Below are 230,686 nucleotides of genomic sequence, written 5' to 3' on the forward strand. Positions count from 1 at the left end.
CCAATTGAGCAAGGCTTGATCGTCTCTGCTCTGCCGGTGATTTTTACCTCATTTGGCTTTCATGGCTCGATCCCTTCTATCGTTAAATATGTCGGACTTGATATTCGTACACTGAGAAAAGTAATGATAGTGGGTGCCTCACTGCCTTTGGTCATTTACATTGGCTGGCAGTTACTCAGCCAGGGCGTGATGGCACAAAGTGCCTTACTAAACAGCGAAGGTTTACCTGGGTTTGTCGACAGCATCTCAAGTATTGCCCATAGTCCTCAGGTCAGTACCTTCGTTACCCTGTTTGCCGACCTGGCACTGGCGACCTCCTTTTTGGGTGTCAGCCTGGGGTTATTTGACTTTTTTGCCGATGCATTTAAAAAGCGTAATACCGTGTCGGAGCGTATCATCACCGCACTGATTACTTTTTTACCTCCCCTTGGCTTTGCCCTGTTTTATCCGCAAGGATTTATCATGGCGCTGGGCTATGCCGCCATTGCACTCGTGGTGCTGGCCATTTTTCTGCCTGTCGCTATGGTCTGGCAACAGCGTAAAACGCACCAAGCGGACAGCGCAAATCAGCCAGCTGACGGCTATCAGGTGGTAGGCGGAAACCTGGGTCTATTGTGTGCCGGCCTGTGTGGGGTCCTGATCATCTCAGCCCAATGTTTGCAAATGCTCGGCGTGATACCGGCGCTTTAACAAATAACCACATTTTTTGCCTCGATTTAACCGCGGCTGGCGATATAATGTCCCACTAAGACATTCCAGCCGTAGTTAAGAAGGACCGTATGAAGCACCTGATCCCCCTTATTCTTCCAGCCGCATTGCTTGTCGCCTGTGGTGGCGAAAATAGCGAGCCTTTGAAAGCCAACCCTGATAGTTCTGATGGCGCGTCAACGGATAATAGTAGCCAGGATACCAGCAACCTGGTACAAAGCTGCGGTAACAACTTTAATGCCCAGAGGTCGCTTAATAAGTTCGAAAGCAGTGCCGTATTTTGGCAAATTGAGGGCGCCCAGCTACAGTCAAAACCGCAATTGATGATGTTTGCTGATAAGTTTTCTCTGAATGCGTCTCACGAACTCAGTTCAGATAAGACTCTGTGTCTGCTGGCAGCAAATATCTTTGGCTCCAGTGGTGCTCAAACCTGGATGGGAGCAGACAATGGCTCAGTTAAACAGGGTGAACTCTATTATTACAGCCCTGCTATCACATTCACAGGGAGTTTACCGGAGTTCACCTCACTGGATGACTGGCGTGCTCAGGGCGCGCCTGCACAAACCGTTATAGCAACACCAGATAGTGAAATGACCGTTTGGTATCGTAACCAAGACGAGAATCGCTTTACTTTAGGAACCGCACAGAGCAATCAAAATCCGCTAACACTGAATTGTGATCAAGATGGATTTGCACTGTCCTATTCTCTTGCTCAGGTCGCACAAAGCCAGAGAGATACATTGAACCCCGGCTTCTGTGAAACTCAGGGCACCGGAGATAACGCGGTGACTCAGTGTCTGAGTGTGGCACTGACCACCACAGATAAACTAGAGTCGTGCAAATTTGGTGTAACCAGCATAGCATTGCCAGACAGTACAGGCGCTAAAACTGCGGTAAAAATCGCGGGGGAGCTGAGCGTTCTCACCACAGGTGCAGAACTAAATATTAGCCAAATCGATATTCGCTGATTGATATCAGGTATTGTTCAGGACGATAAGTATAGATAAGCCAGTGTTCAGATACGCTGGTTTATCAGGTACGCTAGAGATAGATATAATAGTAGGTGAAAAGCTTGATGCACACATTGTGCACAAACGTGAAAAATGAAGACCAGATATTTGCCTAAGTAAACGGACTAACGTTCAAGCAATTAACTGACGTCCTGAGGGGGCTGTGAAGAGACGCGTTTTCGGCCAAGAAGGTATATCAATGGCGCAAAACATAAAAACACGGTCGCGTAGTTGACTAAAGGTAAAATAGTTTTATAAAAATAACCTGAATAGCTCAGCTCCATGAGATGTCTATCAACCAGCCTGAACAGCTGTAATAGCGGCGCAGGTATCACAACCAGCTGACAAATAATACTCTGCCACATGTACATTTTGTCTTTGAGAGCCCAATAAGCAACGATGGCGATAAAGAGAATGTCAGCAGCAGCCCAATAAATGTACCTAAATACCATATGGGTATCGAGCTCTAGAATGAGATCGTGCGTTAAATACCCGTTCACAAAAAATGCAAAACACAACAACGAATATCGCAGCGCCAGCCTGTCTTTCAGAAAACAAAACAAGATAACTGACAGAGAGACAAGCATCATCTGGCTGTCAAAAATGGCACCCAAAAGCGGCTTTAAACTGTCACTGTTAATATCGATATTCGTCATTATGGTTATCTGAAACCGTTAGCCCTTACTTCGGCTGTTCGTTTCCATCGTCACCGCCACCATTTGAACCCGGCATATAAGCATATTTATTAAGCATTGTTTTCTCCATTAACATTATCAGATTAAATTCCGCTGAATAGCCTAGCCCAAGAATCGGTACCACGCAATACTTCTAGTTGTTTCCACGGACATTTATTGGGTCAGATTCTTTGGCTTTGCCCTGCATAATAGAGATTTCAACACGTCGGTTACGGCGCCGGTCTACATCTGTTTCATTGGGCACCAGCGGTCGGGTATCTGCATGCCCAACCACCACCATACGATTTTTATCAAACCCTGGTACGGTTTGCATTTCGCTCGCGACCGCCACCGCCCGAGTGGCTGACAGATCCCAATTGTTGCTATATAGCTCATTAGAAAACTGAAAATCATCTGTATGTCCGGACACAGTTATTTCGCCCGGTACATCTTTGAGTAGCTGAGCTATATCCTGGATCACGGGTTTAAATTTAGGCTGCAAAAATGCACTGCCCGACGGGAAAGAGCCATTTTCCTGAATTCGTATGATTATCTGCTGACCGAGCGATTCCAGTTCGATAGCACCATCCATAATTTGCTTTTCGAGCTGTTGTGCAATTTTCTTCACCAACTCATTCACCTGCTCCTGTTCAGCCGCAGCGATAGCCTGAGTCATAGACTGCTCCTGGGCGGTGCTGGAAGATTCGCCACCGCGTTTGTTACCGCGCTGCTCTTGTCGTCCACCTGCGGAGCTTTCGTCACCCGCCTGAAACTCCAGCATTTGCTGGGTCATTTCAACGGTCTGTTGCTGAATGGTTTCTATGGGAGTGGGCTCAGGCTTACCTGGTGTGAATTCCATTGCAATCACACTGGTGCCTTTGGGAATGTCTTTGACTTCAATTTTATTCTGAACACCAAATGCGAACTTCATTGAACCCGCAATTTGCTTGAACTTGAGTACATCCATTTCCGAAAACGCCAGCAGCAGAACGAAGAAACACATCAGCAGTGACATCAGATCAGCAAAAGTCCCCATCCAGGCAGGCAGGCCCGGGGGAGGACATTTGCATTCGTTCTCGTCTGACATAACTACTCCTCAGCCTCACCACCGCGCTTGGACTCAGGCAGGTAGTTTTTCAGAATACCTTCAATCACTTTCGGGTTCTGGCCATCCTGAATACCCAAAATGGCATCCAGGATCAAACGCTGGTTACGCTCTTCCTCGTCTTTGCGCAGCTCCAGTTTAACCTGAATAGGAATGGCTACCACGTTGGCCAAAAAGGCCCCATAGAGCGTGGTTAATAGCGCAACGGCCATCGCTGGTCCAATCGCTTTGGGGTCATCCATGTTAGATAACATGGCCACCAAGCCGATCAGGGTACCAATCATCCCCATCGCAGGCGCGATGTCTGCCAGGGATTTAAACAAACCTGCGCCCATTTCGTGACGCGTTGAGGTCAGCGCTATGTCTTTTTGCAAGGTTGCCCTAACTACATCCGCGTCGTGACCATCCACCAGCATATCGACGCCTTTGCGCATGAACGAGTTGGGAATTTCCGCTTCTTCCAGAGCCAAAAAGCCGCCTTTACGCGCAGAGTCCGCAAGCTCAACCGCTTTTTCAATCAACTCTTCCGGGGTTTCGAGCTTGAACATAAAGGCCTTACCGGCCACCTTACCAATGCCAAAAAACTGGCTCATGGTAAAGTTAGAAAGCACGATAAAGATCGAGCCACCAAACACGATAACCACTGATGGAGTGTTGTAAAACATGGCGATCTGGCCATCACTACTAAGTACCATGGACATCACAATCAAGCCTATGGCCCCTAAGATCCCAATCACGGTTGCTAAATCCACACACCCTCCAAAGGAATTTACCCGCTATCTATCACGCAGTTATTATTATCGACAGAGTTATCGGCCAGTTTTGCAATAACTTAACTCAATTATATTAAATTGCCTTGAAATTGCGAATTCATAAACCATTGACAGGCCGTCCGAACTGTATAACGCAAAAAGTCTGAGAGATCTTTGACCTCAATCTGTAATACTCATAAAATTAGGCGTTTTTTAATTTAGCTCAAAGTGAATATTGCACATGGCGACAAAAAAACCGGAAAACATGAGCTTTGAAGAAGCCGTTGACGAGCTTGAAAGCATTGTACAGGGTATGGAGCGGGGCGAGTTGACCCTGGAGCAATCCCTCAAACAATTTGAACGTGGGATCAAACTGGCTAACGCCTCCTCTCACAAGCTGCAACAGGCAGAACAGAAAGTGGCGATTTTACTCGGTAACGACGAGCAAAGCCCACTGAGTGACTTTACGGACGAGCTGGAATAAACGGTGGATTTACAAGCACAACTTGCCCATGCCAGAGCGCAGGTCGAAAACACTGTGGCGACCTATTTCGCCCAGACACTGGACAGTGACGAGACAGCCATTGCCGCGGCGCGCTATAGCATCAGTAATGGTGGCAAACGGTTACGGCCATTTTTAGTTTACGCCACGGGGCAAATTTTTGGCGCCTCACCGCGCGACCTGGATATCGCTGCCGCGGCAGTTGAGTGCATTCATAGCTACTCGTTAGTGCATGACGATCTGCCCGCCATGGACGATGACGACCTGCGCAGAGGAAAGCCCACCTGTCATATTGCCTTTGATGAAGCACAGGCCATTTTAGCCGGTGATGCCTTACAAACCCTGGCGTTTGAGTTGTTGTCTACACACACATTCTCGGTGCCGACAGCAAATCAGATTGCGATGATAAAAACACTGGCCAAAGCATCTGGGTTACAGGGCATGGTGGGTGGTCAGGCGCTGGATTTGGCCGCGACTGATAAGTCGGTGAGTTTGGCTGAGCTCGAGCGGATCCATCGCTTAAAAACAGGCGCCCTGCTGACCTGTGCCATTGAACTGGGCGCGTTGTGTGCCCCCGACGTCTCGCTTACTACTCTGGAGCGACTGCGTGACTATGGCCAGAATATAGGTCTGGCGTTTCAGGTTCAGGACGACATTCTCGACATTGAAGGCAACACAGAAGTACTGGGTAAACCTCAGGGGTCTGATCTGGAACATAATAAATCTACGTATCCTGCACTGTTGGGATTAACAGGCGCCAAGCAAAAAGCACAGGCACTCGTAGAGGACGCCAAACGGGCACTGCAAGACATAGATGCAGACACACAAACCCTGGCTTTGCTGGCAGACTATATCATCGCCAGAGACCATTAATGACACTGCACAGACTAGCAATCGACTGATAAGTCGCTAAATTAATAACTAGTTAAGTTATACTGTGGTGCATTGCACTGAGCACGCCGAATCAAGCGCCTGGAAAGCAGCTTGTAAATAGGCTGAGCCCTGGAACAGAATTCATAAATTTAATGGCAGATAACAATGACAACCAAGTCAGTAAACTCTGCCCAGGATAACGTAATCAATATGAGCCTTGATAACAGCAAGTATCCCCTTTTGGCATTGATAGAGCAGCCTGAGCAGCTGCGCACTTTGCCGCAACACAAACTGACCGAGTTCAGCAATGAACTACGCGACTATTTGCTCAACTCAGTTTCACAAAGTAGCGGCCACCTGGCCTCAGGCCTTGGGACCGTTGAGCTGACAGTCGCACTGCACTACGTCTACAATACGCCGGCAGATCGGCTCGTGTGGGATGTGGGCCATCAGGCCTACCCACATAAAATCCTCACCGGACGCCGAGATAAGATGCATACCATACGACAAAAAGATGGCCTGCACCCTTTCCCGTTCCGTGAAGAAAGCGAGTACGACACCTTCAGTGTTGGCCACTCCAGTACCTCTATCTCAGCAGCGCTGGCCATGGCCATTGCCGCAGAAAAGGAGCAACAGGGGCGTAAAGTCGTTGCCGTGATTGGTGATGGTGCGATGACCGCAGGCATGGCTTTCGAGGCAATGAACCACGCCGGTGATGTGAAATCAGACATGCTGGTGATCCTCAACGACAATGAAATGTCTATCTCTGAAAATGTCGGCGCGCTGAACAACCACTTTGCACGAATTTTATCCGGCAGCTTTTACACGAATATCCGCGAAGGCGGTAAAAAGTTACTCTCAGGCGTACCACCGGTTAAGGAGCTGGCCAGCAAAGTTGAGGAGCATCTCAAGGGCATGGTGATACCGGGTACCTTTTTCGAGGAGCTGGGCTTTAACTACATAGGCCCCATCGATGGCCACGACGTGAATATGCTGGTCGATACGCTCAGAAACATGCGTAACCTAAAAGGTCCGCAGTTGCTGCACGTTAAAACGCAAAAAGGTAAAGGTTACCAACCTGCGGAAGCCGATCCGATCGGTTACCACGGCGTGCCTAAGTTTGATCCAAGCATTCATAGCCTGCCTAAGTCCAAACCCAGTGCCCCGACTTTCTCAAAAGTGTTCGGCGACTGGTTGTGTGACATGGCGGAGCTGGACGCCAAGCTGATGGCCATTACCCCGGCCATGCGTGAAGGCTCCGGCATGGTGCGTTTTTCTAAAGAACACCCTAATCAATACTTTGATGTGGCCATTGCAGAGCAGCATGCCGTCACCTTAGGCGCCGGGTTTGCCTGTGAAGGTCTTAACCCCGTCGTTGCTATCTACTCTAGCTTTTTGCAACGTGGTTACGATCAGCTGATCCACGACGTCGCACTACAAAACCTGCCGGTGCTGTTTGCCATTGATCGCGCCGGGATTGTGGGTGCCGACGGCGAGACGCACCAGGGGGCATACGATTTGAGCTTTATGCGCTGTATTCCCAACATGGTAATTATGGCTCCGAGCGACCTGAACGAATGCCGTCAGATGCTTTACACCGGCCATCGTCTGCAACAGCCTGCCGCAGTGCGCTACCCGCGAGGTTCTGCAGGTGAAGCAGAGATTGAAGCACAGATGATTGAGCTGGAAGTAGGTAAAGCCAACCAGCTGCGCTCAGGTAAGAAAGTCGCCATTCTTAACTTTGGTACCTTGCTACACAATGCAAAACCAGTCGCAGACGCACTGGATGCCAGTTTGGTGGATATGCGCTTTGTGAAGCCACTTGATGGCGCCATGATTGAAAAGCTGGCAGCCGAGCATGACTTGCTAGTCACACTGGAAGATAATGCCATCGCAGGCGGTGCAGGCAGTGCCGTCAGTGAGTATCTTGCCGCTAAGCATATACTTAAACCCATTCTGCACCTGGGTATTCCCGATGAGTTTATCAAGCATGGTACTCAAAATGAAATGCATGCTGAAATGGGGCTGGACGCAAACGGGATCCAGCAAAGGATTGAGACTGTGTTATCAGGTTGGTAAGTTCACAGAACCTGATAAACCCGTCACACCCTTCTTGCATATAGTCACTGCTGTGCAGTGGCTATATGCAACTCCCCTCTGACAAATCCCCCAGAAAAACTCCGTTTACACTCTGCAACCAGCCCATCAAATAGAATCCACCGATAACTGTTCAAAACTTCTTATTTAAAGTGCTTATTTTGAGTGTGAACGCGAAGTTTTTTGCCTGGTCTGGTTGGTGCCTCTGCAATGCTACAACTAACTCTACTTTTTAGTTTGCACTTAATCGTCAGTTATTGTAGCTTAAAAGGGTACCAAGTGATTTGGTGCATTTGAAAATAACAAAAAGTTTAATATCTACAAGGAAATGATTATGAAATTAAAACTAAACAAAAAGAAAATGAAAACCCTGTCTACCGACCATTCAAACCTGCCAGCGAACATGACTCCACAGGTTGCCGGTGGTACTGACATTAACAGTAGCTACCCTTCTTATCGCTGTGGTGGTGGTAATGATACCTCACTAAGTGCAGATGGTGTAACACACTGTGTAGCACACACTTGCGGCCGTAATGGCTGTGGTGATATTTTGTAACTACACCTCTTTGTTTTAAAAACAGAGAGCTTAATGAAACGCCTCTATGAGGCGCTTCAGAGTGTTGAAAAAGGGCAGGACACAGAGCCAGCCCTTTGATCTAATAAGCGCAGTGAGTTTGGTGAATTCACCATGCTTAAATACAAAACCCCTCAGCAATATCAACTAGAAATGGTCGCTATCGAACAACTGGTTTCCAAAGGCTATTTAGCGCACCTGATTGACCTCGCCATTGATTTTGAGTTTATTCACAACTAAGTCTCTCCCCTTTATTGTAAAAACAATGGCCGTCTGGCTGTTAACCCCCGTTCGAATGTGCAAAATATTATTTCCTGGATATCGGTTTGGTATCCGCAGCGAGCGTCGCTTAATCAAAGAAGTTTAAGCTAACGTCACTTATTGTTAGTTTTTAGGTATGGGAGTTAGCGAAGATGTGATCCACCACTCGACGCTAAGTCACAACAGAATTAAGCGATTTAAAGACAGCAACATTTATCAATCTAAGCCACCGCCTTCACAGTGGCTTTTATATTTCACCATCACTGGCTGGACAAACCCCGTTCAATACAACACTTTAACCAGCAACTTAAAGACCAACCCGCTCTCATTATTGACAACTTCCAGGTTGGCAAACCGGATGGAACGCAATGACGATAACTTTTCCAACTTTTTTAATCAGGACCTGTCATGGCTGATGGCTCGGCACTTTTTGACTGGCAAAGCAGTGCACATATCGGTTTTGAGCAACTGCAAGTTTACTTTTTAGCCTGATCCCCCAGCTGGTCGTCGCAGCAATGATTCTGTTACTGGGCCTGCGCCTGGTTACTGAGCAAACTGGCACTGACGCTGCTTCAGGTGCTCAACAAGGCACTGGCCAGCATCCAGCAAAAGACACAACAACCCAGGCAGGTGCAACTTACTTCCCGGCACATTAAGGTCATTTGTCGAAGTGTTTTTTGGCTGACACTGCTGTTTTTTGCCACGGCCGCCGCTTCCAGCCTGGGCTTAAGTTTATTTACTGCTCCTTGGTGATAGCAGGCAGTGCCGGCGCCATTGTGCCCATTGCGCTGAAAAAGTTTGGTCTCGACCCTGCACAGTCATCCTCCATCGTATTAACAACCATCACCGACATTGCTGGTTTTATGTCTTTTCTGGGTATCGCCCTGTTATTGTCGGATATGCTGCCCGTCGGTTAGTTACTTTGCGCCATATCAAAAGGCGGCGTCTTTATACTGGAAAAGTGTCACCAACTAGCAGAGAATACGTCGGTGATTAAATGGAATTAGCGTGTCCCGCCGGGACGAGTCTTCACGGAACCAAGTCCACTCGAGTTCCCAAAATACGAGTGAGCGACGCCTGAACTGTGCCCTCTTCGTATTGTCGGGTAAGTGGTTCTTAGTAGCCAGACCACACCATACTGGCTGCACATCAGGAGTTTCCCTATGTCATCGATAACACCCCAACAGGCCGCTCAGCTGGCGCTCAATTGTATGGATTTAACCAGCCTGACCGGCGCAGAAAGCGACGACGATATTATCCAGCTTTGCCAGCAGGCCAGCTCAGAGGCAGGCGCCGTGGCCGCAATCTGCATTTTTCCTCAGCATATTCCTCTGGCCAAACAGCACCTGGCTGAGGGGATCAGGATTGCCACGGTCACTAACTTCCCCCATGGCTCAGAGGATATCGCCAGCGCAGTTGAGCAAACCCGTGCGGCAGTCGTGCTCGGTGCCGACGAAGTCGACGTGGTGTTTCCTTACAGGGCACTGATGGCTGGCAATAGCGAGGTTGGTGCGCAACTGGTGCGGCAATGTAAAGCGGCATGTGGCACTGGGGCACAGCTCAAAGTCATCATAGAATCTGGTGAGTTTAAAACCGCGCAACTCATTGAACAAGCGTCGCACATTGCCATAGCAGCGGGTGCCGACTTTATCAAAACCAGCACCGGCAAAGTGGCGGTTAATGCCACATTAGACGCCGCACATGTGATGCTCAATACCATCAAAAACAGTGGCAAAGCCGTTGGCTTTAAAGCCGCCGGTGGCGTACGTACGGTGAATGATGCCTGCGCTTATCTGGACACCGCCCGGCAAATTATGGGCCCCGACTGGGTCAACTCACAGCATTTTAGATTTGGTGCATCTAGCTTACTCAGCGATGTGCTGAGTACTTTGACAGGCTCTGCCAAAACGTTATCGGGAGACTACTGATGAGCAGCCCCCACCAAACCGTTCACATCAATGCGCCAGCCGATGCATTTGCCGATACCGTGTTACTGCCGGGCGATCCGCTGCGTGCTAAGTTTATTGCTGAGCACTTTCTCACGGACGTGAAAGAAGTCAACAATGTGCGCAATATGCTTGGCTACACCGGCTTTTTTCAGGGCCACAGGCTGTCTGTGATGGGTACCGGCATGGGGATCCCCAGTTGCTCCATTTATGCCAAAGAATTGATCACTGAATATAAAGTGAAAAATCTGATCCGGGTGGGCAGCTGTGGTGCCGTGTCCGAGCAGGTAAAACTGCGTGATATTATTATTGCGATGGGCGCGTGTACCGACTCCAAGGTAAATCGCATACGCTTTAAAGATCATGACTTTGCCGCCATTGCCAATTTTGAGCTGCTGAATACTTGCGTCAATACCGCAGCACAGCTGGCGTTAAAAGTGCAAGTTGGCAATGTATTTTCATCCGACCTGTTTTATACTCCTCAGCCAGAAATGTTTGACCTGATGGATAGCATGGGGATCCTGGGTGTAGAAATGGAAGCGGCCGGTTTATATGGCGTCGCGGCACAATATGGTGCCAGGGCCCTGACTATTTTAACCGTTGCCGATCACATCACCCTAGACACGCACCTGAGCAGTGACGCCAGGCAGTCTTCCTTTGCACAGATGGCTCAGCTGGCTTTGACGACGGCCAAAGCGCTGTAACTGTGCCGGGCTTATGCGTCCACTAAGGCGCTAAGCCCCATCAGGCAAATTCAACACCATTGCCTGAACGAATTACATAAAACTTATGACCAAAACCCGACAAATTATTTATGCGGTTGTGCTCAACCGAGGATTTTTACTGTTCCCACTGGTGCTGATCAGTCTGCTGGTTGGCAGTATTACCGCAGACGATCTGCGTTTTTTACTGGGGCATATGGACACACACGGTTATCAGCGTGTGATTGATAACGAGTCGACCATTACCATTTTGCTGATCGGGTTTGGGGCAATTATGGATGGTCGTAAAATCTTCTCAAAGCGTTTGCTGGAAAGTAAAAACGACCCAACGCTTGAACAGCACAGTGCCCTGAATGCCACCTCTGAATACTATGGCTTTATGCTGATTGTGATAGGCATTGCCATCGAAATTGTTGACCAAATCACAAGGTATCTTCGTACTTTTGACATCGACATTATGGCATTTGAGGCCATCTTCAGCCTGGTATTTAATGTGATTGCACTCATTGTGATGCTCAAAGCAGCCTACAGAATCGCGGCCATTGACATAGAAGCGCATCAGCTTTAAGCCTCTTCTCAGCGTATCTCATACACCCTCTGTAATACAAAGTAATATACTTGCGGCATTCGAGCCTGTAGGATAAAAATAGGTGTAAGTATCTAATATCAAAGCGCTAGGGATTGTTTTATGTCAACAGAAGCATTTACGGGCGAACTCATGCCCTTTGTCGGTAATTTTGTCGTAGAGAACTATCTACCATGTAACGGCCAGCTAGTCAGCATAGGGCAATATACGTCACTTTACTCATTGGTGAGTACCTTTTATGGTGGCGATGGTCGGGTCTCCTTTGCCGTGCCAGATCTGCGCGGCCGCAGCCTTATTGGCCACGGAAAGGCACCCGACTTAAAATATGATTATCAAATCGGTATGGTTGGGGGTATTGAAGAAAAAACGCTCACTGAATATGAGTTACCTACGCACAATCACACTGCATCGGTTCAGGTCCCCCCTTTCACAAGCAATACGACGTCATCCATGTCAGTTGCAAACAATTATGCCAATATACCAGCACCCAATACCGGCGCATTTCTTGGTAAACCACAGGATCAAAGTTTCTTTATACCAAACGCATTTGAGGCTGCCCAACCCGTTGGGATCAAAGGTGTGAATGTAGAGGTTCAGTCTGTGGCCGCGGCCAACGTTGGGATGCTTGACACAGGTCAGAGCGAGTCTATTGATATCCGCAACCCGGTTCAGGCAGTGAACTGGCTCATTTGTGCAGACAACCTGTACCCGTCACGTTCTTGATCAGAGCTAAGCTCAATCATCAGCATTTATCGGCTCGCATCCCTTAATACCTGCCAATTGGTGTATTCGGTATGTGCTGTAATACAAAGTAATATACTTCTGAAAAAGGATGAGGTATGGTTGATTTTGACTATAACGTTTTTAACAACAATGATTTAGGGAGAGCATGTTATGGCTGCCGACGCATTTATCGGTGAAATGATGCCGTTTACAGGTAACTTTGCAGTACGCCAATTCGCAGAGTGTGGTGGGCAACTCATTTCAATCTCACAATTCTCAGCAGCGTATGCCATCCTGGGCACATTCTATGGCGGCGATGGCAGAAGCACCTTTTCTATGCCAGACCTGCGTGGCAGAAGTCCTGTCAGCCACGGACAAGCACCAGGCTTATCCTATTACCCGTTAGGGAGCAAAGGCGGTAATGAAACCGTCCAACTGACAACCGCACAACTCCCTGAACACTCTCACTCGGCAGTTGCCTCAGTGCAAGTATCAAGCGCGGCCACGGCAACCTTGTCTGTGGCCTCCAACAATGCCAATAGCCCAGTACCGACTGCCGCTGCTTACCTTGGTAAACCGCAGGATTCGAGCTACTTTTTGCCAAGTCCATTTGAAGCAGAACAACTGGTAGAGATCCAGGGGCCAGACGTTCAGGTGGAATCAGTCGTCGACAACGCAACGGTCACAGTAGGCAACACAGGTTTAGGTCAGGAAGTTAGCTTACTGAGCCCGTTTACTACGATTAACTGGCAAATGTGTTTGAATGGACTGTTTCCATCCCGCGCATAATGGCTAATTAGACCACTTCGCATCGGGAGGCGATCCTCCTGATGTGAATTATTAAGTTACAAAGCGACCTAGTATTGCCCTGGCAGATAGCCAGGTAGTGATTTTATTGTGAACAACAGGCGCGCACTAGGACTAGCCGGCTTACGCCTGCCATACGCCTTCAGGCAATGCCATTCATTGCATCCATCTGATGCACTTTTTATCGCTATTTTAATAACATCTAACTGTGAGGTAGAACCATGCTAGTTGAAGCATACCAGGGTGATATGATGCCGTATGGCGGCGACTTTACTGTAGAAGGTTACGCACCATGCGATGGTAGCCTAATGTCAGTCAACCAGAATCAGGCACTGTTTACTATATTAGGCACCAAATACGGTGGAGATGGACGCAGCACATTTGCAACTCCGGATCTGCGTGGCAGAAGCCCGATACGCTATGGTAAAGGGCCAGGGCTATCGGATTACCCACTAGGCTGGAGGAGCGGAACAGAAAAAGTCAAACTCGCACCATATCATTTGCCCCCTCACTCACATAAAGTTGAAGCAATAGCCCAGTTCACTATGGTATCGAACAATGCCAATACTACTTACCCTGATTATACAGGCAATAGTTATATGGCGCCCATAAAGCCACCAAAACCTACACTACACACATCTTCCTCATCCTTCTTCACACCTTCTGACTTTGAAGAAGCCGATTTCCTGAGCCCCATCAAAGGGGTTGAAATAGAGGCCCTAGCTCTTTCAAAAGACTTTGACAATGTAGAGTTTGATATTCGCAACCCAGTTTTAGCCATTGGCTGGCAGATCTGTATTCTGGGTGCTTATCCGAGACGTGCTTAATCAATACTAACCGGGTGCAATGCACCCGGATTGGCCTGTCACTCTTCTTACTCACCCGTTCCTAGTCACCTTCAACAAACTCATCGATTCGCAGACCCTCTCTGTTACTTCACGCTCACACGACAATGACTCCAACCGTGTCACAAAAACCACACTAAAGAATGAAAAAAAAATTTATAACAACCATTAATTCGTAATCCTGTACAATATTCATCGCACATTAATCCAACTCTACTCTTAGGAAAAAACATGAAAAAACGAGTGTTACCTGCCATGCTCGCCACATTATGCTGGCACGCATCGGGAACTGAACTGGTACAGGATGGCCAGTTCGAGCAACAAACACTGGCTGAAGCACAGTTAAGCCACACCTCTGATGTCTGGACATTTTCCGATAGTCAAGCGGGGATCATTAACCTCTCCTCAGCTCATTATGCCGATCATCAAGCCGTAAATAACGTCGCCTTCATTGGTCAGGGTGCATCCCTGAGCCAGGCCCTGCCTGTGCCATTGAGTTTAACCAACAACTACATGATCCAGGCTAAATTGGGCGTGCGCGCCAGTGTTAACCCGGCCAACTTTAGAGTTGGCTTTCGCATTGCAGAGCACTTTGTTGATGTCACTCCTGATCTCACGTTAGTCGAAGGGGCATTTGTCCAGCTCAATGTGACCTTTGAGCCGACCGAGGCGCATCGTGCGCTTGCTGAGTTGACAGATACGATGGCACTGGAAATACACAATACCAGCATTGATGCCAATACCATTGATGTAGACGCCGTCTCCGTAGTTAGCCTGGCTAAACCACTGGATGATGACGGCGATGGCATGACCAATGACTGGGAAATTCGCTATGGATTAAATCCAGCAGATGCAAGTGATGCCAGTGCAGATGTAGATCAGGATAGCGCCAGTAACTTAGCTGAGTTTCTGGCCAATACTGACCCCACTGATCCCAACAGTTACCCGGCATTATTTGAGCCACTGGCGCAGGCCAACCTGGAAATACCCGGCGCCCTGAGATTAACGCCTAATGCCAGTGCACCAGTCCCTTGCAACCCAGAGCACACAGGCTCGATATACTACAGCAGTGTAGATAAGCAGATTTTTAGCTGTGATGGCGCACTCTGGCGCGAGTTACAAGGTGAACAAGGGTTACAGGGTGAGCAAGGACTCCAGGGGCCACAAGGTGAGCAGGGGTTACAAGGGCCACAAGGTGAGCGCGGACAACAAGGAGAACCAGGCATACAGGGGCCACAAGGTGAACAAGGCCTGCAAGGACCCAAAGGAGATCAGGGTCTGCCTGGCACCACACACTGGCGTGATGGCGCAACAACCGTATCAACCACCGTTTCCGTCGGTGTGGGCACCCAGTCACCCAGTGCAGCGCTGGAAGTGATTGGTAATGCCATCGCCAACGATCCTATCGCGCCAAACCATCTGGTGACCAAACGTTATGTTGATAATGCCAGTCAGTCTCTGGAAGCAAAATATGCCCGTTTACTCGACATGGTTAACGTCCTCAATCAGGAAGTGTACCCCAGCGATGGGATCAGCTGTGAAAGCATTGCCCTCAGTGACCCAACTGCAACATCTAACTTGTATCTGATTGATGCGGATGGTCCCGGTGGCGCACCTGCTATCCAGTACTTCTGTCACTTTGAAGACTTGACACTCTCCCGCCCGGTTGTCACCGATGGTGATACCACGGGCGCCAATAATAACATTGCGCTGGTCTACACGAATTCACTTTCACCGGGTAACTACAGCGCCAGTGGCACCGTTAACCAGTTCAGTCCGGCTGGCGCATTTGACGGCCACCTGTATTACACGGATCCAAATCCGAAAATTAACCCTCAGGCAGGTGAAATGCTGACGCACGGGATCTGGCTTGGCCCAACCAACAGCAACGAGTGGTTGCAAGTCTCCTTTGCCAGAAAAGCTGTGATCACCGGTTTTAGCACTCAGGTGTCGATGAAGCACGCAGAATTTTCACCACGGACACCCAAAGAAGTAATTGTTCAGGTGTCAGACGATGGCATCACATTCACCGATCATGAAACCATTACGATGGAAAAAGGGACCAGCCACGTTAAACTCTCGAAGGCTGCTTTAGGAAGCAGCTTCCGACTGCTGGTGCTGAGCACCCATGGCTCTGGCGACTATACTCAAATCGACGAAATGGAATATTACGGCTTCTTTGTTGATGAGTTTGCCAATAACAGTCCACAGGCACAGGGCAAAACCTGTCATGACATTCAACAAACCAATCCGACCAGCCAGTCAGGCTATTACACGATAGACCCGGACGGGGATGGCAGTGTCGCCCCATTTGTGGCGTATTGCGATATGGAGACCCTCGGCGGAGGCTGGACGCTGTTTGCCAATCATGCCGACGGTATTGACAGAAAGCTGATCCGTGAACCTGTCAGAGTCGACCAATATGGCGTGCTGGAATCCTCAAGATGGCAGGCACTGCGCGCTGCGATGACAGAGGGACTGATGTTTGTTGATGAGCACAGTAAAGTATCTATGATCTCGGCCTTCAATGTTACCAACCCAACTGGCGTAGGATGCCAGGGACTACTGGACGACACCGCCGCAGACTTAACGGCCACTTTCGACAACACCCCTCACCTCGAAGGCCTGAATATTTTCAGATCTGAGCCCACAGGGGTGCCCTGTAGTTATGTCGATAGCGGCACATTTACCATGGCGCAGCTTGCCGATAATACCGGATATTATCAATGGAATATTGCCGGTGCGGCTATTTTTAATGGCAATCCGGAGCGACAATTTACCATCTGGCCGTATCCGACCCTGTATTCTCACCCAGAACAGGATGTGCTGAAGTACTACATTAAATAACGCAACAGGTGCTGGCTAATGAACACATTAGCCAGCACCACTTCCTTCCAGTCAGACTAATCGCGCTCTTTACTGTCTTGTCAGTCATTATGAGTACGCTTCTAACAACTGCGCTTTAAGCAAAATTCATTTTTAACTTTACACTGCCAATATCTCAACGACAGCTCCACCAGATTCAAATACACCTTTGCCTGCTCTGAACAAGATGCCAGTATTTCTTTATGATTTACGCATTACAGGGCCTGTAAATGAATCAATTCATAACCTACAAAAAAGTCGCACATTATTATTTTTTTCATTGCGATCTGAGTTACAAATTACCCATTGCAGGAAATAGCAATAGGCGTCCGGGAAAGTGACTGTCAGATAATGCGGCAAAGAGCATAGAACCAACCCGGCTTTACCTTTACAACAATAAACAAAGGAACTACCACTATGGACTTTTTTTCCCGATACATTACCGGTGATGATCTCAGGAAGTTAAGAAAGAACAAAGGCGTGACAACACAGGCTATGGCAACTCAGCTTGGCGTATGTCGTAAAACCTATGAAAACTGGGAACGCGATGTTGGCCAACCTAAACTCAACCAATTCTTTGCAATGGTGACTTTTTGCTCCGTAGATATCTCTGATTTTCTCACCAAGATACGTCAGCACGGCCAGGCATGACTCTCTTCCCTCAGAGCGTTCAAAATGGGTCTGCTCTGAGGGCTTTAGTATAACCCCGAAAATCTCTTCAGGCTTCAGCCAGTGCCTCGGGCAGTTCATGCACCCAACGCACTTCTCGCATCCAGCTTGTCATTTTAGGAAACCCCTTTTCCGGGCAGGTCATATCCCAAGCGGTCAACAGTGGATCGCCAAATACTCCTCCATTTTGGAAACTCTCCTTCAGCGCCTGATTCATACCCTGATAACTGTTTTCCGGGAAAACCAGATCAATCGATAAGCCCAGGTGCCTAATGGCCGCTACAGACCAAGCCGTTGCCGCCATTTCTTCACCGTCCATCGCTTGTTTTTCGCGCCCATTTTTAAGCCCGTTTTTGTATACGTCTTTGTGCAGTTGTGGCCTGAATATCGGCTCACACACCGCAATGTGGCCCGCTTCATGGAGTATGTCTCCCGCGCAAACCAGTTTATCAACGTCTATATGTAGCACGCCATGTACGATTTGTAGCCCCGGCAAAAACATCTCTCCCTCAACAGGGCAAAGCGCATGGGGCAAATTAATGTCGCTCAGAAAGTCACAGATGATTTGAGTATCTTGGTCCATTATCGGCTCCTTGCACCGGGCATACATTGGCCCAGTTTGGTCTTATTTGATGATTTGCGAGTGTAGCGTTTTTAAAACATCTTAGATATTACATAAGATTACTGCATGAACGCCGATTGCGCCGCCGTTTTGGGTCACATTTTTAGATAGAAATCACGACACAGATCAATAAACGCCTCGCTATACTCCCCCATTTTGTTTCTCACACACAAACTGTGCAGCTCCTGCGTGGTTTGGTTGCGGTGGAATTCCAGCATCAGCCTGCTCACAGGTTTGTCGGGCGTCATGGACACATTACAACGGCGTGCCAGATATAGACCGCGCTGAACAGCCAGTGCAATAAACTCGTGCCCTTCCTGAGCTGGCAAAATCACCGCCAGCCGACCTTGTGCGTGACTGTGGTACATAAATGCGTCTATAAGCTGCACAAAGCTCAGGCTATCGGTATGGCGCGCAGTGTTACGAGCGGCATCCGGCCCTTTTAAGCTGTGGTTAAAGTACGGCGGATTGCTGATCACCAAATCATAAGATTGGTCCGAGACGAATGTCTGAATGGAAGTCTGGTGTACACAAATACCCTGCCAGGGGCTGGCGCAAATATTATCCTTTGCATCCAGAGAGGCCTGTGCATCAATTTCAACCGCATCAATAGCAAGTGATGGGGCGCGCTGTTTGCACATCAAACTCAGTAACCCCGTGCCTGCGCCAATGTCGAGCATGCGCTGTGCACCGGCCACAGAAACCCAGGCGCCGAATAACACCCCGTCGGTCGACACCTTCATTGCACTGCGCGATTGCGCCACCGTAAATTGCTTAAATGCAAAGCCTGCCATTTTGCTCCTTTGAGAAACCCGGATTGCCAAGTATAATTCCGCTATTGTCCTTTATTTGTGATGCACTATGCAATTTACTGAATTCGATCTCGACGGCACACTACTGACTGCCATAAAAAAAATGGGCTTTGAGCAAGCCACCAGCATTCAACAGCTGGCCATTCCGGAGGCCCTGATGGGCCGCGATATCCTTGCTTCCGCGCCAACGGGCACAGGTAAAACAGCCGCGTTCCTGATCCCGGCAATTCAGTATTTGATGGATTTTCCGCGTCGCGACCCAGGGTTTGCCCGTGTGCTGATCATGACGCCGACCCGCGAGCTGGCCTATCAGGTGTTTGAGCAATGCGAAGCACTGGCAGCAGGTACGCACCTGAAAATCGGGGTGGTGACCGGGGGAATTAACTACGGCAGTCACAAAGAGATCTTCGAAAAGAACAACGATATCCTGATCGCCACGCCGGGGCGTTTAATGGAATACCTCGAAACCGAGAACTTCCATGCCGATAACGTTGAGCTGTTGATCCTTGATGAAGCCGACCGCATGCTCGACCTGGGCTTTAAAAAAGAAATGCTCAAGATCTGTAACGAAGCGAAAAATCGCCGCCAGTGTTTCCTGTTTTCAGCGACTCTGGAAGGCGACAGTGTTGAGCTGTTTGCCGAGCGTATCTTAAAAGATCCGGCGCTGCTTGAAGCCGAATCATCGCGCAAAGAAAAAGGTAAAATTCATCAGTGGATCCATCTGGCCGATGATTACGAGCATAAACTGGCGATGCTGGCCAACCTGCTGCAAAGTGAAGACGTCACTAAGGCCATTGTGTTTGTCAAAACTCGCGAGCGTCTCGAAAAACTGGTTGGCGAGTTATACACCCAGGACATCAAAACCACCTGGCTGCGCGGTGAAATGCCACAGGACAAGCGCATGGCCGCCATGGCCAGCTTCCACAGTGGTCGCACCCGCATTCTGATCGCCACCGATGTGGCGGCACGTGGTATCGACGTTGCGGATATCAGCCATGTGATTAACTTTGATATGCCGCGGACCGCCGACATTTATGTCCACCGTATTGGCCGTACCGGTCGTGCCGGTAAAAAAGGCACCGCTATTTCACTGGTTGAGGCCCATGATGCTGAGATCCTCGGTAAGGTTGAGCGCTACACGGAGCAGAAACTAAAACGCCGCGTGATTGAAGGGCTGGAGCCAAAACACAAAGAAGCTAAGCTGCCGAGAAAGAAAAAAGATCCGGCAAAAATCAAAGCCAAGAAAAAGGCCGCCAAAGTCAAAGCGAAAAAGAAAAAGTAGCCTGACCAGAGCCATATCAGGACGCCGCCCGGCGTCCTGAGTTTTCCTGTTCACCTCTCCAATACCCCCCTTTATTTTTTATCCTGACGATAAAAATAACTCGCGAGCTAAGCACAGCTTTTGTCGTTATAGTCGCCAAAAATAAGCCTGATTAAGTGATCTATTCCGACAGTGAAAATTTGTTTTATTATGTACCCGTGGGAGCGGGTTGACGCCGAGAACGACAGTACCCTGCGCCTGATCCACGAAGCGGTATCGCGCAATCATATTGTTGCCATTACCACAGTCAATGCCCTGACCATCCGCGACAGCGTTGCCAGCGCGTTTTGCGATGTGTTCGTCAAGCAGGACAAGGTCTCCGACAACTTCGTTAGTTTTTACAACAAAGCCCAGTTTAAGCGTACTCAGTTGCCGCTGGCCGGTTTTGATGTGATTTTTATGCGCGCCAATCCGCCGCTCGATACCCTGGCCATGAACTTTCTTGACTCTGTGCGCGACGATACTTTTATCGTAAACGACATAGACGGGCTGCGTATTGCCAACAATAAGCTGTACACCGCGTCCTTTCAGGGCACCGCCAGTGAATTTATTCCAGCCACCCATGTGTCAAAAAACAAAGAGTACCTGGAGCGGATCTTCGCCGAGTCCAGCTGCGACCAAATGATCCTCAAGCCGCTCGACGGCTACGGTGGTCGCGGTGTGATTGTGCTGGAAAAAAGCGCCAAGCAAAGTTTCAGCTCCCTGCTGGAGTTTTATATTGGTGGCGATGAGTCTGGCAAGGGCAGCAATTATGTGATTTTGCAGGAGTATGTACCCGGCGCTGCAGAGGGCGATGTGCGGATCCTGATGCTCAATGGCGAGCCCATTGGAGCGATGAAGCGCATTCCCGACAGTAATGAAGTGCGTGCTAACGTGCATGCCGGTGGCAAAGTGGTTAAGCACAAACTGACCGCGCAGGAGCAGGCCCTGTGTAAACACATAGGCCCTAAGCTGGTACGCGATGGCCTGTACTTTGTGGGCATTGATGTGATTGGCGGCAAGCTGATTGAAGTGAATGTACTCAGTCCGGGCGGGATCTCTCGCATCAACCGTCTGAATCGCACCCGTTTGCAGGTACAAGTGATCGACTTTGTTGAAAGTGTGGTGCATGCCAAAGAGCTGGTAAACCATCGTAAAAATGCATTTCGTCAGGTAATTGAAGATGCCCATGCAGTCTGAACAAGCGCTGGTCGCGGCCCTTGCCGCCCAGCAACCCTTTGAAGGGGAAGTAGCCGGCGGTGCCGTGTATTTGCACATCCGCGAATATGTGCCTTATGTGGCGACAGCCGTCCATACCGGGAGCCGCTTGCGGACCTCCTTGCACGGCAATATAGCGCTAAGCGAGCAGGCCCGTTTTGAAGAGGAAGATCCCCACACCGGCGAGCTGATTGATGCCATGCCGATTGTGTTGATAGCCCGTGACTCCCGTTACGAGTACGACCTAAATCGCGCCCCGCAGCAAGCCATTTATACTCAGGCGTGGGGCAAAGAAGTCTGGCAACAGCAGCCCGATGGCACCGAGCGCGATCTCAGTCTGTCTAAACATGCGGCCTACTATCAGGTGCTTAAGCTGGTACTGGATACACTGGAGAAAAAGTTCGGTGCCTGTCTGGTGTTCGACATTCACAGCTACAACTGGCAGGTTCGCCAGTACGACTTTGCGCCCGACTTTAACCTCGGTACCGCTCAGCTCGATGCACTGCGCTGGCGTCCGGTGTTTAATACCCTCAGGCAGCAGCTGTGCCGCAAGAAGTTTCAGGGCGCACCGCTGAGCTTTGCCGAGAATAGCGTGTTTCAGGGTGACGGCTACCAGGCCACGTTTATCACTAAAACATACAAAAACACCCTGATCCTGCCGCTGGAAGTGCGTAAGTTCTTTATGGACGAGCTGACCGGGGAGCTCTACCCGCTGGTGTTCGAAAAGCTCAAGCGCAATCTGCATATTGCCCTGACCCAGACCGCACGGTTTTTTATTAAACGCTATTGCTCCAAAGCCATGGTGCAGTTTAACCATGTTCAGCAACACATTGACCCGGCCATCAAGTCGGTCGATCTGGCGCTGTATAAACTGGCCCGTAACCTGGACACTTTGCATTATGTGAACCCAACGAACATTGCTCAGGAAAAGCGCCGTTTCTTTAACAAAAGCCATTACCGGCCCCAGTTTAAGTATCGTCCGCTGCGCATGGATCCCTATGAATTTAAAGAGCAGCTCTATCGCTTGCCCGTGGCGGACATCAGCGATCCGCTGATCAAAGACATTTATCGCAAGCTGATTGATAACTTTGCCACCAAAATTGATGTGATCACTCAGGTCGGCAAAGAGCAGTTCTTGTATAACTCACTGCGTTACTATGGTGAACCGAGCGTCGATGACATCGCCAACGCGCGCTTTATCATTCATGCCACTGAGCCACAGCCGGCGGCGCCAAAAACCATCAATGCCGAACAGGCGCTGGGCCGCTTTGAGCAGGCCATTGCACAGATGCAGCTGCCCTGTAAGGTGAGCCTGTCGACTAAGCTGGTGGCCAAGGCCATGGTGGATAATGGCAAGAAAACCCTGCTGGTTAACAGCACGGCGATGTTCTCTGAGCTGGATGTGCGAGCGCTGATTGAACATGAAATTGGTGTGCACCTGCTCACCACGCTCAATGCCGAGCAACAGCCGCTGCATCTGCTGCGCCTGGGGCTGCCGGGCAATACCTATACCCAGGAAGGGCTGGCGATTTTCCGTGAGTTCCAGTCGGGGAATATCAACCTCATGCGCCTGAAAACCCTGGCGCTGCGGGTGCTGGCCGTGGATAAAATGGTCAACGGTGAGCAGTTTTATCAGGTGTATGAGTTCTTGCGTGATACCAGCTATCTGGGCAGCGCCGAAGCGTTTGGCCTGACGACCCGGGTGTTTCGCGGTGGCGGGTTTACCAAAGACCACCTGTATCTGAAAGGCTTCAGAGACGTGGTGAAGCTGTCGCAGCAGCGCTCGCTCGATAACCTCTATCTGGGCAAAACCGGGCTGGCGCAGCTGGATGCCATTGACATGCTGGTTGAACGCCAGTTACTGGATAAACCGGCCTACTTGCCGGATTATAGCCGCGATCCAGCTCAACCGGATGCTATCCTCAGCTATCTGATCAGCTGTATAAAATAAGCCAACGGCTTTTATCTTGTCAGACACGGGGTTACACTGCATACAGCACTCACTGATGCAGGAACCCCGATGCTCACAGCACAACAAGTCACCGATCTGGAAGTGTATCTGGCCCATTTACGCCTGAAGATTGACCCCGCACTGGCACAAAAGTATCCCATCTTTGCGGGCAAGCCTTATCCGCTTGGGCGCTGTAAAGAAGTCCGCAATGCTATCCAGGAGCTGCTCAAAGCTGAGCTGGCAAAAGAGCCCGTTGCGGCACCTCTGCAACCGCTCAAAGCCCTGCTGGACACCGGCCTGACGCTCGAGCCGGTATGGGGCTCGCTGCGTGATGAGTACTTTCAGAATGCGCTGGTGGTCGGCCCCTGGTACCTGGATGCAGCCAATGATACCGTTAACCCCAATAAACCCCGGGTTGAGATCCGCTTACTTGCAGAATCTGGGTTTGGTGCCATTACCAGCTTTGAGCAGTTCGTTAAAATTGCTCGCAGCTACTGGGAGGTCGACGTCTATCGTAATGAGATTTTCCCGGCACTGGCCCCGTTTATGCCTTTGGTGTGTGTGAGCCATACCGGAGTCAGCTGGTTTGCCGCCGCCAACGACGACATGCTGCTACTGGCACGCGACAGTGCCTTTGAGCTGGTCGAACGGGTGCTGCCCTCTTTGCCTGCACCGCCACCGGCACTCACCGATAAATGGCACAGCGCCGCGGCCGGTGTTGATATGCCCAGCCAGCTGTTAAAAGCGCAAACACACAGTGCCCAGGCCATGTGCCAGCACTACCGCAACGAGGGCAAACACCTGGATATCCTGTTTCGCGATGAAGTGGTGCTTGCCTACCTCAGCCTGCCGGTAAACGTGCAGGTGTAACACTGCCTCTGGACAGCACAACGGTGGCTATTAAAGCGGCCACCACCACAGGCATGCTCCACAAGTTGAGCGTCTGCCAGCCCACCGTGGCTTCCAGAAATCCAGCACTCAGTGAGGATGCCACCACCATGCTGAAGACCAGAAATTCATTACAGGCTTGTGCCTTGGCACGCTCCTGCGGCGCATACGTCTGACTGACCAATTGCGTGGCGCTGATAAACATAAAGTTCCAGCCTACGCCAAGGGCAAATAAGGCCAGTAAAAAATGCCAGTGGCTCACGCCCAGCAGGTTAATACCGGCACTCGCCAGATACAACACACAGCCTAACAGGATCATAACGCGTGCCCCGAAGCGTTCAATCAGCTTGCCGGTGAAAAACGACGGCAGGAACATGCCCAGCACATGCCACTCAATCACCAGTGCGGAGTCCGCCAGATCAAAGCCATGACGATGCATGGCCAGCGGCGTTGCTGTCATCAGAAAGTTCATCACGGAATAGCTGATCATGGCCACTAGCACCGCCAGCTGAAACTGCTTCTGTGTCACGATTTCTTTCAGGGTCCGGGCGGGTGCATCAGTGGTATGTGGATCCACTTCCGTAAAGCGTACGCCCTGCAGGAGCAGTAAGGCGAGCACATACAAGCCGCTAAGCGCAACAAATGAATTAGCATAATTAAGTGCCGGATACACCTCATTGACCCAAACGGCCAGATTCGGTCCTAAAATCGCTGCCACCACACCACTGGCCATAATGGTCGAAATGGCCGTAGCGGGCTTGTCACTGGCCTCTATGGCCGCAAATCGATACAAGGTGGCAAAACCAATACCGATACCAATCAAAGTGGTCGCCACACAAAACAGCGCAAAATGACTTTCTCTGAGCGCCCAGACACCCAGCAAGGTGCCACTGATCCCGACCAGATTACCCAGTGAGAAGCCCAGTCTGCGACCGGTTTTAGCCATGATCAGCGAGGCCGGAATGGTCGCCATCAACAACCCTGCCATCTGCATAGCCACAGGCAAAGTGGTCAGCGCCGCCGACGGGCTGAGCAGCTGCCCCACCAGCGCAGAGATGGTCACCAGCAGAATATTTCCCGTGGTGATCAGGCCCTGACAGCAGGCCAGCAGCAAGACATTTTTATTCAATGAGATAGTGCTCCAAAGATCTGAGAAGAGGGCTTGTCGCCCTTATGCGGGTTATCACTCCCACTCAGGAGGGATAGTTTTACGCTCAGCAGGCGCGCCCACCCGGCATTGATTCGCCTGTTCATAACAACGCTGAATACACCGCGCCTGAAGCGGATCGGCACTGACATAATCGTCCTGGCAGCGCTGCACACAGGCACGCTCATTATGCTCGCATGTTACAATAACGCCACCAGCCTGCGTACTGAACTGGCCCTGACAGCCAGCCAGTAAGCCCATAATTACACCTAACCCTAGTCCTTTAGTCACCATGGTTTTACTCCTGCTTAGTTTTGCTCAGCGCGCAAAAACACCGGCTCATTGGCTTTTTGGGTGGCTTCTTCGCTGTAGTAGTAACCCGCCACATCAAACGCTTTTAATGCCTCGGGAGACTCGACCTGGTTGTCCAGAATGTAACGCGCCATCATGCCACGGGCTTTTTTGGCATAAAAACTGATGACCTTGAACTGACCATTTTTGCAGTCTTTAAAAACAGGCGAGATGATCTCGGCTTTGAGTGCCTTTTTGTCTACCGCTTTAAAGTATTCATTTGATGCCAGATTGATTAATACCTGACTATTAGCCGCTTCAAGCGCTTCGTTAAGCTTGTCGGCAATGATACGGCCCCAGAATTCATAGAGGTTTTTGCCGCGCGGATTATCCAGCTTAGTGCCCATCTCAAGGCGATACGCCTGCATCAGATCCAGTGGCTTAAGCACGCCATAGAGGCCAGACAAAATACGCAAATGTTGCTGTGCATAGTCCAATGTTGCGTCATCCATACTCGCTGCATCCAGGCCGGTGTACACATCGCCATTAAACGCCAGTACAGCCTGCTTGGCATTATCGGGAGTAAAAGGCTGCGACCAGTCGGCAAAGCGCGCTGCATTCAGACCCGCCAGCTTGTCGCTGATCTTCATCAACGTGCCTATCTGTTGCGGTGATAAGTCGCGACACACGTGGATCAATTCTTCACTGTGTGTGAGCAGTTCGGGCTGGGTAAAACGCGCGGTATGCGCCGGAGTATCATAATCGAGATTTTTTGCCGGGGAAACGAGAGTGATCATGGCCTGCCTATTGACTTAACTATTGATAAATGTCAATTTCAACACTATCCCCCGGTGAGCGCAAGCGCAATATTCATCAGGGGTTCGACACTGCTTGCCCAGTTGCTGGCAGACCAGCCTGTTTGCAGTTCGTCACGCAAACCCCGACTGACGAAATGCGCTCTTGCATCCAGCATTCGGATTTTCTCGTGAAGTGACCTCGCAAATACGGACATATGACCTATTCACACAGGTCACGGTAATGCAACATAGGAAAAGTAGACTTTTTGACACGCTGCTATGAATTGGAATGAGGACAGCATGACTTCAGCATTAGATAGGCTAAAACAGCATTCATCTATCGTCGCCGACACCGGAGATATCGAGGCAATCCGTAAACACCAACCGGAAGATGCCACCACTAACCCGTCTCTGCTTTTAAAAGCAGCCGAGATGCCTGCTTATCAGGATTACCTGAAAGCAGCCTGGGATTACGCCAAAAGTCAGCATGACGACGCAACGCAACAACTGGAACTGGCTTGTGATTACTTTGCCGTACTGATTGGTAAAGAGATTGCCAACATTGTACCTGGCTATATTTCAACCGAAGTCGATGCACGCTTATCGTTTGATACCGAAGCGACCATTGCCAAAGCACAGCAGCTACTGGCGCTCTATGAGCAGCTGGGTGTCAGCAAAGACAAGATTTTAATTAAAATCGCGTCTACGTGGGAAGGCATCAAAGCCGCAGAAGCGCTGGAAAAGCAAGGCGTGAAATGTAACCTGACCTTGCTATTCAGTCAGGCGCAGGCCCGTGCATGTGCCGATGCTAACGTGTTCCTGATCTCGCCATTTGTTGGCCGTATTCTGGACTGGCACGTCGCCAATGGCTTGGAAAAGCCGACCGATCCACTACAAGATCCAGGCGTACAGTCTGTACGCAGTATTTTTGAATTCTACAAACGTCATGGCTACAACACGGTTGTGATGGGTGCCAGCTTCCGTAACACCGGCGAGATTGTTGCACTGACCGGCTGTGACAAGCTGACTATCAGCCCGGCACTGCTAGAAGAGCTGGGAGAGCTGCCAGCTGCTGAAGATTACCTGCTGGATAGCGAGTACGAGGTTATTGCGAAACCGGCCCCTCTGAGCGAAAGCGAGTTCCGCTGGTTGCACAACCAGGATGCCATGGCCACTGAAAAACTGGCTGAAGGTATTCGTGCCTTTGCTGCGGCTCAGGAAACCCTGGAAGCACGCTTCAAAGCGCTATAAGCACAAAGCATATAATGCGAAAAACGCCACCTTGTGTGGCGTTTTTTTATTCCCGACGATTTATCACTCCGCTCTGCGCCTCCCTGCCCGCTAGCGCTTTATTTTCCTGACTTGCGCATAACTTGAAGCAAATTTGAGCTTCATCAAACTGTCACCTGCTTTTAACCTGCCAGACACATTTTTATTTTACTTTTCTCTTGTCTGTGGTATACCAGCATTACTTGAAGTGTGTTTTTCATTCAAATTGGGTAATGCGTAAACACAAATCTTTGAGGTTAGTACATCAATAGGAGAAATTCATGGATAGCCTAGACGATTTTATTTCAACACTAGAAAGTCCTGCACCAAAGAGAAGAACCTCATCTAAAGGCAAAAAAAGAAAGTGGCGTGAAATTGAAGCGCTGAAAGACAAACAACGCCTGCGTAAGGAATTGGAAGAACTGGATATCTTCGCAGACAGCATTGACCTGGACGAACTTGACTTTATTTAACAAAAAAGGCGCATTTTGCGCCTTTTTTTGTTGCCTAAGTTTGAGCTCAGACTTGCCAGTCAATGGGCGTTTTGCCCATGCTTTGCAATAGCGTATTGGTTTGCGAGAAGTGCTGACAGCCAAAAAAACCGCGGTGCGCTGACAGCGGAGACGGGTGAGGTGCGTGCAACACGTGATGACGTTGCTGGTCAATCGCCTTACCTTTCTTTTGCGCATGCGCGCCCCACAGCAAGAAGATAACCCCTTCGCTGTGTTGGTTAAGCTGTGCAATCACGGCGTCAGTAAAGCGCTCCCAGCCAAGATGCTTATGCGAGTGTGCCTGTCCCTGCTCCACCGTCAGTACGGTGTTGAGAAGCAGTACGCCCTGCTCTGCCCAGGGCAGCAAATAGCCGTGGTCAGGGATTTGAAAGCCCGCGATGTCTTGTGCCAGTTCTTTATACATATTGGCCAGTGATGGCGGCGCCTTGACGCCTGGCAACACAGAGAAACACAGTCCGTGAGCCTGATCAGGTCCGTGGTAAGGGTCCTGACCTAGGATCACGACTTTGACCTGCTCAAAAGGGGTTGCCTTGAACGCCTCAAACACAAAGTCCTCAGGAGGATAGACAGTGACGCCCTGCGCCCGACGCTCGGCAACATAGGTTAGGGTGTCCTGAAAATACGCTTGTTGTTTTTCGTGCCCGAGCACGTCACTCCAGGTTGTCATGTTTAGTTCCCAGTGGTTGTGAGTTTCTGATAGTAAGTTCGCGAAGCATCCAGTTTATCACATAATCCGCTCAGTCCTTCAAGCACCCGGCTGGTATAGCGGTGCAATAGATCGGCGTTCACTTCTATGTATTGCTGATGCTTGGCAGCCGGGATTTCTGGCCACTTTTGCCAGTCTATTTTTGGCTGCGCTTTTTTGGATTTTTCCTGCGGGATCACTATCACCTGTGGCTTTGTATGTAGCACGTTCTCGATACTGATCTGCGGATATGCTGTGGTGGCATCGGCAAACACGTTACTGGCCCCGCACACCTCCAGGGTTTGATGGATCCAGGTGGTGCCATTGACTGTCATCATAGGCGCAGGCCACAGCTGGTAAAAAACAGACACAGGCGTGGCCAAGCGATAACGTTCCTGCAATTTTGCCAGGCCTTGCTCAAAGCGCCGAGCCACCTGCTCAGCGTTTTCTTCCAGAGCGGTTAACTGGCCTAGCCAGCGCAGCGAGTGCGGGATCTGTTTTAAATCTTTGGTTTCACTGTACACCACTTTGATGCCGAGCTGCTCAAGCTTATCCAGGTCGGCTTGTTGATTACCGCCCTGCCAGGCAATCACCAGATCAGGCGACAAAGCCAGCAGCTTCTCAAGAGCTATGCCATGATAACCGCCAATACGTGGGATCTGATTGGCCTCAGCAGGAAAGTCCGCGTATTCCACGGTGCCGACGATCCGCTCTCCTGCGCCAATGGCATATAAGTTCTCGACTATATGTGGTGCCAAAGCCACAATCCGTTTGGCAGGCGGCGCGGAGCTATCATCTGCGCTCGCTGAAATCGCAGTCAACAAGAATACCATGCTCAGCCAGATGATAAGGACCTTGTTCATCAAAAGTCGAATCCTTTTTGTGCTTTGATCCCCGCTTCAAACGCGTGTTTCACATTGCGCACCTCACTGACGGTATCGGCCAGCTCAGTCAGGCGACGATGTGCACCACGGCCGGTGATGATCACCGACTGCATCGCAGGGCGGTTTTCCAGCGCCTCAATCACTTCATCCAAATCAAGATAGTCATAGCTGACCATATAAGTGAGCTCATCCAGCAGCACCAGGTCGATACTCTCGTCTTGCAACCACAGCTTTGCCTGCTGCCAGGTGTCCTGTGCCGCCTGGGTATCCGTTTCACGGTTTTGTGTCTCCCAGGTAAAGCCTGTCTTCATAACGGCAAACGGCACCCCCGCACGTTCCAGCAAGTTGCGCTCACCGCACTCCCACATGCCTTTAATAAACTGCACAACCGCTGCATTCATGCCATGCCCCACGCAGCGGGCCACGGTGCCAAACCCTGAAGTGGACTTACCTTTGCCATTGCCGGTGATCACCTGCAAAATGCCTTTTTCTTCCTGTGCCTGTTCGATTTTGGCATCGACCTGCTCTTTCACTTTTTGTTGCCTTGCCTTGTGTTTATCCTGATTGTGTTCGCTCATGTTGTCCTCTGCTCACTGATTGCCAGAATTTTATCTATGTCTAAATGGGTTTCGCACATATCTGCCAGCCGATCAAGTTGCTGCTCCCGATGCTCAGCCAGATTGAATCCGCCACCACTGTAGCGACCTTCACTTGCCCAGTGCAGTACACAGGTTAGCCCCTCGGGACTGTCAAACAGTCCGTGCAAGTAGGTGCCTGCCAGCTGGTTGTCCTCACTGATAAACCCATCAACTTGCCACCCTGATGGATGTGCAAAAAACTGTAAAAATGGCTGCGCCAGTGCCGGGCCCTGACTGATCCCGCAGTGGATCTCATAGCCATTCAATGGCGTTTGCTGTGCGTTTAAAAGGCAGTTTGCCTGCACCTGAGTCAGGGTTTTATTACGCGTCAGTTTGGTATCAAATTCCGCCAGTCCCAGGCCTTTAATAGCGCCCAGCGTCGATTCAACCTGCTCCGGATCGCAAATGCTATTGCCCAACATTTGAAATCCGCCACAGATCCCAAGCACCTTGCCGCCGTAACGCACATGGCGTTGCAGCTCAAGGTCCCAGCCTTCTGCGCGTAAAAAGGCCAGGTCATTAAGGACATTTTTACTGCCGGGAATGATCACCAAGTCGGCTGCGCCTATGGTTTCGGTGTGGCGCACATAACGCAAGTCCACTTTGGGGTCTAATCGCAGGGTATCAAAGTCGGTGTGATTACTAATATGTGGCAGTAGCAGTACCGCTACTTTGACCTCAGGACTGTCGATGCGATTGGCCATAGTCACGGCATCTTCGGCATCCAGCGCCAGATCATGCAGGTAAGGCAGCACGCCCAATACAGGTTTACCGGTATGCTGCTCCAGCCAGTCGAGGCCGCTTTGTAGTAAGGCAATATCGCCGCGAAAGCGGTTGATCACAAACCCCTTAACCAGGGATTGCTCATATTCGCTCAGCAGCGCCAGGGTACCAACCAGATGAGCAAACACGCCACCCTTGTCGATGTCCGCAATGATGATCACCGGGCAGTCTACCTCACAGGCAAATCCCATATTAGCAATGTCGTTCTCTCGCAGATTAATTTCCGCCGGGCTCCCGGCCCCTTCTACCACACACAGTACATACTGTTCGCTGAGCCTTTGGTGTGAGGTCAGTACCGCCTGCATCGCAACTTTTTTGTAGTCATGATAGCCCGCCGCTTCCATGTTGCTCAGCGCTCGGCCATGTACGATGACCTGGGCACCGGTATCTGAATTCGGCTTAAGTAAGATGGGGTTGAGGTCGGTACTGAGCGGTACTTTAGCGGCCATGGCATGTAGCGCCTGAGCCCGGCCAATCTCGCCACCATCTGGTGTGACCGCACTGTTAAGTGCCATATTTTGTGGTTTAAACGGAACGACCTTAACGCCACGGCGCTGTAATGCCCGGCACAAGCCAGCTACCAGTGTGCTTTTACCCGCATCAGAGGTGGTGCCCTGCACCATTAACGTATTCATAGCTCCCCTCCTTTAAGTGTCAACGGCAGACCCGCCATCACAAAATCGACTTTATCCGCCAGTGCGGCAATGTCCTGATGTAACCAGCCTGCTTCATCAACAAAACGGCGACTTAACTCGCCAAGCGGCACGATGCCGTGGCCCACTTCATTGCTGATCAGAATAATCTGTGCATGGCTGGATTTCAGGGCACTCAGCAGCGCCGCGCGCTTGCTTTGAAATGCCAAGTTGCTGTAGTCGCACAGCGCTGTGGTCAGCCATAACGTCAGGCAGTCAATCAATACGCCATCATTGGGGCCAAGCGTGCTCAAAACCTGATCTAATGCCCAGGGCTCCTCGACTAGCTGCCAGTGCCTGGTGCGCGTTGCCTGATGATGGGCGATCCGCGCGGCCATTTCCTCATCCCCGGGGCGTGCCGTGGCAACATAAATTAGCCGGGTAACTTCGCCGTCACTCAGCCAGCGCTTGGCTCTTTGCTCACCTAACCTGCTTTTTCCTGAGCGAGCCCCGCCGAGGAGCAATTCCACCCGTCCTGTCATAACCAGACACCCAGGCAAAATAGATACACAGCGACCTCACCCAGTTGCTGCGCCGCGCCCAGGCAGTCTCCGGTATAGCCACCAAGCTGACGCTTAAACCAGTAAATACAAATCGTGCGGCATAGCCAAAGTACACCAAGCAGCACGATGCTTTGCCATAACGTAAACAGCCCGGCTACCCAGCTCACTATCAGCAAGCTCAGTCCACAAACGTAGAGTAACTGCTTACTTTCATGGGCAAGAGACTGGGCAACCGGCTTCACTTTACTCTGCGCATCCGCCTGCACATAGTCCAGTTTACCGATCAGGCTGGTCGCCATGGTCCGGCTCAGGCCATGGGCTAGAATGAGCGCACCGCAGACATACAGGGCGCGCTCGCTCAGTGCCAGCAAAGCCTGATATTTGCTAAGCAGCAAGATGATCAATGCGGCAGCACCATAAGTGCCAAGACGGCTGTCTTTCATAATGGTCAGCTTGTCGGCCACGCTCCAGCCGCCTCCAAAGCCGTCCCAGACATCGGCAAAGCCATCTTCATGGAATGCGCCGGTGATCAGCAGTCCGCCGCCTAGCGTGAGCAATACCGCCATGCCTTCGGGCAAGAAGCTGCTCAGCAATAAGTAGATAAGGGCCAGCAGAGCACCCAATAACACGCCCACCCAGGCAAAATAGCCACTGGCCTGATTAATATCCTGCTCGCTGACCTCGCCCGTCACTTTAACGGGAATACGGGTCAGAAAAATCACCGCCAGTTTAAATTGTCTTAGCGCATTCATGAGGGTTCAACCACCTGAGTGACGACTGCGGCCTCGAAACTGGCCATCTGATAGTAAAACGCCAGCGCGCTCTGACACAAGGGTAAGGCCAGTGCAGCACCCGTGCCCTCACCAAGTCGCATGTTCAGGTTCAGCAGTGGCTCAACATTGAGCCAGTTCAGCATCGCCTGATGCCCAAGCTCACCCGAGCAATGGGCGAAAACCATATAATCTTTACACGCAGGGTCAATCCGATAAGCCAGCATGGCTGCGGCTGTCGCAATAAAGCCGTCCACCAGAATGACCTTCTGAACACGGGCAATCTCCAGCATGGCACCGACCATCTGACAGATCTCAAACCCGCCTAAACGGCGCAATACTTCACGTGGGTCATGCAATGCCTCACGATGTAATCGCAAAGCCTGCTCGATAAGTTGTTGCTTTTTCTCTACTACCTCGTTGCTGACGCCGGTGCCTCGCCCGACCGTTTCAGCACTTGTCAGCCCGCTCAGGGCAGAAAAAATGGCCGCCGCCGCGGTGGTGTTGCCGATCCCCATTTCGCCCAATGCAAATAAGTTAGTGCCTGATGCCAGTGCAGGCTTTACCGCTTCTTGACCTAATGCCAGGCCTTGCTCCAACTGCGCTTCACTCAGTGCGGGTTCAAGGTGCAAAGGTCGGGTGATATTACCAAGACGCTGCGACACCACATTCAGCTCAGGCGCCGGTGGCGTCAAAATACCACAATCAATCACGCTCAGTTGCCAGCCAAGCTGAGCGCATAAAACATTAATGGCCGCGCCACCAGTGGCAAAGTTAGCCACCATCTGGGCGGTCACTTCACTGGGTGCAATGGAAACGCCTTCGCCTGCAATGCCATGATCGCCGGCAAAAATCAGCATCTGAGGACGCACAATATCTGGTTTTTCGCTTTCAAGCTGACTGCGCTCCATGCCCTGACTTAAAATCGTGACCAGCTGATGTGCCAGCGTTTCAAGCTTGCCCAAAGCGCCCTGAGGCTTAGTCTTCATATCTATGGTGTGCTGAATATGCGTGTCATGCTGGCGGTTGAGTTGTGGGATCATAAAGTTTCCGGTTAGATCAGATGCTGGCGGCACGCTTTTTGGCGATTAACAGCGATAAGAAAAACACGCTGCCAATCGCTGAGGTGATCACCCCAATCGGCAGCTCCTGATTGTCTATCAGGGTACGGGCAAGTACATCGACCCACAGCATCATGAGTCCACCTGATAAGGCCGTCGCTAACATACCCACAGTGCGAACCTGAGAGATAAAAAAGCGCACGATATGGGGGATCATCAGGCCCACAAAGCCGACGCCACCGCAGGCCGCGACAATCACGGCCGTTAACATCGATGCCAAAATTAACATGCCCAGCCTGAGCCGGTGGACATTCACCCCCAGTGTGACCGCGCTCTCATCTCCAACCAGCAGAGCATTCAGGCTGCGGCGCATTAACAGCATCAAAACACAACCGGCTGAAACAACCAATGCAGGCAGCCACAACCATTGCCAGTCTGCGCGGCTGAAACTACCCAGGCTCCAGAATATAATCGCGCTGATGGCTTGCGGATCGCTCCAGTACAACAGCAAACTGGTAAAGGCAGAGAATAAAAAGGTCAAAGCGACACCCGACAACAACATGTTTTCAACCAGGGCGGTGCCTTTGTGAAAGGCAATCAGCAGCAACAGACCCATTGCCACAGCACTGCCCGCAAACGCGGCACCGGACAATGCCAGCGCACTTTGCACACCAAACAGCGCGACCAGCAACACCACACCAAATGAGGCGCCAGAGGAGATGCCAAATAAGTAAGGATCGGCCAGCGGGTTTCGGGTCACGGTTTGCAGAATGAGCCCGGCAATAGCCAGCCCGGCGCCGGCGAAAAAGGCCAGTAAAGTGCGGGGTAATCGCAGCTCAACCACAATTTTTTGGCTCAGTATGCTGCTGTCATAACTACTCAATGCCAGCCAGACTTCACCCCAGCTCAGAGAAACGGCCCCGACAGACAGCGCACTGAGCAGGCTGAACATGCAGGCCAAAATGAGGCCAGGTATCAGTAATGCCTTCATAACTGATACCCATAATGATAACGAATGTGGGGCACTCCCGCTGCGCTGCTGTGGAGTCCGGGTACTGTTTCTACTTCGGCACACACCCCAAAAATGTCGCTGAGTAAGTCGGGGGTTATGATTTCCAGAGGTGTGCCCTGAGCCACCAGGGTTCCTTGTGCCAGCACCAGCAACTCGTCGCTGAGCGCCGCCGCCAGGTTTAGGTCGTGAAAAGAGGCAATCACAGTCACCCCCATGGCTTTAGCCAGCTCCATGATCTGGATCTGGTATTTCACATCGAGATGACTGGTTGGCTCGTCCATTATTAACAACTCAGGTTGCTGAACCATGGCCCGGGCTATCATCGCTCGTTGTTTTTCGCCTCCGGACAGGGAGTCAAACTGCTGCTGTGCCTTGTGGCTCAGGCCCACACGCTCAATGGCTTCTAAAATACGCAGCTTATCGTCGGCATTGACTGTGCTAAAGAGGGTTTTATGTGGTGTGACCCCCATCGCCACCACCTCAAACAGCGCCAGGTTAAACTGACTGGGGATCTCCTGTAAAACAACCGCAACCTGACGCGCATAAGCCCGGCGGAGGTAGTCAGACACAGGTTTACCCGCATAGAGAATTTCGCCCTCAGTCTGCTCCCAGTAACGATACAGGCAGCGTAATAAGCTGGATTTTCCCGCCCCGTTTGGCCCAATCAGGCCAATAAACTGACCGCGCGCAATAGCAAAATTTAATCCGCTTAGCACAGGCTTATTGCCGAGGTTCAGGCTCAGGTTATGTACGGATATTTGTGGTGAAGTCATACCGCCTCAAATACGGACGGCAGCAGAGCTGGCCACTCGTATTGCTACGACTGGCCTTCTGTACTGACTTAAGTGCGCCCGCTTAAGTGTAGGTATTGGCCTTGGTATCTGGCTTCAGACTAATACCAATTTCACTTAGTACCTGTTCAATTTGACGGAGCAAATATGACGCTAACGGCGTTAAAAATTTTTCATTTAGAACAACTAAATAGCAAAATTTTTGCCTCGCCTATATGGACATAGGTGCCTCAGCGATAGCAGGACGCGTGAGCGGTGTTATCGACCCTATTTTCTCGCCTCAAAATAGAACACTTAATTAAGCAAATTGGTATAAAAGTCCGTTACAGTTGCGGGGACAGCTGAGGGTTTGCACCTCATTCCCAATGACTGCCAATACAATACGATTCTAGATTTAGCGCCTATTATGAAGTCCAGACGTCTAAAACACAACTTTCGGCCAGGCAAGACCGGTGTCATCAAAGAAGATAGTTACTTTAATCACTTTGGCATAGCCTATCTCCAGACGAGATAAATGCGTATCAAAGCCCTCAGGCAAGCCTAACCAGATCGCCAGCAACTGTTTAATTACCCCCGCATGGGTAACAATGGCGGTGCTCTGGGATGAGGGCGTTGTTGTGAACTCCTGCCACCAGTCACTTAAGCGTAAGTGAAATGCTGACATTTGTTCACCGTTTGGTGGCGTATGCTGCCACGGGCTCTGCCAGAAATCCCCAATTCCGGGCGACTGTGTTGACTGCCAGAGCGCCTCATAGCTTTGTCCGTCCCAGTCGCCAAAATCCATTTCACTGAGTCTGGGGTCAACCTGGAGTGGCAAGCCGGCTGATTCACAAAACGCGCGCGCCACTGTCTGACACCGCTGCAGCGGAGAGCTAATCACCTGAGCTATCGGATCACACACCTGAAGGCGGGCAAAGACCTGTTCATTACCCGATACGCTTGCCGGCATATCTGTGCGCCCAAGCAAACGACCGGTTTCAAGTGGCTCACCATGGCGAATAAAGTACAAGGTTTGTTGCATTGGATTAGGGCTCATTTATTCGGGGCCAGAAACGCAAAAACGCAAGCCTGGGCTTGCGTTTTTGGTGGAAGCTGCGGATTAAAGAATCTGATTCTCTTTCCACATTTGCTCTTTCTTAAGACGCTTCTTGCGTTTGTCGCACGGGTCGTCACAATCACAGATCTTGTCGATGCCCATGGAGCCCAGTCCACCACAACTACTGGCCATTGATTTCTTCTGTACTATAACGCCTACCGCCATCGCAACGGCGATCAACAACAGCAATCCGAAGGTAAGTAAAAATAGTGACATCTCAGGCCCCTTTTGCATAGTCATCCACAGGTGTGGATGTGTGACGGTGAATTGTGCTCATTATATAACTAAACGCGCTTAAGTTGAAACGTTCGCGACACAGATCCGCTTATAAATAAGGCTTGAATGCGCTGCTGGCATACACCTTCAGACCGTCATCACTTTTGCTGATCAAGTAGACCGCTAAATCGTGTAGCTCGGCGTACGCTCTGGCGCGTTCCGTCCCCATTACGGTTAGCGCTGTCGCGAGTCCATCGGCCGTCATCGCAGAAGGGTGCAATACCGTCACAGACACCAGATCGTGTTTGACAGGTTTACCCGTACCCGGATCGATCAGATGAGTAAAGGTCTCACCATCCATTTCATAAAAGATACGATAATCGCCTGACGTCGCCACACTGTTCTTACCCGGCTCAATCACTTTGTGAATTTGTCTTTGCCCAACCGGTGCATCCGGCTTCTCAATAGCGATGCGCCAGGGCTCATCACCCGGCTTAGTACCCGACAGTCTCAGTTCGCCACCAATTTCCACCATATAATTAGTGATACCGTGAGACTCGATGAGTTCGGCCACTTTATCTATACCGTAGCCCTTCGCGGTTGCTGAAAAAGACAGCTCCAGGTGGTCCAGAGTTTTTGCCAGGCCCGCATCGGTTAAAATAAGCTTATCCAGTCCAATTTCCTCACGCATTTGCGCCAGCTGTTGGTCAGAAGGCCGTTTGGTCGGGCGTTTGTCCGGGCCAAATCCCCATAAATCAATAAGCGGCCCCATGGTGACATCCAGAGTTTCTGTAGACTGACCCAGACGAATGGACTCTGCCACCACCTTTCTGAAGTCCTCACTGACAGGCATGACCTGGTTAGCGGCCAGTCGGTTAAACTGATTGATTTCAGAATCCGGTATATAGGTCGACATAGACTGGTTCACCGCTTTCAGTGCCGCTTCTACGTCCGTATGTAACTGCGCTTCTGTCAGTGTGGTGTTCTCTGCAAACGCTTTGATGTTGTAGGTTGTGCCCATCGTACTACCCTGTAGCACAATAGGTTCAGCTGATTTGTTTGCCTGGCCACATGCCACAAGCAGCATGCTCAATAAAAAAACTAAACAAAACTGGCTCTGTCTTAGCATCAGTGTCATCCCTTGTAATTTATACCAATTTCACTTAATACCTGTTCAATTTGACGGAGCAAATATGACGCTAACTGTGTTAAAAATTTCTCATTTAGAACAACTAAATAGCAAAATTTTTGCCTTGTTATCGAACATATTTTCTCGCCTCAAAATAGAACACTTAATTAAGCAAATTGGTATCATTTGACAGTAACCCCCGCCTGGTGCGGAGTATTACCCATAAAAAAAGCCCCTCAGCAAAACTGCTAAGGGGCTTCTATTTTATCTTAAAAACCACTTTAAGATCATATGTATTTCAGCTTAACCACCGAAGTCATCAAGCAGGATGTTTTCATCTTCAACACCCAGGTCTTTCAGCATGTTGATAACCGCCGCGTTCATCATCGGTGGTCCACACATGTAGAATTCACAGTCTTCTGGTGCTTCATGATCTTTCAGATAGTTTTCATAAAGTACGTTGTGAATGAAGCCTGTGTAGCCTTCCCAGTTATCCTCAGGCTGAGGATCAGAAAGTGCAACATGCCACTGGAAGTTATCATTTTCAGCCTGCAGGCCGTCGAAATCTTCCACGTAGAACATTTCACGCTTAGAACGTGCACCGTACCAGAAAGACATCTTACGTTCAGAGTTAAGACGCTTAAGCTGGTCGAAAATGTGTGAACGCATTGGCGCCATACCTGCACCACCACCAACGAAGACCATTTCTGCATCAGTGTCTTTCGCGAAGAATTCACCGAATGGGCCAGAAATCGTGACTTTGTCGCCTTCTTTCAGTGACCAGATGTACGATGACATCTTACCACAAGGCAGGCTCAGGTTATTAGGCGGCGGAGTTGCGATACGTACGTTCAGCATGATAATGCCGTACTCTTCTGGGTAGTTCGCCATTGAGTATGCACGGATCGTTTCTTCGTCTACTTTAGACTCCAGCTTGAAGAAGCCAAAACGCTCCCAGTCCGGACGATACTCATCAGGAATATCAAAGTCTGCGTATTTAACATGGTGTACAGGCGCTTCAATCTGGATATAACCACCCGCGCGGAAAGGTACAACCTCACCGTCAGGAATAGCCAGTTTAAGCTCTTTGATGAAGGTTGCTTTGTTATCGTTAGAGATAACAGTACATTCCCACTTCTTCACACCGAAGATTGAATCTTCAACTTCAATCTCCATGTCTGTTTTAACAGCAACCTGACACGCCAGACGACAGCCTTCGCGGGCTTCACCTTTAGTGATGTGATCAAGTTCAGTTGGCAAAATGTCACCACCACCAGAGTGAACGTGGACGCGACACTGACCGCATGAACCACCACCACCACAGGCAGATGAAATGAAGATGCCAGCATCAGCCAGTGAGCCTAACAGCTTACCGCCTGGTGCAGATTTAATTGCTTTTTCAGGATCGCCATTAATGCCGATCATGATGTCACCGCTAGGTACCAGCTTAGATTTCGCTGCAATGATGATAAGTACCAACACCACAACGATAGCGATGAACATACTTACACCTAATACAATAGTTTCCATCGTATAGTTTCCTCGCTACCTTAAAGTGAAATACCAGAGAATGACAGGAAGCCAAAGCCCATCAGACCTACAGTGATAAAGGTAATACCAAGACCACGTAAACCATCAGGAATATCAGCATACTTCATTTTCTCGCGAAGACCTGCTAGCAATACGATAGCAAGCGCCCAGCCCACACCAGAACCTAAGCCAAAGATCACTGACTCACCAAAGTTCAGGTTACGCTCAACCATGAAGGATACCGCACCAAAGATTGCACAGTTAACTGTGATCAGAGGCAGGAAGATACCCAGAGCGTTGTAAAGTGCCGGGAAGAACTTGTCCAGAGTCATTTCAAGGATCTGTACAAGTGCCGCGATTACACCGATAAATGTCAGGAACTTCAGGAAGCTTAAGTCAGCTTCTGGGAAACCTAACCACTCAAGTGCGCCCGGTGCCAGGATAGCGTGATAAACCACGTTGTTGACTGGTACAGCAACGCCCAGTACGAAGATTACCGCAACACCCAGACCGAATGAGGTAGTTACTTTCTTAGATACCGCCAGGAAAGTACACATCCCCAGGAAGAAAGATAGCGCTAAGTTTTCAACGAAAACCGCTTTTACAAATAAACTAAGATAATGTTCCATCTCTCTCCCCTTATGCCTTAGCTTCTACTTGGTCTTTCTTCCAGGTACGTAGTGCCCAGATGAATACACCTACCAGGAAGAACGAGCTAAATGGCATAACCAACAGACCCATAGGCTGGTACCAACCGCCGTTAGAGATCAGTGGCAGTATTTCAACACCGAACAGTGCACCAGCACCGAACAGCTCACGTACAAAGCCAATCGCGATCAGGACAACCGAGTAACCAAGACCGTTACCGATACCATCCAGGAATGACATCAGAGGTGGCGACTTCATTGCGTAGGCTTCTGCACGACCCATTACGATACAGTTGGTAATGATCAGACCAACGAATACCGTCAGTTCTTTTGCCGTGGCATACACAAATGCCTGAAGTACCTGGTCAACAACGATAACCAGAGACGCGATGATGGTCATCTGAACGATGATCCGCACACTTGACGGAATGTGGTTACGGATCATAGAGATGAACAAGCTTGAGAACGCAGTTACCACAGTCAATGCAATTGACATGATCAGTGCGTTTTTCAGGCTCGATGTTACTGCCAGCGCAGAACAGATACCCAGTACTTGCAGTGCAATTGGGTTATTTGCGAAGACAGGTCCAAACAGGACTTGCTTCATTTCTTTTGAGTTTGCCATTAGTTCAATGCCCCTTCACGTACTTTCGCAAGGAATGGACCAAACGCATCGTCGCCTGTCCAGAACGTAAATGTATTTTCAACACCGTTAGACGTTAACGTTGCACCAGACAGACCATCTACTTTATGCACGTCGTTACCTGCTGTGCCTTTCACTACGTCGATTGGTAGCTTTTTGCCTTCCCAGGTTGCAGTCCATCTTGGGTTTTGAATTTCACCACCCAGACCCGCAGTTTCAGTGTGCTGGTAGAATTTGATTGCCTGAATGGTTTCACCATCCAAATCCAATGCTACGAAGCCGTACATGATACCCCAAAGACCGTAACCCTGAATTGGCAGGATCACAGACTCATATTTACCGTTGCTGTTCTTCGCAAGGTAAACCGGAGACTCAGTCGTCATACGCTGAACGCCTGCAATGTCTTCCTCTTTAGGAAGCGCCACACTGCGCTCTGCATCGAACTTAGTCATAGTGAAATCGAATGAGTTAGGATCTGTGTCTACAAACTCACCGGTGTTCATGTCTACAACGCGTGCATCGATCACTTGATTGTAGGTTTCTGACACGTTTTCAACGTTCTCAACGCCAGCAGCCGCCAAAATGTTGCGCTGCACGTCTTCGATTTTGTTTGCCTGCTGCAGTGGGCGAAGCTGTACTGCCGCAAAAGATACGACAACCGCACACACTAAACATAGGCCAACAACAACGCCTAGCGTTTTGCCGATAGATTCATTGTTACTAGACACGTGCTAATCTCCTCTTCACATTTGACTGCACAACCATGTGGTCGAAAAGTGGTGCGAACAGGTTTGCGAATAGAATTGCCAACATCATACCTTCTGGGTATGCCGGGTTAACAACACGGATAAGCACAACCATTACACCAATCAATGCACCATAGGCCCACTTACCTTTGTCTGTGAAAGACGCAGATACCGGGTCGGTTGCCATGAAGAACATACCGAATGCAAAACCACCCAGTACTAAGTGCCAGTGCCAAGGCATAGCAAATACTGTGTTAGTGTCTGAGCCGATCATGTTTAGTAGCATAGACATCACAACCATACCCAGGAAAGTACCCAGGACGATGCGCCACGATGCGATACGAACATAAATCAGGAACAAACCACCAATCATGATAGCCAGTGTAGAGGTTTCACCTACTGAACCTTGAATAAAGCCGTAGAATGCGTTCCACCACAGTACCATGTTGTCATAATCAAGCGCGCCTGTTGCAGCCTGACCCAGGTAAGTTGCACCTGAGAAAGAGTCTACCGCTGTCCACACTGTGTCACCTGAGATGTCACCTGGGTATGCGAAGAACAGGAATGCACGACCAGCCAGTGCCGGGTTCAGGAAGTTACGGCCTGTACCACCGAATACTTCTTTTGCCACTACCACACCGAAGGTGATACCTAGTGCAACTTGCCACAGCGGGATCGTTGCAGGCAGGATCAGGGCAAACAGTACCGATGTTACGAAGAAACCTTCATTTACTTCGTGCTTACGCACTGAAGCAAACAACACTTCCCAGAAACCACCAACGATAAATACAGTCGCATAAATAGGCAGGAAGAAACAGGCCCCGTAGAACATCTTCGCGCCCCAGCCAGAGTCGGCTGTAAGCTCACCACCAAACAGCTGGAAAAGTGCCGCCTGCCAAGTGTTTGCAATTTCAAAACCATTGCCCAGCGCGATAGCTGCCTGGTGACCAATGTTGAACATACCAAAGAACATAGCTGGGAATGTCGCCATCCAAACTAAGATCATGATACGTTTCAGGTCGATATTATCACGTACGTGAGTGCCGCCTTTGTTGACATAACCTGGCGTGTAGAAAACAGTTGCAACTGCTTCGTACAGGGCATACCACTTCTCGTGTTTACCACCAGGTTCAAAGTGAGGTTCAATGTCTTCTAAAAATTTCTTTAAGGCCATTTTAACCTTCCTTCTCGATTGTAGTCAGGCAATCACGTAAGATTGATCCATAGTCGTATTTGCCCGGACAAACGAAGGTACACAACGCCAGATCTTCTTCATCCAGCTCTAGCGCACCCAATGAAATCGCGCTGTCCAGATCACCAGAGATCAGGTCACGCAACAACAGAGTTGGCAGGATATCAAGCGGCATTACACGCTCATAGTTACCAATTGGCACCATCGCACGCTTTGAGCCACCCGTAGAGGTAGTCATCTTGAACAGACGACTTGGCGCAAAGTGAGAGATGAAAGTACGGGTTACAGAGAACTTAGTGCTACCCGGTGCGATCCAGCCAAACAGCTCTTTCTCGCGACCTTCAGACAGCACGCAAACCTGTACATGGTAACGACCCAGGTAAGCATGAGGACCGGCGGCTGTTTTACCAGCTAACACAGAGCCAGAAATGACCCGGTTTTCACCATCTTCAAGTTCACCTGCAACTAAATCGGTTAACGACGCACCAACTTGAGTTTTAACAAGACGCGGGTTCTTTACACTCGGACCGGCCAAAGCAACAACACGATCTGAGTAAACTTCACCGCTTAGGAATAGCTTACCGAAAGCAATGACGTCCTGGTATCCCAGGTGCCATACTTGCTTGTTAGCGCCAACAGCATCGAGATTGTGGATGTGTGTACCAACCAGACCAGCAGGGTGAACACCCGCAAACTCATGTACTTCTACCTGAGAAAGCGAAGAGCTCGGCACCTTGCTGCCAGCTTGCTTACAAACAAACACTTTGCCGTCAGTCAGACGCGAAACCACAGCCAGACCAGCTTCAAACGCTTCCACGTTATCGGCGATCACAACAGCAGGATCCGCAGCTAGAGGGTTAGTGTCAATTGCGGTAACAAAGATCGAGCTTGGCGACGCGCTAGGTACTGCTACACGACTGAAAGGACGTGCACGCAACGCTGGCCATTGACCCGATTCGATCAGCACTTCTTTCACTTTTTCGCGATCCAGGTTGCCGAGTTCAGCAGCCGGGAACTTGTCAAAAGTGATTTGCTCATCGCCCTGTACTTCAATCACAACGGACTGAAGAACACGCTTGGCTCCACGGTTAATTTCTTTAACTACACCAGAGGCTGGCGCAGTAAACTTGACGCCAGGATTCTTTTTGTCTTCAAAAAGAACTTGGCCTTTCTTGACTTGGTCATCCACACGGACTCGCATGGTTGGACGCATACCAATAAACTCTTCACCCAACACAGCTACTCGTTTGACAGCAGAACCATCATGAATAACTTGCTGTGGTGCGCCCTCTATGGGTAAGTCCAGACCTTTTTTTATGTTGATCATACGCACTTGCATTACATTAACGGAAAGAAATTGAAAAATCTTTACTTACCACGGCACTATTCTCTAAGTTGTATTGGATTCAAAGAGCTGGCACAACATACACAAAGTCGGGCCAACCTGTCCGCAACCGCAAACGAGCACCGTGGTATATAGTCCTTACATATTTCCGCAATTTTAACATTAATCGTACTGACTATGCGAGTGGAAATATGAAAATAATACGACTTAACAATGGATTTAGTTCATCGGACGACACTGCAAGAATTTAAATATAGACCAAAGTGGTATTGATGAAAAATAGACGGGTATTGAGGGTGGGTGTTTATCTGTGCTGCGTATTTGGGAGAACGGGCAAAATCAGCGATTTTGCCCGTTGGCGGGCTAGATTAAGTGATTAATCTCAACCACCGTATTCACGTCTGCATCATAGTCGACAGACTCAATGCCGAAACCAAATAGCTTCAGGAACTCATTGTGATAACCAGCGTAATCTGTCAGCTCGTCGATGCTGTCGGTGTCAACTTTATCCCAAATCACCTTGATACGTGCCTGTACACCGTCTTCCAGCTCTTTATAGTTCTGGAACAGGTGGCCACCTTCGTCAAAACGAGGGTTTTCGCCGTACAGGTTTTCGCTAAACAAGCCGTGGATCTGCTCGATGGTTCCCTCGTAGGTGCCGTCTTCTTTAGTTACCCGGAACAACGTAGAAATGTACAAAGGCATAATCGGAATAGCCGAGCTCGCCTGTGTGACTACCGCGTTCAGTGACGCCACATAAGCTTCTCCATTCAACGCTTGTGTCGATGCTTTAATGGCATCCGCCGCACGGGTAAGATCTTCTTTGGCTTTACCTATGGTCGCATGACCGTAAATAGGCCAGGTCAGCTCTTTACCAATATAAGTGTAAGCCGACGTTTTGAAGCCTTCGGCCAGTACATCTGCTTCTTTCAGCGCTTCCAGCCACAACTCCCAGTCTTCACCACCCATCACTTTCACTGTGTTGGCAATTTCTTCCTCACTGGCCGCTTCTACAGACACTTCTTCAATGCTGCGCATTGTCGTATTGAGGTTCTTAGTGGTGACTGTCTGGCCGATTGGTTTAAGTACCGATGAAAAGGTCTCACCCGACTTAGGATCGGTACGACGTGGTGATGCCAGGCTGTAGATAACCAGGTCTACTTTGCCCATTTCGGCTTTGATGGTTTCAATCGCTTTGGCCTTTAATTCATCGGAGAAGGCATCGCCATTAATGTTCTTGGACCACAGGCCAGCTTCATCTGCAGCCTGCTGAAATGCCGCCGTGTTATACCAGCCAGCAGACGCGGTTCTTTTCTCAGTGCCTTTCTTTTCAAAAAAGATACCCAATGTTTTTGCGCCTGCGCCGAATGCAGCAGTGATACGAGAAGCCAGGCCATAACCGGTTGATGCACCGATCACCAGGACATTTTTAGGACCATTATTAAGCGGCCCCTGAGCCTTAACATAAGCAATTTGTTCTTTTACGTGCTCAGTACAACCCACCGGGTGGGCATTTGTACAGATAAAACCACGGATCTTAGGTTTGATGACCATGTCTATTCCTACATATTCTGTATTATGAAAACCGCGTTAGTTTAAATGCAGATCCTGAAAACACAGGTCTGATCACTCGCTATCGAATTTTGAACCGCCCAGGCAGCTTGGGGAATCAGGCACTTCGCCATGCTGATCGGCATATTCTTCTGGAGTATAAGTGTGGATGGCCAGCGCATGAATGTGATTGGCAAGCTCTTCCTTTAATACCTCATTGATCAGGCGATGGCGCTGTAACAGTCGCTGCCCGGCAAACTTGTCGCTGACGACAATCACCTTAAAATGCGACTCGCTACCTCGACTGTGCATGTGGCTTTCGTTGACAACGTTAAGGTGTTTGCAAGCGATAGCGTCGGCAAGTTTACTATAGATTTGTTGTTGCATTGACATAACTCACTCCCAGTACGGAGAAAATTTAGCGCCTACTATACGCACTTATGCGTCATTAACCAACTGTTCTGAAGGTCAGGTTAATTCGCCCCTGAGTAACGCGCGCTTGTTTGGGCAATGCATGTTGGTAGTCTTGCTGGCTGCGTCCTGTCATCAGTAAACCACTGCCCGTAGGCAGAGGCAAAGTCAGGATTTCCTGGCTCTGCTTGTGGCGAATTTTGAAATGACGGGTAGCACCCAGAGATAAAGAAAAGATAGTCGGACAAGCGCCAAGCTCTGCTTCGTCATCGCTGTGCCAGCCCATGCTGTCCTGCCCATCCCGATACCAGTTTACCAACAGCGCATTAAAATCCTGACCAAACTGACGCGTCAGGCGCGTTCGCATTGCACTCAGAACCGGTGGCCAGGGGGTATTTTCAAGCTGGGTGCCCGAGTAGCCATAGGACACTGACTTGTCGGCCACAAAACACTGCAATCTGGGAATTGGTGTGGTACGGCCAAACAGGGTGATATCAGGTTGCTGCCAAACCAGGGTGGAGGCTAAATGCGCATAAAGCGCCAGACTTTTTTCAAAGCTCAGACATGCTGGCAGATACTCAAAACCCGGGGGCAAACATTCTTTGTTCAGTCTCGACATGCTATATTACGCGTTCTGTTAGTTTTGCTGTACTTTGCACCTATGCAAGGTAGTGGCACCAACCATGAGTGAGATTCGCCCCATCATGATCACCGACGCTGTACTGGCCGGCACGGCTCTGACCCTGCATCGTTTTCCTCTCGAGCAAAAAAATCGCAGCCTGCAAGCCTGGGATGCGGCTGACGAATACCTGCTGGAACATATTACCACAGCTTACCCGGACGCTCGCGATATTCTGATCCTCAATGATGCCTTTGGCGCTCTGAGTTGTACGCTGGCAGCCAAGTTGCAAGATCACGCCCAGTGGCAGATCACACAGGTAAGCGATTCATTTGTGGCTCAGCAGGCAACCTGTCATAACCTCGCTGAAAACCAACTCGACTGGGTGCTGGACGACGCGAAACTTACGCAGCAAGATAGCCTGGCAACCTTGCCAGCGCAGTGCGATCTGATCTTAATTAAGGTACCTAAAAATGCCGGACTGCTACAACATCAGTTGTCTCAGCTCAGCCATATGGCTGCGGATATTCCCGTTGTGGCCGCAGGCAAAGCCAAAGAAATTCACACCTCAACCCTAAAAAGTTTTAGTCATTTTTTGCAACAGCCGACCACCAGCCTGGCGGTCAAGAAATCCAGACTGATCTTTTGCGCGACCACAGGTAAGCCGGTTGCGGACAAGTTCCCGGTCAGCTGGGCACTGGAAAACTCACCCTTCACCATTTATAACCATGCCAATGTTTTCTCCCGGGACTCTCTGGATATCGGGGCACGGTTTTTTATCAACTATCTGCCAGCGGGTAAAAAGCCATTGCGGGTAATCGATTTGGGCTGTGGTAACGGCGTGATTGGGTTACAAACGCTGTCACGGATGCCGAACGCTCAGGTAACCTTTGTTGATGAATCAGCCATGGCTGTGGCCAGCGCCAAAGAGAATGTCAGCAGTAACTTGCCAGACAGACTGGGCGACTGCCAGTTTGTGCAAAATGATTGCCTCAGCGACTTTGAGCCAAACTCTGCTGATCTGGTGCTGTGCAACCCGCCGTTTCATCAGGCACAGGCAATCACCGATCACATCGCCTGGCAAATGTTCCTGCAAGCAAAACATACTCTGAGAAATGGCGGAGAACTCAGGATCATTGGCAATCGTCATCTTGATTACCTTGATAAGTTGCAGCGCCTGTTCGGGAATTGTAAGGTGATAGGCAATAATAAAAAGTTTACCGTATTAAGTTCTATTAAAAGGAGCTAATCATGCGCTTAGCATTCTCTGCGTGCCTCTTTGGCACAGCACTCAGTTTACTTGCGGGATGCAGCACTGCCCCAAAAACAGTGATCCTCAGCCCCAGCTATCAGGGGGGCAATATCAGTCAGTTATCAGATACTCTGGCAATTAAAGTTGTTGATAACCGAACCACTAAGTTCACCATTAAAGTGCTGGAGCAGGAACCTGCGGTTTACCTGCCCAATGCCGATTTACCTGTGACCCTGACCGGGCTGCTTGCCCAGGCGCTTGAAGCCAATGGGGCAACACTGGCACAACACAGCGACACCCAACTGACACTGCGCATTCGCACCTTTATTGCTAAAGTGGACGAATCTTTGAGTCGCCATGAGAGCACAGCGCGTGCTGAGTTCGTTGTTGAGGTAGCTAAAGGACAACGCACCTTCTCCAAGCCCTTCAATGGTGAGGCGCAATTCAGTAAACCTCTGAAACATGATCAGTCTCAGGTTGAGGGACAGTTGAATCGACTCGCAGAGCAGGTGATCACCCGCATGCTGTCGGATAAAGAATTGATCGACTTTTTGCAACAATAAAAAGGCTAAGCTATGCTTCGTACCCTTATAATGTCCACGCTGATCCTGATCAGCTGTTTCTCTTTTGCGAACAATAAAGAAGGACGCTTTGTCCAAAAAGATAACCTTTTCCCTAAGGTACAGCTCAACACCTCGCTGGGCAAAGTCATCGTCGAGCTGGACCGCTCGCGCGCACCCATCACAGTCAATAATTTTCTCACCTACGTGATTAATGGTGACTATAAAGGCTCGGTGTTTCATCGCGTTGAACGAGATGAAGCCAATGAGCGAGACTTTGTGATCCAGGGCGGCGGCTACGACAAAGACTATGATGGCATGTTTGAGCGCCCGGCTATTTTTAACGAAAGTGGCAATGGCCTGAAAAATAACATGTACACCATCGCCATGGCCTACCAGGATAACAAGCCTCACTCAGGTACTCGACAGTTCTTCTTTAATATGGATGACAACGATCACCTCAACCCGGGACGTGGCTGGGGCTTTGCCGTATTTGGCAGTGTCACTGATGGCTTCGAGACACTCGACAAAATCATGCAGGTTGAAACGGACTACAACAAAAAGCTGGGCTATACCTTTATTCCGAAAAAGCCCGTGATCATCCACAGCATTGAGATGCTGCCGGAAGAAACCTTCGAATAATCGTTTATCAGCTTGGCCCTGCTGCTCGCCAGGGCCAGGCTGTGTTGGAAAACACTATGCTCATTTCATCCAGCCTGCGTGACTACGCCAGCTACTATCGGGATAAACGCCTGCTCACCGTCTTTGCTTTTGGCGTTAGTCAGGGCTTTCCTTGGGTTTTAATCGGCTCAGTCATGTCTGCCTGGCTGAAAGACGAAGGCCTGAGCCGCAGCATGATAGGCTTGTTTGGCATAGTGTTTAGCGCCTACACCATTAACTTTTTATGGTCTCCGTTGCTGGACCGGGTGCGTCTGCCCTTGCTTACCCAATGGCTGGGCCAGCGACGCAGCTGGATAGCCGCGGGACAACTGATTGTTGCCTTGTCTGCACTGGCCTTAAGCCAGGTCGATCTTAAGACGGATCTTTATCAGGCTGCATTATTGTGTTTCATTATTGCTCTGAGTGCGGCTACCCATGATATTGCAATAGACGCTTATCGGATCGATATTCTGCCACCCGAGGAAAGTGAAAAGTCCACGGCCGCCGCTGCCATGGCCACCTCAGGTTGGTGGAGTGGCTATGCCCTGCTCGGTGCCATTCCGTTTTTTGCCGCCGATTTACCCGGCATCAGCTGGCCCGAAATCTACGCCCTACTGGCACTGATAATGCTTATGCTGTTTGGTATCACACTGGCCGCCCGTGAGCCCGTATCCCATCGTGAACACACCCAACAACAGCTGCAAGCGCAATATCAATCCAAACTTGCAGGGCTGGAACATAGCAGACTGCAACGTATGCTGGCCTGGCTGGCGGTCACCCTGGTCGAGCCGTTTCGCAGCTTCTTTAACCGTAATGGCGTAAAGGCCGCCTTAGCCCTGCTGGCCTTTATCTTTTTGTTCAAAATCGGCGAAGCCTTCCTGGCTCGTATGTCGATCGTGTTTTATAAAGAGATCGGTTTTAGTAATAGTCAGATAGCCCAGTACTCTAAGCTCGGAACCGGCCTTATTACGATTATTTTCGCCTTTCTGGGCAGCATCTTTAATCATAAATATGGCATTGTAAAAGGCTTATTTATCAGCGGTGTGGCTATGGCTGCATCTAACCTGATGTTTTCCTGGATAGCGGTCGCGGGCCCCAAAGAACACTTGTATGCCCTTGCCATTGTTATTGACGGGTTTACTCAGGCTTGGTCACTGGTCGCCATGGTGGCGTTTATCTCAATGTTGTGCGATCGTGCCTTTAGCGCAACGCATTACGCCCTGCTGGCGTCTCTTGGTAGCCTGGGCAGAACCGTTTTGTCGAGCTATAGCGGCGTCGTCATCGATGACTGGCTGGGCGGTAACTGGGCGGTATTTTTCGCACTGACAGCGCTGATGGTGCTACCTTCATTGATATTTTTATATGCGATCCGTCATAAACTCTACGAGATAGAACAAAACTATCACAATCAGGGGAAGTCTCAGCAGGAAAAGTGATGGGTGTGTCTGGTCCATGCTAGAAGGATAGAGGTGCAGCTCCTTGCACCTGCACATACTGGTGATCCCAGTGTTATTACATCTGCTCTTCTTTGATCAGAGACAGACCTTCATATGGGTCGACTTCCAGCGCTTCACAGTAACGCAGAAACTCAATCACGTCTAAACGACGCTCCTGGTTCTCAATTTTGCCAATGAAAGAATGTGGTGTACCTAACACCTGGGCCAGACTGCGCATTGTATGACCTTTCTCGTGACGTTTTGATTTTAGCCACTTAGTCAACTTACTGTTCTCTTCAGAAGAAACCGTTTTCCCCATCATAATAAAACATCTCCTACTCGATGATTAATTGATACTGCCGTACGAAATTTGCCCGTCTCGATTGGCAGCTTATGTTATGACAAGCCAGCTAAACTGAGTGAAAAAACACCCGTTCCATCTGTCCTGTTCCTATGTACCAAATTAGGTATAGACGATCTTTTCTCTAACACCTAATTAAATTTGCAACTTTCTTACCTAAAATAGAGAGGTAAGATTACTGTGACACTTTAACAAAAATTTTATATCTTGTACCAGTATACGAAATAATTTATTTTTTCTTTTAAAAATAGTGGTTTAGCGCTAATCTGTCTTAAAGTAACAAATTTTGGGAGAATTTTTGATGATCCGGCTCATATTTTTGCTGCCCATTTTGCTCTGTCTGGGGTGGTATTACTTTTTACGCGTAAACGGCGTACCACTTAAACAAGGCAAACGCGGATTCATCTACATTCTCGCTTTTTCCACTTTCGTATTAGGTTTTTTTGCGCTGATGATGCATCTTACCAACCCGGGCTGACAACACTGCTCTGACTTCACGGCAATATCTTCACAAAGCACGCACCTGATAGCGGGTCGCAATGAATCTATATAGATGCAAAAAAGCCATGCGATAGCATGGCTTTTGTATCTTGGCTTGATAGGTTAAGGGCGGTTTATACGCTGAAGCTTGCACCGCAACCACAGGTTGTCGTCGCATTGGGGTTGCTGACAAAAAAGCGCGCACCTTCCAGGCCTTCGGTATAATCAACTTCACCGTCAACCAAATATTGAATACTCATCGGGTCAACTACCATAGACACCCCGTTTTTCTCAATTTCCAGGTCACCCGGATTGGTTTTTTCGTCAAAGGTAAACCCGTATTGGAACCCTGAGCATCCGCCGCCGGTCACATACACTCGCAGCTTAAGGTTCGGGTTTTCTTCTTCTGAGATAAGTTCTTTCACGCGACTTGCCGCCGCGTCGGAAAATTTAATCGGTATCTGATCAGACATGTGTATTCGACCCCTGTACATTTAGTAGCAGAATTATCTAATACCTGACTATTTTAATCAAGTATAGACTGGCATTCTCGGATGGGCTGTTCCTGTTTTAGTCTCATTTCTTTGCCCAGCCGATTGATTTACTTAATTACAAGGACTTAGATTATTTGATACACTTATCAACCAAGTATACTATGCTACAACTGTTGATATCACGGGTACCACGCACCACAAGATACTTTGAGTAACCGAGCAATGCGCTTCGCGTTCGTCGCGATGGATAAACGTCACAACGCTGCTTGGAGACCTTTGTGGTCCTAAAATATTCAGGTTAGGGCTAGATTCAGTGTACGCAAGCAATAAAGCGAGCTGATGCTCGCGCCAATTCAGATTTTCAACAGGCCAATATTGTATGTCGCTCGATAATTTACGCCGTCGCTTAGCGAAACCAAAAACGTCCATTCAGCTGTGCTTGCTGGGAATTGGCGCGGGCTTAATTGCAGCAGTATTGATCATCTTATTTCGCCTGACCATACTGCTGGTGCAGGGGATGTTTTTAGACAGCCCGGACGACTTTACTACGTTACCTGAACATCAGCGCGTCCTGTTACCTGTGGGCGCAGCCTTGCTGATCGCCCTGTTTGCCAGCCTGACGGGCTTCAAGCACTACCGCCTCGGCATTCCTTTTGTCATCTATCGCATTAAACAACACTACGGGCAAATGCCAATCTGGAATTCGGTTAACCAGTTTTTTGGCGGTGCGGTTGCACTGATCAGTGGTTTTTCCGTTGGCCGGGAAGGCCCATCAGTACACATGGGGGCAACCGGAGCCAGTATTTTGGCTGAGCGCCTCCATCTGCCAATGAACGCTGCACGGACACTGGCCGGTTGTGGTGTGGCTGCTGGCATAGCGGCGTCGTTCAACACGCCCCTGGCAGCGGTGATCTTCGTCATGGAGGTGGTGCTGCGGGAATACAAGATCCATATTTTCGTCCCCATTATGCTCGCAGCGGTAACTGGCGCACTTGCCACCCAATATGTGTTTGGCCATGATCTGGAGCTGTCGCTGATCAGTGTGTCTACCCTGTCCTTCTGGCATTATCCATTTCTGATTTTATGTGGCTTCGTGCTTGGTGCCATTGCCTTTGCATTTAATCAGAACCTGATGATGATCATCAAAACCTTTAAGCCCATCAGCATGTTTCCCCGCCTGATGCTGGCTGGGTTATTGGCCGGTCTGATCGGATATCTGGTGCCAGAAGCCATGGGCTCAGGTATGAGCGCCATTACAATCGCCGTTGAGACGCCCGGTGAATTACAACTGCTGACAACCATTCTGATAGCTAAGCTACTGGCCACCATCTTTGCCATTGGCCTGGGGATCCCTGGTGGGATCATTGGCCCGGTTATCGGTCTGGGAGTGTTAATTGGCACACTGATGGCGTATTTTGCTCAGTTTATTTCTCCCGAAGTCAGTGTTGCGGGCACCTATGGTGTACTGGGCATGGCAGGCCTGCTGGCAGCCACTTTGCACGCACCATTGGCAGCGCTGACCGCAGTGATGGAGCTGACTTCCAGCCCACAGATTGTGGTGCCGGCCATGATAGTGATCTCCTGCGCCTATGTTACCGCGCTGCAGGTATTTGGTAACCGCTCGATTTTCTTACAGCAGCTGGACTTTCAGGGCTTGCCCTATCAGGTTTCTCCCGCCAAAGAGGCCCTGCAAAAAGTGGGGATCATGGAAGAAATGGAAGAAGGCTTCAAGCTGCTCTATTCTGATGACAAAGAGCAGATCAGAGAAACCCTGTCGGCCATTGACAGTCAGACTCCGCTGATCGTTTACGACGAAGAACACGGTTACCGACTGGCCGAATATGACCTCAGCTTGATCTCTGAACAAAGCATGACCATCACTTATATCGAGTTACAGGGACTAAGTACACAGGCAACGCTGGCAGACGCATTTGATATTCTCAAAGACAAACGCTCCGGCGCCGTCTATGTGTATAATCAAAAAGATAACAAACAAATTATGGGCTTGCTAAGGTGGGATCAGATCCGCCATATTCTCACCATGAGAAACAGCTTGCTGTAATTGCATTTTAAGACAACCAAGGGGTTTTATGACGACGATACTTGTGTACAAAGCACTGCACATCTTTTTTATGGTTGCCTGGTTTGCTGGTATTTTCTATTTGCCAAGGCTGTTTGTTTACCATGCCATGACCGATGAAAAACCCTGCTCCGCCATGTTAAAAATCATGGAGCGGCGGCTGCTCTACTTTGTTACCCCCTTTGCCGTGCTCACGGCCGTGTTCGGGGTACTGTTGATCACCAGTTATGGCCGCGAATGGTTCCGCGCTAACCTGTGGCTGCACTATAAGCTGGTGCCGGTGATTATATTATATTTGTATCATGCCTACTGTTTTAAACTGCTGGCAGACTTTAAGCACGACCGTAACGAGCGTAGCGATCGCTTCTATCGTATCTTTAACGAATTCCCGGTCATACTGCTGCTGGTCATCGTTATGCTCGCCATCCTGAAACCGGTTTTCTGATCTCACACTATGGCGGCTATTCGGCCGTCATTTTCCACGCCTAAAAAACAGAATTGTGCTATTATGTCGCTCCAGTTACTCAACGCAGTGTGCGTCTGATACGCCCTGTTTTGCGAGCTCGGTTAGGAGTGCTCCCCGCCTCCTGTTGTCAATCTGTGATTAGGAATCGCCGCATGTTAAGTTTCCAAGGTGAAAACATCCTCTCCGTCAACGAACTCGACAGAGAAGCCATTGAGCTGATTTTCAATGTTGCAAAGAAAATGGAACCCTACGCTAAAAAGTACAAGCGCACCAACGTATTAGAAGGTGCCGTATTAGCCAACCTGTTTTTTGAACCCAGTACCCGAACGCGTGTCAGTTTCGGAACCGCTTTTAACCTGCTGGGTGGCACGGTCAGAGAGACCACAGGTATGCAAAGTTCCGCTTTGGCAAAAGGCGAATCCCTGTATGACACGGCCCGGGTGATCTCCGCCTATGCCGATGCCGTCGCAATGCGCCACCCGGATGCCGGATCCGTGGCGGAATTTGCAACAGGCTCAGATGTGCCAGTGATCAACGGCGGTGACGGCCCAAATGAGCACCCAACCCAGGCACTGCTGGACTTGCTCACGATTGAACGTGAGCTAGGTCGTTTTGAACGTGGCATTGATGGTATGCACATCGCCCTGGTTGGCGACCTTAAGTATGGCCGCACGGTCCACTCTCTGTCTAAGCTGCTGTGTCACTATAAAAACGTGCGTTTCTCTATGGTTGCACCAGATGGGTTACAAATGCCTGATTATATTCTGGATGCGGTCAGTAACGCCGGTCACCAGATTGAACTGGTATCAAAAATGGAAGGTAACCTGGCGGCCGATATCGTTTATCAGACCCGCATTCAGGAAGAGCGTTTTCCATCACAGGAAGAAGCCAACAAGTACCGCGGTGGTTTTCGCATTAGCCAGGCCATTTATGAGGCCCACTGTAAGCCGCAATCGGTATTAATGCACCCATTACCGCGCGACAGCCGTGGCGATGCCAACGAGCTGGATAACGACCTGAATAATAACGACAACCTGGCCATCTTCCGCCAGGTTCAAAATGGCGTGTTGATCCGCATGGCATTGTTTGCACTGACACTGGGTGTTGCCGACAAGGTTGAGCAATACGAAGTGGACGTGCCCTGGTTCAGCCGTAAGCGCGACACCTAATCCACTTATTTCGTTTCATGGCCGGGTGTAGCTGAATGACGTTTCAGATACACCCGGCCCAAAACAAAAGGACACATTATGACAATCAGTCAAGATCTCTTCTCTCGTGCCCAGGAGTCTATCCCGGGTGGTGTTAATTCACCCGTTCGTGCATTTAACGGTGTAGGTGGCACGCCGCTGTTTATCAATAAAGCTGAAGGCCCGCATACTTACGATGCGGACGGTAAACGCTATATCGATTATGTGGGTTCATGGGGACCGATGATCCTGGGCCATAACCACCCCCAGATCAAACAAGCCGTGCTGGATGCAGTTGAAAATGGCCTGAGCTATGGCGCACCGACTGAAAGCGAAATTCTGATGGCTGAAAAAGTCAAAGCGCTGGTACCCTCAATCGACAAAGTGCGCATGGTCAGTTCAGGTACTGAAGCAACCATGAGCGCCATTCGTCTGGCACGCGGCTACACTGGCAGAGATAAGATCCTGAAGTTTGAAGGCTGCTACCACGGCCACGCCGACTCTTTGCTGGTAAAAGCGGGTTCTGGTGCATTGACCATGGGCGTGCCTAACTCTCCGGGTATCCCGGCAGACTTTGCAAAGCACACCTTAACCGTGTCGTTCAATAACCTGGACGAAGTCAAAGCCATCTTTGCACAATACCCGGACCAAATCGCCTGTATTATTGTCGAACCAGTGGCGGGCAATATGAACTGTATTCCACCCGTTGAAGGCTTCCTGGAAGGCCTGCGCGAAGTGTGTGATACCCATAAATCGGTTCTGATCTTCGATGAAGTGATGACTGGCTTTCGGGTTGCGCTGGGTGGCGCTCAGGAATATTACAATATCACCCCTGACCTGACTTGTCTGGGTAAAGTGATTGGCGGCGGTATGCCAGTGGGTGCCTTTGGTGGTAAGCGTGAAATCATGGATTATATTGCGCCCGTAGGCCCGGTTTATCAGGCAGGTACTTTATCTGGTAATCCAATCGCTATGGCTGCCGGTCTGAAAGCCCTGGAACTGCTCTCTGAACCGGGTTTGCACGATGACCTCGAGGCCAAGAGCAAGCAACTGTGCGACGGATTCCAGCAAGCCGCAGATGCCGCGGGTATTGCCCTGACCACCAACTATGCCGGTGGCATGTTTGGCTTCTTCTTTACCGAAGCGCAGCGTGTTGATACTTATCAGCAGGCAACTGAGTGCGATCTGGAACGCTTCAAACGCTTTTTCCACCTGATGCTGGAAGAAGGCGTGTATCTGGCGCCTTCAGCATTCGAAGCCGGGTTTGTCAGCACCATGCACAGCGATGATGACATTGCACAGACAATCAAAGCTGCAGAGCGTGCATTCGCCAAGCTTGCTGCCTGAGCACTGACCTACAGTTAATCTTACTAAAAAGCCCTGCGGGGCTTTTTTTATTTCTGTCAGTAAAAACTTTCACCGCTTTGAACTATTCTTTGCTTATACCCGGTCTCTTACCAATGACTTATAAACAAAGATAAAATTATGACAGGACTCAGATCAGCTGCCAGCCCCGCCATTGCTTTTATGGCACAGTTAAAATACAAAACCAAAATCAGCCTGGTATTTGGTATTCTTCTGCTACCACTCAGTCTGAGTTTATTTTTTCTCAACTCGACCCTGACCCAGTCAATTCAGGTCAGTCAGCAGCAGCGTGCCGGCCTGCAATATTACCCACCCATTTTAGAAAACCTGTTGAACCAGCAGGCGAAGCGTAACGCCCAGCTACTGGCGCGCAGCCCATTTGCCAAAGGGCTCAAACCCGGTGACGAGTTGGAACATTTATCCATTACCTCTAAACTGGCAATCGACAATGATCTGAGCCGCTCTTACCTAAACCGCTCACTGGTGGAATCCTTGCCCAATGTGATTAGCCAGGTGAATAATATTGCCGGGCAGGCGCAGGAGATCATCAGCAGCGGCCGCTTTACCCCCGACTCCTTTATCGCCCTATCAAACCTGAACAAAGTGTTGCCTGTGGTAAAAACCCAGCTCAACAACAAGCTGGAAGTGGCAACGGCTAATAATAAATACGTCAACAAGCGCCTTCAGGACAAAATAACCGCATTAAACCGTGCGCTCGATAACTATCACCGTGCCATTAAAGACAAGCTCCTGGAGCCAGATGACATTGAACTGACCAGCAGTGCATTTAACACCCTACATCGAAACGTGCTGACTCAGCTCACTGCCCTTATCAACACCGCCACCCCCACTTTAAAAACCCTGCTTGATGACAAACTGACGCAGGAGCGTTGGATCCGAAACCTGGTGGCACTGGCGTCAGTACTGAGCCTGTTGCTGGCGCTCTATTTAATGCTGGGCTTTTATTTTGCGGTGGTGGATACCATTGCCGAGTTTTCAACCTCCGCTCAGCGTGCTTCATCTGGCGACCTGAGCACACGGGCACAACCACGCGGTAAAGATGAACTGAGCGAGATCCTGCGCCAGTACAATGCGGTGCTGGATGCCTTTGTGCATTTGCTGGGTAATGTCAGAACCACCTCCACCGACTTGCATGGGGCCACGGATAAACTGCGCCAGATAAGCCAGGACACCCGTGAAGATGTGGCGCAGCAGCAGGCCAAGATCCAAACCGTGCATCAGGCACTCAGTGAAATGGCCAATGCCGCAGATGCAGTTGAGACCTCGGCCCATCATGCCACCGAGCTGGCTGCAACGGCAGCGCAACAAGTTAAGCAAGGCAGTGAGAATACCACCCGACTGGCAGAGCATATGACCGTGCTGCAACGAGAGTTTGAAGAAAGCCGCATTGCACTGGATAAGCTGGCACAAGACAGCCAGAACATCAGTAAAGTAAGCCTGGGGATCAGCGAAATCGCCGAACAAACCAATTTACTGGCACTCAATGCTGCCATTGAAGCGGCGCGCGCCGGTGAACAGGGCCGCGGTTTTGCCGTGGTGGCCGATGAAGTACGTACCCTGGCACAAAGAACCCAGCAACAGACCGAAGAGATCCATTCGATTATTCACTCATTACAGCAGGCATCAAACGACACCCAAAAGAAAATGCTCAGCAGCGTAGAAAAAATGGAGCAAGGTGTTAGTGCGGCCAACGAGACCAATCAGGTACTCAGCGCCGCAGAGCAGAGCATGGCCGACATTGACCAGCAGGGCCATGTAATAAGCGATCAGGTGCAACGCCAGGCGGTTGCCACCCAGCAGGCGCTGGCAGAGTCCAGTGAGATAAGCCATCTGGCTGACCACACCCTAAGCTCCGCCGAAGCCACCCGCGGTGATGCGCAAAAGCTCAGCAACATGGCGGCGACGTTAAATCAATTGATCGCCAAATTCAAAACTTAAGCGGCTCAGCGTGCGGATCAACCACAACCAGGCCGGGGATTGAATTCTTCAATGCGGACAGGCAGCTGAATGGTCGGTCCGCAATGGGGCGCGGCCTGCTCACCGGTTTGTTCATTGACGAATGCCCAGCGCACACCTGTCGGGCGCTGATCGGCAATGGCCTGCGGGTTGAGCGGTTTTAAGTAGCGAATATACAGCTCCAGTGCCCCCCGCCCGCCTGTCAGCTTGGCCGGCTTGTTATCGTCGCGACCGATCCAGGTGACCGTCACGGTATTGTGATCAAAACCGGCAAACCAGCTGTCTCTAAGCTCATTACTGGTGCCCGTTTTACCTGCCAGCTGAATGGAAGGGAAATGGCGATTCAGGCGTTTTGCCGTGCCGCTCTTGGTTACGCGCTTGAGTCCGTAGCGCGTCATATACATGGCTTCCTGAGAGAATCGGGACTGTTTGGCAACGCGATGCTGATACAAACGTTTGCCTGTGGTGTTGGTGATTGCCGAGATACTTGTCAGGGGCGCGTAACGGCCATTGGCAGCCAGCGTGGTATACATCTGCGCTACGTCAAAACTGGATAACTCAACGGCCCCCAGCAACATAGAAGGATACAAAGGAATATCACTGTCGACCCCCAGCTGCGCCATGGTGCGGGCAACCGTATCTACGCCAACATCCAGACCGAGATTAACGGCCGGAATATTAATACTCTCACTAAATGCACGATACAAAGGCACCGAGCCCCGAAAGGTATGATCAAAATTTTCGGGCTGCCAGGTTTTCCCCGCCGCATTGGTCACCTGCAACGGTGCATCTTCCAGTAAGGTGCCCAGATTGTAATCTGGCTGCTCCAGTGCCGACAGGTAAATTGCCGGTTTGACCAAAGAGCCAACATTACGGCGAGTATCCAGTACCCGGTTAAATCCGGAATAGCGCAACTGACGCCCGGCGACCAAGGCAGACACACCACTTTTTTCAGTGTTCACAGAAATCATACCCACTTCGAGCTGGGCGGTAGAAAAGCGTCGTTCCAGGTAAGGTAAGCCCTCACTAACCGCTTCTTCCATAGCTGACTGCTTTTGCAGATCAAAATAGGTGAAAACACGGATCCCGGCATTGACGACGTTTTCATCAGGCAGCAAGCGTTGCAGCTCTCTATTCACCAGCTCCAGGTACCCCGGGTAGGTCTGCATCAGGCTTTCTTTTAACGGTTGAATATCAATGGGCCGCTCCAATGCCTGACGGTATTCACCTGTGGTGATCAGGCCGTTTTCGGCCATCAGCCGCAATACCAGATCGCGCCGCTCCATGGTTCGCTCCGGATAGCGGCGGGGATTATAGTAAGACGGACCTTTCACCATGGCCACTAACATGGCTATCTGATCAAATTCCAGCTCATCAACGGGTTTTGCAAAGTAAAATTCGGCGGCCAGCCCCATGCCATGCACGCCCTGATTATAGGCCTGACCCAGATAGACCTCGTTAAGATAGGCTTCGAGGATCTCGTCTTTACTGTAGCGAAAATCCAGGATCAGAGCGATAAAGGCTTCGTTGATTTTGCGCAGTAATGAGCGCTCCCGAGTCAGGTAGAAGTTTTTAGCCAACTGCTGAGTCAGAGTACTGCCACCCTGCACCGTGCGCCCGGCGCGAATATTGTGATACAAAGCACGCATAATAGACCAGACCGACACCCCATGGTGTTCGTAGAAGGCCCTATCCTCAACCACCAGCAAAGTATCTTTGAGGATCCCCGGTATTTTATCCAGCGGCACAAATTCGCGATCCTGACGACTTTCATTACCTATTCGGGCTATTTGCACCGGCTCCAGCCGGGCAGCTTCAATGCGCCGCCCCTGCTCATTGACTATGCTGGCCAGCTTCTTACCGGCAAAGTTGAGAGTAAAAACACGCGCCTGTTCAACCCCATCATAAAATTCAAAAGTCCGCCGGTAAACTGTGATTGTACGGCCCTGAACCACGAACTGGCCGGTATGTTTGATGCGGTTAACCCGGGAGTAATTGAGTCGTTCCAGCTCCCAGATCACCTCCTGCTCAGCCAGATATTGATCCGGATAAAATGACATAGCCCGGGCGTACACCTGTACAGGTAACTGCCACTTATTGCCTTCAAACTGACGGCTGACTTTCGCATCCAGATAAACCACGTAACCGGCAACCGCAAACACCATGGCCAGACTGAGCTTCCAGCACAATGACCACAAGGAGCTCAGCATTCGACTGCGAAAAGCGCGCAAGCGCTGGCGAAACGAAGTCGCAGAAGAAGTGCGTTTTTTGCCAGATTTGGCTGGAGTTTTACGAGTGGACTTGCGCGGTTTGCCTGGTGCTTTTTTATTGTCTGCCATCGACCATGAAATGCTTACTGAGAGTGAATAGATGCTAGATTATCTCAGATTAACGGTCGCTTAAACCAAAAAGCGCGATGAGCCGCGCTTTTTGGTTATTTCTTATTTACTTATTGCGAATAGTCACAAACTCCGGGTAGGCATCGATACCACAGTCATGTTGATCCATGCCACTGAGTTCTTCTTCTTCACCAACCCGGATCCCCATCAGGGTTTTGATGATCCCCCAGACGATGTAAGACGCGATAAACACAAAACCCAGTATGGTCACAAGGCCAATGGCCTGCGTCATAAAGCTGGCATCGCTGTTGGAGAAAGGCACCATCATAATTCCCAGCGCGCCGCACACACCGTGCACCGAAATGGCCCCCACAGGGTCATCAATACGCAGCTTATCAAGCGCAACGATACTGAATACCACCAAAGAGCCGCCCAGCATGCCCAAAATACAGGCCAGTACAGGCGTAGGCGATGCCGGCTCCGCAGTAATGGTGACCAGGCCTGCCAATGCACCATTGAGGATCATGGTCAGGTCGGCTTTTTTCCACATCAGTTTGCACACCACCAGCGCAGCAATGGCACCAGCAGCCGCCGCCGCATTGGTATTCACCATGATCTGACTGACGGCGATGGCGTTGCTTTTATCTGCTAAAAACAGTTGCGAGCCGCCGTTAAAACCAAACCAGCCCATCCACAAAATAAAGGTACCCAGTGTGGCCAGGGGTAAGTTTGAACCGGGAATTGGGTAGATTTCACCGTTTTTACCATATTTACCCTTACGCGCACCCAGCAGTAAAACACCTGCCAGTGCCGCTGCTGCACCTGCCCCATGCACAATCGCAGACCCTGCAAAATCAACAAAGCCCATCTCAGATAAGAATCCGGCGCCCCAGGTCCAGTACCCTTCAATTGGATAGATAAGCCCAGTCAACACCACAGTAAACAGCAAAAAGGCCCACAGCTTCATACGTTCAGCGACCGCACCGGATACAATCGACATGGCGGTTGCCACGAACACCACCTGAAAGAAGAAATCTGATTCCAGTGCATGATCGGCATCTGCGGCCGCACTGCCAATCAACGCGCCAAAATTCGGGACTACGCCGCCTTCAACATTATCCACATACATGATGTTGTAGCCGACCAGTAAAAACATGGTACAGGCAATGGCATACAGGGCGACGTTTTTAGTGAGGATCTCGGTGGTGTTTTTAGAGCGCACCAGCCCGGCTTCGAGCATGGCAAAACCTGCCGCCATCCACATCACCAGAATGCCGGAGACCAGAAAGTAAAAGGTGTTCAGAGAGAATTGTAGTTCTATTACCGTATTTTCCATTGTATCGCCCCTTAAATCGCTTCTTCGTCGAGTTCGCCGGTACGGATCCGGACTATTTGCTCAAGGTCATAAACAAAGATTTTGCCGTCGCCAATTTTGCCGGTGCTGGCAATGGCCGTAATGGCCTCGACAACACGCTGAGTGTTTTCACTGCGTGTCGCAATTTCGAGCTTAATTTTTGGAATAAAGTCGACCTGATATTCGGCTCCCCGATATAACTCAGTGTGGCCACGCTGGCGGCCAAAGCCTTTGACATCCACCACGGTCATACCCTCAATGCCCAGCTCGGCCAGGGCTTCGCGGACTTCATCCAGCTTAAATGGTTTAATTATTGCGCTTATCATTTTCATTATTCGCCCCCCCAGGGCAGATGATCCTGTCGGGAGAAGGTAATCCAACCTTTATGCCAAAAATAAAAGTGATTTTTTTACAATTAGTTAGCGTATTTGTAGGGGGTTACAGAAACAACAAACGCACCGTGCTGGTGCGCTTATTTTTTGTCTGACTTGAAATGGTGCAAAGTGATGATTAGTAAGTGGCCGTTTAGCTTTCACTCACCATAACACAATTGCGCTGCGCTTCTTTCGCCTGGTAAAGCGCATTGTCTGCGGCGCGCATAACGTCACTGAGGGTGGCTTTATCGCATCGGGCAATGCCGACACTGAGAGTACAATGCAGCGCCTGGTCCTGGATCATAAACTGGGTATTGGCAAAGCGCTCTCTGAAGTCCTGACAACTGTCTTTAGCCACGCTCAGATCATTACCCGGCATCAGTACTGCAAACTCTTCCCCGCCCACTCGGGCAACTAAGCAGTGGTTGAATGAACTATTCAGCAATTCAGCGGCCTGGGACAAGACTTTGTCACCGCCAAGATGACCATACTGATCATTGATTGCTTTGAAGTGGTCGAGATCCAGCAAAGCCAGTGTAAACTGGTCTGGCTTATTTTTTAAAACCTTATCCATGTGCTGGCAAAAATAGCGACGATTGTAGAGACCGGTCAGAAAATCCCTATGCGCATACTCTTTAATGTCGGCTATCAGGTTTAGCTGATCCATAGTTTGCATCACCCGACAATGGAACTCTTCATTCATAAAGGGTTTCGTCAAAAAGTCATTCGCGCCGTACTTGATGAACTTGGCAGACAGGCCATGACTTCCGGCACCGGACAAACCAATGATGGCCAGATCATCGCGCCCGCGACTGTTACGCACCGCTTTTACCAGCTCAAAGCCGTCCATCGTAGGCATAGCATAATCTGTCAGCAAGAGTTTGATCTCGGGCTTAGCGTTGAGCATGTTTAACGCCTGCTCACCATCTTGCGCTTCAAACACAGTAAACAACTGCTTTTCTAGCATCTGGCGCATCACCGCCCGGCTGATCATCGAGTCATCGGCGATCAACGCCTGACACCCTTCGTTGCGCAGTAAACGCGATACCAGCTTGATGGCATACAAATAAGAGTCGCGGTTGTCCTTAATCACATAATCGACGACCCCCATTTCAAGCATCTGCTGACGACTGTATTCATCGATTTTGGATGTCAGCACCACAGTGGGCACATTGCGGCTTAAAGTGAGTTGCACTACCTCGCCATCAGAGGCGTCTGGTAAGGTCAGGTCAACCAGTGCCAGGGTGTAATGTTGGCTCTCGAGTAATGCCTGGGTTTCTTTCAGTGACCAGGCAAAATCGATTTCCACATCCAGGTGTTGTGACGCAAGGTGGCGAAGGATTTGCTGCACTACCTTACTGTCTTCGACGATTAATACTCTTTGCATTACTATGCTCTACTAAAACTACGAGAAAAGGGAAGAGATACAAGAATTTAACAGCGCTAAATACTTTCATACTACGGACATAAGGATTAAATATACGCGATTTCTGTGACAAAAAAAACTCGCCCTTCAATTAATTTGTAAACAGGTGGAAACGGATAGACGCCAAACCTCCGTTTACCCTGCCTAAATCAGATACAAAAAACAAACCATTTGGACATAAGTATTAACACCTTCGCTCAGGTAGCCTATTTTTTGGCTGTTAGTCTCAAGTTCTTTGAATTCTGCGCAGGATGGGTCTTAAATGTGCCAATTCATTTCATCAAAAAATTAAAAAAACATGTTGTTGAAGCCATTACTGTTCGCACTTTCTGCGACCTTACTTACCACACTCCCTCACAAAGCATTGGCACAAGCCGATACCCAGGGTCAGCTAACCCTACAAATTGATGCGCAGGTCACCACAGAGCATAAAGGGACCTTTAACGGGGAGCGCCTCTCCTATACAGCAACCACAGGCACTCAGCCTGTGTGGAATAAAGCGGGTCACCCAATCGCAACGCTGCACTACACTTACTATAAAAAGAACAAAGTGAAAGATCCTGCCACCCGCCCGCTGCTGATCTCATTCAATGGCGGACCGGGCTCAGCCTCGGTTTGGATGCACATTGCTTACACCGGCCCCCGAGTGCTAAAAATCGATGATGAAGGCTACCCAATGCAGCCCTACGGTCTGAAAGACAATCCGGATTCGGTGTTGGATGTCGCAGATATTCTGTTTGTGAACCCGGTCAATACCGGCTACTCTCGCGTGCTGCCCGAACAAGACGGTACAATGGCCGACAAACAGACTCTGCAAAAACGCTTTTTTGGTGTGAATGCCGATATTGAGTATCTGGCCGGGTGGCTAAATACCTTCATTAACCGTCATGGCCGTGCACTGTCGCCAAAATTTTTGATCGGTGAAAGCTATGGCACAACCCGTGTTTCCGGCTTAGCTCATGAACTACAGAACAAGCAGTGGCTATTCTTAAACGGCGTGGTTCTAGTTTCTCCGACAGACATTGGCATTAAACGTCAGGGGCCTGTAAAAAGTGCCAACCGGCTGCCGTATTTTGCTGCAACCGCCTGGTATCACAAGGCGCTGCCAGAAGCTTTGCAAAAGCAGGATCTGCTGAGCGTACTAAAGCAGGTGGAAGCTTATACCTTAGATCATTACCTGCCCGCGTTAGCCAAAGGCGCCATGTTGAGCGAGCAGACACGCCAGGAAGTAGCAAAACAAGTCGCGTACTTCAGTGGCCTGTCGCAGCAGTTCGTACTGCAAAATAACCTCGACATTCCCAATCACGCTTTCTGGAAAGAGCTGCTGCGCGAGCGTGGCTATACGGTCGGTCGCCTTGACTCCCGTTATCTGGGAATTGATAAACGCGATGCGGGCGAAGGCCCTGACTATTGGCCGGAGCTGGACGCCTGGCTGCATGCCTTTACACCCGCTATCAATCACTATTTCCGTCACGAGCTGAACTATAAAACGGACATCAAATATAATATGTTTGGCGATGTACGTCCCTGGGATCGCAGTAACAACGAAGTGGGTGAACAGTTGCGCCTGTCCATGGCAAAAAACCCCTACCTGAATGTGATGGTGCAGTCGGGTTATTATGATGGTGCGACTAATTACTTTGATGGTAAGTACAACCTCTGGCACCTCGATCCCAGCGGTAAAATGCAGCACAGGTTGCGCTTCAAGGGTTACCGCTCGGGTCATATGATGTACCTGCGTCGTCCGGACCTTACCCTGGCCAACCAGGACTTGCGCGAATTCATTACTGACTCGCTCAAATACAACCAATCAGCGAAATATTAAACACAGCGAATGACCAACATACGGCGCCCACTTAGGCGCCGTTTTTCTTTCTCTTACGGCGCGCACAGATAACTTCACACACAGATTGGAAAAGTTAGGTATACTCAAAACAACAATTGACGATGTCCACGTTTTTTATTCCGCTTACCCAGCAATAAGTTAACAACAATTCGCCGGGAACGAGCATGAATAATGGACCCGAAGTAATGATATTGAGGGAACCTCATGAGCGAGCAATTTCGCGTAGTGTTTTCCGGCTTCAAGCCAGGTACTGACAGCCAGGCAGCCACAGAGCAACTCGCAGCAAAACTAAAAGTGTCAGCACAGAAGGTGGCCGACTTCACCACAGGTAAACCCCTGTTTGGCCCCGCAGACAAACAAAAGTGCCTTAAACAGGCTAAGTTACTGGCCGTGTATGGGATCCAAAGTAAGCTGCAATCGCAGTCTCAGCCCGGTGCGGGCTCTGACACAGCGCAAAATGCGGCCAACGAGCGCGTATTCGATGCGCTCGACTACATTACCAGCAGCCTGATCCGCATTGAGGAAAAGCTGGATGAGCTGGAGCAACGCATAGACGGCAAACAAGTCAAAGATGAGCAGCATGAAGAAGATGAGTGGGAAGATGAGTCGCTGTTCAGCGAACTGGAACTCGACAGTGAGCCGCCCAAGCGCTCTAAAAAGCTCCTGTACATCTTGCTGTCACTATTAGTGTTGCTACTGGTTGTTCTGGGGATCAGCCTTGCTTTTCCTGAGTTGGTGCCTGTGTAATGAAAACAAATTCACTCTCAGATGAAAAAATCACAACACCAAGGAAAGAAATTAGAAAGATTATTAGAAAATTGCGTAACAGCCTGACAGAAGAACAACAAAAAGAGGCTGAACAAAATTTAACTATTAATTTTTCTCAACATGTGAAGCTCCCTAAAAACGCCCGTATCGGGGTCTACCTTGAAAATGATGGAGAGCTGAGAACTAACCTTTTAATTCAAACACTTTGGTCCAAAGGTATGGACCTATATTTACCGGTTATCCACCCCTTCAGCGGCGTCACTTTGCTCTTTCAGAAGTATGAAAAAAACTCACCCATGAGGCAGAATCGCTATGCTATCTTAGAGCCAGAGTTAAATTGTAGCCACATTTGCCCGCTGGCGCAGCTAGATTACCTGCTGCTTCCGCTCGTCGCATTTGACGACGCTGGCAACCGCCTTGGAATGGGTGGTGGTTACTATGATCGCACGCTGGCGCGTTATTATCGTGAACAGTGGCAACAGCCTATATTGATAGGTCTGGCCCATGACTGTCAAAAGGTGGCAGCCCTGCCAACCGAAGCCTGGGATGTGCCCCTGCCAACCATAATCACGCCACAACAATGCTATCAGTGGTAATGTAAGCGTTACCACTGGATCATAACCGAAAGCATCCGATCATAAATTCCGCCATTAGTGGCATCTGACATACTTTTTTTGTGCTTTGAGCGTATAATTGCGAGCGAATAATCAACTAAAACAGTGATCGCGTTATGACTCAAGATGAAATGAAAAAAGCAGCTGCCTGGGCGGCGTTACAGTATGTTGAAGCCGGCACCGTAGTCGGCGTAGGCACAGGCTCTACCGTCAACCACTTTATCGATGCGCTGGGCAGTGTCAAAGACACCATTAAAGGTGCCGTCTCTAGCTCCGAGGCTTCGACTGAAAAGCTCAAGGCGCTGGGTATTGAAGTGTTTGAGCTCAATGATGTGTCTGAGCTGGACATTTATGTCGATGGTGCGGATGAAATTAATGCACACAATCAGATGATCAAAGGCGGCGGTGCGGCACTGACACGCGAAAAAATCGTGGCAGCGGTTGCCAGACAGTTTATCTGTATTGTTGACAACACTAAGCATGTCGATGTGCTGGGACAATTCCCTTTACCGGTTGAAGTGATCCCAATGGCGCGCAGCTATGTTGCCCGTGAGTTGCTTAAGCTGGGTGGCGATCCTGTCTATCGTCAGGGCGTTGTCACAGATAACGGCAATGTGATTTTGGATGTTCATGGATTATCCATCACACAGGCAGCCGAACTGGAAGAAAAAATTAATCAAATCGTCGGTGTTGTTACCAATGGCTTGTTCGCTCAGCGCGGTGCCAACATTGTCATCACAGGGACCCCAGAGGGGCCACAAATTAAGTAACAGGAATGAGTCATGAGTAAGGTATCCTTGTCTAAGGACAAAATTCGCATTTTATTGTTGGAAGGCGTACACCAGAGCGCTGTTGAAACGCTCAAACGCAACGGTTATAGCAATATCGAGTACGTGAAGACATCGCTACCTGAAAATGAATTGATTGAGCGGATCAAAAATGTCCACTTTGTGGGGATCCGCTCGCGCACACACCTGAGTGAAACCGTTCTGGAAGCCGCAGATAAGCTGGTTGCAATTGGCTGCTTTTGTATTGGCACCAATCAGGTTGATCTGAATGCGGCCAAGCAGCGTGGTATTGCCGTCTTTAACGCGCCGTTTTCAAATACGCGTTCGGTGGCTGAACTGGTACTGGGTGAGATCCTGCTGCTGCTACGGGGCATTCCAAAGCGTAACGCGATGGCGCACCGTGGCGAGTGGTTTAAATCCGCGATTGGCTCTTTTGAGGCACGTGGTAAAACACTGGGGATCATTGGCTATGGCCACATCGGCACTCAGCTGGGGATCATGGCCGAAAACATTGGCATGAAGGTCGAATTTTACGACATTGAAGACAAGCTGACATTGGGCAATGCGCAACAGGTGCAAAGCTTAACTCAGTTGTTGCAACGTGCTGATGTGGTGAGCTTACACGTGCCGGAAACATCGCAAACGAAAAACCTCATTGGCATGGCGGAGCTGGAAGTAATGAAACAGGGTGCGATCCTGATCAATGCCTCACGCGGTACTGTGGTGGATATCGACGCCCTGGCTGAAGCGCTTAGCGCAGGTAAACTGTCTGGTGCTGCGATTGATGTATTCCCGGTCGAACCTAAGTCTAATGACGAAGAGTTTGTCTCACCACTGCGCCAGTTCGACAATGTGATCCTGACACCACATGTCGGCGGCTCCACGCAGGAAGCACAGGAAAACATTGGAATAGAAGTCGCGGGTAAACTGGCGAAGTACTCTGATAACGGCTCAACCGTCACAGCGGTCAACTTTCCGGAAGTGTCGCTGCCTGAACTGTCAAACCGCAGTCGTTTGCTGCACGTGCATGAGAACCGCCCTGGTGTGCTGACACAAATTAACCAGGCTTTTGCACAGCATGGCATCAACATCGCAGCGCAGTACCTGCAAACCGATGAAAGCATTGGTTACGTGGTGATTGATGTGGACAGCGACCACTCTGAAGTTGCATTAAAAGAGCTAAGTGCGGTTGAAGGCACGATCCGCGCCCGGATCCTGCACTAGCGGCTTTGTAATCAGACACAAAAAAGCCTGACTGAGTCAGGCTTTTTTCGTTTCACTTACCGGGCAAGAGTATTGCTCAGTAAACTGGCAAGTTATGCCATGAAATCAACACCTTCTTTGATGTCTTTTTCAAGTGTTGCCAGCATGTCGTCTTTTGCTTGTTGTTCAAACGCGCTCAGCTCGCCGTAAGGCAGCAGCTCTTCTACGCCGTTTTTGCCAAGGCGTACAGGTTGTGCGAAGAAAGGCGCATCGCCCGTGTTGCCTTCAACATAAGCGTACTCAACCACGTTTTCACCTTGCAGGCCTTTAACCAGTGAGAAGCAGAAACGTGCCGCAGCCGCGCCCATAGACAGAGTTGCAGAGCCGCCACCCGCCTTAGCTTCAACTACTTCAGTACCAGCATTCTGGATGCGCTTAGTCAGTGCAGCTACTTCTTCGTCAGAGAACTCAGCGCCCTCAACCTGAGAAAGCAGAGGCAGAATAGTAGTACCTGAGTGACCACCAATCACAGGCACTTTCACGTCGCTTACGTTCAGGCCTTTGCGCTCAGCGATGAAAGTCTCTGCACGGATAACATCCAGTGTAGTCACACCGAATACGCGAGCTGGATCGTAAGTACCTGCTTTTTTGAATACTTCAGCAACGATTGGCACAGTGCCGTTTACTGGGTTAGTGATCACACCAACCAGCGCTTTAGGACAGTTTTTAACGATGCCTTCAGCCAGAGTCTTGATGATGCCCGCATTCACATTGAACAGGTCAGCACGGTCCATACCAGGCTTACGTGGCATACCCGCAGGGATCAATACGATGTCTGCATCAACCAGCGCTGCATCCAGGTCGTCTTTACCAAAACCAGCTACTTTTACCGCTGTTGGGATGTGAGACAGGTCAACCGCTACGCCAGGTACTACTGGCGCTACGTCGTATAGCGCAAGCTCAGAACCAGCAGGTAAACCGTTTTTAAGCAAAAGAGACAATGCTTGACCGATACCGCCAGCGGCACCTAATACAGCAACTTTCATTGGAATTCTCCATAATTTGAAGGTGGAATTAAATGTGCTGTAAAGATAATGAAAAGCGCCGCCAAAAACAAATTTATACGCGCAATTTTCGTCTTTTTTTCGACTATAGTTGTAAAGTTCGCGGCAGATACTGCTACTAATGGTTTACGCTTGGTCCCACGTTTCTAATCTGGAAAACCACCATCGCTTGAAGAATCTTCTCGTCCTGAAATTTGGGTAACAGGCGCGTTTTGTGTAAAATCCTAACAATTGAGTCATAAAGAAGTATTGAGTATGCAGCCGCAGGAAAAACAAGAAGCCCTAGTCAAAGCCTTTAAGGCCCTGTTAAAAGAAGAAAACTTTGGTTCTCAAGGTGAAATTGTCGATGCCCTTAAAGAGCAGGGATTTGACAACATCAGCCAAAGTAAAGTCTCTCGTATGCTGAGTAAGTTCGGTGCCGTACGCACCCGCAATGCCAAACAGGAAATGGTATATTGTTTACCCGCGGAAATGGGTGTACCCACCGCAAAAAGCCCGCTGCGCCAACTGGTGATCGACATAGTACATAACGAAATGATGATCATCATACGCACCAGCCCGGGAGCCGCTCAACTAATTGCCCGCCTGCTGGACTCGCTGGGATCTGCCGATGGCGTGCTAGGTACGATTGCAGGTGACGACACCATTTTTATCGCCCCCGCCAAAGTCTCTGAAATTGATGCCACCCTGGATCGGGTTAAAACGCTTTTTGATAACGTCTGATCACGGTTAAGACTGCGCCATTTGCTGTAAAAACTGCAGCGATGGCGCAAAGAATGCCGCCCCCATATCGCCCTGAGAGTAATCCAGCAGCGGATCGTAATCTCCATCCCCCGACAAGCCAAAGCGACTGTGTAACAGCTGCTCAAACGCATCCCCTTTCGCGGCGCAGCTAAGCCATAAACTGCCCTGCTCATAGACATCGCCATAGGGCATACTTTGATTCAGCAGCAGAGGTTTACCTTCGCTGTCTTTAATCTCATTGAGCCGGGCATGGTTGTACGGCGGCGCATCGTCAATCAACAGGTTATCAAGGCGGGTGCGTCCCATCAGCTGCTCCTGATCCGACAGCGGCAACGCCTGCCAGCGGGTCAGGTCAAACTGAGTGCGCTGAACATGAATATAGCTGCCCTGATCGTCAAGCCCCCCCGGATTGCTCACTAAGGCAACCTGGCGTTTAAAGCGGCCATGGGGAATGTCGGCACCATAGACAAAACCATTAAAGTCCCGCCCATCAAGAAAACGAAAAGCGCGCACCTGGGCCACCAGCTCGACGCCCCCGGATAACATGTGCAGCACACTCTGGGCAAACAGGTGATTGACATCTTCTCTGTCTGAGCGGATCACATAGAGTAAGTCGAATGGCTGGCTATGACACAAATGCTCACTGCTTTTGATCAGGGGAAAACTTTTCAGCTGCGGCGGAATAAACTCGGGATAGATATGCGGCCAGTACTGGGCACCTATGGCAACAAAGCTGCTGAGCATGGCCTCAGAAAAACGGTCACTGAGTTCATCCTGCAACCTGCCCGCCTGGCTGAGCGCCGAGCGCACCGCCTCATCGTGACCATCCAGTACGTTAAAAAACAAGTGCAAACCGTGTAGATTTGCCTCGGCACATACCCCTGATTGTGCTTGCGCCATCACCCCTTCCTATCATTAAATCAACGCGCCATGCTAAACCCGAATGGTGCGGTTGTGCTCGTTTCTTTTGGGCGTACCTATGCACGCCCGGCAACCGCACTTAACTAAGTTGCTATTAGCTAATGTAACGAATTGTTATGCCTTAAGAAAAGAAGTTTATCGCATGGGGCTTAATTTTCAAACTCACCGGCCTGCTGAGATCCAGTGGTTTATCAGAGGGCATGGCCACTTCTAACATCTGACCTTCCAGCTCGATGGCATACAGATACTCGGTCCCGACAAAGCGATGTTGCGCTACTTCGACCTGCCCCTGTTCAGCATTAAACAGCTCAATGTGGCTGGGTCTGAGGTAAATCTGCCCGGCCTGGACCGAGCTCTGGATATCAATCAGAGACTCCACGGAGCCAAACGCGGTTTCAACCTGAGCCCCATTGTGGCGCTGTGCAGCCACATAAGCACCTTGTCCCAAAAATTCTGCTACCTGGCGACTACTTGGATGCTGGAACAGCTCTTTGGGTGTGCCTAACTGGGCAATTTGCCCCTGATGCATGATGGCGAGCCTGTCGGCAAAGGCAAACGCTTCATCTTTGGAATGGCTGACAAAAATCGCCGATACCTGCTGATCTTTAATAATATCGCGAATATCTTTGATCAGCTGAAAGCGCACCTGCGCATCAATGTTAGAAAATGGTTCATCCAGCAATAACAAGTTAGGGTGATAGGCAAGCGCCCTGGCAATGGCCACACGCTGCTGCTGACCACCAGACAGTTCGTGAGGAAAGCGCCCGGCATATTGCTCGAGATGAACCAGCTCCAGCATGTGCGCGACGCGATTTTGTTTTTCTGTTTTGCTGAGCTTATTCAAACCGAACGCGATATTCTGCGCAACGGTCAGATGCGGAAACAGTGCATAGTCCTGAAACATCATACCAATGTTACGATGCTGAGGTGCTACAAAATGCCGCTCGCTGCTGACACTTTTGCCATTAATGCGGATCTCCCCCTGCTGGGGATGCAACAGGCCTGCGATTGCTTTCAGAGTTGTGGTTTTACCACAGCCACTGGCACCGAGTAGGCAGACAATTTCGTTCTCAGCTACCGTCAAATCAAGCTGCTGGATCACCGGGTGACCATCATAATGATAGTTTAACGATTGAATTTCTAAACTTGGCATTAGTTATGTTGTTCCATTGAGCGATTAACCCAGTATAAGGGGACAAGTCCTACCAGTACGATAAACAAAGCGGATATCGAGGCCAGCTCCAGTTGCTCATCGCTGACATACTGATAAACATGGGTGGCCAGGGTTTCAAAATTAAACGGGCGCAGTAACAGCGCTGCGGGCAGCTCTTTCATGCACTCAATAAAGACCAGCAGACCGGCTGTCAGCAAGCCTCGCTTAAGCAGTGGCATATGCACCTGAGTCAGCGTCTGAAATCGCCCTTTTCCGAGTGACAGGCTGGCCATATCAATGCTTGGGCTGATCCGCACAAAGCTGGACTCAACTGCCCCATGCGCAATGGCATAAAAGCGCACCACGTAAGCAAAAATCATGGCAAACAAAGTGCCACTGAGCAACAAACCTGGCTCAAAACCACTGCCATCCAGCCATTCATTGAGTTTGGTATCAAACAAGGTCAGTGGCAGCAACACGGCAATCGCCAGCACAGTGCCCGGTAAGGCATAGCCGGTACTGGCAAAACGCCCCGGTAGATTAGTCAGCTTGCCCGGCTCAATGCGCTGATAGTAGACCACCAGTAAACTGACCAGCATCGCAATCACGCTGACATACAGGCTGATCTGTAAGCTTTGCAGCGCATAATTGAAAAACTCGGCATTCCAGGCTTGCTCGAAATAATGCCAGGCATAGTTGAGCAATATGCCAACGGGCACAAAAAACGCCACACTGAGGATCAGCATACAAAATCCCCAGGCCAGCCACCCCTGATAACCGGTTAAATCATAAAGGTGGGTGTCATTCACCCCGGACTGGCGCTCGTGCACCACCTGGGTTTTGCGACTCATACGCTCCAGTAACAGTGCGACAAATAAAAACAGCAGCATAATGCCTGAGATCTTGGCGGCGGCGGTCAGCGAGTAATAACCCAGCCAGGTATCATACACGGCCGTTGTCAGGGTGCTCACAGCAAAATAGTGTACGGTGGCGAAGTCGGCCATGGTTTCCATGCTGATCAGCGCCAGTGCTGCAACAATCGCGCCACGAGATAACGGCAGGCTCACTTTAAAGAAACTTTGCGCCGGGCTCATGCCCATCAGCTGACTGGCCTGCACCAGTTTAAACGACTGCTCGCGCAAAGCGGTTTTGAAAATCAAATACAGATAGGGATACAGCACCAGGGCTATCATCACGATGGCGCCGGGCAAAGTGCGCAGGTCAAAAAACCAGTAATCATCCGGTCCCTGCCAGCCAAATTGCTGACGTAACCAGATTTGGACCGGACCGGCATAATCTAATAAATCGGTATAGACATAGGCAATAATGTAAGCGGGCAGCGCCAGAGGCAGCATCAGCGACCACTCAAACACCCGTTTGCCAGGAAAACGACAATAGGCCGTAAGCCATCCCAGCGGCAAGGCTATGAACGCACTGAGCACCACAACACCGGCGATCAGCACAATTGTATTACGGGTATAGTCCCACAATACACTCTGCCATAAATGGCTAAATACTTCCGACTCACCTTGCAGCGCTTCGAAAATCAGAAATGCCAGCGGGATTGACAGGCCAATACCTATCAACCACGCCATGCACTGCCACGGGGACAGACTTTGTTTTAATTGCATTTACAGGTCAAATTTTACCTCATCGATGAGCTTAAGCGCCATCGGACGGTATTTACTGATCTCGGACAAAGGTAAACTGTCTTCCTTAAACGTGCCCCAGGATGCCACTAGTTTCGACAATTCGACGCCCGGCTTAACCGGATATTCCATATTCATCGAGGCGTACATGTTCTGGGCTTTATTGTCGGTCATAAACTCGATCAGTTTCAAGGCATTTTCTTTGTTTTTCGAGTACTTGGTCATTACCACACCCGAAACGTTAAGGTGCGAGCCACGGTCGCTCTGATTTGGGAAGTTAATGTAAACCGCATCAGCCCAGGCTTTTTGTTTGCTGTCTTCAAGCATTTTGCCAAAGTAGTAGCTGTTACCCAGCGCCAGGTCACACAGCCCTTCTTTAACAGCTTTTACCTGTGCGCGATCATTACCTTGTGGCTTACGTGCCAGGTTTGCTTTCACCCCTTGCAGCCAGGTTTTGGTTTCCGCCTCGCCATGGTGCGCAATCATTGAAGCGACCAGGCCTAAGTTGTATGGGTGTTTGCCCGAGCGTGTACAGATTTTGCCTTTGTATTTAGGGCTAGCCAGCTCTTCATAGCTCAGACTGGTTAACTTGCCTGCCCTGTCTTTTGAAGAGTAAACATTACGCACGCGTTTGGTCAGTGCGACCCAGTGACCATCCGGATCACGAAAGCTGGCCGGAATATTTTTATCCACCGTGTCGCTATCAATAGGGTTAGTCAGCCCCATTTCTTCTAGCTGGATCATAGCGCTGAAGTTTGAGGTCAGGACCAAATCGGCCCGGCCGTGTTTGCCTTCACGCTTTACCCGCTCAATCAGGCCTTTCTTGGCGAACACCACGTTAGTTTTAATGCCTGTTTGTTTGGTGAAATCATCCAGGATAGGCTGAATTAAAAAAGGTTGGCGATAGGAATAGATGTTCACCTCATCCGCGGCGACAGCAGACAAGCTGGTTACAGCAGCAAGCAGAGTTGCAATTGCACTTTTCATATAAGCTCCAAATAATAACAATAACTATTCTCAGGCTATGGTAACCCGGATCCCGACAAAATACAGCCGATAGTTCAACATATTGCAATTTTATTAAATAGCGACATACGGACATTTGATTGTGAGAGATCTCTCACTAAGCTTGTCGCTATCTATGAAGATAACGCTGACTTTATCAGCAAAATATAAAAAGGTCTTTGTTAGATAACAAGTTTTTTTACAGGCAACTTTTTTAACCGAATTTCAAAGCGTTTTTTTGTGCTGTTATCTCACCCAGACTCTCATATACTTTAGTCATCTCAAGGGGAGAGCACAAAGCAACAGGGATACGGATAGAGTTGCTGGTCAGGGAGTTTGTGCGGTAGGAATGTCAGGAACTAGGATTAGGCTTCGGACAACAGGATATGCCGTTTAAGTAAGGACGTTGATGCACAGGTAGATGGTGCACAGGAATACAGGGAAACAGGAACAAGTCAGGAAGACGACACAAAGGATGGTTAGCACGGACTAAATCAGCAAATGGGAGCGCTGATTGCTTTAAGGACAGTACAGGATGTACATCTCGCAGAATGACAACGCAAGGCGAGACATGGACGAGCATGTAAGGAGTTGATCTCATCAACATAGCAGGACGCTATTTAGAAGATTCCGTCAAGCGCGGCCCGCAAGGGTCGCGCTCTTCTTATTCCCATCCCTTTTAAATTTATACCAATTTCACTTAATACCTGTTCAATTTGACGGAGCAAATATGACGCTAACTGTGTTAAAAATTTCTCATTTAGAACCTTTACCTAAGGTATGAGTTCGCAAATTTTTGCCTAGTTATCGAATATATTTTCTCGCCTCAAAATAGAACACTTAATTAAGCAAATTGGTATCACGCGTTCAACTGCTCACACTAATTTGCTTTTCTTCCCTTTCAGATACGCATCACGAAAATCGACAAAATGCTGGGTCAGATATTCCGCAGCCTGTGTTTCACCATTTTCAGCCAAAACCACACAAGCCACTTCTGCCGTCCCCAACTGGTGCGCATGTGGGGCTACCCTCAGCTTATAATCCGACAAGCTTTCTGGTGTCACGGACAAAACCGGAAACTGATCCAGATAAGGGCTTTTGCGAAACATCTTTTTCGCTTCACGCCAAGTCCCGTCGAGAAAAATGTACAGCGGCACTTTATCGCTTTGCCGTGTTACCCGATTGACCACGCGCTGCGGCTCGACATTGTCAGCCGGAAACACCACCACAGGCTGATACCTGGGATCGGCTAATAAAGCCAGTAAACGCGGGTCAGGATCGGTACGGTCCCAGCGAAACGCATGGTTATCCGGGACAATATCAGCTATCAGGCGGCCCGTATTAGAAGGTTTAAAACTCTCATTATGATACATGAGCAAACACACCGCGCTGTCGCACTGTGCGATTTGAACACCCGCACAAATACATAAAGGTTCAGCCAGTAAACACCGTTCACAGCGAGGTAATTTTGATCCCCGGGCCTTGAATTCCCGCCGCGCGGATGCTATTTGTTGAGCTCGTAATGCCAGTACCGAGTTTTCCACACTTCTCTCCTCAAACTTGGGGCGGCTATCTTAGACAATTCTGACCATAAAAGCAGTATAACAATGATGATAATTGCCCCTTCAACACGCCTGAGATACCGGCTTATGACACAACAGGATAGTGAGCTGCTCGCTGAGCTCGACAGTGACCCTGCGGTAATGCGCTACATTACCAATGGCCAGCCAACTTCTCGCGAGCAAATTGAGCAGTTTTACCTGCCGCGCCTGGCCAAATTTACCAACCCTCCGCAAGGTTGGGGCCTGTGGCATTGCAGCCTGATTGACGACGACACTTTTCTGGGCTGGGTTTTGATCCGTCCCATGCACTTTTTTGATGGCGACATGGATGAACGGGACCTGGAGATAGGCTGGCGATTTAAGCAAATGGCCTGGGGGAAAGGTTACGCGACCGAGGCCGCCGGGCATATTGCCGCGCATCTGGCTAAGCAGAATAAGATGGATTATTTGAGCGCCATTGCCCTGAAAGACAACCTGGGCTCGATTAATATCATGAAGAAGCTGTCGATGACATTTTTAAAAGAAGGAAAACACTCAGGCCCGGACGGGCCTGAGGATGTGGTGTACTACCGTAAAACGGTATAGACCTTGGCGGGCTGTTGGGCCCGCCTTGAGTGCATTACACTGACAGGAAAATCACCAGGAACAGGCCCAGCAACAGCCGATAGATCACAAACGGCAACATCCCCATCCGCTCAATCACTTTCAGGAAGAAATGAATACACGCATAGGCGGCAACAAACGATAACACAGCACCAGTAATAATGGCGTTCCAGTCGATTAGCTCATCACCAGTGGCCAGTTTCAGCGTGTAGTAGCCACCTGCCGCAGCAATAATCGGGATTGACATCAAAAATGAAAAACGCGCTGCGCTTTGCTTGTTCAGACCCAGCATCATGCCTGCCGTCATGGTGATCCCCGAGCGAGAGGTTCCCGGTAACAAAGCGGCTATCACCTGAGCGAAGCCAATGATCAGGGCACTGCGCCAGTTAAGCTGATAGATGGTTTTCGTTTGTTTTGCAGTGGCATCAGCGTACCACAGCAACAAGCCAAAGATGACGGTGGTTGCCGCAATTACCCAGGCACTGCGGGAAAAGTCCTCAACCAAATCTTTGGCTAAAAACCCGATCACCAGGCCCGGAATAGTCGCCACTATGATCCACCAGCCCAGCCGACTGTCATCCGTCGTGCCTTGCTTGCCGAACGATTTAAACCAGGCACTCAGTATATCTGCCACTTCTTTACGAAAGTAAATCAGTACCGCAGCCAATGAGCCGACGTGAACGGCAACATCAAATGCCAGGCCCTGATCCTGCCAGCCCAATATCTGTGATGGTAATATCAGATGCGCCGAGCTGGAAATAGGCAAAAATTCAGTTAATCCTTGGATCAACGCCAATACAATTATTTCAATGATACTCATGGTAAGGAAAACTCCACTTTCCATAGTTTTTGTGTGTGGTTGTCGTACGCTTGCCAGATGTCTGCAATACTGCAGCCCTGCACAGGATGAATAAATTCCGGGGCAATTTCGGCCAACGGCCTTAAGACAAATGCATTCTTAGTGATCTCATCGCGCGGCAATTGTGCAGGCGTATCGCAGATCATATCGTCATAAAAAAGAATATCCAGATCCAGCGTTCTGGGGCTGAATTTCTTATCCTGAGGCGTTCTGCCGTTGTCACGTTCTATCTGCTTAAGCAAAACGCATAAATCCGATAGCGCCATATCCGTGTGTGTCGCAAACACCGAATTATAAAAATTCCTGCCACTAAACCCCACCGGCTCGCTTTCATAGACATCGGAATGAACATAATCCGGAAAATGACTGATGAGCGCCGCCAGTCCCTGACGAAAGTGACGATCACGATCAACATTAGAACCAATACTGATAAAAACGTACGCCATATTATCTGTTCCGCGTAATTTCCAGGCCAACCGTTTGCGCCTGAGGTACCGCTGCCGGTTTGCTTACCCGGATTGTCACTGCCTCAATAGCAAACTCTTGTAAGATCAAAGCAGCAAGTTGCTCAACTAGCGTCTCAAGCAGTTCAACCCGGCTTGCCTCGGTGTGGGCAATCACGCGCTCGCTAACCTTGGCATAGTCCACCGCAAGGGTGATGTCATCCTGACGTGCGGCAGCCGAGATATCGGTCTTCATCTCTATATCAAAGAAAAGGCTTTGTTTACTTTCTTTTTCAAAGTCGTAAACTCCTATTATGGTCTCGACGTGTAATTGCGAGATATAGACCGTGTCCATGTAAACTCCTGACATGACTGATTCGGATCGGCTTTTTCACGTACTCAGCCGCCTTAAAATAAAGCGTCGATGATAGCCCAAATAGCGGCAAGAAAAAATAAGGAAGCTTGTGATAGTCAGTTTAATATGTATTTGTGCTTATTTATTTGGTTCAATCTCTTCCGCGATCTTGATCTCCAGGCTGTTTTCACTGCCCGACCCCCGCTTTGCCGGCTCCAATAATCCCGGCGCAACCAATGTCTTGCGCCTCGGCGGAAGGCTCCCTGCCGCCTTGGTACTGGTATTTGACATCCTCAAGGGCACCATTCCGGTGTGGGGGGCGTACTTTCTTGGCATTGAGCCAATCTGGCTGGGGGTGGTTGCGGTATGCGCCTGCCTGGGTCATATTTATCCGGTCTTTTTCCATTTCAATGGTGGCAAAGCGGTCGCAACGGCGTTTGGCGCGCTACTACCGATAGGGCTGTCATTGGGAGGCATGTTGATAGGTACCTGGTTGCTGGTATTGGCATTGACGCGCTACTCGTCACTCGCAGCCATTGTGACCGTGTTAGCCGCGCCCGCATACACCTGGATGATCAAACCCTTGTATACCCTGCCCGTCTGCTTTTTGACTGTGGTCATTATCTTTCGCCACAGAGCCAACATACGTCGGCTCCTGAGCGGTACCGAGCCTAAGCTCGGCAAGAAGAACGTCGATTAAAACCAGACGCTTATAGCGGGGGTAAGCTGTCCAGCGGCCAGCGAGGCTGTGTTTTCATGCTTAATTCTGCCGTTTGACCAGCCTTGAGACGCTGCATACCAGCGTAGGCGATCATCGCGCCATTATCGGTGCAGAATTCTGTGCGCGGGTAATACACTTTGCCTTTCATGCCCTGCATCATGCGCTCCAGCTTAGTGCGCAGTTCAGTATTGGCACTGACCCCACCTGCAATGATCAAACGATTAATACCCGTCTCTTTTAACGCCCGCTTACATTTAATCGCCAGCGTATCCACAACCGCCGTCTGAAAGGCATGGGCAATATCCGCTTTCGTTTGTTCGTCATCACCGGCCGACTTGATGGTATTGGCCGCTGCGGTTTTCAAACCACTAAAACTAAAATCGAGTCCGGGACGGTCTGTCATGGGTCTTGGGAATACAAAACGGCCCGCTTCGCCTTTAGTTGCCAACTTGGCCAGCATAGGGCCACCCGGATAATCGAGTCCTAATAACTTGGCCGTCTTGTCAAAGGCCTCACCGGCAGCATCATCCACCGATTCACCTAGTACTTCGTACTCACCGATACCGGCGACTTTTACCATCATGGTGTGGCCACCCGATACCAATAAGGCAACGAACGGGAACTCAGGCATTTCGTCTTCCAGCATCGGCGCCAGTAAATGCCCTTCCATATGGTGTACAGCCACAGCAGGAATGTTCCAGCCAAAGGCCAGAGAACGACCAATAGAAGTTCCGACCAGCAAGGCGCCGACCAAACCCGGTCCCGCTGTATAGGCAATGCCATCCAGCGACTCTGGTCCACACCCGGCTTGCTTAAAGGCGGCCTCAATAAGAGGAATGGTTTTGCGAACATGATCTCTCGAAGCCAGTTCTGGTACTACGCCGCCATAATCAGCATGGACTTTAACCTGGCTATATAACTGGTGTGCCAGCAATCCCTGCTCATCGTCATAGATGGCGATCCCCGTCTCATCGCACGATGATTCGATACCTAAAATTCGCAATTTTAACTCTCCACTACAAAAAATTTGGACAAAAAATCAGGCTTCGATTGCCAGACCTATGTTGGTCTGGCCGTCGCTCAATGCCAGCGCTTTAAGGGTTTTAACCGATTGATTGTCGATCCTCGGCATCTCGGCGACACAGTCAATGAGCTCACTAAGCACGTCAATTTCGTATTGCATCAACGGATGCTCTCTGACATGTTGATTGTCGGGCTCAATACCTTCTGCTTCAAGCAGGAACTCTATGTACCTGGCCACGGTTGCCTGAGATATTTTGGCGACATTGACAAACTCGCTTTCATCTTTACTCATGACGCCCTGAATAAAACCAAGCAACGCGGTTGCAACATCGATAGCGGCATAGGTGCCAAACATGTCGAAGTCTTTCAACTCGGGAACATTGGGCTCAATTTTTTCAATTTGTTTTTCCAGGCTGATTTTGCTCTTTGGCAGCAACACTTTTTCCCAGCATACATTCAACGCACTGCGCAGGGTTGTCTCGTCACCAAACCCGGTGGCTTCACTGAATAAACCATAATTTGGCAGCATACGTTCTAATATTGCAGCCGCAAGCACCGCTTTTTGTAAATAATTGAGTTCTCTGATGCGTTGAAAGTTATTGGCCTTTGTCATAGCTTTTTCCACAGTGCCAGCAATATTGAAACCCCGAGCCATTGTGCTCAGCGCAGCTGTGACACTGCCAGTCTTCCGATAAATTAGTTTGCTGATAGTTTACCAAGATTTCTTCTGCCTCGGGTACTTTTATCGCACAGACAAATATTTTTATTGTGTTATGACTGAAGGGCATTTCCCCCAACGCCGCTGCCAGTGCTTCCCCTTCTACGTGTGTTTTCAGCCGTGCCTGGGCCAGTAACCCGAGCACAATATGGGCTTCTAATGGGTTATCCGTACGATACACGCACGTCCATTCAAGCATTGCATTACTCATCGCCGGGCTCCAAATTTTTGCTATGATATTCACTATTGTAGCGTGCTTAGACGGAGTACAAAAATGACGCTCACCACACCCGGGTTACTATTTCCTGCCATTTCCTTATTATTGCTGGCTTACACCAATCGATTTTTAGTGCTGGCACAGCTGATCAGAGAGTTAAACGCCAGAGAAGGCGACCAGCTCCGGCCCCTGGTTGTCGCCCAGATTGATAATCTTAAAAAGCGTATCAAGCTCATTCGCCTGATGCAGGTATGGGGTGTCATCGCCTTTTTACTCTGTACTATGTCGATGTTTGCCTTATTCGTTGATGTGGCACTGTTAGGGGTCGTGCTGTTTGGCGCCAGCCTGTGCTGCCTGACACTTTCTTTATTGCTTTCCCTGTACGAGATACATATTTCCTGTGATGCCATAGAGATTGAACTTAACAATATTGAAAAAAAGCCAATACAAGAATAAGCAACTCACTTTTTTGCTGGCTATACTAACAGAGAATAGGCACTGAGCAGAGGTTCTATGTGAGCAATTTTCTCTTTTCAAATGAGCCACTTAAGGATGAAGAGCATATTACTGTCGATAATGCCTGCTGGGATATCCTGGTGGTCGATGATGAAGAAGACATTCATCAGGTGACCAAATTGGTGTTATCGGATTTTCGGTTTGAGCAAAAGCCATTGCGTTTTCATCATGCCTACTCGGCAAAACAGGCAATGGACATCCTCAACTCAGAAGACTCCATATCGGTGGGTCTAATTGATGTAGTGATGGAAAGTAATCATGCCGGGCTGGATCTCATTAAGTTCATTCGTAATGACATGGCCAACCATGATATTCGCCTGATCCTACGCACCGGGCAGCCAGGAGAAGCACCTGAAGAGTCGGTCATTCGTGATTACGACATTAATGACTACAAAAACAAGACTGAGCTCACTGCGGTGAAATTAAAGACCTTACTTTACTCAGCGCTGCGCTCTCACCGCGACATCCAAACCATTGAACGCCATAAACAAGGGCTCGAGCGCATTATTGATGCGTCTTCCAGCTTTTTGAAGTGTAATAATGTCCAGGACTTTGCCTCCACCATCTTATCCCATGTTGCGGATGTTATGGGGCTCAGTGATTCCGATATCTATTGTGCGGCTGCCGTTAATAAACAAAATGGCGCGGGGGCGGAATTTCAGCTGCTTGCGGCCTCTGGCGCAGGCATAGCACCGGAACAAACCGCCCTGCCAGACAAAGTGAAAAGCCGTTTTATAGAGACCCATAACCGTAAAACGTCCAGCAAGTCTGATCATGAGTATGTCGGTTACTTTACCAGTCAGGCTGGTTTAGAGACTATGCTCTATGTTAGTAAGAAAGGCCTGCTGCAACCGACAGATTGCCAGTTACTGGCCTTTTTCGCTAATAACATTGCGCTGGCGTACGACAACCTGAATCTCAGAGAAACCGTCAAAGAGTCACAAAAAGAGCTGTCTTATATCCTCGGTGAAGCGGTAGAAAAACGTTCTAAAGAAACCGGCTCTCATGTAAAGCGAGTAGCACATTACAGTTTATTACTGGCTAAATTGGTCGGATTAAACGATTATAGGGCCGAAATTATAAAACTTGCTTCACCTTTGCACGACATTGGCAAGATTAGCATCCCGGATGTCATTCTAAATAAGCCCGGAAAACTGAATGACGATGAATGGGCAATAATGAAGACTCATGCCCAACAGGGCTATGAAATACTAAAAAACTCAACAAATGATATTTTGCAATGCGGCGCAATCATAGCACACCAGCACCATGAAAAGTGGGACGGCAGTGGTTATCCGCAAGGCTTGAAAGGTGAGCAAATAGACATTGCCGGAAGAATTACAGCGCTTGCAGATGTGTTCGATGCACTCGGAAGTGTGCGGTGTTACAAGCCGGTTTGGACACTTGAAGAAATTCTAACAGAGATAAAACGCCAGCGTGGTCAACAATTTGATCCCAAACTGGTTGATCTGTTTGTAGAAAATCTGGAACAATTCGTCACAATACGTGATCAGTACCCAGATTAGTTTTTGTAAGCGAAATGTAAAAAATTCACTTGGATGTTTCTCTAAACTGTATTAGTATTAGGGAATCAACGTTGTCATTGCATTTTTGTTGAAATAAAAGGAATTTCACATGAGATTTGAACAACTCGAGCAATTCGTTGCTTTAGGCAATTTACGCCACTTTAGGCAAGCCGCAGAACAAACCAATATCAGTACTTCCGCACTCACCAGAAGCATTCAGACACTGGAAGATGAGATTGGCTGTGAACTTGTCAAACGATCGACCCGCTCCGTCAAACTGACCGAACAAGGTGAACTTTTTCTCAATTATTGTAAGTCGACCTTATCGGAATTAGACATAACCAGAAACACTATCAAACAAAGCTTGTTTGGTCGTGATCAACAGCGCGTTGTTGTTGGTTACACTGCTCAAGCAAGTAGCATAGTGCCAACGTCATGTGGACAGTTTTTGGCGGATTTCCCCAACGTCAAAGTTGAAATGCAACTTTTGAGTGAACACGATCTGCTTCGCAAGCTCCAGCTTGGCGAAATAGATATCAGTGTTTATCTTGAATCTGCAACCAGCTTAGTGAGTGATATCCACCTGCCAGACCAACTGATTTTGTTTGTCGCCAAACAACATCCGCTGGCAACACAAGACAGCATTCGCCGTAGCGAGCTTGCTCAGTACCCTATGTATGGCTGTTTCTCTCAGTCTAAACAGGTACAGAACATGTTGAATGAAGCGGTTGAAGGGCTTAACAAGTCAACCAATGTCAAAATTGGTAATATCAGCCAGGTGATTGACGGACTGAAGAATAGCCAAAGCTTTGCAATAGCCAGCATTGAACATTCTAAGGTCATAGCACAAGACCCTGATCTGATCTTACTCAAGACTAACAAGGATGCGAGTCATGAACAAATTGTCGTGCAAACCAGCCACCAGCTTGGCAGTGGTTCACACGTCAGTAATTTATTGTCATTAATTGAGCAAACAGCACAGAAAAATGCCGTTGCAACAGCGGTAAACAGTTAACAGGAAGCGTTAACTGTTTTCTTATCTGTTTGGATAAATGGGAGATTTGAGCGAGTTTTAAGCTAGATATTCTGTTCGGGTATCGCGGTTTTCAACCGTAGGAATAGAGTCAAACAAAATTCGCTCACTCACTTCCCCCTGTTTCCATCACAAGCCAGCGACCACACCGGCGAACATCGCCAAACCAACATAATTATTACTCAGAAAGGCCTTAAAGCACTTATCTCTGCTTCTGTCATTGATCTGCCATTGCAGTTTCACCAGCCACACCCCGGCAATGGTAAATCCACACCAGAACCATATAGACATAGTAACCTGAGTTGCCACCCAGGCCATACAGGCTAAAAACGCCAGATTGAGCACCGCAATGACATGTCGATCCCAACGACCAAACAGAATAGCGGTGGATTTTATTCCAATGACAAGGTCGTCATCCTTATCCACCATGGCATATTTTGTGTCGTAGGCCACAGTCCACAGCAGATTAGCGATAAATAACACCCAGGCAATGGCAGGCACGCTCTCCTGAACTGCCATAAAGGCCATTGGGATCCCCCAGCTGAAGGCAGCCCCCAACACGACCTGAGGTAAATGCGTGTAGCGCTTCATAAAAGGATAAACACTGGCCAGTGCTAAAGCACCAAACGACAGTAAAATGGTCTGCCAGTTCAACAGCAATACCAGTACAAAAGACGCCCCAATCAACAGGGCAAACAAAGTGAGTGCCTCGCCTTCACTGACGGCTCCCCTTGCAAGCGGACGTTGTGCGGTTCTTTTTACAGCGCCATCAACCTTACGGTCGGCAAAGTCATTGATCACACAGCCTGCACTGCGCATCATAAAAGTGCCCAGCGCAAAGATAAGGAGTAAGTGCCAGTGCGGCATACCATCGGACGCTATCCACAGACTCCAGAGTGTTGGCCACATTAACAACAAAGTGCCGATGGGTTTCTCAACACGCATCAGCTGCTTGTATTCCTCTATATGATCAGAGCGAAGCAACGATAGCTTCATACCTTAACTCCATTTAGGAAAATTTCGCACACCAGAACCTTGCTATTCTGACGCGTAAATACACTGCGCCTTGCGTAACACAGATCACTGTTCGATGTCTCTTTCAGCGGGAAAAACGAGGGCAGCATTGCTTTATCCAGCATCGCAACCTCAATTGCACCGCGTTGCCAGGCCTGCTGGTCAAACAAGCGCTCCCCCAGTGGCGTATTGCCAATATTGTTGAGTCCGAGTACCGCAGCACTATCCGGGAGCCAGCTCTGCCCATAAACCACCGGAATATCATCACAATATAGCACGACTTCCCGACACAGGGCGCGGTCACAACCGAGAATCGTCTGCACTTCACCATCAAGCTGACGCACCTGCTCGTTGAGCACTTCCACATGCAAGACACGACATTGCGCGCGCAGCAAAGCCGTCAGAGAGCCAGTTTCACACAACAGTGGGCGCAGGGCGTCCGGAATGTCCTGGTGCCGGGCCAGAGGTTCCCAGCTTGATCGCAATAAATTTGGCAGATTAAACAAGTCAGTAATTCAATTCAGGTAATAACCGCGCCATGATAGCAAAGCTTACTCCGGCAAAAAAGTTTACCTTTCCCTTACTCACTGCTGTTCATAACCCGGTTTTACGTATAAACTAATCCTATTGTTGGTATTTAGTTAAGTATTTTCAGGCTATTATGAATCGGATCTGTATCGCGTTGATGGCACTTGTGCTGATTTGTGTGAGTACAAACTCACGCGCAGAATCAACCGTCGGCTACTTTGGATTTGAGCCTGATATCATCACCAATTACATCGGGCAGTCCAATAAGAAGCTTGGTTATGTCCGGGTTACCGTTGATTTGATGCTCGATGATGTCAGCAACATCGCCGTCGTTGAACACCACACGCCCCTGCTTCGCGACGCCATTGTGCAAATCTTAAGTAAAGAGCCAGAAGAGACCATTAAATCGCTGACGGGACGGGAAGAAATACGCCAGCGTTGTGCAGAAAAGCTCAAAACGTTATTAAAAGAAGAAACCGGACAAGAAATCATCCGGGAAGTTTTATTTACTAAGTATTTATACCATTAGCGCAGCAAGGCCAGTGGCCTTGCATTAATCCTGACTGCTGCCGCGCACAGGTAATAACACAGCAACGCCCATACCTGCCAGTAAGCCAAATAAATGTGCCCAGTTTGCCATGTTGACGAATAACACGTCTGTGAAGCCCAGCACCATCCAGATCAGCATAAAGCCCACAATCGGGGTGCTAATCAAAGGTGGCGACTGTGGGTACCTTGCTGAGTGGATCCAGCAAAACCCGAGCAAAGCGTAGACCACGCCACTGAGACCACCGAAGTTTGCATCGGCTAGCAAGTACTGCATCCAGTTACTCAGCAATGCACCGGCGGCAAAAATAACCCAGAGTACCCAGCTGCCCAGGCGATGCTCAATCATGTGACCCAGATACAACCACCACGACAGGTTAAATACCAGGTGCAGCAATCCGAAGTGTAAGAAAGCAGGTGTGATCCAACGCCAGGGGGTCTGTGGTTCAAACTGAAAAGCGGCAAAGACGGGTTCAACCCCATAAACAAAAAAGCTTAAAAATATCCCCACAGAGATAATAAACACCGCTTTGAGCATCCAGCTCAGCGCGGTGAAGCGTTGCCACAAATTCAGCTTAGTACCTTGATATACCAGTGGCGACTCTGATGGTGACAGTTGCCAGGACGCCGCCAGATACTTTTCATGATAAGGGTCAGCGATAAACTCCTGCCAGATCTGATTGGCCTGAGACCAGTGCTGTTCATCAACCCACAACGACGTCACCTGTCCGTCCTCGCTGGTAACACGGCACGCAATATGCCGGGTTTTCAGATAGTCTGCGACTCCCTGAACCGCGCGTGGGTTATCAAAGGAGCCCAGATGTTTCATTTTGCTACGTTATCCGGAAGCTCTTGCGCCCACTGTGTAAAACCACCGTCCATGCTGTACACGTCTTCAAAGCCCTGCTCTGCCAGGTAATTGGCAGCCCCTTGCGAGCTGACTCCGTGATAGCAGACCACAATAATCGGTTGCTCAAACTCTTTTTCCTGTAAGAAATGTCCCAGGTTATCATTCGATAAATGCTCTGCACCAGGAATGTGTCCTTGCGCAAACGAATTCGCATCACGGATATCGGCGATAACCAGATCAGATTGCGCCAACATCTCTTTGGTTTGGGCCACTGAAATATGTTTAAAACTCATAGTACTCTCAATTTAATAAGCAGACACAAAAAACACCTCGTTAACGGCCACAGACCCGAGGTGTTCTGAATTAGGATCGTTTGGACCTTAGTCCCAGTTTAAGATCACTTTACCTGATTGACCAGAGATCATGGTATCAAAGCCCTGCTGGAACTCATCAATATGGAACTGATGGGTAATAATAGGTTCCAGATTCAGGCCTGACTGGATCAGACTCGCCATCTTGTACCAAGTTTCAAACATCTCGCGACCATAAATACCTTTGATCACCAAGCCTTTGAAAATAACCTGATTCCAGTCAACAGCCATATCACCTGGCGGAATGCCCAGCATGGCAATTTTACCACCGTGATTCATGTTGTTCAGCATGCTGTTGAACGCCACCGGCACGCCCGACATTTCCAGGCCGATATCAAACCCTTCTGTCATGCCCAGCTCTTTCATCACGTCTTCAAGCTTTTCTTCGGCAACATTCACGGCCCGCGTTGCACCCATTTTACGTGCCAGGTCTAGTCGGTACTCGTTGACATCGGTGATCACCACATGGCGTGCGCCCACATGCTTAGCCACTGCGGCAGCCATAATACCAATCGGGCCTGCCCCTGTGATCAACACATCTTCACCAACCAGGTCAAAAGACAGCGCTGTGTGCACAGCATTGCCAAATGGGTCGAAGATAGAGGCCAGCTCGTCAGAAATGTTATCGGGGATCTTAAACGCGTTATACGCTGGGATAACCAGGTACTCCGCAAACGCCCCTTCACGGTTTACGCCCACGCCTATGGTATTGCGGCACAGGTGTACACGACCAGCGCGACAGTTACGGCAATGTCCACAGGTAATGTGGCCTTCGCCAGATACGCGATCGCCTATTTCAAAGCCACGTACTTCCTGGCCCATATCTACAACTTCGCCTACGTACTCATGTCCCACTACCATAGGTGTTGGAATGGTATTTTGTGCCCACTCGTCCCATTTATAAATGTGAACATCGGTGCCACAAATGGCCGTTTTACGGATCTTGATCAGCAGATCGTTATGCCCAACTTCCGGTTTGGGCGCATCCGTCATCCAAATCCCTTCTTGTGCTTTTAACTTGGATAAAGCTTTCATGTGTTTTCACTCGTCAGAAACACGCAAGCCGGTGGCTTGCGTTATAAATCGCTCACAGCCAAAGGCTGTCGGGCAGTGATTAAATCACGCCCAGTTCTTTACCGATGCGGATAAAGGCATCAATCGCCTTGTCCAGCTGCTCTGTGGTGTGTGCCGCAGAGATCTGAGTACGGATCCGCGCCTGACCTTTCGGTACAACCGGGTAAGAGAAGCCAATAACATAAATGCCTTCAGCCAATAGGCGATCCGCCATGTCTGAGGCCACTTTCGCATCGCCTAGCATCACCGGGATGATGGCGTGATCTTTACCCGCACAGGTAAAGCCTGCGGCTTCCATTTTACTACGGAAGTGCGCGGCATTTTCCCACAGCTTGTTACGCAGCGCCTGGCCTTCTTTCATCATGTCCAGTACTTTGATAGACGCCGTTACGATAGACGGTGCCAGTGAGTTTGAGAACAAGTACGGACGAGAACGTTGACGCAGCCACTCAACAATTTCTTTTTTACCTGAAGTATAGCCACCTGATGCACCACCCAGTGCTTTACCTAAGGTGCCTGTGATGATATCCACTCGGTCCATCACACCACAGTATTCTGGTGTACCGCGACCGTTTTCACCAACAAAACCAACGGCATGTGAGTCATCGACCATAACCAGGGCATCGTACTTATCTGCCAGATCGCATAGCTCAGACAGGTTACAAATAACCCCGTCCATAGAGAATACACCGTCGGTTGCGATCAGCTTGGTTTTTACACCGGCTTCATCAGCTGCGATCAGCTGCTTTTCCAGATCTGCCATGTCATTATTGGCATAACGGAAACGCTTTGCCTTACACAAGCGTACACCATCAATGATAGACGCATGGTTTAAAGAATCCGAGATAATCGCATCTTCCGGGCCCAAAATGGTTTCAAATAGGCCGGCATTGGCGTCAAAACAAGAAGAGTACAAAATGGTATCTTCCGTTTGCAGGAATTCGCTGACTTTAGCTTCCAGAGTTTTATGGATATCCTGAGTACCACAGATAAAGCGCACAGAGGCCACACCAAAGCCATGATCATCCAGGCCGCGTTGAGCAGCCGCAATCAGGTCCGGGTGATTAGCAAGACCTAAGTAATTGTTTGCACAGAAGTTGATAACACTTTCGCCGGTTGATACTGCGATTTCTGCTTGCTGCTGAGAGGTGATCACACGCTCTTTTTTGTATAAACCCTCTGCTTTTACTTCTTCAATCTGTTGCTGAAGCTGGCTGAAAAATGCCGCTGCTCTCATCGGGAGTCTCCATTAGTTGCACGGGGTGTGTGCGACAGGCACACACTGAAGCGCCGATATCATTTATTTTCAATACCGGCTGTGTCATTAAATTGGTTGCTTATATTTTAAAAGGTTCGCACCTTAATTGCACGGATTGTGATTATCTTGTTCGCAGACGCTTTGTAAACGCTTATGAGATAAACGGAGGTACATCAAGTACCTGACGCAATGTTCCACACACATAGTCGGCAGACGCGCGCACCTCCTCAGTGAACGTCTGACCCGACTCAACCAAGATCTTAGTGCGTACACCCGCGGCCTGTGCAGCCTGCATATCCGAGCCTTTATCGCCGACCATCACGCTGCGTGTCGGGTCGATGTCATGCTCTTCGATGGCCTGCAGCAGCATACCGGGATTCGGTTTGCGGCATTCACACTCACGCAGATACTGTGGTTGCGCTTTTTTCGGATGATGAGGGCAAAAGTACACGCCTGAAATCGACACGCCATGGGCCAGAAACTGCTTGCACATCCAGTCAGTGAGCTGTGCAAACTGAGCTTCATCATAATATCCCCGGCCAATACCTGACTGGTTGGTCACCACCACCAGCTTGTAACCCTGAGCCTGAAATTGCTGACATGCCTCAAACACCCCATCAATAAACTCAAAGTCCTCGATTTTATGCACGTAGGCATGATCCTGATTGATTACCCCGTCCCGGTCCAGAAATACCGCTTTGTGTGTCATAATTGTTCCTGTTTTACTACCTGGTCGAACATCTGTGTCACCCGCTCCACTGAGATTTGGCTCATCAAATCACTGCCTTTTAAACGTGTCCCCCATTTAAGCTGCTGTGCACTTTTGCCTTTTTGTGCCATCAGGTTGTCATGGTACACCTCGACCACATAATCCTGGTACAAATACGGACCAGTGCGTTTGGGGTTTGAATGCGCATACAAACCAATGACTGGCGTGCCAACCGTTACCGCCATGTGAGCAGGTCCGGTATCCGGTGCCAGCACCAGTTGCGCCTGCGCCAGCACACACAGTAAGGTTTTAAGTTTGGTTTTGCCCACCAGATTGGTGATATCGCACTGTGCATGCGTCAGGATGGCATCACTGAGCTTGCGCTCCAGCTCGGTCGGTCCACCTGTCAGCACCACGCTAAACCCCTGCGCTGCGGCATAATCAGCCAGCGCGGCATAACGCTCTGGCAGCCAATTACGTTCTGCTTTACTGGCAGCCGGAGAAATGACGAAAATGCGCGTCAGGCCTTGCAGCAGTTCACGGGCTTGCTGCTTATCCGCCTCGCTCACAGGCATATCCCATGTTGGTGCGTCACACTCAGCCCCGATGGCGCGGGCAAAATCCTGAAACCCTTCCAACACATGGGGCTCATTCTGTGGAGTGATCCGCTTGTTGATCACCAATGAATGCAGTTCTTTAGAGCGGCCTTTATCAAAACCAATTTTGACTCGGGCGGGGATGCAACGTGCAGCCAGGTTGGCGCGAAACGCCACTTGCATATGCAAAAGGACGTCGAACTTGTGGCCTTTAAAGTACGCCCTAAGCTGCTTAAATGCAGCCTTACCTTGTTTCTTGTCAAAAATAACAAACTCAACCCCAGGCATGTCTGCCAGTAGCATGGCTTCAACTTTGCCAATCACCCAGGTGACTTTTGCCTGTGGATGCGCGCGCTGGATGGCCTGAACAGCCGCAACGGCATGACACACATCACCGATGGCTGAAAGACGGAGAATACAAATGGAAGAAATTGCCTGAGACACACATGTCGCCCGTAACTGAAAATAAGCACCCGATCTTAAATAAAACCCACTATTTTGCAACCTATGAGATTTTCCCCGACAAGAAAAGTCGTTACACTGGGCGTTTGTCGTTGCAGTGCTACCTCAGAGAAGTCATGTTAAAAATAGAACAACACCCTAATCACTACTTGCTGCGTACCCGCCATACGCCGGAGTCTTTGTCTTCGGACTGGTTCGATGTGACGTTCTGGCAACGGCAAAACGCCGTTGTGACCTCAAAACAGGGGCGCGCTGCGGCCTGGTTCGTGCGCTATGCAACGCAACAGGTTGCGGTCCTCAAACACTACTGGCGCGGGGGCTTAATTGGTAAAGTGCTTAAAGATCAATATCTGTTCACCGGTCTGAAAAACACCCGCGTGTATCTCGAGTTGGACTTGCTCACTCAACTTGCCAGCCTGGGCTTACCAGTTCCAACGCCGCTGGGCGCCAGAGTCACCGTGTCGGCAGGTATTTATCGTGCGGATATTCTGACGGACGCCATCTCAGGCGCACAAAGCTTGTGTGAAAGGCTACAATCAGCACCGCTGCCGTCGCAGGACTGGCAGCAAGTCGCAACCACGCTGGCACGCTTTCATCACGCCGGAGCCTATCACGACGATTTAAACTGCAACAATATTTTGTTTGATGATCAGGGCAATGTCTACTTGATTGATTTTGACAAAGGCGCGCTCAAAATGCCTGCAAAAGAATGGCAAATGGCCAACATTGAGCGGCTCGCCCGTTCGCTAAAAAAAGAGGCATCTCGTTCCACACAGTTTTTCTGTACAGAGCAGGACTGGCAGGGTTTTATTGATACTTACCAGGGTGCAATGACAAAAAAGCCGGCGTAAACCGGCTTTTGCATTGTCAGACAAGGCTACTCAGTCTCTCTGGCCTTGGCAATGATATTGGATGTGGAGCATCCGTCGAGAAAGGCTAACACCTCAACCTGACCGCCCATGGCAAGGACATGATCGGCACCTGCAATTTCTGACACCTGATAATCCCCGCCCTTGACGAGAATATGCGGGCTGATCTGTTCAATCAGCTTAGCCGGTGTATCGCCCTCACTTTCTTTACCAAACGGGATCACCCAGTCGACTGACGCCAGCGCCGACAGCACCATAGCACGCTCATTGAGCGGATTGATTGGCCGCTCTGGCCCTTTCAGTCTTGAAATAGAGTCATCGTTATTGAGACCAACTACCAGCCGGTCGCCCCTGGCCTTGGCTTGCGCCAGATAACGTACGTGTCCGGCATGCAGAATATCAAAGCAGCCATTGGTAAACACTATGGTCTCGCCGTTTTGTTTGGCAAACTCGATGTGCTTGAGCACTTCTTCATAAGGCGTTTGATAATGCTCACCGGTTTGACGCAGATACTGCCCCAGTTTACGGCTCAGCTCCTCCGGGGTTACGGTCGCAGCGCCCAGTTTAGCCACGGCAATCCCCGCCGCTAAGTTGGCCAGCTCCACCGCTTCACTGGGCGAAAACCCGGCACCCAGCATAGTTGTCAGTGTTGCAATCACAGTATCACCCGCGCCGGTGACATCGCTGACTTCCTGCACCTGAGCGGCAAAATCATGCTTCTCATGTTGCGTGATCAACGACATTCCCTGCTCAGAGCGCGTCAGCAACATAGCGCCAATGCCGGCTTGCTTTATCAAAGCCCGGGCACTGCTCGTCAGTGTCTCTTCGTTGCTGGCGTCTCCTCCGGCGAGACGAAACTCATTGAGGTTTGGCGTTATGTAGTCTGCGCCACAATAGCGGCTCAGATCAGACGATTTCGGGTCGATAAGCACCGTTTTACCGGCCTCTTTGGCGACTTTAATCATCTCTTCAATACAGGTTAACGCCCCTTTGTTGTAATCCGAAAAAAGCACAAAGTCATAGTGTTCAACAACTTGCTCCAGGCGTGTCAATAACAGCTGACTGTGGGAGTGGACAAAGGGCTCCTCCAAGTCCAGTCGTACCACCTGCTGATGACGACTGATCACGCGCATTTTGGCAATCGTCGGCAGCTCAGCTACGGTAACCAGTTGTGAGGCAATCTTTTCTTTTGCCAGGATAGATTCCAGCTGGCGGCCATTGTCATCTTCACCAATTAAGCCCAGTAGTCCAACCTGACCATCCAAATGCGCAATATTTTTCGCCACATTAGCCGCGCCGCCCGCCTTGTCTTCCAAACTACTCACCTTAACCACCGGCACCGGCGCTTCAGGTGAAATGCGGCCCGTATCACCATGCCAATATCGGTCGAGCATCACATCACCGACCACCAGAACCTTAGCCTGGTTTAAGTTTCTCAATGCACTCAGATTCATACTGACTGCTCCGCAATCACCATATCGACTGCTTCACAGAGCCAGTGCCCGATAAACATGTGGGCTTCCTGAATACGTGCGGTTTCATCGAAGTCGATGATGATTGGCAATCTGGCGATGTCTTTTACTGTGCCGCCAGTACGGCCTGTCAGTGCTACCGTATAGGCACCAATCTCGTTCGCCGCCTGTAATGCCAGATTAATGTTCTCACTGGTTCCTGACGTTGTCAGGCCAATCACCAGATCTTGAGGTTTACACAGCGCCTGTACCTGGCGCTCAAATACGGTATTAAAGTGATAATCGTTGCTGTGCGCCGTTAAGATTGACGTATCTGTAGTCAAAGCAATGGACGCCAGCGGACCACGCTCAAGCTTGTAACGAACCACAAACTCGGCAGCCAAATGCTGTGCATCAGCCGCACTGCCGCCATTACCAAACCAAATCACCTTACCACCCGCATCTAAGGTTGTTTTGCAGGCGGCCAGTAGTTCTACAGACTGGGAGTGATAATCGGCCATTTTTGCGAACAACGCCATATGTCGCTCTAAGCTGGCCTGATAGCTTTGTTTGATGTGATCATTGATTGACATAGTGATCCTTAATAAATAATGCGACTCTGTATTCGTTGCAAAGTCAAAACTAACCCGTGTTAAATAAAATGGTAACGCTGTGTGTCGCTACCAGTATACATTGACAGATAGCCAAGTGTAGTTTTCGCCAAACACATCTTTGCCGTAGGTCAGCGATGTCTCTACCTGCTTGTCGTAGAGGCGCCGGGTGTTCGAAATTTGAAGCTGTCTGGCTTGCTCATAATTTCGAATAAATACGATCTCATTAGCCTCAAAATAATTACTATTTTTAACCGTAGATAACTCAATGCGCCACATTGAGTCAGTGTTTTCCCGGTAGGTCATTTCAACAAGGTGGGCTTTGCTAGGCACACCATCTTGAAAGCTGCTCTGATTAGCAACTGCATGCCCAACCACAAACCCGTCAATTGTGTTGCCGTTCGCGGGATAGATGTAATTCCTGTACCACAAGCTGTGCATGTTGGAATATTCATATCTAAACGTCAGGCTTTTTGTCAATACAGGCAGATAGAAGCCAAAATTAGAGGCTATATTACCGAACTGGTAGTTCTTATGCTCTTTGGTGTCTTCTCCACCGTATTCAAGGTACCACTCTATTGGCATCAACCAACTCGTTTTAAACACAGATGTGATACTTGCCCATTGATCGCCCAATTCTGCGTCAGAACTGCCCACTTTTTCGAAATTATCATTTCCAGCGGGGTCGAAATACGCTTTAACAACGTCTTTAAAACCGACCTCACGTGGACCACCGCCAAATTGCATCATTCGATTGATACCAATCTTCCAATTATCCAAAGGCTCGAAACTGATGTGCGTACCCGCAAGTTTAGGTGTGCCATCATGACGCTTATCCTGATATAAAATCCCCTCTTCTACATGTTCCAGCTCGGAATAGAAAAGCTCAAAATCAAAGTTCCACCAATTATCTAATGGCAGATTTAATCCTAAAGATGCTGACAATGGTGTCTTGGCATTGTTTGAATACACTTGAGCAGCATGCTTGAACGGCGAGAACCAGTGCTCTTTGTAGCCTAAAGTAAGTTGTAAGTTATCTCCACCTATGGCGTAGAACGTATTGTAAGGCACAACCTTGCCTGCATCGACACGATATTCTGCGCCGATTTGAACCAAGCTTGTGTTACTGCCGCGCCAGATCCCATCGAATGAGAGCTCTGCATACTCGCTACTATAATTTCCTCGGTCATTCGCTAGCTGTTGTACGTCGCCAGAATCCACTCTCAGCTTAATGCCACGACGAGTAATTGCGTCTCTTTCAAGGTACGGAGCCAATCGCGTTTTAATATTTTGATGTAAGACTGGGTCTACATGCGCAAGCTCAGATAAGGTCTTATTAATTTCGGTGATCCGATACGGCTTAGACATTGGCGTGGTGCCGGTCAAAGCAAACATCTGGTCAATCTGATATTCCAGGATGTTGTCTTTACCCAAAGGTAAGAATGCCGTTGGCATTGCAAAAGCCTGCGCTGCACCTAGCAGACACAATGAAGAAAGCGTGATAGTACGAAAGGACAACGTAAAACCTTTTAAAGTTGGAGATTTTGCCCGATTTTAGCAAATTCCCACCCGCTGAGCACCAAGGCAACTGTGATAATTTGTACGTGTGTTATCGCTTTTTCAGGCCGACAAGTTAAAATAAGCGTTTTTATACTGATGGCTGCCATGATCCGACATTTATATTCTCTGCTACTGCTGGCATTGTGCCCTCTCATTGTATTGTATCTCTACGCTATCAGAGGAAAAAAGAATCCGCACTATAAAGCGCATTTCTCGGAGCGCTTCGGCTCAGTGGCAAAAGAGCGTGCAGAGCAAGCAATCGTTATCCACTGCGCCTCGGTAGGAGAAGTGCTGGCCGCTACGCCGCTTATCAAGGCGCTTCTACAAGAACATCCGAATGATGCATTTGTACTGACCTGTAATACCCCAACGGGCCGCGAACAGCTCAATCAGCTATTTGGCAACAGTGCGCGAGATATCACCATTTGCTATTTGCCAATCGATTTTGCCTTCGCGACGCGACGCTTTATCCGACACTTGCGGCCAAAGGTATTATTGGTACTGGAAACTGAGTTGTGGCCAAATCTGTTTTATTATGCCAACCAGGCACACTGTCCGGTTGCCCTCATCAATGCCCGTTTGTCTGAGAAATCCTTCGTTGGATATCAAAAAGTTGCCCCTTTGAGTCGATTTTTAATGCGTCAGATTGGCAGACTGGCCAGCCACAACCAGGATGATGCAGCGCGCTTTGTAAAGCTGGGACTGGCTCAGGACAAAGTCACGGTGACGGGCTCAATCAAGTTTGATATCGCACTGGATGATAGCCAGCAGGATAAAATTGACGATATTAAGGCACAACTTGGCACACGTCCCGTTTGGGTCGCCGGTTCCACCCACCCTCTCGAGCACGAGCAGGTATTGGCAGCGCATCAGCAACTGTTAACTCAACTGCCCGATGCGCTGTTAATTATTGCACCTAGGCACCCGGAGCAGTTCGACAAAGTCGCGGCCTTAATTGAAGCTCAGGGGTTCAGCTCTAGCCGCCGCAGCCAGACATACACAATACCATCCCAGGTGTTGCTGGCAGATACTTTGGGCGAGCTAAAGCTATTATACGGGTGTGGGCAAATCGCCTACATTGGCGGCAGCCTGATTGAACGTGGTGGTCATAATCCACTTGAAGCTGCTGCCTGCTCGGTTGGCGTGCTGACCGGGCCCCACACTTATAACTTTGCCCACATCTATCCGGAACTGTTTGCACTGCAAGGTGCCATTGAAGTGGCTGACTCACACCAGTTAGCCGATACTTTATTGGCGTATTTAAGCTCAACGCAACGTGCAACAGAATTGGGTGCACAGGCACAGGCTTGCCTGGCCCGCAACCAGGGCGCCATTGCGCGCAGTGTTACTCTGATCAACTCTCTTTTGGAAAAATAAATGCACCATATTGCCGTCAAAGCGATGCAAAGCTGGGTCAGCTCAGTGATCGTCAAATACAACTTTTGTCCGTTTGCCCGCAAGGAAGTTGAGCAAAACGCGATTCACTATCGAGTCTGTGAGTCGCAATCCCCCGAAGATGCCGTGATGGATATGCTCGATGAGTGTCAGGCACTGACGCAGACACCTGAGCGCGAAACCAGCCTGCTTATTTTCACTCAGGGCTTTGCTGATTTTGACGCATTTTTAGATTTGGTTGACCTGGCAAACGCGCTGCTGGTTGCACAGGGTTATGAGGGGATTTTCCAGCTTGCCAATTTCCACCCGGATTATGTGTTTGCAGATGCGCAAGAGGACGACCCCGCCAACTACACAAATCGTGCGCCCTACCCGGCTTTGCACGTGATCCGTGAAGCCAGCATGGCTGAAGCACTGGAAAGTTATGATGATCCCGAGTCAATTCCGGATAACAATATCCGACTGGCACGCAGAAAAGGGGCCGCGTTTTGGCAGCAGTTACTGCACCAGTGTCTGCAAGAGAAATAAAAGTCAGGGCGGATTATACCGCCCACACTGTTACTTTTTAACCCACTTACCGTCTACTTTCACAAAGTGACCGGGTGCCGTTTTGGCAAAGGTTTTCTTGGCAGCCATCACTTCAACCTGGCTCAGGCTGATGCCGTTTTTCTTGGCCAACTGCTGATACTTTGCTTTGCGCTTGCTGTTTACTTCCTCTACCAGCTTGTTCACTTCGCTGTTGCCCTTAATCACACCCAGATAGCCGGTTGCGGTTTCGCCAACTAAGCCCTGGGATTTTGCATCATCCAGAGAAATGGCCAATACCGAAAAGCTCATGCAAGCTGCGGCAATCGTGGTGAGTAACTTAGATGCGTTCATGATCTGGCTCCTTAGAATAGTTCACTGTCATCGCTGAACAGATCGTCCAGCTCTTTGTCGACCTTAACACGGATCTCATGGTCAACTTTGACGTTTAAGTTGATGGTGATTGGCTCTTTGGTTTCTACCTGTACTTTATGTGTACAAGCCGATACCAAAACAGCGAACACCAAAGTTAGCATCCATTTCATGCTGAGTTGCTCCTATTAGTTTAAAGCTTTTTCCACTTCCTGAGTAATTTCATCGCTCAGGCGCAATGCCCTGAACAGGGTATAAATATTTTCACTGTGCGTATAATTAAAATTCACAGGCTGTTTTTGCTGCTTGTTTTCACCGGCAATTTTCACAGCCAATTCCAGCTGCCCGTCTTGTGCCATATTCACGTCAGCACTTAATGTTTCAATACTCAACTCGTCCAGTACACCAAACACCGTTTGTAATTCCGGACGCTGAGCCTTTAGGGCATTGAATGATGCATTATCCTCTACCTTGAGCATACTATCCACCACATTGCTGAGATAGCCATCACGGATCTCGGCCTGCCCGTTGCGTATAAACACCGGCAGTCTGCCGGATACCTGGCCATGTAGCTCAACGCCAGACTCTCGGCCCACTTCTGAGATCAGCATCAGGTCCAGGTCGCTGGCCGTCACCAAAAGCTCCTGATCTTGCTTACTCAGTAAGATTTGTTCAGCCGCTAACTGGCCGCCAAATACATTGGCCCTGAACTGACGCAACACCGGCATATTGCTGTCTGAAGTTATCTGACCTTGTACGTCTGTCAGCACAGCCCCCGAGCGCACTTCGGTGATACTCAGTGGCGCAGGTTCAATCATCAGCTCACCCGCATGCCACTTTCCCTTCATTGGCAAGTCCAGCTCCGACACATAATGGTGCTCATATAAAAACGCGGCGTCATCCACATTCATTTCAAAATCAAAAGTCTGGCGCGTCAGCTCACCCGTAACCTGAGCATTGATCAGACCCTGCTCAATTTTAAGTTTAGGCACAAATTGGCTGGCTAATGACTGCAGCGCCCCCAGACCATGATCGGCCAGTGTCAGGGTAAATGGCATTAACCCAGCTTCCAGACGATGCGCCAGTTGTAACTCCAGGTTATCCAGGGTCAGTGTATGATTCAGTGCCAGTTGCTCACTTCCCTCAATACTGCCGCTACTTTGCATGGCCACATCTCTGAGCACCAGTTGAGGGTGCGCCAGCAACTCAATCACCGAGCTGCCCGTGAGCAGACCAACCGGGCCCTCGCTGTGCAATTGACCTCTGAACTCAAGCTGCTGATGCAAGTCTTTGCCTCTTACTTCCTGGCGTTTGAATGAGCCAACCCGAATATCGCTATGGACGGTAGCTGCCAGCAAGGCATTGATATCGCCATGTCCCATGATGCTCAGATTGCGCCCCTGTACGCCACTGATCAGATAACGCTCTACATCGGAATTGAGCTGCCATTGCAGCAATTCAAACGGGGCTTTTGTCGCTGAATCATCTTGCTTAGCCATATCGAATGTGGCTTGACCAGACAACCTGGTCGAAAGCGCCGCCAGGCTCAGGTTTTCTGCTGTCACAGTCTGTGCCTGGGGTTGTACTGCAAAGGTTAAATTTAACTGCTCTGTGACTGTGCCCAGCAACGCAAACTCGCTGCGTAAAGTTAAGTCCTGCCAGTTAACAGGCAGCTCAGCCGGCGCCTGCGCCACCTCAATGGTGACTGTGCCCTTGCTATCCAACTGTGTACCGACAAGCGACATATCGACTTGTGCCTTCAGCAAATTAAGCGCGTCGCTTTGATGTGAAAGCATCAGTATACTGCGCACCTGCTGTCCGGGAACCTGATATGTCAGATCACTGAGTGTGACTGACGTTACGCCATTGCCATCAGACACACGCAATTCTGGCAAGCTTACCTTATCCGCATTCAGTGTCACCGGATCGGTAATTTGGGCTCGCCACTGTGCCGACCAAAGGCTGTTTTGCCAGGACTGTGGGAGCTTTGCAAGCAGCGACTCACACTCAGGCACGCTCACATCGACAGGCAACTGGCTCAGATCCACCTTGCCACTTTGATTACTCAGATCCCACCGCCCGGCGATCTTGCCATTGACCTGGATCTCAGGCTGGCACTGAGGCAAGGCATAGCTCAACGTGCTCTGTAACTGAATATCTGCGTTGACCGTCAGGCCATCAAAACGGGTTTCAACAACCCCTGTCAAAGTCGATACTTCCACAGGCAAGTTGGCCTGACGCAACACATTCTGTACAGCGGGGCTAGATAGTTTCAACGCACTGAGCAGTTCAGTATCATACAAGTCGATATCGGCTTCTACATCCCCGCTGATAGTAAACGCAAAGTCATCGCGCTGGGTTACGCTCAGGTTCAGCGGCGCTGGTAACAAGAAACTCGATACGGTGAGTGCCTCAATCTGGAGTGTCGGCATGCCCTCTGGCAAATCAAGCTGTAAAGGCGCAGGCGTATGCGCCACCTCAGTGTCGCTTGCAGTCTCAACCGCACGATGGACCACACTCATACTGCCCACCTGCAAATGGTCGCCGTCAAAAGTGGCATTACTCAGCTCCACCGTTATGCCATCACTGCGCCAGCACAGCCGCTCGATTGCCAGTCTGTCCCAGCTATCGACAGACCAGTCTAAGCACTCCAGCAAGCCCTGTTCTTCAGTCAGTATTTGCTTGCCAATGGAGAGTGTCAGTGGCACGCGAAAATAATAAACAGTGATCCCTATCGTAAACAGGGCAAATAACAGAATAAGAAAAAAACGCCGCATCGCTATCAGGTACTTATTGAAAACTTGCATAAGTGTAAGTGATCTTGGTGGCGATGTAATGTCTGCCACAGTAAGAAGATGTAAAGTTTGCAAAAGTCCCTTACAGGTTTGTTACCTGCTGGTCAGTAAATTCGCTTACAACTGGCCCTGTTCCTTTAGTTCTTCGAGCCGCTCTCGCTCCGCGAGGATCATTTTGATCATATTGACGCGAATATCTGCTTCCAGCTGCTTGTATTCAGACAACTGCTGTTCAAGTAATGCGATTTCGTCCACTTTAGCGCTGTCACGGTACTGCTTTAATCCTATGTGCTCAACTGGTACTGAGTCTGTTGACGCTTCTGTTTCTTCGTTTTGTCGTATTTGCAAAGGGCGCTGCTGCACAGATTGTATCAGCTTACTGAGCTGTGCCTGTAGTTTACGGATCAACGCCTGGATAACTTCCATAGCTTTTTCCAGGTCCTCATAATCCTCTTTGAATACCGGGTTATCTTCTTTGTACTGCCCCGCTTCTTCGTCTAGCTCTTTTGACAGCAGTGGGGGGATGACCTCAGCTTTTTTGCTATCCTGAGTCTCTTGTTGAGCATTAACATTCAACGCCTCATCGCTGTTACTGTGAACTGGTGCATGCGATGCCGGCTTGTGTGCTAAAGCACTGCCTGGGTGTATTTGTATGTCCATACTCACTCCTTGATTGCCATTATTGGACACCGGTTTCTTGCGACCGGAGTACCTCTAATTCAACCATTGTATCGGTATTTACATAAAAAACTTAAGGACAGAAAGTATAAGGGGCAAATAATACTAAACCATGAACAAGGTGAATTTGTGGGCAATAAAAAGCCATTTCTCTCGTGTCTGTACCTAAATATTCCGTTCCCTTTTTAATTACTGCGTATTTTATATGCTAGACTACCTACAGTCATACAAACCAGATATACATAAAAAAACCCAGGTTTTCCTCTATACCGACGCATAAAAAAACCAATTAACAGGATAGAAAGCAATATGACTCATTTTACTAAACTAGGACTGTTCGGGATTTCATCGTGTGCGCTTGCCATATCAACGGCTATACCTGCAAATCAAAACCCGCTTATGGAAAAGCTAGATAGCACAAGAGATCAAGCTTACCTACACATTAGTTCAGAACAAAACAAACTCGAGTCCCCAGCAGATGCAAAAACAGCTCAACCTCGCTTTATCATAGAACTAACAGCGCCACCTGTGCTGCAAGAAAAAAACCGCCTGAATAAGTTAAGGCCAGGAGGAAATGACGCAGTTTCCCCTTCCTCTGAGTATTACAAATCCAAGTTATCACTTGCTCAGGAGCAAATTAACACACAACAAAAACAAGTCACATCTCAGTTGCACAAACTCTCCAGCAGTATCAAAGTAGTCAGTCAATTCAGTAACGTAAGCAATGCGCTGGTTATTGAAGCCGACAAAAAACACATAGCAGCAATAAAAAAATGGCCTTATGTCAAAGACGTGATTGCAGACGAAATTGAGTCATTAAAGCGCACTATAGAAAAATCGCACCAGGCGCCACTTAATGCCAAAGCAATTACTGAGCACATTCATGCAGGTGACACGAATTACAATAATACGGCACTAACAAGCAGCCCTGTTTCAACAGTAAGTCATCACTCAGAATACACAGGTGAAGGCATAACAGTCGCAATTATTGATACTGGTATCGACTATACTCACCCGGATTTGGGAGGGTGCTTTGGTATAGGATGTAAAGTTGTCGCTGGCTATGACTTTCTTAACAACGATAATGATCCAATGGATGAGCATGGCATGGGCACTCATGCAGCCCGTATTATTGGTAGTAACGGCACACTAAAAGGCGTTGCACCAAACGTCACTTTCCATGCTTACAAAGTGCATGACTCGAATCTCGGTTATAATGGATTCAGCAGCAACGTCATTGCAGCACTCGAACACTCACTCAATCCTGATGGCGATATTAACACCAATGATGCTGTCGATATCGTTTTAATCAACTACACCTCACAAGTCGATACAGGCCATCCGCTCAATAAGGCTGTCAACAACGCCGTTGATGCAGGTACTATTGTCGTTGCAAGAGCCAGAGGCAATAAATACGGAACTCTGAACAGCACATTTCCTGCTAATGCTGAAAAAGCCATAACCGTAGCTGCAGCAACTGAAGACGGTCAGATACCCGAATATTCTGCAAAAGCGATGGCGACCGAAAAATTCAGTAAACCCGAGATTACCGCATTAGGTGACTGGGTCGAAACGACGCTGCCGTCCCAACAGGGAAACTGGAGGACAATAGTACCATCAGATCGTATAGCTGCTGCTCATGCAACAGGTGAAATTGCTTTACTAAAACAGGCAAAACCTGAGTTAACCGCGAAACAAGCCAAACAACTTTTAGCTGCGGGTGCCGATGACCTGGGGTTAGACCCGCTTGCACAGGGCCCTGGCATGCTGAATATAGAAAAAAGCCTGCTCACGACGACAAGCCTGGATCAGAGTGCGCTTTTCCTTGGTACACTAGATAAAAGCCAGGCTAGCTGGTCAAGTACTCGTCCGTTTACCATTTTTAATCACTCCGACAACGCAAGAACCTACCAACTGGCGTTGAATTCTGAATTACCCAGCGGTACAGAACTCACTCTCTCCCATAACGAAATCACTGTACCGCCCAATAGCTTTGCTTCCGTTGAAGTAGCAATACACATTGCGGACACGAGTTCATTGGCTTATGTCGAGCACCCCAGTGGGATTTATCATAGCAGAGTCGAAGTAATTTCCGGCGATGACGACATTTCACTGCCCATCTATTTTGAGCATACACGCAAGCTGACCGTCACAACTAACACACCTTACTCTGTTTCCGTAGGCATAACAGATAATGACAAAGAGCGTAGATTTGTAGTAAACCGCAATCATCCTCGGACCATAAACGTGTCATCTGCGAATATATTTGCAAACGCCATTTACCATGGCATCACCACTCACGATATTGGCTGGATGACGTCAATGCCGCAAAATTTACTGGGCGCATCATCACACCATCTTTCGGTGACGTATCATGATCATATCTTGTTAGATATTCAACAACTCAACAAACGGGTCTATCTCGCATCAGCGACACACCCAGATTTTGGCAACCAACTCGGCAACTTAGACTTTTTGTCTGGCGCGATTAAAATTGAGCATCCGAACTATACGAGCAGCCAGACAAGCAGTGACCGAGAGAATTATTATGCGATTGGAGATACGGATGACAACACCAAGGTGATTGTCAGAAATAATTATAAATATAACGACCCGACAGCCCATGGGAACGAAATAAGCCACTTTAGTTACGAGCATGAGATAGACGGTAATAGCCCCCAAAACACCCCTTTAGATATAGATTTTGCAGCGCTTACCCCAACCACGGTAAAAATAGAAACAGCCCATCAAGCCACTCACTATGTTATTTACGATTACGGCTTTGGCGTTTATCAACCACTTAATAATGCAACCGAATTAAAACTATATAGCTCTGCTCTGCCTGAGATAGGTTATCGCTCAATAGCTGTGTATAACGAGACTGACGACAAGCCAGGAAGATCAACGCTTGTAAGCACCCCAAGGTTTAGAAGAGTGGACGATAACCATATCGAGCGGCACCCGCACGGTGATCAGCAATATGCATTGCTCCCAATAGAAAACCACACGCTTAGACTAGAAGGCAAAGGACTTTACTTAGCCTCAGGCATAGAAATCTCCGACTCAGAAGTGACATTTTACGACTTCCCTTTCAAAGATATAATGGGAAATGGCTACTATCAGAAGAGCTATTATCAGTTTAATTGTATAGCGGATGATGGGTCCCAAACGCAGCTATCTGCTGGCATTTTTGATTTTGAACATGGCTTTGTGGCATCAAAGCCTATTACCCAATGTGATAACCTGAGATTTACCATTAAATATAGCAGCCAGTTGAATGGCAATACAGCTGATTCCGAACTGTCTTTTCCCGCAAATGATCCGCGTGTGATCAGGTACTTAAATGGTACAAAACTTAAACATGGTGATGTATTCTACGCTCAACCTATTGTAGACAAAATAAACTCTAGTCTTATCTTCTCCCCACAATATGGCTTGTACATCAATAATGTGGAAATTAAGATAGGCAACGATGAATGGAAAAGCGTTTCCTTTACCAGAGAGAGCGCCGCAGATATCGTAGTTCCTTTGGAGTTGCCCGATGGTAGTCACACTGTTAGTGCAAGATTCACATCCGCTGACGACATCATTTATACCTATGCGTCATTATTCCAAATCGGTGCAAATGCGGGCAAAGTTCACGATGCCGATAGTGATGGTATGCCTAACGATCAAGACCCCGATGATGATAACGATGGTTACCAGGATTCAATCGACGCCTTCCCCTACAATCCTAACGAATGGTTAGACACTGACTCCGATGGATTAGGAGACAATACCGACACGGACGACGATGGTGATGGCTATCAGGACGTTGAGGATAGCTTCCCACTTGACCCATTAGAGTGGCAGGATACCGATAATGATGGTGTAGGTAACAATAACGACGACGATGATGACAATGATAGTTATGAAGATACCAGCGACGCGTTTCCACTCGACCCAACAGAATGGCTGGATACAGACCAAGACAATATAGGTAACAATGCCGACCCAGACGATGACAATGATGGTGTATTAGATGCAAACGATGCTTTTCCTTTAGATGCCGGAGAATCAGTTGATACAGACGGCGATGGTATTGGCAACAATACCGACACCGATGATGACAATGACGGCGTATTAGATTCGAATGATGCTTTTCCTTTAAATGCCGGAGAATCAGTTGATACAGACGGCGATGGTATTGGCAACAATACCGACACCGATGATGACAATGACAGTATCCCTGACGCAAATGATGCATTCCCTCTGGATCCATCAGAGTCTGCGGATACTGACAACGACGGCATTGGCAACAATACCGATCCAGATGATGACAATGATGGCGTATCAGACCTGAATGATGCATTTCCACTCGATGCGACTGAATCAGTTGATACGGACACTGACGGTATCGGGAACAACGCTGACACCGATGACGACAATGACGGTGTGTCAGACCTGAACGATGTATTTCCGCGCGATGCATCTGAATCGGTTGATACAGACGCTGATGGTATTGGGAATAATGCTGACACCGACGACGATAATGATGGTGTGGCTGACCTGAATGATGCGTTTCCACTCGATGCGTCTGAATCGGTTGATACGGACGCAGACGGTATAGGGAATAATGCTGACACCGATGATGACAATGATGGGGTTTCTGACCGTGACGATCGTTTTCCTCTTGACTCAAGTCGCTCTTCGGCTTCAGTCAGCACAAATGGTGACAATGCCACATCTTCCTCTGGAGGTGGTTCATTAGGCTTTTTCTCACTGCTCGGGGCGCTTTTACTGACATTAAGACGAGTGAAACGCAAATCGTAAGGTATGAAAAAGGTCGCGTAAGCGACCTTTTTAATGAGTTAACAAAGGCCGTGCAAACTAACTCGTCCTGACGCTGTGGCCCGGTACGTTACGCTGTAATCGTCGCCCGTGAGATGTCACCTCTCCACTCTTGTCAAGGGTATCGCTGCCAAGAGTTCGCTTTCTTCAAGCAATAAAAAAAGGCCACCGAAGTGACCCTTTTCTTTTCAGCTAGTTGAGGCAGTGCAGACTAATTAGTCCTGAAGCGGCGACCCGGCTTTTCGTCCCTGAAAAGCGTTCGACTAACTGCGAAACTTCGTTTCGGTCACGAGGGCACTGCATATTGATTCGTCCTGAAGCGGCGACCCGGCTCGTCATCCAGACTGACGTAATACACGCTGCGAAACGTTGTTTCGGTCGTGTTTTACCCCACGTTCTTACGTGCATTACGGAACATGCGCATCCACGGGCTGTCTTCTTTCCACTCGTCCGGGTGCCAAGAGTTAGCCACAGCACGGAATACACGCTCTGGGTGTGGCATCATCACTGTTGCACGACCGTCAGTTGAGGTAATACCTGTAATACCTTCTGGTGAACCATTCGGGTTGTTCGGGTATTGCGTGGTTGGCTTACCAAAGTTATCAACGTACTGAACTGCTACTGTGCCAGACTCAAGTGCGGCTTTCACCGCTGCGTCGTTGGCAAACTCAGCATGACCTTCACCGTGTGAGACTGCGATTGGCATACGAGAGCCAGCCATGCCCTGGAAGAATACCGACGGGCTTTCTTGTACTTCAACCAGGCTGAAGCGTGCTTCAAAACGCTCTGACTTGTTGGTTACAAAACGTGGCCAGTGCTCAGTGCCCGGGATCAGCTCTTTCAGTGTTGATAGCATCTGACAGCCGTTACACACACCTAAGCTGAAGGTGTCCTGGCGTTCAAAGAAGGTTTGGAACTGGTCACGTGCCATGTCATTGAACAGGATTGACTTAGCCCAACCTTCACCCGCGCCCAGTACGTCACCGTACGAGAAGCCACCACAGGCTACAAGGCCTTTGAACTGCTCTAGCGTCAAGCGACCTTCCAGGATGTCACTCATGTGTACGTCGACTGCGGCGAAGCCTGCACGGTTAAAGGCGGCTGCCATTTCAACGTGTGAGTTAACGCCTTGCTCACGCAAGATTGCCATCTTAGGTTTAGCACCAGTTGCAATGTAAGGTGCTGCTACGTCTTCGTTTAGGTCGAAGCTCAGTTTTACGTTCAGACCAGGGTCTTTTTCGTCAAACTTGGCATCAAATTCTTGCTTAGCACACTCAGGGTTATCACGCAGTGCCTGCATCTTGTACGTGGTTTCTGCCCAGATAGTACGCAGTTCAGTACGGGTATTGGCAAGTACTGCTTCGCCGCCACGGTTGAAGATCACTTTGTCTTCAGTGTTTAGTGCACCTATAGTGTGGCTGATTGCCGCAAGGCCGTTATCAGCTAACACGGCTTCAACTGCTGCAAGGTCGGAATTTCGAACCTGGATCACAGCACCCAGCTCTTCGTTATAAAGCGCTTCGATGTCAGAGCCTGTCAGGCTATCCAGGTTTACTGTCACACCGGTGTGACCTGCGAAGGCCATCTCAGCGACCGTTGTGAATAGACCACCGTCTGAGCGGTCGTGGTAAGCCAGTAGCTTCTCGTCGGCTACCAGCGCCTGCATCGCGTTGTAAAAGCCTTTTAACAGCTCAGGGCTATCAACGTCTGGCGTCTTGTCACCCAGTTGCTTGTAAACCTGTGCCAGGCTTGATGCACCCATACGGTTTTGACCTGCACCTAAATCAACTAAGATCAGGCTTGAGTCACCTTTATCAGTGCGAAGCTGAGGTGTGACTGTTTTACGAATGTCTTCGACACGGCCAAATGCAGTGATGATCAAAGAAAGTGGTGCTGTTACCGCTTTGTCTTCACCGTTATCTTGCCACGTGGTCTTCATTGACATGGAGTCTTTACCCACAGGGATAGTCAGGCCAAGTGCTGGACACAGCTCTTCACCTACCGCTTTAACCGCCTCAAAAAGACCTGCGTCTTCACCCGGGTGACCCGCTGCTGCCATCCAGTTTGCAGACAGCTTGATGTTCTCAAGACCACCAATGTTTGCGCCAGCAATGTTCGTCAGCGCTTCTGCTACTGCTAAACGTGCAGATGCACCATAGTTTAGCAGTGCCGCAGGTGTGCGCTCACCCATTGACATGGCTTCACCGTGGTAAGTATCAAACGCCGCTGCTGTTACTGCACAGTTTGCAACTGGTACCTGCCAGGGGCCAACCATTTGGTCACGTGCTACTAAACCAGTAACCGTACGGTCACCAATGGTGATAAGGAATGTTTTCTCAGCAATGGTCGGCAGACGAAGTAAACGCTTAGCTGCTTCTTCAACGTCGATGCTGTCAGTGTTCAGGGCTTGGCCTTCAACTTGCTTTGACTCAACGTCACGGTGCATCTTAGGTGCTTTACCAAGTAGTACTTCAAGCGGAAGATCGACCGGGTTGTTATCAAAGTGGCTATCCGCAACGGTCAGGTGACGCTCTTCAGTTGCTTCACCGATTACTGCGTATTGTGCGCGCTCACGCTTACAAATTTCTTCAAAACGTGCAAAGTCTTCTGCCGCTACAGCAAGCACGTAACGCTCTTGTGATTCGTTACACCAGATCTCGTGCGGTGCCATGCCCGGCTCATCGTTCGGGATGTTACGCAGCTGGAATTTACCACCACGACCACCGTCGTCTACCAGCTCAGGGAATGCATTAGAAAGACCACCCGCGCCCACATCGTGGATAAACGCGATTGGGTTTTCGTCACCTAGCTGCCAGCACTTGTCGATCACTTCCTGACAACGACGCTCCATTTCCGGGTTTTCACGCTGTACAGAAGCAAAATCTAAATCTTCGTTTGACTGACCAGAAGCCATGGATGAGGCAGCACCGCCACCCAGACCGATGTTCATCGCCGGGCCACCCAGTGCGATTAGCTTAGCGCCAACCGGGATTTCACCTTTTTGCACGTGCTCAGTACGGATGTTACCCAGACCACCTGCCAGCATAATTGGCTTGTGGTAACCACGTACCTCTTCGCCATTGTGGCTATTTACTTTTTCTTCGTAAGTACGGAAGTAACCCAGCAGGTTTGGACGACCAAATTCGTTGTTAAACGCCGCGCCACCCAGAGGACCGTCGATCATGATGTCGAGTGCATCAACGATACGGCCAGGCTTGCCGAAGTTGCTTTCCCACGGCTGCTCAAAGCCCGGAATACGCAGGTTAGAGACGGTAAAACCAACCAGACCCGCTTTTGGCTTAGAACCACGACCGGTTGCGCCTTCGTCGCGAATTTCACCACCAGAACCGGTTGATGCGCCTGAGAATGGCGCAATCGCCGTTGGGTGGTTGTGGGTTTCTACCTTCATCAAGATTTCAATATTCTCTTGATTGTAGCTGTACTCACCGTCTTTGTTTGGGAAGAAACGACCCGCTTTAGAGCCCTTCATAACCGCTGCGTTATCTTTATAAGCAGACAGGACATTTTCCGGGTGCGTCTCAAAGGTGTTTTTGATCATTTTGAACAGCGACTTAGGCTGCTCTACGCCGTCGATTGTCCAGTCGGCGTTAAAGATTTTGTGACGACAGTGCTCAGAGTTCGCCTGTGCGAACATAAATAGCTCGATGTCGTTCGGGTTGCGACCCAGCTTGGTGAAGTTTTCAACCAGGTAGTCAATTTCGTCGTCCGCTAATGCGAAGCCTTGTTCAACGTTTGCCGTAACCAGCGCTTCACGGCCACCGCCAAGAATGTCTACAGACGACATTGGGCGCGGCTCTTCTACGCGGAATAACTGACCCGCGTCTTCCAGTTTGCTGTGCACTGACTCGGTCATGCGGTCGTGCAATAGCTTAGCTACCTCAGCTGTCTGCTCTGCGCTTAGCGCGCCCTCAACATAGTAGGCAATACCACGCTCTACGCGGTGTACTTTGTCCAGACCACAGTTGTTGGCAATGTCTGTGGCTTTAGAAGCCCAGGGCGAAATTGTGCCAATTCGCGGCGTCACTAAGATCAGGGTTCCTTCAGGCGCATGTTCGGCAATGGTCGGGCCGTACTTTAAAAGCTTGCTCAGCTTGTCCAGTTCAGACTCAGAAAGTTCCGCTGTCAGATCGGCAAAATGCATGAACTCGGCATACACGCCAGTGACTGGCAATTGCGCATCGTTACAGCTTTTAAGGATTTTTTGAACTTTGAAATCAGAAAGTGCAGGTGCACCACGTAGGATCAACATAGGTATTTTCATCCGGGGTTAAGGATTGAACGATATTTTGGGCCGCCATTATAGTCGATTTGGCCCCCTTATTTAACTCAAATTTAGCAATTATCGAAAAAAAGCCCCTTCACAAAAGCGCCGTTAATTGCGAGCATGGAAGCCTCTGTCACCCTAGTTTAACCCGGAGCCAAAAGTCACTTATGCGTTTGCTTTCCTCTGTGCTGGTACTGTGCATGCTGCTGTTGTTAAGCAGCTGCGAAAAAATGCCTGCCACACAATTACAAAAGATCAAAGCGCAACAAGCGATCCGCATTGGCACTTTAGTTGGGCCCGCCACCTTTTATCAGGGCATTGGCGGTGAACAGGGATTTGAATACGAGCTGGCAGAGCAGTTTGCTGATGAGCTGGGGGTTGAGCTACAGATAGTGCCCTTTTTCAGCCTGAAAAAACTGTTTGAGCGCCTGCAAAGTGGCGACCTGGACATTGCCGCAGCCGGACTCACTTACCATCCACAGCGTGCCGAGCATTTTCGGTTTGGCCCCAGCTACCGGGAGATCAGCCAAAAGCTGGTGTTTAAGCAAGGCAATACCCGGCCACGTAACTTTGCCCAGTTAACCGGCCCGGTCACTGTGCTGGCTAACAGCCACCATGTGATCTCGTTGCAGGTGGCACAGCAGCAGTATCCCGAACTCAGCTGGCAAAGTGTGGATGACCGGGATCAGGAAGAGCTGCTGCAAGGGATCATCGACGGCGACATACAATACACTGTGGTCGACTCTCACTCACTGGCGCTGTTTCGGCGCTATCACCCCAATGTCAGTATTGCCTTTTCTGTCACTCAATCCGATCCGGTAGCCTGGGTCTTGCGCAATGACAAAGACGATTCTTTGTATGCTTTGCTGCCGCCATTCTTTGCCCGAATGCAACAATCTGCGCAGCTGGCGGCGCTCGAAGAAAAGTACTTTGGCCATGTTCAGCGCTTTAATTACGTCAATACCCTGGCGTTTGTTGAGGCAAGCAAAACCACGCTGTCCAAATATCAGGACTGGTTTATGCAGTACGCAGAGCAACATCAGCTCGACTGGCGATTACTGGCCGCGCTGAGCTATCAGGAGTCGATGTGGAACCCCAGGGCTAAATCGCCCACCGGCGTACGCGGGATCATGATGCTGACCCAACGCACAGCCAAGCAGGTGGGCGTAACCCATCGACTGAAACCCGAGCAAAACATTCGTGGCGGCGCACGCTACCTGCGTAAGCTCATTAACCGCATTCCCAAACAGATCAGTGCACCAGACAGAACCTGGTTTGCCCTGGCTGCGTATAACGTCGGGTGGGGTCATGTGAATGACGCGCGTAAACTAACCCTGCGTCAGGGCGGCGATGCAACCAGCTGGGCAGAGGTGAAAAAACGACTACCACTGCTGACTAAAAAGCGCTACTATCGAAAGACTAAATATGGATATGCGCGCGGCGATGTGGCAGTAACTTATGTAGATAATGTTCGCCGGTACTACGACGCCCTGATCTGGTTAGACGAAAATGGGGCCCTTCAAGCCAATACGGACTCAGAGCAACCCACTCACTGATCTGCAAGGCGTCCAGTTAGGTATCCGGTGTGAATTTCAGCGCCTGTCATCAGGCTGACACACTATTACGATATAGCTGTCGCGCGTAGTTGTTCTCTCACTAAAAATGGAGGTTACGATGCTAAGAAGACGTCGTACTCATCAATTTAAACGTAATACGCGCAACACCAACCCAAACCGTCGCCGTGTTATGTTACGCAACATTCACCGTAAAATTTTATTACGCCGCCGCATTTATGCGTTGATCCAAATCGCGGCAGACGAAAGAGCGGCTCAATCCTGAGCCGCCTCGTCGTTTAACCCCGCCTGACGGGCTTTTTTCTGCGCCTTGATCTCTTTACGGCGACGACGGAAAAACGCCGACAACTTTTCACCACACTGCTGGGCCAATACCCCACCTAATACTTCAACCTGATGATTCAGTTTCGGCTCTTGCAGCAGATTCATAATAGACCCTGCGGCACCTGTTTTGGCATCCGCTGCGCCAAACACCACCCGCTTAATGCGGCTGTGCACCAGCAAACCGGCGCACATAGGGCAAGGCTCTAACGTCACATACAGGGTGCAATCCACCAGCCGATAATTCTCGACGCGCTGACCGGCATCTCTAATCGCCAGCATCTCGGCATGCGCGGAAGGGTCATGACAACAAATCGAGCGGTTCCAGCCTGCGCCAATCAGCTCACCGTCTTTGACCACCACGGCGCCAACCGGGATCTCATTTTCCTGCTCGGCCTTGTCGGCATACTCCAGTGCCTGCTGCATCCAATAAAGATCTTGCTGTTGTTCGTCCACCTGTGTGCTCCTGGGTACAAAATGGAGGATATTCTAGCGTATTGTCGCGAACTGCGCACTGTGACAGTTATATTGCTAAAATTAGCAAATTGCCATGGCTCATTGATATCAATTTAAGCTATAATTCGCCGCTTTTTTTATTTGACGAGCTCAACACACACGGGTAAAACATGAAATTTCCGGGCCGCAGAAGACATAAACATTATTTTCCAGTCGAAGATAAAGACCCCATAATTAACCAGTTACATGTCGTTGATCGACTTAAACGCAACTACATTTGTGGTATTGACCAAATCGTAGTAGATATCGAAGCTAAGGTTGATCAGGCCTTCCTTGATGAGTTTGGGCTGCAACGCGGTATGTCTCAAGTGATAGACAATGATGTCACCAATGCGCTCTATGACCGCCTGAAACGTGATGACATGATTGACTATGAATTTGCTGGCGGCACCATAGGCAATACCATGCACAACTACTCCGTGCTGGCGGATAGCCGCTCGGTATTGTTGGGCGTAATGAGCGAAAACATTCAAATAGGCAGCTATGCCTATAAGTTTTTGTGTAACACCTCCAGCCGCGTCGATCTTGATTACCTGCAACCTGTGCCCGGTCCCATCGGCCGTTGCTTTACCCTGATTGACGACAGTGGCGAACGTACCTTCGCGATCAGCGCCGGTATGATGAACCACCTGAAACCAGAGTCTATCGACAAGTCGTTGATTGAAAACGCCTCCGCTTTGGTGATCAGCGCCTATCTGATGCGTACTTCAGGCGAAGAAACCATGACTCAGGCAACCATGCAGGCAGTGAAGTATGCCAATGATGCCGGTGTTCCTGTGGTATTGACGTTAGGCACTAAGTTCCTGATTGAACAAGACCCCGCGTGGTGGGCAGACTTCGTTGAAAAACACGTTGATATTCTGGCCATGAACGAGGAAGAAGGCGAAGCCATCACAGGTTTTGACGATCCACTGTTGGCCGCCGACAAAGCGCTGGACTGGGTCGACTTAGTGATCTGTACCGCCGGACCAAAGGGCCTGTTTATGGCCGGTTACGTGGACGAAGAGAAAAAACGCGAAACCGAATACCCGCTGCTGCCAGGGGCCATTCCTGAATTCAACCAGTATGAGTTCTCCCGCGCCATGCGCCGCAGTGCCTGTAAACAGCCAATCAAAGCATACAGCCACACCGCCCCTTACATGGGTGGCCCAGACACCATCAAAAACACCAATGGTGCCGGAGATTGTGCGCTGGCTGCGGTACTGCACGACTTATCAGCCAATGTCTACCATAAGCTCAACGTGCCCAACTCGGCCAAGCATGAGCAGCATGCCATTACCTATTCTTCACTGGCGCAGATCAGCAAATACGCTAACCGTGCCAGCTATGAAGTCTTAGTTCAGCATTCGCCGCGCCTGTCGCGTGGGTTGCCAGAGCGAGAAGACTCGCTGGAACAAACCTACTGGGATCAGTAAGCAATAAAAAATGGGAGCCGAGGCTCCCATTTTTTATGTCTCTGCGCTCGATTAAAACAACGCGGTGCCCAGCTTTTCAGCCAGCAACTCCAGCGCCGCAATACCGGCCACGGAATTACCCACTTTATCTAACCCTGGCGACCACACCGCCACCGTAAAGCGCTCTGGCGCCACCGCGATGATGGTGCCCGACACTCCGGATTTACCCGGCATACCTACCCGATAGGCAAAGTCTCCGGCGGCGTCGTACAAGCCACTGGTGAACAACAAAGAATTAAGCTGCTGGGTCTGCCGAGCACTCAGTACCCGCTGACCGCTTTGCTGACAGATACCGCCGGTTGAAAGATAAGAAAACGCCTGCGCCAGTTCACACACATTCAGCTCAATGGCACAAAAGTTAAAATACGACCACAGCACTTCTTCAACCTGATTATCAAAGTTGCCGAATGATTTCATCAGATAGGCCATGGCCGCATTACGATAGCGATGGTCGTACTCAGACTGTGCCACTACCTTGTTAATGCCCACCTTAGGATTAGCGGTATGGCTGCGGTAGCTCTCCAGCATAGTGTGGATAGGCGCACTCAGGCGGCTGAATAAGGCATCGCAGGTTACGATGGCACCGGCATTGATAAAGGGATTACGGGGAATGCCATTTTCAAACTCCAGCTGAGTCAGGGAGTTAAATGCGGTGCCCGACGGCTCTTTGCCCACCCGCTGCCACAGCTCGTCGCCATAACGCTGCAATGCCAGCGTCAGGGTCATCACCTTAGAAACAGACTGAATGGTAAAGCGGCTGTCACAGTGACCGGCACTAAAGGTTTGCCCGTCGGCGGTATGTAATGCAATGGCAAACTGACCCAGTGACTGCTCGGCAAGCGCGGGGATGTAATCAGCCACTTTTCCCCGCTGAGACAAGGGCTGCACTTGCTGTGCAACCTGTTGCAAAATAGCCTGATAATCAGGCGTAGCGTTAGTCATAGAGAGCAAACATCATATCAAAAAGCACAATAGCGCGAGTGTAACAGATTTACACCCACAAAAAAGCCGCACGGGCGTTTGCCGGTGCGGCTTTCACAATACCACTGGCGTCTGTTTTACTTAGTAAACAGCTCTTTGATATTAGCCAGGTCAGATTTGCCCGCGATCAGCTCATCCGGCGTTAATCCAGATAATTCATGAGGGAACACCAACCACTCGTCCGACTCATGGATAAAGTAATCCGGCGTCATCGGCACTTTTTTATTGGTTGGCTTGTAGTACGGACAGGCAACACGAATGTCTTTTGGCAGGTTCAGGCGCATCAGCTCTTCGAGTTTTTCACGCAGCGCATAAATACTGCGGCCCGAGTCAAACACGTCGTCCACAATCAGCAAAGAGTCGCCCGCATTGGCGTTCTCAACAATGTAATGCAAACCGTGTACTTTGATCTCTTTAGACTGCTTGCCAATACCATAGTAAGACGACGTACGTACCGCAATGTGGTCTGTTTCTATGCCCTTGTAATCATAGTATTCCTGAACCGCAATCCCGATAGGCGCACCACCACGCCAAATGCCGATAATAAAGTCAGGACGAAAGCCGTCTTCATAAACCTGAGCCGCCAGTCGAAATGAATCTTCAAGTAATTGTTGCGCCGTGATATAGCACTTGTCAGACATACAAACCCCGTGTCATTGAGCAAAGAACACCGCACAAACCTGAGTGTAAAAAGCACCAATACAAGCACCCCATCAGACAGCACGGCTGAGAATAACGTATAACCGGGTATTTTAGCCCAGTAGAAAAAAAATTGCTTGCGCTAGCGCAGTTTTTTTACAGGATGATGACTGAATGGAAGTAATACGCTGACCGCTTAACCTGGGCGTGAATGAAAGACTGGCAGTAAAACACTTTTACCGCCAGTCTGATGCCCGTGCATTAGCCGATAACCGAATAGCCCCGAAGATGGTAATACAACGAGCCCGGCGACTGAGCGCCACCCTGAGTGTACGACGAGTGCGAGCTCAACGTGGGCATTACCGGGTTTAAGACTTGGGGGGCTTTTCGATTGGCTGACTTCTGACTGGCAACCCTCGATCATCAGGCTTGTTAACCCCACCCTGAACTTTTAACAAATCTGCTTTGCTGATGTTTTTCATTCCTACATATCCTTCTAGGCTCACTCAAATATCCATTGCCGACATTTTGAAAAGTGCAGCTCCACATAAAGCCCACTCCTCTAGCCATAAAATTTATGACTTTGCTGGCTTCTCAATTGGCTGACTTCTGGCTGGCAGATCTCGCTCACCAGGTTTTCTAGCACTACCACCTTTTACTTGTATTAGATCTGTTTTGCTGATTTTTTTCATTCCTACGCATCCTCGCTTTTCCAATGAAACATTTTACACAACTGAGTGTTACTTAATGAAATTATTAATACACTCTTTGGCATACAATGGCAAACTCCCCGTTTGCTAAAGCAGACCTAATGTTGGTGATTTTCGTTTTTCTCGTGCAGCTACTCAGTCGGGTCGGTGGCAAAGCTATCCCCATGCTCTTTATAAAAGCGTTCTCGATCGGGCGTTTTAAATACATAAGTCAATAAACCACAACACATCAGTATGTTCAAAGTGATCAATATAAAGTTGCGTACATCATTACTCATTATCCAGCCATCAGTCACATAAAATTTATATAGCCACACTTCCAAGTAATTGAACGCAGCTAAAGCAAAATCAATCAAGCCCAACAAAATAAGGCCAATCTCCTGTACCGAAAAATGATGGTTTTCATACACTCTTAAAAAGAAAGGCCAACCGGTAAACCTGTGTAAAGCATACGCAATACGGTTTCGGTAGATAATGGGCACTAGGAACAACAAACACATCCCCATATTGTACAAATACAAGTGTGTCGTCCAGGTATAACTAACCTTATACAGCGCGGTGTCAATTATTTCGATGAAAGTTAACAAGAGCAGGAAATACCGTGAACTTTCATACTTCCAAGCATAAACTAATGCCACCAACAAGAATGGTAGCGACACATAACTAAAAACTGTATAAAAATCCATCTCAAGAATCCTCTTCTTCGTTTTGTTCTTCCGGACTGGCAGGTGGCTTATCACTTAAAAAATTAAAATACAAGGCAACCAGGTCCTTGCCAAAAATCATAAAGATATCCAGCAGCTGGGCACTGGTCATATCCGTTTTGCCACTTTCCCAGTTGCTGACCGTTGACTGGTCAACCGCTGACGACATTTTCGCGGCCAGATCTTTTTGACTTAATCCAAGCTCATTGCGCATCTGGCGAATGGAGCGCTGGATCAGCCGGTTAAACCGGTCAATTTCCTGCTGTCGCTTCCTTGGGCTATGCTTCATTCTCTTTTCCATGGGTTAAAATTGTAAACAGATAATTACCACAAGTTAACTGGACCAACAACTGAATTGCGAAGGGCTGTAGACATCTATGAATATATTCATCACCCCTTGCCTTTTTTGTTTATATTTATGAATAATTATCAGCTACTTGTATTAGTATTACTGCCACTATCAACACAACTAAACACACCCGAAAGGACACGCCCATGAGCCAACTTACCCAATTCAGACTACTGGCAAATTACAACCAGTGGATGAATCAAAAAATGTATACCGCCGCCGCACAACTGAGTAACGCAGCCCTGAATCAGGATCGGGGGGCGTTTTTTGGCTCTATACTGGGCACTTTAAACCACCTGGTTGTGGCAGATCTTATCTGGCTAAAACGCTATGCCGCCTGTGAAGCCTGCGCCGATGTGCTGGCCGCGGTGGTGGCACAGGATGACCCCACCAGCCTGAGTCAGTGTTTATTTCACGATTTAGCGCAGTTAACTGACTATCGTCAGTGGCTGGATGCGCAGATCTTAGATTTACTACAGCATTTACAGGACAGTGATTTGACAAGCGTGTTGACCTATCGCAACAGCAAGGGCGTGACGTATCATAAACCCTTTGCCAGTTTACTGGCGCATTTATTTAATCATCAGACTCACCACCGTGGTCAGATATCGACATTACTCAGTCAGGCGGGCGTAGACGTCGGGGCCACCGATCTTTTGCTGTTAATTGATGATGTATAAGGAAGCGGCCTCCTGTTGGAGGCCGCTTTAGCAGAGGTTAGTCGCACCCTTTTTGGATGCTCGATGTCCAGACTTTCAATATAAAGTCGTTGTAATCGCGGTCGTTTTGGTCTTCCCAGTACTGCTTGTCGCCATACACACGATAGTTAGTGGTCAGCTGGCCAGGATTACCGTTAATCGACAACACATAGTCGTAGCTGGCGCCTTCAATGACATCATAACTGCCCGAGCCACCGTATTCATCCAGCAACTTCACATAACTGCCATTGACCCGCACGCCCCAGTCATTGTTGTAGCCTGCGCTTTCACTGACAAACTGATAATGAATGCGGGTGTAGTTATCAGGTATACACGCCGGGTCGTTATCTTCTATGGTGCCGGTAACAGACGCAGAGCCGCTGGTATGTGTTGCACCTTCAACCAGCAAGGTGAAAGCCTCGCTGTCTTCATGCTCATCATCATCCACCGTTGCAATATTGAGTGTTGCACTTACTTGTCCCGCAGCTATCGTAATACTGGCAGGCGGCGGCGTGTAATCACCCGCAGACGTGGTATCGTCCAGCACACTGACATCCAGCGTCACATCCTGATAGTAAGCGTTGCTCAGGGTAATCTGATATTCGAGTTGTCCCCCTTCAGACACCACATCTGTGATTGCTTCAAGGGTGAAAGTGGGTTCAGGATCGGTCTCGCAACTGGGTGTAGTGTAACAGGCCACGGGCTGATCGGTGTTCACTGCCAAATCGTTCAACCGCACCGGTACGGTAGCCAGTAAACAAGTATTACCCGACTGAGGGTTGAGTTTATAGAGTTTAGAGCGATTAACATGACCATAGTCGTTGATCAGAGTACGGCTGACAACGATTTCACCCGCCTGATTCAACGCCGCACCAGTGGCCGCGGTAAGACTATGATTTGCAAGCTTTGTTGCCTTAAAGGTGGTTTTATCTAGCTGATAAACACTGCGACTGGTGACCAGATACCAGTTACCATTTTGAATAACCAGATCGCCACGGAACTTACCTTTTAGTGACCCCAATGCCCCTAACTCGGTTGCTTCACCGGTAGTTTTGTTGATTTCATAGAGCTTTTTAAAATCGGTGCCCAACAGCGCGTCGCGCTCCGGGTCATACACCATACTCAGCACCTGCGAGGTTCTGCCCACCAGCGTGTGGGTATCGGTGGCAAAATCATAGTAGGCCAGGCGCAGGTATTTAAAGCGTTTGCCCTCTATGGGCAGATGAGTTAACTGCTCAGCACTAAGGTTCAGGTGGCTCACATCAACCTGATACTCAAATGGCCTGGGCGCTGACACATAATACATGCGCTTACTGGTTTGATCATACGCCAGCGCAGAGGCACTAAATTCTGCCAGCGTATGTGCAAATGCGCTGTTATCTTGTTCGTTCAGGCCAAATAAAATACCGACATCGCCACGGCCAGCATTAATGCCATACAGCTGACCGGTACAGGTATTTGCGTAGGAAACAGAAGATGCCACCAGGGCAATCAAAGAAAGTGATGTTTTTAGCATGGTAATAAACTCGTGTGGTTCATCCAAATTCAGGCTAATACAACACAAAGTAATGACACATCTACCTCCACTGTACGATGCGATTTCCTATTCCATTAGGAGTGAGTGCTTCCATTATTATCTTTGCAATCTGAGTCTATAATGCGCGCAAACACACAATAAAGCAACATAAAAATAAGAAGATTGGATTAGAAATTAATGAAAACCACCTAAAGAGCTGCTTTTCTGAATAATCTCAGCATTATACGATTTGCTTGAATTTTGCTCGTATCGTTCCTATTAAGTACTTTTATTCAGCAAAAGGAAATGACGATGATGGATCACTCCGGTATAGCCCTTGTACCCGTATTGCTAAAGGCTGGCCTTATTCTCGCCCTGATAGTGACCAGCCTGTGGTGCCTGGTCAGGATAGTGAAATGGGCCAAAGGTATGCCCAAAGCAGCCTACCTGGTGATGGCGATTTTTCCCTTACTCTCGTTGTTTCCTATCCCGCCCCCTGTGTTTAAGAATGTGGCGAAAGCAAAACAGGAACAACGTAAACGTAAGGAAGCCCCGGGAGATCCCCCCGAGTAGCAGACCCTGACAAGCAGCTGGGCTCAACAGCCCACTTTATTCATCAAGCCCCTGCATCCATAGCCGACTCAGCTGCGCCAGAGACATTGCAGGGTGAGTGGCCGATTCGTCACTTTGCCCGGAAAAAAGCTGCTGCGCTAATTGTCGGCCGACATGCTGGGCCATGGTAGTTTTTTCTATCCGCAGTCGGTAAAACTGGCTTAACACGGCGCTGAGCTGGTCCCGCTGAGACATCAGGCAGGCCAGCTGCCAGGCGTCTTCCAGTGCCTGACACGCCCCTTGTCCTGAGGTGGGCAATGACGCGTGCGCTGCATCGCCAATCAGCATCATATTGTCTTTATGCCAGTATGGGAGAGGATCCAAATCATGGACGAAAATGGGCCGCACCGACTCAGGTTCCGGGTGCCTCAGCACGGCCTGAACCGCTTCAGCCCAGCCGCCAAAGCGCTGCCTTAGCTCTCCCAGCCAGTCATGCTGAGTACGACTTTCATCGAGTGAGGTGCGCCAGGCCCCGGCCCAGTAACAACTATCGGGCCTTACGGGCACTATGCCAAAGCGCTCTGTGGGGTGGCGAAAATCGCCAATATGATTGGCCAGCGTACCGGGCCTGAGCTTGCTGACCCCTATCACATTAATAAACCCCTGGTAGCGAGGTGTGCCCGCCTCAGCGAATAACAGTTGGCGCACCACCGACTGCATTCTGCCATCAGCGCCAACGACCAGATCGTTCTCTTGCCTTAGGCTGTCTACTTCTTTGCAGGTTACACAGGTTGCAAATTTAATGGCTACCCCCTGCTCTGTCAGCGCCTCACCCAGTATCCGAGTCAAGTCGCGACGCAGTATGGTCACGCTGGCATAGCCACAGTGCCGGTTTAGCTCGCCAATATCCAGGGTAGTTTGTCTGTTGCCGCTGCGGTCATACTGACACAGTGACTCAGGCGTGCCCCCTGCACGAATCACTTGCTGTGCCAGCCCCATTTTATGTAACACATACATGGCATTGGGCCACAATGTAACGCCTGCCCCCATCGTTGTGAGAGTCGCAGCTCGCTCATAAACTTGTACCTCATGCCCTTGTTTTCTTGCCAGTATTGCCAGCGCCATGCCCGCGACACCCGCGCCAATTATCGCTATACGTTTCTTTTGCATTGTTCACTTCCTTAAATAGATGAGCGCAGTGTGACAAAGCAGCGAAGCGGGATAAACATGCTAATATGGCTTTATAAATCCCACATAATGAGACAATCAATGGTTGAACGGACCGATATTCAATGGTTACTGAGCTTTGTGGCAGTGTATGAAAAGTTGAGCTTCAAACTGGCAGCAGAGCAACGCCTGTTGCCCACCTCTAATATCAGCCGTCATGTTGCCCAATTAGAGCAACACTTAAACACCCGACTGCTGGAGCGCACAACCCGGAAAATGCACCCGACAGCATCAGGTACACAGCTTTATGAGACCATAAAACCGCTGCTACAAAGAATGGATGATGCACTGACAGAGGTCTGCGAGCACAGTGATGCGTTATCCGGGCACCTAAATATGGTTATGCCAGATTTGCCTGTCCTGGCAACGCTTATTGCCGACTTTTGCCATCAGCACCCCGATATCACGCTCAGTTGCGATACCCAGCTCAATCCCTCAGAAGGTATTATGGAGGGCTTAGACTTGGTGATCCGCTTTGGGCGCGGCACCTTGATTGATTCGGGCTGGGTCGCACAACCCCTTCTGACACTGCCAAGCTGTGTTGTCGGGGCGCCGGCTTTGCTTGCCGACCATGCCAATCTGCACACACTGGAAACACTGAGCAAAGTGCCCTGCATTACCAGCCTGACCGCTCTGCAAGGCACGCCCTGGCGATTTAAGCACAATAAAACCCTGCATGTGCAATCCAGCTATAAAGTTAACAGTGGCCACATGGCCAAAGCCGCTGCCATACAGGGGCTGGGATTTGCCATTTTGCCCAGGCATATGTGCCAGGCGGAACTAAAGGCTGGCACGTTAGTTGAGGTCAAACTAGAGCATGAACCGGAAGATCTGGTGCTGTATGCATTTTACTCGGGCCGTAAATACCCACAGAAAAAAGTCACCGCGCTTATCGCGCATCTGCAAACGGGGTTGCGTGAGCAAGACACGTAAGCGATTAACACGCCCGGCTCCGGCTGAAGCCAGGCTTGCTGTTGGTACTTATTGAATGGTTAATTCAACGCACTTACTTCAGCCAGTTAACCATGTTTTCCATCAGCTTGGAGGTCGCAGTGATGCCCGCTTCTCCGCCAACATCGCATAAGCCCAGGCCGCAACCATCAAAGTGGTGGCCTGCTTGCTCCAGTAAGTGTAATTCACTGCCGTTGCGACAGTGTATCCGCGCATACTGGTTGTCAAAACTAAGCATATCGACCTGCGCAGGACCTGCATCAATATCACCTGCTAGTGCATTACACAGCCTTAATGACTGACTCGGTGAGACGATGGCATCTACCATGCCGTGGCTGATAAACATCTCGGGTGCGATGCCCGGATACTGCTCAATGTACTCCAGCAGGCTGTTATTCACGATGATCGGCTCATTACCTGTCAACGCCTGCCAGTCATCTTTACCCGCCAAAGTCGCCAGCATACGTTTAATGTAACCATGGTTATAACTTCCGTCCTGCACTTCCTGTAACTGATGGGCAAAATCTGCCACCGGGAACATAGGGGCTATTTTTTCAATAAAAAATGGTAACTGCTGTGACAACCACACTGCCATGTGTCCGCCTGCTGATTGCCCGATCAGGCGAATTGATTTATCGCTGTGCGTATACTTGTAGTTGTTGAACAACGCCCAAAAATAAGCATCCCGGATATCTTTTTTACTCTCTTCTATTGTCACCTGATTACATGCAGGCCCGGCTTCTCTGTCTTGAGCCAATCGATAAAAAGGCATGTAGACAACAAAGCCAGCCTCAGTCAGCTGAGCGATTTGTGCTTCCATGATACGTGCTGTTTTAAGCCGCTCTAACCAGCCACCACCGTGGATCATCATAACGGGGGTAGCGGTATGATGGTTGATATTTTTATAAACACGCATCTCAAGATGACAGGTCCCCAGCTCGCTCTGAGTCCGTTTGTACGTCGCCCTTTGCATAAGTGGGATCTCAGTGAACGACTGAGTGCGAGTTGTGGCAGGCAGTGTCGCGCCCAGCCCAGGCATCCAGGCATCACTTGCGGCATTTAAATCATCGCTGCTGCCATATTTTTCTGCCTGGTGGTCGAACTCTCGAAGACAATAGCTGATGTCACTTTCATTTTTATACGCAATTGCATACTGACATTGGTTGTCGCTGTAATACCAGCCTGGCTGCGCCTCATGCACCTGAATTTCAGCACACTGCTCCCCTTGATTTTGATATAGTACGGGCAATAAATCCGGGCTGGGCTTGGTGGCAATGGCGGCGTAACAAAAGCTCGCACTTTCCAGCACATTCGCCAATTGCGGGGATTGATTTAAAAGCATTTCACGTATCGCCTGGTCATGGTGCTTGAAGTAGCCCATCACAGCACTCAACGGCGCGTCGCCATCGCTAGGCTCCCCCGCAAGATAATGCTGTAAGAGTACCTGAGGGTCGGGTATGGCAGAGGCACTGACAGTGCTCGTGGCCGCCAACGTAATAAAGCCAACTAACTGAGATAAATATTTCATACTGGTTCCTTGTTAAATCACCGCAGTAATGACGCGTTTAACATTAAAATATTTACTCTATTTTTGCAGTTATCCTGCCCGGTTACAAAATAGCTCGATGGGCATTTCATCCTTACCTAACAACGCGCAGAAAATTGCCTGTTTTAATCATTTGTAACCCCGCGTAATAGCACAATCCCTGTATTAGATTAAGGTAATACGGACTTTTCACACCACCTTAACTAAACGCGCAGAAGAAAGGAGTACGAACATGACCAACTGCCTCAAGACCCACAGGTCTAAAATAACCCATGTTGGGGTACTGAGCACAGTCATACTGCTCAGTGCATGTGGTAATGGCAATAACACAGTACAGATAAACAAGCCGGCCCCGCGGGTCCCCGATGGCAGTGCACTCACCCAGGTTTCATCTCAATGTCAGCAAAGCACACTTTGCCGTACTGCCGTGCAGGCCGCCAATGCTCTGTCAGCCTCGCCCGAGTCAACCTGCTACCGCCGCGAGTCGCGCGAAAGCACTCAGGCACAGCCCTTCGTGAACCTGACTGACAGCAGCACAGCACATGTTAGTAGCGCCGGGTTTGTCAGTTATGCGCTTAACAATAAGGATGCGCCTGTTACCGACGCCTACAGCGAAATCAAAGCGTTCGCCAGTGATTCAAACAACTGGCCCCAGGCGCACGAATATCAGGCCTTCTTTGAGGGCGTCGCACAAGACACCGTAAGAAGCGCACACTGGCAAGCCAGTACCGATTTAAACCAACTGCGCGTTGGTGATGTATTGAGCTGGTGTAAAGGTAAGTGGTGCGAAGGCGCACAGCCAGATCATGAAAGCGGTTACGCCGGTATTGTGGTCGGCGTTGATGCTGTTTCTGCCAGTCAGGTAAAAGCGGCAACCAGCGCTTTCCCTGCTGATACCCAGTTTTGGAAAGTGGCCGTTGTTGACTCCAGCTGGCGTGTCCATGGTAGCAATCATGATCAGGAAAGTGCTGTGATAGACAAGCGTCATTATGGCGGCAACCTGCATGATGCACGGTGCCAGTTCAATGGTGGTGTAGGCGCAGGTGTTGTCACACTGGCCCAGTGGCAGGAAGCTGAGATGACGCGCTGGGCCTACCTGTACTTTGATACACCTGACCATAAATTTAGCACGCACCTTAGCACCCTGCGCGTGGCATTCGCCAGCCCGATGTAAACGTTTTAATCAAATTAAATAGGTAATACTATGCCAACTATTAAACCAGCTTACCTCGCTTGTTTACTGGCACTCGGTGTCAGCGCCGCAAGCTTTGCAGACACCTGCATAGACAGCTCAGATGCGGGAGAACAAACGAATGACAATCCTTACTGTCTGCTAGATAAAGACAATGCGATGGTTGATACCGACCGTGCTATGGAACTTATCTGCGGAGCGGATACCGCGAGTGAGCTTTGTCAGTTTGCACTGAACAGCGTAAACAATATTTTTACTCAAGGTCATGCGCCGGAAGATGAGCTACCCTATAACTGCTACAGCCATGAACATATAAATGTTAAGACGGAAAATACCGGTACGACTCACGCCCCTGACATAAATGTTGCCAATCCTTCAAGTCCTTATCACTCTCGTACCGACTGCTCAGGGTGGATCAACTACGCACTCACATCCGTTGACAACATAAATTACACCCATGCTAACCAGGCCATCACGAAATATCATGCGGCTATGCAGGATTTTGGCACCCCCTTAAGCCCTAATTGGCCTCAGGCATTTGTTTACTATAACTTTTTTAACGAGCTATCCCTGAATAGCCAGGGTCGCAAAACAGCAAATGAGAAGGGCCTGACCGATAAAGAGAAGGCAATCACCACAGAAGTCTCCAGTGACTACTGGAAAGCACACCAGGATCTGAGTGAGCTTAAGTCGGGCGATATTCTCGCCTGGTGTGAGGGCGAGCGATGTGATCCACTGTCGAAAAAATCGCAAAGTGGCAACACAGGCCACGTTATGATTGTCATTGCAGCAAAAGAAATCTTCCCAAAAGCAGGCGCTCCCCTTGCTGATCACATCAAAGATCTGACGAGTAAAGGCCAGCATGGCCCTGATAAAATGAGCGATGTTAAATACTGGTCGGTCGGTGTGATTGACTCTTCGGGAAGTGCACACGGCAGCAGCTTTACTGCCGAAAAAACCTTCCAGCTTAGCAATGAAGAGTATGCACTCGAGCTTATCGACAACCGCTTTTATGGTGATCTGCCGAAAAAGTACCAACCACAATGCCACGTCAAAGGCGGGTTGGGGGCTGGGGTGATTTTACTGGCACAATGGCATGATGGTGAGCAGTGGCGCTATGCCAGGGCATTTAGCCACGCAGCAACCGCTAAACTGCAAGTTGGTGTTGATAATAAAACAGCTGCGGGCTTTGCCATCGCGTTTGGCAGAGTTATAGAACCATAATCCAACTAACAGCTTGTGCCACGGTTACGGCCCCGACAAATGCTCGGGGCTTGTCACGCACAGCATCTTCCTCTCTGTAAGCATTCCTTCCCTGCTTATCAAACCTTACTGAGTTCAATTTCGCCAATAACATAGAAGAATAACCAATTGTTTTTGAATGTTATTTTTGTATTTTTGCTTTTTTGACAGCCACCAGCAGAACACTCATGATAGGTGGCGTACCGCATTGAAGACTTTAGAAGTTTGAAAAGCGGTGCGTCGGTAGCAGAAAGTCTGTTACTGGCAGGTCTGCGGACCATACTCAACGATAACTAAATACAAGGAAATACCATGAAAACCACAAAGCAAAATGTAAAAGCAGTCATCGAAGCAGAAGAGCTACTAGCAAAAATTGAGGGTGGCTCAAAGCTTAGCAACAACTACCTGAGCAAAGGCATGGCACATGACATGTTGTGTGCAGATGCAGTTGGTCCGGGTGTACAAATCTATGGATGTAGCCTGGCTAACTAACAGCCTGCTTAGTAATACGCACAATACCAAATGATTAGGGGCCAGTATGACTAATTTAACACACAGATCTGATATTCGAATAAATGCTGCATACAGACAAACTTATGCGGTTTGGGAAATTACATTGAAATGCAATCTCGCCTGCAACCACTGTGGTTCGAGAGCAGGCGATGCACGGGTCGATGAATTATCCACCAGTGAAGCACTGGATTTAGTCGCACAGATGGCAGATCTGGGTATTAAAGAAGTCACCCTAATCGGGGGCGAGGCATTTATGCGCCCCGACTGGCTACAAATTGCAGCAGAGATCACCAAAAAAGGCATGAAGGCAACCATGACAACAGGTGGCTATGGGATTTCTCTCGGTACAGCTAAACGGATGAAGGAAGCGGGAATTGCGGCGGTCTCTTTGTCAATTGATGGGATGGAGCGCAGCCACGACCTGCTCAGAGGCAAACAAGGCGCCTGGCAGAAGTGTTTTGAAACCATTGCACACCTGCGTGAAGCAGGGATCCCGGTTGGCTGTAACTCACAGGTAAATCGCGAGTCCATTGCCGAACTCCCTTCCCTGTACGAAGAGTTGCTTAAAGCAGGGATTTCCGCGTGGCAATTGGCTCTCACGGTGCCTATGGGAAATGCCGTCGAAAACTCGCATATTTTACTACAGCCCTATGAACTCCTGGATGTGTTCCCGTTGCTCGCCTACCTGTCCAAGCGAGGTAACAGCGAGGGGATACGCGTACACATGGGTAATAACATTGGCTATTTTGGGCCATATGAGCGATTGCTGAAAGAGCCCATCGCATCAGAGGCAAAGTGGGCCTTCACTCGCGGCTGTAGCGCAGGTCAAAATGCAATAGGCATTGAAGCCGATGGCAGCATCAAGGGCTGCCCATCACTACCAAGCGACCAATATACAGGTGGTAATATTCGCGACCGAAAGTTGCAGGACATCTACCAGAATAGTCCGGAGCTGCGCATCAACGACATCACTACACCCGAAGATGCCACCCGCCACCTGTGGGGCGAATGCAGCAGCTGTGAATTTGCCTCTGTGTGCCGTGCAGGCTGTCACTGGACCGCACACGTGTTCTTTGGTAAGCGCGGCAACAACCCCTATTGCCATCACAGAGCACTAAAAAAAGCGGCTAAGAATCAAAGAGAAAGGTTCTATGCTAAACAAGCAGCTCCGGGCAAGCCGTTCGACCATGGGGTCTTTGCGATACACGACGAGTTGTGTATTGTGAACGAAGATTCAGATCAGTTCCGCATTGATAACATGGCGATCCCTGAGCGCTGGCAAAACGAAGGACTGGACCTGGTAACCCTGATCCGAGAAGAAAAGACCAGTGCCATCAATAGCTACCGCGCGCTGCTTGGGTAAGCCCCGTTCACGGCCAAACGTATCGCCTGAGTACAGGGCTAACACTGGCTCAGATTAGGTTTTCTATTGTCTCCAGAACTCCCTGTTTGCCTAGGCCAAAGCAGGGAGTAAATACCACCCGTTAGACAATAAGACGCTTGCTATGGCAATGACTGAGAATCACTTTAATCCTGAAAGTGTCTTGAGTCTTGTATGTCTGGTTAGTTAAACACTTTATTTCTCATCAAAAATCACGGATTTTCCAGTCATCACGCGCGCCGCAAAGTTGTCCTACGATTTTCTCACAGTGGCGTTAGCCGTTTTACATTGAGTTTACCTGAGTTGATTTAACCTGTGACTCAACAGCTAACAACCACCCAATTTAAGGAAACACCATGCGTATAGCGACGACCAAACCAAACAAAAGCACACTGACAACACTGATCTGTGCAGCACTATTTGGCCTGACATCACACACAATGGCGGCGTCTGACACCACAGTTACCAATACCACAGCACCAATCGCAGCGCACACGGCCTCACACACGCTCGATACACACATAGAGCAATTACTCGCTGAGCACCACTTACCGGGATTAGTGTTGATGGTGAAACACCAAAATAAACTGGTACATTACAACGCGTACGGCAAAGTAAACGTCAAGAAACCCAAGCCGATGACAAAAGACGCACTGTTCCGTATTTTTTCAATGAGTAAACCCATCACGTCAGTGGCTTTATTACAGTTAGTAGACAGAGGCCAGATCGATTTAGCGGATGATATTCGCAAATTTTTACCTGAGCTGGATGTGCTCGAAGTTGATGGACAACCACATACGGTCACCATTCATCACTTGCTCTCACATACCGCCGGATTTGGTTATGGCGGTGGGCTAAAAAGCTGGGTTGATATTCGCTACTTATTGGCTAACCCACTGAGCCGCGGCAATACCCTGGACGAGATGATTGACGACTTGTCTGGCATAGACCTTAAATTTACGCCGGGGGAGCGCTTTGAGTATTCGATTGCCAGTGACATTCAGGGTGCCATTATCGAAAAAGTGTCAGGCCTGCCTTTAGATACCTATCTGACACGCTATCTTTTTGAGCCACTCAACATGCAAGACACCCATTTCTCAGTGCCAAAGGGCAGCGAACACCGACTGGTTGATATGTATGAGTATGACGCGACCACCTTTGAAGAAGCCTATGTGTTCAACAAAGACAAAATTCTCTTTAGCGAAGAAGGCGCAGATAGTGACTATTTAAACAAACCGGTTTTACTCTCGGGTGGTGGCGGGCTTATCTCAACTGCACAAGATTACAGTAACTTCGTTTCCATGCTTTCGAATCAGGGGAAATTTAATGGTCAGACCCTGTTATCCGAGCACTTGGTTAACACTATGCTCAGCACTAAAACGCAGGGGCTGGACACCCACTTTATGCCAAGGGTATACAAAGGCGTAGGTTTTGGTTACGGTGTAGGAGTTAAAGAAACAGCCGGTGATCTTCGTCAGGAAGGCACCTTCTTTTGGGGTGGCATGGGCGGTACCATATTTTGGAGCGACCCAAAATCTCAGCTTGAAGTGGTCGCGATGATGCAGGTAGAAGATGGCTGGGTTGCACTCGAAAAGTGGCTAATCCCCCACATTTATACCCTTATTGACGCACCTCAAATACGTGCTCAAAACGCTAAAACCGAGTTATAAAGTGAATTAAACATGGCACACATTCTGGTAGTTGAAGATGATATGGATATTGCACAAGGCATTGCTGAGTTTTTGGAACCCAAAGGACATGAACTCGACTTTGCCTACACAGGTAAACAAGCCCTCGTTTTACTGGAGCAAAACCGTTATCAACTCGTTTTGTTAGATATCAACTTACCATTTGTGAATGGTTACGATGTCTGCCGTCAGTTGTCAGACAACGCACTGGGCCAGCATTTAGCCAAAATTCCGGTGATCATGATGTCTTCTCGTAGCCACGAGCAAGACATCCTGCAAGGCTTTGCCAGTGGTGCCTGGGATTACTTAAAAAAACCCTTCTCTTTTGCCGAGCTGACTGCCCGGATCGACGTTGGATTAATGAAATCAATGCCACCAACCACGCCAACCGATGTCATTACCTTTGACGACGTGACACTCGACCCGGAGACATTACTGCTCACCTATCAGCACACAAGCCTGCAGCTACATAATATCGGTTATGAGATATTAAAGTTGCTTATTTCTCAGGCTCCAGGCGTGGTAAAGACACAAACGCTCCATGCCCATTTATGGCCAGATGAAACGCCAGACAGCGACCCGCTCAGAGCACACATATACAAACTGAGAAAACAACTCAAAGGCCACTTCGATCAAGATTTTATCGAGACGATCAAAGGAGTCGGATACAAATTTACCCTGGCCAGGAACCATGTTGTTTAATTCATCAAGTCAACCCACCTTACTCTCACGTGTCAGGCAACACAGCTTATGGCTCGCATTAACGCTGTTCTTGCTCTTTTCAGGTATGACCCTGTTTATTGTCTTTGCTTTGGAAGATGCCGTTTTTAAAGATCAACTTAAGCAGACCTATCACGTGCTCCAGCAAGGTGGATCATTACCCGCTAACATGACCTTAGTCACACAAACCGATGCCTTCACTCTGTCTGACAGTGAGCAGCTTAAATACTTTGAGTTTGACGCGCACTTTGGAGAATTTAACCAGGGTGATCAGCATTTTCATTTTATGAAAACCGATCTTGGCGTCCTGCTCCTCAATAGCTCAGAGTTGGGGATCATATCCCGCGCCATTGATGATATTTTGGTAATTTTACTGTTGATGTTGCTGCCCACATTACTTCTGACCTACTGGTTTTCTAATAAGCTCTCTGAAAAAGCACTGCAGCCATTTAGCAAAATCCACCATGCCATTGCTTCAGAGCACTTGCACATCAATGAGTTCAAAGCCGCACTGTGCGACATTGAAGAACAAGATATTCAAGTCATTGCCAAAAAATTAGTGAATGCACTAGAACAAAAAACACACCTGTTGCAGCAGCAAATTGCCTTTAACCAGGGTATGGCCCATGAGATAAGAACGCCCTTGCAAGTGATGTCGCACTCGATGGAGCTGATCAGTGCCTCATCACCCGAAATAGCCTCACTAAAGTCATATCATCGTCTCGACAAGGCCATTGCGAGAATGCACCGGATCAGCAGTGCATTGCTGTGGCTTACATCAGATGCAGAAGAGCAACATACCACACAGGTCCGCCATATACTCGACACCGTATTATCGGAGTCTCAGGCACTGATAGCCCTGCATCAAATTGATGTGCGAATTAATGAGCCGGATCCGCTCAATGCACTCAAATTGCCAGTCCCTGAGACCGTTTTAGAACTGGTCATATTGAATCTATTAACCAATGTGATCCATCATTGCCAAACATCAGAAGCCGATAAATACTGGCAGATTAGCATCAGCCCATCCCAGATCCGTTTTTGCAATCCCACGGTACAAACGCCAGATGAAACATCGACTCATGAAAACTTTGGTCTGGGATTGCAATTAGTAACCGCGTTAATGGATAAATTTAATGTGGGTTTTGAAGCCCAACAAAACAACCAGGTATTTAGCGTTTCACTGAGTATTAAGAAACCTAGCCCCTGAACGTTTGGCGCGACGGCTCTATATCCAGATATTTTAAAAACCGGCAGAGCCGCCCTTCGCATACATCGGCAATCTCCTGCTTGCAGTGTGCACTCATCCCCTGCGGCAATGCAATACCACTGTCTCCCATCATATAGGCACTAAAAATGCCTTTTTCCCCTTTATATACCACGGGAAAGTTTACAGATATTGCGCTCCCACCCAGATACCTCTCACCCCAACCAGGTACAGATATCACTATGTCGCCATTCAAGCTATAACGTCCTAACATAGGTGCTGGGTGTTCAAATACTAACTCACCATTTTCTGCAATGCTTGATGATGGAAAGTAAACTTACCTGAATATGCGAAGAAATTCACAATCTGTGAAACGTGAATGTTTATGAGCGTAGCGGTGAGGGAAAACAAGCAGGCATAGTAAGCATTATGCCTGCTTGCTGGAGCATTAAGACTCGTCTGCTTTCTGCTCGCTGTCGTCTGCTTCAGCAACGTCATTGCCGTTATGCTCAATCTCAAACCCATCGACCCGTTGCAGGCCCCTGGGCAGTTTGTTACCACGACGACCGCGTTCACCATAGTAGTGTTCCAGGTCGCCGGGTTTGAGCGTGAGTTTGCGCTTACCGGCATGTAAGGTCACGGCACAGCCATCCGGGATTGCGGCGAGCACTTTTACAAACTCCTCGCGGGCCTGTACTTTGGCACTCGGGATAGAGATGATCTTGTTACCTTTACCTTTGGCCAGCTTGGGCAGGTCGCGCAGCGGGAATATCAGCATCCGGCCTTCGTTAGAAATGGCCATACACCGGTCGGTCGCCACATCACCCACTGTGATGGGGGCCATCAGCTCAGCCCCTTTCGGGATGCTGACCAGGGCCTTACCGTTTTTGTTTTTACTGACCAGGTCGTTAAACTCGGCAATAAAGCCGTAGCCGCCATCGGTGGCCATCAGGTAAAGCGACTGCTCTTCACCCATCACTACATGTTCAAAGTTGGTGCCCGCGGCCAGGTTGAAGCGCCCGGTCATCGGTTCGCCCTGACTACGGGCCGATGGCAAACTGTGCGCATCGGTAGCAAATGCCCGGCCAGAGCTGTCAAGGAACACCGCAGGCTGATTACTGCGGCCTTTGGCCGATGCCTTGTAACTGTCTCCGGCGCGGTAATTGAGCCCTTCGGCATCAATGTCGTGGCCTTTGGCAACCCGGGCCCAGCCTTTTTCAGACAACACCACAGTGACCGACTCCGATGGAATAAGGTCTTTCTCGCTCAGGGCTTTGGCTTCAAGGCGCTCAACAACCGGTGAGCGACGCTCATCACCGTATAATTCGGCGGCTTCGCGAATTTCTTTTTTCAGCAGCGTCGACATTCTGCGCTCTGAGCCCAGCGTTTGCTCCAGCTTGTCGCGCTCGGCGCTCAGTTCATCCTGCTCGCCACGGATCTTCATTTCTTCAAGCTTCGCCAGGTGGCGCAGCTTTAAGTCTAAAATAGCTTCGGCTTGTTTGTCCGACAGTCCAAAGCGGCTCATCAGCTCGTCTTTGGGCTTGTCTTCGGTGCGGATGATTTCAATCACTTCGTCGATATTCAAAAAGGCAATCATTAAACCTTCAAGAATATGCAAACGCGCCAGCACCTTATCGAGGCGATATTGCAAGCGACGGCGCACCGTATCACGACGGAACACCAACCACTCGGCCAGGATAGTACGCAAGTCTTTGACCTGAGGACGACCATCCAGACCAATCATGTTGAGGTTGACCCGGTAGTTCTTTTCCAGATCTGTGGTGGCAAACAAGTGTGCCATCAGTGGCTCAACTTTGACGCGATTGGAGCGTGGCACCACCACAATGCGGGTTGGGTTTTCATGATCCGATTCATCACGTAAGTCAGCAACCATAGGCAGCTTTTTAGCCGTCATCTGCGCCGCAATTTGCTCCAGCACCTTGGCACCGGATACCTGATGAGGCAGCGCGGTGATCACTACCTCGCCCTGATCTTCTTCATACACCGCACGCATTTTAATCGAGCCGCGTCCGGTGGTGTAAATCTTCTGGATCTCTGCTTTTGGCGTGATGATCTCGGCTTCGGTTGGATAATCCGGTGCCTGCACCATTTCCAGCACTTCTTCAAGTGTGGTTTTCGGCTTATCGAGCAAGGTACAGCAGGCTTCAGCCAGCTCACGCACATTGTGCGGCGGGATGTCTGTGGCCATGCCCACGGCAATCCCGGTCACACCATTAAGCAGAATGTGCGGCAATCGTGCTGGTAGCACCATAGGCTCGTTCATGGTGCCATCAAAGTTCGGGATCCAGTCAACCGTGCCCTGGCCTAACTCTTTGAGTAGTACTTCTGAGAATTTAGACAAGCGCGCTTCGGTATAACGCATCGCAGCGAACGACTTAGGATCGTCAGCCGCACCCCAGTTACCCTGACCATCTATCAGCGGGTAGCGGTAAGAGAATGGCTGCGCCATCAGTACCATGGCTTCGTAACAAGCGCTGTCGCCGTGCGGATGGTATTTACCCAGCACGTCACCCACAGTACGGGCAGATTTTTTATATTTGGCTGCGGCCGACAGGCCCAGCTCGCTCATGGCATACACAATACGCCGTTGCACTGGCTTCAGGCCGTCACCAATGTGTGGCAGGGCCCGGTCCATGATCACATACATGGAGTAATTGAGATAGGCGTCTTCTGTGAAGCGGCCCATCGCCAGTTGTTCAATCCCCTGTAAGGACAGGGTTTGCGGATCTGTCATGATACACCTTATTGTTTGTTGTACCGCACACGAGTTATCGCGTTGGCGTAATCATCCGAATTCAGTTGTCGGCAGCAAGCTTACACTTCTGCCTTATCACCATGTTGTTCCAGCCAGGTCTTTCGGTCACCGGCACGCTTCTTGGCCAGTAGCATGTCCATCACTTCAAGCGTTTCCTCTGGCTCATCCAGGGTCAGTTGCACCAGCCGGCGGGTGTTGGGGTCCATGGTGGTTTCGCGCAGCTGCATTGGGTTCATTTCACCCAAACCTTTAAAGCGTTGTACGTTGACTTTGCCGCGCTTTTTCTCAGCTTCAATGCGATCTAAAATGCCGCGTTTTTCGTCTTCATCCAGCGCATAATACACTTCTTTACCCACGTCGATACGGAACAGCGGCGGCATGGCCACATACACATGTCCACGGCGCACCAGCTCAGGAAAGTGCTTTACAAACAAGGCACACAACAAAGTGGCAATGTGCAGCCCGTCGGAGTCAGCATCGGCCAGAATACACACTTTGCCGTAGCGCAGCGCCGACAGGTCTTCGGAGTCCGGGTCAATGCCCAGCGCCACAGAAATATCGTGGACTTCCTGCGAGGCCAAAATCTGCCCGGAGTCGACCTCCCAGGTATTTAAAATTTTACCCCGCAGCGGCATGATGGCCTGAAACTCACGGTCGCGCGCCTGTTTGGCAGAGCCGCCCGCCGAGTCCCCTTCCACCAAAAACAGCTCGGAGCGCTCGGTTTCTGAACCCGAGCAATCGGTGAGTTTACCGGGTAGCGCCGGGCCACTGGTGACCTTTTTACGCACCACTTTCTTGGCCGCACGCATACGTTTTTGTGCATTGCTAATACACAGCTCGGCCAAGGCTTCGGCGGTGTCGGTGTGTTCATTCAGCCACAGGCTGAAAGCATCTTTGACAATTCCAGAGACAAAGGTCGCGCAGGAGCGCGATGAGAGTTTTTCTTTAGTCTGACCGGCAAACTGCGGATCCTGCATTTTCACCGATAACACATAGCTACACTTGTCCCAGACATCGTCGGGGGTCAGTTTAACGCCACGTGGTAACAGGTTACGGAATTCACAAAACTCGCGCATGGCTTCCAGCAAGCCCTGGCGCAGGCCATTAACGTGTGTACCGCCCTGTGCGGTGGGAATGAGGTTGACGTAGCTTTCGGTGATCGACTCGCCGCCCTCTGGCAGCCAGTGCAATGCCCAGTCAACGCCTTCGGTGGAGCCACTAAAGCTGCCCACGAACGGGCTTTGCGGTAAGGTCTCAAAACCTTTAGAGCTGTCTTTTAAGTAATCTTCCAGGCCCGACTCGTAGCACCACTCCTGCGTTTCTTTGGTTTGTTTATTGATGAAACGAATGCGCAGGCCCGGACACAACACGGCCTTAGCTTTGAGCAGGTAGTTGAGCTTACTGAGCGAGAAGTTGGCGGAGTCAAAATAGCTGGGATCGGGCCAAAACTGCACTGAGGTACCGGTATTGCGTTTACCAACCGTGCCCGTGACTTCTAAGTCTTCGACCTTGTCGCCATGCTCGAATGCCATCTGATAGACCTGGGCATCGCGCTTAACCGTGATTTCAACCCGGGTTGATAAGGCATTCACGACCGAGATACCGACCCCGTGCAAACCACCGGAAAACTGATAGTTCTTATTCGAGAATTTACCACCCGCGTGCAGCTTGGTCAGGATCAGCTCGACCCCGGGGATCCCTTCTTCGGGGTGAATATCCACCGGCATGCCGCGTCCGTCGTCAATCACCTGTAGCGAATTGTCTTCATGCAAGATCACATCGATCTTGCTGGCATGGCCGGCCAGGGCTTCGTCGACACTGTTGTCTATGACTTCCTGACCCAGGTGGTTTGGCCGCGTGGTGTCGGTATACATGCCAGGGCGGCGTTTCACCGGCTCCAGGCCATTCAACACCTCAATGGCTTCGGCATTATAATTCTGCTGACTCATAATTGGATCTGATTTTCTTCGTTTGTGTTGGTGATTTCAAGAAACCTGACTAGGGTGTCAAAGTAACGCTCAAAACCCATAAAACTATGATCCCCGCCAAACTCAATATGGCCGGGGCTGGCGCTGAAGTAGTTCACTGCCTGTTGATAGGGTAACACTTCATCGCCGCTTTGTTGTAGCAATAATATATTTTCTGGTGCGTGCAGCGACTCAACGTAGAGCTGACGCAAAGTGTCTACATGCTGGTGTGTCAGCGTGTAATGCTGTTGCTGATAGGGATTATACTGAGGTCCGAGATAATCATGCAACAATTCAAACGGGCGCACTGCCGGGTTCACCACCACAGCGCGCAAACCATGTTGTTGCGACAAGTAAGTGGCGTAGTAGCCACCCAAAGAGCTACCAACCAGCGCAGTGTCTGCATCCAGCAGGTGTTCAAGCTGGACAATGGCAATGGCCGGATCGTAATGTAAACGAGGCGTAAGGTAAGTACACTCAAACGATTGTTGCGCAAGCCACTGGCCTAATTGTTGCGCCTTAAAGGACTGCTCTGAGCTGTTAAAGCCATGAATATAGATTAATTTGCGAGCCATTTTACCTCAGTGTGCAAGCCTTTTGCGCTCCAGTGAATAAGCCGATAGGCAGGCCCTAAATTATGCTGCTGCCAGTCTGCGGTGTGTTTAGCAAACTGGATAGACGTCGCCGGTGTGGCATACACAGGCAGAGTACGAAACGACTGCGCATAGGCATGGTGCACATGGCCATGAATGAGTGCCTCAACACGCTGACTGTCGACCAGTGTATTGAGCAGCTGAGGGCCGTTTTCCAGCATATGTTTATCGAGGTAGCCGTCAATCGGGAGCGGATGATGATGACAAAACGTCAGTACCGGTCTTGATGCTGCGCAGAGCACAGCCTCAAGCTCGGCCAGATGCGCAGCCTCGCACCAGCCAGCGGGCGTAGGGCCTTTGCTGTTAAGCAGTAATATGTCGCCCTGCTCGCACCGTAAATGCTTAGCGGCACTGATCTGTCCCTCGCTGATCTGCGCCAGCAAGGTCAGGTCATCGTGATTACCCGGCACCCAAAACAGCGGGCAGTCGAGCGCCGATTGCGCCACCAGTTCGGCAAACAGCGCATAAGACTCGGCACTGTGGTCCTGAGTTAAGTCGCCACCAAACACCACACCATCAAGCCCTTCCCCGGCGAGTGCATCGAGCACGCTGACAAAGTGTGCGGCGGTATTGACCTCAAAATAACAGCCCTCACGGCTACCAAACAGGTGGCTGTCTGTGATGTGCGCCAGGCGTAACTGTGCAGCGCTAAACTGATGTGATTGCTTAAACCAGGCCATTGTTGACGTCCCAGTTGAGTGGCACCCGACCGCTTTCCAGACAAGCCATTAACCAGTCGGCCAAAAAGGCGTTGAGCTGATATTTTTCGTCTTTGTGGTGCATATCCGGATTCGGATAGCGATAAGACGGTTTGATGCGCTGATGAAAATCGTGGTGGATCACTTCTGCCACCTTGGCATCGTGATACAAGCGTACAGACAAAGCAAAATCATCCAGATGGGCACTGATCTGTTGCTTTTGGACCACGGCAATATCTGTGGTGTAGCGGGCAATGCCATCAATGCGGATCTGGTAACTGGCCGCGCCAAGGTGCAGCTCACGACTGTTACCCAATGATTCCTCAGGTAGCAGTTTTAGCGCTCGCAAATAATTGCGCTCGCACAGGGTGATATATTTGGGTAATGACTGGATGTACTCTTTTTGCATAACCGGGTGTAAAACAACCTCACTTTAAATCGGCTGAGCGTGCCACTGCGCCAGCATTTTGGCTTTGTGTAACGCCAACCATTGTAGACTAATCACCGTCGCAGCGTTATCAATTTCCTCATTTTCGAGCCGTGCCATGGCATCGCTAAAGGGCATTACATGTACTTTAATGTCTTCGCCTTCTTCGGGCAAACCATAGATCCCCCCCGCCTGGCTCAGATCGGCCTTAGCAAGGTAAAGGTATAAACGCTCCGTTGAGCCGCCCGGGCTGGACAAATACGACGTCATGTAATGCAACTCATCGAGTGCCAGACCGGCCTCTTCCATCGCCTCTTTGCGCACCACCCCTTCGTAATCCTGGCTACCCTCAGCCATGCCTGCAATACACTCCAGCAACCAGGGCGAATCTTTGGTTGCCAGCGCGCCAATACGGATCTGTTCAATCAGTAAGACCTGATCGGTGGCAGGGTCGTAAGGCAATACAGCCACAGCATGGCCGCGCTCTAAAATCTCACGCTGGATGGTCTGCGACTGACCACCGGCAAACAGCGCATGTTTAAAGCGATACAAGTCAATCTTAAAAAATTTGTTATAACAGCGTTCAGGCTCATCTAACACCACGTCCTGATGATTAAATTGTGCAACCGGTTTCATATTTCATCTCATTTTTTTCGTGATCGGGGTTTAATTTTTAACCCTAAACCCCCATCATAAGTGTTCTCGAATTTTATCTTATTTTACTGCTCGTTACCTGCCTCAAGCGTCAGGTGGCACAGTTTTATATTCTGTTACACTTGTTCTGATTGATTTACCCCTTTCCTTATATGGGAATTGACGAAAACAAGGTAACATGCCGACAATAAAAATTGTCTAAGGACTGAGCAAAAAATGAAAAAAAGCATTCTATCTCTGTTTATCGGTGTTGCCTGCGCCCTGTCCAGCACAGCCTCACAGGCAGAAGATCTGTTGCAAGTGTACGAAATTGCCACCGCAAACGACCCAACGGTATTAAAAGCTAAGGCCCAGGCTGACGCACAAAAGTATGCCCAGGATTCTGCATTAGGCGATCTATTGCCTTCACTGGGTTTTTCAATGAGCTACACCGATAACGACGGTGAGTCTACATTACCCGGTCAGAACGATGCATCAGGCTACACTGTTGTTGATACCTGGAGCGATTCACTGTCTCGCAGTATCACACTGAACCAGACTATTTTTAGCATGGCGACCTGGCAAAACCTGACCATCGCTGAGAAACAGGCGATGCAGGCGCTGACCAGCTATGAGCAGCAGCAACAAGAGCTGATTGTCCGTGTTGCACAAGGCTACTTTGATGTACTAAGCACCCTGGACAACCTGGAGTTTGTGCAGGCAGAAAAACGCGCTATCGAGCGTCAGCTGGAGCAAACCAAGCAGCGCTACGAAGTGGGCCTGACCGCCATCACAGACGTACACGAAGCTCAGGCGCAGTTTGACCAATCTGTGGCCAACGAAATTGTGGCACAGAACAACGTTGAAACGGCCCGTGAAACCCTGCGTACCATCACAGGTAAGTATCATGCCAAACTGGATAAGCTCAATACTGACAGCTTCTCGACCGTGAAGCCGAGCAGACAGTCCAACGACTTTATCACCTTAGCGAAAGAGAAAAACCTGTCGCTACAGGTCGCTAAATCGGCGCTGGACATTGCACAAGACCAGATTGACCTGGCACAGGCAGGGCACTATCCAACACTGAGTTTACAAGCGTCGTATTCTGATTCTTTGGGTAACACTGAAGGTGCAGAATTGTCGCCTCGTACCGATGGCACCAGCATCGGCCTGTCACTCAATGTGCCTATCTATTCAGGTGGCAAAACAGTTGCAGCTACCGACCAGGCACGCGCTCTTTATGTTGCCGCCAGCGAAGACTTAGAAGCGTCTATGCGTAACGTTACCCGCTCGGTGATCACCTCTTATAACCAGGTGATGTCTGACGTGGCAACTTACCGCGCACTGGAGCAAGCAGTTGTTTCAGCAGAAAGCGCCTTACAGGCAACTGAAGCAGGCTTTGAAGTGGGTACTCGTACCATTGTTGACGTACTAATAAGCACCCAAAACCTCTACAGTGCTAAGCGTAACCTGGCTGACCTGCGTTATCAGTATGTGTTATCAACACTGAAGCTGAAACAAGCAGCGGGTACACTAAGCCGCAGCGACCTGGAGGCCATCAACAAAGGCCTGGTTGCAGGTTAACCCCAATTTCGCTCGAACAAAAAACCGGTGCAAACCGGTTTTTTTCTGCCTGTAATTTACCCCGGCAGATAGGTCGCACCAGGTCTGCGCTCATCATCGCTCTCTTGAGCTGCCCAGCCGATATCGCTAAACTAACCCTTTGAAGTTTGAACGAGAGCGCACCTTTGGTTAACAACCCCACCTTTAAGCTGGCATTTTTAGCCCCAAAATTCTGGCCAACCTGGCTGAGTGTATTTTTTCTGTATGCCCTGTCCTGGCTGCCACAAGGTATTCAGCTGTGGCTGGGGAAAATGCTCGGTCGCCTGGTGCACCGCCTGTTAAAAAAGCGCCGCCACATTGCTGAGGTCAATTTACGCTTGTGTTTTCCCGACATGGACGCACAGCAACGTGCCGATATGGTGTTAAAAAACATGGAAAATACCGGTATCGCTACCTTCGAAACCTCCATGGCCTGGTGGTGGCCTCAGTGGCGCCTGAACCGGGTTGTCGGCTCAGTTAAAGGGATAGAGCACATTGAACAGGCGCAGGCCAATGACAAAGGCGTACTTTTACTGGTGCCCCACATGCTGCACCTGGAAATGCTAAGTCGCGTACTGGGTACTGAACAAATGGGGATCGGGTTTTATCGCCCGCATAACAACCCGCTGATGGAATATTTTATGACCAAAGGCCGGTTGCGATCCAATGAGTACCTGGTAGGTAAGCGCGATGTTAAAGGGCTGTTGCAGGCATTGAAGAACAAAAAGCTCTGCTATTATCTGCCCGATCAGGACTATGGCCGTAACCGCTGTGAATTTGTGCCTTTCTTTGCGGTGCCCGATACTGCCTCTACAACCGGGACACTGCTCTTTGCAGGAAGCAAAAATTGTGAGACATTAAGCTTACATGGCGTCCGGGATGCCCGTGGTAAATACCATATTGAGATCCAACCGGCGCTGGCAGACTTCCCAAGTGACGATCCGCGTAGCGATGTCACCCGGGTCAATCAGCGTATGGAGCAAGCCATTGAGCAGGCCCCGGAACAGTATATGTGGTTGCACCGACGCTTTAAAACACGTCCGGATGAGCACGCGCCATCGTATTACAAGTAGAGTTAGCAATCGTTAGTATAAAGTGTGTCGTGACAGTATGGCTAAAAAACGTTCAAAACGCTTATCAAACCTGTGGTTCTGGGCCAAGCACTTATCTTTAGGTGTGTTGTTGGTGTGGGCCGCGTATTACTTTTTGTATGGCAATATCCCGTCGATGGAGTTTCGTGATACCACCAATGCCGCCGCACGCGGGTTTACCCAATTTTACGAAGGATTCAAGCGCAATTTTAATGAGCGCAATACCGAGCGGGAAAAATACGTCCTGGAGCTGGGCAAACCCACTTATCCCCTGGACGATGCCATCGCACAGCGCGGCCTGGTGGTCAAACCCGCACCGCAGCGCTGGACCGGTGAGATCCAGCCTCGGCGCTTTGACAGCGGCGAGACCCTGCGTGGCGTGCTGACTAACTATGCCAAACAAGAAGATGTTGAGCTGTTTTGGTATCTGGACAAAGATTATGTGGTGAAACACAACTTCCGTGTCGACACTAACTTTGTATCTACCTTGTATCAGGTTGGCACCGCCATCAATGATGACTTTGAATTCGAGGTCTACACCTTCTTCTGTCACCGCCAGCGCGCTGCAGTCATCACCCAAAAACCTTCGCGTTTTGTCCGTGAAAACTGTCGACGCCTGACCAAGTAATAGCGTCAGCCGGAGCAAGTCACCTTGCTCCTATACTGTTAACCCAGTAAATTTTGCCAGGCGACTTTCACTGAATTCACCAGTTCTGCCACCTCATGCATTGCCACACAGCGCCCGCCTGCATTCAGGCTGTGCAAATGATAACGGTCGCGGAACTCGCAATATGCCTCGGTCAGCGCCGCCTGAGTGGCGTTGTCTATCACACCGGCATGATGGGCCATTTCGAAGATCCGAATGTTATCGGGGAAGCGCGCCAGTTCAGGGTGAGTCTGGGCATAGTTAAGCACCAGATACTGGGCAATAAACTCAATATCTGTCATCCCGCCCACGCCCTGTTTTAAATCAAACTCCACCTCGTCACTCTTATCCAGGTGCCCGCGCATTTTCTGACGCATTGCCACTATGTCTTTGCGCAGCTCAGTGCTGTCACGGCGCAGGCTGAGTATCTCGTGGCGAATATCATTAAAGCGCGCTACCAGGTCAGGTTCTCCCAGTACCATGCGCGAGCGCACCAGTGCCTGATGCTCCCAGGTCCAGGCCTGCTGCTGCTGATATTGGTAAAAACTTTCGATATTAATGGCCAGCAGCCCGGAATTACCTTCCGGTCGCAATCGGGTATCCAGTTCGTACAAAATGCCGGAGTTGGTACGGGTGTTAAACAGATGCATCAGCCGTTGTGCCAGCTTCAGGTAAAACTGGCGGGATGAAATTGACTTCTCTCCGGTGGTAACACTGTTGCCATCGCGGTTGTGAACAAATACCAGGTCAAGATCTGAGTTATAGCCCAGCTCCAGCCCACCCGCTTTACCATACGCCACCACGGCAAAGCCTTTATGCTCAGCATCGGCCCCTTCAGGTGCCCCGTAGCGGCTCACCATTTGCTGCCAGGCAATGTCGACGGCTTTAGCAATAATGGCTTCGGCCAGTGCGGTCAGGTGGTCGCTGACTTTCATTATATCCAGCACGCCGGTGGCATCCGCAGCGGCAATGCGCAGTGCCTGCGTTTGCTTAAACTGGCGCAGCGCTTCCATCTGAAGCTCCAGATCTTCGCTGTCGATACGCAAAAAATACTGCTGCACTTCGCTGTAATAGGCACTCAGCGGCAGTGGCCGATACAACACCGCGGGGTCGATCAGCTCATCCAGCAAGATAGGATAACGGGCCACCTGCTCTGCAATCCAGACACTGTGTGCACACAACTTGATCAGTTGTTGCAGCGCTCCCCGATTCTCAAATAGCAATTCGAGATAAGCGGTGCGCGAGGCAATTTTCAGGATCACTTTTAGCACCCGCCCGAGAATTTCAGTGCCCGGTGCACGGGTAATTTCACTGAGTAAAGCTGGCATCAGTTTGTCCAGTACATCTCTGCCGCGCGTACCCATCTGGGTTTTACTCAACCCCAGATGGAACGCATCAAGAGACTGCTGCCAGGCAGCACTGACGGCCTCAGGCAGCTCAGATTCCAGATAACTGATATCACGCTGCTCCCAGGCAGAGACGTATTCTGGCGCCAGCGCCTCGCCCAGCTCGGGCTCTTCACCTATCACCTGAGTAAATTCAGCCCGTACTGCCTTTTGCGCCTGCTCTAGCAAAGCCAGCACTTCACTGTAGTTGGCGCATTCCAGCAACACGCTCAGGCGTTGCTGTCCCAGCTCATCCTCTGGCAGGGTTTGCGTCTGACAGTCGTCAAACGCCTGTAAATACTGCTCGGTTCGGCGCAGCAACAGGTATTGCATAGACAACACCTCGCCGACTTCTGCGGGGATCAAAGACAAGTTTTGCAACTGTGCTAAGGCCGACAGTAACGACGGTGTTTGCAATTCCGGCTCACGGCCGCCGCGGATCATCTGCAATGCCTGGACAATAAATTCGACTTCGCGGATCCCGCCGGCGCCCAGCTTGATGTTATTGGTCAGCCCTTTGCGCCTGACTTCCTGCGCGATCATATGTTTCATTTTCCGCAGCGATTCAATCACAGAGAAGTCGATATAACGGCGAAACACAAAGGGGCGGATCAAGGTTTTAAACTCATCCCAGTAGCGATTTTCTTCGCCAAGCAGACGCGCCTTCAGCATGGCATAACGCTCCCACTCCCGGCCCTGATCCTGATAATAATCTTCCATCGCGGCAAAACTCATCACCAGCGGGCCGCTGTCACCAAAGGGGCGCAGGCGCATATCAACACGAAACACCTGACCATCGGCAGTACACTGGTCGAGCGCAGCAATGAGCTTTTGTGCCACCTTAGTGTAAAACACCTGCGCTTCTATGCTGCGCCGCCCGCCTTCGGTGGGTTTGGCAAACGGATAAGTAAAGATAAGGTCGATGTCCGAGGAAAAGTTCAGCTCGCCGCCGCCCAACTTACCCATACCCAGTACCAGCATAGGCACTGGCGTCTGATGTTCATCATAGACCTGACCATTACTTTTGGCCACACAGGCGTGTGCCCAGCGATTGGCCCAGTCAATCAACACTTCACTGAGACGCGACTGATAAGCGATGCTGTCGGCGATTGGATTGCCCTCGACCAAGTCAAGCCACATTAGCTTGAGCCAGTAACGCTGACGATATTCTCGTAGCTGCCTGAAGCAACTCGCTTCATCCAGCTCCTCGAGCGGCATTGTCAGCGGTGCCGGACAAGTTCTTTGTTGCATCTGTTCGCTGTCCAGCAGCCAATCAATCCAGTGTGGATGACGCTGCAAAATACGGTACGCAAAATCACTCAATCCCAGCAGTCTGAGTACGGCCGGATTAGTTTTGTGTTGGGCAAACAGTGCCTGACAGCGTTGCTCTGCCAGCTGCCCGAGTGCCTGGGGCAAGCCACCGAAATCCATAGAAAAATCTCCAGTGCAATTGCAAAAAGCGGTGTTATAGTAAACGTAATTGCCATCACCTTACACTTAGCATGAGTTATTTGTCTTTAGCCAATATCAACTTTTTCGCCATCTTAGTGAGTTTTGTTGTGATCTGCGTGTTCACCATAGCTCTGCGTTTATACGTTCAGTTCAGCGCCCGACAAATGTTGCAGGATGAACTCGCCAAGCGGGATAACTTTGCACTGGGGATCAGCTACGCCACACATCTGGCCGTAGTCGTGATCTGCTGTGCGTATGTTTTAAATGACACCGGCATGATGGTGTTACAGGCCGAGTCGCTGCGCAGCGGCATTATTCTGCTGCTGATCCTGGTATATATCTATTTTGGTCAGCATATTCACCGTAAATGGATCCTCTCTCAGTTCAACGAGGAGCAAGCGATTTTGAAGCAAAATGTCTGCGCCGCCGTGGTTGACTCGGGCATGCTGATCGGCAACACCATTTTGGTACTGGGGCTGTATCACTGGATCCACCCGCAGGGCTTTGGCAACTTACTGGTTGTAACACTCAGCTTTTTGCTGGTGCAGTTAATGTGCGCACTGGACAGTAAAATTCGTGAATGGCGCTTTGCCCGTTACAACCAGGGCGCGTCGTTACAGCAGAACTTTAACCTGGCCAACACCTCCATCGGGATCCGCTATGCCGGTAAAAGTATTGGCCTGGCACTGGCCATTTATGCGGGCCTGCACAGTGCGCCCTATCATGGTGCCAAGGTCGTCGAAAACCTCTTTGTGATTGTGATGCACTGCGGCGTGATGTGGCTGCTGCTGTACGGGATCAGCCATTTACTACTCCAGCTGGCGTTGCCCAGAGTGGACATTGGACTGGAAGTTGACCATCAGGATAATATCGGTATTGCCTGTCTGGAGTTTGCTGTTTTCTGCGCAATAGGCTATTTACTTATTAACATGTTCTCAATGTAACCAGGCCTGTTAGTGCGTTTAAACTTAGAAAACTTTTTGCTGGTCGACAGCAACTGGGAGTTCAGCAGAGAGTTCGCTGCGCACCTCAAGGCGCAGCGCCCTGATGTGCCCAGTGAGTTATTGATAGCCGGTGACAACACCAAACAGATGCTGAAAATGATGTTTCAGGAGCAGGTTAAAGACTATTGTTACTGTGACTTTGCCAATGAAATCAGCGTCTCGGAGCTGGCTTCCTACCTGCATGAGCATCACAAAGTAAAGGGGGTGTTGATCTACGCGCTCGACTATCATCTGGCCGACGAAGCACAGCGGTTTATTTTTAACTCGCTGCACCGCCAGCGTATCACCGTAGAACAAAGTGACCGGGGATACGTCTATCATCCGCTACGAGATCCCTTTAACAACAACCACCTGACCTGCCATTCCACCGTCTCCGCAACCACCCAAGATACGGTGATTGACTTTGCGCAGCATCACACCGACAAAGCCGAATAGGTGCTGGACTCGCTGTACATAAGCCCTTACCATTACGGCTATTTAACAGCGGAATAGTCCACCATGCGCATACCTCATATTTACCAGCCCTCTAACCTTGTTATTGGCGACGCTATCGACCTTGGCGATGATGCTGCCGGCCATGTTGCCCGTGTGCTGCGTATGGGTGAAGGGGATAAGCTCAGCCTGTTTAATGGCCAGGGCGGTGAGTATCTGGCCACCATCAGTGCCGTCAGTAAAAAGAAAGTTCAGGTCATCCCTGAGCAGTTTATTGATAAACAGGTTGAATCGCCGCTGTCCATTCACCTTGGCCAGGGGATCTCGCGAGGCGACAAGATGGACTTTACCATTCAAAAATCCGTAGAGCTTGGGATCACTGAGATCACGCCGCTATTCACCACTCGCTGTGGCGTTAAGCTCAGTGGTGAGCGACTGGCAAAAAAACATCAGCAATGGCAAAAAATCGCCATTGCGGCCGCTGAGCAGTCTGGCCGCAACACTATTACGACTATCCACCCGCCGATCTCACTCGATGAGTGGCTGGTGCAAAGCAGTGAAGCACTTAAGCTGACACTGCACCCAAGAGCAGAGCACTCAATTAAAACCTTGCCAAAGCCCGAGCACGGCGTACGTTTCCTGGTGGGCCCTGAAGGGGGGTTTACCGATGAAGAAATGGCCGCCACCAAACAGCAGGGGTTTGTTGATATTCGCCTCGGCCCACGCGTATTACGCACAGAAACCGCTGCCCTGACCGTGCTCAGTGCATTGCAGCTTGAGTTTGGCGATCTGGCCCTTTAAAAAGCCAGTTTCGCCCTTATATCCTAAGCAGACACTTAGCAGTTGAATTGATTCACTTTACATAAGGTTACCCCAATGGCAGCGAAACTTGGGATCATCTCAGATCCAATCAGTGGCTTTAATATCAAAAAAGATACTGGCTTCGCCATGATGCTGGCAGCGCAGGCACGTGGTTATGAGCTTTACTACATGGAAATGCAGGACTTGTATTTATACCAAGGTGAAGCCCGGGCCACCGCCGCCAAGGCAACCGTGTTTGACGATGTAAATCACTGGTATGAGCTGGCCGACAAAGACGACATTGCACTGAACGAGCTGGATGTGATCCTGATGCGCAAAGATCCGCCGTTTGATACCGAGTACATTTACGCGACTTACATTCTGGAGCGCGCTGAGCAAGCTGGTACTTTGGTGATCAACAAGCCACAAAGCTTACGTGATGCCAACGAAAAACTGTTTACGGCCTGGTTTAGCGAACACACACCGGATACCTTAGTGACGCGCTCAAGCGCGCAGATCCGTGAGTTTCTGGCCAAGCATGGCGACATCATTCTCAAGCCGCTGGACGGCATGGGTGGCGCCTCAATTTTCCGGGTGACTCAGGACGACCCTAATATTGGTGTTATCTGCGAAACCCTCACCGAACATGGCAGCCGCTTTGCCATGGCACAAAACTACGTGCCCGCCATTAAAGACGGCGATAAACGCGTACTGGTGGTCGATGGCGAGGTTATGCCTTACTGTCTGGCACGCATTCCACAAGGGGGCGAAACACGCGGTAATCTGGCCGCAGGTGGCCGTGGAGAAGCGCGCCCGATCAGCGACAGTGACCGTAAAATTGCCGAAGCCGTTGCGCCGGTTTTAAAAGAAAAAGGGCTGATCTTTGTGGGCCTGGACATCATAGGAGACAAGCTCACCGAGATTAATGTCACAGCCCCAACCTGTGTGAAAGAAATCGAAGCGGCCTATGATATTTCGATTATGGACAAGTTTTTTGATGCCATTGCGGCAAAACTCGACCATACTAAAGAGTAACGAAAAGGGGGTCTCGCTATGCAATCACTCGCCAATCATTTTTTGGTCGCCATGCCAAATTTGCAAGATCCCTTCTTTAAGCACACAGTCACCTATATTTGTGAGCACAATGAAGAAGGCGCAATGGGCCTGGTCGTCAATCACCCCATTAACGTCACTGTGGGTGAGCTGCTCGACCAGATAGAAATAGACAACGACAAATCCAGTACAGCCGCCAGCCAATCCGTGTTTGCCGGTGGGCCAGTTCATACCGATCGCGGCTTTGTCTTGCACACGCCCAAACCCGGCTACGCATCCAGCCGCGAGCTTAGCTCAGACATTATGATCACCACCTCAAAAGATGTACTGGCGTCACTGACCTCACACAATTGTCCGGACGCGTTTATCATTACTTTGGGTTATTCCGGGTGGGAGCAGGGGCAGCTGGAAAAAGAGATCCTGGAAAACTCCTGGCTGATCATTGAAGCCGATCCGGCCATTATTTTTAATACGCCACCAGAAAAACGCTGGGAAAAAGCGGTAGAAATGCTCGGTATAGACGCCGGACAACTGAGCACCGAGGCGGGCCACGCCTGAGCCAACCAACCCCATTAACAGCGCGTCGCCACGACACATGTGGGCGACCGCCTGTATTTTATTGAGAAACACAGCATGAGTAATAACGAAAAAGCAGCTCCAGGCCAGCGTACGGTCATTGGCTTTGATTTTGGCACCCGCAGCATTGGTCTGGCCGTAGGACAGGAGATGACCGGCACGGCCAGTAGTCTGGGCGCAGTCAAAGCCCGTGACGGTATCCCCGACTGGCAGGATATCGCTCCCTATATCGAACAGTGGCAACCAGATCTGCTGGTTGTTGGCTTGCCACTGAACATGGACGGCACAAATCAGGACCTGACCTTTCGCGCCAAAAAGTTTGCCAACCGGCTGCACAACCAATTCAGATTACCAGTCGAGACTCAGGATGAACGCCTGACCACCGCAGATGCCAAAGCCCGCTTGTTTGAGCAAGGCGGCTATCGCTCTTTGGCTAAAGATAAGGTCGATGGCATGTCAGCCATTATTATTCTGGAGAGTTTTTTTGAGGCGCAATGGGGTTAAGCACCCGGTAGCGTTTCAGGTCGGGGATAAATCCTGCCTGCTCATAGGCGAGGCGGATCGTCCCCCGCGCCCTGAGCTGCTTTAGACCACTTTGTAGTGCCTTAAATGCCCTTTCTCCATCCGGATGCAGGCGCGACACCACAAAGTGGCGGCTGCCATCAAACTGCACCACTAAATTCGGGTGTGCCACCAGCACAATCTCATCCAGCCTGAATTCGTTATTCAGACTCGGCATGAGCGGCATCAGCATAAAGTCGACCCACTGGCGATTGACCATTTGCGCCTGCGACGCCCAGACCGGTTCATTCATCACATGTTTGAGACCCAGACTTGCCAGGGTTTGCCAGTCCGTGCGCCAGCGACTGGTGGAAACAGCGCTCAACTCACGTAACTCACTGAGCCCGGTGATACGTGCAACCGCCAGATTATCCGGGGCATAGAATATGCCGGCAAAATACTCGCCACGGCGGATCACCGCATCACTGATAAACAGTTTATCTGCCTTGGCTTTGGCATCTGCATACCAGTAACTGTCGAAGCTCAATAACAGTTTACCCTGCTCGAGCAAGTTCGAATGACGAAAATTGATATTACCGGGTCGGTAGGTAAAGGATTTTCTGAAGCCTCCCAGCGCCAGCGCTTGCTGCACCAGCACCATATCAACCACATCTCTGCGCACATAATCGCCCGAGAACTGATTGACTTCGAGGGGCTCACGGCCATTCAAAAAACGCAGATAGTCGGCATAAACATCATCGCGGATATACATATCCACCACATCATGGCCAACCGACTGCTCAGCAGCAACCCCAGCCGCCAGCGCTGCGGGGCTCGCCACCAGGCAGCACAGGCACAATAGCGCCCGGTGCAGCGCCCGGTTAACGCTTTTTATCGTCCAGGCCGTCAACGGTCACCCCTTGCAAAAAGCCTGCGCCTTTTTGCTCGTTGTTCTGCAGTTTGATCATCAAACGCAGATCGTTCGGAGAGTCGGCGTGATGCAGCGCATCGGCATAGTTGATCCTTTGCTGTTTATACAAATCAAACAACGCCTGATCAAAGGTTTGCATGCCCATTTCTTTCGACTTAGACATAGTTTCTTTAATCGAGCCGATGTCGCCTTTTTTAATCAGCTCCGCCACCATTGGAGAATTCAGCATCACCTCAATGGCCGCTACACGCCCTTCCCCTTTGGCCGAAGGCACCAGTTGCTGCGCCACAATGGCTCTGAGGTTGAGCGCCAGGTCGTATTTCAGCTTATCGTGCTTTTCTTTCGGCACCAGGTGCATAATGCGGTCAATGGCCTGGTTGGCATTGTTGGCGTGCAAAGTTGCCACACACAGGTGGCCGGTTTCGGCAAAGCTCAGTGCATATTCCATGGTCTCGCGCGAACGAATTTCACCGATCAAGATCACATCCGGTGCCTGGCGCAGCGAGCTTTTCAGCGCCGACTCAAAGCTTTCCGTATCCAGCCCGACTTCTCGCTGAGTGATAATACTCTTGCGATGCTGATGCACAAATTCAATCGGATCTTCTATGGTAAGAATATGGCCACGCTGATTGCGATTGCGATAACCCAGTAACGCCGCCAGTGACGTTGACTTACCCGTGCCCGTACCACCGACGAATAACACCAGACCACGCTTAGACATGATCACGTCGGTCAGCACAGAGGGCAGGCCCAAGTCGGTGACTTCAGGGATATCCGTCACGATACGACGGATCACCATGCCCGCGCAGTCTCGCTGCCAGAATGCCGATACCCGGAAGCGGCCAATCTCGTTCGCCACCGCAAAGTTACATTCTTTCTCACCATGAAACTGTTGCTTTTGCTTCTCGCTCATGGCCGACTCAACCATGGCCAGTGATGCCTCGGCATCCAGCATATCATCGTCCAGCGCCCGTAGCTCACCATCAATTTTGGCACTGACGGGCAAACCGGCAGACACAAACAAGTCCGATGCGCCTTTGTCTTTCATCGTTTGTAGGTAATGTACAAGTTCCATCACGCGCTCCCGAACTTAATATGAGGTGCCAAACTGGTTCTTATCGTGGGCTTTCGCCTGTGCATCCTGGTTGGTGATCAGGCCGCGGTTGACCAAGTTGGTGAGACACTGATCCATGGTCTGCATACCATGCATTGCACCGGTCTGAATCGACGAGTACATTTGCGCGATTTTATCTTCGCGAATGAGGTTACGGATGGCCGGAATACCCATCATGATCTCGTGGGCTGCCACCCGCCCGCCGCCGACTTTTTTCACCAGGGTTTGTGAAATAACCGCCTGCAGGGACTCAGAGAGCATAGAGCGCACCATGTCTTTTTCCTCACCGGGGAAAACGTCAATAATACGGTCGATGGTCTTAGGCGCTGAGGTGGTGTGCAGTGTGCCAAACACCAAATGACCGGTTTCGGCTGCGGTCATGGCCAGGCGAATGGTTTCCAGGTCGCGCAGCTCACCGACCAGGATCACGTCGGGATCTTCACGCAGAGCACTGCGCAGCGCGGCGTTAAAGCTGTGGGTATCGCGATGTACTTCACGCTGGTTGATCAGGCTCAACTTGTTTTCGTGGACAAATTCGATGGGATCTTCAATGGTCAGAATATGGTGGTGCTTGTTACTGTTAATGTAATCCACCATAGCCGCCAGGGTGGTGGATTTACCCGACCCGGTTGGGCCTGTCACCAGCACTAAGCCTCGCGGGCAATCAGAGATTTTGCGGAAAATCTCCGGTGCGCCCAAGTCTTCCAGCGTCAGCACTGAGCTGGGGATGGTTCGAAACACCGCCGCAGGACCACGACTGGCGTTGAACGCATTAACACGAAAACGGGCCAGGTTTGGTACTTCAAAAGAAAAATCTACCTCAAGATTTTGCTCATAGTCCTTGCGCTGGTTATCATTCATAATATCGTAAACGAGGCTGTTAACGTCCTTCGCTTCCAGTGCAGGAATGTTTACCCGGCGCACATCGCCATCAACGCGGATCATCGGCGAAACGCCCGATGAAAGGTGTAAATCCGATGCTTTGTGTTGCACACTAAAGGCCAATAATTCAGTAATATCCATCTCAGACTCCACAACGAGCAAATAATAATATGGTTACAATAGCAGAACGGCTGAACAACGCCTATGATCGCATTGCAAAAGCACAGCAAAAGTATGCCACCGAGCAGGAGGTTGCATTGCTGGCGGTGTCTAAAACCAAACCTGTCGAACTCATCGAGCAGGCCTATGCTGCGGGTCAGCGGTTATTTGGTGAGTCTTATGTTCAGGAAGCGGTCGACAAGGTCCGCCACTTTAACCAGCAAAAAGACATTGAATGGCATTTCATTGGCCCCATCCAGTCGAATAAATCACGTCAGATTGCCGAGCATTTTTCCTGGGTGCAAAGCGTCGACCGCCTGAAGATAGCGCGCCGCTTGAATGAGCAAAGACCCAATAACCTGATGCCGCTCAAGGTCCTTATCCAGGTCAATATCAGTGATGACGAGCAAAAGTCTGGCTGCGCTTTGAGTGAACTGGACGAACTGGCCGCTTATATCCATGACGCGCGCCAGCTGGAGCTGCGCGGACTGATGACAATCACCGCACAAACCGATGATCCACACCAACAGCTGGAATATTTTCGCCAAATGAAGGCTTGCTTTGATAGACTAAAGGCTCAATATCAACAGCTGGATACCTTGTCGATGGGTATGAGTGGCGATCTGGAAATGGCCATTCAGGGTGGTGCAACCATGGTACGCATCGGCACGGACATTTTTGGCAAACGACAATAAGGTGACACAATCCCAATGGCTAATAAAACGATTGCATTTATCGGCACAGGTAATATGAGCTATGCCATCATCGGCGGCATGATCAAAAACGGATTTGCCCCGCAAAGTATCATTGCAACCAATCGCAACGCTGAAAAGCTGGCTAAGGCTCACGCCGACTTCGGGGTCCTTACCGAGCAGGATAACCTCAAAGCGGTGCAACAAGCCGATGTCATCGTGTTGTCTGTTAAACCACAGATGATGGCCGAGTTGTGCCAGACCTTTGTCGATGCCGGGCTGGATATCAGCGATAAGCTGTTTGTGTCTGTTGCCGCGGGTATCACAGTAAAACGTCTGCGCGAGATGCTGGCACAGGATGTTAAACTGGTACGCTGTATGCCCAACACACCATCATTGCTCGGACGTGGTGTCTCTGGCCTGTTTGGGGCAGACATCAGTGAAGAAGAAAAGGCTTATATTGAACAGATCTTTTCATCAACTGGCATCGCCATCTGGCTGGATGAAGAGTCACAAATTAATGATGTCATTGCCGTCACGGGCTCCTCCCCCGCGTATTTTTTCTTATTTATGGAAGCCATTGAAGAAAAAGCCATTGCACTGGGCTTTTCACCTGAGCAGGCCCGTGCGCTGGTACAACAAACCGCGCTGGGTGCCGCTGAAATGGCGCTGTCTCAGCAGGATATCAGCATTGCGCAGTTGCGTGCCAACGTCACCTCTAAAGGCGGCACGACCCACGCAGCCGTTGAACATTTAAAAGCCAACCAGTTACCACAAACCGTGGCTGATGCCATGGATGCCTGCATTGCCCGGGCACAGGAAATGGAACAACAAATCTAGAGGACACACAATGAACGCCATGCAATTTTTGGTAGGGATTATTTTTGACCTGTTTTTAATGGTCGTACTATTGCGCTTTTGGCTACAGCTGGTCAAAGCAGACTTTTATAACCCGCTGAGCCAGGCCGTGATCAAAGCGACTTCTTTCGCGGTGAACCCACTGCGTAAAATCATTCCGGGCTTTGGCGGGTTTGACTTGGCGTCGCTGGTATTGGCGCTGCTGGTCGGCTTTGCCAAAATGTCGGTACTGATGCTGATGTTTGGCGGCTACTGGGATGCCATGGGTGCGGCCATTTCTGGTGCCCTAACTGTGGTCAAAGAAGCCTTTTCGCTGGTGTTCTGGATCCTGATTATCCGTGCCATTTTGAGCTGGGTCGCGCAGGGTTATAACCCCATCGCTGCAGTCTTTGATCAGCTTACTGAACCTATGCTGCGCCCTATTCGTAAAATTATTCCACCGCTGGGCGGGCTGGACCTGTCGATCCTGGTCGTGCTGATCGGCATGCAGTTTTTGCAGATCCTGGTGATGGACCTGCTACGTTAAGTCTTTGGAGTAGTCATAATGAAAACGTTATTCTCACTGATGTCTTTGCTGGCGGTGCTGATGTTTACTCAGCCTGCACATGCCAATAATCCGCAGGGTGGTCAGTATAAACAACTGGGTGACTGGCAGGTGCATTATATCGCCTTTCCGTCGACCTTTATTCAACCCAACATTGCCAGCGCCTATGGTTTAACGCGCAGCAATAGCAAAGCCATCATCAATATTTCTGTGCTGGCAGACGATGCCAGCAACACCGCACAGCGCGCAACATTAAGCGGATATGCGCGCAGCCTTATCGGCACCAAAACCAACTTAACGTTTAAAGAAGTGGTTGAGGGTGATGCGGTGTATTACCTGGCACAAATGGACGTAGATCATGAAGACACCTACCGTTTCGAAGTGACCATCCGCCAGGGTAATACCCGACACGTGCTTAAATTTCAGCAAAAATTTTATGTAGATTAATATGACCAGACAAATTGTTCTTGCCACCGGCAACCAGGGCAAAGTGGCCGAACTTGGCAGTATGCTTAAAGACCTGAATATCGAAGTCCTGCCACAAAGCCAGTTTAATGTTGGTGAAGTGGCTGAAACAGGCACTACTTTTGTAGAAAACGCCATTATCAAGGCACGCCACGCGGCAAAAATCACCGGTTTACCGGCAATTGCGGACGACTCAGGCCTGGAAGTTGATGCGCTTAAGGGCGCACCGGGCGTCTACTCTGCCCGTTTTGCCGGTGCAGATGCCAGCGATCAGGATAATATCGACAAACTGCTTGATGCGATGACTGGTGAAACGCAGCGCACGGCACGTTTTTGGTGCGTTTTGGTTTACATGCGCCACGCCGACGACCCTACTCCTGTTATTTGTCAGGCCAGCTGGGAAGGACGCATTACCGAAGATCAACAAGGCTTGCAGGGCTTTGGTTATGATCCGGTGTTCTGGGTTGAAAGCGACCAGTGCACTTCAGCACAACTGAGCAAAGCGCAGAAAAATGCCCTCAGCCATCGTGGTCAGGCATTACAGCAACTGCTGGCACATTTTAAAGGCCAGCTGTGAAACTCCCTCCATTAAGTTTGTACATTCACGTCCCCTGGTGCGTGCAAAAATGCCCTTACTGCGACTTTAACAGTCATGGTCAGAAAGGCGAGATCCCCGAGCAGGAATATATTCAGCACCTGCTTGCGGACTTGCGCGCAGATTTGCACCTGGTACAGGGTCGTAAACTGCATAGTATTTTTATTGGTGGCGGCACACCCAGCTTGCTCAGTGGCGCGGCTTACACGCAACTGCTGGGCGAAATTGAAACCCTGGTTGGCTTTGCTGACGACATAGAAATCACCCTGGAAGCCAATCCGGGGACCGTGGAAACCGATCGGTTTAAGCACTATGTCGCAGCGGGGATCAACCGGATTTCCATCGGCGTACAGAGCCTACAGGCAGATAAACTTAAGGCTCTGGGGCGCATTCATGGTGAGCAAGAAGCCCGCCATGCAGCTCAGGAAGCCCATGACGCAGGTCTTAATAGCTTTAACATGGACCTGATGCACGGCCTGCCAGACCAATCCGTTGCAGACGCACTGAGCGACCTGCAACAGGTGATTGATCTCAATCCGCCGCATCTGTCCTGGTATCAGCTCACCATTGAGCCAAACACCCAGTTTGCCTCTAAGCCTCCAACACTGCCTCAGGACGAAATCTTGTGGGACATTCAGGAGCAAGGCCAGGCACTGCTTGCCAAACACGGTTATCAGCAATATGAAATCTCAGGCTATGCCAAAGCAGACTATCAGTGCCGACACAACCTGAATTACTGGCAGTTCGGCGATTACCTGGGCATTGGCTGTGGCGCACATGGCAAAATAACCCAACCAGACAGCAATCAGATCCTGCGTACTGTTAAGGTCAAACACCCGCGTGGTTATATGGATCTGACTAAATCGTACTTATACGACAGCTGGCAGGTAGCGCCATCGGACCGTCCGTTTGAGTTCTTTATGAACTGCTTTCGATTGCACACGCCGTGCAAAAAGCAGGACTTTTGTGATTATACCGGCTTGTCGCTGAATGATATTACGCCTGCCATTAACCAGGCGATTGCTAAAAAGCTCCTGACAGACCAAGGCGATTCATGGTTGGTAACAATTAAGGGCCACAGATATCTCAATGACCTGCTAGAATTGTTCGTCTGATACCTGCTCATACGTTAAGATGGTGCAGGAAAACTCCCCGGCAGATGCAAAATCATCTGCCAGGAGACTATTTTTGTTGGTGGCATTGCACTAGCACCCAAATCCAAGTGGAACACAATAAAAAAGGTAACCCATGCGTAAAATGACACTCCTTGCCGCAGCCGTGGCAGCAGCGCTCCTCTCAGGTTGTCAGCAAACAGCAGAACAACCAAACAACACCGCCAAGACGGCGACAACACAACAAGTGGTACAAAGCGAAGTTGAAAAGGCCAACGCCTTTTTTGATGAAGTCTTTATGCGCGGTGTGATGCGCAGCCCGGTATATCAGACTTACCTTGGCATTAAACAAGACTACGATAAATGGGATGACCAGTCGGAAGCACGTGCCATTGAAGATCTTGAACTGGCTAAAAAAGACCTTATTGCCCTGCAAGCCATTGATCGCAGCAAACTGGATGCACAGACCCAGGTCAGTTACGACTTGTTTAAGCAAGGCATAGAAAATGAAATTGCCGACTTCCAGTGGCGTTTCCACAACTACCCGGTTAACCAGATGTACGGTACGCACTCTATGGTTCCGGCATTTTTGATCAACCAGCACCAAATCACCGACGTTAAAGACGCCAAAGCGTATATTTCACGTCTCAATGGTGTACCAGCAGTATTCGACCAACTGGTAAAAGACCTGGAGATCCGTGCTGACAAAGGCATCATTGCGCCCAAATTTGTCTTCCCTCACGTGATTGAGTCAAGCAAGAATATCATTAAAGGTGCTCCATTCGTTGAAGGTGAAGATTCTACCTTAATGGCTGACTTTAAGCGTAAGGTCGAGAAGCTGGATATTGCAGACAACGAAAAACAAGCACTGATCGGTGAAGCCACTGACGCCCTTAAAACTGCGGTTAAGCCAGCCTACAGCATGCTGATCGGTTATCTTCAGCAGCTTGAAAAGCGTGCCGATACCCGCGATGGTGCCTGGAAGTTCCCTGACGGTGAGAAATACTTCAATAATGCCCTGGCGCGCACTACCACCACAGACTTAACAGCTGCCGAGATCCATAAAATTGGCTTGTCTGAAGTGGCACGTATTCACGACGAAATGCGTGAAATCAAAGAAAAAGTCGGCTTTAAGGGCGATCTGAAAGCCTTTATGGAGTTTATGCGCACCGACGAGCAGTTCTATCTGCCTAACACCGAAGAAGGCAAAGCTAAGTACCTGGCAGATGCAACGGCCATGATAGACAACCTTAAAGGCCGCCTTGACGAGCTGTTCATCGTCAAGCCAAAGGCTGACATGATAGTCAAACGCGTAGAAGCCTTCCGTGAAAAATCAGCGGGTAAAGCTTTCTATCAACAGCCTGCGCCGGATGGCTCGCGCCCGGGTATCTACTATGCCAACCTCTATGACATGGAAGCCATGCCAACCTATCAAATGGAAGCGCTGGCTTACCACGAAGGTATTCCTGGCCACCACATGCAAATCGCCATTGCGATGGAATTAGAAAACATGCCTAAGTTCCGTAAGTTTGGTCGCTATACCGCTTACACCGAGGGCTGGGGACTTTACTCTGAGCTGGTACCAAAAGAAATGGGCCTGTACGAAGACCCGTATTCTGACTTTGGCCGCCTGGCGATGGAACTATGGCGTGCTTGTCGCCTGGTCGTCGATACCGGTATCCATGCCATGAAGTGGACGCGTCAGGAAGGCATTGATTACTATGTAAACAATACGCCAAACGCGAAGTCAGATGCTGTGAAAATGGTAGAGCGTCACATTGTTATCCCATCTCAGGCGACGGCTTATAAGATCGGTATGCTGGAAATTCTTAAGTTGCGTGAAGATGCGAAGAAAGAGCTGGGCGATAAGTTCGATATCCGCCAGTTCCACGACGTAGTGCTGAAGAATGGTCCTGTACCACTTAATGTACTGGAACAGTTCGTGAACGAGTGGGTTGCCAGCAAAAAAGCTTAACCCACCGTCCGTAACTTTACTCTGGTGATACTGTCTTAAACGGCGTGTTCGCCAGAATAATGTGCAAGCAAGCCCCGCCATGTGCGGGGCTTTGTATTTTAATTTCCCCACCTAATTTTTGCGTCACCAGGTTGTAAATAATGCTGAGACCCAGCCCGGTGCCACCTGAGTGCCGTTTTGACGTCACAAAAGGCTCAAAGATCACCGGCAACAACTCCTTGTCGATACCCTGTCCGTCGTCTTTAAAATAAAAGTGCACATAGTCGTTCACAATGTGCGCCGATACTACTATGGTCAATGGCCTGTCTGGGTGCTTGCCATGCAATATACTGTTATTCAGGCTGTAACCGATGATCTGGTTAAACACATTCGGGTAGCTGCTGAGGATCAGGTTGTCCGGTATTTCTATCTCTATTGTGTATTCTTCTTCAGGCAACTCACTGCGATAACAATCAAACACCCCTTCCACCAGGGTTTTTAAATCAAACTCCATTTCGGTGTCGTAGTGTTGCTGTGCCGATACCTTTTTAAAGTCGTCAATGAGCGAGGCTGTACGATGCAAATTGTTTTCGAGCAAAAATAGCGCCGATTCAGCTTCGCCGATAAGATTGGTCAGGGTGGTTTTTTTCAGCTGGCCACTGTCTAAATCACGGCGCATGTTTTCGACCTGGGCTTTAAGGTGCGACTGGCTGGTAATGGCAATGCCCAATGGGGTATTCAGTTCATGGGCAAAGCCACTGACCATATTGCTCAGACTGGCCATTTTGGCTTCTTCAATCAGTCGCTGCTGGGCCGCGCTAAGGCGGGCCATCAGGGTCTCAATAAAATCCAGCAGCTCATCCAGATGATGACCGATCTGCGCAATTTCATCTTCACTGTGCAGGTTAACCCGTAAGGAAAAGTCTTCATGCTTGGCCACTCTGACCAGCACCCGACCAATGCTCATCACCTGATCAGACACCCGGCTGTTGAGATAATATAAAAGCAGCAAGCTAAAGCCGCTGCTTAGCACTATGGATAACAAACTGATCAGGATCAGCTGTTGCTGCTCTTCCTGGTAAGCACTAAACAGCTGTTTGGCCACTATGGTAAAGTGGCCGCGGATCGCCAGCTTTAACTCTCCGAGTTCACCACGTACGCCCTGAGTGTGGTCCAGCCCCTGCTTTTTCAGCACATTGGTATAAACGATAAAGCCGTTCTGATACTGCTCCAGCGTTAATAAAAAGGATTCTGCACGCTCAGGGAACTTCTCCCGGATGCGATTTTTGGCCTGTAGAATCAAGTCTCCATGCTGGTTGAGGTAGCTGTTGTCGAGTCTGAGCAAAAAGTCTTTTTCCCGCCGCCGTAACTCCAGCAGCAGGATCTCCAATTGCGGATCTTTTGCCGCCTTAGCCAGTGCCTGCAGGGCATGGGCTTTGTTACGGAACTCGCCATACACGCCATCGTCTTTGTCATAGCCCAACAAGGCCTGCATAGAAGCCAGTTGCTCATACAACCCGGCAAAGCGGTTAACCTGCTCGTCGAGTTTAAACAACAGCGCCAGATGCTGATGATCCGATACCAACAGCGCGGCCAGCTCGTTAAAGCTGTCGCGATAGGCGTAGCGGTATTCATCAATCGACAGGAGCGAGGCTTTTTGCCTTTCGATCACAAAGCGTTCTTCCTGGTCCAGCAAACGCTGGATCTGGGTTTGTAGTTTAAATAAGTGATCGTTAAGCTGCTTACTGTGGTCCAGCTCCCGATAAAGGAACCAGCTCACTGTCGCTATGATCACCGCCGCCCCGACTGCGGCCACTTTAAATAACAAAAGTGACTGTTTTAACTGCACAAATATGTTCCTGACTTGCCCCACTCTTCCTAAGCTTAGACAACATAATCGCGTTCGGCGAGCCTCTGCCCTGACTTTGCTTTGTTTGTCCCGTTGTGCATATTGCTGCATTCATGGTGAGCCCTGGTAAACGGATATCCACGCCCGTTTTCCATTTAATCCAATGCAGTCTAGACTTTAACACTATGACTTATTCAAACCTGATGCGATTGGGTTGCAGTTACTTTGAGTGAGGGCATGAGCAGCTTAAGTAAACCCCTGAGTCTATCTTCTGTTAGTCGGCGTGCTTTTTTACGCCAAAGTGCTGCCCTGCTGCCCCTACTCGGAGCAGGCTTACCCGCTTTTTCTGCACAACAGCAAACCTGCACTGGTGCTCGGCATCGCCTGATCTTCGCCTCTCCCTATGACAGCGACATGTGGCTTTCTTCTCCTCACATGCATCAGCAGCTAAAACACAATATTGAGGACTTTTCTAATGGCAAAATCTGTGTGGAGATCCGCGATAAAGGCCAGCAAGGTGTGGGCCATGAGCTGGCCGTACAGGTCTCACGGGGTGCCATTCAGGGTGCCCTGCTAAGTGTTTCTAACCTGTCTCCCATAGTGCCTAAGCTCGATATTCTCAATATTCCATTTTGGGCTGCGCAATCCCAGCCCTATCTGAATCTGATCACATCAAAACTATGGCAACAACAGGTCAGTGAGCAGATCCGAACTCAGAGCGAGCTTGCTATTTTACTCTATCACCTGCCCGGCGCCCGCAGCCTGACTTCCACCCGCCAGTATGGCAAGCTGCTGAAAACCCCGAGTGATATCATAGATGTGGTTTTTCGCGTGCCCGCCAGTCAGGTACTCAGGCAATTTTATCAGCTTTGTGGCACCACGCCCGTCCAGGTGGCCTGGAAAAAAGCAGCCACACTGGCCGCTAACCAGCGCTTTGATGCGCTGGACCCGTCCGTCACCGGCTTGTATAACGGCCCGAACGGGCTCAATCGCCACATAGGAGCCGTCTCTTTGATTAATTCGGTGCAGGATGGCTGGGTATCGGTTATTAATCAGCAGTGGCTCAAATCACTGCCACGAAAAATGCGCATTGCCGTCTGGGAAGGCGCCGAGAAAACCTTTATTCAGCATCTGTCGATGGCTCGTCGCGCTGCACTTTATTGTCAACGTGGCCTGCTCAGAAATGGCGCCACCATTTATTACCCGAGCGCCGATGAGATGGCCGCCTGGCAGGAAATTGGCGGTTATCAGCGCCGTGAATGGCACGCCACTAAGGTGGCGCTGTTGGGAAAAGTCAGTGCCTTTGATGAGTTTCTGGCCGCCACTCAAGTCAATAATGGCCTGACTTTTCCAACCTAGCTGTTAAAGGGTCTGCTGTATTTGCGCGTTAAAGCGTTGCAGCGCGGGCTTTTTCATCAGGCTATAGCACACCGGCAATACCAATAGCGCTAATACCAGTGCGCTGAGCATACCACCCACCATAGGCGAGGCAATCCGGCTCATGATTTCAGAGCCAGTGCCTGTGCCATACAAAATGGGCAGCAAACCAATGATGATAGTCGCGACTGTCATCATCACCGGCCGCACTCGCAGTGCGGCACCATGTAGCAAAGCATCTATGTATTGCGATTCGCTTACCGCCACCCGCCGTGCTTTGGCCTCGCTTTGCAAATCTTTAAACGCCTGCTCCAGATACACCAGCATGAGTACGCCAATCTCAACCGCTACACCGGCCAGCGCAATAAAGCCAACTCCCACCGCGACAGAGAAGTTAAAGCCTTGCAAATACATCAACCACAGACCGCCCACGGTGGCCATAGGCAGAGTCAGCAGGATCAACGCCACTTCGCCAAACCGGCGGAAGTTAAGGTATAACAGCAACATGATGATTGCCAAAGTCAGCGGTAGTACATAACTGAGCTTTTCCTGGGCACGGAGCATATATTCATACTGACCCGCCCAGTTTAATGAGTACCCGGCGGGTAATTCCAGCTCTTCGGCAACCACACTGCGCGCCTGTTCAACATAACTGCCCAGGTCTACACCGTCTATGTCGACAAAGGTCCAGCCATTGATGCGGGCGTTTTCACTTTTGATCCCCGGCGCGCCACTTTCTACGTACACATCGGCCACATCCCCAAGAGCAATACGCTGACCGGTAGGCGTCACGATTGGCAACCGTGCCAGCTGCTCGGGCGAGCTACGATAATCCTGCGGATAACGTAAATTCACCGGGTAGCGCTCCTGCCCCTCTACGGTTTGGGTGACATTCATACCACCAATGGCGGTGGCCACCACCTGCTGTACATCGGCAATGTTTAGCCCAAAGCGACTGGCCTGCTCACGGCGAATATCCACCTTAATATAACGCCCGCCCGCAACCCGCTCGGAATACACAGACGCCGTGCCTGGTAACTTGCTGAGAATGGTTTCAAGGCGCTGGCCAAGCGATTCGATAACGGCCAAGTCCGGGCCTGCAATCTTAACCCCGACCGGCGTTTTGATCCCCGTCGCGAGCATGTCGATACGGGTTTTTATGGGCATTACCCAGGCATTACTGACACCCGGTAGTTTCACCAGACGGTCCAGCTCGGCTTTGAGCTTATCTGTGGTCATTCCCTCACGCCATTCGCTACGTGGCTTGAGCTGAATAAAGGTTTCAATCATAGTTAGCGGGGCGGGATCGGTGGCCGATTCGGCACGTCCGACTTTACCAAACACATTCTCTACCTCGGGCACGGTGGCAATCAGTTTGTCGGTTTGCTGCAACAGCTCACGCGCTTTACCGATGGAAATCCCCGGGTAAGTGGTGGGCATATACATCAGGTCGCCTTCATCCAGTGGCGGAATAAACTCGCTGCCGATTTTATTGAGCGGATAAAAGCCCACCACAGTCAGAGCGACCGCTGCCAGCAGTGTAGTTTTGGGGAAACGCATCACCTGTCGCAGCAGCGGCATATAAGCGGCTATAAGTAGCCGGTTGAGCGGGTTCTTGCGCTCCGGCGTGACTTTCCCCCGGATGAAATAACCCATCAGCACTGGGACCAGGGTAATTGCCAGTCCGGCAGCTGCCGCCATGGCATAGGTTTTAGTGTATGCCAGCGGCGCAAACATGCGCCCTTCCTGTGCTTCGAGAATAAACACCGGCAGGAATGACACTGTGATGATCAGTAAGCTAAAGAACAGGGCAGGCCCCACTTCCGTGGCGGCTTTTGCCACAACCTGCCAGCGATTGTCATCGGTCAGTGGGGTCTTTTCCATGTGCTTGTGGAGGTTTTCTATCATCACGATTGCTCCATCGGTCATCGCACCTATGGCGATGGCAATTCCGCCAAGCGACATGATATTGGCGTTGATCCCCTGAAAATACATGACAATAAAGGCCACCAGGATCCCCAGCGGCAAAGTGATCACCGCCACCAGCGAGGAGCGCAAATGGAACAGGAAGGCGGCACAGATCACGGCCACCACCAAAAGCTCTTCAAGCAGTTTTTGCCACAGATTATCAACCGCCCGCTCGATCAATTGGCTGCGGTCATACACAGTGACCACCTCAACCCCTTCGGGTAAAGACGCCTTCAACTCATCCAGCCGGGCTTTCACACCAGCTATGGTCTGCTGCGCATTTTCACCAAAGCGCATGACCACCACGCCGCCAACCACTTCACCTTCGCCGTTAAGCTCGGCAATGCCGCGTCGCATTTGCGGGCCTATGGTTATTTGCGCGACATCACCTAAGGTCAGTGCGGTGCCCTGTGCATTGAGGCCCAGTGGGATCTGAGCAATGTCGGTGACCGAACGAATATATCCTGTGGCCGTCACCATATATTCGGCCTCTGCCATTTCGATAACTGACGCGCCGGTTTCCTGGTTACCCCGTTGCAGCGCCTGCTGAATATGACTCAGGGGCAGGTTATAGGCGCGCAGTTTATCGGGATCAACCTGCACCTGATATTGCTTAACCATTCCACCCACAGAAGCCACTTCGGAGACCCCGGGCACCGTCTGTAACTCGTATTTTAAGAACCAGTCCTGAAGACTACGTAACTGGCTGATGTCGTGCTTACCCGAGCGATCCGTCAGGGCATAAATGTACACCCAGCCCACCCCGGTGGCGTCCGGTCCAAGTTGTGGCTTGGCAGTCGGTGGCAGTAAGTTGGCTGCCTGACTGAGATACTCCAGTACCCGGCTGCGCGCCCAGTAAAGATCCGTGTCATCATCGAAGATCACATAAACATAGGAGTCACCATAGAAGGAGTAACCCCTTACTGTGGTTGCCCCTGGGACCGACAACATGGCGGTGGTCAGCGGAAAAGTCACCTGATCCTGGACCACCTGTGGCGACTGGCCCGGATAACTGGTTTTGACTATGACCTGGACATCCGATAGATCCGGAATGGCATCGACCGGGGTTTGCTTCAGTGCAAACAGGCCGCCTGCCACCAGCATCAGCGTGCTCAGCAGGACCAATACGCGATTGTGCAAAGACCAGGTTATGATTGCTGCTATCATGATAATACTCCCGGCTTAATGATGTGCATGTTCAGACATGGCTGAGTCTTGCTCGCCGTGCTGCATCTGGGTCACAACAAAATCATCCCCCACCTCAAAAGTAAAGGTTATCTGATCGCCAACATTAAACGCACTCAGGTCAATATCCTCAGCTACCACAAAGTCCATGGTGGCCGCTGCCCGCCCCCATTTTTCTATGGCACCGCGATGGATGGTGGCGATACGAGAGGCGACATCTATTGCCTTGATATGTCCGTCCACGGTCGCCGTTGGCAAAGTCGGTTCCGCCATGATATGAATGGTGGTGATTTCATACCCGGCATCCGTTTTGGTAACCTCAAAATGCAGCGACTGGCCGGTTTTTAACGCACTGCTGTCGAGTGTCTCGGCAAGCTGAAAGTCCATGGTCATTTCTGGCCATTCCCACTCGGGCACAGCATCATGGGTTATGTTTATCACGTCCGATTGCGCCTCATAGTGGTTTACAGTGCCCGCCATCCAGACCTGAGTCGGTTTTGCATCCGCACTCATACGCTTAAAGTCAGAGCTTTTGCTGGACTCCGAATCAATCAGGAAGTGAGCCGAAGTGACGACCCGGTCGTCCTGCTGAAGTCCTTCGAGGATCTCAGTGCTTTGCAGCCCGACTCGGCCCAAACTGACGGCCACAGATTTAAAGCGCCCTTCGCCCAGCGCCACAACCACCCTGTCTTGCTTACCGGTGCGGATCACCGCCTCGCTCGGCACCTGCATGGCTTGTGCTTTGCTGCCGGCCTGAATTTGCACCTGAGCAAACATATTGGGTTTCAGTTGCCCTGCTGCATTGTCAAACTTCAAACGTACCCGCAGGGTCCGGGTGGTTTCATTGAGGGTTGGATAAACATAGTCTACATTGCCCTGCCAGCGCGCACCGGGCAGATAATCCAGCGTCATGGTAACGGGCTGACCGGCTTTGACCAGCGCGGTATCGCGCTCAAATACTTCGGCTTCCACCCAGACCTGGCTCAGCTGGGCAATACTCATCAGGGTATTACCCGGATTGACATAAAACCCTTCTCGGATCTTCAGCTCAGCTATTACGCCGCTTTGGCGAGCATAGAAAGTGATGGTCTGACGCACCTGACGCTGCGCCTCTAAGCTGGCGATAAAATCGGCCGACAATTGCAGCGCCATTAAACGCTCGCGTGCCGCTTTGATCAGGGTGGCATTGTTACGATTTAGCGCAATCAAAAATTCTTCCTGCGCATTCACCAGCTGCGGCGAATAGAGCGAATACAAAGGCTGCCCCTGCTCCACCGGCTCGCCGGCCGCTTTGATGTACAGGGTTTCCACCCAGCCATCGACCCGCGGGTGAATGTGCACCAGTTTGTCTTCATCATATTGCACATAACCGACCGTCGAAATCGTGCTGTGCATCGGCCCCACCTCAACCGCAGCGGTTCTCACGCCCAGGTTATTCACCACTTCAGGAGAAATGGTGACGGCGCCCGCCACCTGCTCTTCACTCTCGGCATAAACAGGCACCAGATCCATGCCCATGGGCGACTTACCGGGTTTATCACGGCGATAATTGCTGTCCATTGGCGCCACCCAGTAGAGCGGCTGGTTGCTATCGACCTCTGCGTCAGCGGTATGAGAGGGTGTGGCGGTCAGCGTCATCAGGGCATAGCTCAGCGCGCCCCCTGATAAGCCAGCTAGCAATAGTTTCAGCGTATTATTCATCATTCACTCCTGGCTGATAGGTGGTGAGGTAATAGTTCAGTCTGGCAACGGCTTTAAGAACATCGACGTCAATTTGTTTGGCCGCGACTCTGGCATTGAGCTCGGCAATGCGGGCACGCACGACCTCGGCAAAATCACCGTTATCATTGGTGTATGCGGTGAGTGCGGCTTCTGCCTGCTCGTGCGTTTGTTGTAACAACTGCTCCCGATACAAGGTCTGGCGCTCTGACAATCGCCTGAGCTGGCTCGCCTCTTTTTCAACCTGACCGGACAGCTCACGCAGCAACAGTAGTTTATCGGTTTTGATGGCTTCGCGATTTGACTGAGCTGAGCTCAGCCACTGGTCCTGACGGTTGTCCGTAAACAAAGGCACATCCAGCGTCACCCCCAGCGAAAAGAAGTCGGCGCGGCTGCTGCCATCTGGCATATCACTGCGATATCCATAACTGGCATTCACGCCCCACTGCGGCTTATATTGCTGACGGGCAATTACAACGCCTTTACCAGCCGCCTCAATACGTACATCCTGCGCCAGCACCACCGGATGGCTGGTGAGGCGTGCCAGTAGTCGCTCTGCATCCGGCTTGCCTTGCACAAAAATTGCCGGGACAGCCACTTTTAGCTGAGGCAAGGTCTCCGGCAAATTGATATCAGACCAGGCGATAGGCGCCTGAGCGCCTCGCAGCCAGGCCAGCAGCTGTGCACGCGCAGACTCTCGTTTTTGGTATTCAACACTGAGACGGTCGTCGAGCTGTACCAACTCCAGCTGCGCGCGGATCACATCCTGCTGGCGGGTCCGCCCGACCACATTGGCATAACTGGCCTTACTGACATCGACCAGTTGCTCAAACAGGGCTTTATCCTGCTCAATCAAAGCAATGGTACGCTCGGCCAGATAGGTATCGAGCCATAGCTGAGTGACTTGTGCCCGTATTTGCGCAACCCGATCGGCACGCAACAGAGGGTACTCTTCACTGGCAATCTGTAGCTGCTCACGTTTAAGTGCTAACTCATCGCCACGGCCAAACTGTTGGCTCACGCCCACCTTAAGCTGGGTCATTGCCTCGCGGTCGTGTTGCCAGCCATCCACCGGCAGATTCATCATAGACAAAGACACTTTGGGGTCGGGTAGCGTACCGGCGGCAAGACCTTGCGCATAGGTGGCTTGCTGCTGATGGTGGCGTTTTTGCAATAAAGGATCCTGAGCAATTGCCTGCTCTATGGCTTTTTGTAAAGGCAAACCGGCAGAGGCCTGCACAGAGCTGGTTACCATTATCACTGCGCCCAACAACGCGCAACGGGCTGTTGCAGGAATTAAAAACGACATCAAAACTGCTCCTCATAGGTATCAATTTGCGCATAAACCTGATGGCTGCCATCTTTCATCAGCATCAAGACCTGGTATGGCATAAAGCGCTCATCCACTTCCATGCCAGGCGAGCCCAGTGGCATGGCAGGCACACTCAGCCCAATGGCATCCGCTTTAGGGTTGGCCAGAAACTGCTGAATAAACTTAGCCGGGACATGCCCTTCAAATACCCAGCCGTCATGGCTAAGCGCGGTATGACAAGAGCGGTAACGCGGTGCAATACCGTGACGTGATTTAAGCGCACTTAAAGACGCCAGCTCCCGGCCCTGCGCCGCAACGCCTTGCGCCAACAGGTGTGACAGCCATTTTTTACAGCAGCCACAGGTTGGTGTTTTGTAAACAGTTAACGCCTGTAACGGGCCCGGCTGAGCCTGGCTGCTCAGGCTCAGCAGCGAGAACAAGCAGGCGCTCAGAAATAGACCATATTTATTGGTAGTAAAAGACATCATTTGCCTCCGTCTTCTTCTGCCTGCCCATTCAAATAACGAAAGCAGATCAGAATCATATAAACATCACACTGCAAAGCGCAGTGAAATCATCTTAAGAAGTTGGATTGACAGGTCAGGCGCCGAATTTCAGACGCACTTCACCTGGGTCAGGCAAAAATGGGGGGCCGATATAAGGACTGAGCAACAGCAACAGGGAGTTGCTCCTCATGCCCAATAGCAGCAAGGAACACTAAGTCTGTAGTGAGAGAAAATTCGGCAACAGGCAGCAGCTGCGCACTACCGCAAGCGTGCGTCAGGCATATGCACTCACTGTCATCATCACAGCAGTCCATTTGCTGCTGCGTGTGACTCATCTTGCTATGGTCATGCTTGAATTGAACAGAGGTGTCCGTTACTTCTGGTGCTGCAGCTTCATGGTGATGCTGCATCATGGCAGCGTGCATATCGTGACCCTGCATATGGGCTTCACACGCCATTACAGCATTCGCCATACCTTGTACAATAAAGGCAAGCAAAGCGGCTATCATCAGTAATGTGGCGGAGAATTTGCTCATAGGGTCCTCGGTTTATCGCTGCGAATTCTCACATAAACGACAAAAAAAGAAAAGCTTTAGCCTGGCAGCCGCGGTTAATTGCCTATACTGTCAAAGACGTGGCTTTAATGGTAGTAAACTTGTGTGGGTGGTAAAGCGCTTTTTTTATTTGATATTACTCGTGCAGCTCAGCCCCTGCGTGGCTGCACAAACCAGCCAGCAGGCAAGGCCCGAACTGCACATCACTTTGCCGGTACGCCAGGTCAAGTTACAAAAGTACCTGAGCGAATTACTCCATGAGTCGCTCTATGCTCTGGGCTACAACCTGACCCTCACAATGACCCCCAACCCTTTATATAAACGTGAGTCACGTCTGCTCCAAAGTGGCAAGATCACGATGATCATGCGCCTGGCAACGCCCCAGCGTGATGCCACTTTTCATAAGATCGCAGTGCCGCTTACACAAGGCTTGATAGGCAAACGGCTGCTGCTCATTCATCAGCGCAATCAGGCACGCTTTGACGCGGTGACGTCGCTGGAGGCTTTTCGCAGCAGCAAGCTGGTTGGCATCTTCGCACCGGGCTGGTACGACACCCAAATCTGGCAGGCTAATCACCTGCCCTATATTGAAAGTGCCAGCGACCATACGACCATTTTAAGAATGCTCACTGATGGCAATCGAGGTTTTGATTACTTTTCTCGGGGGCTAAACGAAATAGATGACTACACCCTGAGTAACGGTCTGATCATAGAGCCACATTTGGTACTGAGCTACCCGCTGGACTTTCACTTTTACCTGCACCCCGAGAACAAAGTCCATATTTCTATTCTCACACGTGCATTAGAGCAGGCGCGCGACAACGGCTTGCAAGCACAGTTGCTGCGCAAGCACTTTGGCTATCTGCAACAACGCCACAGACTATCGCAGCGACGTGTTATCTCCCTTGCACTACCAGCCGTGCCAGCGCAATCTGTGCCACTTCCATGACCATCACATTGAGCCATTGCAGGGCCCTCAGGTTTTTGTATTTAACCCTGTAAACTACACCTAACTCATTGAATAAATTATTTGCGTTATCTCAGGGTAATTCTTGATTAGCTAAGCTAAAATAGCGATACATTTTATCTGGAGTATCTTTTCAATGAGCATTCATGTAATCAAACACCCACTTGTACAACATAAACTTGGCCTGATGCGTGAGCATGGGATCAGCACAAAAAGCTTTCGCGAGTTATGTCAGGAAGTGGGGACTCTGCTAACCTATGAAGCAACTAAGGACATTCCATTAGAAGATATCACCATCAAGGGCTGGCAGGGAGACGACCTGACAGTTCAACACATTAAAGGCAAGAAAATTACCGTTGTGCCAATCCTGCGCGCCGGGCTGGGTATGATGGAAGGCGTGATGCAGTTAATTCCAAGCGCCAAGGTCAGTGTGGTTGGCCTGCAACGCAACGAGGAAACGCTTGAGCCTGTACCCTATTTTGAGAAGCTGGTTGGTAACATTGAAGAGCGCATGAGTCTGGTAATTGACCCTATGCTGGCCACCGGTGGCTCTATGATTGCCACCATCGACATGCTGAAAAAAGCTGGCTGTAAAGAGATCAAAGTCATTGTGCTGGTTGCTGCGCCGGAAGGCGTAGACAAAACCCTGGAAGCCCATCCGGATGTAGAGATTTTCACCGCTTCACTGGACAGCCACCTGAATGAAAAAGGCTACATAGTGCCAGGCCTTGGCGATGCCGGCGATAAAATCTTTGGCACAGTGTAGGACATTCTGAATGTCCAATACGTCTTTCACATCGCTTAAAACCATAGTGAGCGGTGCCCAGATGCTGTTTGTCGCCTTTGGCGCGCTGGTACTGGTACCCTTGCTGACCGGCCTGGACCCCAACGTTGCGCTGTTTACCGCAGGCCTGGGCACTTTGGTGTTCCAGTTTGTGACGCGTGGTCAGGTGCCGGTTTTTCTGGCCTCTTCCTTTGCTTTTATCGCGCCCATCATTGCCAGCGTGCAGGTGTGGGGGATCCCCGCGACCATGGGTGGACTCATGGCTGCCGGGTTTGCCTATATTTTACTGAGCTTGCTGGTGCGCTTTAAGGGCGCTGACATCCTGCATAAAATCTTACCTCCTGTTGTTGTCGGTCCGGTGATCATGGTGATTGGCCTGGCGCTTGCCCCAGTCGCGGTTAATATGGCCATGGGCAAAAGTGGCGATGGCAGTGTGCAGCTGGTTGCCTACGAGCAGGCGATGGTCATTTCACTCTTGTCACTCGTTGTGACCTTAGTGGTTGCCGTCACCGCCAAAGGGATTTTTCGTCTCATTCCGATTCTGGCAGGGATTATCACCGGATATGCCTTATCGCTGTTTTTCGGCATAGTGCAGTTTGATGCCGTGACCAATGCCAGCTGGCTGGCCGTTCCCGCGTTTGTCTGGCCGGAGTTTTACTGGCCTGCCATCCTGTTTATGGTGCCCGTGGCGATTGCTCCGGCCATTGAACATATAGGCGATATGATGGCGATTAGTAACGTAACTGGTAAAGATTACCTGGAAAAACCCGGCCTGCACCGCACCTTACTGGGCGACGGCCTGGCCACCTCTACGGCCTCTTTGTTTGGTGGTCCACCCAATACCACCTACTCAGAAGTCACCGGGGCGGTGATGCTTACCCGCAACTTCAACCCTCAGGTCATGACCTGGACGGCAGTGATAGCCATCGTACTGGCCTTTGTTGGTAAGATGGGCGCTGGACTACAGACCATTCCAACCCCGGTTATGGGCGGAATTATGACCCTGCTATTTGGCTCTATTGCGGTGGTTGGTCTAAACACACTGGTTAAGTCAGACACTGACCTCAGTGCACCGCGTAACCTGAGTATCATCGCGCTGATCCTGGTATTCGGTATTGGTGGTATGCAACTTGGCAGCACCGAGTTTAGCCTGCAAGGGGTGAGCTTGTGTGCCATTTTGGGCATTGTGCTGAATTTGCTGCTACCCAATTCTAAGCAAGAAGACTAACTAAGTTGATAATAATGCTCAGCATAACCGGCTATGCTGAGCATTATAAAATCTAAAAATAAAATAAAGTGCTATCTATTCACCCTATATGCTGTATAGTGGGTCACAGATCAAACAGCTGAGCTATTAATGAATATTTAGTACAAGCTTTCCCAGTTTCTTTTCGATTCACTTCGTCATACTTACTCTGCGATATCTTTTCCTACATTACAGAATTAGTAGCTTCAATTTAAATTTTATCGATTATATCGAGGTATGTATGTCTAATAAAACAACTGGTTCAGTAAAGTGGTTTAACGAATCTAAAGGCTTTGGCTTTATCACACCTGACAATGGCGGCGCAGATGTGTTTGTACACTTCAGAGCAATTGAAGGTGATGGTTTTAAAACTCTGGTTGAAGGGCAAAAAGTAGCTTTCAATTCAGAACAAGGCGCCAAAGGCCCACAAGCTGCCAACGTCACCGCAGCTTAATCTAATAATAAAGAGATATGGTGTGTAAAATGCATATCTCTTTATTGACCCCCAGAAAAATAAGTCAAAAAGTTTTTACCTATTTCTGAACCTCCCATATAGAAAACCGGCATACAAAGTTAATCGTTATTACAGCATTATCAATTTGACAGGCCCGTATTTCTCATAAACCCCATCTATCAAATTGAGAGTAGCATGCGAAAATCATCAAAAAAGACAGCGAGTAAAGGGCGAAAAGTAAGTTTTGAAGAAAAACTTGAAAGAATGGTGAATGAATACCGCCAGGAAAAAGAGAGCCTTGAGTTATTAAGTACAGAGACATCTGAATATCAAAGTCAGCTTGAGAAGTGTAATCGGCTTTTTGCCAATGTAGAGCGCTTTGTTGGCCGAAATCGCTAACTTACTTGCTCTTGATTAGGCTTTTCTGCGCACTGAAGTTTGAGCTTAGATGAAAATGGAGAGCATTCTGAGCCTGCCACTGACTAGCCAAAGGATTTTCTGACCCGCTCTTCAAACTCCATTTCTTGATCGCGAAATGACTTAAGTAGCTTATAACTGAGCGGTAGCCGCCGGTGTGGCCGTGTCGTTTTTACCTTGCGATAACTCGGATGTTTGGAGAGATCAATCACCCCCATGGACCAACGCGCAAAGTTACGCTTTGGCAGTTCGTTAATGATCAGCGCGACCACTTCGGTATGCCTTGGATCTTGTTGAATATTCTTATACAAACGCTCAACATGATCTCTTTCACCTTCAATCACTTGCATGAAGTGATGTCCATCATAAAGTAACATACCGGAAATGCCATTGAGCTGATTAGTCGATTTGCAAAAACGATTTAACTCAACCAACTGCTCATCAGACAGAGGTGCAGTTACAGTGCTGACATAAATAAGCTCTATCAAGGCCATGGAAACCCCCTTGTTCACCCTGAAGATAAGCATAGTCGAACGCAGTTATTGCGCAAAACCAATTAATGGAACAAAAGGGCCGGCCTGAACACCTTATATGTATCAATAATGTAAACGTTAATTGGCCGGACACGGCTGCCAGGACGCTATAGGCCCAATCCGCCAGCCTGCTTAATTTGCGCTTGCGATAAATATACGTTGTGGAGCTGTGGGGAAGACAACGGGGCCAGGTTCACCCGGCCTCGTCAGCATAGAAAGGCATGCTCAGCGTGCTGAATTAAAAACTCGCAATCAGTCTGTCTGCTAACACAAAATACTGATTAAGGTGCTTTTTAGTCTGCTCTTTACGGTTTCTTTCTGAATTCAGGTGGATGTTTTCTACCACAACCGCAAGATCATCTGCGAGCTTTTTATTGTCGCCGATAAGGTTAAATGTGAAAAATTCAACGCTTTTCTCAAGCGTATACGTGATCACGTGGATCTGCTGTAACTCAGCTTCGTCCAGATCTCGTTTGCTTCTAATTTCTGAGGTTTTTTCAATGAAAATCTTTCTTGCATCTTCGATGGAAGTCACGTCTGCCACTTTAAGGTGTTGAATAGATTTTTCGCCCGATTCATCGCTGGCTTGTACCGTTGTTGAAAAAACAGCAGCCATAAGTAATACAATTAAAGTTCTCATTTTATCTCTCTATTGTTGAAATATAAGGGTCAATAGGGCGGTTTTTAATTGTTGGGTACTGATAAAACCGGCAACTGGAGGTGTATTTTAACAATCCCTTAGCCTCTTTAAAAGTTATCGGGATTGCACCTGATAGCCAGCGCGTGTTGCGATATTAAAACGTCACAGGCCAAAAACCGCTTGCTCTGATCTTACTAGACGTTCAAAACTGGAAAAAATTTATCATTTTCTCAAAAATCGCCGATTATTGAATTTGAGCCCGCCTCAGACAAACGTTTGAGCTCACCTTACTGACATAATGACCTGAGTGAAAACAGCATTGGTAACTGCTGGCTAAGGTACACGTTCAGCGAGCAAAGAGGAGATTGAATTAACCCACCATGCACTCAAGTCCAAACACTGCTTCTAACTTCAGCATGGTTCTTTGAATCTCAGCTATAAAAAACCCAGCTAAAAAGCTGGGTTATAAAAAGTGGGTCCCGTGGGCGGACTCTTAACTTGCATCAGTGCCACGCCCGGCGTGGGGCTCCAGTCCGACTCTATTTCACAGGAAGTAAATTTCAGTCATAAAAAACCCAGCTAAAAAGCTGGGTTATAAAAAGTGGGTCCAGTGGACGGGCTCGTACCTTGCATCAGTGCCACGCCCGGCGTGGGGCTCAAGTCCGACTCCACACAGCTTCAGTGTGTCGCCTTGAATTTCAGGCATAAAAAAACCCTGACCTAATCAGTCAGGGTTATAAAAAGTGGGTCCAGAGGGCGGACTCTTACCTTGCATCAGTGCCACGCCCGGCGTGGGGCTCAAGTCCGACACCACACTCGGCTAAACATTAAAATTCAGGCATAAAAAAACCCTGACCTAATCGGTCAGGGTTATAAAAAGTGGGTCCAGTGGGCGGACTCTTACCTTGCATCAGTGCCACGCCCGGCGTGGGGCTCAAGTCCGACACCACACTCGGCTAAACATTAAAATTCAGGCATAAAAAAACCCTGACCTAATCGGTCAGGGTTATAAAAAGTGGGTCCAGTGGACGGGCTCGTACCTTGCATCAGTGCCACGCCCGGCGTGGGGCTCAAGTCCGACACCACACTCGGCTAAACATTAAAATTCAGGCATAAAAAAACCCTGACCTAATCGGTCAGGGTTATAAAAAGTGGTACCAGTGGGCGGACTTGAACCGCCACGCCCGAAGGCAACGGATTTTGAATCCGTCATGTCTACCAATTCCATCACACTGGCATAATTTTTCTTTTATCTTCTAACTTAGAGAAAATAAAGAAAAACCACTTTGAGCTTAGGCTTTGTTTTATATGCCCTCGTCTCTATGCCCAGCATTATACAAATTGGCGGGAGGGTAGCAAGCGTTTTTTACAAAACGTCGTTCAAGTGCTTGGTAAATGAACAGCTGCTGAAAACTCGCCGGGTTTTTTAGTGTTAGATTAAAAATCAGGTAGAATAGGTCATATTCCGGCTTTAATGAGTGAACTAAATGGCTTCGTTTCCCCGTGCGGGTTTAACCCGTCGTCTTGCATCTCTGATCTATGATGGTCTGGTCGTGATTGCATTCGCAATGCTGTCTATGGTGGTATTTTTGTTAGTGATTGAGGGCTTTATCTCGGCAGGCTGGCTATCGCAAGGCAACCATGAAGACGTCTCGGCGCTGATCCAGGCCTCTCCTTTATTGTCCTTTTTACGTGGATTTGTGCTGATCGCCGTCTCAGTGCTGTTTTTTGCTTATTTCTGGACTAAGAGCGGCCAGACCATAGGCATGCGCGCCTGGCGACTGAAAGTGCAAACACCAGATGGCGAGCTGCTTAGCTGGCCCAGAGCCAGTGCACGGGCATTATGTGCGCTGCTGGGACTGGGTAACCTGCTGGTACTGATCGACTTTAAACACAAACGTGCGCTGCAAGATATGATCTGTGGCACCGAAGTCGTGGTATTAAGCAAAGAAGAAAACAAGCGCATTTACGATAGCCTGGACTAGCTTGCAAAGCTTAGAACAGCAACAAAAAAGCCTGACTGAGTCAGGCTTTTTTGAATGCGTTATCTTTGCTAACCACGCTGGCGATTAAGCAGGTAAAACGCCGTCGCGGTAAATAACACGCTGGGCATCACCGCGCCCACCACTGGCGGGATCTCGTAAACCATCACAATCGGGCCAAAAATCTCATTGCTGAGATGAAAAATAAGCCCCGTGATCACGCCCATAATAATCCGTGCCCCCATGCTGACCGAACGCAGCGGCCCGAAAATAAATGACAGGGCAACCAGCAGCATTACGGCAATGGTCAGCGGCTGCATAACTTTGCGCCACAGCGCCAGTTCATAGTTACTGGTATCCTGCTCATTTTGCTCGAGATACTGTAAATACGACCACAGGCCAGAAAACGACAATGCATCAGGCTCAACGGAAGCAACATCCAGCCTGTCCAGTGTAAGCTGAGAAGCATAAACAAGCGTTTGCGCATACTCTGTGCGGATCTGCTCTTGCTCAATAATGACTGCTTCAATGGCCCGTAACTGCCAGCCCTCGTCCGTTGCTGTGCCCGACTTAGCCCGGGTGATTTTCAGCAGGTTCAGATCATCATCAAAATGATAAATATTGATATTTTGCAGATTGCCGGACTTCTCGATATTCGCAATATTAATGAAATTACTACCATCTTTGGCCCACACGCCCTGCTGCGCCTCAAACACCTCGCCGCCATTAATTGCCTGATTGCGCAGCTGCTTAGCGGTTTGCTCTGCCTGAGGTGCCCCCCACTCGCCTAGCGCCATCATACACAGCGCCAGCACAATAGCCGACTTCATTACCGAGCCGATGATCTGTAACCGCGACATGCCTGCTGCCTGCATCACCACCAGTTCACTACTCGAAGCCAGCGCGCCCAATCCGGTCAGGCCGCCAATCAGCGCAGCCATGGGAAAGAACACCACAATATCGCTGGGCATGCTGTACAAAGTGAACAATAAGGCGTCCATCACTTCATAAGTACCCCGGCCCACTGAACGCAGCTGTTCAATAAATTTGATTAAGGTATTAATGCCCACAAATACCAGCAGCGCAAAGCCGGTGGTTTGCAAGATGCTACGCCCAAGATACCAGTCCAGCGTTTTCATCATTGTTGTGGCTCCCGTTTTAACAGCATGGAACGTACCCAGACACCAAAGGGTCGACCCTTGGCAATCAGATAAGCCCCAATAAACAACACGCACAAGTGGATCCACCACAGCCCGACCGAAGTCGGTACTTTGCCCTCTGCTACCAGGTATTTACCGGCATTAAGCAGAATAAAATAACCCAGATAAATACAAATCGCCGGCACCAGTTTGGCAAACTTACCCTGTCTGGGGTTCACCACACTGAGCGGCACCGCCAGCAAGGTCAGCAAAATAATCGAAATGGGCACAGACAAGCGCAGCTGGAACTGGGCAATGGCTTCTGGCGTTCCCATTTGCAGCAAGCTGGACGAAGGTAAATCTTCGAGCTTACGACGCCTCTGTTCTATTTCCTGCTCGCGGATCTGCACCTGATAGCTGCCAAATTCGGTCTTGTTCAGGGCCTGGCTAAAGCCGTCTGTTTCAAACCGCTTACCATCGCTGAGCACCAATTGTTGCTCGCCGGTGCCTTCTTCAACCACCCGGCCCTTCTGAGCAAAGACGATGCGCGCTGCCTGGTTTGACTCTCGGTCCGGCAGCTGGGCGACAAACACCCGGTTCAGCTCTTTACCCTGATCACTGGTGTTGTGAACAAAGACCACGGCTTTTTCGTTACCGGTTTGCTGGAAGCGCCCAGCCCGAATTTGACTAAGCCCGGACTCAGCATTGGCCTGCTCACGCAACTGGTTTTCTTTTTCACCGGCCCAAGGCGCCACATACAAGCTCAGCGCCGCCGCCATCAGTGCAATCACAAAGCTAGACACTAAGGTGACCCGCACCACATACCACTCACTGACGCCGCAGGCTTTCAGCACCGTCATTTCGCTGTCAGCATAGACCCGACTGTAGGCAAGAATGATCCCCAAAAACAAGCTCAATGGCAGGATATAGACCGCCAGTTTAGGCAAGTTCAGAGCAAGGAAAGACATAACAAGTTTACCGGGAATACCGCCACCTGAGGCTTCTGCCAGGATCCGGACAAACTTCTGCGAGATGAATATGGTCATAAGGGTCATAAAAACGGCGACCTGAGATTTTAAGATCTCAGCAGTCAGGTATCGAAAAATAAGCAATGTCCGCCCCTATAAAACGTCTCATTTCACTGGAATAGTGGGAAATTTTGAGTAAACTGGTTATTTTAATCACTTTATTATATGCCATCGGATCCAAATATCCTACTAAAGCAACTGGCTAAAGCGCCAAATGCGCGCATCAGTTGGCCATTTTTTAGTTCAGCACCCATCAGTGGAGTGGCTGAGGCATAAAAAGTTCAAAAAAGACAGCACATTGACTCAGGAGTCGCAATGGAATTCAGCGTAAAAAGTGGTAGCCCAGAAAAACAACGCAGTGCGTGTATTGTTGTTGGCGTATACGAACCACGCCGCCTTTCACCCGTCGGGGAACAGCTGGATAAAATCAGCGAAGGGTATATTTCTAACCTGCTGCGCCGCGGTGACCTCGAAGGTAAACCCGGCCAGGTGCTTTTACTGCATCATGTACCAAACGTGTTGAGTGAACGTGTGCTACTTGTAGGCTGTGGTAAAGAGCGCGAGCTCGACGATAAACAATACAAACAGATCATCGACAAAACCATCAGCACCCTAAATGATACCGGCTCAATGGAAGCCGTGTGCTTTTTAACTGAGCAACATGTTAAAGGGCGCGATACTTACTGGAAAGTGCGCCAGGCTGTTGAAACCACCCAGGACAGCCTCTACACCTTTAACCAGCTAAAGAGTAAAAAGAGCGAAGCGCGTCGTCCGCTGCGTAAAATCGTCTTTAACGTCCCTACGCGTCGCGAACTGCCCATTGGCGAAAGCGCCATCGAGCATGGCCTGGCCATCGCTGCAGGCGCAACCTTGTGTAAAGATGTTGCCAACATGCCACCCAATATCTGTAACCCGCGCTACTTAGGTGAGCAGGCGCAGGCACTGGCTGATGAGTTCGACAACGTTACGGTTAACCTGGTTGGCGAAAAAGAAATGGAAGAGCTGGGTATGCATTCTTACCTGGCGGTTGGCCGTGGCAGCGCCAACGAGTCCGTGATGTCGGTGATCCACTACAACGGCGCACCGCAAAAACAAGCCCCAATTGTGTTTGTGGGTAAAGGCCTGACATTTGATTCAGGCGGTATTTCAATCAAGCCTGGCGAAGGCATGGACGAGATGAAATACGACATGGGTGGTGCCGCAGGCGTACTGGGCCTGATGCGTGCCGTGGTACAAATGCAACTGCCGCTGAACGTGATTGGCGTGCTGGCTGGCTGTGAAAACATGCCAAGCAGCAACGCTTATCGTCCTGGTGACATCCTGACCACTATGTCTGGTCAGACGGTTGAAGTACTCAATACCGATGCGGAAGGCCGCCTGGTATTGTGTGATGCACTGACCTACGTAGAAGCGTTTGAGCCAGAAGTAGTCGTGGATGTGGCAACCCTGACCGGTGCCTGCATTATCGCGCTGGGTCATCACGCAACGGGTTTGTTGTCGAACCACAACCCGCTGGCCCATGACCTGTTAAAAGCGTCTGAGCAAAGTGGTGACCGCGCATGGCAGCTGCCTTTGTGGGATGATTATCAGGAACAACTGAAGAGCCCGTTTGCCGATTTCACCAACCTGGGTGGACGCGCAGCAGGTACTATCACTGCCGCTTGCTTCTTGTCTAAGTTCACTAAGAAGTACAACTGGGCACACCTGGATATCGCAGGTACAGCCTGGCGCAGTGGTGCCAATAAAGGTGCAACCGGTCGTCCGGTGCCTATGTTAATGCAATACCTGCTTAATCGTGCTGATGTAACCGAACAGCCGCAGGATTAATTCCCGACGCGGCGCAGGATGTCGCGCACCACGTTGATTGATGAAAGCCGTATTCTGTGTCAGAATGCGGCTTTATTTTGAACGCTGTGTCAGATGCTGATTTACCCGCTATGACAGGGCGTTTCGCTAGCTAGAAAACCACATGTCATGACCATCAACGCACGCTTTTTTGTATTAAAGCAAGATAATGAGCCGGGCAAACCAGTGCCGGCTCATTTTGATCTCGCCGCACGCAGCGCCGCTAAGCTGTATCGCGCCGGACAACGTGTCTTTATTTACGTAGACAGCGTTGAAGATGCCCATGCGGTTGACGAGCACTTGTGGTGTTTTGAGGCCGACAGTTTTGTGCCTCATAACCTGCAAGGCGAAGGCCCCAAAGGGGGCGCACCGGTCGAGATCGGCCAAATGCCACCGGTTGGCAGACGCACCATTTTAATTAACCTGGCACAACAGCTGCCAGATTTTGTGCGCCGATTCGACAAGATCTATGATTTTGTGCCGGTTGAAAGCAATGCCAAACACGCGGCACGCCAGCGGTTCATGCAACTGCGTCAGCTCGGCGCTGAAATTTCAACCAAAGAAATTGACAACTAAAGTATTTTTTAAGGTTCTGTGTAATGGATAAAACCTATAATCCGCAAGATATCGAACAGTCTTTGTACCAAGGCTGGGAAGAGAATGGCTACTTTAAGCCATCAGGTCAGGGCGATGCCTATTCGATCATGATCCCGCCACCGAATGTCACGGGTAGCCTGCACATGGGCCACGCTTTCCAGGACACCATCATGGACACCCTGATCCGCTACCAGCGTATGCAGGGCAAAAATACTTTATGGCAGGTGGGAACGGACCACGCCGGTATCGCAACCCAAATGGTGGTTGAGCGCAAGCTGGCAGCTGATGAAGGCAAAACCCGCCACGACCTGGGCCGCGACGAATTCATCGACCGCATCTGGCAGTGGAAAAACGAATCTGGTGGCACCATCACCAAGCAGCTACGTCGCCTTGGCGCATCGGTAGACTGGGACCGTGAGCGCTTTACCATGGACGACGGCCTGTCAGAAGCGGTGAAAGAAGTGTTTGTGCGTCTGTATAAAGACGACCTGATCTACCGTGGTAAGCGCCTGGTTAACTGGGATCCAAAACTGCACACCGCAATTTCTGATCTGGAAGTAGAAAACAAAGACAAGCAGGGCCACATGTGGAACCTGCGCTACCCGCTGGCCGATGGCGTTAAAACCAAAGATGGCAAAGACTACATAGTCGTTGCAACAACGCGTCCGGAAACCATGCTGGGCGACACCGGTGTAGCCGTAAACCCGGATGATGAGCGTTATCAGGACCTGATCGGCAAAGAGATCTTACTGCCAATCGTCAACCGCCGTATTCCAATCGTTGCCGATGAGCACGCCGATATGGAAAAAGGCACCGGCTGTGTAAAAATCACGCCGGCTCACGACTTTAACGATAACGAAGTCGGTAAGCGTCACCAGCTGCCTATGATCAACGTATTCAACAAAGATGCGGCAATCCTAAGCGAAGGCGAAACCTTTACGTTTGATGGCAAACCACTGGAGCTGGATGCGCCATTACCAGAGCGCTTCCATGGCCTGGACCGTTTCGATGCCCGTAAGCAAATTATTGACGAGTTTGAGCAAGCCGGCCTGCTGGAAAAAATCGACGACCACAGCCTGACCGTGCCATACGGCGACCGCTCTGGTGTCGTCATTGAGCCGCTGCTGACTGATCAATGGTATGTACGCGTTGCGCCACTGGCTGAGCCGGCAATCAAAGCCGTTGAAGACGGCGACATTCAGTTTGTGCCTAAACAGTATGAAAATATGTACTTCTCCTGGATGCGTGATATTCAGGACTGGTGTATTTCTCGTCAGCTTTGGTGGGGACACCGTATTCCGGCCTGGTACGACAACGAAGGCAATGTATACGTTGGCCGCGACGAAGCCGAAGTACGCCGCGACAACAACCTGGCAGACGACGTGGTGCTGAGCCAGGACGATGATGTACTGGATACCTGGTTCTCCTCTGCCCTGTGGACCTTCTCAACCCAAGGCTGGCCAGAGAATACTGACGATTTGAAGATGTTCCACCCGTCAGACACGCTGGTAACCGGTTTCGACATCATTTTCTTCTGGGTTGCTCGTATGATCATGATGACACTGCACTTTGTGAAAGACGACCAAGGCAAGCCTCAGGTACCGTTTAAAACCGTTTACGTGACCGGTCTGATCCGCGACGAAAATGGCGACAAGATGTCAAAGTCGAAAGGTAACGTACTGGATCCACTGGACATGATCGATGGTATCGATCTGGAAAGCCTGGTTCAGAAGCGTACCGGTAACATGATGCAGCCACAACTGGCCGCTAAAATTGAAAAGAACACCCGCAAGACCTTTGCCGATGGTATTGAAGCGCACGGCACCGACGCGCTGCGCTTTACCCTGGCGGCCATGGCCTCAACCGGTCGTGATATCAACTGGGATATGAACCGTCTGGAAGGGTATCGTAACTTCTGTAACAAGCTGTGGAACGCCAGCCGTTACGTGCTGATGAACACCGAAGAGCAGGATTGTGGCTTCAACGGTGGCGAAATGCAGGTATCTCTGGCCGATCGCTGGATTTTGGGCCAGTTCCAGAACACAGTGAAAACCTTCAGTGAGCACCTGGACAACTACCGATTTGACCTGGCCGCGAACACCATTTATGAGTTCACCTGGAACCAGTTCTGTGACTGGTATCTGGAGCTGACCAAGCCAATTCTGTTCAAAGGCAACGAAGCCCAGCAACGCGGTACACGTCATACCCTGATCACGGTTCTGGAAGGCCTGCTGCGTGTTATGCACCCGCTGATGCCTTACATCACAGAAACCATCTGGCAGCGTGTTGCACCGCTGGCTGGGATCGAAGCCAACACCATCATGCTACAGAGCTTCCCGCAGTTTGATGCGTCGCAGGTAGACACACAAGCGATGGAAGACCTGGAGTGGGTTAAGCAGTTCATCCTGGCTATTCGTAACATCCGTGGTGAAATGGACATCAGCCCAAGCAAACCGCTTAGTGTACTGCTGGCTAATGTGTCTGAGCAGGATCAGCGTCGTCTGGATGACAACCAGGCCTTCCTGAGCTCACTGGCTAAACTGGAAGACATCAAGGTACTGGCAAGCAAAGACGATGCACCGGCATCGGCAACTGCTTTTATTGGCGATTTGGAGATCATGATCCCAATGGCGGGCCTGATCGACGTCGAAGCCGAAATGGCCCGTATCGCCAAGCAGCTTGAAAAGGCAGAAAAAGGTCTGGCACAGGTTGAGAAAAAGCTGGCAAATGAGAAGTTCGTCAACAACGCTCCTGCTGCGGTACTCGACAAAGAAAAAGCCAAACTGGCCGAGTACAGCGATGCCAAAGCTAAGTTGCTTGAGCAAAAAGCGAAAATCGAAAGCCTGTAACAATCATTAATTGTTGTTTATTTTAAAAAAGGAAGCCGCTAAGCGGCTTCTTTTTTTTAGGCCTTCAGTACACTCTATTTAGTTTATAAAAGCAGGCAGGACCCGTTCAGCAACAAGCTGCTGAGTGCATTCTCAGACGCATGAGCTGTGACGACCATGATCATATCCAGCTCTTTTATCAGCATAATATATATACCTACAACACGAAACCAGTGTCACGGCATTCTGTTTTTAGTACAAGTGGCCTGCGATAAACACCTTAGAAAGATAAAAAGTGGGTAATTACACCGCATATTAGATAATTAGAGATCAGTCGAGCGCGATCAGGTATGGGCTTTAACTAACTGTATTTTATTAATGAGAGTAAATTCGGTTTTTAGCCACCAATGACACAGAAACGCCTCGGTGAGGCGTTTCGTAAAGACATTTTAGTAAGTGGGCTTACAAAGTTTGCTCGCACCCATACATACCACAAGTGTTAGCAACACAGTGAGTATGGCCTAAACCACTGTATGTATCACCTTTGCTGCTATTAATATCCGTACCTCCAGCAACTTGAGGCGTCATATTGCGCGGCATGTTATTGCTGTCTGAAGAAAGGCTTTTCATTTTTTTCTTGTTTAACTTTAAGTTCATAGTCATTTCCTTTGTTGATTAAGTTAATCGCACCCGGTTTAGGTGCAAATAAAAACATAACCAAAAAATAAACACAGATCAACAACTCAAAAGAAACATAAAACCAACAAAAAAAACAAAAAAATTACCCACCACCAGCATTGGCGCAACACCAGCCATCATTAGGGAATAGCATAAGTAGTCTAAAAATAGCGCTAGTTCTCATTTTAATTGGCATCACAACTCAGCGCCTCTGAACATTAGTTTATATACACAGGTATCTTTTCAGGTAGAAACCTTTCTCCAATCACATATCAGTCGGATCTTTTAGACCTAAACCTCCTAACCACCAACAAATTAATTAACCAAATATCAAAATTAACAACCTTGCACTCTCAAATGTAACAATATAGGGTACAGAAAGAAACAGGGACAAACATAATTAAGAAGAATCCAAATTCATGATAAAAACCAAACTCACCATGCTGGCCACGCTTATCGCGGCCTCACACAGTGTGCCCGTTTCGGCTGCCGATTATCCACTGATGCCGGGCGATCCGCTGGTATCTCACCAGTGGCACCTGCAAAATACTGGTCAGGCTGCGTTTTCAGAGCGCGGCGGTCAGGCTGGCGAAGATATGAACCTGTCGCTAACCCATGCACTGGGTATTATGGGCACTGGCGTTACCGCAGCGGTCATTGACGGCGCGGTCGAACTGACCCACCCAGACTTGCGCGATAATGTGCGTCCGGGTTCATGGAACTTTACCACCAACACGCCAGATCTGGTGCCCGGAGGCCCCACTGATCGTCACGGCACCTCAGTTGCGGGCATTATCGCCGCCAGCGCTTTCAATGGCATTGGCGGGCGCGGCATCGCACCACGCGCTGGTATAGTGGGTTTTAACCTGATCTCATCAGGCAACTACAACACCGCTAACTGGCTTCAGTCTCACGGCATGTATTCCGATGGTTACAATAAACACTCGTTTGATTTTCCGCGTATATTTAACCAAAGCTATGGCCGAACTTTATCTGCACCAGTCGGCTTCGACTACGACGAAGATCCTTGGCTTAAAACCTATGAAGATGCGCAGGAAGAGATCACCCGCGCCACCCATGGTGGCCGCGGCGCTTTGTTCGTAAAGTCTGCCGGTAATGGCTACACCAGCCAGAGATATACCGATCCGCGTTTTGGCTCTGGTTATTTGCGCTTTGATAACAAAAACCACGGCTTGCCACTACAGAACGTCAACCTGGAGCGCATGGACACCTCGTTCTGGAACCTGGTGGTTTCGGCCTATAACGCCGATGGCCAGCTTTCCTCCTACTCCACCGTGGGCTCGGCCGTGTTTGTATCGGCCACAGGTGGCCAGTACGGGGTCTATTCACCAGCGATGATCACCACAGACCTGAGTGGCTGTGAGGCGGGTTACAACCCGGCATATGGCCGTAACGCGCTGCACGGAGGTCATCCACTGGATCCCACCTGCGATTATGGTGCGCGCTTTAACGGTACTTCGTCTGCCGCACCCAGTGCTGCCGGTGCCATCGCCCTGATCATGTCGGCAAACCCGGCGCTGACATGGCAAGATGTTCGCCATATCCTGGCCTCCACGGCACGCAAGATAGATGCAGAGCACCCAGGTGTTTCGCTGCCATTTAACAATGCCCAGGGCGAAACCGTCAGTTACCAGGCCATTGATGTGTGGCAAACCAATGCTGCTGGCTACGCGTTCCACAATTACTATGGCTTTGGTGCCGTAGACGTTGACGCAGCGGTCAATATGGCGCGATTCTACAACCAGAATCTGGGGCAATTTACTCAGACTGAGCGCTTTGCGGTGAATGCAAATGCAGAGATACCAGATGGTGATGTGAATGGTGTGCAGAGCACCTATCTTTCCGCAGAAGAAATGACGGTTGATGCCGTTCAGGTGCGCGTGAATATCGACCACACCAGCACCCGAGACCTGGCAATCGAGCTAATTTCTCCATCGGGTACTCGCAGCGTGATCATGACCCCACGTACCGGAACCATCCTGGGTAAAAATGGCATGGAAAACTCCCAGATGCTGACCCACCATTTCTATGGTGAGCCGGCCCAAGGCGAATGGACGCTACGCGTGATTGATACCGCAGCCGAAGATGAATACTACCAGTTTGACCCCAGTGCTGCGGGTGTGCCCAACGTCAATATGGTGCACAAAAACAACCTCGAAAATGGCTTGCTGAAGTCATGGGACATTCGCTTTATTGGTCGTAAATAAGGAGCACCGACATGAAAAAACGCTTAATCACCACCGCAATATTTGCCTGCGGCATTTCAGTTGCCAGTGCGTCCACCAACGAAGTGTATGAGGCAAAACCGCTCAGCGCGAGCACCATGCAAACGCTCAGTCTGAATGGTAAAACGTATCAAACGGCCAGCGCTAATTTACAGGCTGGTACATCTCTGATTGATGCAAAATCTGGTGCCGCCTACACCCTGACCGGAGAAGTGGTCGCCGAGCTGGAACCGGTGCTCAACGCCAGTGAATTTGCCAAAGCTCATGACCTGAATTTGGTGTATGTGCGAGGCAGTCGCGCTATTTTCACCGCGGATACAGGTGCAGACTTGCGCGAATTTAAAGCTCGAATTGCGGCTTTAAGTGGCGTGCTCAGTACTCAGTTCGGTATTGATATCGAAGGCCTGGAGGCAGAATAACCTCTGGCGAAAACCCAGCACCACCTGGTGCTGGGTTGTTGTTATTTTTTGTTTTTTTGCCCACCCAGCCAGTTTATCCGATACAAGTCGCGTCGTCTGTCTAGATAGTTTCTGACCGAGCCTTCGTGGCGCAGCTCATGCAGTTTTTCTAAATCCAGGTCAACTATCAAGGTCATTTCCGTATTAGGGGTGGTTTCTGCCATGGTCGCATCATGAGGAAAAGCAAAGTCTGAAGGGGAGAATACCGCTGACTGCGCATACTGAATATCGGCTCCATCCACTTTGGGCAGGTTGCCCACACTGCCCGCCGTCACCACATAACATTCATTCTCGATGGCCCGGGCCTGTGCACAACAGCGTACCCGCAAATAGGCGTTTTTGGTATCTGTCCAAAATGGCACAAAGAGAATTTGCATGCCTTGCTCTGAAAGCAACCGCGCCAGCTCCGGAAACTCCACATCGTAGCAGATCAGGATCCCGATTTTACCAAAGTCGGTGTCAAAGACATTCAGGTTGTCGCCGCCTTGCATGATCCAGGCGCTTTTTTCGTAAGGGGTTGGGTGAATTTTAGTTTGCGACTCGATGGTGCCATCGCGACGGCAGAAATACGACACATTGTAGAGCGCTTTGTCTTCAATCACCGGAATTGAGCCCGCAATAATGTTGATATTGTAACTGACCGCCAAATGCGAAATGGCCTCAACCACTTCATTAGAAAATTCAGCCAGTGCTTTGATGGAATCGAGCGAATTATCATGGGCCTCAATGCCCATTAACGGGGCGTTAAATAGCTCAGGCAACAGAGCCAGATCGCATTGATAATCCGCCAATGCATCGATGAAGAACTCTACATGCTGGGTCAGCTCTTCGACAGAATTAAGTGGCCGCATTTGCCACTGCACGCAGCCCACCCGGGCAGACTTTTTAACCGCGCCAAACAGAGGCGACTCATTGCGCTCATAATAAAGATTGGTCCACTCCAGCAAGGTCGCATAGCCTTTCGATTCCTTGTCTTCGGGCATATATTTATTAAGGACACGTTTCACCTCAAAGTCGTTAGACAGCTGAAAACTCAAAATGGGGTCGTAAATTTCTTTCTTTTTAACCAGCTCAATGTATTTTTGTGGCGACATTTCGCTGGCGTAGTGCTGATAGTTGGGAATACGCCCGCCTGCGACAATCGACTTAAGATTGAGGTTCTGGCACAGCTCCTTTCTGGCCTCATATAGACGCCGCCCAAGGCGCATGCCCTGATAATCTGGGTGAACAAACACCTCAGCCCCATAGAGTACATCGCCGAGCGGATCATGCGTTGTCAGGTAGGCATCACCGGTTATCTCATCGTAGGTGTGGTGATCGCCAAATTTGTCGTAATCCACAATCAATGAAAATGCCGCGGCCACCACTTTACCGTGGTCTTCTATGCAGATCTGGCCTTGTGGAAAGCTGGAGAGCTGAGCCCTGAACTGTCTCTGTGAAGGCGCACCGCCGAGGTTAGGATAGACAATTTCCATCACCTCTTTGAGATCATCATAATCATCCGCCTCCAGGCTGCGCAGATTGAGTTTATGTTCAAAGTTTTCAGTTAAATTACTGTCGCTCATTGTGTCTCCTGCTCATTTTACTTGTACTTTATAATAGGGTATTGGCGCTGCATTTGCGTATTCAAGTGCCTGCGGCCAATATGAGCTTCCCTACTCAGCACGCGCCAGCCAGGCCATAACATTAAGCAAAAACCCCTCATTGTGCTCGGCCCCGGCGCTGTTCATGCCGTATATTTTGCCACTGTCGGCATCGCGCTGAGACGAGAACATCATGCCTTCAGCAAAGACTGCAACTCGGCCTTTGCCAAGCTCCAGCACTGCCCCCTGACTCCAGCCATCCACAGCAATGCGCGGCGTATCGGCGGTGACCTGAAAGGGGATCTTGGGGGTCACAGACGTCGCGCCAGGGCCCAAAGTTAGTAATGAAGTCGCGCCATCCGGCACTTTAAAAGCCGATCCGCCAAATGAACGCACCTGTTCAATTTGACCGGATGGCGGCTCTGCCACCGCAGCGGAGGCTGCCCCACCCACGGCACCGGTTACCCCAAACCCGGTCATAGACGTTGCCCCCGGCAGCTTTCTCAGTGCCGGCACCACGGCCAGCGTGATTGCATGGGGTGCCAGGGTTTTATCTGTGATGCTAAATTGTGCGTCGCTAACATGGCCATGGCTGAACTCAATACCCAGCGCTGTGGTGAGATTGTCTATCACTCTGGGAAACGGGGTGTGATCGGCAACCAGAAACAACGCGCCGCCTTGCTCTATCCAGCGCAACAGCGCGGCAACCTCTGGTGCTGTGAACGCGCTACCAAATGGCGGGTTAAAGTCGCTGCGCTGTCGGTCCAGCGCGTTGGCAATTACCAGAATATCGGCCTGGTTAAGGTGTGCCTCGGTAAACGGCTGCGTGCTGGCTTGCACGGTATAGCCATCACTTTGTAAAACGTCAGTAAATGCCCGATAACGGCCATTCATAGTGAGAAAGTTATGGTGTGCTTCATCGAATAAGACGAGTGGGCTGTTATCCGATGAGAAACGACGTTCGGTGTTTTGCGGGGTAAAATCCGGGTCGGCCTGCTGATTGCTATCGCTGCAGGCGCTCAGCCCCAGTGCCAACAAGCCCGTTGTCAGCGTATTGGCTAACCAGTTCATTGTACTGTCCTTATTTATCAGTCGCACCTGGCCAAGTATTAGCAAAGATCCACGCGACTTGCCAGCAAAGGACAGTCATTTACACGCTCGCTTAGTCTGTTACCCAGAGCAAGCGTGTCTGGTTAAAACCCGTTAGCGAATGCCAATGCTCTTGCGAATTTTGGCCATTTGCTCTTGCAGGCTGTGTTGAATATCACGTACCTGCTGATTTGAGCCATTCACCTGTTGCTTCATCGTTGCCATGGCACTGCTGAAGTTATCCACCAGGGAGCTTTGCTGTTGAGCCAGCTCCATTGCATGCTCTGCCACCTGGTTGGCACTCTGTGCCCGCTCGGCAACGCCTTCTGAGTTGCTCTTGAGCTCCTGGGCATGCTCGGTCTGCTGCTGTGCTTCATCAGCCAGCGCGCTGATCTGCGAAGATACCTTGCTTGAATTATCGCTGAGAATCGTCAGCTGCTCATTAATGTCGGACAGCGAATCCTGGGTTTGCTGCGCCAGCTTACGGACTTCATCGGCGACCACGGCAAACCCGCGGCCGTGCTCTCCGGCCCGCGCCGATTCAATGGCGGCGTTCAGCGCCAGTAAGTTGGTTTGTTCTGCAATGGTGCGGATCATTTCAATGACCTTACCGACATCCGCAACGCCATTGAGTAACTCATTAAGGCTAGACAAGCCCTGCTCCACGCGCTGCTGGGTGCTGGAACTGGCGCTCAGCATTGACTCGGCATAGCCGACACTTTGCTTCATAGCAGAGAAGGTTTCACCGGCGTTATCCGCCACCTGCTGGTTAATGTCGCTGGCTTCAACACCCAGCGCTTTGATCTCATCGAGTTGTTGCTGGTTTTGTTCTACCTGGGTTGAAGTGGTCTCAGCCAGCGCACTGATGCTGGCCAGGTTGGTGTTCATATCCTGCATAAAGTCGTTGATCACTGCCAGCATTTGCTCGCGCTCTTCGGCTTCGCCACGTTGACGCTCAATCAGCTGATTGAAATAACTGGCAATCTCACCAATCTCGGTGTTGGCATTCTGGCTGTCGATGTTTTTAAGTTCATTGCTTTCAATCAGGAAGGCAAAGCCATTACGAAGCTGACGCAGTGGCGTCAGTACCTGGCTAAACTGCACGATATACACAGCAATGGCCAGTAACACCAGCAAGCCAATGGCCACACCAAAGATAGTAAAGACGTTTTGCTTGAGTGTGTTTTGCTCCGCCTGCAACGCCTCCTCAGCGCTCAATACCAGCGCCGAAATGGCCTTAATATCGCCCCGTAATTGCGCCATCCCCTGCTGACGTTGCTCGGCCTGCGCCAAAGTATTTTCCAGGTCACGGCTGAAACGTTTAGGCCAGCTACCTAGCTCAGCCTTGATCTCCAGCGCTAGATCTTCGGCTTCGGCACCAAGGAATAGCTCATCTTCGTCAATTTCGCTCATCACGCCCAGGTTATCCAGACGCTCTATCTGTTGCGCCAGCTCCTGAAGGCGACGCACACTGCTCATCAGGTTTTGCCGGGTTTGCTGTTCAAAGTGGATCACCAGCTGATAGGTGTAAATGCTGAGGTTGGTTACTTCGCCGTAGTAATCGGATGCCAGCGCATAGTAGCGCGGCGCCAGTGGATGCTCAGACGCTTTAGCGGTGTAGCTCATTAACGACGATGCCGAGCCCGACATCTGCCTGATGGCGTTATCAAGCAACGCCATTTCATTGCCAGACAGCTTGCCCAGTGCACGATATTTACCGTTTATGTCGCCATCCAGTGCATCCAGCCTGTTGGTCATATCCCCGGCAAGTGATGAAGGCAACGCTGTCAATTGTTGCTGTTTAAGGGTGCTTATTTGTTCGCTGGCTTTGCTGAGCTCCTGGCTGTCGCCGGTGCCCAGATAATCTTCGATCGTACCGGCTAAATCGATCAGTATGGTGTTTTTCAGCGTAACATAAGCGTTGTTTTGTTTGTCTAATTCACTAAAGACCTGACTGGCCCAGAACAAAGTGGCAGCCAGCACGATACTGGCAAGCGCCAGTAACACGGCAAGCAGCCGGGTAAAGGTAGAAACACGCATAGATACTACAGCCATATTGATTCAAATTCGGGCGTAGACTATTAATGTTTTATGACAATTTAATGTAAAGCGCTCATAAAACGAGCAGACGTTTTTAAAAACATACTTTTGGCGTAGGTGGACTCTCTACCTTTTACAGGAACTTTACTTCATACAGATGACATGCAGTGTCAAAGGTGGTTCGGCTGTCTTTCTGCTGCCGCCAAAATCTATTTAAGCCGCCATTTTTATGGCTTTTACTTACGGCTCTTACCGAGAGTATTCTGCTACTTGTTACTCAGCCGATATGTCGTCTCGCCGTCGTTGAACACATTGCCGGTGATTAACAATCACCGTCATCGAGCCTCCAGATCCATCATCCCAGTCTCCACCTCAGTCATCCCGGCCTTCACCTCAATCATCCCGGCCTCCACCTCTGTCATCTCGGCCTCCACCTCTGTCATCCCGGCCTCCACCTCTGTCATCCCGGCCTCCGAGCCGGGAACCATAAAAATTGAGCAAAAGCCACCAATGATCCACTGAGTCGCCTGATAGCAGTTCCCGCATCAAGTGCGGGAAGACAGGTAGAGGGTTTAGGTATGGGTGCAATTGATAACTCCTGAGTCGCCTGATAGCAGGTCCCGCATCAAGTGCGGGAGGACCGGTAGAGGGTTTGGGTATGGGTGCAATTGATAACCCCCTGAGTTGCCTGATAGCAGGTCCCGCATCAAGTGCGGGAGGACCGCTAGAGGGTTTGGGTATGGGTGCAATTGATAACCCCCTGAGTGCCTGATAGCAGTTCCCGCATCAAGTGCGGGAAGACAGGTAGAGGGTTTGGGTATGGGTGCAATTAATAATCCCTGAGTCGCCTGATAGTGGTTCCCGCATCAGGTGCGGGAGGACCGGTAGAGAGTTTGGGTATAGGTACAATTAATAATCCCTGAGTCGCCTGATAGCAGTTCCCGCATCAGGTGCGGAGGACCGGAAAGGATCTGGGAGTTGGTGCAATTTTCGACACCGTGAGCCGCCTGTGCGTAACGCTCAAATCGAGTGCGAGATAACAGGCAGAGTTTTGGAGAATGCTTTTACTTCATCGCGGCTTTCACATACACATCAAAACGGTTCTTTTTAGTTTCGATCTGCATACTGGGCTTTTGCTCGTTCAGGAAGGGCGCGTAATCGGGGCGTTTCACCACCACGCGTTTGGTGGCCAGCTCATAGGCAAACGGTAGCAAAGCATCGGCATCGGCATCCCCGCCAACCAGCGACTGGAATACCCGCATTTCTTTTTTAACCTGGGCAGATTTTTCACGATGCGGAAACATAGGATCCAGATAAACCACATCCGGATTTAATTCACTCTCGGCCAGCAGGTCGTGGCTGGAGCCGAAGATCATGCGCATATTTTGCTGCATCCAGCTGCCTATTTCACTGTCCTGATACGCACGCTCCAGGCCATCAAACAGCAGTGCTGCCACCACCGGGTGACGCTCGTGTAAGATCACTTCGCAGCCCAATGCAGCCAGCACAAAGGCATCGCGTCCAAGTCCCGCAGTGGCATCTAACACCACGGGAGTGGCGCCTTTATTCAACCCCACTGCCTTGGCAATGGCCTGCCCTTTGCCGCCACCAAACTTACGACGATGGGCACTGGCACCGGTCACAAAATCAACCCGGATACCGCCTAATTTAGGTTCATCCAGTTTTAATAACTGCAAACCGGCCTCATCATAGGTCAATCGAAAGTTAAGATTGGCCTGCTGCCAGCTTTGCAGGGCAAACTGTTGCTCGATACGCTCAAGATAAGGTCGGTTTTCAGCAAAAGGGGTATGGATGATCAACAGCAGGCTCCGCAGGTTTAAACACGGAGATTATATCTGGATCATCACAGTTATGAAAACTTTGTAGTACTAGGCGTTATGCCCGTTTAAAACAGCTCTATGTCGGTCTGTGCCGGTACGTCTTCTTCGCCCCAGGGTTTGGCCATCTGATTTAAGCTCTGGATCAGCTCATGGCGTACTTCGGTGATCTCGCCCAGCTTGTAGCGGATTATCGAAAAATCATCGTTGATCAGCGAAAAGTGCTCAAATAATTGCTTTGCCTCTGCCTGCTTGCCATTGGCCTGATCGCTGCTGACATACGCTGAAAACTGCGCCAGTTTGTCGTTGTATGCACTTGCTACCTCTCCCAGCTGGTCGCTCAGCTCCTCAAAGGCCAGGCCAATTTGCTCCACTTTTGTTAGTGCCACTTCACTGACTTCCATATCCTTGATTTTGGCGTTGGTGGCTTCCAGAATGTGCGGCAGCAGATCTTTATAGCGTCCGTATAACCCCGCATCATCCGTTGGCATGTTTTTAATCAGCAAAGACACTTTGGGATAGTTAATGATAGTGCGACGACCAAAATCGACAAAGCGGTCGCCATTGCGGTGTTTTTCCAGGAGCTCTTGCTCCAGCGGCTGAATTGCCCCTTCCTGCGAGTAAAACACTTCGCTGTCGTGATACCAAAATGCCACCGCCACCTGAAGCTGCAAGGGCACGAAAAATTCAAAAAAGTACTCCGACAGCGTACTCAAATCATGGGCATGATACGACTGGCCCACATAACGCATAATACGACCCATATCGCCCGAATCCGACATGGCAATTTCAGCCGTGATCTGGGCTTTTTGCACATCCTGCTTTAGTTTAAGCGACTGGCGGCGATACTCGTCCAGTACTTTGATCCGTGCCAGCATTTCATCGCTGTCGAACGGTTTAACAATATAGTCGGCCCCACCGGCGTTGTAGCCACGCATGCGCTCTGAGATAGCGCTTTTAGACGACAGAAACATTACCGGAATATCACACAACTGCGGATTGGCTTTCAGCCGCTCACACACCTCAAAGCCGGAAGGACCAGGCATTTCAATATCGAGCAGGATGATATCCGGGCGCTGCTGCGCCGCCATTTTCAGCCCTTCTTCGCCACTGTAAGCGTGAATGACTTTGCAACTGTGCAATAAGGATTGTTCAACAATGTGGTGTACCAGTTTATCGTCATCAATGGCCAGTACTAAATTGCTCATGCAGCGGTCCCTACAAGGTTGGTTCTTTAAAACAGCATAGCGTGAACTGTCAAATTTGCGAATGGAAAACACCACACAAAGTGCTTATGTGGTGTTTTTAAGTCGGCTCTGGTGGCATGCGGGGAACAGGTGTTCAAAACGCCACCAAAATGCAGCGCTTACGCTGCTTTTTCGATACCACTGTGGCGCAGCAATGCATCTACACTTGGCTCGCGACCACGGAAGCGGGTAAACAGGGCCATAGGCTCTTCTGAACCGCCCTTCTCCAGGATATGCTGCATAAAATCAGCCCCCGTCTGGCGATTGAAAATCCCCTCTTCTTCAAACCGTGAAAAGGCATCCGCAGACAATACTTCGGCCCACTTATACGAGTAGTAACCCGCGCTGTAGCCACCGGCAAAAATATGGCTAAAGCTGTGCTGGAAGCGATTGAACTCAGGCGCTTTGACCACGGCGGTTTTTTCTCGTACGGCATTCAGCGTTTGCTGGATCTGGCACGGTTTGGCCGGATCGTAATCGGCATGAATATGGAAATCAAACAAGGAAAACTCGAGCTGGCGCAGCATCTGCATCGCTGACTGGAAGTTTTTCGCCGCCAGCAGTTTGTCGAGTAGCTCTTTTGGTAAAGGCTCACCCGTTTCATAATGACCAGAAATAAAGGCCAGTGCTTCTTCTTCGTAGCACCAGTTCTCCAGGAACTGGCTGGGCAGCTCCACGGCATCCCAGGCAACACCATTGATCCCCGCAACCGGTGCGGCATCAACCTGAGTCAGCATATGGTGAATACCATGGCCAAACTCATGGAATAAGGTGGTTACTTCGTTATGGGTAAACAGCGCAGGCTTATCGCCAACTGCTTTATTGAAGTTACACACCAGGTACGCCACCGGTGTTTGTAACTCGCCACTGGCACGCACTTTACGGCCCATGCAGTCGTCCATCCAGGCGCCGCCACGTTTGTGCTCGCGGGCATACAGGTCCAGATAGAAGTGACCACGCAAGGTACCCTGCGCATCATGAATAGCAAAGAAACGCACATCCGGGTGATAACTATCGAAGTCTTTAATTTCAGTGACTTTGATGCCAAACAGGCGATGTACGGTTGCAAATAACCCTTTCAGCACAGTATCGGCCGGGAAATAAGGACGCAGCAGCTCATCGGAGATGGCGTATTTCGCCTGCTTAAGCTTTTCGCCATAGTAGCCGTAATCCCACGCGGCCAGCTCAGTGGCCCCATGCTCTTTTTCTGCAAATGCTTTCAGTTCGGCCAGCTCTTTTTCGGCCTGTGGCTTAGCATGCAAGGCCAGGTCATTTAAGAAAGTAAACACCTGCTCCGGCGACTGCGCCATTTTGGTCGCCAGCGATTTATCTGCGTAGCTGTCAAAGCCCAGCAATTGTGCCAGTTCGTGACGCAGTGCCAGCTCCTCGCTCATCAGTGCTGAGTTATCAAATTCGTTGGCGTTAGGCCCCTGATCTGATGCACGCGTTACAAAGGCGCGGTACATTTCTTCGCGCAGCTCTCGGTTATCCGCATAGGTCATCACCGGCAGATAAGACGGAATGTCTAAAGTAAACACCCAGCCTTCTAATTCTTTACTTTGCGCCGTATGCGCTGCCAGCGCCAGTGCGGACTCAGGTAATCCAGATAACTGAGCTTCGTCGGTGATATGTTTAGTCCAGGCTTGTGTCGCATCCATCACGTTATTGCCAAATTTGGCGGCCAGCTCAGACAAACGCGCGCTGATCTCGCCGTAGCGCTTCTGTTGCTCTGGTGCCAGTGCAATGCCCGACAACTGGAAATCTCGCAGTGCATTATTAATGGATTTTTGCTGCGCCGTGTTGAGCGCCGCAAAAGCATCGGACTCTTTGAGCGATTTATAGGCCTCGTACAGACCCTGATGCTGACCAACATAGGTACTATATTCTGAGATCAAAGGCAGGCACGCATCATAGGCCTGGCGCAGTGCGTCGCTATTGACGACCGAATGCATATGCGACACCGGCGACCACATGCGAGACAGCTTGTCATCGGCTTCTTCAAGCGGAAGGACCAGGTTTTCCCAGCTGTATGAATCGTTTTTTAATACTTCATCTATGGTGTTACGGCATTGCTCGATGGCCTGTTTAAGTGCCTCTACAACGTGTTCTGGTTTGATTTTTGAAAACGGTGGCAAGCCTTCCATGCCAATTAACGGGTTAGTCATAGCGTCTCTCTGTTGATCTTTGTTTATCTCATGTATTTGGGGTGTTTTCTGTCAAAAAACAAGGCCGCCCGGCCAATTCGGGTGAATTAAACCGGACCGCCGTATGGCGATACATGCGCAGTTCACTCGCAGCCCCGCCCGTTCATCGAAAAAAGCGATGGCCGCTATCGGAAAAATTCATCCCGCCAGACTTTGCCCCGGCAGATATAGTGTTAAGCTAGGGCCATTTATCAGCATTTATAGAGATTAAAGCATGGCACAACATTTTGATTATATCGCCATTGGTGGCGGCAGCGGCGGTATTGCCTCGGCTAACCGAGCAGCAATGCGTGGCGCTAAAGTCGCCCTTATCGAAGCCAAACACATGGGCGGCACCTGTGTAAACGTGGGCTGCGTGCCTAAAAAGGTAATGTGGCACGGCGCACAGGTTGCCGAAGCCATCAAGCTTTACGCACCGGATTATGGCTTTGATGTAGAGGTGAAAGACTTCGACTGGGGCAAGCTGGTTGAAAGCCGCGAAGCCTACATTGGTCGTATCCACCAGGGCTACAACAAGTACCTGGCAAGCAATGGCGTGACCGTGATCAACGGCTTTGCTAAATTTGTTGATAACAACACGGTAGAAGTCAACGGCGAGCACTACACTGCCGACCATATCTGTATTGCCGTGGGTGGTCGCCCGTCGATCCCGAATATCCCGGGCGCTGAGCTGGGTATTGACTCTAATGACTTCTTTGAGCTCAAGGCGCAACCCAAGAGCGTGGCTGTGATTGGCGCGGGCTACATTGCTGTTGAACTGGCGGGCGTACTACATAGCCTGGGCACGCAAACGCATCTGTTTGTACGTAAACATGCACCGCTGCGTAACTTTGATCCTATCCTGGTCGACACCCTGACCGAAGTCATGGATAAAGAAGGGCCAACATTACACACTCACAGCGTACCTAACTCACTGAGCAAAAACGACGACGGCAGCGTCACTTTGCACCTGGAAAACGGCGACTCACACACGGTTGAGCAAGTGATCTGGGCGATTGGTCGAGAGCCTGTGACTGATAAAATCAACCTCTCTGCCACCGATGTCGCCATCACAGACGGCGGCTACGTCAAAGTAGACGAATATCAGAATACCTCAGTGTCTGGCATTTATGCTTTGGGCGACATTATGGACGGCGGTATTGAGCTGACACCAGTGGCAGTTAAAGCTGGCCGTATGCTAGCAGAGCGCCTGTTTAACCCGGAGATGCCCAACGCCAAAATGGACTATAACCTGGTCCCAACCGTGGTCTTCAGCCACCCGCCCATCGGCACCATCGGCCTGAGTGAACCAGAAGCCATCGAGCAGTACGGTGAAGACAACATCAAAGTCTACACGTCCTCCTTTGCGGCCATGTACACCGCAGTCACTCAGCACCGTCAGCCTTGTAAAATGAAGCTGGTTTGTGCCGGTGAGGATGAAAAAATCGTTGGCCTGCACGGTATCGGCTTTGCGGTTGATGAAATGATCCAGGGCTTTGGCGTGGCCATGAAGATGGGTGCCACCAAAGCCGACTTTGACTCGGTTGTGGCTATCCACCCGACGGGGTCTGAGGAATTTGTGACGATGAGATAAATCTCACCCATTTAATCCGATATATGCGCGAGCTAGTTAACACAGCTCGCGTTTTTGTTTGGCGCGTATAAGCACCCACTTTTTATTACGACTTGCCTTTTGAGTTTATTAATCTCAGCGATTACCACCCGAATTATTATACCCAACCATTTGAATAATTTACTTTTAATAGACTAGCACCCATTAATGAGCTTATCGGCGTATTGTCGAAAAACAGGCCAGGTCAAATACCCTGTTACACAGAAGTTCGCAGCATTTAGGAAGCTTGCTCAGCTAAGTGCTCACTGCTCAAGCTTCACAGTAAGATGTTACAGAGGGATACGGGCAATATTTATTCCGTGAGAGGTCCTGGATTCGTATATCAACTGGCTTTTATCACTACCGTCATACACCGCCCAAACAGGCCCATCGATTTCGATAAAATTGAGTTCAGATGTACTTGTATCGAATGCGTGTAATTTGCCTTGTTCAGTAAAGTAAAGGGTATTGTCGCGCAATAACCACTCATTATTATCTTCGAAATAAAGGTCCTTGGCGATGACTGAGGCTAGAGCGAGGTTGTGAAGAGGCGCTTTAAAGACCCCTTTTTCGTCTAGTTTTGTAAAGTACAATTGTTGATTCTCACAGTCTAGCTTAAAGCTGCTGACCGCGCCCAGCAGTGGGGTTTCGGTTTGCTCTGTGAGGTTAAATTTAACCAGTGACCATATTTGATTGGACAGCGTGGTTGCAAATACTTCGTTTTGATCCCAACAGGACCATTTTAGGTTCCTGACGAGTTTCTCGCTTAACCAGTCAATGCTAGTGACAGCATCGCCCATCTTCAAACTCGCTTTTTGGTCGATTGACAGGAGCAATTTACCAGAACTTATTTGCGTATCTAAATATTGAATATCCTTGTATTCGCCGTAGTTTGTTACTTGTTTGAGACTATCGGGGGCCTGTTGCCAGACCTGAGGAAAACCCGTTCTGTCAGAGACAAAGAAATAATCTTGATGTGATTGCCGTGCTGTATATTGCACTTCGTTCGCGTCACTTCCTTGCAGGACATTAATGTCTTTATTCTCGATAGTTAACACACTTAAGTCACTTTGCTGATAATTGCCTTTTGACGTTAAAAATCCATAACCTTTTTTGTAGTAGAGCGTTCTGAGATCTTCTTCAGAAGCGTAAACGAGACTGGTTTGCCCCGACTCTAAATCAAGTTCGTTAATTTGCCTTCTGTCGTCAATATAGAAGAGCTTGTCACCACTTTCATGCCAGGTCACATTGTAGATGTAGAACGGAAATGTCTGTACAGAAAAGTAGTCCTTTTTTTGAACGTCTAAAATCCTGAGGTTTACTTTTTTGTGTTGATCGCTGCTTAAAATCGCTAACCTTTGTCCGTCAGGGCTTAGGCTTAAACTGTAGTCACCATAAGTATTCTCTGTCGGTGTAGTGAGTGTTTTGACTATCTTGGTGTCTAAGTGCACGCTGTTAATTTTATAAGGCACTTGCTTATCTTCTTTAAAGGAAAAGTATAGCCATTTTCCTTCGGGGGCCAGTGCGATAGGGCTAAGACTCAGCTCACTACCACAAGAGACTATCTCGGACATGTTTGATAGCGTTAGCTCTTGATTTATATCGATATATTTTAAGAAACATTGACCGTTTTCAAAAGACTGAAAAAACAGCCTGTTTTTGTCTGGGTGCCAATAAGGTGAGCTAGTATTGCCAGGCAGTGAGACCGAGCGACTCGTTTTGATATCCCGTATTGTTACGGTAAAAGTGTTATCTATATAACTGACATACGCCATGAGCTCTTCTGAGGGATTAGTGGTTGGGTAAAGCTCTTCTCCCTTATGGTAGGTGATATTGATTACATCTGAGTCCAGAGGATACGGCTTTACTCCATCGTGAAAACCTAAGAGTGATGCTGCGACAAATATCGTCAGCACAGTAAAGGCATAGAGGTAGACTTTTGTCTTCTTTATTTTTTCAAAGTTACTTAACGGGGGGTCTATTTGGTGTTCGGTTATTTCCAAATCCACAGCAGAGAACGAAAAACCTTTTAGTCGATGCGTTTTTACGAGGTGTTTATCAGCACCGAGGATTTTGCGTAACTCGTATATTTCATTAATTACGCTTTCTTTTTTTACAATTTTACCTTCCCACAAGTTTTCCAGCAGCTCATCATAGGTACATACCTCATGATTTTTGTCTAATAAATAAACAAAAAGCCTGACTGTCTGCTCTCTTAACTTTCTGGTTCCACTCTTATCATGAATGAGTTCATGATTTTTAGCGTCAAGCTTCCATTCTTTAAAACAATAAAACATTACAAATGGCTTTACTACTACTCTGACTCTGTTTGAAAACTCATTCTACACGAAAAATAATTTATATAAATCAATGATTTGATTTTTTTTGATTCTTGATTTTCAGAAGGTGTAAACATTTGATTTACTTTGATTAATTTAGTGATGAAATTGTCATTTTCTCAACTTAAGATGCTCTCAGATTTTTTGAGAGAGTAACCAAAATGTTAAATAAAAAGATTTTAAGTTTATTGATTACGCTGTGTTTCTTTGCAACTACATCACAAGCAAATACACAAAACTTAGGTGAAAAGAATAAAGCTGAAGAGACAGGTGTTGTCGTTATTCTTTGCTCACCTTTCCCCTACTGCAAAGACCGTACATAGAAAGTCACCGGCTAGATAACATAAATACAAATACAAATACAAAGGTCAAAAGATGACACAAAATACCCAAAGCAACTTGAGCGTACTGCAAAACGTAACTAAAGCGGATGTGAGGTTGGAGCCTTTTCCACATATCGTGATTAAAGATGCTTTACCAAAAGAACTCTTTGAAAAGCTATATTCAACCATGCCGTCACTAACAAAAGTGAGCAAAGGGCAGGAGCTTGAATCTAATGAGCGATACATTTATTCGCCTCAAGATTTTAAGCAAGATGAAGAGGTTGATAACCTTTGGCGTGAGTTTGTCAGTTATCACAGCTCACCTGAATTCTTTTATGAATTTTTAGATTTATTTGAAGAATATATCCTCGACATCACGCCCGGGATCCGTGACAAGGTAGATAGCTTGCGCGACGCAAATATTGGCCGCCATCGCCTCGACAGTTTCGATGCAAAAGACATCCTATTAGACTGCAGCTTGAATATCTATTCTCCTGTATTTGGCAAGCCCTCCTCATTCAGAGGCCCGCACATTGATAAACCGCACTTTATCTTTGGTGGCCTGCTTTACATGCGAGATCCAGAAGACCGCTCAAAAGGTGGAGACCTGGATATCTACAAATATAAAGGAAGTGATCACAAGTTTCACTTTGCCGAAAACCATCCTGAACTGAGAGGCATTCGCTACGACATTGAAGACAAGTACGTCGAAAAAGTCGATACCGTTAAATACGACCAGAATGTGCTTGTAATGTATCCAATCAACCCGCTAGCACTTCATGGGGTTTCAACACGCGAAATCACGCCTTACCAAAGAACCATGGTTGGCATGAGCGCAAGTCTTGAAAATGGTTTCTTCACGTTAGAGACATAAGCACGCTTTTGGCCTCTCTGTTACCGCTTGCGATTTCAAAATAGGTGAGGCCATCACATCAACTTAATTTTAGTGCCCGATTAATTCAACGGACACTTGTTGTCGAAATCAGCCCTTTAGAGCTGAAGTAATACGAAGGAACAAACCGATGTCGCATATTCTCGTTATCGGAGGCATGGATTTTTCGATTCGCTGCCTTTCAGACCTGGCCATAGATTACACCATGATCCAAAAAGCAAATGGCGTAACACAATTCCAACAAGCGAACGCTTCTCAGTTGGTAGAAATGGATTATACAAACAGTGCTGAAGCGCTCGCGCTTGCTGAGTCATTACATAGTGAAAAATCATTTGCTGCCGTCATTTCATTTGCAGAGTTTGGTATGGAAACAGCCGCATTGATTGCCAAAGCGCTTAATCTTCCAACCAACTGCAATTTAGAAACGATTGAAGTAACACGCGATAAATTCGCTATGCGCGAACGACTAAAAGAAGAGCATCTCGATAATCTAGCCTATGCAAAAGTGAACAGTGTCGAAGACATCAGGCACTTTTTTAACAATACGACGGGCAAAGCAATTATTAAACCGAGCCAAGGTGCCGGAAGCTCAGGGGTTTTCTTAGTCGAGTCCCTTGAAGAAGCTGAACGGGCGCTGTTACACGCTAAGCAAAGCAATATGGGCGAAATCATCGCAGAAAGCTACGTAGGTGGAACAGAATACAGTATCGAAAGCCTGTCAAAAAATGGCAAGCACGAAGTCCTTGCTATCACGGAGAAACTGACAACAGGTGCGCCCTATTTCGTAGAGCTGGGGCACTCGCAACCTGCCCGTCTGGATGCAGGCGTAGAGGCAATAATACATGACAAAGTACTTCGCTTACTTGACGCAATTAAGCATCTGACTGGACCTGCACACACTGAGGTAAAAGTTGAAGATGGCAATGTATTTGTGATTGAAACACAAACACGTCAAGGAGGAGACAACATCTGGCATATGAATATGCTGACGAAGGGTGTTGATATTTTTAAAGAGACCGTCGCCAGCCTCTTAAAGCTAGATGCCCCAGTGAGAGAAGCCAAGGCCAAAGCAGCCGCTGTACGTTACCTTACCACCTCTGTGGAGAAAGTCAGTCGGATCGAAAACATTGATTCAGTAGCACAGTTGCCAGGTGTCGCGAACCTTCATATCAATTTAACTGAAGGGGAATATGTAAAACCCGTCACCTCGTCATTTGATAGAGCAGGATTTGTCGTCACAACAGGTGACACGGCCAGTCATGCGATAGCCACCGCCGAGAATGCCCTTGGGGCAATAGCCATTAGTTAACGAATCCCAGTTGCCGTCTTGATCACTGTTTTAAGTCAGACAGGGCTGCAATACCAAAACTACGATAGCGAAGTAACACATTATGAGAGTATTAATCATAGGGACAGTTCGTGCTGCCCATCGCGCGCTTGTTGAATTAGGTCATGACGTCGTTCTTTTTATCAATAAAAAGGCTGTTTTACCTGCTGACTTGGATTTCCCATACAAACAAGTCCATATGTTTGAAGAGTTCGCGACAGAACAAGACTATGCCGATTTAGCGACGGTACTACATGCAAATCAGCCTTTTGATGCCATATCTTGCCTAAATGATAATTGCCAGAAACAAGCGATTACAGTAAGCCAGGCGCTAGGGCTAAGCTTTCCCATTTCTCTTGACTCTTTGGAGTTGACGATTTCAAAAGATAGAACACGTAACCAATTAACGGCTTCAGGTACTGATGACACCCGATTTGCTTTAGTGAGCAATATTGATGCAGTACATGATTTCTGTGAGCAGGCAAGCACCGCCCATATTCTAAAACCCGTAAATGGCACCGGCAGCAAAGGCATTGTAAAGCTGGAGTCAGGCGATAATGCATTGTCGAAGATTTTAAGTCTGGGTCTGAAAGTTGAAGATGTATTTCCTGCGATCATCGAAGAATATCTGGAAGGTCCTGAATTTAGTGTTGAAGCTCTGTCAGAAAATGGTGAGCATCGAATTATCGCTATCACCCATAAACTCAAAGACCCAACGACGTTCATTGAACTGGGGCACGCCATTCCTGCCGACTTATCTGGCGTAGAAGAACAGTTAATCGTTGGCTATGTCAAAGAGGTTCTGGATTCTGTCGGGGTAACGGATGGCCCGTCACATAGCGAGGTGATCTTTACTGCCAATGGCCCAAGGCTTATTGAAACACATACGCGACCGGGCGGTGACAATATCTGGGACTTGATGAAAATTGCGACCGGCGTAGATCTGATGAATTTGTCTGTTCGCCAGATGCTTGGTGAGCGTATTCTCAACGAAATCCCACATGACTTACCTAAGCAGAGCTTTGCTGCCATTCGCTATGCAGCCCCCTCTTTTGGGCACGGCGCGAAATTAACCCGGGTCGAGGGTGTTGCCGAGGCACGGAGCAAAACCGGTGTCGTTGATGTCAATATTCTGAAGAATATCGGGGCCGAAATAGGACCTCTATTGCATAGCTTCGACCGGGCTGCTTCTGTCATTAGTAAAGGTGAGTCACTAAGCGATGCTTTGGCAAATGCTGCAACAGGCCTGGAACAGCTAGAGTTTCATACTTGTTGGTCGCCAAAAGAGGTGGAAGCATCATGAAACAGCTGTTTGCCACCAGTGAATTAAGCATCAACATAGCTCGTGGTATCTTTACCTTAGCCATAGGTAAACTGCTTTATGATATGACGGGCCAGTTGTGGGCGTTTGCTGGCGTGTTTGTTCTCGAGTTTTTGCTTTCGCTACTATTACAAGGAGTCGCTGGCAGCATAACCGATCAGTTGGGCTCAAAGCGTGTACTCTTGATCAGTATGGGGCTGATGTCTGCTGCCCTTTTGGCACTGTCGATTACCGAGTACTTTCTCCCTTTAAACTTAACCATACTCTTTTGCGTCTCGGCGGCACTGACTGCTTCAAAGCCGTTCATCCGTAATGGTGTATTCACGCTAGTGCCAAAAGTGGTTGCTGGCGCAGACATTGAGAAGCTCAATGGCATACTTGCCGCGGCTGTACAGTCAGGGCAGATCATCGGTCTGGCTATTGGCGGCCTGCTACTCGAGTTTTCACTGGAATACCTCATTTTACCTACCGTTACCTGTTGCTTTCTAATCGCATCGTGCGCGTTGACTATGATGTTTTCAATCAGCACAGTGAAAGAATCGACACACCAGGAAGCCAGTGTTTCAACAACGGGTTGGCTTGCAACTTTCAAGCTGCTGCAAGAGGCTCCTCAGGTCTTAGTTGTGCTGATTTTTACAACGTTTGATTTTATTATCGTCGCGCTTTTCAACCTGCTGCTGGCACCGGTCGTTAACTACAATTTTGACGGCGCCGCACGTTGGTTGCTATTCCTTGATTTAGCATTTGCTATCGGTGCTATCTGCGCTGGAGCAATCGTCGCAAAAGCAAACTTAAACAGTGATAACCGACTTATCTACACCGCGTTATCTTGTCTGTGCGCAACCATTGTTTTCATCAGCTACTGGCTGGCATTGCCAAGCTATATCACCTTATTCGCTATTTTTTCCGTGGGCTTTATGACCACAGTTTCCGCTGTGTCCTGGAGCTCTACGCTGCAAAAGCTATCTCCGCCAGACATTCGAGGAAAGCTCTCTTCACTTAGGTTGATGTTTAACTCAACCCTTGCCGTTGTGGCAGTGATTCTGGTTTCAGCATTCTACGATAGCGGATTTAGTCATGCGGCAGGTCTGTCTGTGTTAACAACACTATTGCTGTTTTTAGCGTGTGTTTACTGCACCTGGCAGACCCGAGAGACAACAATCAAAAACAATAGCTCAAATTCATAATTCGCAATATCAAAACATTATATTAATTCTCTACTTTAGACAGGTAAAAAAATTGAAAAACGTAGTTATTACATCAACATATACAAAGTTATCGCATTACAATCATGAGCAACTTGCGCAAATGCAAGGTGTTAACTTCTTTGTTATTGTGCGAGAGTCAGAACGACTTGCGGTAGAACGCGACTTCGGGGCGACGTTTCCCAATGTATTCGGTATCCAGGGCACTTCTGAGGAAGCGTTTTTCCAGCAATCCAAGTCTTATATCTCTGAGCTCATGGCTCAAAAAGAAGGCGAGTCCTTTTATATTGTGACTATGGCTGAAGATCTTTTATTAGTGGCGGCAAAGTTACGCGAGGCATTCAACTTAACAGGGATGAACTTCGAGCAAACGTATCGCTTTCGCAATAAAGGCGAGATGAAGAAAATCCTGCAAAAAGCGAACATCCGCGTTCCTTACTTCGGAAAGTTAGACCTATCAAAATCAGAACACAAGGCTTACTTTGAGGAGATTGTTGCAGAAGTCGGCTTACCTTTCATTATTAAACCAACCATGATGGCTTGCTCTAATGGCGTATCGAAAATAGAAAGCTTTGACGCCTTTGCTGAATATCTGGATGACGCTCAACCCAATATAGAGTATGGCTACGAAGAGTTCATTTCCGGCAAACTATATCACTGCGATAGCATCGTCAGTAACGGTGAAGTTATTTTTTCTTCTGCGTGCGAATACACCAATGAAAATATGCATTTTCAGAAAGGGAAATCGGTTATCAGCATGCCACTGCCAGACGACTTGGCTATCTCCCAGGAAATTCTCGCATTCAATAAAGCCGTGCTTAACGAATTAGGCATGGAGCAGGGAGTAAACCATTTAGAAGTATTCAAAAAAGGTGACGAACTCGTTTTTCTTGAAGTTGCTTGCCGAGCGCCAGGGGCGGTGGTTGTACCTATGTACGAGCGTCAGTTCGGGTTTAATTTTCTAAATACCAACCTTGAGATGGAGCTTGGCCTAGTGCCTGAACTCTCAAAATCTGCAAAAGTGTATTGTTTCTCTGGGATTTTCCCTGTACAGCCCGGAACAGCCATTGAGCTTGTAGAACCACAGTTGCAGTCACGTTTCGACATGAACTGGAATATCAAGCAAGGGCAGAAATTTGACTCAGCGGACAGTTTAAGAGATATCGCAGGCTCAATTCAGGCGACAAATCAATGCTTCGATACGCTGCGTGAAGACTTTCGCAAACTCATCGATTTTCATGCCGTTAACTGCGCCTAACGACGCACATTAAAGAGATGCTTTCACTGTGACTGTAAAAAATAAACCGCGTGAGATATTCAATTACGCGAAATATCTTAAACCAGAAAATAACCCTTTTTGCCAAATTCAACACGCTTTGGAACAAGCGACTGACCTGATAGCTAAAGAAGGGTACGCCAATATAGCGAGCGATACTATCAGTGAAGCTTTTGATATATCAAAAGCAGAATTAGCTAGCCTGGCCAAGTATTGGAATGATTTACCTATGGATGACTACCTTCATGACCAGGGGCGTTATAGAAGGAGAAAGATTGGCCATGTTCATATTGATCTAGAGAACAATCGATTTTCAGTATCAGATAATCAAATGTTCTACCAATCAAAGTCGATTAATTCCGCGAACGGGGGAATAAAGCGTTTTTTCGATACGGTACCAAGTGCTTTTTATCATGAACCGGCATTTCAGAAGTTATTGCTGGGTAATTTGAGAGTAATAAGTGATGTTGGCCTGAAACGCGTTAATGTTTCATTTCACTTATTCCGGGTGCTTTGTAGACCTGATGAAGTCGGTCAGGCTACACCAGAAGGCATTCATCGTGATGGCCATTTATACGTGGGCCAGCACTTGATCCACCGAGAGAATGTATCTGGTGGCGTATCGGGGATCTACACACCTGAAAAGAAATCGTTATTCAAGACAACATTAATGGCACCGTTAGACAGCATTGTGGTGAACGACGAAAAAGTAATGCACGACGTATCAGAAGTGTACTGTGCAGACGACCACTATACCGGGTATAGAGACATGTTAGTCATTGATTATAACCACGCCTAACAAAACATAAGGATAACAAAAATGGCAAAGGTATTTATTACGGACCGCATTAAAGCGCTCACCGTTGAGACTGAAATTCTGGGCAACCAAGTGACCTTAGAAAAAGATTTGAATGCTGAAGTGTTACTGGTTTGGCATCAGATCGTAGATAAAGCATATATCGATCAATTCAAGAATCTCAAAGCGATTATTCGCTATGGTGTGGGCTTTGATAAAGTTGATATCGATTATGCTGCCTCAAAAGGCATCACCGTCAGTAATAGTCCAGATTACTGCACGGAAGAAGTGAGTAATACAGCAGTAGGCATGATTTTAAATGGCACGCGTCGAATTTCACAATATAACCACGAGGCAAAAGACTATCCACAAGGTTGGCAAGAGAATGTCATCAAAACCATCGAACGTGACTCGAATTTAACGGTCGGTATTGTCGGCGCCGGGCGCATCGGCAGTAACGTATTGCTTAAAGCAAAAGCGCTCGGATTCAAAACCAGCTTCTACGACCCATACGCAACGGCAGGTTACGAAAAAGTACTTAATGCAACGCGCTGTGACTCTCTGCAGCAGCTGCTGGCAAGTTGTGATGTCATCTCTGTACATGTCCCTTTGACAGACGAAACCCGGGGCATGATCAACAAGACGTTTATTGCATCAATGAAAGACGCAAGCGTGCTTGTTAATACCGCGAGAGGTGCCGTATTGGAAAGCTATGACGCCATTGAATACGGCCTTGAGAATAATAAGTTAGCTAATGTTTTCCTTGATGTTCTTCCTGAAGAGCCGCCGACAGCACACCCCTTGATCGAGAAATGGAAAGCGAACGAAATTGGCGTGTCAGAACGGCTGTTTATTAACCCTCATTCGTCTTACTACTCTCAGGCTGCTGGCATTGAAATGCGAACAAAAGCAGCGTTGAACGCGCTAGGGGTTATTGGTGGTGGAAAGGCACAGCACGTCGTTAACCAAGAGTTGATTGATGGCTATTTTCCACGATACGGCACGTAGTTTGACGTGCCCTTCACTACTTTAATAAAAAATTTTGGAGCACACTATGAACTATCATCACAGAAACATAAACGGACAGCAGCTGGATTTACCACTGGGAAAAGTGGTTTGTGTTGGCCGTAATTACGTAGAGCACGCCAAAGAGCTTAATAACCCGGTACCCAGTGAGCCGATCCTTTTCATTAAGCCAGCCACAACTTTAGTGCCTTTCTCAACCCCCATAGATGCGCAAGGCGCGCCTTATCCACTTCACTATGAGTTAGAGATTGCCATCCTGATCAAGGACACGCTCAAGAACGCTACCGCAGAGGAAGCGAAGGCCGCCGTCGGCGGTGTCGGCCTGGCACTCGATCTGACCTATCGTTGTGTACAAAGCAAGCTCAAGGAGAAAGGACACCCCTGGGAAAAAGCGAAGGCATTTGATGACAGCTGTCCAACCAGTGAATTTGTCATCAACCCAAATGTAGACCTGGATAACCTTGCTTTAAAACTGGAAATTAATGGTGAGGTAAGGCAGTCAGCGAGCGCGTCGGAAATGATCGTCGATATCGTTTCTTTGCTGCAATATGCCAGCACACATTTCTCTTTGGTCCCAGGCGATATTTTGCTAACCGGAACCCCTGCAGGCGTCGGCGTGCTGAAGTCTGGAGATGCGCTGGTTGCATCACTAGATGACGTCATCTCCACGAGTACTCAGGTTGTATAAGGAATTGGGAGCTGAATGATATGAAACCGCTATTATTTGCCAGATTATTGGTGATCAGCTCTTTATTGCTGCTGCAAGGCGCATTTCAAGCGGTTGCTGCTACCGAGCCAAAAGCGTCTCCACTTCTGCTCATTGGTGAACTCGAATATGAGCGCTATCAACTTGTCGTGTCGAATGTTGAAGGCGTATTGAGTCGACTTCATATTCGCGGAGGGCAAGACGTGGATAAGCAGCAATTGCTCGCCAATGTCACCAGCTTGGAATATGGCGTCAAAGAGCAGCAATTTTTCAACGGTGAAAGCGCATTGAGGGTGGCTGAAATCTACCTGCAAGAAGGCGACAAAGTGGAAAAATTTCAGCCAATCATGCGTCTGGCTGATACTGAACATTTACATGTTGTTGCACCTGCTTTTTATCCGCAAGCAAGCAATGTCAGCATTGGTCAAAGTGCAAAAGTGGTATTCGACCCCGATAATGCGGCGCTGACGATAGATGGTCAGGTCTCGGGCATACATCACTTGGCAAAAGACAGCTCACACGCAAAAGTCGAGATCCGCTTAGACCTAGGGTCTTGTGAATCTCAGGTCAGTTGCCGCCGCTACCTTAAGCCAAGAATGTTGAGCAAAGTCATTATACAAGGTTAACCCTTTATTTTCTTAGCCCTGAATACAGGGCTAAGAGGTCTTTTTATGTTACACACGCAGCGCAAGTTATGAGAAATAATAATAACCATTCCAAGCTATATATTTGCTTGACCGTTGCATTGGTCATCATAGGATCGATGTTAATTTTCAAACTGCCGGTATCACTCTATCCGTCGGTAAACAAACCAAGTATTCAGCTGACGTTCTATTACCACCAAGAAGTTCAGAGCTTCTATCGCAATTGGGGGGTAAAAATAGAAGACTCGCTCAAGGCGATTGAAGGCGTCGATGAAGTTGAGGGTAAGTATCAACAAGGCAGTACAAAATTCATTGTTTCTTTTGACTGGAATATTTCTCCTGAACAAGCGAAGCGAGATGTTGCAGCCATAGGGGCTTCATACCAAGCACAACTGCCGAAAAACTTACCACCGTTAAAACTGGGCTTTTATGACCCGGGCTCCGAGAACTATGTGGCTATCAAGTCAGACATTTACGGCGCAGGTGAACTCAGCGAGCTACTGGCCAGAACACTGGAGCCACAGTTAAAAGAGATTGAAAGCGTCAGTCGCACGTTAATTTCGCAAAAGTATGAGAAAGTTGTCAGCGTCAAGTTGGACCCCTACGCGATGTTAGAGCATAACGTGGACCTCGATGACATTATGAATACGCTGCATCGAAATGAATTTGATAAGCGCATTGGGACACTTGAAACACGACATGAAGGTGATATGAGCATTCACTTTCGCTCGGGTGTGACTAATCTGGAGCGACTGCGCAACCTTCGCGTTCACGCCAAACCCGGTGTGACGCTCCGCCTTGCTGACTTGGCTGATGTCAGCATCAATCAAAAGGAGAATGCGCGTTTTTTCCAGTACAATGAAGACGACGTTGTGGTCATTGCTATTTGGCCAGACCCCGATGCCAATCAATACAAAGTTGCGACTGAGTTTCAGCGACTTGTTGCCAAGGAAACACACTCCTTAGGACACGTCTTCGTCCTGAATGATCCGAAGAAATTTATTGATGACGCCATTGTCAATATACTCATCGCGCTTCTGGTCGGCATGTTGTCGGCAGCCATCGTTGTCTTGATGGTTTATCGTAAATTCTCGACGGTAATACTCATCAGCATCAGCATGCCTATCGCCTTAGCGACCTCCATTATATCTATGTCCGTTGCCGGGGTTGGCATTAATATTTTGTCGCTCGGGGCAATGAGCATCAGTATTGGCATGGTCGTTGATGGCGCGGTTGTTGTATTAGATAGCATCCAGGTTAAATGCCAAAATCGAACTGTGACCCATCGTCTCGTCTTTGGTGCAGTGCGCGATGTCAGAAGCTCCCTGATAACATCAACATTGACCAGTGTCTTTGTGTTTTTTCCACTGGCGTTTACGTCGCCGATGACGGCGGCAATCCTCAATGACTTGGCGCTGGTGATAGTTGCGGTATTAATTTCGTCCTTCTTTATCAGTGCTTACTTTTTACCCTCCTTGTACTTACTGGTGTTCGGTGGCAAGGTCATTCATGCCAAATCAGCGGCGCAGTCCAAAAACATCGAAAAGGCGTCTGGATTTGACAGCCTGGTGCGCTGGCTGTTTTCTAATAACTGGAAACGCGTCTCTATTATTGCTGCTGTTGCGCTATATGTAGGCTTTGTACTGGTAGAATTACCCCCAAAGCTCAAAGCTGAGATCATTGCTCAGCCCAAAGCTGAAATTATCGACGTTGGCGTCTCTTTCGCTAAGCAAGGCCTTGGCAGTGACGAAAAGGTAAAAATTCTTGCCCCAATCAGGCAGAAAATTCAGGATGATTTTAAGGACTCTGTCAAATACGTATACAGTGATATTCGGGCCAACAGCGCGTATTTGTCTGTTCATTTAAAGTCATACAAGGATTTTGACCAAGTCTTTTCCGCTTTGCCAAAATCACTGGCTGATGTAAAAGAAGAAACCAGCTACTCACCCTGGATTACCTCAGCATTAAAAATTAAGGATCATCCAAGCTTCAGTATTCTTTTCACTCACGAAAATGAAGAGGTAAACCGCCAATTACTTGCGTCTGCTTACCAGTTCATAAAAACAGATGAACGAGTGTATAAAAGCAAAGCCGCGCCAAAGGCTTCTAAAATCTCGAATCAGGAGCTTATCGTCAGAGAAGATTTTTTGAATCAGTTGCTGGTTGAACATGATTACAGCCAAAGCGTTGATAGCTTGGCCAGATTTGTCAATTACACCGCCTCGCCTCAGGAGGTTTTTCAGGTCAAAACCGATGAGGGTTACTTTCCGTTGGAGCTCAAGATCTCCAACCATAAATACAGCACCCAAGACATTGAGCAAACGCCTCTGCATTTTGCCGGGCATAACCTGTTCTTACAAGATCTCATCAAGTTTGAGGAAGTAGCGAGCTGGCGAGAGTTTTATTCTCGAAACTCGAAACCTTTGTTTAGGTTGCAGGTTTGGATGGCAGCTAATAACCAACAAACAAATGCCGATTTAATGGCTGATTTAAAGGCACATTTACTGAAGGCGTATTCTGAAGAGAGCCTGCCTATCGTCGTCAAAGACATGCAGCAAGAAGTGCGTCAGGGTGTGGCATCGATTAAAAACGCCCTGTTCCTGTCGGTTGCCATTGTGTTCTTAGTTGCCCTGTATCAGTTCAGAACGCTCACCAATGCGATGATTATCTGCAGCGTTATCGTGCTGGGATTAAGTGGTGCCTTTCATGCCTTATACATTTTCAACAGCACACTTTCTCTGAATTCAATGCTGGGGATGTTGATATTGGTGGGGTTGACCGTGAACAATTCGATACTGCTGTTAGACTTCTTTTTACGGGAAAAGCTGGCAGGTAAAACGGTAATGGATGCGCTATGTGAGGCCCTGAAACGTCGCATGCGCTCGCTCATTGTCACCAACCTCACGACCGTTGTTGCAATGGTACCGTTAGCAATAGGCTTTGGAGCAGGACAAGATATCTTAAAACCTTTGGGCATTAGTGTCGTCCTGGGCTTAGCCATTGCGACATTGCTGACCTTGTTAGTTGTCCCGGCACTGATTAGCTTAAAAAGCTGGGATAAACAAGAAGAGCTAACGGTCGACCTGCCATCTAGTAAGCCAGCTTAGTGTGGCTTATAAGCGCCTTCAATTGGCTTAGACTGATTGAGGGCGCTTTGGTCTTTGGCTATATGACCGACTCGGCCTTAGGAGTTTATGACGATGTGCTAAGTATAGCTAAGCCAAACCTAAAGCAGCTCCTTGATGTAAGGAGCTGCGAGTTTAATGAGGTATATGACCTACCGAGCTTTAAAGTAGCCAGACATTACTCACCACTCCCTGATTCTACTGCGAAGTCTTTACTTCCCTTTTCTTCGCAACTGTAACCTGATTTTTAACATGAAACGCATTATATTGGTTCAGGTCCTGTACGTAAACCGCACCAGACTCTTTACCATTGGCGTCATGATGTGGGGTGGCTATCACCGCTTTACCGTCGGAAAGGCCGACGTTCCAGCCAAGTTGATCGCCTGGCTGCGCATTGTTGGCAACCACTTTGGATGAATAGTGCCAGCCATCGGCGCGCTTTTTGTAGACATATAATGCGCCGGTGTCTTTGCCTTGTGCGTCATGGTTCATCGCGCTGATAATCGCCGTATCACCACTGAGTGCCACGCCGCGGCCAAAGCGATCATCGGCTGCGCCATCAGGAGAAGTGAGTTTTTGCGCCTCGGTCCAGCGTGTGCCGTTGCGCTCAAAAATATAGGCAGAGCCGGCATCCACGCCCAGACCTTCTACGTCATCGCGTCGTGCCGAGATGAGTGCCGTATCTCCTGAAATTGCGACCCTGACGCCAAAGATATCGGTATCACCGCCATCGGACGCCATCAACTTGGCCTGCTGATGCCATTGCTCCCCGTCTTGCACGTAAATGTATACAGCTCCGGCGTTTTCTGCCGTTTTGTCATGCAAGTCAGCGCCAACGACTATGGTATTGCCATCAACCGCGACGTCGATGCCAAACAGATCGCCTGCCGCGCCATCACTGGCCATGATTTTGCTCTGATAGCGCCAGGTATCACCAGAGCGGGTATAAATATACGCAGCACCAGCATCATTCGCCTTTGCATCATTACGTGGAGCACCGATCACCAGCACTTTGTCGGTAAATGCCACACTCTGGCCAAAGGCATCACCCGGTTTAGCATCTGGCGCGGTAAAAATCTCAGTTTGTGTCCATGTGTCTGCTTTTCGTGCAAAGGCCACCACCGCACCGGCGTCTTTGCCTTTGTCATCTCGTCTCATACCGCCGAGCATGGCGATGTCATTCTTTAAAACCACCTTACCACCCAGGGTGTCATCAGCCGACAGAGGCTTTGCAACCAGCTTAGCTTGTTGCTGCCAGCCCTTCTCCCCTAATACGTAGACGTAGCCCACGCCGCCGTCATTAATCCCATTGATATCCGCTTTGTGCGCGCCCACCACAACCGTGTTACCGTCAATCGCTGCACCATAGCCAAAATAGTCTTCCGCCTTGCCATCATTGGCAAATAATCTGTCTGGCGCCGCAAAGCTATGACCAGCCAGTGCTGTTAGCATGGCACACAGGGTATATTTCATAGTTGACTGTATTTTCACCCGTTCCTTCCTTTTTCTTCCAATACATCAGGCCCAAACTTGTCTCATTTTTGATGAAATTTCAACAATCTATTTTACTAACCAAGATATTCTCAATGAGCCTGAGCTGACAAAAGTGCATACCTGCTTCTGACTGAAGTGACACCGTTGACGGCCCGGTAAGCCCTAAGTGACTAACTGCGCGTTACTTTTACCTTTTTTAGGGATTTAGTAATAAAACAACATAGCACTTCAGGTAGGGCGATACCTGTGCGCTGAAATAAATGTAACCAATTATAAATACAGATAATTATCCTGCTTTAAGCGACCTCGCACACAATGCGTGCTTGCCCCTTTTAAAATGACATTTCTGTGAAAGGTGACGATGCCATATTGTTTAACTAACTCGGGCTTCATACAATCTGGTCTAGACCAAAAGAGGTATACCCATAATGACTCACTACTTACTCTTAACACCTGGCCCGTTAACGACCTCGGATACCGTGAAGCAAGCGATGCTGAAAGACTGGTGCACCTGGGATGATGACTATAACCTGGACGTAGTCCAAACAATCCGCCGTACATTAATTAAACTGGCAACCCCCTCAGCAGGTTACACCAGCGTACTGATGCAAGGCAGCGGCACCGCCTCTGTTGAATCTGTGCTTGGCAGTGCCCTGTTGCCCGAAGACAAACTACTGGTGATCAACAATGGCGCATATGGCAAACGCATGGCAGAGATCTGTCAGGTACTGGGCCTGGCGCATGAAGTGCTGACCTTTAAAGAAACCCAGCTGCCAGATTTAGAACAGATAGCTGCAAAGCTGGCTACTGGCGGGTTTAGTCACCTGGCAATGGTGCACTGCGAGACCACCACAGGTATGCTCAATCCTCTGGAGTCCGTAGCACAGCTATGTAGCGATTATGAGGTGCGTTTTATCCTTGACGCGATGTCGAGTTTTGGCGGCATCACTATGGATGTGGCAAAGCTGAATATCGAGTTTTTAATCAGCTCCGCCAATAAGTGTATTCAGGGTGTCCCAGGCTTTGGTTTTGTGATCGGCAAGCAAACAGCCATTGAACGCTGTAAAGGCAATGCAAAGTCGCTCAGCCTGGATCTGTATGATCAGTGGCATACCATGGAAGTATCGAATGGCAAGTGGCGCTTTACGTCACCAACCCATGTGGTCAGGGCCTTTGCTCAGGCACTCTCTGAGCTGGCCGACGAAGGCGGCGTAGCAGCCAGACAGGCGCGCTATACGCAAAATCAGCAGCTGTTATGTCAGGGCATGCAGGAATTAGGGTTTGAACCTTTGCTACCGGTTAATTTGCACTCGCCCATCATCACTTCTTTCTACTCCCCCACGGCACCTAACTATGACTTTAAACGCTTTTATGAAGCACTGAAGGCCCAGGGCTTTGTGATTTACCCCGGTAAAGTATCCGACGCCGACTGCTTTCGAATTGGTAATATTGGCGCCGTGTACCCCGAAGACATAGCACGACTTATCGGCGCGATTGCTGAGGTCAAAGACTGGAAATAAACTCCACCAGAGAGCACTAAAAAGGCCGCAATGTGCGGCCTTTTATGGGTCAAACAGCGGGTCAACCTACTGACTGTCCACTTCGATTTCTATCGCACTGTGTACCCAGTATTCTATGTTGTAGTCGACCAACTTGTCGGCTTGATTAAAGCGCTGGCGAATTATCTTCAGGCATAACGCGCCACTGTTCACGTTAAGCAGGTCAGCTTTGTCATCGGGAATAGCTGTGACAACCAGGCTGCTGCGTTCATGGGTCACGTTAATTCCGTAATCTCGTTCAAAAATGGTGGTCACTGAGCCTTCTAAGGACTTAGACGCCAGATCATCAAACTGGGCGGCCAGACAGTAAATCTCTTCGACCATCACAGGACGTTCATCCAAAGAGCGCACCCGGCAAATGGCATGGAAAGTAGCCGGGCTTTGTACTGCAAATGCCTGATTAACGACATTCGAAGCCAGGGTTGTCTCAAAGGACACTACCTGGGTTAATGGCGTAAACTGCTGCTCCTGTGCAAGCTGGTAAAAGTTCACCTTTTTAACCGGATCCCACTTCAGCCTGGGTGGAGAGATAAACCAGCCTTTACGGTTCTGACGATAAATCACGCCTTCGGCTTCCAGCCTGATAAGCGCTTCTCTTACGGTGATCCGGGTGGAGCGGAACGTATCTTGTAGCTCGCGCTCAGAAGGCAGCTTTTTCAGCTCGGGATGATCGGCGATCAACGCAAATAAATATTGCCTGATTTCTTTGTAAAGCAGCATAAGTCCCTATTGTCCTGTTAACACCTGAGTGGTCAGCGCCAGCCAGGGTGCAATGTCTGTGTCGATGATGTGGCTGGGTTTGCCTGAGTCGTCATATCGGCGCAGTTCCATCGCCTGAGCAAAACAACCGAGCGCTTCAAACGCACGCGCTTCGCTGTCTGTCATTGTTCCGCCCTGCTGTTGTAAGGTCTGCCAGCTTGCGTCAGATAAGCACCCGGCTCCAGCCATTCTGGCAGTGTAGCGTTTTGCCTGCACATGATAGCGAATTGGCAAATAAACGCTAGCGGGAAAGCCCTTTTGTGCGAGCCAGTGGCTGGCAATGTCAGCATGCTCACTGTGCCCCCATTGGTCCAGCCCGTCTAACTGAGCTTTGTCCGCGATAAAGTGGCCAATATCATGCAAAAATGCTGCGCACACCATGTCAGGCGCTGCCTGATGCTGTTGTGCATGCCAGGCGCTGCTGACTGCATGGCTGATCTGTGTGCATGCTTCGCCGTAAGTATTGTTACCGAACTGTCTAAACAAACAGGCAATTTCATCTATGGTGTCTGTCATTTATCAGCCTTACCGGCGGCGGCCGCCAGCTTTGATAACTGCTTATCAAGCCACCAAGGGGAGTGGCCGGCATCTTCACACCGCTCTTTACGCTGCACCGACTGTTTTACCAGTTGCGCCCCTAAATAACGTATTGGCTCAGGCGGGAATGTGCTCAGCGGTCCTTGTGCCAGACCACTGCGTGCCCAGGCATTGTCTAACCCCAATACCAGCGACGACAAGATCTCACCACCCAGATAGCTTTGTACAACACCATTGCCCGAATAACCCAGCCCATAAAATACATTGGGGTTACCATTCAGTCGGCCAAAAAATGGCAGGCCGGTAGCAGACCTGTCTGACGCCCCTGTCCAGCTCGTTTCAAACGCGCCATCCAGTGCAGGAAACAAATGCCGAAAGCTGGCTTTGAGCATGGCTTCAAAACCACTGGGTTTGTCGAATGCGCTGAGCATTTTATTGCCATAAGCAAACAGATTACCGCCCTTACCCAGCATCAGGCGACCATCCGCACTGGTTCTGTAATAGCGTACAAAAATACGTGAATCAGCCACCGCTTTACCGTGGGACAGGCCTATGTCGGCCAGGGCTTGCCCCATCGGCCGGGTGATCATCATATCGGAAGACACCAGTACATAGTGGCGATTAAAGCGCGGGAAACATTGCCCCATCCAGCCATTAATGGCGATAACCACTTTCTTTGCTTTCACGCTACCGAGGCGTGTTTCAACCGTCGGATTAGTGCTGCCCTGCAACCCCGTCATAGGTGACTGCTCATAAATCTTCACGCCCAGCGACTGGGCCACTTTTTTGAGGCCCAGCACCAGCTTGCCCGGATGCACACTGCCTGCGGCATCAGTGGCAATCGCTGCACGGGTTTGTGTGCTGCCTGAAAGCCTGATGGCATCAGCCTGCGCTAACGCCTGCCAGCGATTGATACCATGCTGTTCAAGCAAAGACACTGGATGTGACAAAGATTGCGCCTGTGCCGCATTGGTGGCAGTGTAAAGCGCGCCTTCAGCGCGCACCTCAGCGTCAATATTGTAGCGATGACAAAATCGCTGAATATCGAATACCGCCTGCTCGGATGCCTGTACCAGACGAATGGCTTCTTCAACACCAAACAGCCTGAGCAAGGTATTCAGCTTAGTCGCAAAGGTCAGCATACAACCGCCGTTGCGCCCGGATGCCCCTTCGCCACAGCGGCCTTTCTCAACCAGGGTGACATCGGTGTTGGGCGACTGTTGCTTTATTTTAATGGCACTCCAAAGCCCGGTATAACCGCCACCGACAATACACACATCACTGTGAATATGGGCAGTTAATGGCTTGGTTGTTTTGTCGTCCGTCAACGCCTGCGCCTGCCTGAACCAAAATGGCTGACTGTGGCTCATGGGCGCTGGTGTCTGGCTCGTTTCGCCATGATCTGCTGGATCACGGGAATGGCATCCGCCAAAGAGTCGACCACAAAATGGGCGCCAGCCTGATACAGCTCAGAATTAGCTTTTTCTTTCAGTACACTTTGCTGCTCAGCCGTCAGGTCCCGCCACTCAGCTTCGGTTAAACCGATGGCATTGCCAGTGACCGCCAGACCCACAGTCCACATACCTGCACGTAGCCCTTCTGTAATACCCGGCGCTGAGTCGTCAAATTTGATGCAGTTGGCCACGTCATTGATCCCCAACTTCTGTACATTTTCTAATGCCATCCAGGGACCCGGTCTTGACCCTATGGTGTCGTCACTGGCGACCCAGCAGTCCGGGCTATACCCTTGCTTTGCCGCTTCGGGTACGAGGATCTCCATCACTTCGCGTGGATAGCCTGAGCAGGAACCTATTTTGATCTGCTGCGCCTGTAACCAGCCGATGGTATCAAGTGCACCGGCAATCGGCGTTGCATGTTGCGCCACCTTGGCTTTTTGCAACGGCATAAAAGTGTTGTAAATAGTATCGACCGTGTCATCGCTCATGGCCTGGCCAAACTGTGCCTGCCAGCGCGCATCAACCGAAGGCAGCTGACCAAGTGTTTTTATGTGATCCCACTTGCCCATGCCCATTGGTACACGGGCTTCTGCCAGAGAAATATCAAAGTCATAAGCCTGCTTGAAGGCCTCAACAAAAATGGTAGTGGGGGCAACAGAGCCATAATCCACGACAGTTCCAGCCCAGTCTAAAATGACAGCTTCAATGTGATTCATGTGGTTTCCTTATGATAATGTGCGGCGCTTATGCCGGCCGTGAAGGCGAGTTGGTCAGTGGCATATGGCCCCGGCGTAACAGGCGGATACTGAAATACACCATAGAGCCAACCACCAGCGCGCCACCAAGGACTGCTACCAGGTAACAAAGTTGAATAAAAAACGCGAGCCAGCTGATCTCGGGGGAGGCAAATGTGCGATACAACAAGATGCTGACACTCCCCAGGTAACCCGCTGAATCGGCGAGGTAAATTAAAAAACCCGCATTCGCCGTTGAACCTACGGCTGAAATCATGCGATCAAACAAAAAGCAGTTATACGGGATGTAAGCGATATACAGTCCGGCACCCAGCCACACCATCCAGCTTTTGCCGTCTATCCAGTGCTGCTCAAACGCATAGGTGGTGCCTCCCAGCAGCACACAACCCAACAAAATAAAGCCATGATTACTTAAAAACGCACTGGTGTTGTTCTTAATCATCACCATGGCAGCGAGCACAAACAACACGACACCGGCGATGCGAATGCCTGCATAGGCAAAAATCGCAGGCTCTTCGCCGTGACCGAGTGCCTGCCAGATCTCCGCAGAGAAGTTATCGCGAAAATCTCGCAAACCGGTAAACAGCAAAAAGCTGGTGATAAGCAGTAAAATGCCCGGCGCATAACGGAGGAAAAACGCCAAGCGCTGTTGAGCATTCATAGGCGCACGGGCTTGCCTTGCACTTTGGTCGTCCGGCGAAGGCGGCGGGGTTTGCGCCAGCAAATACACCGATACAAATAACGGTACAGTGAAAATGGCCCCGGTTGTGGCTGGCACCCAGTATTCTGTTACGTTCAGATCGACCATCAGCCATTGCCCCACTGTGCGCACCAAACCCGATGCCACAATAAAGGTCACACTTAAAAACGCGCCGAGGATCTCTGACGTTTTTCGCCCTTCTAAAAAGCTAAAAACAATCCCCCAGATCATGCCAAGCGGCACGCCATTTAAGAACATCATCAGCGGTTTGAGTTGCTCCGGTACCAGTGCGAATAACACCAGCGCTAACTGCGCGGCCATCACCAGTGTCAGTATGGCCAGTGCTCTGCGATTTGCAGTTAACTCGGATACCACCTTGATACCTATGAATTTAGACAACAAATAGCCAAACACCTGAGCCAGCACCAGCGCTATCTTAAAATCAAGCACGCCAATAAACGCCTCAACCTGCTCGAACTTGCCAACAGAAAAGGGTTTACGAAACGCATACATGCAGAAGTAAGTCATAAATGCCGCCGAAGAAGCATACACAACAAACACCCAGGTGTGGCTGCGCTGAATAACGCGATTGATGAATGACATGACACTATTACCTGAAAAAGAAGACTGGGAAGGCTAACCTTCCCAGTTGACAGTGCGATTAAAAGAAATCGTATTTAAAGCCAATCTGACCACGGATACCGTAGTATTCGATTTGGTTCGGACGCTGTTCCGATCCAGTGAAATACTGTAATGGCTCATCGGTCAGGTTGTTGAGTTCCAGATAAATCATGGCATTGTCGTTGAGGTAGTAAGACGCGGTGGCATCGACGCTTGTATAATCTCCATAATACGTATCCAGCGTCGTGTTATCGCCGTGATCTTCTATGTACTCCCCTTTATGATTCACAGCGATACGCGCCGCAAAGTCACCATTATCATAGTAAAAAGCAACGTTATACAGCGCATCGGCCTGACGGGAGATCTTCACTTTATCGTCACGACCCGGGATGTCCATTTCTGAATCCATCAGGGTAAAGTTCACGCTCATACCAAAATTGTCGAGTGACTCATTGACAAATGCCAGACTGGAATTGGCATTGAACTCAATCCCATGCAACCAGGCATCATCGCCATTCAGCGGACTTTTCACCGTTACTGAATTGCCCCGATAAGTGCCCTGATAGCTCTGAGAGAAAACCGGATCGATGATCTGTTTATAAAAGTACCCTGCGGAGATAACGCCAGCATTATCAAAGTAGTGCTCATACATTAAATCAAGGTTATTTGAGTAAGTCGGGTCCAGCTCCGGGTTGCCTGAGCGCAACTGGTTTTCAATTTCCAGGTACGTGCTGCCCGGTGATAGCTGGCCAAAACCAGGACGGGCGAACGTACGAGTCAACGCCAGTCGTACATTGGTCATTTCGTCCTGATGATAGGTAACATGTACTGAAGGCAACACGGACCAATAGTCCTTACCGCCATGCTCTGGTTCAACGCGGGTTCCGTCATCATTCTTCACCGCCACATAACCAAATACATCCGTTTTGGTCTGCGTTGCACGCAGGCCACCTAAGATTGTCCAGCGCTCTGATGGCGTGTAAGTCGACATACCGTAGACAGATAAATGGCTTTCTTCCAGGTCAAAGTTTCGACTTAAGCCACCGCCGTTTTCTACCACCTCAGAGTCGTCTAGATCGTAATTTAACTTGTGATTGTTTTCGTCCCACCAGCGCTTCAGATCATTCACCGGGATCACTTTTGAGAAGTGCTTTTGATAGTCAATCTCATAGTTGTCCAGGTAGTCATGTCGACCAGGTTGATCCACTAAGCTGACGCCTAACTCATCTGCTACCTGAGCCAGTGTCGGCGTTGGTCCAAACTCGTCGTCGTTCCAGCTGTAAAACTTATCGAAGAAGCTGGCATTACGTTCTTTGTCTCGGTATTTAAAGCCAGCTTTAAACTCAAGCTGGTCTGAATATGTGTGGATCAGGTCAAACTGGGCAACGATTTTGTCTTTTTCTTTAATATCTACCCCATAGAGCTCAACATCTGCCAGCACGGCTTTGTTGGGATCCATCACCCAGTCATCCGGCAGGTGCATACCAATCTGGTGCGCCGGATCGGTGCCGCCATCTATGGTGTTATAGATCAGGCCGGTTTCTTTGTTTGCGCCATCGCGCATGCCCACATCAGCATCAAACTCGACACCTTGTTTAAACTTCACCACATAATAGGCATTGTCTTTACCATTAGGAATGTCACCATACTCAAACTGATTCTCATAGGTACTCAGCTTCCATTCCAGACGCGTATTAAAATCGATGTCGAACTCACCACCAAACTCAAACCCCGTCATCTCGGTGATCAGTTCATCATGAATATGCTGAAGCTCTACGCGATTTTTGTTGTAGCGTACTCGATGCTTGTAATGGGTTTCCACGTCCGATAAGGTGCCATACATGGCTTTAGCATAGACAACTCCTTTATCCAGCAGGTATTCACCCGACATATTCAGACCGTAGGTTTTGCGCGTTCCTGTGTAGTCACGTAGTTCTAATCTGTGTACACCTGCGACGCCTTCTTCATCCACTTCACGGCGTGGTTCATAGTTGTCAGTTGCCCAGTCACGTTCCCAGGCGGTGGCATTGATTAAAAAGCCAAACTTATCATTGGCTAAACGGTCACCGTAGAGTAGGTTAAAGGAATGACTGCCGCCTTCGGCTTTCTCAGAATCTCCTACGCCCACATTCACAGACAGCAGGCGCTCATCCGGTGCCCGGCGTGTCACAAAATTGATGTTACCGCCAATCGCATCTCCTTCCATATCCGGCGTAATGGCTTTGGATACTTCCACCAGCTCAATCATATCGGTCGGGAAAAAATCAAAGGCCACCGCACGGCTGGTCGTCTCTTCTTCCGCGGTCGGTAAGCGATCACCGTTTATCGACGTAGAGTTCCATTGAGCCGGCAAGCCACGAACAGCCACAAAGCGACCTTCCCCCTGATCCCGTTCAATGGATACGCCCGGCATACGCTGCACGGCTTCCGCCGCATTACGATCTGGCAATTTGCCTATGCCATCCGCCGACAGTACATTTTTAATATTGTCGGACTCTTTTTGAATGTTGATGGCCTTCATGGCACCACGGCGCATATGGCCCACGGCGACCACTTCTTCCAGTGTATTGTCGTTACGATTAAGGCTTAAACTGCCCAAATCCACAACCTCCCCATCCACGACCGTGATATCAAAGTCAGCAGACGGATAGCCCAGATACTCCACACGCAGCGTGTGTGTGCCCGCAGGCAGGCGCGATAAATTGAATTGCCCCTGATAATCGGTCGATGTGGTTGATTTAGTACCCACCACTGAAATTTTAGCGCCTGATAGCGTGCCTGATGCATCCGTAATTAAGCCTGTAATTGAGCCATCTGCCAGCGCAGAAAAACTTGTCATGGCCAATATGCCCGCGGCTATCGGTGTCAGTTTGTTCATGTCATCCCCAAGAAAAGTTATTTAATAATTAGCAATTGTTTGGTCTAGACCAGATTTTGAGAAACAGTTTATGGGGCATGTATGACAAAGGTGTGTCGCATTTTTGAAGCTGATATTAATGGGCAGGTGGCATTTCGGCGTGGCACAAACGACTGTACGGGTACTTGGTATTGTTCACTGACTGCATAGTGCTTTTTCATTAAAAAGAAGTAAAAACAAAACAGTACAGACCAGTCACTCCATATTCCATGCAGATTTGTCCGCTACCCTCAGCATAAAAGTACCTAAAATAAGAAACTAAGGAACGCGAATGAACACCAAGTTAAATGCGCTCTGCCTAGCAGTTACGCTGGGCGTCTCGGGCCAAGCAATGGCGGCCTGTAGCGGCCTTGCCGGTGGTGCCTCGGCTTATCTGGACGGCGACACACTAAAAGTTACGGGGTCAGGCCACGGCGAACAATTCACCCTCAGTAAATCCGGCGATACTCTGACCGTGACCCGTAAAGTGGGTAGCAACAGTAGCTGTGAAACCTTCTTTATGAGCCAGATCAGCGCGCTTGAAGCGCGCCTGGGCAATGGCGCCGACTCGTTCAATGCCAGCAATATTTCGGTGCCGCAAACCTTGTATGGACAATATGGTAACGACACCCTGATCTCCGGCAATCAGAACGATCGCCTTTATGGTGGCCGGGGCAACGATACGCTCAAGGGCAACAGTGGTAACGACCAGCTGTTCGGTGAAGATGGCAGCGACACGCTGCACGGCGGCTGGGGCAATGATCAGCTCAAAGGCGGCAACCACCATGACAAGTTGTTTGGTGACTACAATGACGACACCTTATGGGGCGATGATGGCGGCGACTTGTTAATGGGCGGTCAGGGGACCGATGTGCTCTATGGTGGCAACGACAACGACTATCTGGGCGGTGGCTGTCGTCTGGCCAATGCCAACAATGGCTATATTTATGAGCAAAGTAGCTGTAACAGCAATCGCGATGGCAGCGATAAACTCTACGGCGGTGCGGGCCATGATGTGCTCAGTGGCGACAAAGGCAACGACACTTTGTATGGCGAAGATGGCAATGACTACCTGACCGGTAATGGCGGCCGTGAAGATCGCTTACATGGCGGCAACGGCAATGATGCCTTATATGAAAATGGCGATGGCAATCCAAACAGTCTGCGCTGGCACAAAGCCTGGGGTAACAATGGCGATGACTTCCTCTTTACCAATAGTGAAAACTCTAATCAGGAAGGCGGTAAAGACAATGATGTGATCATCACTTCTTCTAGTGGTTTTGAGGCCAAAATCCATGGCGGAAAAAGTGCCGACTACATCTGGAGTGCCGACGCTGCGCCTCAGGGTACCTGTGGTAAAGGCAAAGATAAGGGCATGGTGTTCCTGAACAGCTGTGAAGGCACCACCTGGGTGAAAGACTATCAGGGCTTGTTGTCTAAGGTGGATAAGAGAAGCAACTTCAATAACCCCTATTATGACGCTGCCAATGCCGTAGTTGAAATGTCTGGTGAATACTCGGGCTACAACAATGGCTGGCGTAGTCTGGGTGTACGCCCGACGCCCTTATACGACATTGTATCCAGTGCCGTCTTTGGCCGCTGGCTGAGCGATCAGTCTACGCTGCCATATTCTTACTATGAGTGGCGAGTTGATTATAATGTCGGAAGCTCAGGCATTTATGGTACTTACTTTAACTGTATGGAAAACAATGTGGCCTATATGTGCCGTCATGTGATCCAGCAAACTGAGACCTGCTATAACAGCAGCGGTGACTCCATTAGCTGTAGTTAATTTATATTAAACCGCCTGACAGTAATGAGTGTACTACAAGGATCCTTGAAATTGATCCTGGCTAATCGCACCTCACAGGATACAGGCCTGTAACTACATTTAGGTATAAAAAAGCGCGACAGAATTGCTCTGTCGCGCTTATATACAAGTATGATCTCTTTCTACTTGCTTAGTTCAGTTCACCTGCTTCACACTCCTTCCACTCGCTCAGAATGCCGTCACTCGCAGCGCGCCAGCTTTCAAAGACATAGGTGATTTCAGGGATTTCTTTAATATTGAACGAAAAATGGAACCCTTCAGCTCTGTCTTCAGTACGAACACAAGGTACTGCAGGCACTATAGTACGGAAATCCAGGTCAGTGCCTTTCGCGATCACGCTGCCTTCTTGTAGCCCCTCAAAGTAAGGAGTCAGGCTGACTAAGCCACCATTAATGTGGCTGACTTTGACGTTTTCAATCGTGTAGTCTCCATCAACCGCTGTTAGTGACCATTGTATTGCCCCTTCCGTTGTGTAAGGTTTAGAGCTGGCGTAAAAGTCACTCGCGTAAGGCGGTTTGTTTTCGTAAGGTAATGGGTGCCATAAGCTTTCATTGTCTTCGTTCAGACTGCGCAAACGCACCCCTTTGGCATCTTCCATCGCATCAACAATAACCACAAAGTCGTAGTCTTCTGCATCATCAATCAAGTCTGTTGCAGAATAACGGAATACGTAAGTACCTGGTTTAGTAAATACCTGGCCTCTGCTATCAGGGCAATCTGCTTCATCAGGATAACTAGTAAATTCACCACCCGAGGCCGGTGTACTCACTAACTCTTCGTGTGTATATACCTCGTCTCCGTCGGCATCAACCACAACCGGACGGTGTAAAAGCGACATACATGGCAAAATTTGATAGTAGTTTTCACCCGGGCTTAAACGACTCCAGTTGCGCGCCCATACCACTGAGCGGATCTCTGGAACGGTGTTCGAAACTTTAGCAAAACCGCTATCCTGAGAGTAGCTCTTCGCTCTCAGACCACGGTCGTCCTCAACGATCAGGCGTGCGGTGTAGGAACCCGGCACATCCGTGGTGACTCTAGCGCGGCGATATTCTTGTGACTCAGGTTCAATGATAGGTTCAATTATCGCATTACTACCATCAGGCTTATCAATCAGC

General features: G+C 49.6%; 212 protein-coding genes, 1 tRNA gene and 1 riboswitch (2 of these 214 running past the window's edge). Of the genes, 103 read left to right on the top strand and 110 right to left on the bottom strand.

Features of this window, described 5'->3' with window-relative positions; translation table 11 throughout:
* Both L1285_RS03435 and L1285_RS03440 read left to right on the top strand, forming a co-directional pair.
* Positions 1-690, top strand: the 3' portion of a protein-coding gene (locus L1285_RS03435; protein WP_046002935.1) for an aromatic amino acid transport family protein. Its footprint begins 531 nt before the window's first position; the window shows 690 of its 1,221 coding nt (coding positions 532-1,221); its start codon lies beyond the left edge, outside the window; the stop codon is at positions 688-690.
* An 89-nt stretch (positions 691-779) separates the two neighbouring features.
* Positions 780-1,676 carry a hypothetical protein gene (locus tag L1285_RS03440; RefSeq protein ID WP_235410983.1) on the top strand — a complete coding sequence of 299 codons (897 nt, stop codon included), beginning with the start codon at positions 780-782 and terminating at the stop codon, positions 1,674-1,676.
* A 182-nt stretch (positions 1,677-1,858) separates the two neighbouring features.
* Here the strand turns inward: L1285_RS03440 and L1285_RS03445 are convergent, their stop codons facing one another.
* The 3 genes from L1285_RS03445 to pomA all read right to left on the bottom strand — a co-directional run bounded on the left by L1285_RS03445 (position 1,859) and on the right by pomA (position 4,249).
* The gene (locus tag L1285_RS03445) at positions 1,859-2,374 is read right to left on the bottom strand and encodes a hypothetical protein (RefSeq protein WP_235410984.1); all 516 of its coding nucleotides are present in this window, start codon (positions 2,372-2,374) and stop codon (positions 1,859-1,861) included.
* 172 nt (positions 2,375-2,546) lie between these two features.
* Positions 2,547-3,479: a flagellar motor protein MotB gene (locus tag L1285_RS03450; RefSeq protein WP_046002938.1), complete on the bottom strand. Its 933-nt coding sequence runs from the start codon at positions 3,477-3,479 to the stop codon at positions 2,547-2,549.
* Positions 3,480-3,481: 2 nt separating this feature from the next.
* Entirely contained in the window at positions 3,482-4,249 is a 768-nt protein-coding gene (gene pomA, locus L1285_RS03455; protein WP_138543906.1) for a flagellar motor protein PomA, read from the bottom strand.
* A gap of 241 nt (positions 4,250-4,490) precedes the next feature.
* Here pomA and xseB point away from each other — a divergent pair, with 241 nt between their 5' ends.
* The 15 genes from xseB (at position 4,491) to L1285_RS03530 (ending at position 17,701) form a co-directional block, all read left to right on the top strand.
* Positions 4,491-4,733 (top strand): exodeoxyribonuclease VII small subunit, encoded by a 243-nt coding sequence (gene xseB / locus L1285_RS03460; protein ID WP_046002939.1) that lies wholly within the window; start codon positions 4,491-4,493, stop codon positions 4,731-4,733.
* Between the two features lie 3 nt (positions 4,734-4,736).
* Positions 4,737-5,624 (top strand): (2E,6E)-farnesyl diphosphate synthase, encoded by an 888-nt coding sequence (ispA, locus tag L1285_RS03465; RefSeq protein WP_328285011.1) that lies wholly within the window; start codon positions 4,737-4,739, stop codon positions 5,622-5,624.
* Positions 5,625-5,834: 210 nt separating this feature from the next.
* Positions 5,835-7,703: a 1-deoxy-D-xylulose-5-phosphate synthase gene (dxs, locus tag L1285_RS03470; protein WP_235411316.1), complete on the top strand. Its 1,869-nt coding sequence runs from the start codon at positions 5,835-5,837 to the stop codon at positions 7,701-7,703.
* A 352-nt stretch (positions 7,704-8,055) separates the two neighbouring features.
* Positions 8,056-8,277: a hypothetical protein gene (locus L1285_RS03475; RefSeq protein ID WP_235410985.1), complete on the top strand. Its 222-nt coding sequence runs from the start codon at positions 8,056-8,058 to the stop codon at positions 8,275-8,277.
* 132 nt (positions 8,278-8,409) lie between these two features.
* The gene (locus tag L1285_RS23530; protein WP_268835954.1) at positions 8,410-8,535 is read left to right on the top strand and encodes a hypothetical protein; all 126 of its coding nucleotides are present in this window, start codon (positions 8,410-8,412) and stop codon (positions 8,533-8,535) included.
* Positions 8,536-9,071: 536 nt separating this feature from the next.
* Positions 9,072-9,212 carry a hypothetical protein gene (locus tag L1285_RS03480; protein ID WP_235410986.1) on the top strand — a complete coding sequence of 47 codons (141 nt, stop codon included), beginning with the start codon at positions 9,072-9,074 and terminating at the stop codon, positions 9,210-9,212.
* Positions 9,213-9,233: 21 nt separating this feature from the next.
* A complete protein-coding gene (locus L1285_RS03485) occupies positions 9,234-9,473 on the top strand; it encodes a magnesium transporter (RefSeq protein WP_235410987.1) in 240 nt (79 codons plus the stop codon).
* Between the two features lie 246 nt (positions 9,474-9,719).
* Positions 9,720-10,484 carry a deoxyribose-phosphate aldolase gene (gene deoC, locus L1285_RS03490; protein ID WP_235410988.1) on the top strand — a complete coding sequence of 255 codons (765 nt, stop codon included), beginning with the start codon at positions 9,720-9,722 and terminating at the stop codon, positions 10,482-10,484.
* On the top strand, positions 10,484-11,206 hold the full coding sequence (deoD, locus tag L1285_RS03495; protein WP_235410989.1) for a purine-nucleoside phosphorylase: 723 nt from the start codon (positions 10,484-10,486) through the stop codon (positions 11,204-11,206). Before deoC ends, deoD begins: the two co-directional genes overlap by 1 nt.
* Positions 11,207-11,291: 85 nt before the next feature.
* The gene (locus tag L1285_RS03500; RefSeq protein WP_235410990.1) at positions 11,292-11,792 is read left to right on the top strand and encodes a hypothetical protein; all 501 of its coding nucleotides are present in this window, start codon (positions 11,292-11,294) and stop codon (positions 11,790-11,792) included.
* 120 nt (positions 11,793-11,912) lie between these two features.
* Complete coding sequence (locus tag L1285_RS03505) at positions 11,913-12,533, top strand: phage tail protein (protein WP_235410991.1); 621 nt, start codon at positions 11,913-11,915, stop codon at positions 12,531-12,533.
* Between the two features lie 171 nt (positions 12,534-12,704).
* Positions 12,705-13,322: a phage tail protein gene (locus tag L1285_RS03510; RefSeq protein ID WP_235410992.1), complete on the top strand. Its 618-nt coding sequence runs from the start codon at positions 12,705-12,707 to the stop codon at positions 13,320-13,322.
* A 239-nt stretch (positions 13,323-13,561) separates the two neighbouring features.
* On the top strand, positions 13,562-14,167 hold the full coding sequence (locus tag L1285_RS03515; RefSeq protein WP_235410993.1) for a phage tail protein: 606 nt from the start codon (positions 13,562-13,564) through the stop codon (positions 14,165-14,167).
* Positions 14,168-14,416: 249 nt separating this feature from the next.
* Positions 14,417-17,032, top strand: coding sequence for a fibrinogen-like YCDxxxxGGGW domain-containing protein (locus L1285_RS23535; protein ID WP_268835955.1), 2,616 nt, complete (start codon positions 14,417-14,419; stop codon positions 17,030-17,032).
* 435 nt (positions 17,033-17,467) lie between these two features.
* Positions 17,468-17,701 (top strand): helix-turn-helix domain-containing protein, encoded by a 234-nt coding sequence (locus L1285_RS03530; RefSeq protein WP_046002947.1) that lies wholly within the window; start codon positions 17,468-17,470, stop codon positions 17,699-17,701.
* Between the two features lie 67 nt (positions 17,702-17,768).
* Here the strand turns inward: L1285_RS03530 and L1285_RS03535 are convergent, their stop codons facing one another.
* Both L1285_RS03535 and L1285_RS03540 read right to left on the bottom strand, forming a co-directional pair.
* Positions 17,769-18,302 carry a hypothetical protein gene (locus L1285_RS03535; protein ID WP_235410994.1) on the bottom strand — a complete coding sequence of 178 codons (534 nt, stop codon included), beginning with the start codon at positions 18,300-18,302 and terminating at the stop codon, positions 17,769-17,771.
* A gap of 134 nt (positions 18,303-18,436) precedes the next feature.
* Positions 18,437-19,135 carry a tRNA1(Val) (adenine(37)-N6)-methyltransferase gene (locus L1285_RS03540; protein WP_235410995.1) on the bottom strand — a complete coding sequence of 233 codons (699 nt, stop codon included), beginning with the start codon at positions 19,133-19,135 and terminating at the stop codon, positions 18,437-18,439.
* 67 nt (positions 19,136-19,202) lie between these two features.
* Between L1285_RS03540 and srmB the strand changes: the two genes are divergently transcribed.
* The 4 genes from srmB to L1285_RS03560 all read left to right on the top strand — a co-directional run bounded on the left by srmB (position 19,203) and on the right by L1285_RS03560 (position 24,492).
* Positions 19,203-20,435, top strand: a complete 1,233-nt coding sequence (gene srmB, locus L1285_RS03545) for an ATP-dependent RNA helicase SrmB (RefSeq protein WP_235410996.1) — start codon at positions 19,203-19,205, stop codon at positions 20,433-20,435.
* Positions 20,436-20,606: 171 nt separating this feature from the next.
* Positions 20,607-21,653, top strand: a complete 1,047-nt coding sequence (gene gshB / locus L1285_RS03550; RefSeq protein ID WP_328285012.1) for a glutathione synthase — start codon at positions 20,607-20,609, stop codon at positions 21,651-21,653.
* The gene (locus L1285_RS03555) at positions 21,637-23,622 is read left to right on the top strand and encodes a flavohemoglobin expression-modulating QEGLA motif protein (RefSeq protein WP_235410998.1); all 1,986 of its coding nucleotides are present in this window, start codon (positions 21,637-21,639) and stop codon (positions 23,620-23,622) included. The genes gshB (L1285_RS03550) and L1285_RS03555 overlap by 17 nt, the downstream gene beginning before the upstream one ends.
* Before the next feature lie 69 nt (positions 23,623-23,691).
* Entirely contained in the window at positions 23,692-24,492 is an 801-nt protein-coding gene (locus L1285_RS03560; protein WP_235410999.1) for a hypothetical protein, read from the top strand.
* Here the strand turns inward: L1285_RS03560 and L1285_RS03565 are convergent.
* From L1285_RS03565 to L1285_RS23540, 4 genes are read right to left on the bottom strand one after another with little or no spacing between them, the layout of a single operon-like run.
* Entirely contained in the window at positions 24,464-25,639 is a 1,176-nt protein-coding gene (locus L1285_RS03565; RefSeq protein WP_235411000.1) for an MFS transporter, read from the bottom strand. The genes L1285_RS03560 and L1285_RS03565 overlap by 29 nt on opposite strands.
* Before the next feature lie 54 nt (positions 25,640-25,693).
* Complete coding sequence (locus L1285_RS03570; RefSeq protein ID WP_235411001.1) at positions 25,694-25,951, bottom strand: hypothetical protein; 258 nt, start codon at positions 25,949-25,951, stop codon at positions 25,694-25,696.
* A gap of 14 nt (positions 25,952-25,965) precedes the next feature.
* Complete coding sequence (yaaA, locus tag L1285_RS03575; RefSeq protein ID WP_235411002.1) at positions 25,966-26,745, bottom strand: peroxide stress protein YaaA; 780 nt, start codon at positions 26,743-26,745, stop codon at positions 25,966-25,968.
* 44 nt (positions 26,746-26,789) lie between these two features.
* A complete protein-coding gene (locus L1285_RS23540; RefSeq protein ID WP_268835956.1) occupies positions 26,790-26,921 on the bottom strand; it encodes a hypothetical protein in 132 nt (43 codons plus the stop codon).
* A 124-nt stretch (positions 26,922-27,045) separates the two neighbouring features.
* Between L1285_RS23540 and tal the strand changes: the two genes are divergently transcribed.
* Both tal and L1285_RS03585 read left to right on the top strand, forming a co-directional pair.
* Complete coding sequence (gene tal / locus L1285_RS03580) at positions 27,046-27,996, top strand: transaldolase (RefSeq protein WP_235411003.1); 951 nt, start codon at positions 27,046-27,048, stop codon at positions 27,994-27,996.
* A gap of 299 nt (positions 27,997-28,295) precedes the next feature.
* Entirely contained in the window at positions 28,296-28,487 is a 192-nt protein-coding gene (locus L1285_RS03585) for a DUF3545 family protein (protein WP_125557981.1), read from the top strand.
* A 46-nt stretch (positions 28,488-28,533) separates the two neighbouring features.
* Here the strand turns inward: L1285_RS03585 and ung are convergent, their stop codons facing one another.
* The 21 genes from ung to L1285_RS03690 form a co-directional block, all read right to left on the bottom strand.
* Positions 28,534-29,193, bottom strand: coding sequence for a uracil-DNA glycosylase (ung, locus tag L1285_RS03590; protein ID WP_235411004.1), 660 nt, complete (start codon positions 29,191-29,193; stop codon positions 28,534-28,536).
* A gap of 2 nt (positions 29,194-29,195) precedes the next feature.
* Positions 29,196-30,074 (bottom strand): cobalamin-binding protein, encoded by an 879-nt coding sequence (locus tag L1285_RS03595; protein WP_235411005.1) that lies wholly within the window; start codon positions 30,072-30,074, stop codon positions 29,196-29,198.
* Positions 30,074-30,673 carry a cob(I)yrinic acid a,c-diamide adenosyltransferase gene (cobO, locus tag L1285_RS03600; protein ID WP_046002960.1) on the bottom strand — a complete coding sequence of 200 codons (600 nt, stop codon included), beginning with the start codon at positions 30,671-30,673 and terminating at the stop codon, positions 30,074-30,076. The genes L1285_RS03595 and cobO overlap by 1 nt, the downstream gene beginning before the upstream one ends.
* On the bottom strand, positions 30,670-32,151 hold the full coding sequence (locus L1285_RS03605) for a cobyric acid synthase (RefSeq protein ID WP_235411006.1): 1,482 nt from the start codon (positions 32,149-32,151) through the stop codon (positions 30,670-30,672). The genes cobO and L1285_RS03605 overlap by 4 nt, the downstream gene beginning before the upstream one ends.
* Positions 32,148-32,690 (bottom strand): bifunctional adenosylcobinamide kinase/adenosylcobinamide-phosphate guanylyltransferase, encoded by a 543-nt coding sequence (gene cobU, locus L1285_RS03610; RefSeq protein WP_235411007.1) that lies wholly within the window; start codon positions 32,688-32,690, stop codon positions 32,148-32,150. Before cobU ends, L1285_RS03605 begins: the two co-directional genes overlap by 4 nt.
* The gene (locus tag L1285_RS03615) at positions 32,687-33,463 is read right to left on the bottom strand and encodes an adenosylcobinamide-GDP ribazoletransferase (protein ID WP_235411008.1); all 777 of its coding nucleotides are present in this window, start codon (positions 33,461-33,463) and stop codon (positions 32,687-32,689) included. The genes cobU and L1285_RS03615 overlap by 4 nt, the downstream gene beginning before the upstream one ends.
* Entirely contained in the window at positions 33,460-34,524 is a 1,065-nt protein-coding gene (gene cobT, locus L1285_RS03620; RefSeq protein ID WP_235411009.1) for a nicotinate-nucleotide--dimethylbenzimidazole phosphoribosyltransferase, read from the bottom strand. Before cobT ends, L1285_RS03615 begins: the two co-directional genes overlap by 4 nt.
* Positions 34,525-34,540: 16 nt before the next feature.
* Entirely contained in the window at positions 34,541-35,533 is a 993-nt protein-coding gene (locus L1285_RS03625; RefSeq protein ID WP_235411010.1) for a FecCD family ABC transporter permease, read from the bottom strand.
* Positions 35,530-36,327, bottom strand: coding sequence for an ABC transporter ATP-binding protein (locus L1285_RS03630; protein ID WP_235411011.1), 798 nt, complete (start codon positions 36,325-36,327; stop codon positions 35,530-35,532). The genes L1285_RS03625 and L1285_RS03630 overlap by 4 nt, the downstream gene beginning before the upstream one ends.
* A 239-nt stretch (positions 36,328-36,566) precedes the next feature.
* A riboswitch (cobalamin riboswitch) is annotated at positions 36,567-36,766 on the bottom strand.
* Positions 36,767-37,381: a histidine phosphatase family protein gene (locus L1285_RS03635; RefSeq protein ID WP_235411012.1), complete on the bottom strand. Its 615-nt coding sequence runs from the start codon at positions 37,379-37,381 to the stop codon at positions 36,767-36,769.
* A gap of 63 nt (positions 37,382-37,444) precedes the next feature.
* A complete protein-coding gene (nqrM, locus tag L1285_RS03640; RefSeq protein WP_046003082.1) occupies positions 37,445-37,657 on the bottom strand; it encodes a (Na+)-NQR maturation NqrM in 213 nt (70 codons plus the stop codon).
* A gap of 109 nt (positions 37,658-37,766) precedes the next feature.
* A complete protein-coding gene (locus L1285_RS03645; RefSeq protein WP_235411318.1) occupies positions 37,767-38,744 on the bottom strand; it encodes an FAD:protein FMN transferase in 978 nt (325 codons plus the stop codon).
* 345 nt (positions 38,745-39,089) lie between these two features.
* A complete protein-coding gene (gene nqrF, locus L1285_RS03650) occupies positions 39,090-40,316 on the bottom strand; it encodes an NADH:ubiquinone reductase (Na(+)-transporting) subunit F (protein ID WP_235411013.1) in 1,227 nt (408 codons plus the stop codon).
* A 20-nt stretch (positions 40,317-40,336) separates the two neighbouring features.
* Positions 40,337-40,945 carry an NADH:ubiquinone reductase (Na(+)-transporting) subunit E gene (gene nqrE / locus L1285_RS03655; RefSeq protein WP_010382927.1) on the bottom strand — a complete coding sequence of 203 codons (609 nt, stop codon included), beginning with the start codon at positions 40,943-40,945 and terminating at the stop codon, positions 40,337-40,339.
* Positions 40,946-40,955: 10 nt separating this feature from the next.
* Positions 40,956-41,588, bottom strand: a complete 633-nt coding sequence (locus tag L1285_RS03660) for an NADH:ubiquinone reductase (Na(+)-transporting) subunit D (protein WP_235411014.1) — start codon at positions 41,586-41,588, stop codon at positions 40,956-40,958.
* A complete protein-coding gene (locus tag L1285_RS03665) occupies positions 41,588-42,334 on the bottom strand; it encodes a Na(+)-translocating NADH-quinone reductase subunit C (RefSeq protein WP_235411015.1) in 747 nt (248 codons plus the stop codon). The genes L1285_RS03660 and L1285_RS03665 overlap by 1 nt, the downstream gene beginning before the upstream one ends.
* Entirely contained in the window at positions 42,327-43,526 is a 1,200-nt protein-coding gene (locus L1285_RS03670; RefSeq protein ID WP_046002970.1) for an NADH:ubiquinone reductase (Na(+)-transporting) subunit B, read from the bottom strand. Before L1285_RS03670 ends, L1285_RS03665 begins: the two co-directional genes overlap by 8 nt.
* Position 43,527: 1 nt before the next feature.
* Positions 43,528-44,871: a Na(+)-translocating NADH-quinone reductase subunit A gene (locus L1285_RS03675; protein WP_046003084.1), complete on the bottom strand. Its 1,344-nt coding sequence runs from the start codon at positions 44,869-44,871 to the stop codon at positions 43,528-43,530.
* Between the two features lie 381 nt (positions 44,872-45,252).
* Positions 45,253-46,443 (bottom strand): enoyl-ACP reductase FabV, encoded by a 1,191-nt coding sequence (fabV, locus tag L1285_RS03680; RefSeq protein ID WP_235411016.1) that lies wholly within the window; start codon positions 46,441-46,443, stop codon positions 45,253-45,255.
* A gap of 72 nt (positions 46,444-46,515) precedes the next feature.
* Positions 46,516-46,833 carry a BolA family protein gene (locus L1285_RS03685; RefSeq protein WP_046002972.1) on the bottom strand — a complete coding sequence of 106 codons (318 nt, stop codon included), beginning with the start codon at positions 46,831-46,833 and terminating at the stop codon, positions 46,516-46,518.
* A 55-nt stretch (positions 46,834-46,888) separates the two neighbouring features.
* Positions 46,889-47,470, bottom strand: coding sequence for an alpha-ketoglutarate-dependent dioxygenase AlkB family protein (locus tag L1285_RS03690; RefSeq protein ID WP_235411017.1), 582 nt, complete (start codon positions 47,468-47,470; stop codon positions 46,889-46,891).
* Positions 47,471-47,555: 85 nt separating this feature from the next.
* On the opposite strand from L1285_RS03690, the gene L1285_RS03695 reads away from it, so the two are divergent.
* Genes L1285_RS03695 through L1285_RS03710 form a run of 4 tightly spaced genes read left to right on the top strand, consistent with a single transcriptional unit; the run spans position 47,556 to position 51,378 of the window.
* The gene (locus L1285_RS03695) at positions 47,556-48,719 is read left to right on the top strand and encodes a methyltransferase (protein WP_235411319.1); all 1,164 of its coding nucleotides are present in this window, start codon (positions 47,556-47,558) and stop codon (positions 48,717-48,719) included.
* 2 nt (positions 48,720-48,721) lie between these two features.
* On the top strand, positions 48,722-49,285 hold the full coding sequence (locus L1285_RS03700) for a YajG family lipoprotein (protein ID WP_046002974.1): 564 nt from the start codon (positions 48,722-48,724) through the stop codon (positions 49,283-49,285).
* A gap of 30 nt (positions 49,286-49,315) precedes the next feature.
* Positions 49,316-49,924 carry a peptidylprolyl isomerase gene (locus L1285_RS03705; RefSeq protein WP_235411320.1) on the top strand — a complete coding sequence of 203 codons (609 nt, stop codon included), beginning with the start codon at positions 49,316-49,318 and terminating at the stop codon, positions 49,922-49,924.
* Between the two features lie 56 nt (positions 49,925-49,980).
* Entirely contained in the window at positions 49,981-51,378 is a 1,398-nt protein-coding gene (locus L1285_RS03710; RefSeq protein ID WP_235411018.1) for an AmpG family muropeptide MFS transporter, read from the top strand.
* A 76-nt stretch (positions 51,379-51,454) separates the two neighbouring features.
* Here L1285_RS03710 and L1285_RS03715 read toward each other — a convergent pair whose 3' ends face one another.
* Both L1285_RS03715 and erpA read right to left on the bottom strand, forming a co-directional pair.
* A complete protein-coding gene (locus L1285_RS03715; RefSeq protein ID WP_046002977.1) occupies positions 51,455-51,700 on the bottom strand; it encodes a helix-turn-helix domain-containing protein in 246 nt (81 codons plus the stop codon).
* A 653-nt stretch (positions 51,701-52,353) separates the two neighbouring features.
* Positions 52,354-52,692 (bottom strand): iron-sulfur cluster insertion protein ErpA, encoded by a 339-nt coding sequence (gene erpA, locus L1285_RS03720; RefSeq protein WP_010382953.1) that lies wholly within the window; start codon positions 52,690-52,692, stop codon positions 52,354-52,356.
* A gap of 400 nt (positions 52,693-53,092) precedes the next feature.
* Between erpA and L1285_RS03725 the strand changes: the two genes are divergently transcribed.
* From L1285_RS03725 to L1285_RS03745, 5 genes are all read left to right on the top strand, one after another.
* On the top strand, positions 53,093-54,775 hold the full coding sequence (locus L1285_RS03725) for a chloride channel protein (protein ID WP_046002978.1): 1,683 nt from the start codon (positions 53,093-53,095) through the stop codon (positions 54,773-54,775).
* 28 nt (positions 54,776-54,803) lie between these two features.
* Positions 54,804-55,238: a CopD family protein gene (locus L1285_RS03730; protein WP_235411019.1), complete on the top strand. Its 435-nt coding sequence runs from the start codon at positions 54,804-54,806 to the stop codon at positions 55,236-55,238.
* A gap of 173 nt (positions 55,239-55,411) precedes the next feature.
* Positions 55,412-56,428 (top strand): aspartate carbamoyltransferase, encoded by a 1,017-nt coding sequence (locus L1285_RS03735; RefSeq protein WP_046002980.1) that lies wholly within the window; start codon positions 55,412-55,414, stop codon positions 56,426-56,428.
* Between the two features lie 78 nt (positions 56,429-56,506).
* Complete coding sequence (gene hemL / locus L1285_RS03740; RefSeq protein WP_235411020.1) at positions 56,507-57,793, top strand: glutamate-1-semialdehyde 2,1-aminomutase; 1,287 nt, start codon at positions 56,507-56,509, stop codon at positions 57,791-57,793.
* A 138-nt stretch (positions 57,794-57,931) separates the two neighbouring features.
* Positions 57,932-59,770 (top strand): methyl-accepting chemotaxis protein, encoded by a 1,839-nt coding sequence (locus L1285_RS03745; RefSeq protein WP_235411021.1) that lies wholly within the window; start codon positions 57,932-57,934, stop codon positions 59,768-59,770.
* A 17-nt stretch (positions 59,771-59,787) separates the two neighbouring features.
* Here L1285_RS03745 and mrcB read toward each other — a convergent pair whose 3' ends face one another.
* The 4 genes from mrcB to L1285_RS03765 all read right to left on the bottom strand — a co-directional run bounded on the left by mrcB (position 59,788) and on the right by L1285_RS03765 (position 65,242).
* The gene (mrcB, locus tag L1285_RS03750; protein WP_235411022.1) at positions 59,788-62,127 is read right to left on the bottom strand and encodes a penicillin-binding protein 1B; all 2,340 of its coding nucleotides are present in this window, start codon (positions 62,125-62,127) and stop codon (positions 59,788-59,790) included.
* A 106-nt stretch (positions 62,128-62,233) separates the two neighbouring features.
* On the bottom strand, positions 62,234-63,463 hold the full coding sequence (locus L1285_RS03755) for an ammonium transporter (RefSeq protein WP_046002984.1): 1,230 nt from the start codon (positions 63,461-63,463) through the stop codon (positions 62,234-62,236).
* 11 nt (positions 63,464-63,474) lie between these two features.
* The gene (locus tag L1285_RS03760; protein WP_046002985.1) at positions 63,475-63,813 is read right to left on the bottom strand and encodes a P-II family nitrogen regulator; all 339 of its coding nucleotides are present in this window, start codon (positions 63,811-63,813) and stop codon (positions 63,475-63,477) included.
* Positions 63,814-64,006: 193 nt separating this feature from the next.
* Positions 64,007-65,242, bottom strand: coding sequence for a GGDEF domain-containing response regulator (locus L1285_RS03765; protein WP_235411023.1), 1,236 nt, complete (start codon positions 65,240-65,242; stop codon positions 64,007-64,009).
* Positions 65,243-65,579: 337 nt separating this feature from the next.
* Between L1285_RS03765 and L1285_RS03770 the strand changes: the two genes are divergently transcribed.
* The 5 genes from L1285_RS03770 to serA all read left to right on the top strand — a co-directional run bounded on the left by L1285_RS03770 (position 65,580) and on the right by serA (position 70,521).
* Positions 65,580-67,106, top strand: coding sequence for a S10 family peptidase (locus tag L1285_RS03770; protein ID WP_235411024.1), 1,527 nt, complete (start codon positions 65,580-65,582; stop codon positions 67,104-67,106).
* Between the two features lie 225 nt (positions 67,107-67,331).
* Entirely contained in the window at positions 67,332-67,874 is a 543-nt protein-coding gene (locus L1285_RS03775; RefSeq protein ID WP_235411025.1) for a hypothetical protein, read from the top strand.
* Positions 67,874-68,491, top strand: coding sequence for a 5-formyltetrahydrofolate cyclo-ligase (locus L1285_RS03780; RefSeq protein WP_235411026.1), 618 nt, complete (start codon positions 67,874-67,876; stop codon positions 68,489-68,491). Before L1285_RS03775 ends, L1285_RS03780 begins: the two co-directional genes overlap by 1 nt.
* A gap of 134 nt (positions 68,492-68,625) precedes the next feature.
* Positions 68,626-69,279: a ribose-5-phosphate isomerase RpiA gene (gene rpiA, locus L1285_RS03785; protein WP_125716588.1), complete on the top strand. Its 654-nt coding sequence runs from the start codon at positions 68,626-68,628 to the stop codon at positions 69,277-69,279.
* 12 nt (positions 69,280-69,291) lie between these two features.
* Complete coding sequence (gene serA, locus L1285_RS03790; RefSeq protein ID WP_046002991.1) at positions 69,292-70,521, top strand: phosphoglycerate dehydrogenase; 1,230 nt, start codon at positions 69,292-69,294, stop codon at positions 70,519-70,521.
* 92 nt (positions 70,522-70,613) lie between these two features.
* On the opposite strand, the gene mdh is transcribed toward serA, so the two are convergent.
* On the bottom strand, positions 70,614-71,546 hold the full coding sequence (mdh, locus tag L1285_RS03795; RefSeq protein WP_235411027.1) for a malate dehydrogenase: 933 nt from the start codon (positions 71,544-71,546) through the stop codon (positions 70,614-70,616).
* Positions 71,547-71,819: 273 nt separating this feature from the next.
* On the opposite strand from mdh, the gene argR reads away from it, so the two are divergent.
* Positions 71,820-72,287 (top strand): transcriptional regulator ArgR, encoded by a 468-nt coding sequence (gene argR, locus L1285_RS03800; RefSeq protein ID WP_046002993.1) that lies wholly within the window; start codon positions 71,820-71,822, stop codon positions 72,285-72,287.
* 6 nt (positions 72,288-72,293) lie between these two features.
* Here the strand turns inward: argR and L1285_RS03805 are convergent, their stop codons facing one another.
* From L1285_RS03805 to L1285_RS03825, 5 genes are all read right to left on the bottom strand, one after another.
* On the bottom strand, positions 72,294-73,208 hold the full coding sequence (locus L1285_RS03805) for a Dyp-type peroxidase (protein WP_130244107.1): 915 nt from the start codon (positions 73,206-73,208) through the stop codon (positions 72,294-72,296).
* Between the two features lie 142 nt (positions 73,209-73,350).
* Positions 73,351-74,382, bottom strand: coding sequence for an ABC transporter ATP-binding protein (locus L1285_RS03810; RefSeq protein WP_235411028.1), 1,032 nt, complete (start codon positions 74,380-74,382; stop codon positions 73,351-73,353).
* Positions 74,382-76,013 (bottom strand): ABC transporter permease, encoded by a 1,632-nt coding sequence (locus tag L1285_RS03815; RefSeq protein ID WP_235411029.1) that lies wholly within the window; start codon positions 76,011-76,013, stop codon positions 74,382-74,384. Before L1285_RS03815 ends, L1285_RS03810 begins: the two co-directional genes overlap by 1 nt.
* Positions 76,014-77,018, bottom strand: coding sequence for a Fe(3+) ABC transporter substrate-binding protein (locus tag L1285_RS03820; protein ID WP_235411030.1), 1,005 nt, complete (start codon positions 77,016-77,018; stop codon positions 76,014-76,016). It abuts the gene before it with no gap.
* Between the two features lie 893 nt (positions 77,019-77,911).
* Positions 77,912-78,580 carry a tRNA-uridine aminocarboxypropyltransferase gene (locus tag L1285_RS03825; RefSeq protein ID WP_235411031.1) on the bottom strand — a complete coding sequence of 223 codons (669 nt, stop codon included), beginning with the start codon at positions 78,578-78,580 and terminating at the stop codon, positions 77,912-77,914.
* A gap of 63 nt (positions 78,581-78,643) precedes the next feature.
* On the opposite strand from L1285_RS03825, the gene L1285_RS03830 reads away from it, so the two are divergent.
* Entirely contained in the window at positions 78,644-79,183 is a 540-nt protein-coding gene (locus L1285_RS03830) for a GNAT family N-acetyltransferase (RefSeq protein WP_235411032.1), read from the top strand.
* Positions 79,184-79,217: 34 nt separating this feature from the next.
* Here the strand turns inward: L1285_RS03830 and L1285_RS03835 are convergent, their stop codons facing one another.
* Genes L1285_RS03835 through folB form a run of 3 tightly spaced genes read right to left on the bottom strand, consistent with a single transcriptional unit; the run spans position 79,218 to position 80,858 of the window.
* Positions 79,218-80,021: an undecaprenyl-diphosphate phosphatase gene (locus L1285_RS03835; RefSeq protein WP_125778828.1), complete on the bottom strand. Its 804-nt coding sequence runs from the start codon at positions 80,019-80,021 to the stop codon at positions 79,218-79,220.
* Positions 80,018-80,506, bottom strand: coding sequence for a 2-amino-4-hydroxy-6-hydroxymethyldihydropteridine diphosphokinase (gene folK, locus L1285_RS03840; protein ID WP_235411033.1), 489 nt, complete (start codon positions 80,504-80,506; stop codon positions 80,018-80,020). The genes L1285_RS03835 and folK overlap by 4 nt, the downstream gene beginning before the upstream one ends.
* Before the next feature lies 1 nt (position 80,507).
* Positions 80,508-80,858, bottom strand: coding sequence for a dihydroneopterin aldolase (gene folB, locus L1285_RS03845; protein ID WP_046003001.1), 351 nt, complete (start codon positions 80,856-80,858; stop codon positions 80,508-80,510).
* Positions 80,859-80,967: 109 nt separating this feature from the next.
* On the opposite strand from folB, the gene plsY reads away from it, so the two are divergent.
* Positions 80,968-81,558, top strand: coding sequence for a glycerol-3-phosphate 1-O-acyltransferase PlsY (gene plsY / locus L1285_RS03850; RefSeq protein ID WP_235411034.1), 591 nt, complete (start codon positions 80,968-80,970; stop codon positions 81,556-81,558).
* A 10-nt stretch (positions 81,559-81,568) separates the two neighbouring features.
* On the opposite strand, the gene tsaD is transcribed toward plsY, so the two are convergent.
* From tsaD to L1285_RS03865, 3 genes are read right to left on the bottom strand one after another with little or no spacing between them, the layout of a single operon-like run.
* Complete coding sequence (gene tsaD / locus L1285_RS03855) at positions 81,569-82,582, bottom strand: tRNA (adenosine(37)-N6)-threonylcarbamoyltransferase complex transferase subunit TsaD (RefSeq protein ID WP_235411035.1); 1,014 nt, start codon at positions 82,580-82,582, stop codon at positions 81,569-81,571.
* A 36-nt stretch (positions 82,583-82,618) separates the two neighbouring features.
* Positions 82,619-83,215 carry a YjaG family protein gene (locus L1285_RS03860; RefSeq protein ID WP_046003003.1) on the bottom strand — a complete coding sequence of 199 codons (597 nt, stop codon included), beginning with the start codon at positions 83,213-83,215 and terminating at the stop codon, positions 82,619-82,621.
* A complete protein-coding gene (locus tag L1285_RS03865; RefSeq protein WP_046003004.1) occupies positions 83,199-83,531 on the bottom strand; it encodes a putative signal transducing protein in 333 nt (110 codons plus the stop codon). The genes L1285_RS03860 and L1285_RS03865 overlap by 17 nt, the downstream gene beginning before the upstream one ends.
* 63 nt (positions 83,532-83,594) lie before the next feature.
* On the opposite strand from L1285_RS03865, the gene L1285_RS03870 reads away from it, so the two are divergent.
* The 3 genes from L1285_RS03870 (at position 83,595) to L1285_RS03880 (ending at position 86,594) form a co-directional block, all read left to right on the top strand.
* Positions 83,595-83,993, top strand: a complete 399-nt coding sequence (locus tag L1285_RS03870) for a DUF2721 domain-containing protein (protein WP_235411036.1) — start codon at positions 83,595-83,597, stop codon at positions 83,991-83,993.
* Positions 83,994-84,052: 59 nt separating this feature from the next.
* Entirely contained in the window at positions 84,053-85,579 is a 1,527-nt protein-coding gene (locus tag L1285_RS03875; protein WP_235411037.1) for a DUF3369 domain-containing protein, read from the top strand.
* Between the two features lie 109 nt (positions 85,580-85,688).
* Positions 85,689-86,594, top strand: coding sequence for a LysR family transcriptional regulator (locus L1285_RS03880; protein ID WP_046003007.1), 906 nt, complete (start codon positions 85,689-85,691; stop codon positions 86,592-86,594).
* Between the two features lie 147 nt (positions 86,595-86,741).
* Here L1285_RS03880 and ubiA read toward each other — a convergent pair whose 3' ends face one another.
* Both ubiA and L1285_RS03890 read right to left on the bottom strand, forming a co-directional pair.
* Positions 86,742-87,608 carry a 4-hydroxybenzoate octaprenyltransferase gene (gene ubiA / locus L1285_RS03885; RefSeq protein ID WP_235411038.1) on the bottom strand — a complete coding sequence of 289 codons (867 nt, stop codon included), beginning with the start codon at positions 87,606-87,608 and terminating at the stop codon, positions 86,742-86,744.
* A complete protein-coding gene (locus L1285_RS03890; RefSeq protein WP_046003009.1) occupies positions 87,605-88,132 on the bottom strand; it encodes a chorismate--pyruvate lyase family protein in 528 nt (175 codons plus the stop codon). The genes ubiA and L1285_RS03890 overlap by 4 nt, the downstream gene beginning before the upstream one ends.
* A 155-nt stretch (positions 88,133-88,287) precedes the next feature.
* Here L1285_RS03890 and L1285_RS03895 point away from each other — a divergent pair, with 155 nt between their 5' ends.
* Positions 88,288-88,683: a flagellar basal body-associated protein FliL gene (locus L1285_RS03895; RefSeq protein ID WP_046003010.1), complete on the top strand. Its 396-nt coding sequence runs from the start codon at positions 88,288-88,290 to the stop codon at positions 88,681-88,683.
* A 24-nt stretch (positions 88,684-88,707) separates the two neighbouring features.
* On the opposite strand, the gene glpG is transcribed toward L1285_RS03895, so the two are convergent.
* From glpG to L1285_RS03925, 6 genes are all read right to left on the bottom strand, one after another.
* A complete protein-coding gene (gene glpG / locus L1285_RS03900) occupies positions 88,708-89,529 on the bottom strand; it encodes a rhomboid family intramembrane serine protease GlpG (RefSeq protein ID WP_235411039.1) in 822 nt (273 codons plus the stop codon).
* Positions 89,526-89,843: a thiosulfate sulfurtransferase GlpE gene (gene glpE, locus L1285_RS03905; RefSeq protein ID WP_125778815.1), complete on the bottom strand. Its 318-nt coding sequence runs from the start codon at positions 89,841-89,843 to the stop codon at positions 89,526-89,528. The genes glpG and glpE overlap by 4 nt, the downstream gene beginning before the upstream one ends.
* A gap of 87 nt (positions 89,844-89,930) precedes the next feature.
* Positions 89,931-90,956, bottom strand: coding sequence for an L-threonine 3-dehydrogenase (gene tdh, locus L1285_RS03910; RefSeq protein WP_235411040.1), 1,026 nt, complete (start codon positions 90,954-90,956; stop codon positions 89,931-89,933).
* A 79-nt stretch (positions 90,957-91,035) separates the two neighbouring features.
* A complete protein-coding gene (locus tag L1285_RS03915) occupies positions 91,036-92,232 on the bottom strand; it encodes a glycine C-acetyltransferase (protein WP_046003014.1) in 1,197 nt (398 codons plus the stop codon).
* 172 nt (positions 92,233-92,404) lie between these two features.
* The gene (gene gmhB, locus L1285_RS03920) at positions 92,405-92,962 is read right to left on the bottom strand and encodes a D-glycero-beta-D-manno-heptose 1,7-bisphosphate 7-phosphatase (protein WP_235411041.1); all 558 of its coding nucleotides are present in this window, start codon (positions 92,960-92,962) and stop codon (positions 92,405-92,407) included.
* Positions 92,959-94,002: a glycosyltransferase family 9 protein gene (locus tag L1285_RS03925; protein WP_235411042.1), complete on the bottom strand. Its 1,044-nt coding sequence runs from the start codon at positions 94,000-94,002 to the stop codon at positions 92,959-92,961. Before L1285_RS03925 ends, gmhB begins: the two co-directional genes overlap by 4 nt.
* Positions 94,003-94,004: 2 nt before the next feature.
* Between L1285_RS03925 and L1285_RS03930 the strand changes: the two genes are divergently transcribed.
* On the top strand, positions 94,005-94,871 hold the full coding sequence (locus tag L1285_RS03930; protein WP_235411043.1) for a 3-deoxy-D-manno-octulosonic acid kinase: 867 nt from the start codon (positions 94,005-94,007) through the stop codon (positions 94,869-94,871).
* A gap of 26 nt (positions 94,872-94,897) precedes the next feature.
* Here the strand turns inward: L1285_RS03930 and hldE are convergent, their stop codons facing one another.
* From hldE to L1285_RS03945, 3 genes are all read right to left on the bottom strand, one after another.
* The gene (hldE, locus tag L1285_RS03935) at positions 94,898-96,343 is read right to left on the bottom strand and encodes a bifunctional D-glycero-beta-D-manno-heptose-7-phosphate kinase/D-glycero-beta-D-manno-heptose 1-phosphate adenylyltransferase HldE (protein WP_235411044.1); all 1,446 of its coding nucleotides are present in this window, start codon (positions 96,341-96,343) and stop codon (positions 94,898-94,900) included.
* Complete coding sequence (locus L1285_RS03940) at positions 96,340-96,933, bottom strand: D-sedoheptulose-7-phosphate isomerase (protein ID WP_235411045.1); 594 nt, start codon at positions 96,931-96,933, stop codon at positions 96,340-96,342. Before L1285_RS03940 ends, hldE begins: the two co-directional genes overlap by 4 nt.
* 87 nt (positions 96,934-97,020) lie before the next feature.
* A complete protein-coding gene (locus L1285_RS03945; RefSeq protein ID WP_235411046.1) occupies positions 97,021-98,406 on the bottom strand; it encodes a capsule assembly Wzi family protein in 1,386 nt (461 codons plus the stop codon).
* Between the two features lie 210 nt (positions 98,407-98,616).
* Between L1285_RS03945 and waaA the strand changes: the two genes are divergently transcribed.
* Together waaA and L1285_RS03955 are read left to right on the top strand one after the other, a co-directional pair.
* A complete protein-coding gene (gene waaA, locus L1285_RS03950; protein ID WP_235411047.1) occupies positions 98,617-99,888 on the top strand; it encodes a lipid IV(A) 3-deoxy-D-manno-octulosonic acid transferase in 1,272 nt (423 codons plus the stop codon).
* Entirely contained in the window at positions 99,889-100,434 is a 546-nt protein-coding gene (locus tag L1285_RS03955) for a DUF1415 domain-containing protein (RefSeq protein ID WP_235411048.1), read from the top strand. It begins immediately after the preceding gene.
* A gap of 30 nt (positions 100,435-100,464) precedes the next feature.
* Here L1285_RS03955 and L1285_RS03960 read toward each other — a convergent pair whose 3' ends face one another.
* The 4 genes from L1285_RS03960 to L1285_RS03975 all read right to left on the bottom strand — a co-directional run bounded on the left by L1285_RS03960 (position 100,465) and on the right by L1285_RS03975 (position 104,258).
* A complete protein-coding gene (locus tag L1285_RS03960; RefSeq protein WP_235411049.1) occupies positions 100,465-100,785 on the bottom strand; it encodes a YdbL family protein in 321 nt (106 codons plus the stop codon).
* An 11-nt stretch (positions 100,786-100,796) separates the two neighbouring features.
* On the bottom strand, positions 100,797-100,976 hold the full coding sequence (locus L1285_RS03965) for a YnbE family lipoprotein (RefSeq protein WP_046003022.1): 180 nt from the start codon (positions 100,974-100,976) through the stop codon (positions 100,797-100,799).
* 15 nt (positions 100,977-100,991) lie between these two features.
* Positions 100,992-103,610, bottom strand: coding sequence for an intermembrane phospholipid transport protein YdbH family protein (locus L1285_RS03970; RefSeq protein ID WP_235411050.1), 2,619 nt, complete (start codon positions 103,608-103,610; stop codon positions 100,992-100,994).
* Positions 103,611-103,715: 105 nt separating this feature from the next.
* Positions 103,716-104,258: a hypothetical protein gene (locus L1285_RS03975; protein WP_235411051.1), complete on the bottom strand. Its 543-nt coding sequence runs from the start codon at positions 104,256-104,258 to the stop codon at positions 103,716-103,718.
* A gap of 327 nt (positions 104,259-104,585) precedes the next feature.
* On the opposite strand from L1285_RS03975, the gene L1285_RS03980 reads away from it, so the two are divergent.
* Positions 104,586-109,088: a S8 family peptidase gene (locus tag L1285_RS03980; RefSeq protein WP_235411052.1), complete on the top strand. Its 4,503-nt coding sequence runs from the start codon at positions 104,586-104,588 to the stop codon at positions 109,086-109,088.
* A gap of 403 nt (positions 109,089-109,491) precedes the next feature.
* Here the strand turns inward: L1285_RS03980 and purL are convergent, their stop codons facing one another.
* Complete coding sequence (gene purL / locus L1285_RS03985; protein ID WP_235411053.1) at positions 109,492-113,376, bottom strand: phosphoribosylformylglycinamidine synthase; 3,885 nt, start codon at positions 113,374-113,376, stop codon at positions 109,492-109,494.
* 182 nt (positions 113,377-113,558) lie between these two features.
* On the opposite strand from purL, the gene mltF reads away from it, so the two are divergent.
* Positions 113,559-114,947, top strand: coding sequence for a membrane-bound lytic murein transglycosylase MltF (gene mltF / locus L1285_RS03990; protein ID WP_235411054.1), 1,389 nt, complete (start codon positions 113,559-113,561; stop codon positions 114,945-114,947).
* A gap of 118 nt (positions 114,948-115,065) precedes the next feature.
* Positions 115,066-115,230 (top strand): hypothetical protein, encoded by a 165-nt coding sequence (locus L1285_RS03995; protein ID WP_164488156.1) that lies wholly within the window; start codon positions 115,066-115,068, stop codon positions 115,228-115,230.
* Here L1285_RS03995 and tadA read toward each other — a convergent pair.
* On the bottom strand, positions 115,221-115,742 hold the full coding sequence (tadA, locus tag L1285_RS04000; protein WP_235411055.1) for a tRNA adenosine(34) deaminase TadA: 522 nt from the start codon (positions 115,740-115,742) through the stop codon (positions 115,221-115,223). The genes L1285_RS03995 and tadA overlap by 10 nt on opposite strands.
* Positions 115,743-115,912: 170 nt before the next feature.
* On the opposite strand from tadA, the gene L1285_RS04005 reads away from it, so the two are divergent.
* The gene (locus tag L1285_RS04005; protein ID WP_235411056.1) at positions 115,913-117,217 is read left to right on the top strand and encodes an inosine/guanosine kinase; all 1,305 of its coding nucleotides are present in this window, start codon (positions 115,913-115,915) and stop codon (positions 117,215-117,217) included.
* 51 nt (positions 117,218-117,268) lie between these two features.
* Here the strand turns inward: L1285_RS04005 and glsB are convergent, their stop codons facing one another.
* From glsB to L1285_RS04025, 4 genes are all read right to left on the bottom strand, one after another.
* Positions 117,269-118,198: a glutaminase B gene (glsB, locus tag L1285_RS04010; RefSeq protein WP_235411057.1), complete on the bottom strand. Its 930-nt coding sequence runs from the start codon at positions 118,196-118,198 to the stop codon at positions 117,269-117,271.
* A 116-nt stretch (positions 118,199-118,314) separates the two neighbouring features.
* Positions 118,315-118,878 carry a phosphoribosyltransferase gene (locus tag L1285_RS04015; RefSeq protein ID WP_046003029.1) on the bottom strand — a complete coding sequence of 188 codons (564 nt, stop codon included), beginning with the start codon at positions 118,876-118,878 and terminating at the stop codon, positions 118,315-118,317.
* Between the two features lie 839 nt (positions 118,879-119,717).
* Complete coding sequence (locus tag L1285_RS04020) at positions 119,718-120,272, bottom strand: hypothetical protein (protein ID WP_235411058.1); 555 nt, start codon at positions 120,270-120,272, stop codon at positions 119,718-119,720.
* Between the two features lies 1 nt (position 120,273).
* Positions 120,274-120,579, bottom strand: a complete 306-nt coding sequence (locus L1285_RS04025) for a helix-turn-helix transcriptional regulator (protein WP_235411059.1) — start codon at positions 120,577-120,579, stop codon at positions 120,274-120,276.
* 206 nt (positions 120,580-120,785) lie between these two features.
* Here L1285_RS04025 and L1285_RS04030 point away from each other — a divergent pair, with 206 nt between their 5' ends.
* Entirely contained in the window at positions 120,786-121,319 is a 534-nt protein-coding gene (locus tag L1285_RS04030) for a DinB family protein (RefSeq protein ID WP_235411060.1), read from the top strand.
* A 37-nt stretch (positions 121,320-121,356) separates the two neighbouring features.
* Here the strand turns inward: L1285_RS04030 and L1285_RS04035 are convergent, their stop codons facing one another.
* Positions 121,357-122,853, bottom strand: coding sequence for a Calx-beta domain-containing protein (locus L1285_RS04035; RefSeq protein WP_235411061.1), 1,497 nt, complete (start codon positions 122,851-122,853; stop codon positions 121,357-121,359).
* Positions 122,854-123,165: 312 nt separating this feature from the next.
* Here L1285_RS04035 and L1285_RS04040 point away from each other — a divergent pair, with 312 nt between their 5' ends.
* Positions 123,166-123,426, top strand: coding sequence for a hypothetical protein (locus L1285_RS04040; protein WP_235411062.1), 261 nt, complete (start codon positions 123,166-123,168; stop codon positions 123,424-123,426).
* A 36-nt stretch (positions 123,427-123,462) separates the two neighbouring features.
* On the opposite strand, the gene L1285_RS04045 is transcribed toward L1285_RS04040, so the two are convergent.
* The gene (locus tag L1285_RS04045) at positions 123,463-124,575 is read right to left on the bottom strand and encodes an FAD-dependent monooxygenase (RefSeq protein WP_235411063.1); all 1,113 of its coding nucleotides are present in this window, start codon (positions 124,573-124,575) and stop codon (positions 123,463-123,465) included.
* A 99-nt stretch (positions 124,576-124,674) separates the two neighbouring features.
* On the opposite strand from L1285_RS04045, the gene L1285_RS04050 reads away from it, so the two are divergent.
* The gene (locus L1285_RS04050; RefSeq protein WP_235411064.1) at positions 124,675-125,565 is read left to right on the top strand and encodes a LysR family transcriptional regulator; all 891 of its coding nucleotides are present in this window, start codon (positions 124,675-124,677) and stop codon (positions 125,563-125,565) included.
* Positions 125,566-125,638: 73 nt separating this feature from the next.
* Here the strand turns inward: L1285_RS04050 and L1285_RS04055 are convergent, their stop codons facing one another.
* Positions 125,639-127,111: an alpha/beta hydrolase gene (locus L1285_RS04055; protein ID WP_235411065.1), complete on the bottom strand. Its 1,473-nt coding sequence runs from the start codon at positions 127,109-127,111 to the stop codon at positions 125,639-125,641.
* Between the two features lie 250 nt (positions 127,112-127,361).
* On the opposite strand from L1285_RS04055, the gene L1285_RS04060 reads away from it, so the two are divergent.
* The 7 genes from L1285_RS04060 (at position 127,362) to L1285_RS04090 (ending at position 135,075) form a co-directional block, all read left to right on the top strand.
* Entirely contained in the window at positions 127,362-128,303 is a 942-nt protein-coding gene (locus L1285_RS04060; RefSeq protein WP_235411066.1) for a hypothetical protein, read from the top strand.
* Between the two features lie 30 nt (positions 128,304-128,333).
* Entirely contained in the window at positions 128,334-129,545 is a 1,212-nt protein-coding gene (locus tag L1285_RS04065; protein ID WP_235411067.1) for a hypothetical protein, read from the top strand.
* A gap of 330 nt (positions 129,546-129,875) precedes the next feature.
* Positions 129,876-130,055, top strand: a complete 180-nt coding sequence (locus L1285_RS04070) for a hypothetical protein (protein WP_235411068.1) — start codon at positions 129,876-129,878, stop codon at positions 130,053-130,055.
* Between the two features lie 124 nt (positions 130,056-130,179).
* Positions 130,180-131,439 (top strand): radical SAM/SPASM domain-containing protein, encoded by a 1,260-nt coding sequence (locus L1285_RS04075; RefSeq protein ID WP_235411069.1) that lies wholly within the window; start codon positions 130,180-130,182, stop codon positions 131,437-131,439.
* Between the two features lie 374 nt (positions 131,440-131,813).
* A complete protein-coding gene (locus L1285_RS04080; protein ID WP_235411070.1) occupies positions 131,814-133,127 on the top strand; it encodes a serine hydrolase domain-containing protein in 1,314 nt (437 codons plus the stop codon).
* 12 nt (positions 133,128-133,139) lie between these two features.
* Positions 133,140-133,847 carry a response regulator transcription factor gene (locus tag L1285_RS04085; protein ID WP_235411071.1) on the top strand — a complete coding sequence of 236 codons (708 nt, stop codon included), beginning with the start codon at positions 133,140-133,142 and terminating at the stop codon, positions 133,845-133,847.
* A complete protein-coding gene (locus L1285_RS04090; RefSeq protein WP_235411072.1) occupies positions 133,837-135,075 on the top strand; it encodes a sensor histidine kinase in 1,239 nt (412 codons plus the stop codon). Before L1285_RS04085 ends, L1285_RS04090 begins: the two co-directional genes overlap by 11 nt.
* A 445-nt stretch (positions 135,076-135,520) precedes the next feature.
* Here L1285_RS04090 and parC read toward each other — a convergent pair whose 3' ends face one another.
* The 6 genes from parC to L1285_RS04120 all read right to left on the bottom strand — a co-directional run bounded on the left by parC (position 135,521) and on the right by L1285_RS04120 (position 142,229).
* The gene (gene parC, locus L1285_RS04095) at positions 135,521-137,827 is read right to left on the bottom strand and encodes a DNA topoisomerase IV subunit A (RefSeq protein WP_235411073.1); all 2,307 of its coding nucleotides are present in this window, start codon (positions 137,825-137,827) and stop codon (positions 135,521-135,523) included.
* A gap of 80 nt (positions 137,828-137,907) precedes the next feature.
* Positions 137,908-139,797: a DNA topoisomerase IV subunit B gene (gene parE, locus L1285_RS04100; protein ID WP_046003042.1), complete on the bottom strand. Its 1,890-nt coding sequence runs from the start codon at positions 139,795-139,797 to the stop codon at positions 137,908-137,910.
* A complete protein-coding gene (locus L1285_RS04105; protein ID WP_235411074.1) occupies positions 139,794-140,390 on the bottom strand; it encodes a YqiA/YcfP family alpha/beta fold hydrolase in 597 nt (198 codons plus the stop codon). Before L1285_RS04105 ends, parE begins: the two co-directional genes overlap by 4 nt.
* The gene (locus tag L1285_RS04110) at positions 140,375-141,148 is read right to left on the bottom strand and encodes a metallophosphoesterase (protein WP_235411075.1); all 774 of its coding nucleotides are present in this window, start codon (positions 141,146-141,148) and stop codon (positions 140,375-140,377) included. Before L1285_RS04110 ends, L1285_RS04105 begins: the two co-directional genes overlap by 16 nt.
* Entirely contained in the window at positions 141,135-141,575 is a 441-nt protein-coding gene (locus tag L1285_RS04115; protein WP_046003045.1) for a DUF1249 domain-containing protein, read from the bottom strand. The genes L1285_RS04110 and L1285_RS04115 overlap by 14 nt, the downstream gene beginning before the upstream one ends.
* A gap of 24 nt (positions 141,576-141,599) precedes the next feature.
* Entirely contained in the window at positions 141,600-142,229 is a 630-nt protein-coding gene (locus L1285_RS04120) for an NUDIX domain-containing protein (protein ID WP_235411076.1), read from the bottom strand.
* Between the two features lie 234 nt (positions 142,230-142,463).
* Here L1285_RS04120 and tolC point away from each other — a divergent pair, with 234 nt between their 5' ends.
* From tolC to L1285_RS04135, 3 genes are all read left to right on the top strand, one after another.
* Positions 142,464-143,810: an outer membrane channel protein TolC gene (gene tolC, locus L1285_RS04125; protein WP_235411077.1), complete on the top strand. Its 1,347-nt coding sequence runs from the start codon at positions 142,464-142,466 to the stop codon at positions 143,808-143,810.
* 164 nt (positions 143,811-143,974) lie between these two features.
* A complete protein-coding gene (gene lpxL / locus L1285_RS04130) occupies positions 143,975-144,901 on the top strand; it encodes an LpxL/LpxP family Kdo(2)-lipid IV(A) lauroyl/palmitoleoyl acyltransferase (protein WP_235411078.1) in 927 nt (308 codons plus the stop codon).
* A 37-nt stretch (positions 144,902-144,938) separates the two neighbouring features.
* On the top strand, positions 144,939-145,547 hold the full coding sequence (locus L1285_RS04135; RefSeq protein ID WP_235411079.1) for a TcpQ domain-containing protein: 609 nt from the start codon (positions 144,939-144,941) through the stop codon (positions 145,545-145,547).
* Positions 145,548-145,585: 38 nt separating this feature from the next.
* Here L1285_RS04135 and glnE read toward each other — a convergent pair whose 3' ends face one another.
* The gene (gene glnE, locus L1285_RS04140; RefSeq protein WP_235411080.1) at positions 145,586-148,381 is read right to left on the bottom strand and encodes a bifunctional [glutamate--ammonia ligase]-adenylyl-L-tyrosine phosphorylase/[glutamate--ammonia-ligase] adenylyltransferase; all 2,796 of its coding nucleotides are present in this window, start codon (positions 148,379-148,381) and stop codon (positions 145,586-145,588) included.
* A gap of 71 nt (positions 148,382-148,452) precedes the next feature.
* Between glnE and L1285_RS04145 the strand changes: the two genes are divergently transcribed.
* The 6 genes from L1285_RS04145 to ruvX all read left to right on the top strand — a co-directional run bounded on the left by L1285_RS04145 (position 148,453) and on the right by ruvX (position 152,772).
* Positions 148,453-149,346, top strand: coding sequence for a DUF350 domain-containing protein (locus L1285_RS04145; RefSeq protein WP_235411081.1), 894 nt, complete (start codon positions 148,453-148,455; stop codon positions 149,344-149,346).
* Positions 149,347-149,358: 12 nt separating this feature from the next.
* Positions 149,359-149,841: a hypothetical protein gene (locus L1285_RS04150; protein ID WP_235411082.1), complete on the top strand. Its 483-nt coding sequence runs from the start codon at positions 149,359-149,361 to the stop codon at positions 149,839-149,841.
* A 63-nt stretch (positions 149,842-149,904) separates the two neighbouring features.
* Complete coding sequence (gene rsmE, locus L1285_RS04155; protein ID WP_235411083.1) at positions 149,905-150,639, top strand: 16S rRNA (uracil(1498)-N(3))-methyltransferase; 735 nt, start codon at positions 149,905-149,907, stop codon at positions 150,637-150,639.
* Between the two features lie 75 nt (positions 150,640-150,714).
* Positions 150,715-151,674, top strand: a complete 960-nt coding sequence (gene gshB / locus L1285_RS04160; RefSeq protein WP_235411084.1) for a glutathione synthase — start codon at positions 150,715-150,717, stop codon at positions 151,672-151,674.
* An 18-nt stretch (positions 151,675-151,692) separates the two neighbouring features.
* A complete protein-coding gene (locus L1285_RS04165) occupies positions 151,693-152,250 on the top strand; it encodes a YqgE/AlgH family protein (RefSeq protein ID WP_046003055.1) in 558 nt (185 codons plus the stop codon).
* Between the two features lie 75 nt (positions 152,251-152,325).
* Complete coding sequence (ruvX, locus tag L1285_RS04170; protein ID WP_125716644.1) at positions 152,326-152,772, top strand: Holliday junction resolvase RuvX; 447 nt, start codon at positions 152,326-152,328, stop codon at positions 152,770-152,772.
* On the opposite strand, the gene L1285_RS04175 is transcribed toward ruvX, so the two are convergent.
* Genes L1285_RS04175 through L1285_RS04185 form a run of 3 tightly spaced genes read right to left on the bottom strand, consistent with a single transcriptional unit; the run spans position 152,735 to position 155,837 of the window.
* The gene (locus L1285_RS04175) at positions 152,735-153,679 is read right to left on the bottom strand and encodes a hypothetical protein (RefSeq protein WP_235411085.1); all 945 of its coding nucleotides are present in this window, start codon (positions 153,677-153,679) and stop codon (positions 152,735-152,737) included. The two genes, ruvX and L1285_RS04175, sit on opposite strands and share 38 nt — an antisense overlap.
* A complete protein-coding gene (locus L1285_RS04180) occupies positions 153,651-154,775 on the bottom strand; it encodes a PilT/PilU family type 4a pilus ATPase (RefSeq protein WP_235411086.1) in 1,125 nt (374 codons plus the stop codon). Before L1285_RS04180 ends, L1285_RS04175 begins: the two co-directional genes overlap by 29 nt.
* Positions 154,776-154,790: 15 nt before the next feature.
* A complete protein-coding gene (locus tag L1285_RS04185; protein ID WP_235411087.1) occupies positions 154,791-155,837 on the bottom strand; it encodes a type IV pilus twitching motility protein PilT in 1,047 nt (348 codons plus the stop codon).
* Between the two features lie 29 nt (positions 155,838-155,866).
* Between L1285_RS04185 and L1285_RS04190 the strand changes: the two genes are divergently transcribed.
* The 7 genes from L1285_RS04190 to L1285_RS04220 all read left to right on the top strand — a co-directional run bounded on the left by L1285_RS04190 (position 155,867) and on the right by L1285_RS04220 (position 162,096).
* Positions 155,867-156,550: a YggS family pyridoxal phosphate-dependent enzyme gene (locus L1285_RS04190; protein WP_235411088.1), complete on the top strand. Its 684-nt coding sequence runs from the start codon at positions 155,867-155,869 to the stop codon at positions 156,548-156,550.
* Between the two features lie 15 nt (positions 156,551-156,565).
* Positions 156,566-157,387: a pyrroline-5-carboxylate reductase gene (gene proC / locus L1285_RS04195; RefSeq protein WP_235411089.1), complete on the top strand. Its 822-nt coding sequence runs from the start codon at positions 156,566-156,568 to the stop codon at positions 157,385-157,387.
* A gap of 10 nt (positions 157,388-157,397) precedes the next feature.
* Complete coding sequence (locus L1285_RS04200) at positions 157,398-157,931, top strand: YggT family protein (RefSeq protein WP_046003061.1); 534 nt, start codon at positions 157,398-157,400, stop codon at positions 157,929-157,931.
* 18 nt (positions 157,932-157,949) lie between these two features.
* A complete protein-coding gene (locus tag L1285_RS04205; protein WP_442960470.1) occupies positions 157,950-158,396 on the top strand; it encodes a DUF4426 domain-containing protein in 447 nt (148 codons plus the stop codon).
* A 1-nt stretch (position 158,397) separates the two neighbouring features.
* The gene (gene rdgB, locus L1285_RS04210) at positions 158,398-158,991 is read left to right on the top strand and encodes an RdgB/HAM1 family non-canonical purine NTP pyrophosphatase (protein ID WP_046003063.1); all 594 of its coding nucleotides are present in this window, start codon (positions 158,398-158,400) and stop codon (positions 158,989-158,991) included.
* Positions 158,988-160,124 carry a radical SAM family heme chaperone HemW gene (hemW, locus tag L1285_RS04215; RefSeq protein ID WP_235411090.1) on the top strand — a complete coding sequence of 379 codons (1,137 nt, stop codon included), beginning with the start codon at positions 158,988-158,990 and terminating at the stop codon, positions 160,122-160,124. The genes rdgB and hemW overlap by 4 nt, the downstream gene beginning before the upstream one ends.
* A 133-nt stretch (positions 160,125-160,257) precedes the next feature.
* The gene (locus L1285_RS04220; RefSeq protein WP_235411091.1) at positions 160,258-162,096 is read left to right on the top strand and encodes a DUF885 domain-containing protein; all 1,839 of its coding nucleotides are present in this window, start codon (positions 160,258-160,260) and stop codon (positions 162,094-162,096) included.
* A 16-nt stretch (positions 162,097-162,112) separates the two neighbouring features.
* On the opposite strand, the gene L1285_RS04225 is transcribed toward L1285_RS04220, so the two are convergent.
* On the bottom strand, positions 162,113-163,924 hold the full coding sequence (locus tag L1285_RS04225) for a sensor histidine kinase (protein ID WP_235411092.1): 1,812 nt from the start codon (positions 163,922-163,924) through the stop codon (positions 162,113-162,115).
* Positions 163,925-164,161: 237 nt separating this feature from the next.
* On the opposite strand from L1285_RS04225, the gene L1285_RS04230 reads away from it, so the two are divergent.
* Positions 164,162-165,283: a TRAP transporter substrate-binding protein gene (locus tag L1285_RS04230; protein WP_235411093.1), complete on the top strand. Its 1,122-nt coding sequence runs from the start codon at positions 164,162-164,164 to the stop codon at positions 165,281-165,283.
* Between the two features lie 3 nt (positions 165,284-165,286).
* Here the strand turns inward: L1285_RS04230 and L1285_RS04235 are convergent, their stop codons facing one another.
* The 5 genes from L1285_RS04235 to L1285_RS04255 all read right to left on the bottom strand — a co-directional run bounded on the left by L1285_RS04235 (position 165,287) and on the right by L1285_RS04255 (position 172,527).
* Complete coding sequence (locus L1285_RS04235; protein WP_235411094.1) at positions 165,287-168,436, bottom strand: efflux RND transporter permease subunit; 3,150 nt, start codon at positions 168,434-168,436, stop codon at positions 165,287-165,289.
* A gap of 15 nt (positions 168,437-168,451) precedes the next feature.
* A complete protein-coding gene (locus L1285_RS04240) occupies positions 168,452-170,155 on the bottom strand; it encodes an efflux RND transporter periplasmic adaptor subunit (protein WP_235411095.1) in 1,704 nt (567 codons plus the stop codon).
* Complete coding sequence (locus L1285_RS04245) at positions 170,148-171,482, bottom strand: TolC family protein (protein WP_235411096.1); 1,335 nt, start codon at positions 171,480-171,482, stop codon at positions 170,148-170,150. Before L1285_RS04245 ends, L1285_RS04240 begins: the two co-directional genes overlap by 8 nt.
* Positions 171,482-171,970 (bottom strand): DUF411 domain-containing protein, encoded by a 489-nt coding sequence (locus L1285_RS04250; protein WP_235411322.1) that lies wholly within the window; start codon positions 171,968-171,970, stop codon positions 171,482-171,484. Before L1285_RS04250 ends, L1285_RS04245 begins: the two co-directional genes overlap by 1 nt.
* 149 nt (positions 171,971-172,119) lie before the next feature.
* Positions 172,120-172,527: a hypothetical protein gene (locus tag L1285_RS04255; RefSeq protein WP_235411097.1), complete on the bottom strand. Its 408-nt coding sequence runs from the start codon at positions 172,525-172,527 to the stop codon at positions 172,120-172,122.
* Between the two features lie 121 nt (positions 172,528-172,648).
* Here L1285_RS04255 and L1285_RS04260 point away from each other — a divergent pair, with 121 nt between their 5' ends.
* The 5 genes from L1285_RS04260 to L1285_RS04280 all read left to right on the top strand — a co-directional run bounded on the left by L1285_RS04260 (position 172,649) and on the right by L1285_RS04280 (position 176,395).
* A complete protein-coding gene (locus L1285_RS04260; RefSeq protein ID WP_235411098.1) occupies positions 172,649-173,494 on the top strand; it encodes a hypothetical protein in 846 nt (281 codons plus the stop codon).
* 154 nt (positions 173,495-173,648) lie between these two features.
* On the top strand, positions 173,649-174,278 hold the full coding sequence (upp, locus tag L1285_RS04265; RefSeq protein WP_046003070.1) for a uracil phosphoribosyltransferase: 630 nt from the start codon (positions 173,649-173,651) through the stop codon (positions 174,276-174,278).
* Positions 174,279-174,288: 10 nt separating this feature from the next.
* Positions 174,289-175,524: a uracil-xanthine permease family protein gene (locus L1285_RS04270; RefSeq protein ID WP_235411099.1), complete on the top strand. Its 1,236-nt coding sequence runs from the start codon at positions 174,289-174,291 to the stop codon at positions 175,522-175,524.
* A 259-nt stretch (positions 175,525-175,783) separates the two neighbouring features.
* On the top strand, positions 175,784-175,996 hold the full coding sequence (cspE, locus tag L1285_RS04275; protein WP_046003072.1) for a transcription antiterminator/RNA stability regulator CspE: 213 nt from the start codon (positions 175,784-175,786) through the stop codon (positions 175,994-175,996).
* 195 nt (positions 175,997-176,191) lie between these two features.
* The gene (locus tag L1285_RS04280) at positions 176,192-176,395 is read left to right on the top strand and encodes a hypothetical protein (protein WP_010383114.1); all 204 of its coding nucleotides are present in this window, start codon (positions 176,192-176,194) and stop codon (positions 176,393-176,395) included.
* 83 nt (positions 176,396-176,478) lie between these two features.
* Here L1285_RS04280 and L1285_RS04285 read toward each other — a convergent pair whose 3' ends face one another.
* The 3 genes from L1285_RS04285 to L1285_RS04295 form a co-directional block, all read right to left on the bottom strand.
* Positions 176,479-176,907, bottom strand: a complete 429-nt coding sequence (locus tag L1285_RS04285) for a BLUF domain-containing protein (protein WP_235411100.1) — start codon at positions 176,905-176,907, stop codon at positions 176,479-176,481.
* 277 nt (positions 176,908-177,184) lie between these two features.
* Entirely contained in the window at positions 177,185-177,586 is a 402-nt protein-coding gene (locus tag L1285_RS04290) for a DUF6746 family protein (protein WP_021032861.1), read from the bottom strand.
* A gap of 1,152 nt (positions 177,587-178,738) precedes the next feature.
* Positions 178,739-178,823 (bottom strand) — tRNA-Leu (locus L1285_RS04295).
* Positions 178,824-179,073: 250 nt separating this feature from the next.
* Between L1285_RS04295 and L1285_RS04300 the strand changes: the two genes are divergently transcribed.
* Positions 179,074-179,571 carry an RDD family protein gene (locus L1285_RS04300; protein ID WP_235411101.1) on the top strand — a complete coding sequence of 166 codons (498 nt, stop codon included), beginning with the start codon at positions 179,074-179,076 and terminating at the stop codon, positions 179,569-179,571.
* 68 nt (positions 179,572-179,639) lie between these two features.
* Here the strand turns inward: L1285_RS04300 and lptG are convergent, their stop codons facing one another.
* The gene (gene lptG / locus L1285_RS04305; protein ID WP_235411102.1) at positions 179,640-180,710 is read right to left on the bottom strand and encodes an LPS export ABC transporter permease LptG; all 1,071 of its coding nucleotides are present in this window, start codon (positions 180,708-180,710) and stop codon (positions 179,640-179,642) included.
* Complete coding sequence (gene lptF, locus L1285_RS04310; protein ID WP_235411103.1) at positions 180,707-181,819, bottom strand: LPS export ABC transporter permease LptF; 1,113 nt, start codon at positions 181,817-181,819, stop codon at positions 180,707-180,709. Before lptF ends, lptG begins: the two co-directional genes overlap by 4 nt.
* Before the next feature lie 231 nt (positions 181,820-182,050).
* Between lptF and pepA the strand changes: the two genes are divergently transcribed.
* The 3 genes from pepA (at position 182,051) to L1285_RS04325 (ending at position 187,026) form a co-directional block, all read left to right on the top strand.
* Positions 182,051-183,562 (top strand): leucyl aminopeptidase, encoded by a 1,512-nt coding sequence (pepA, locus tag L1285_RS04315; RefSeq protein WP_046004998.1) that lies wholly within the window; start codon positions 182,051-182,053, stop codon positions 183,560-183,562.
* 147 nt (positions 183,563-183,709) lie between these two features.
* On the top strand, positions 183,710-184,156 hold the full coding sequence (locus L1285_RS04320; protein ID WP_046004999.1) for a DNA polymerase III subunit chi: 447 nt from the start codon (positions 183,710-183,712) through the stop codon (positions 184,154-184,156).
* Positions 184,157-184,179: 23 nt separating this feature from the next.
* Positions 184,180-187,026, top strand: a complete 2,847-nt coding sequence (locus L1285_RS04325; protein WP_235411104.1) for a valine--tRNA ligase — start codon at positions 184,180-184,182, stop codon at positions 187,024-187,026.
* 441 nt (positions 187,027-187,467) lie between these two features.
* On the opposite strand, the gene L1285_RS04330 is transcribed toward L1285_RS04325, so the two are convergent.
* Complete coding sequence (locus L1285_RS04330) at positions 187,468-187,662, bottom strand: hypothetical protein (protein WP_235411105.1); 195 nt, start codon at positions 187,660-187,662, stop codon at positions 187,468-187,470.
* Positions 187,663-188,102: 440 nt separating this feature from the next.
* On the opposite strand from L1285_RS04330, the gene L1285_RS04335 reads away from it, so the two are divergent.
* Together L1285_RS04335 and L1285_RS04340 are read left to right on the top strand one after the other, a co-directional pair.
* On the top strand, positions 188,103-189,911 hold the full coding sequence (locus tag L1285_RS04335) for a S8 family peptidase (protein ID WP_235411106.1): 1,809 nt from the start codon (positions 188,103-188,105) through the stop codon (positions 189,909-189,911).
* A gap of 11 nt (positions 189,912-189,922) precedes the next feature.
* Entirely contained in the window at positions 189,923-190,348 is a 426-nt protein-coding gene (locus tag L1285_RS04340) for a hypothetical protein (RefSeq protein ID WP_235411107.1), read from the top strand.
* Positions 190,349-190,389: 41 nt separating this feature from the next.
* On the opposite strand, the gene L1285_RS04345 is transcribed toward L1285_RS04340, so the two are convergent.
* The 7 genes from L1285_RS04345 to prlC all read right to left on the bottom strand — a co-directional run bounded on the left by L1285_RS04345 (position 190,390) and on the right by prlC (position 200,349).
* Entirely contained in the window at positions 190,390-191,952 is a 1,563-nt protein-coding gene (locus tag L1285_RS04345) for a bifunctional GNAT family N-acetyltransferase/carbon-nitrogen hydrolase family protein (protein ID WP_235411108.1), read from the bottom strand.
* A 90-nt stretch (positions 191,953-192,042) separates the two neighbouring features.
* A complete protein-coding gene (locus tag L1285_RS04350) occupies positions 192,043-193,041 on the bottom strand; it encodes a DUF4350 domain-containing protein (protein ID WP_235411109.1) in 999 nt (332 codons plus the stop codon).
* A gap of 132 nt (positions 193,042-193,173) precedes the next feature.
* The gene (locus L1285_RS04355) at positions 193,174-195,099 is read right to left on the bottom strand and encodes a methyl-accepting chemotaxis protein (RefSeq protein WP_235411323.1); all 1,926 of its coding nucleotides are present in this window, start codon (positions 195,097-195,099) and stop codon (positions 193,174-193,176) included.
* Positions 195,100-195,434: 335 nt separating this feature from the next.
* Positions 195,435-195,563 (bottom strand): hypothetical protein, encoded by a 129-nt coding sequence (locus L1285_RS23545; protein ID WP_268835959.1) that lies wholly within the window; start codon positions 195,561-195,563, stop codon positions 195,435-195,437.
* A gap of 600 nt (positions 195,564-196,163) precedes the next feature.
* Positions 196,164-196,919, bottom strand: coding sequence for a class I SAM-dependent methyltransferase (locus L1285_RS04360; RefSeq protein ID WP_235411110.1), 756 nt, complete (start codon positions 196,917-196,919; stop codon positions 196,164-196,166).
* A gap of 86 nt (positions 196,920-197,005) precedes the next feature.
* Positions 197,006-198,145 carry a response regulator transcription factor gene (locus tag L1285_RS04365; RefSeq protein ID WP_235411111.1) on the bottom strand — a complete coding sequence of 380 codons (1,140 nt, stop codon included), beginning with the start codon at positions 198,143-198,145 and terminating at the stop codon, positions 197,006-197,008.
* 158 nt (positions 198,146-198,303) lie between these two features.
* Positions 198,304-200,349: an oligopeptidase A gene (prlC, locus tag L1285_RS04370; protein WP_235411112.1), complete on the bottom strand. Its 2,046-nt coding sequence runs from the start codon at positions 200,347-200,349 to the stop codon at positions 198,304-198,306.
* A gap of 253 nt (positions 200,350-200,602) precedes the next feature.
* Between prlC and gorA the strand changes: the two genes are divergently transcribed.
* Positions 200,603-201,961, top strand: coding sequence for a glutathione-disulfide reductase (gene gorA / locus L1285_RS04375; RefSeq protein ID WP_235411113.1), 1,359 nt, complete (start codon positions 200,603-200,605; stop codon positions 201,959-201,961).
* 308 nt (positions 201,962-202,269) lie between these two features.
* Here the strand turns inward: gorA and L1285_RS04380 are convergent, their stop codons facing one another.
* On the bottom strand, positions 202,270-204,276 hold the full coding sequence (locus L1285_RS04380; RefSeq protein ID WP_235411114.1) for a winged helix-turn-helix domain-containing protein: 2,007 nt from the start codon (positions 204,274-204,276) through the stop codon (positions 202,270-202,272).
* Between the two features lie 203 nt (positions 204,277-204,479).
* On the opposite strand from L1285_RS04380, the gene L1285_RS04385 reads away from it, so the two are divergent.
* The 11 genes from L1285_RS04385 to L1285_RS04435 all read left to right on the top strand — a co-directional run bounded on the left by L1285_RS04385 (position 204,480) and on the right by L1285_RS04435 (position 216,941).
* The gene (locus tag L1285_RS04385; protein WP_156158649.1) at positions 204,480-204,641 is read left to right on the top strand and encodes a hypothetical protein; all 162 of its coding nucleotides are present in this window, start codon (positions 204,480-204,482) and stop codon (positions 204,639-204,641) included.
* A 52-nt stretch (positions 204,642-204,693) separates the two neighbouring features.
* The gene (locus L1285_RS04390; RefSeq protein ID WP_046005011.1) at positions 204,694-205,515 is read left to right on the top strand and encodes a hypothetical protein; all 822 of its coding nucleotides are present in this window, start codon (positions 204,694-204,696) and stop codon (positions 205,513-205,515) included.
* Positions 205,516-205,663: 148 nt separating this feature from the next.
* Positions 205,664-206,842, top strand: a complete 1,179-nt coding sequence (locus L1285_RS04395) for an ATP-grasp domain-containing protein (protein WP_235411115.1) — start codon at positions 205,664-205,666, stop codon at positions 206,840-206,842.
* A gap of 82 nt (positions 206,843-206,924) precedes the next feature.
* A complete protein-coding gene (locus L1285_RS04400) occupies positions 206,925-208,163 on the top strand; it encodes an ATP-grasp domain-containing protein (protein WP_235411116.1) in 1,239 nt (412 codons plus the stop codon).
* Complete coding sequence (locus tag L1285_RS04405) at positions 208,160-209,368, top strand: MFS transporter (protein ID WP_235411117.1); 1,209 nt, start codon at positions 208,160-208,162, stop codon at positions 209,366-209,368. Before L1285_RS04400 ends, L1285_RS04405 begins: the two co-directional genes overlap by 4 nt.
* A 52-nt stretch (positions 209,369-209,420) precedes the next feature.
* Positions 209,421-210,644, top strand: a complete 1,224-nt coding sequence (locus tag L1285_RS04410; RefSeq protein ID WP_235411118.1) for an ATP-grasp domain-containing protein — start codon at positions 209,421-209,423, stop codon at positions 210,642-210,644.
* 28 nt (positions 210,645-210,672) lie between these two features.
* Positions 210,673-211,461 carry a 2OG-Fe dioxygenase family protein gene (locus tag L1285_RS04415; protein WP_235411119.1) on the top strand — a complete coding sequence of 263 codons (789 nt, stop codon included), beginning with the start codon at positions 210,673-210,675 and terminating at the stop codon, positions 211,459-211,461.
* Between the two features lie 21 nt (positions 211,462-211,482).
* On the top strand, positions 211,483-212,466 hold the full coding sequence (locus L1285_RS04420; RefSeq protein ID WP_235411120.1) for a C-terminal binding protein: 984 nt from the start codon (positions 211,483-211,485) through the stop codon (positions 212,464-212,466).
* Between the two features lie 46 nt (positions 212,467-212,512).
* Positions 212,513-213,172: a fumarylacetoacetate hydrolase family protein gene (locus L1285_RS04425; protein ID WP_235411121.1), complete on the top strand. Its 660-nt coding sequence runs from the start codon at positions 212,513-212,515 to the stop codon at positions 213,170-213,172.
* Between the two features lie 20 nt (positions 213,173-213,192).
* Positions 213,193-213,816, top strand: coding sequence for an HlyD family secretion protein (locus L1285_RS04430; protein ID WP_235411122.1), 624 nt, complete (start codon positions 213,193-213,195; stop codon positions 213,814-213,816).
* A 68-nt stretch (positions 213,817-213,884) separates the two neighbouring features.
* Positions 213,885-216,941 carry an efflux RND transporter permease subunit gene (locus L1285_RS04435; RefSeq protein ID WP_268835960.1) on the top strand — a complete coding sequence of 1,019 codons (3,057 nt, stop codon included), beginning with the start codon at positions 213,885-213,887 and terminating at the stop codon, positions 216,939-216,941.
* A 216-nt stretch (positions 216,942-217,157) separates the two neighbouring features.
* Here L1285_RS04435 and L1285_RS04440 read toward each other — a convergent pair whose 3' ends face one another.
* On the bottom strand, positions 217,158-218,450 hold the full coding sequence (locus tag L1285_RS04440) for an FG-GAP repeat protein (protein ID WP_235411124.1): 1,293 nt from the start codon (positions 218,448-218,450) through the stop codon (positions 217,158-217,160).
* A 428-nt stretch (positions 218,451-218,878) separates the two neighbouring features.
* Here L1285_RS04440 and phnW point away from each other — a divergent pair, with 428 nt between their 5' ends.
* The gene (phnW, locus tag L1285_RS04445) at positions 218,879-219,973 is read left to right on the top strand and encodes a 2-aminoethylphosphonate--pyruvate transaminase (protein ID WP_235411324.1); all 1,095 of its coding nucleotides are present in this window, start codon (positions 218,879-218,881) and stop codon (positions 219,971-219,973) included.
* Positions 219,974-220,039: 66 nt separating this feature from the next.
* On the opposite strand, the gene L1285_RS04450 is transcribed toward phnW, so the two are convergent.
* Genes L1285_RS04450 through L1285_RS04475 form a run of 6 tightly spaced genes read right to left on the bottom strand, consistent with a single transcriptional unit; the run spans position 220,040 to position 227,719 of the window.
* Positions 220,040-220,732, bottom strand: coding sequence for a UTRA domain-containing protein (locus L1285_RS04450; RefSeq protein ID WP_235411125.1), 693 nt, complete (start codon positions 220,730-220,732; stop codon positions 220,040-220,042).
* Between the two features lie 6 nt (positions 220,733-220,738).
* On the bottom strand, positions 220,739-221,287 hold the full coding sequence (locus L1285_RS04455) for a phosphohydrolase (protein WP_235411126.1): 549 nt from the start codon (positions 221,285-221,287) through the stop codon (positions 220,739-220,741).
* Entirely contained in the window at positions 221,284-222,678 is a 1,395-nt protein-coding gene (locus tag L1285_RS04460) for an FAD-dependent oxidoreductase (RefSeq protein WP_235411127.1), read from the bottom strand. The genes L1285_RS04455 and L1285_RS04460 overlap by 4 nt, the downstream gene beginning before the upstream one ends.
* Positions 222,675-223,481, bottom strand: coding sequence for a phosphonoacetaldehyde hydrolase (gene phnX, locus L1285_RS04465; protein ID WP_235411128.1), 807 nt, complete (start codon positions 223,479-223,481; stop codon positions 222,675-222,677). Before phnX ends, L1285_RS04460 begins: the two co-directional genes overlap by 4 nt.
* Positions 223,482-223,509: 28 nt before the next feature.
* Entirely contained in the window at positions 223,510-224,823 is a 1,314-nt protein-coding gene (locus L1285_RS04470; protein ID WP_235411129.1) for a DUF5690 family protein, read from the bottom strand.
* Between the two features lie 58 nt (positions 224,824-224,881).
* A complete protein-coding gene (locus L1285_RS04475) occupies positions 224,882-227,719 on the bottom strand; it encodes a TonB-dependent receptor (protein WP_235411130.1) in 2,838 nt (945 codons plus the stop codon).
* A gap of 310 nt (positions 227,720-228,029) precedes the next feature.
* Between L1285_RS04475 and L1285_RS04480 the strand changes: the two genes are divergently transcribed.
* Complete coding sequence (locus tag L1285_RS04480) at positions 228,030-229,529, top strand: calcium-binding protein (protein ID WP_235411131.1); 1,500 nt, start codon at positions 228,030-228,032, stop codon at positions 229,527-229,529.
* A 169-nt stretch (positions 229,530-229,698) separates the two neighbouring features.
* On the opposite strand, the gene L1285_RS04485 is transcribed toward L1285_RS04480, so the two are convergent.
* On the bottom strand, positions 229,699-230,686 hold the 3' end of the coding sequence (locus L1285_RS04485) for a PKD domain-containing protein (protein ID WP_235411132.1). Its footprint extends 1,502 nt past the window's final position; only the last 988 of its 2,490 coding nucleotides appear in the window; its start codon lies beyond the right edge, outside the window; the stop codon is at positions 229,699-229,701.

This window comes from Pseudoalteromonas sp. DL2-H2.2 (assembly GCF_021532535.1).
Lineage (GTDB): Bacteria > Pseudomonadota > Gammaproteobacteria > Enterobacterales > Alteromonadaceae > Pseudoalteromonas > Pseudoalteromonas rubra_A.

Bases quoted from the DNA above. Each gene is read 5' to 3' on its own strand.
- ruvX (WP_125716644.1), top strand. From the start codon at position 152,326: ATGAGTAATAACGAAAAAGCAGCTCCAGGCCAGCGTACGGTCATTGGC.
- L1285_RS04060 (WP_235411066.1), top strand. From the start codon at position 127,362: ATGACCAACTGCCTCAAGACCCACAGGTCTAAAATAACCCATGTTGGG.
- L1285_RS03645 (WP_235411318.1), bottom strand. From the start codon at position 38,744: ATGCTGCTTGTGGCATGTGGCCAGGCAAACAAATCAGCTGAACCTATT.
- L1285_RS04045 (WP_235411063.1), bottom strand. From the start codon at position 124,575: ATGCAAAAGAAACGTATAGCGATAATTGGCGCGGGTGTCGCGGGCATG.
- L1285_RS03670 (WP_046002970.1), bottom strand. From the start codon at position 43,526: ATGGCCTTAAAGAAATTTTTAGAAGACATTGAACCTCACTTTGAACCT.
- L1285_RS04190 (WP_235411088.1), top strand. From the start codon at position 155,867: ATGGTTACAATAGCAGAACGGCTGAACAACGCCTATGATCGCATTGCA.
- L1285_RS04145 (WP_235411081.1), top strand. From the start codon at position 148,453: ATGAGTTATTTGTCTTTAGCCAATATCAACTTTTTCGCCATCTTAGTG.
- L1285_RS03815 (WP_235411029.1), bottom strand. From the start codon at position 76,013: ATGCAATTAAAACAAAGTCTGTCCCCGTGGCAGTGCATGGCGTGGTTG.
- xseB (WP_046002939.1), top strand. From the start codon at position 4,491: ATGGCGACAAAAAAACCGGAAAACATGAGCTTTGAAGAAGCCGTTGAC.
- L1285_RS04035 (WP_235411061.1), bottom strand. From the start codon at position 122,853: ATGCTAAAAACATCACTTTCTTTGATTGCCCTGGTGGCATCTTCTGTT.
- L1285_RS03630 (WP_235411011.1), bottom strand. From the start codon at position 36,327: ATGACTTCACCACAAATATCCGTACATAACCTGAGCCTGAACCTCGGC.
- L1285_RS04165 (WP_046003055.1), top strand. From the start codon at position 151,693: ATGCAATCACTCGCCAATCATTTTTTGGTCGCCATGCCAAATTTGCAA.
- L1285_RS04245 (WP_235411096.1), bottom strand. From the start codon at position 171,482: ATGTCGTTTTTAATTCCTGCAACAGCCCGTTGCGCGTTGTTGGGCGCA.
- L1285_RS04250 (WP_235411322.1), bottom strand. From the start codon at position 171,970: ATGTCTTTTACTACCAATAAATATGGTCTATTTCTGAGCGCCTGCTTG.
- nqrE (WP_010382927.1), bottom strand. From the start codon at position 40,945: ATGGAACATTATCTTAGTTTATTTGTAAAAGCGGTTTTCGTTGAAAAC.
- argR (WP_046002993.1), top strand. From the start codon at position 71,820: ATGCAGCCGCAGGAAAAACAAGAAGCCCTAGTCAAAGCCTTTAAGGCC.
- L1285_RS04240 (WP_235411095.1), bottom strand. From the start codon at position 170,155: ATGAATAATACGCTGAAACTATTGCTAGCTGGCTTATCAGGGGGCGCG.
- L1285_RS03870 (WP_235411036.1), top strand. From the start codon at position 83,595: ATGACGCTCACCACACCCGGGTTACTATTTCCTGCCATTTCCTTATTA.
- L1285_RS03675 (WP_046003084.1), bottom strand. From the start codon at position 44,871: ATGATCAACATAAAAAAAGGTCTGGACTTACCCATAGAGGGCGCACCA.
- L1285_RS03975 (WP_235411051.1), bottom strand. From the start codon at position 104,258: ATGGACATACAAATACACCCAGGCAGTGCTTTAGCACACAAGCCGGCA.
- dxs (WP_235411316.1), top strand. From the start codon at position 5,835: ATGAGCCTTGATAACAGCAAGTATCCCCTTTTGGCATTGATAGAGCAG.
- L1285_RS03715 (WP_046002977.1), bottom strand. From the start codon at position 51,700: ATGATGGGGAAAACGGTTTCTTCTGAAGAGAACAGTAAGTTGACTAAG.
- L1285_RS03695 (WP_235411319.1), top strand. From the start codon at position 47,556: ATGATCACCGACGCTGTACTGGCCGGCACGGCTCTGACCCTGCATCGT.
- L1285_RS03725 (WP_046002978.1), top strand. From the start codon at position 53,093: ATGTCGCTCGATAATTTACGCCGTCGCTTAGCGAAACCAAAAACGTCC.
- L1285_RS04390 (WP_046005011.1), top strand. From the start codon at position 204,694: ATGACACAAAATACCCAAAGCAACTTGAGCGTACTGCAAAACGTAACT.
- L1285_RS04090 (WP_235411072.1), top strand. From the start codon at position 133,837: ATGTTGTTTAATTCATCAAGTCAACCCACCTTACTCTCACGTGTCAGG.
- hldE (WP_235411044.1), bottom strand. From the start codon at position 96,343: ATGAATCTGAGTGCATTGAGAAACTTAAACCAGGCTAAGGTTCTGGTG.
- L1285_RS04450 (WP_235411125.1), bottom strand. From the start codon at position 220,732: ATGCTGCTTTACAAAGAAATCAGGCAATATTTATTTGCGTTGATCGCC.
- L1285_RS23530 (WP_268835954.1), top strand. From the start codon at position 8,410: ATGCTTAAATACAAAACCCCTCAGCAATATCAACTAGAAATGGTCGCT.
- L1285_RS03585 (WP_125557981.1), top strand. From the start codon at position 28,296: ATGGATAGCCTAGACGATTTTATTTCAACACTAGAAAGTCCTGCACCA.
- waaA (WP_235411047.1), top strand. From the start codon at position 98,617: ATGATCCGACATTTATATTCTCTGCTACTGCTGGCATTGTGCCCTCTC.
- L1285_RS03560 (WP_235410999.1), top strand. From the start codon at position 23,692: ATGCTCACAGCACAACAAGTCACCGATCTGGAAGTGTATCTGGCCCAT.
- cobT (WP_235411009.1), bottom strand. From the start codon at position 34,524: ATGATCCCACAACTCAACCGCCAGCATGACACGCATATTCAGCACACC.
- L1285_RS04005 (WP_235411056.1), top strand. From the start codon at position 115,913: ATGAAATTTCCGGGCCGCAGAAGACATAAACATTATTTTCCAGTCGAA.
- L1285_RS03805 (WP_130244107.1), bottom strand. From the start codon at position 73,208: ATGGCGCAAGCACAATCAGGGGTATGTGCCGAGGCAAATCTACACGGT.
- glpE (WP_125778815.1), bottom strand. From the start codon at position 89,843: ATGAGTTTTAAACATATTTCAGTGGCCCAAACCAAAGAGATGTTGGCG.
- L1285_RS03500 (WP_235410990.1), top strand. From the start codon at position 11,292: ATGACCAAAACCCGACAAATTATTTATGCGGTTGTGCTCAACCGAGGA.
- L1285_RS04425 (WP_235411121.1), top strand. From the start codon at position 212,513: ATGAACTATCATCACAGAAACATAAACGGACAGCAGCTGGATTTACCA.
- L1285_RS03960 (WP_235411049.1), bottom strand. From the start codon at position 100,785: ATGAACGCATCTAAGTTACTCACCACGATTGCCGCAGCTTGCATGAGC.
- L1285_RS03595 (WP_235411005.1), bottom strand. From the start codon at position 30,074: ATGAACAAGGTCCTTATCATCTGGCTGAGCATGGTATTCTTGTTGACT.
- L1285_RS04055 (WP_235411065.1), bottom strand. From the start codon at position 127,111: ATGAAATATTTATCTCAGTTAGTTGGCTTTATTACGTTGGCGGCCACG.
- L1285_RS03930 (WP_235411043.1), top strand. From the start codon at position 94,005: ATGTCGCCCGTAACTGAAAATAAGCACCCGATCTTAAATAAAACCCAC.
- L1285_RS03660 (WP_235411014.1), bottom strand. From the start codon at position 41,588: ATGGCAAACTCAAAAGAAATGAAGCAAGTCCTGTTTGGACCTGTCTTC.
- L1285_RS04345 (WP_235411108.1), bottom strand. From the start codon at position 191,952: ATGAGCGACAGTAATTTAACTGAAAACTTTGAACATAAACTCAATCTG.
- L1285_RS04300 (WP_235411101.1), top strand. From the start codon at position 179,074: ATGGCTTCGTTTCCCCGTGCGGGTTTAACCCGTCGTCTTGCATCTCTG.
- L1285_RS04480 (WP_235411131.1), top strand. From the start codon at position 228,030: ATGAACACCAAGTTAAATGCGCTCTGCCTAGCAGTTACGCTGGGCGTC.
- cspE (WP_046003072.1), top strand. From the start codon at position 175,784: ATGTCTAATAAAACAACTGGTTCAGTAAAGTGGTTTAACGAATCTAAA.
- L1285_RS04030 (WP_235411060.1), top strand. From the start codon at position 120,786: ATGAGCCAACTTACCCAATTCAGACTACTGGCAAATTACAACCAGTGG.
- purL (WP_235411053.1), bottom strand. From the start codon at position 113,376: ATGTTGATCCTACGTGGTGCACCTGCACTTTCTGATTTCAAAGTTCAA.
- L1285_RS04340 (WP_235411107.1), top strand. From the start codon at position 189,923: ATGAAAAAACGCTTAATCACCACCGCAATATTTGCCTGCGGCATTTCA.
- L1285_RS04050 (WP_235411064.1), top strand. From the start codon at position 124,675: ATGGTTGAACGGACCGATATTCAATGGTTACTGAGCTTTGTGGCAGTG.
- cobO (WP_046002960.1), bottom strand. From the start codon at position 30,673: ATGAGCGAACACAATCAGGATAAACACAAGGCAAGGCAACAAAAAGTG.
- glnE (WP_235411080.1), bottom strand. From the start codon at position 148,381: ATGGATTTCGGTGGCTTGCCCCAGGCACTCGGGCAGCTGGCAGAGCAA.
- L1285_RS04135 (WP_235411079.1), top strand. From the start codon at position 144,939: ATGGCTAAAAAACGTTCAAAACGCTTATCAAACCTGTGGTTCTGGGCC.
- L1285_RS03770 (WP_235411024.1), top strand. From the start codon at position 65,580: ATGTTGTTGAAGCCATTACTGTTCGCACTTTCTGCGACCTTACTTACC.
- L1285_RS03690 (WP_235411017.1), bottom strand. From the start codon at position 47,470: ATGTCGAGACTGAACAAAGAATGTTTGCCCCCGGGTTTTGAGTATCTG.
- L1285_RS23540 (WP_268835956.1), bottom strand. From the start codon at position 26,921: ATGCTGGATGCAAGAGCGCATTTCGTCAGTCGGGGTTTGCGTGACGAA.
- L1285_RS04355 (WP_235411323.1), bottom strand. From the start codon at position 195,099: ATGCGTGTTTCTACCTTTACCCGGCTGCTTGCCGTGTTACTGGCGCTT.
- L1285_RS23545 (WP_268835959.1), bottom strand. From the start codon at position 195,563: ATGACAGAGGTGGAGGCCGGGATGACAGAGGTGGAGGCCGAGATGACA.
- tal (WP_235411003.1), top strand. From the start codon at position 27,046: ATGACTTCAGCATTAGATAGGCTAAAACAGCATTCATCTATCGTCGCC.
- L1285_RS04330 (WP_235411105.1), bottom strand. From the start codon at position 187,662: ATGAACTTAAAGTTAAACAAGAAAAAAATGAAAAGCCTTTCTTCAGAC.
- mdh (WP_235411027.1), bottom strand. From the start codon at position 71,546: ATGAAAGTTGCTGTATTAGGTGCCGCTGGCGGTATCGGTCAAGCATTG.
- L1285_RS03830 (WP_235411032.1), top strand. From the start codon at position 78,644: ATGATGATAATTGCCCCTTCAACACGCCTGAGATACCGGCTTATGACA.
- L1285_RS03570 (WP_235411001.1), bottom strand. From the start codon at position 25,951: ATGGTGACTAAAGGACTAGGGTTAGGTGTAATTATGGGCTTACTGGCT.
- cobU (WP_235411007.1), bottom strand. From the start codon at position 32,690: ATGACAGGACGGGTGGAATTGCTCCTCGGCGGGGCTCGCTCAGGAAAA.
- L1285_RS04105 (WP_235411074.1), bottom strand. From the start codon at position 140,390: ATGGCTCGCAAATTAATCTATATTCATGGCTTTAACAGCTCAGAGCAG.
- L1285_RS04235 (WP_235411094.1), bottom strand. From the start codon at position 168,436: ATGATAGCAGCAATCATAACCTGGTCTTTGCACAATCGCGTATTGGTC.
- L1285_RS03810 (WP_235411028.1), bottom strand. From the start codon at position 74,382: ATGCCAAGTTTAGAAATTCAATCGTTAAACTATCATTATGATGGTCAC.
- deoD (WP_235410989.1), top strand. From the start codon at position 10,484: ATGAGCAGCCCCCACCAAACCGTTCACATCAATGCGCCAGCCGATGCA.
- L1285_RS04435 (WP_268835960.1), top strand. From the start codon at position 213,885: ATGAGAAATAATAATAACCATTCCAAGCTATATATTTGCTTGACCGTT.
- L1285_RS04025 (WP_235411059.1), bottom strand. From the start codon at position 120,579: ATGAAGCATAGCCCAAGGAAGCGACAGCAGGAAATTGACCGGTTTAAC.
- L1285_RS04255 (WP_235411097.1), bottom strand. From the start codon at position 172,527: ATGAGCAAATTCTCCGCCACATTACTGATGATAGCCGCTTTGCTTGCC.
- L1285_RS03515 (WP_235410993.1), top strand. From the start codon at position 13,562: ATGCTAGTTGAAGCATACCAGGGTGATATGATGCCGTATGGCGGCGAC.
- L1285_RS03865 (WP_046003004.1), bottom strand. From the start codon at position 83,531: ATGAGTAATGCAATGCTTGAATGGACGTGCGTGTATCGTACGGATAAC.
- L1285_RS04405 (WP_235411117.1), top strand. From the start codon at position 208,160: ATGAAACAGCTGTTTGCCACCAGTGAATTAAGCATCAACATAGCTCGT.
- L1285_RS03895 (WP_046003010.1), top strand. From the start codon at position 88,288: ATGAATCGGATCTGTATCGCGTTGATGGCACTTGTGCTGATTTGTGTG.
- prlC (WP_235411112.1), bottom strand. From the start codon at position 200,349: ATGACTAACCCGTTAATTGGCATGGAAGGCTTGCCACCGTTTTCAAAA.
- L1285_RS03615 (WP_235411008.1), bottom strand. From the start codon at position 33,463: ATGAATGCGCTAAGACAATTTAAACTGGCGGTGATTTTTCTGACCCGT.
- glsB (WP_235411057.1), bottom strand. From the start codon at position 118,198: ATGACTAACGCTACGCCTGATTATCAGGCTATTTTGCAACAGGTTGCA.
- L1285_RS04270 (WP_235411099.1), top strand. From the start codon at position 174,289: ATGTCCAATACGTCTTTCACATCGCTTAAAACCATAGTGAGCGGTGCC.
- L1285_RS04115 (WP_046003045.1), bottom strand. From the start codon at position 141,575: ATGCAAAAAGAGTACATCCAGTCATTACCCAAATATATCACCCTGTGC.
- L1285_RS04460 (WP_235411127.1), bottom strand. From the start codon at position 222,678: ATGAGCCACAGTCAGCCATTTTGGTTCAGGCAGGCGCAGGCGTTGACG.
- L1285_RS04200 (WP_046003061.1), top strand. From the start codon at position 157,398: ATGAACGCCATGCAATTTTTGGTAGGGATTATTTTTGACCTGTTTTTA.
- L1285_RS03705 (WP_235411320.1), top strand. From the start codon at position 49,316: ATGTCCACGCTGATCCTGATCAGCTGTTTCTCTTTTGCGAACAATAAA.
- L1285_RS04380 (WP_235411114.1), bottom strand. From the start codon at position 204,276: ATGTTTTATTGTTTTAAAGAATGGAAGCTTGACGCTAAAAATCATGAA.
- L1285_RS03775 (WP_235411025.1), top strand. From the start codon at position 67,332: ATGAGCGAGCAATTTCGCGTAGTGTTTTCCGGCTTCAAGCCAGGTACT.
- L1285_RS03880 (WP_046003007.1), top strand. From the start codon at position 85,689: ATGAGATTTGAACAACTCGAGCAATTCGTTGCTTTAGGCAATTTACGC.
- L1285_RS03835 (WP_125778828.1), bottom strand. From the start codon at position 80,021: ATGAGTATCATTGAAATAATTGTATTGGCGTTGATCCAAGGATTAACT.
- L1285_RS03710 (WP_235411018.1), top strand. From the start codon at position 49,981: ATGCTCATTTCATCCAGCCTGCGTGACTACGCCAGCTACTATCGGGAT.
- L1285_RS03505 (WP_235410991.1), top strand. From the start codon at position 11,913: ATGTCAACAGAAGCATTTACGGGCGAACTCATGCCCTTTGTCGGTAAT.
- L1285_RS04230 (WP_235411093.1), top strand. From the start codon at position 164,162: ATGAGCAGCTTAAGTAAACCCCTGAGTCTATCTTCTGTTAGTCGGCGT.
- L1285_RS03540 (WP_235410995.1), bottom strand. From the start codon at position 19,135: ATGGCAGGCTTTGCATTTAAGCAATTTACGGTGGCGCAATCGCGCAGT.
- L1285_RS04070 (WP_235411068.1), top strand. From the start codon at position 129,876: ATGAAAACCACAAAGCAAAATGTAAAAGCAGTCATCGAAGCAGAAGAG.
- L1285_RS04365 (WP_235411111.1), bottom strand. From the start codon at position 198,145: ATGAGCAATTTAGTACTGGCCATTGATGACGATAAACTGGTACACCAC.
- mltF (WP_235411054.1), top strand. From the start codon at position 113,559: ATGCGTTTGCTTTCCTCTGTGCTGGTACTGTGCATGCTGCTGTTGTTA.
- L1285_RS03780 (WP_235411026.1), top strand. From the start codon at position 67,874: ATGAAAACAAATTCACTCTCAGATGAAAAAATCACAACACCAAGGAAA.
- L1285_RS04290 (WP_021032861.1), bottom strand. From the start codon at position 177,586: ATGAGAACTTTAATTGTATTACTTATGGCTGCTGTTTTTTCAACAACG.
- L1285_RS03730 (WP_235411019.1), top strand. From the start codon at position 54,804: ATGACGACGATACTTGTGTACAAAGCACTGCACATCTTTTTTATGGTT.
- L1285_RS04470 (WP_235411129.1), bottom strand. From the start codon at position 224,823: ATGTCATTCATCAATCGCGTTATTCAGCGCAGCCACACCTGGGTGTTT.
- L1285_RS04205 (WP_442960470.1), top strand. From the start codon at position 157,950: ATGAAAACGTTATTCTCACTGATGTCTTTGCTGGCGGTGCTGATGTTT.
- L1285_RS04400 (WP_235411116.1), top strand. From the start codon at position 206,925: ATGAGAGTATTAATCATAGGGACAGTTCGTGCTGCCCATCGCGCGCTT.
- mrcB (WP_235411022.1), bottom strand. From the start codon at position 62,127: ATGGCAGACAATAAAAAAGCACCAGGCAAACCGCGCAAGTCCACTCGT.
- erpA (WP_010382953.1), bottom strand. From the start codon at position 52,692: ATGTCTGATCAGATACCGATTAAATTTTCCGACGCGGCGGCAAGTCGC.
- L1285_RS04180 (WP_235411086.1), bottom strand. From the start codon at position 154,775: ATGGAACTTGTACATTACCTACAAACGATGAAAGACAAAGGCGCATCG.
- parC (WP_235411073.1), bottom strand. From the start codon at position 137,827: ATGACAGATCCGCAAACCCTGTCCTTACAGGGGATTGAACAACTGGCG.
- L1285_RS03820 (WP_235411030.1), bottom strand. From the start codon at position 77,018: ATGAAAAGTGCAATTGCAACTCTGCTTGCTGCTGTAACCAGCTTGTCT.
- serA (WP_046002991.1), top strand. From the start codon at position 69,292: ATGAGTAAGGTATCCTTGTCTAAGGACAAAATTCGCATTTTATTGTTG.
- L1285_RS04080 (WP_235411070.1), top strand. From the start codon at position 131,814: ATGCGTATAGCGACGACCAAACCAAACAAAAGCACACTGACAACACTG.
- gshB (WP_235411084.1), top strand. From the start codon at position 150,715: ATGGCAGCGAAACTTGGGATCATCTCAGATCCAATCAGTGGCTTTAAT.
- L1285_RS04110 (WP_235411075.1), bottom strand. From the start codon at position 141,148: ATGGCCTGGTTTAAGCAATCACATCAGTTTAGCGCTGCACAGTTACGC.
- L1285_RS03480 (WP_235410986.1), top strand. From the start codon at position 9,072: ATGATTCTGTTACTGGGCCTGCGCCTGGTTACTGAGCAAACTGGCACT.
- L1285_RS03535 (WP_235410994.1), bottom strand. From the start codon at position 18,302: ATGGACCAAGATACTCAAATCATCTGTGACTTTCTGAGCGACATTAAT.
- L1285_RS03685 (WP_046002972.1), bottom strand. From the start codon at position 46,833: ATGTCAATGCAACAACAAATCTATAGTAAACTTGCCGACGCTATCGCT.
- L1285_RS03450 (WP_046002938.1), bottom strand. From the start codon at position 3,479: ATGTCAGACGAGAACGAATGCAAATGTCCTCCCCCGGGCCTGCCTGCC.
- tolC (WP_235411077.1), top strand. From the start codon at position 142,464: ATGAAAAAAAGCATTCTATCTCTGTTTATCGGTGTTGCCTGCGCCCTG.
- L1285_RS03510 (WP_235410992.1), top strand. From the start codon at position 12,705: ATGGCTGCCGACGCATTTATCGGTGAAATGATGCCGTTTACAGGTAAC.
- folK (WP_235411033.1), bottom strand. From the start codon at position 80,506: ATGGCGTACGTTTTTATCAGTATTGGTTCTAATGTTGATCGTGATCGT.
- pepA (WP_046004998.1), top strand. From the start codon at position 182,051: ATGGAATTCAGCGTAAAAAGTGGTAGCCCAGAAAAACAACGCAGTGCG.
- rdgB (WP_046003063.1), top strand. From the start codon at position 158,398: ATGACCAGACAAATTGTTCTTGCCACCGGCAACCAGGGCAAAGTGGCC.
- L1285_RS04325 (WP_235411104.1), top strand. From the start codon at position 184,180: ATGGATAAAACCTATAATCCGCAAGATATCGAACAGTCTTTGTACCAA.
- L1285_RS03530 (WP_046002947.1), top strand. From the start codon at position 17,468: ATGGACTTTTTTTCCCGATACATTACCGGTGATGATCTCAGGAAGTTA.
- L1285_RS03700 (WP_046002974.1), top strand. From the start codon at position 48,722: ATGCGCTTAGCATTCTCTGCGTGCCTCTTTGGCACAGCACTCAGTTTA.
- L1285_RS04285 (WP_235411100.1), bottom strand. From the start codon at position 176,907: ATGGCCTTGATAGAGCTTATTTATGTCAGCACTGTAACTGCACCTCTG.
- hemL (WP_235411020.1), top strand. From the start codon at position 56,507: ATGACAATCAGTCAAGATCTCTTCTCTCGTGCCCAGGAGTCTATCCCG.
- gorA (WP_235411113.1), top strand. From the start codon at position 200,603: ATGGCACAACATTTTGATTATATCGCCATTGGTGGCGGCAGCGGCGGT.
- upp (WP_046003070.1), top strand. From the start codon at position 173,649: ATGAGCATTCATGTAATCAAACACCCACTTGTACAACATAAACTTGGC.
- L1285_RS04395 (WP_235411115.1), top strand. From the start codon at position 205,664: ATGTCGCATATTCTCGTTATCGGAGGCATGGATTTTTCGATTCGCTGC.
- L1285_RS04185 (WP_235411087.1), bottom strand. From the start codon at position 155,837: ATGGATATTACTGAATTATTGGCCTTTAGTGTGCAACACAAAGCATCG.
- L1285_RS04335 (WP_235411106.1), top strand. From the start codon at position 188,103: ATGATAAAAACCAAACTCACCATGCTGGCCACGCTTATCGCGGCCTCA.
- L1285_RS03745 (WP_235411021.1), top strand. From the start codon at position 57,932: ATGACAGGACTCAGATCAGCTGCCAGCCCCGCCATTGCTTTTATGGCA.
- L1285_RS04020 (WP_235411058.1), bottom strand. From the start codon at position 120,272: ATGGATTTTTATACAGTTTTTAGTTATGTGTCGCTACCATTCTTGTTG.
- L1285_RS04385 (WP_156158649.1), top strand. From the start codon at position 204,480: ATGTTAAATAAAAAGATTTTAAGTTTATTGATTACGCTGTGTTTCTTT.
- L1285_RS04455 (WP_235411126.1), bottom strand. From the start codon at position 221,287: ATGACAGACACCATAGATGAAATTGCCTGTTTGTTTAGACAGTTCGGT.
- fabV (WP_235411016.1), bottom strand. From the start codon at position 46,443: ATGGTCATCAAACCTAAGATCCGTGGTTTTATCTGTACAAATGCCCAC.
- L1285_RS03445 (WP_235410984.1), bottom strand. From the start codon at position 2,374: ATGACGAATATCGATATTAACAGTGACAGTTTAAAGCCGCTTTTGGGT.
- L1285_RS03970 (WP_235411050.1), bottom strand. From the start codon at position 103,610: ATGCAAGTTTTCAATAAGTACCTGATAGCGATGCGGCGTTTTTTTCTT.
- rpiA (WP_125716588.1), top strand. From the start codon at position 68,626: ATGACTCAAGATGAAATGAAAAAAGCAGCTGCCTGGGCGGCGTTACAG.
- L1285_RS04065 (WP_235411067.1), top strand. From the start codon at position 128,334: ATGCCAACTATTAAACCAGCTTACCTCGCTTGTTTACTGGCACTCGGT.
- L1285_RS04350 (WP_235411109.1), bottom strand. From the start codon at position 193,041: ATGAACTGGTTAGCCAATACGCTGACAACGGGCTTGTTGGCACTGGGG.
- L1285_RS03605 (WP_235411006.1), bottom strand. From the start codon at position 32,151: ATGAATACGTTAATGGTGCAGGGCACCACCTCTGATGCGGGTAAAAGC.
- L1285_RS03965 (WP_046003022.1), bottom strand. From the start codon at position 100,976: ATGAAATGGATGCTAACTTTGGTGTTCGCTGTTTTGGTATCGGCTTGT.
- L1285_RS03860 (WP_046003003.1), bottom strand. From the start codon at position 83,215: ATGACAAAGGCCAATAACTTTCAACGCATCAGAGAACTCAATTATTTA.
- L1285_RS04320 (WP_046004999.1), top strand. From the start codon at position 183,710: ATGACCATCAACGCACGCTTTTTTGTATTAAAGCAAGATAATGAGCCG.
- L1285_RS04420 (WP_235411120.1), top strand. From the start codon at position 211,483: ATGGCAAAGGTATTTATTACGGACCGCATTAAAGCGCTCACCGTTGAG.
- L1285_RS03735 (WP_046002980.1), top strand. From the start codon at position 55,412: ATGTTAAGTTTCCAAGGTGAAAACATCCTCTCCGTCAACGAACTCGAC.
- L1285_RS04015 (WP_046003029.1), bottom strand. From the start codon at position 118,878: ATGTCTGACAAGTGCTATATCACGGCGCAACAATTACTTGAAGATTCA.
- L1285_RS04120 (WP_235411076.1), bottom strand. From the start codon at position 142,229: ATGAAACCGGTTGCACAATTTAATCATCAGGACGTGGTGTTAGATGAG.
- L1285_RS03760 (WP_046002985.1), bottom strand. From the start codon at position 63,813: ATGAAAATGATAAGCGCAATAATTAAACCATTTAAGCTGGATGAAGTC.
- tdh (WP_235411040.1), bottom strand. From the start codon at position 90,956: ATGAAAGCTTTATCCAAGTTAAAAGCACAAGAAGGGATTTGGATGACG.
- L1285_RS03940 (WP_235411045.1), bottom strand. From the start codon at position 96,933: ATGTCAATCAATGATCACATCAAACAAAGCTATCAGGCCAGCTTAGAG.
- L1285_RS04085 (WP_235411071.1), top strand. From the start codon at position 133,140: ATGGCACACATTCTGGTAGTTGAAGATGATATGGATATTGCACAAGGC.
- ung (WP_235411004.1), bottom strand. From the start codon at position 29,193: ATGACAACCTGGAGTGACGTGCTCGGGCACGAAAAACAACAAGCGTAT.
- L1285_RS03955 (WP_235411048.1), top strand. From the start codon at position 99,889: ATGCACCATATTGCCGTCAAAGCGATGCAAAGCTGGGTCAGCTCAGTG.
- deoC (WP_235410988.1), top strand. From the start codon at position 9,720: ATGTCATCGATAACACCCCAACAGGCCGCTCAGCTGGCGCTCAATTGT.
- L1285_RS03440 (WP_235410983.1), top strand. From the start codon at position 780: ATGAAGCACCTGATCCCCCTTATTCTTCCAGCCGCATTGCTTGTCGCC.
- L1285_RS03755 (WP_046002984.1), bottom strand. From the start codon at position 63,463: ATGGAAAATACGGTAATAGAACTACAATTCTCTCTGAACACCTTTTAC.
- L1285_RS03625 (WP_235411010.1), bottom strand. From the start codon at position 35,533: ATGAAGGCATTACTGATACCTGGCCTCATTTTGGCCTGCATGTTCAGC.
- proC (WP_235411089.1), top strand. From the start codon at position 156,566: ATGGCTAATAAAACGATTGCATTTATCGGCACAGGTAATATGAGCTAT.
- nqrM (WP_046003082.1), bottom strand. From the start codon at position 37,657: ATGTCACTATTTTTACTTACCTTCGGATTGCTGTTGTTGATCGCCGTT.
- L1285_RS03635 (WP_235411012.1), bottom strand. From the start codon at position 37,381: ATGAGCCCTAATCCAATGCAACAAACCTTGTACTTTATTCGCCATGGT.
- L1285_RS04280 (WP_010383114.1), top strand. From the start codon at position 176,192: ATGCGAAAATCATCAAAAAAGACAGCGAGTAAAGGGCGAAAAGTAAGT.
- folB (WP_046003001.1), bottom strand. From the start codon at position 80,858: ATGGACACGGTCTATATCTCGCAATTACACGTCGAGACCATAATAGGA.
- gmhB (WP_235411041.1), bottom strand. From the start codon at position 92,962: ATGACACACAAAGCGGTATTTCTGGACCGGGACGGGGTAATCAATCAG.
- L1285_RS03980 (WP_235411052.1), top strand. From the start codon at position 104,586: ATGACTCATTTTACTAAACTAGGACTGTTCGGGATTTCATCGTGTGCG.
- phnX (WP_235411128.1), bottom strand. From the start codon at position 223,481: ATGAATCACATTGAAGCTGTCATTTTAGACTGGGCTGGAACTGTCGTG.
- glpG (WP_235411039.1), bottom strand. From the start codon at position 89,529: ATGAAACATCTGGGCTCCTTTGATAACCCACGCGCGGTTCAGGGAGTC.
- rsmE (WP_235411083.1), top strand. From the start codon at position 149,905: ATGCGCATACCTCATATTTACCAGCCCTCTAACCTTGTTATTGGCGAC.
- L1285_RS04220 (WP_235411091.1), top strand. From the start codon at position 160,258: ATGCGTAAAATGACACTCCTTGCCGCAGCCGTGGCAGCAGCGCTCCTC.
- L1285_RS03995 (WP_164488156.1), top strand. From the start codon at position 115,066: ATGCTAAGAAGACGTCGTACTCATCAATTTAAACGTAATACGCGCAAC.
- L1285_RS03945 (WP_235411046.1), bottom strand. From the start codon at position 98,406: ATGCCAACGGCATTCTTACCTTTGGGTAAAGACAACATCCTGGAATAT.
- L1285_RS03765 (WP_235411023.1), bottom strand. From the start codon at position 65,242: ATGCAAAGAGTATTAATCGTCGAAGACAGTAAGGTAGTGCAGCAAATC.
- L1285_RS04430 (WP_235411122.1), top strand. From the start codon at position 213,193: ATGAAACCGCTATTATTTGCCAGATTATTGGTGATCAGCTCTTTATTG.
- L1285_RS03915 (WP_046003014.1), bottom strand. From the start codon at position 92,232: ATGAGAGCAGCGGCATTTTTCAGCCAGCTTCAGCAACAGATTGAAGAA.
- nqrF (WP_235411013.1), bottom strand. From the start codon at position 40,316: ATGGAAACTATTGTATTAGGTGTAAGTATGTTCATCGCTATCGTTGTG.
- L1285_RS04040 (WP_235411062.1), top strand. From the start codon at position 123,166: ATGATGGATCACTCCGGTATAGCCCTTGTACCCGTATTGCTAAAGGCT.
- lptG (WP_235411102.1), bottom strand. From the start codon at position 180,710: ATGATGAAAACGCTGGACTGGTATCTTGGGCGTAGCATCTTGCAAACC.
- yaaA (WP_235411002.1), bottom strand. From the start codon at position 26,745: ATGATCACTCTCGTTTCCCCGGCAAAAAATCTCGATTATGATACTCCG.
- L1285_RS04475 (WP_235411130.1), bottom strand. From the start codon at position 227,719: ATGAACAAACTGACACCGATAGCCGCGGGCATATTGGCCATGACAAGT.
- ubiA (WP_235411038.1), bottom strand. From the start codon at position 87,608: ATGAAGCTATCGTTGCTTCGCTCTGATCATATAGAGGAATACAAGCAG.
- srmB (WP_235410996.1), top strand. From the start codon at position 19,203: ATGCAATTTACTGAATTCGATCTCGACGGCACACTACTGACTGCCATA.
- L1285_RS03555 (WP_235410998.1), top strand. From the start codon at position 21,637: ATGCCCATGCAGTCTGAACAAGCGCTGGTCGCGGCCCTTGCCGCCCAG.
- L1285_RS23535 (WP_268835955.1), top strand. From the start codon at position 14,417: ATGAAAAAACGAGTGTTACCTGCCATGCTCGCCACATTATGCTGGCAC.
- parE (WP_046003042.1), bottom strand. From the start codon at position 139,797: ATGAGTCAGCAGAATTATAATGCCGAAGCCATTGAGGTGTTGAATGGC.
- L1285_RS03475 (WP_235410985.1), top strand. From the start codon at position 8,056: ATGAAATTAAAACTAAACAAAAAGAAAATGAAAACCCTGTCTACCGAC.